The organism is Pandoraea apista, from assembly GCF_001465595.2.
Taxonomy (GTDB): domain Bacteria; phylum Pseudomonadota; class Gammaproteobacteria; order Burkholderiales; family Burkholderiaceae; genus Pandoraea; species Pandoraea apista.
Genome location: NZ_CP013481.2, coordinates 688640 through 919325 on the forward strand (window position 1 = coordinate 688640; position 230686 = coordinate 919325).

The following is a 230686-nucleotide window of genomic DNA, read 5'->3' on the forward strand; positions in this document are numbered from 1 at the left end:
GAGAACGAAGAAACTCGGGCAGGCGGCATCGCGAATGGGGCGAAGTCGCTTTCTCGCAGCGCTGCACTAAAGGAAGGGCCGCTCGCGCCGATAGCGGAATATCGGTGTCATTGAGGCGATGCATTCGTAGGCTGTTTGAATCGATAAAAGGGAAAGAGCGACGTGTTCGGCGAGAAGTTTGGTGAATCCTGGCAACCGCGTGTCCTGATCCTGGGTCTGGGAGAGTCCGGCCTGGCGATGGCGCGTTGGTGCGCGCGTTACGGCTGCCGTGTACGTGCAGCCGATACGCGCTTTGCGTCGTCGGAGACACCGCCGAACGTTGTGACGTTGCGCGTGGACGCGCCGCAGGCCGAATTCATCGGCGGTGCGTTTGCCGGGCAAGTCGATGCTTTGCTCGACGACATCGAGCTGATCGGCATCAGCCCGGGGCTCTCGCCGCTGGCGTCCGATGTGGCGCCACTGCTTGCCGAGGCGGCCGAGCGCGGTATTCCCGTGTGGGGCGAGATCGAATTCTTTGCGCAGGCGCTGCGTCACATGCAGTCGACGAGCGGCTATGCGCCCAAGGTGCTGGCCATTACCGGTACCAACGGCAAGACCACGACCACGAGTCTGACCGGGCTGTTGTGCCGCCGCGCCGGTAAGCGCACGGCCGTGGCGGGCAACATCAGTCCCACGGCGCTCGATCGTCTGACCGAGTGCATTGCCGACGCCACATTGCCCGACGTCTGGGTGCTCGAACTCTCCAGCTTCCAGCTTGAGACGACGTATTCCCTCGCGCCCGACGCGGCCACGATTCTCAATATCACGCAAGACCATCTGGACTGGCACGGCGACATGGACGCCTACGCCAATGCCAAGGCGCGCATCTTCGGCGAGCAGACCGTTCGCGTGCTCAACCGCGACGATGCGCGTGTCATGGCGTTCGCAGCGCCCGAGGCCAATGTCGTGACCTTCGGCACGGGCAAGCCCGAGGCTGTCGGCGACTTCGGTCTGGAGATGGAGGGCGGCATGTGGTGGCTGGTCGAGGGCATGACGCGCGACGAAGCGCCGCCCGCACCGAAGCGTCGCAAGGCGGGCGCCGTGGAAGCGGCCGTCGAGGTGTACGGCAAACGTCTCATGCCGGCCGACGCGTTGCGCATTCGCGGTCAGCACAACGCTGCTAACGCACTGGCGGCGCTGGCGCTTGCCCGTGCCATCGATTTGCCGATGGCCAAGCTTCTGCACGGCCTGCGCGAATACCCGGGCGAGCCGCATCGCGTGCAGCTGATCGGCACGATCAACGAAGTCGAGTTCTACGACGACAGCAAGGGCACCAACGTTGGCGCGACTGTCGCAGCCATCACGGGCCTGCAAAAGACGCTGCTTCTGATTGTGGGCGGCGAAGGCAAGGGGCAGGACTTCTCGCCGCTGGCCAATCCGGTGGCGCATCATGCGCGCGCCGTGCTGCTGATCGGTCGCGACGCGCCGCTGCTGCGCGAAGCCCTCACCGATACCGGCGTCGAACTGATCGATGCGCCGACGCTTGAAGACGCGACGCGAGAAGCCGCCAGACTGGCCCAGCCGGGCGATGCGGTGCTGCTCTCGCCCGCCTGCGCGAGCTTCGACATGTTCCGCAACTACGAGCATCGCGCGCAGGTGTTTCGCGACACCGTGGTTGATCTGGCCGCCGACGCAGGGGTGATGCTATGAACCGTATCAAGTCGTTCTTCAGCAAGAAGCGCCAGGCGGGCTTTGCCGGCGCCGGCACGGCCACTGCGCCGGGGGCCGCGACGCAGGCGGCGAGCCGTACGCTCGGCAGCATCAAGCCGACGCGCTCGCGCATGCTTGAGTACGACCATGCCCTCATGTGGGTAGTGATCTCGCTGCTGTCGCTGGGGTTGGTGATGGTGTATTCGGCGTCGGTCGCGTTGCCCGACTCGCCGAAGTACAGCGGCTATTCGACGTATCACTTCCTTGGCCGTCACATCGTGTCGCTCACGATGGGGCTGACTGCGGCGGCGATCACGTTCCGTATTCCGGTCAAGACGCTCGACAAGCTCGCGCCCAAGGTTTTCCTGTTGGCGCTGCTGCTGCTGATCATCGTGCTGATCCCGCACGTGGGCAAGGGCGTGAACGGTTCGAAGCGCTGGATTCCGTTCGGTGTGCTCAACCTGCAACCGTCGGAAATCATGAAGCTCGCCGTCACGCTTTACGCCGCGAATTACACCGTGCGTAAGCAGGAATTCATGCAGAGCTTCGGCAAGGGCTTCCTGCCGATGGGGATTGCGGTGGTGTTCGTCGGCATGTTGCTGCTGCTCGAACCGGACATGGGTGCGTTCATGGTGGTCGCAGCCATCGCGATGGGCATTCTGTTCCTCGGGGGCGTGAACGGCCGCCTGTTCGGCGGGCTGGCGCTCACCGCAGTCGGCACGTTTGCCATGCTGATCTGGCTGTCTCCGTGGCGTCGCGAGCGGATCTTCGCGTATCTCGATCCGTGGCGCGAAGACTACGCGCTCGGCAAGGCCTATCAGCTTACACACTCGCTCATTGCGTTTGGACGCGGCGAATGGACCGGCGTGGGGCTGGGCGGCAGCATCGAAAAACTGCACTACCTGCCCGAAGCGCACACCGACTTCATTCTTGCGGTGATCGGCGAAGAGTTCGGTTTCCTGGGCGTGCTGGTGGTCATCCTGCTGTTCTACTGGCTGGTGCGCCGCGCGTTCGAGATCGGCCGTCAGGCCCTGGCGCTTGAGCGCACGTTCGCCGGGTTGCTGGCGAAGGGCGTGGGGGTGTGGCTCGGTGCGCAGACCTTCATCAACATGGGCGTGAATCTGGGCCTGCTGCCGACCAAGGGCCTGACGCTGCCACTGGTCAGCTACGGTGGCTCGGGCATCTTGCTCAACTGTGTGGCCGTGGCGATTTTGCTGCGGGTGGATTACGAGAACCGCGTGTTGATGCGGGGAGGAAAAGTATGACCGAGCGCGCTACCGCGATGCCGGCACCGGAGACGAAGACACGCACGCTGCTGGTCATGGCCGGCGGCACGGGCGGTCACGTCTTCCCGGGGCTCGCGGTCGCCAATTTCCTGCGCGTGCAGGGATGGCGCGTGGTCTGGCTCGGGAATCCGAACGGCATGGAAGCGACGCTCGTGCCGAAGTACGACATTCCGATGGAGTTCGTGAAGTTCGGCGGCCTGCGCGGCAAGGGGCTGATGACCAAGCTGCTGCTGCCGCTCAACCTGCTGCGCGCGTTCTGGCAGAGCATTGGCGCGATTCGTCGTGCCAGGCCGAATGTGGTGCTCGGCATGGGGGGCTACATCACGTTTCCGGCGGGAATGATGGCGTCGCTGCTGGGGCGCCCGTTGGTGCTGCACGAGCAGAACTCGGTGGCCGGCATGGCGAACAAGGTGCTCGCGCGCGTGGCCGACAAGGTGCTGCTCGCATTTCCCGACACCATCGAGGGCGGCGAATGGGTCGGCAATCCGATTCGCGCCGACTTCGACGAGATGGCGCTGCCGGCCGAGCGTTACAACGCACGCACTGGCCCGCTGCGCATTCTGGTGGTGGGCGGCAGTCTGGGCGCGACCGTGCTCAACGAGATCGTGCCGAAGGCACTGGCGAAGCTGCCGCGCGAAGATCGTCCGCTGGTGACGCATCAGGCGGGCGTTAAACATATTCAGACGTTGCAGGCGAATTACGCCGCAGCGGGGGTGACGGTCGACGCGGTGCCGTTCATCGACAACATGGTCGCGGCCTATGCGGCGGCGGATCTGGTGATCTGCCGTGCGGGTGCGATGACGGTGGCCGAAGTGGCGGCGGCGGGGGTGGCGGCGCTGTTCGTGCCGTTCCCGCACGCGGTCGACGACCACCAGACAACGAATGCGCGTTTCCTCGCCGACAAGGGCGCGGCAACGCTGATCGACCAGCGCGAGCTGTCGGTCGAGACCCTGGCCGAGTGGCTGCGCCGTCAGACGCGCGAATCGCTGCTCGCGATGGGAGAGAAAGCCAGGGCGCTCGCCAAGCCGGACGCCACCGAACAAGTGGCGCGCGTGTGCGCGGCTCTGGCCAAGGATTGAAATGAAACACATCGTCAAACACATTCACTTCGTCGGCATTGGCGGCTCGGGTATGAGCGGCATTGCCGAGGTGTTGCTCAACCTGGGATATCAGGTGAGCGGCTCCGATCTCGGCGACAACGCCGTGACCCAGCGCCTCGCGGGTCTGGGGGCGCGTATCGCTCGCGGTCACGACGCCGGCAATATCGAGGGCGCAGACGCCATCGTTGTGTCCACTGCCATTACGGCCGACAACCCGGAAGTGCTGGCGGGCCGCGCCCGGCAGATTCCTATCGTGCCGCGCGCGCTGATGCTCGCGGAGCTCATGCGTCTGAAGCAGGGAGTGGCGATTGCCGGCACGCACGGCAAGACCACCACGACGAGCCTCGTGGCGAGCGTGCTTGCTCAGGGCGGCCTGGATCCGACGTTCGTGATCGGTGGCCGTCTGAACAGCGCGGGCGCGAACGCCAAGCTGGGTACCGGCGACTTCATCGTGGTCGAAGCCGACGAATCGGACGCCTCGTTCCTCAACCTGAATCCGGTCATCGAAGTCATCACCAACATCGATGCCGATCACATGGATACCTACGGGCACGACTTCGCCCGTCTGAAGCAATCATTCGTGGCCTTTACGCAGCGCCTGCCGTTCTACGGCATTGCCGTGCTGTGTGTGGACGACCCGAACGTGCGCGAGATCCTGCCGTTCGTCTCGAAGCCGATCGTGCGTTACGGGCTGTCGGAGGACGCGCAGGTGCGTGCGATCGACGTGCGTGCCGATGCCGGGCAGATGCGCTTCACCGTGCTGCGCCAGTTCGGCGCCGGCGCCGCACCGCTCGACATCACGCTGAATCTGCCGGGCGAGCACAACGTGCGCAACGCGCTGGCGGCGATTGCCATTGCCACCGAACTTGAAGTGCCCGATGCCGCGATCCAGCAGGCGCTGGCCGAATTCAACGGCGTTGGCCGCCGCTTCCAGCGCTATGGCGAGATTGCGTTACCGAAGTCGAGCGGCAGCGGTACGTTCACGTTGATCGACGACTACGGGCATCACCCGGTCGAGATGGCGGCCACGCTGGCAGCCGCGCGGGGTGCGTTCCCCGGGCGCCGCATCGTGCTGGCCTTTCAGCCGCACCGCTACACGCGCACGCGCGATTGCTTCGAGGATTTCGTGAAAGTGTTGTCCGACGCCGACGCCGTGGTGCTCGGCGAGGTGTATTCGGCGGGCGAGGCGCCCATCGTGGCTGCCGACGGCCGCGCCCTGTCGCGCGCATTGCGCGTGGCGGGCAAGGTAGAACCAGTTTTTGTGGAAGACGTGGCGCAACTGCCCGACGCCATTCTGCAAGTCGCTCGCGCGGGCGACGTTGTGATCACGATGGGTGCCGGCTCGATCGGCGCGGTGCCCGGCAAGTTGCAAGTTCAGCAAGGAGTTTGACGTGAGTGCTTTCGATCCGAAACGTTTCGGCAAGGTTGGCGTCCTAATGGGCGGACGCTCGGCCGAGCGTCAGATCTCGCTGATTTCGGGCAATGGTGTGCTCGAAGCCCTGCGCTCGCGTGGCGTGGACGCGCATGCATTCGATACGGGCATGCACGACCTCGCAGCATTGGCGGCGCAAAAGTTCGACCGCGTGTTCATCGCGTTGCACGGCCGCTATGGCGAAGACGGCACGCTGCAAGGCGCACTTGAGCATTTGGGCATTCCCTACACCGGCAGCGGCGTGTTGGCTTCCGCACTGGCGATGGACAAGGAAATGACCAAACGCGTGTGGATCAACGAAGGGCTGCCGACACCGCGCTTCGCAATGCTCACCGCCGACAGCGATTTCGACGCCGTGGCACGCGATCTCGGCCTGCCGCTGATCGTCAAGCCGTCGCGCGAAGGCTCGACTATCGGGCTCACGAAGGTCACCGATGCGTCGCAGCTGAAGGCGGCGTACGAGAAGGCTGCTGCCCTCGATCCGGATGTGCTCGCAGAAGAGTTCATCGACGGCGACGAACTGACCGTGCCGGTGCTCGGCGTGGGAACGAAGGGTGCCGCGGCTGCGCGTGCACTGCCAGTGATCCGCATCGTGGCGCCGGACGCGAACTACGACTACCAGAACAAGTATTTCAAGGACGACACGCGCTACGAATGCCCGCCGCCGCTGTCGGTGTCCCTTCAGGAGGAAGTGCAGCGCCTCGTGTTGCGCGCCTACCTCGTGTTGGGCTGCCGTGGCTGGGCGCGTGCCGACGTGATGCTTCGCAAACGCGACAACAAGCCGTTCCTGCTTGAGATCAATACGTCGCCGGGCATGACCGGCCACTCGCTGGTGCCGATCTCGGCGCGAGCGGCTGGCCTGTCGTACGAAGACCTGGTGGTTGAAATTCTGGCAACTGCGACGCTCGATTTGCACCCGAACGCGCAGTGGAAGCCAGAGTGAACCGAGTCAAACCTTGAACGCGTTGAAGAACGCCCTGATACGGAAAGCAGATCGCCATGTGGCACAACGTACGCTTGCTCAACGCCATCGCGAGTGCGCTCGTCGCACTCGTCGTGCTGGCGGCGCTCGCGGCCGGCGGCCATTGGTTGATCCAACGGCCGATTTTCACGCTCAAGGCGATTCAGATCGACGGGGACGTGTCGCATATCAACGGACCGACGTTGCGTGCGAATGCGGTGTCGCGTTTGAAGGGCAACTTCTTCACGATCGATCTGGACGCCACGCGAGCGGCGTTCGAGGCGGTGCCCTGGGTGCGTCATGCGAGCGTGAGGCGTGTCTGGCCGAATCAACTGGCCATCACGATCGAGGAATACAAGCCGCTGGCCACATGGAACGACGGTCGTCTGGTCAGCGTGGACGGCGAATTGTTCGCAGCGAATCTGGCGGAAGCCGAGGACGAGGGCAAGTTGCCGGAGTTCGCGGGGCCGCCGGGCAGCGAAAAGGATGTAACGGCGCGGTACTACGACTTCGTGAAGTGGTTCGCGCCGCTGAATATGAAACCGGAAGCGGTCACGCTGTCGAATCGTTACGCATGGGGCGTGCGGCTCGCAGGGGGCGTGCAACTGGCGCTGGGACGGGAGCGTACGCCCGAAACCCTCGCCACGCGCAGCCGGCGTTTCGTACAGGCGTATCCGCAGGTTGCGGCGCGCTGGGGGAATCAGATCGAGTATGCCGATCTGCGGTACCCGAACGGTTTTGCGGTCCGGGCCGCAGGCATGCGTTTCTTGAGCGAAGAACAGGCCAAGAAGCTAGCTGCGACACCGGTGCAAAAGCGGGATTCGCAAAAGCCGGCAGTTGCGCAACCTGCCGCGCGGCAGAAGCGAAGCCAGTGAGACTTCAGGACTTACACACGCTATGAGCAAAGATTACAAGGATCTGTTGGTCGCCCTCGATATCGGCACGTCGAAAGTCGTGGCGGTGGTGGCCGAGCTGCGCCCTGAAGGCCGCTATGAAGTGATCGGCCTGGGCCAGAGCGAATCGCGAGGCCTGAAAAAGGGCGTCGTGGTGAACATCGAGGCGACTGTGCAGTCGATTCAGCGTGCGCTCGAAGAAGCCGAGCTGATGGCCGATTGCAAGATCACCAATGTGTTCACGGGGATTGCCGGCAGCCACATCCGCAGCTTCAACTCGAGCGGCATGGTGGCGATCAAGGACAAGGAAGTGACGCAGGCCGATGTGGCGCGCGTTATCGAGACGGCCAAGGCCATCAACATTCCGACCGATCAGCAGGTGCTGCATATCCTCACGCAGGAATTCATCATCGACGGTCAGGAAGATGTGCGCGAGCCGATTGGCATGAGCGGCATCCGTCTGGAGGTGAAGGTGCACATCGTGACCGGCGCTGTCTCGGCTGCGCAGAACATTGTGAAGTGCGTGCGCCGCTGTGGCCTCGAAGTCAACGATCTGATTCTGCAACCGCTGGCGTCGAGCATTTCGGTACTGACGGAAGACGAGAAGGAACTCGGCGTGGTGCTGATCGATATCGGCGGCGGCACGACGGATATCGCGATCTTCAGCGAAGGGGCGATTCGTCACACGGCGGTGATTCCGATCGCCGGCGATCAGATCACGAGCGACATTGCGATGGCCGTGCGCACGCCGACGCCGGATGCGGAGGACATCAAGATTCAGCACGGCATCGCCAAGCAGTCGCTGGCCGATCCGGACGAAATGATCGAAGTGCCGGGGCTGGGCGAGCGCGGTCCGCGCACGCTCTCGCGTCAGGCGCTGGCGGCGGTGATCGAACCGCGCGTCGAAGAACTGTTCTCGCTCGTGCAGCAGGTGGTGCGCGAGTCGGGTTACGAAGAACTGCTGTCCTCGGGCATCGTGCTCACCGGCGGCGCGGCAATGATGCCGGGCATGGTCGAGCTGGGCGAGGACATCTTCCTCAAACCGGTGCGTATTGGCGTGCCGGAGTATGCCGGCGGCCTTGCCGACGTGGTGCGCAGCCCGCGCTACGCGACGGCGATGGGCCTGCTGCTCGAAGGGCGTTCCCAACGCATGCGCGGCCGTAAGGTCGCAGTGCAGTCGGGGCAAGCGAATCAAGTCTGGACGCGCATGCGCGACTGGTTCTTCAGCAATTTTTAATGGTGTTTTTTTGAGGGGTGTGGATTCGGCATTGAAAACACGCGTGGCTTACCCGAGCCGCATGTGACCCGCAGTACCGGATCTGCTTTTATTTCACTGGAGGCGCTATGAACTTTGAAATGTTGGAAACGGAAACCAACGGCACCATCATCAAGGTGGTGGGTGTTGGTGGCGCTGGCGGCAATGCCGTCCAGCACATGATCAACCGTGGTGTGCAAGGCGTGGAATTCATCGCCATGAACACCGACGCACAGGCACTGGGCCGCTCGCAGGCCAGCGTGACCATTCAGCTCGGCAAGACCGGTCTGGGGGCTGGCGCGAAGCCGGAAATGGGCCATGCCGCAGCGGAAGAAGCCCGCGAGCGCGTGGCCGACGCCCTGCGTGGCGCGCACATGGTGTTCATCACCGCCGGTATGGGCGGCGGCACGGGCACGGGCGCGGCACCGGTCGTGGCACAGATTGCCAAGGAAATGGGCATTCTGACCGTGGGCGTGGTCTCGAAGCCGTTCGAGTTCGAAGGTGGCAAGCGCATGCGCGTGGCCGAGACGGGCGCGCAGGAACTGGAAGACAACGTCGATTCGCTGATCGTTGTGCTCAATGACAAGCTGTTCGAAGTCATGGGCGACGACGCCGAGATGGACAAGTGCTTCCAGTGCGCCGACGACGTGCTGCACAACGCCGTGGCCGGCATCGCCGAAATCATCAACGTCGACGGTCTGGTGAACGTCGACTTTGAAGACGTGAAGACGGTGATGGGCGAGCAGGGCAAGGCCATGATGGGTACGGCCACCGTTGCCGGTGTCGATCGTGCGCGTCTGGCGGCCGAGCAAGCCGTGGCGAGCCCGTTGCTCGAAGGGGTGGACCTGTCGGGCGCGCGTGGCGTGCTGGTGAACATCACGGCGTCGCGTTCGCTGCGTCTGTCGGAAACGCGTGAAGTGATGAACACCATCAAGAGCTACGCTGCCGAAGACGCGACCGTGATTTTCGGTACCGTCTACGACGACAAGATGGGCGATGCACTGCGCGTGACTGTCGTGGCAACCGGCCTGGGCCGTGCGGTTGCGAAGAAGGCCGCTGCACCGATGACGTTGCTCAAGACCGGTACCGACAATATGCCGATCGCGACCGGCCATGTGCCGAACGTGGGTCAGGCAGGCGGTACGGACTACGGCGCGCTCGATACGCCGGCCGTGTGGCGTAGCACGCGCGAGACCGCAGCCTCGCACGTTGCCGCGTTGCAGGAGAAGGGTGTCGACACGTACGACATTCCGGCCTTCCTGCGCAAGCAAGCCGACTGACAGGGTTGCGCGCGGGCCGGGTGCCAGTGCCTGGCGCCGCCGCACCTTGGGAATCGCGAGACCTACGCAGGTCGTCGTGAGGATTCGCCGTCGCCCCGAATACCATGCCCAGTGGCGTGGGGAAGGCGCGCCGCAGTACGAGTCCGAATGGCGATACAGCAAGGTTGCGATCGCGCGAGCGCCTTGTGGCTGCGACAACCAGAGTCGCAATAGGCGTCAATGCATCGCAGATGACGAACGTTACGGGTAAGCGTTTGTGATCCCGGACCCGGTCTCGCGGATCTGTCCCCCGACCGCTGCGGCATGCCTCCGTCGCGGCGGCCGGGGTGCCCCGAAAGTGCATGACGTCAGGTGTGGGGTCCGACGTCGACGCACGAGGCTCAAAGCTATGGAGCAACGAAATAGCCTATTTCCGTATGCGAGATGGGCGAGGACAAACCGATGGGGCAGAATTCGGAATGTTTAGTAACGAATCGTTGCGTTTGTGGCACAGCGATGAAGGCGCCGATCTGATATAATTCGATCTATGATCCTTAGCGCACGATAGTTTTAATAAATAGCATGCTTAAGCAGCGCACACTCAAATCCATCGCCAAGACAGTCGGCATCGGCTTGCACTCCGGTCGCAAGGTCGAGCTGTCGTTGCGTCCGGCACCGCCGAATACGGGTATCGTTTTCTGTCGTACCGATCTGAATCCTCCTGTGGAGATTCCGGCATCGGCGATGGCGATCGGCGATACGCGTCTGGCGTCGGTGTTGCAGAAGGATGGTGCGCGGGTGTCCACCGTGGAGCACCTGATGTCGGCATGTGCCGGTCTGGGCATCGACAATCTGTATGTCGATGTGACGGCCGAAGAAATTCCGATCATGGATGGCAGTGCAGCGACGTTTGTCTTTCTGATTCAGTCGGCAGGCATCGAAGAGCAGGCTGCCGCCAAGAAATTCATCCGCGTGACGAAACCCGTCGAGATCCGTGAAGGCGACAAGTTCGCCCGTCTCGATCCGTACGACGGTTTCAAGCTCAAATTCACCATTGATTTCCGTCACCCGGCAGTTGATCGCACGGGCCAGGCGCTCGAGATCGATTTTGCCGAGACGTCCTACGCGAAGGAAATTGCGCGCGCCCGTACGTTTGGCTTCGCGCATGAGGTCGAGATGCTGCGCGAACTGGGTCTGGCTCGCGGCGGCAGCATGGACAACGCTATCGTGCTCGACGAGTACCGCATTCTGAACAATGACGGTCTGCGCTACGACGACGAGTTCGTGAAGCACAAGATGCTCGACGCTATCGGCGACCTGTACGTGATCGGCCACCCGCTGCTGGCGTCGTACACGGCGTACAAGTCGGGACACGGTCTGAACAACCAGTTGCTGCGCGAGCTTCTCGCACAAGACGCCTACGAAATTGTCACGTTCGAGCGCGCAGAAGACGCACCGCGCGGTTTCCAATTCGATCCGCAAACGCAGTTCGCGTAAATTGCGCAACGCGCCGCCCGCTGCGGCGCGGATGTAACAAAAAGAAAGCGCCGGGTTTCCGGCGCTTTTTTATTTGACGGGCAATAAATATCGGCGTTGCGTCATCCCGGCATGGATGCGCTGGACCGCGACATGAGCATTTCGGCGATGCGCGTCACGATTTGCGCGACCCCCCATAGGAGTGACGGGCAACCAGACGGGCGAGGGCGTCTCGCAGCGGAGAGGGTTCCAGTGCGTCGCGCAGGTCGCGCAGACTCACCAGCCCCTGCCGGGGCAGCCGGGCCTCCTTGGGCGGTTTCTGAGGCTCAGGGGCGGCGATGCTGACGCGGATACGGATCGTGCGAATCAGCCAGCCGCGTTTGGCGAGGCCGTCGATTAGCGAAGGGGTTTGCTGACGCAGACGTGCTGCGAGCGAATTGTTAGCGACGAGAAAGACCAACGCCCCTTCGCGCGGCGGCGTGACCTTGACGCTGGCGGTGAGTGCGGGGGGCAGCAACGCATGCACGTCCCGCTCGAGCCGGCCCAACTGCTCGGCGGCGACCAACAGTGATCCCGCGCCGTCGGATGCGGACAGGAGGGTGGTCAGTGGGCGGGCGACGCGATTTGCTTTGGGTCGTTTCATATGATGATACAGAGGTCGCCGCATATTTTACCCCGCCATCGGGCGTCACCTCTGCCCGGCGGGTCGAATCGCCCGGTAATCGGCGTCGGGTACCGCCGGGACGTGTAACCGCAGCATGCTAGAATCCATTTTTCAGTACAGGTATCGAACCGGAGCGAGGCCAGCGTGCCAAACACCGGTGACCCGCAGCGCTCAGACGCATCGGGCGGTTGGCAATTTCGGGGCATGTTCCCGGTATGTGCGCCGCCCTGTGACAGGCTGCGCGATTGCGAACGACATTTGCCGCCCTAACCAGTGATCCGATGATTCCCGGTCTTCTTAAAAAAGTATTTGGCAGCCGCAACCAGCGGCTCATCAAGCAGTACCAGAAAACCGTCGCGGCGATTAACGCCCTCGAGCCGCAGATCGCCCAACTCAGCGATGAGCAACTGCGCGGCAAGACTGAGGAATTCAAGCAACGCATTGCCCAGGGGGCGACCGTAGATTCGTTGCTCGTCGAAGCCTTTGCAGTGTGCCGCGAAGCCGGCAAGCGCGTTCTCAAGATGCGCCACTTCGACGTTCAGTTGATTGGCGGCATGGTGCTGCACTTCGGCAAAATCGCCGAAATGCGCACGGGCGAAGGCAAGACGCTCGTCGCGACGCTGCCCGCCTATCTGAATGCGCTGTCGGGCAAGGGCGTGCATGTGGTGACCGTCAACGATTACCTGGCGCAGCGCGACGCCGAGTGGATGGCGCGTCTGTACAACTTCCTGGGCCTGTCGGTGGGTATCAACCTGTCGCAGATGCCGCACGATCAGAAGCAGGCGGCCTACGCGGCAGACATTACGTACGGCACGAACAACGAGTTCGGCTTCGACTACCTGCGCGACAACATGGTCTACGAGACCGAGCAGCGGGTGCAGCGCACGCTGAACTACGCCATCGTGGACGAAGTGGACTCGATCCTGATCGACGAAGCGCGTACGCCGCTCATCATCTCCGGTCAGGCCGAAGATCACACCGAACTGTACGTGAAGATGGATCGCCTGCCGGCGATGCTCGAGCGTCAGATCGGCGAAGAGAAGTCCGATGGCACGGGCGTCGAAGTGCCGGGCGACTACACGCTCGACGAGAAGGCGCGTCAGGTGTTCCTGACCGAGCGAGGTCACGAGAAGGCCGAGCAACTGCTTGCCGAGTGGGGCATGATCGCCGAGGGCGACAGTCTCTACGCGCCGCAGAACATCACGCTCATGCACCATGTGTACGCCGCACTGCGCGCGCACACGCTGTTCCACAAGGACCAGCACTACGTGGTGCAGAACGACGAGATCGTCATCGTCGACGAATTTACCGGCCGTCTGATGGCCGGGCGCCGCTGGTCGGAAGGTCTGCATCAGGCGGTGGAAGCGAAGGAGCGGGTCTCGATTCAGCACGAGAACCAGACGCTCGCTTCGATCACGTTCCAGAACTACTTCCGCATGTACGCCAAGCTCTCGGGCATGACGGGTACGGCAGATACGGAAGCGTTCGAATTCAACGAAATCTACCGTCTCGAGACGGTGGTGATCCCGACGAACCGTCCCCCCAAGCGGATCGACCGTCAGGATCAGATCTACAAGACGGCCAAAGAGAAGTACGACGCCGTCATCAAGGACATTCGCGATTGCGTGGAGCGTGGCCAGCCGGTGCTGGTGGGCACGACGTCGATCGAAACGTCCGAGTATCTCTCGCAACTGCTCACGCGTGAAAAGTTGCCGCATCAGGTGCTCAACGCCAAGCAGCATGAGCGCGAAGCCGAGATCGTGGCGCAGGCGGGCCGTCCGGGCGTGATTACCATCGCCACGAACATGGCCGGTCGCGGTACCGACATCGTGCTGGGCGGTAACGTTGAGAAGCAGTCGAGCTTCATTGAGGCGGATGCCGCACTGTCCGACGACGAGAAGGCTGCGCGCATCAAGCAATTGCAAGATGAATGGCAAGGCTTGCACGAGCAGGTGAAGGCCGCTGGCGGTCTGCACATCATCGGCACCGAGCGCCACGAATCGCGTCGTATCGACAATCAGTTGCGCGGCCGCTCAGGCCGTCAGGGCGATCCGGGTTCGTCGCGCTTCTATCTCTCGCTGGAAGATCCGCTGCTGCGTATTTTCGCGGGCGACCGTGTGCGCGCGATCATGGATCGTTTGAAGATGCCGGAAGGCGAAGCCATCGAGGCGGGCATCGTTACGCGCTCGATCGAGTCGGCCCAACGCAAGGTGGAAGCCCGCAACTTCGACGTGCGTAAGCAACTGCTCGAGTACGACGACGTTGCCAACGATCAGCGTAAGGTGATCTATCAGCAGCGTAACGAATTGCTCGAAGCGAAAGACGTCTCGGAAACCATCGCGGGCATGCGTCAAAGTGTGTTCGAAGATCTGGTGCGCACCTATGTGCCGGCCGGTACCGTCGAAGAACAGTGGGACCTGAAGGGGCTGGAGACGGCGCTGCGCGAAGAGTGGCAGCTCGACCTGCCGTTGCAGTCGCGCATCGAAGGCGCCGACGAGATCGACGACGAGGACATCCTCAAGGAAGTGATGGACGCGGCCGAGGCCTCGTACAACGCCAAGGTCGAACTGGTGGGCCGCGAGTCGTTCTCGGGCTTCGAGCGCTCGGTCATGCTGCAGAGCGTGGATTCGAACTGGCGTGAGCATCTGGCGGCGCTGGATCACCTGCGTCAGGGGATTCATCTGCGCGGTTATGCGCAGAAGAATCCGAAGCAGGAGTACAAGCGCGAGGCGTTCGAACTGTTCGCCCAGTTGCTCGAAACCATCAAGCTGGAAGTCACGCGTGTCATCATGAACGTGCGTATCCAGTCGCAGGAAGAGCTTGAGCAGGCAACCGAGTCGCTCGAAGACAACGCTGGCGGTCTGGTCAACATCGAGTTCAAGCACGACGAACTCGAGACCGTGGGCGGCGAAGGCGAGATTGACGAAGACGCCGGTCGTCCTGTGGTCGCTGCACTCGCTCATGCGGCGGGTGCGGCAGCCGCGCTCGACGGTGAGTTGTTGCCGAAGGTCGGCCGCAACGATCCGTGCCCGTGCGGCAGTGGCAAGAAATTCAAGCACTGCCACGGCAAACTGTCTTAAGATGTGAACCGATCGACGCGGCGCCGACTCAATCGGCGCCGCGTCGTTTGTAGCGCCGGTTTTTCAACCGGCCGCACCGATCAACCGCCGCCCCGGCGGAGTGTCGTGCCGACATCGTCTGGGCGGGAGCTGCAACCCTTACCTCTCGCGGGCGAACCCTCATGGCCGTCAATTTCCCCTCGATCGAAGCCTCCCAACTGCGCGCCGTTCCCGGCGTCGAACTGGGCTGGGCCGAAGCCAATATCCGTAAGCCGAACCGTAAGGACGTGCTAGTCATGCGACTGGCTGCCGGTAGCACGGTCTCCGGCGTTTTCACGACGAACCGCTTTTGCGCCGCGCCGGTGACGGTATGTAAAGAGCATCTGGCCGCACACGCAGGCATTCGCGCGCTGATCGTCAACACGGGGAACGCCAACGCCGGTACCGGCGAGCCGGGCATGGCCGCCACGCGTACAACATGCACCGCGCTCGCCGAGCTGCTGTCCGTCGCACCGAACCAGATTCTGCCGTTCTCGACGGGGGTGATTCTCGAACCGTTGCCGGTCGATCGTCTGGTGGCGGGCATGCCGCAGGCAATTGCCAATCTGGCGCCCGCACATTGGTACGAGGCGGCGCAATCGATCATGACGACCGACACGTTGCCGAAGGCTGCGTCGCGCGAGGTCATCATCGATGGCAAGTCCATTGTGCTGACCGGTATCAGCAAGGGCGCCGGCATGATCAAGCCGAACATGGCGACCATGCTCGGCTTCGTCGGCACCAATGCGCGCGTGTCGCAGCCGGTGCTCGACGCGCTCGTGAAATACGTTGCCGACCGTTCGTTCAACGCCATCACGATCGATGGCGATACGTCCACCAACGACTCGTTCATCGTTGTGGCCACGGGCCAAACCGATCTGCCGGAAATCGCCAGCACGGATACGCCGGCATTTGCCGCACTCCGCGACGCTTTGCTGTCGATCTCGCAAGCGTTGGCGAAGCTCATCGTGCGCGACGGCGAAGGGGCGACCAAGTTCATCACTGTGAAGGTCGAGGGTGGCCGCGATGTGGCGGAGTGCCGTCAGATCGCCTACGCCATCGGTCATTCGCCGCTGGTGAAGACGGCGTTTTACGCGTCCGATCCCAATCTGGGCCGTATCCTGGCCGCGATCGGTTACGCGGGCGTGAATGATCTCGACGTGAGCAAAGTTGACCTCTATCTGGACGACGTCATGGTCGCGCGCGCCGGCGGCCGCAATGCCGACTACCGTGAGGAGGACGGTCAGCGTGTGATGAAGCAAAGCGAGATCACGGTACGTGTGGTGCTTGGGCGTGGCGACGCGGCCACGACCTTGTGGACGTGCGACCTCTCGCACGACTACGTGAGCATCAACGCGGATTACCGTTCCTGAGCCCTGACGCGATGGCCGCACGCTTCCCACCAGGGGCAGGGGCCATCGGCGCAGAGGGCCGGTGCCGGACCGGCATCGGTCACGCGCCGGAAGACGTCGCCGACGATGGCGGTCCGTCACCGGCAGGTGGCAAAAGCACCGTGGCGCATAGCGAAGGGAAACCACAACACGACGAAGTATCGACACGAGCGCCCGTGAGCGGCGCGGGGATTTCGAAGCATGGATAAGCTGGAACAGTTCCTTACGCGCGCGGAAGGCGTGCTGGCCCGGTTGGAGGCGATGCTGCCGCCTGCCGCACCCGAGATCGACTGGAACGCCGCCATGGCGTTTCGCTGGCGCAAGAGGCAGGGGCGCGGCTTCCTGCAGCCGGTCGCGCATGTGTCTGAGATTACGCTGGACGATCTGCAAAACATCGAGCGCCAGAAGGGTTTGATCGAGCAGAACACGCGTCAGTTCGTGCGTGGCGAGCCTGCCAACAACGTGTTGCTCACCGGCGCACGTGGCACGGGCAAGTCGTCGCTCATCAAGGCGTGCCTGAACCAATATGCCTCGGAAGGCCTGCGCCTGATCGAAGTCGATAAGGACGATCTTGTCGATCTCGGCGATATCGTCGACCTGATTTCGCGGCGTCCGGAGCGTTTTGTCGTATTTTGCGACGATCTGTCGTTCGAAGACGGCGAGTCAGGCTACAAGGCGCTGAAAGTTGCGCTCGATGGTTCGGTCGCTGCGCAGTCCGACAATGTACTGATCTATGCCACGTCGAACCGTCGGCATCTATTGCCCGAGTACATGAAGGACAACGAAAGCTATCGCCACACCGAAGACGGTGAGATTCACCCGGGTGAAGTGATCGAAGAGAAAATCTCGCTGTCCGAGCGCTTCGGGCTGTGGGTGAGCTTCTACCCCTTCAAGCAGGACGACTACCTGACGATCGTTAGTCACTGGTTGCAGCACTTCGGCGTGCCGGCCGACCAGACTGAGAATGCCCGTCACGAGGCGCTGATCTGGGCGCTCGAGCGCGGTTCGCGCTCCGGTCGTGTGGCATTTCAGTTTGCCCGCGACTGGGCGGGCAAACTGCGTGGTGCGTCGCACGCATCGTAACAACCCTCTGGCAAGCGAGGTGTTCGGGCAACGAGGCCGCGCGTGGATCGTTTGCCCGATCAGGAAATTTCGCAGGCATTGTGCACTGATATGACAGACTCGAAACGATATGCGCCTGATGGGCGGCCGGTCACGGAAGTGGCGGTGGGCGTGATGGTGCGCCCGGATGGCGCGGTACTTCTCGGACAGCGTCCCGCAGGTAAGCCATATGCGGGTTACTGGGAATTCCCGGGCGGCAAGCTCGAGGCGGGTGAGTCGGTGGCCGCAGCGCTGGCGCGCGAACTGCACGAGGAGCTTGGGGTGACGGTAGAGCGTTGCGCGCCGTGGCGCGTGCTCGAACACGATTACCCGCATGCGTATGTGCGCCTGCATTTTTGCAAAGTGACGGCATGGCAGGGCGAGCCGCACGGTAAGGAAGGTCAGGCGCTGGCGTGGGAGCATTCGCCGGTCAGTGTTGAGCCGCTGCTGCCGGCGGCGCTGCCGCCGTTGACGTGGCTTGCCGAGGAGTTGGCCGCGAAATCGTAGCCACCGTAGTCGTCGTAACGACGGGCGGGGCGGCTACCGGCGAGGCGATGGCCAGTTCCGCTTGGCAATGAAAAAAGGCATCCGGAGGGATGCCTTTTTTATTGCGCTCAACGGGCACACCTTACGGGTGTCTGCCCCGATGTCGCCGGAAAGCCCGAACGCTCGAAAGCCGGGCTCAACGCTCCGTCGGATCTAGCGGCGCGTCTTGCGAGGGATCGTCTGGCGATTCGGCGGGGATCGTGTACTTCTCTGCGGCCCAGGCCCCCATGTCGATTTGCTTGCAGCGTTCCGAGCAGAATGGGCGGAATTTCGCCTGAGGTCCCCAGACCACTTTTTTGCCGCAGGTCGGGCAGTTGATGACCGTCGTCATGAAGTTACAGATTGCAGAGCGTCAGCAGGAATGGCACATCGCTGTCGACCGGGCGCGGCTTCAGATCGCCGTCTTGCGTCGTGAAGCGTACCCACAGCATGTACTTGTTGGCGCTGGCCTCGGGAATGACACGCAGATCGGTGGCAACGCGCACCTGCATGAGCTGGTAGACGCGCCCGGTCAGCATCTGCTGATAGCTGCCTTGCTGCGCCATCGCCTTGCTGGCGTGACCTGACTCGCGGGCGAGACCCAGCACGATGCCGATGGCGTCGCGCAGCGGCATCAGCGGGCCGATCCATTTGTCGATGTCGTGGCGGCGTTGTTCGGCATCGTTGTGACGCCACGCGTAATACGACGGCAGGTCGAAGCGGCATGTACCACCCGGGATCACCGAGCGGCTGCGAATGCTTGCGAGCCATTCGTTGTCGTTCAGGTGCTGGCCAGGTTTGCCGGGAATCTGGTTAAGGTTCGCAATGGCCAGTTCGACTTCGCCGATGAACTGCTCGAGCGCGTCGGATGCGATATCGGGATTGCCACGATAGGTGTGGAGCGTCTGACGTTGCCGGTCGAGCTCCTTGACCAGATCGTTCTTCAGGTCGGTGCGCCCGGCAATGTCGGCAATCTCGAACATCGTGATCAGCGCCGCATGGTGATCGAGCGGCTGATCCTGTCCGACGAAAAATGCAAAGCGCCCGAACAGCTCTTCTAGCCGAAGCAGCGTGCGAATGCGTTCGTTGAGCGGATATTCGTACAGGATCAAGCGCGTTGGCCCAAAAGTTGGCGCTTTTCAGCGTAATGGCGACATTCTAATGCGGGAATCTGTCGGGGTGCAACGCGAGTGGGCGCTCAATCGAGGCCGGTGTGCGTGAGCGACGCAGGAAACACGCTCGCCAATGCCGGTCAATTGCCCTGCGCCTGCGCCGCGAGCTTCAGATAAGCGGCATGTAATCGGTCGACCTGCGGCGCTAGCGGCGCGTGCTGAACATCGTTGTCGATGACGTCGTCGGCCGCGCTCAGCCGTTGTGCGCGAGTGGCCTGCCGCGCCATGATCGCCTGCACCTGCTCACGAGTGAAGTGGTTTCGGGACATCACTCGTGCGATTTGCGTTTCCTCGGCGCAATCGACAACGAGTACCCGCTGCACCCGTTGACGCCACGTACCCGACTCCACCAGCAGCGGTACGACGAAAATCAGATAGGGCCCTTCCGCCTCGGCGGCGGCACGCTCGCACTCCGTGCGTATCAACGGATGGGTAATGGCCTCCAAACGCGTTTTTGCCAGGTTGTCCCCGAAGACCGCTTCGCGCATGCGCGCACGGTCGAGCGAGCCGTCCGGGGCGACAAAGGTGTCGCCGAACTCGCGCCGGATCGCCGGCATGGCGGCACCGCCGGGCGCCGTGATGGCGTGTGCGATGGCATCGGTATCGATAATCGTGATGCCGTGGGTGGCGAACAGATTGGCGATAGTCGTTTTGCCGCTGCCAATACCGCCGGTCAGACCGATGGCGTAAGTCATGGAGTCCCTCCGATCCAGATCATCAGACCGTTGCCGCCGAACAGCGTGGCGATGCCTGCCGCTGCGAGAAAAGCGCCGAACGGGAACATTTGGTCGCTGCGCAGGCGTCCGGCGATCCACGCAGTGCCCGCCACGATGATCGCGAGCAGGCAGGCGAGCGTCAGAATCTGTACCAACGCTGTCCACCCGAACCATGCCCCCAGCGCAGCATAGAGCTTGAAGTCGCCGAAGCCCATGCCTTCTCGACGGCGCAGCCACCAGTACACCCAATACAGTGCCCAAAGACTCATGTAGCCTGCGGCGGCGCCAATGACTGCGGCAGGCAACGCGGCGAACCAGTGACCGAGGTTGCAGAGCAGCCCGGCCCAGAGCAGGGGTAGCGTCAGAATGTCGGGCAGAAGTTGCGTGTCGTAGTCGATGTAAGCGAGTGCGAGCAGTGTCCAGACAAGACCAAGCGCACCGATGCTCTGCCAGGTGGGGCCGAAGCGCCAACCGACGGCGACGCTGAGCACGCCGCTTAATAGCGATAGCTGCCAGCGACGTGACGGCGCGGCATCCAGCAACGGGATGTGTGACGATGCCAGGGAGCCTACCCGCGCGATCGCGGCAGATGGCGGGGGCGCCTGATGCGAGGCGGAATGAAGTGGCGACGCGTCCGTCGCTTCGGCGGCCTGCATCTCTTCGAGCCAGGCCTGCTCGACGGCGACCGGTACCCGGCGCACCACGACGTCGAGACCGAGCCCGGCGACGACACCCAGCACTGCGAACAGCAAGAGGCGCCAGTGCGGTTCCAGTTGCGCCAGCCAGTCGACCAGAAGCAGCTCTGCGTAACCGTTCATGCGACACCGTATCCGAGTTGGAACATCGGCAGGTACATGGCGAGGACCATGCCGCCGATCAGCAGGCCAAGAAACGTAATCATCATGGGTTCCAGCGTCGCGCAGGCACTGACCAGCGCATGCGAGGCCTCTTCGTCGAGCAGGCCGGCGGCCTGGTTGAGCATGCGCCCGAGTGTACCCGATTCCTCTCCGATCACGGTCAGTTGTGCGATCACCAGCGGCCAGTGTGCGTGAGCCTCGAGCGAGGTGGCGAGCCGCTCGCCTCGGGCGACGGCCCGATGCACGTCGTGCGCTGCCTGCTGCATGACGAGATTGCCACACGCGCTCGCGGCGGCGTCCATCGCATCGGGGAGCGGGACGCCTGCGCTCAGCAAAGTGCCAAGGGTTCTTGCCCACCGCGCGGCGCTCGTCATGCGCAGAATCCGGCCAACGCCTGGCAGTCGCAATAACAGGCGATCCCGAAGCCGCCGTATTCGCGTGCTGCGCCGCCACGCGGCAGTCATGACCAATCCCGACGTGCCAACGCCGGCCAACAGCCACGGCCCGTGGGTCAACGAGGCGCGCGACACGTCGATCAGCCACCGGGTGACGGGCGGTAACGGCACGCCGCCACCGGCGGCGCTGGCGAACAGACGCTCGAACTCCGGGATCACCCAATGCAGCAGCGCGATCACGACGGTCACGGCTACGCTCAGCACGGTCAATGGATAGGCAAGCGCACGCTGAAGCTTCTCTTTCACGCTTCGTGTGTGATCGTACTGCGCACTCAGGCGCGCTAGCGTCGGGCCAAGTTGACCGCTCAACTCGCCCGCCGCGATCAACTGACAGTCGACGCTGCTGAATCGGCCGCAGGCTCGCGCCATGGCCTGGGCTAACGGATGCCCCAGCGCAACATCCGATCCTACGGCGGAGGCCAGCCGTTTGAGCCCTCGTGTGTGGGCACCGCGTGCGAGCACGTCGAGTGCGGCCGTGAGCGGCACACCTGCGCCCAGCAGTGTGGAGAGGCGCCGGACGAAATCGGTGGCGTCTGCCGATGCGACACGCCCGGCCGGGGTATGTCTGCGCCCCGGATTCAGGTGTGTAATCTTCAGGCGCTGGCTGCGAAGCATCGATCTCGCGGCCGCTTCGCCGGGCGCGATTAATTCTCCCCGCCGGTGTTGCCCATCGGCATCAATCCCGCGCCATTGCCACCGGCGAGATTGGGTCATGGACGACAACCCTTCAGGCAGGCGTTGTCGCATCGACATCCTCCTGACTCACGGTGCCGGCTGCGGCATGCCAGAGCCCCGCGTCGCGCAGCGTCATTACCCCTTCGCTTTGCGCTTGTGCGGCCAATTCGTGCGGGCTGCGGGCTTGCGCGATATTGATCGCCTGCGTCGCGCTGATCGGCATCACCTGAAAGGCGGCAATGCGTCCGGCAAAACCGGTGCCGTGGCAACGCATACAGCGATGTCTCGACGGTGCGGTGTCTTCTGGCGCGGTATCGGGTTCGCAGCCTGCCGGGCAGCGGCGGCGGAGCAATCGCTGCGCGCTGATGACCAATAGCGTCGACGAAAGATTGAACGGTGCAACACCGAGGTCGAATAGACGAGCGAGCGTGCTGGGGGCGTCGTTCGCGTGGACCGTTGCGAAGACCAGATGTCCGGTCTGTGCTGCTTGTACGGCAATTTCGGCGGTTTGCGGATCGCGGATTTCGCCAACGACGAGTACGTCCGGGTCTTGCCGCAGAAACGCACGCAAGGCGGTCGCAAAGTCGAGCCCGGCGCGTTCGTTGAGATTGACCTGAGTAATGCCCGGCAATCGTATTTCGACCGGATCTTCGATGGTGACGATATTGCGCGACGTGTCGTTGAGACGTCGCAAGCAACTATAGAGCGAGACCGTCTTGCCGCTCCCTGTCGGGCCAGTGAGCAAGACCATGCCGTGCGGCTGAGCGATCGCGCGTGCGAGCGCAAGATACTGCGTCGGTGTGTACCCCAGACCTTCCAGCGAGAGCGGGACCTTTGCGCCGTCGAGCAACCGCACGACGAGCTTTTCGCCATGCAGCGTTGGCAGTGCGCTAACGCGGCACTCGACCGGCTCGCCCGCTTCGCGCCACACCATGCGTCCGTCCTGCGGCAGACGCTTTTGCGCAATGTCCAGATTGGCGAGCACCTTGAGACGCGAGACGAGCATGTCGCGCCACGCCATCGGCACGTCGCGGTGCTCTTGCAGACGGCCATCGATGCGCAGCCGAATGCGAAAGCGTTGTGCCATCGGCTCGAAGTGCATGTCGGATGCCCCGGCGCGAATGGCTTCGCCCAGCATCTGCTCAAGGAATTGCAACGGTGTGCCGGCGTCGTGTGGCGCACGTGGCTTGCCCGCGGCCGGTACGCGTTCGCGGCTATCGGCTGGGGGCGCAGCGTCGGGGGATTCGGAGGCGGGGTCGGCGTCGGGAAATGTCATGACAGGGTTTGGCGAGGACTGGGTGAAGCTTCAGTCTCGTCAAAACCCTGGGGCGACTCAATCGGAATTGCCCGAAAAATGGGGGATGTAACGCGCAGTGAACGGTGCCGGGCTCAATCGTGCGACGACGATCGTGTGATCGGTTTGAACAGGCGCACCATCTTGATGGCCTGGTTATCGATCTGCACGATTTCCATGCGAACGCCGCTGATTTCCATGCTGATGGCTGCTTCGGGAATTTCGCGCAACACTTCGAGGATCAGGCCGTTGAGCGTCTTGGGTCCATCGGTTGGCAGATGCAGATTCAACCGGCGGTTCAGATCGCGAAGTCCTACGCCGCCGCTAACCAGACAGTCGTCGTTTGCTGTCCAGCCGGAGCGGCTGCCTCCCGCACCCGGCACACTCGTTGTGAACTCGCCGATGAGTTCTTCGATGATGTCTTCTGTGGTGACCAGCCCTTCAACTTCGCCGTATTCGTTGACGACCAGCCCAACGCGACGGTGGTTCTCCTGGAAGTATTGCAACTGGCGTAGCGCCGGGGTGTCGCTCGGGATGAAGTACGGCTCGACGAGCAACGCACGCAACGTGTCGACCGTGAGGTTTTCGGGGTGGCGCAGTGCGGCTAGCGTGCGGCGTACCGGGAGAATGCCGACGACGCGATCGATATCGCCGTCGTAGACAGGCAGCTTATTGTGATAGCACGTCTCAAGTTGCGTGAGGATCGTGTCGAGCGGTGCCGAGATGTCGAGCGCTTCGATGCGCGCGCGCGGCACCATCACGTCGTCGATGGTGATGTTCTCGAGATCGAGCAGATTGAGTAGCACGCTGCGTGGTTTGGTCGGCATATAGTTGCCGGCCTCGAGCACGATGGTGCGCAATTCTTCCGTAGTGAGGCGTGCTTCGCTTGCCGCGCGGCGCGTATCGATGCGCAGCACGCGCAGCATGCCGCGCACGAAGCCGTTGAGGACCCACACGAGCGGCGTGGCCACGGTCACGATCGGCTTGAGCAACGTGCTGGCGGGGAGTGCGATGCGCTCGGGGTAGGTCGCGCCAACGATCTTCGGCGCGATCTCGGCAAAGATGATGATGAGCAATGCAATGAGTGCCGTCGCGACCGACAGTGTGACGGCGTCGTTGCCGAAATAGCGCACGGCAATCGATGTGGTGAGTACCGGCACGACGGTATTGATGACGTTATTGCCGACGAGAATTGTCGAGAGCAGCGCTTCTGTGCGGGAGAGCAGACCCTGTGTTCCCCTGGCGCCGTGAACGTTCATCCGCACCAGATGCTTCAGGCGATGGCGATTGAGTGCCATCATGCTCGTCTCGGAAATGGAAAAGAATCCCGAGCAGATAATCAGGAGGGCGACGGCGCAAATCTGCGCCCATAAGGGTAAGGCTTCCAAGCGTTTTTGTGCGCGAAGGGCGCGTGGGGTGGCAATGAGTTGCCACTATAGCAGAGGGGATAGGGGGATCGCCGTGCGGTCCGGGGCGGGCCATTGTGTCGGACCGAATGGGATGGACTGCAAGATATTCGATTGCTCTGTCCGACAGGCACTGCGCTGTACGAAACACATCGGCACAACGAATGCGACAGACATAAAAAAACCGCCGGACGCGTCCGGCGGTTTTTTTGCTTTGCTTGAGAGCAAAGTAAATCCTGGTCGGGGTGAGAGGATTCGAACCTCCGGCCTCTACGTCCCGAACGTAGCGCTCTACCAGGCTAAGCTACACCCCGCTTCGATACTGCTGCTTCACCGTTAAGTGCGTCGCGCTATCGAGTAAGAACATAATTCTAGCAGGCTATTTTTATATTGGGAAGAGGGGAGTGCAGAAATTGTTTGTGCTGCTGCATCCGCCTCTTCTTTCGCGCGTGCCAACGTGTAGTCGAGCGCACCCGTGCGCGTGATTGCCGCGAGAATCGGTTCGAACTTGTCGGTGCCGCCATTCTCGATGGCTTCGCGCACGAGCGCACGTTCTTCATCTGTGCCGTGTTGCAGCACATGAATGAGCGGCAGCGTCGGCTTGCCTTCGCGCAGATCGTCGCCCGCGTTCTTGCCCATCGCGTCGGTGTCGCCTGCGTAGTCGAGCCAATCGTCCATCAACTGAAACGCGGTGCCCAGGCGGCCGCCATATTCCCGCACGGCGGCTTCGGTCTGCGCGTCGGCGTTGGCGAGTACGGCAGCGAGCTGGGTAGCTGCCTCGAAGAGCGTGGCCGTCTTGTATTGGATGACTTGCAGATAGCGGGCTTCATCGACGTCCGGGTCGTGCATGTTCAGCAACTGCAGCACCTCGCCTTCGGCGATCACATTGGTCGCGCGCGCAAGAATCTGCATCACACGCATGTTGTCCACGTTCACCATCATTTCGAAGGAGCGCGAATAAAGGAAGTCGCCGACCAGCACCGACGCCGCATTGCCGAACAGCGCATTGGCGGTCTGTTTGCCGCGGCGCAGGTCGGACTCGTCGACGACGTCGTCGTGAAGCAGTGTGGAGGTGTGAATGAACTCGATGACCGCTGCCAGTTCGAAGCGGTGCGGAGAACTTACGCCAAGCGCCCCGGCGACGAGCAGCAACAACGCGGGGCGCAGGCGTTTGCCCCCCGAATTGATGATGTACTCCGAGATCTGATTGATCAGGACCACCTCGGAGGCCAGCCGGTGGCGGATAAGCTGGTCGACGGCACGCATGTCGTCGGCGATGGCGGCCAGTACGTTCTGGGGAGAAGTCGAAGCAGTCAAGACAGGGCTCGGGTGAGGAAAAATTCGCCCCAAATTATATAGTGCGCGCGGGGACTTTCGGGGGCCAGCCCCGCGGAATGGCTGGATTCATGGAAGTCTTTGACTCAAAAGGAGAAAGTCTGTATAATTCCCGGTTTTCGTGCGCGTATTCGTTGCGTCAGGTCCGAAAATACCTCGGTATGACGGTCCTCAGCGGTGCGATCGGCCGGTAAGTCGAGTCCTTTCGGGACCCTCGGCCTGCACGGAAAATTCTCTTGTTTATGAGTGAGGTTCAACAATGTACGCGGTCATAAAAACCGGCGGTAAGCAATATAAAGTTGCTGCTGGCGAAAAGCTCAAAGTAGAACAGATACCGGCTGACATTGGCGCTGAAATCACCATCGACCAGGTTCTCGCCGTTGGCGAGGGCGAATCGATTAAGTTCGGTGCGCCGTTGGTCAGTGGGGCTTCCGTCAAGGCTACCGTTATCGCCCAAGGTCGTCACCCCAAGGTGAAGATTTTCAAGATGCGCCGTCGCAAGCACTACCAAAAGCGTCAAGGCCATCGCCAAAACTACACCGAGCTGCGTATCGACAGCATCAACGGCTAATCGATCGAGCTAGGTAAGGAGTTAAGTCATGGCACACAAAAAAGCAGGCGGATCGTCCCGTAACGGCCGCGATTCTGAGTCGAAGCGCCTCGGCGTGAAGGTGTACGGCGGTCAGGCAATCCTGGCTGGCGGCATCATCGTTCGCCAACGCGGTACTCGTATGCATGCCGGCGAGAACGTCGGTATCGGTAAGGACCACACGCTGTTTGCACTGGCCGACGGTCACGTGCAATTCGCCGTCAAGGGCGCAGCGAAGAAGCAAGTGGTTAGCGTGGTGCCGGCAGCGTAAGCTAAGCCTTTTGCCACCAAAAGGCTCCGCACCCATGCGGAGCCTTTTTTGTTTGTCCCGCCTGTGCGCCGCGAGTATCGCGCGTCCGGGCCGGATCATTGAACAGTATTTGGATCGTCTGCGGACGGTCGATTGAGCGGAACGAACCCACATGAAATTCATTGACGCAGCGCGTATCGAGGTGATCGCCGGGAATGGCGGCAATGGCTCGGCATCGATGCGCCGTGAGAAGTTCGTGCCGTTCGGTGGACCTGACGGCGGCGACGGCGGTCGCGGCGGCAGCGTATATGCCGTGGCGGACCGAAATATCAACACCCTGATCGATTATCGTTATTCGAAGAAGCATTTGGCGAAGAATGGCGAATCGGGTCGCGGCGCGGATTGCTACGGCAAGGGCGGCGAGGACATTTTCCTGCGCATGCCGGTCGGCACCATTATTACCGACATGGAAACCGGCGAGACGATCGCCGATCTGACCGAGCACGGTCAGGAAGTCGTGCTCGCGCAGGGCGGCGCCGGCGGTCTGGGCAACCTCCATTTCAAGTCGAGCACGAACCGTGCGCCGCGTCAGAAGACGGATGGCAAGCCCGGTGAGCGCCGTATGCTCCAGCTCGAGCTGAAAGTGCTCGCGGACGTTGGTCTGCTCGGCATGCCCAATGCGGGCAAGTCGACGTTCATCGCCTCGGTATCGAATGCACGTCCGAAGATCGCGGATTATCCGTTCACGACGCTGCACCCGAATCTGGGCGTCGTGCGCACTGCCCCGGGCAAGAGCTTCGTGATTGCCGATATTCCGGGCCTGATCGAAGGCGCTGCGGAAGGCGCGGGGCTGGGTCACCAGTTCCTGCGTCACTTGCAGCGTACCGGCTTGTTGCTCCATATCGTGGACATCGCGCCGTTTGACGAAGGCGTCGATCCGGTGGCCGATGCGCAGGCTATCGTTCTCGAACTCCAGAAGTACGACGAGGAGCTGTTCCAGAAACCTCGCTGGCTGGTGCTCAACAAGGTCGACATGGTGCCGGAAGCGGAGCGCGCCGAGCGCGTGGCCGACTTCCAGAAGCGCTTCGGCTGGAGTGGCCCCACGTTCGAGATCTCCGCATTGACCGGCGAAGGCTGCGAGAAGCTGTGCCTCGCGGTCCAGGAGTATCTCTATCAGCAGCGCGGTGCCGTCGAAGAAGCGCTTGAAGATGCCGCATTGGACCCGCGTTTCCGCGCGGGCAGTGCTGCCCCGGCCGAACCGGCGCCGCAAGCCGCACCACAAACGCCCCCGGACGACGCGCCAAAGGCGTAAACTTCTCGTCACTCAAATGCGGGTGCTGGCGCGATCGGTCGCGTCACCCATCCGCAAACCGGGTGCTGCAGGCATGTGAGGGATGGGCGCTTCTACGTCACTTCCCATCGCTTCCCGCCACTTCGCGGCGACTGCGGCGGCCCGTCTTCCCAATATATCCGCAGGAGAATCCAGGTCCATGCGTTCGGTCATTGCCGATGCCAAGCGGCTTGTGGTGAAAGTGGGCTCCAGCCTTGTGACCAACGACGGTCGCGGTCTGGACGATGTCGCGATTGCGCGATGGGCGCAGCAAATCGCCGCATTGCGGCACGGTGGCGACGGGCGTTCGCCAAAGCAGGTAGTGCTCGTCAGCTCGGGGGCCATTGCCGAAGGGATGCAGCGCCTGGGTTGGGCGCGCCGTCCGAAGGCCATCGACGAATTACAGGCTGCCGCCGCTGTCGGCCAGATGGGCCTCGCGCAGGTCTACGAGACCCGTTTCGCCGAACATGGCGTGCGAACCGCGCAGATTCTCCTCACGCATGCCGATCTGGCCGATCGCGAGCGCTATCTGAACGCGCGCACCACCTTGCTGACGTTGTTGCGACTCGGCGTGGTACCGATCATCAACGAGAACGACACGGTCGTGACCGATGAAATCAAGTTCGGCGACAACGACACACTGGGCGCGCTCGTGACCAATCTGATCGATGGCGACGCGCTGGTCATCCTGACCGATCAATCGGGTCTGTACACGGCCGATCCCCGCAAGAACCCTGACGCCGAGTTCGTGCATGAAGCCGAGGCGGGCGACGAGCGTCTGGAGGCGATGGCCGGGGGCGCCGGAACGAACATCGGGCGTGGCGGCATGCTGACCAAGATTCTGGCGGCCAAGCGCGCGGCCACGAGCGGTGCGCACACCGTGATTGCGTCGGGACGCGAGGCGGACGTGCTCGTGCGTCTGGCCGGCGGCGAGGCCATTGGCACGCAACTGGTTGCACGTACGGCGGTGCTCACTGCGCGCAAGCAGTGGATGGCCGATCATTTGCAGGTTCGCGGCCGTGTCGTGATCGATGCGGGCGCATGCAAGAAGCTGGTGGAAGAGGGCAAGAGCCTGTTGCCGATCGGCGTGATCGATGTCGAGGGCACGTTTGCGCGTGGAGAGGTGATCGCCTGCGTGGATGAGGCCGGCCACGAAGTCGCGCGCGGCTTGTCGAACTACAGCGCTTCGGAGGCGCGTCTGATTCGCCGTCACCCGAGCAGCGACATCGAGCAAGTGCTGGGTTTCGCGAACGAGCCCGAACTGATTCATCGCGACAATCTGATTCTGCGATGATGCTGCGCTGAGTTTGCCGAGCGGGGAGTGTTCCCTTCGCGTCACACATAAAAAAACGCCGGCACGCAATGCGTGACCGGCGTTTTTCATTCGACGCCGCGTAGCGTGGGGCGGGAGGGGCGGCGTGTGGCCGCCCGTCGCGCTCAACGATAGGCCGGATTGGTCGTCGGGAAACGCAGCCCCTGGACGATGGCCTTGGCGTTGCCGAGCGGTGTTTTGTCCTGGCAGAGATAGTCGCGGTACAGAATGCCCTGATAGGCCGTTGCGCCATACGGCCGGATCGGGCGCCATTCGCTGTTGCGTGCGGCGACCCAGGTGCCGTCGGGACGGCCGGTGGCGTACAGGCGCGACTCGAACGACGAGCAATGAATGCCTTCGTACGATACGTTACGCGCGCCTTGCTTGCTGCGGATCACGGCGATATAGCGGACCACGCCGTCGTCCGTCACCTGCACCGACTTCGTATCGATGGCGTAGTCGAGCGTGGCGTTCGGCAAGGTGGGGAAGCTCACCAGATCGGCGTCTTGCGGTGCCGTGGTCGGCAGGGTGTATTCCGCTTCCTTCCATTTGCCCTTGGCGGCTTCCTGCTGGGCGAGGTATTCGTCGAAGTCCTGGACGGGTTGCGACGTGCTGCTGCAGGCGGCAATCAGCGCCAGAGCAGCCAGAGGAGCCAGGGCGGCCAGGCGCGGGGCGCGGCGGGCAAAGAAAGGACGCATGAGATGTGAATGAGAAATCGGTTGAACGGCGGATGAACGAAAGCGGGCAATCCGCGCGGCATCCCGGAGGACGCCAGGTCAAGGAAAGGGCGCGGGCGTGATGCCCGCGACCGATGATGGACAAGCCGGCCGCGTCCCGGTTCAGTGCTCCCGGGGCGGCATGCCCGAACTGACGACGGTGTCCGCGGCTTCGCCCGCGGCGCCGCAATTGTCATTGCTGCACCCGTCGCCGTGCGCGTCGGTGCCGCCCGGAGGCATGTCGCCGATTCGGGCGCCAGCGCGCGGAAACCGCCGCCGATCTTGCTGAGCGCGCGCTGCCGAGCGACGCAGATAGCGCGATAGCTCGTTCAGGGCGAGTTGATAGACCTCGCGCTTGAACTCGATCACGGCGTCGAGCGGCACCCAGTACTCGTTCCAGCGCCAGGCGTCGAACTCGGGATGATCGGTGGCGCGCAGGCATATGTCGCAATCGCGACCGACCATGCGCAGCAGGAACCAGATCTGTTTCTGGCCCCGGTAATGTCCGCGCACCTCGCGCTTGATGAATTTGTCCGGCACCTCATAACGCAGCCAGTCGCGCGTGCGACCGATGATTTTGACGTGTTCTGGCTTTAGCCCGGTTTCCTCGTGCAATTCTCGGAACATGGCCTGTTCAGGCGTTTCGCCGTACTTGATGCCGCCTTGCGGGAACTGCCAGGAGTGCTCTCCCAGACGCTTGCCCCAGAACACTTCATTGCGTGCGTTTAAGAGGATGATGCCGACGTTCGGGCGAAAGCCTTCACGGTCAAGCATACAACCACCCTTGAATCCTTTAAAATTGCTTCGATTATAAACAGATAATCACCGGCGCGGCGGCCGGCGGCGGCTCGGGTGACCGGGGCGGCGCGTACGGCCGGCGGGTGTCTCAGGGGCTGCGACGACGTTCGGGCGCGCCCCGGCCCCGCTTCTGGCAACCGACCCGAGCGCTGTACGCGCCGTTGACCCTCAATTTTCCGGAAATCTGCATGAAAGCCTCTCGTTTCTTCATCGGCACCCTCAAGGAAGCGCCCGCCGACGCCGAAATCGTCAGCCACAAGCTGATGATGCGCGCCGGCATGATTCGCCGCGTTGCTGGCGGTATCTACGATTACCTGCCGATCGGCCTGCGCTCGATCCGCAAGGTCGAAGCCATCGTCCGTGAAGAAATGAACCGCGCAGGCGCGCTCGAACTGCTCATGCCGGCCGTACAGCCGGCCGAACTGTGGCAGGAATCGGGCCGCTGGGTGCAGTACGGCCCGGAACTGCTGCGCCTGAAGGATCGTCACGACCGCGATTTCGTCGTCGGTCCGACGCACGAAGAAGTCGTGACGGACATCGCCCGTCGCGAAATCAAGAGCTATCGCCAACTGCCGGTGAACTTCTATCAGGTGCAGACGAAGTTCCGCGACGAGATTCGTCCGCGTTTCGGCGTGATGCGTGGCCGCGAGTTCATCATGAAGGACGCCTACTCCTTCGATAAGGACCGTGCGGGCTTGCAAGTGTCCTATCAGAAGATGTTCGACGCTTATGTGCGCATCTTTACGCGTCTGGGCCTGGAGTTCCGGGCCGTGGTGGCCGACAACGGCTCCATCGGCGGCTCGGGTTCGCATGAATTCCACGTGATCGCCGACACCGGCGAAGACGCCATCGCCTACTGCCCGGCGTCCGACTATGCGGCCAACGTCGAAATGGCCGAGGCGCTCGCGCCTCAGGGCGAGCGCGCCGCGCCTGCCGAGCCGCTGACCAAGACCGCCACGCCGGGCAAGGCCAAGTGCGAAGCTGTCGCGGAATTCCTCTCGATTCCGCTCTCGCGCACGGTCAAGTCGATTGTGCTGGCCACCGATAGCGAAGACAGTGGTACCACCGTGTGGCTGCTTCTGCTGCGCGGCGACCACGAGCTCAACGAGATCAAGGCGAGCAAGGTGCCGGGCTTGTCGGGCATGCGCTTCGCCAGCGAAGCCGAGATCGTCGAGTGGTTCGGCACGCCGCCGGGCTATCTGGGTCCCATCGGCACGAAGAAGCCGGTCAAGCTCGTGGTGGATCGTTCGGTCGCGAAGATGAGCGACTTCGTGGTCGGCTCGAATGAGGCTGGTTTCCACACTACGGGTGTGAACTGGGGGCGCGATCTGCCCGAACCGGAAGTCGTGGCCGATCTGCGCAACGTCGTGCCGGGCGATCTCTCGCCGGACGGCAAGGGCGAGCTGGCGCTGTGCCGCGGCATTGAAGTCGGCCACGTGTTCCAACTGGGCACCAAGTACTCCGACGCCATGGGCGCCACCTTCCTCGACGAGACCGGCAAGCCGGCACCGATGGAAATGGGCTGCTACGGTATCGGCATCACGCGTATTCTCGGCGCGGCCATCGAACAGAATTTCGACGATAACGGCATCATCTGGCCGGAATCGATCGCCCCGTTCGAGGTAGTGCTGTGCCCGATGGGCTACGACCGCAACGATGCGGTGCGCGAAGCCACCGACAAGCTGTATGAAGACCTGCTGGCCGCTGGCGTCGACGTGATTCTCGACGACCGTGGCGAGCGTCCCGGTGTGATGTTCGCCGACTGGGAACTGATCGGCGTGCCGCACCGCGTGGTGATCGGCGATCGTGGTCTGAAGGAAGGCAAGATCGAGTATCGGGGCCGTCGCGACGAGCAAGCCCAGTTGCTCGACGCCGCTGTCGTGGCGGAAGTCGTCGCCGGCAAGGTGCGTGCTGCGAAAGCCGTCTGAGCGAGCGACGCCTCTGATGAGGACGGCGCGCCGGTGAACGTTGACCGGCGGTGCGCGGCCTCGTCACCGACGCCGACGCCGCCGCCGCGTTAGCAATACCCAACGGCAGTCGCCCCGGCGACTGCCGTTGTCATATCCGGAAGCATTATCAGTATGGAATATACGTTCGCCTCAGCAACGATACTGTTGCTGCTCATCACCGACCCCTTCGGCAATATCCCAATCTTCGTGAATGCCCTGAAGAACGTGCCGGCCTATCGACGCCCACGGGTCATCTTGCGCGAAGTGTTGATCGCGTTCGTCATCCTGTTGATCTTCATGCTCGCGGGCGATCGCTTCCTGCGCATGATGAGCCTCACCGATCTGTCGTTGCAGTTGGCGGGCGGCATTGTGCTGTTTCTGATCGCGCTGCGTATGATCTTTCCGCGCCCCGATCAGGGGACGTTGCCCGATGCCGGCGAGCCGCTCATCGTACCCTTGGCGATTCCGGCACTCGCCGGGCCGTCGGCGCTCGCGACCGTCATGCTGCTGGTGTCGCAGCAGCCGGGGCGCATGCTTGAGTGGATCACGGCGCTGTGCGTCACCATGGCCGTCTGCGCGGTAGTGCTGCTGCTTGCCGATCGCATCGAGCGATGGGTGGGCTCGCGCGTAGTCGCTGCGTTCGAGCGGCTGATGGGATTGATTCTGGTGGCGATTTCGGTAGAGATGATCCTCAAGGGCGTGAGAGTCTTCGTTCACCAGTTCTGAGGGGACACATCGCACTCGTCATGAAAAAGGGGCCTTTCGGCCCCATTTTTCTATCGTGCATTGCGAGGCGTGGCCCCGTTGCGACGCTCAGCGCGGCGTCGTCAGCGCGCGGATCGTCGGCAGGTTGCGCCAGTAACCCTTTGCGTCCATGCCGCAGCCGAAGACGTAGCGGTCCGGCACGGTGAAGCCGCAGAAGTCCGGGTGCGACGGCTTTTCCTTCGTCAGGATCTTCTCGCACAGCACGGCGCTGTAGAACTTCGAGGCGCCCATCTCCAGAATCCGGTCACGAATCGCGGCCATCGTGGCGCCTTCGTCGAGAATGTCGTCGAGCACGAGCACCACGCGGTCGCGCACCGAGTCGCGCGGTGCCACGCGCCACTGCATTGCGCCGCCGGTCGTGGTGTTGTTGTAGCGCGAGAGGTGGATGTAGTCGAACTCGAGCGGAAAATCCAGACGCGGCAGCAGCATGCCGGTGAAGACGGCGGCGCCGCCCATGACCGACAACACCATCGGGAATTCGTCCCCAATGGCGTCCTTGATGGACTGGGCCATCGTGTCGACGGACTGATTTACCTTGTCGGCCGAGACGATTTCTTCGGAATTACGGAATACTTCGAGGGCTTCTTCGCGGTTCATATGGGGCGACCCTGTGGAACGTGTTGCTGTGGGATGTCGCTAAGTGCGGCCCGGAGTATATACGGAAAGTCCGTAGAGATGCCCGGACCGCGACCGGTAAGCCTGACTCAGCGCATGCCGGGCATCATGCCTTTCATGCTGCGCATCATCTTCATCATGCCACCGCCTTTGAGCTTCTTCATCATAGTGCGCATCTGGTCGTACTGATTGAGCATGCGGTTGACCTCCTGCACCTGAACACCGGCACCGGCGGCGATCCGGCGCTTGCGGCTCGCCTTGATCAGTTCCGGCTTGGCGCGCTCGGCCGGGGTCATCGAGTTGATGATGCCCTCCATGCGGCGCACCTGCTTCTCGGCCTGATCCATATTGGTCTGACTGGCAGCCGCCTGGAATTGGGCGGGCAGCTTGTCCATGAGCGACGACAGGCCGCCCATCTTCTTCATCTGGCCGATCTGCGCCTTGAAGTCGTTCAGATCGAAGTCGCCGCCTTTCTTGACCTTGTCGGCGAGCTTTTGCGCGGCCTGGACGTCAACGCCGCGTTGGGCTTCCTCCACCAGCGCGAGAATGTCGCCCATGCCGAGAATCCGGTTCGCCATGCGATCCGGGTGGAAGACTTCGAGGCCGTCGAGTTTTTCGCCCACGCCGACGAACTTGATCGGCTTGCCGGTAATGTGACGCACCGACAGCGCCGCACCGCCGCGCGAATCGCCGTCGAGCTTGGTGAGCACCACGCCGGTGAGCGGCAGCGCGTCGTTGAAGGCGCGGGCGGTGTTCACGGCGTCCTGACCGAGCATGGCGTCGACCACGAACAGCGTTTCAATCGGCTTCAGCTCGGCGTGCAGGGCGCTGATTTCCTGCATCATCACTTCGTCGATACCCAGACGACCGGCCGTGTCGACGAGCAGCACCTCATGGTGATGGCGACGAGCCCAGTCGACAGCTGCGCGCGCGATGTCCACCGGCTTCTGATCGGGTTGCGACGGGAAGAAGTCCGCGTCGACCTGCTGCGTCACCGTCTGCAACTGAGCGATAGCGGCGGGGCGGTAGACGTCGGTGGAAACCGTAAGGACTTTCTTCTTCTGGGCGCGCAGCAGCTTGGCGAGCTTACCGACGGTGGTTGTCTTGCCTGCGCCCTGCAGACCGGCCATGAGGATGATGGCGGGCGGCGTGGTCGCGAGGTTGAGTTCGGCGGCGCGGCCTTCGTAGTCGCCGCCCATGAGCGCGGTCAGTTCGCGCTGCACCACGCCCACGAGCGCCTGGCCCGGCGAGAGGCTGGAAATGACCTCTTCGCCCAGTGCCTTTTCCTTCACCTTGGCGATGAAATCCCGGACCACCGGCAGCGCGACGTCGGCCTCGAGCAGGGCGAGACGTACCTCACGCAGCATTTCCTGCGTGTTGGCCTCGGTCAGGCGAGCTTCGCCGCGCAGCGTCTTGACGACCTTGGCGAGGCGCGTAGTGAGATTGTCGAGCATGAAACGTATCCTGTAAGACTCGCAGTGGCCCCGGTGGCCTGCCTCGCGTCCCCGGCGGGGACGGTGGCGGGTACGGCAGCGCGCCCGTCATGGGCTGGTGTAAACTTCAAATATGACTATTTTACTGTATGCGCTGACCGCCATCCTTTACGCCGGGTTGGCGGTTTGTTCGTGGCAAGGTTATCGGCGCGATGCCGCGCTCGCTATGGCGGGCGGGCAAGTCGCGCCTGCGCCGGTCGCGGGCACGCCCTCGCGCTGGCCGATGCAGCTCTCGCTGTTCGCCGTGCTGCTGCTGCATGGGGTGTTGCTGCATCAGACAATCTTCCGCGCAGACAGCATGCACTTCGGTTTTGCGTACATGCTCTCGGCCATGCTGTGGCTCTCGGTCGGCATTTACTGGATCGAGAGTTTCTTCTTTCCGCTCGACAGCCTGCGACTAATGGTCACCCCCGTGGCTGCCGTCGCCTGTTTGTTGCCGATGATTTTTCCGGATGTGCGCATTCTCGGTTTTGCCGCAGATCCGATTTTCAAGGCGCACTTCATCATTGCCAACATGGCCTACGGTCTGTTCGCACTGGCGGCGTTGCACGCGCTGCTGATGATTTACGCCGAGCGGCAACTGCACCCGTCGCGCAGCACCGAGGCGACCGGCTGGCTCTCGCGCTGGCTTGAGACGCTGCCGCCGCTGCTGACGATGGAAAAATTGCTGTTCCGGTTGATCGGTGCCGGGTTCGTATTGCTGACCCTGACGCTGATCTCGGGCGTGATGTTCTCCGAGGCGCTCTTCGGACGCGCGGTGCGCATCGATCACAAGACCGTGTTTGCGGTGGTGTCGTGGCTGATGTTCGGCGCGGTGCTGCTGGGCCGGCACTTCTACGGGTGGCGCGGTAAGGTCGCGCTGCGTTGGGTTCTGGCGTCGTTCGTGGCGCTTTTGCTGGCGTATGTCGGCTCTCGCTTCGTGCTTGAGGTGGTGCTGCATCGCATGACGGAGACTTGAAGCGCGATGCGCAATATTTTGTTGTTACTGGTGTTGTTGGTGGCTGGCACATGGTGGATGCGGCACAACGAGCGCAAGCGCAATATCGAGCGCAACGAACGCAACGAGCGCATGCGTCAGCCCCCGGCGGGCGATCCGCGCAAGACGGTGCACGAAGCCCTGCCGCCCGCCGAGCGCATGGTGCAATGCACCGAGTGCGATACCTATCTTCCCGAGAGTGAAGCCATCGGCGGTGCAGGCGGCAAACACTTTTGCAGCGCCGCGCACCGTGACGCCTATCTGACGCGCGAACACCGCGCCTGAGACCCGCTGCGCAGTCAGGCTGCGCAGCAATGTCGACATCCTCCCTCGTCTTTGGCATGGCCTCTAAACGGGTCGCCTTGCGCATGCCTGTCGCATGCACTAAAACACAGTAACCGGCTCTGTATAAAAGAACCATAACAACAGGGACGAGACGACAGGAGGGCGCAATATGCTAATGCGCAGACGGATGTATTTTCTTCTTCCCGATCTGGCCAGTGCTCAACGCACGATGAGCGATTTGCTGCTCGCCCGGATCGAGGAACGTCACATCCACTTCATGGCACGTGACGAAATGGACCTGGAGGGACTGCACGAGGCTAACCTGCTACAGACTTCCGATATCGTGCACGGCGCAGAGGCCGGGCTTGTGATCGGTGGCTTCTGTGGTTTGGCGGTCGGTGCAGTCGCGGCGTTTTTCCCCATCGTGGGCACACGTCCCCAATGGGAATTGATGATCGTGACCGCCCCCCTCGGCGCGCTCTTCGGCGCCTGGGTGTCGAGCATGATCGGTGTCTCGGTGCCGAACTCGCGGCTCAAGGCATTTCGCGAGCCACTCGAGCGCGGCATGATCCTGCTGATGGTGGACGTGCGCGACTCGCGGGTGGATGAGATTCGCGAGATGCTCAAGGAGCATCACCCCGAAGCGCATATGGAAGGGATAGAAGCCGCAATTCCGGCGTTTCCGTAATCGATGGCAACCTGCGAGGGAATCGTATCGAAAGCGAAAAACGGGTTGGCGCAGGAGAAGTGTCTTACCGGCCGGCAACGGCCAATAGCGTCGCACCTGTGAGCGGCGCGGGGTGGTGCGCGTGCCGTATGGCACGAGTACGACGCCATCCCAGGGCGTGGTCACGCCCACGGAAGCCTCTCGGCCAAGTTCGGCGGGAGGCTTCTTCTTTGAGCATTCCATTTCCTTATTGTGCGGTGGCCGACAGGTGCCCGGCGGCGTATGATATTTGCACTCGCTGCCTGCGTTCGGCACACCGGGCGCGCCTTCGGCGTCGTTGCGCCAAGTGGGCTACAATGGCGCCCCTCGCTCCACGGGAGTTCACTGTGCCCGTCATGCTCCAGTCATCTGCGTCCCCTATTGTTGCGCTCCGATCGTCCGGTCGCGTCGAGACCTGCGCGTGTCCGATGCTGCGAGGTCGCGCATGAACGCACCGGACCAACGCCTGCCGCTTACGCTCGACGCCGACGGATGGGTGCGCGAAGCCGAGCGTCTGCCATCGCCCAATTTCGACATGCGGCCCGATGGCATGCCGACGGACCTGCTCGTGGTGCACAACATCTCGTTGCCGCCCGGGCAGTTCGGCGGCGACGAGATCGCGGCGTTCTTTCAGAATCGACTCGACCACGACGCGCATCCGTTCTTCGATGAGATTCGCGGCGTGCACGTCTCGTCGCACTTTCTGGTGCGGCGCGATGGTGCATTGCAGCAGTTCGTGTCGTGCGATGCGCGGGCGTGGCATGCGGGCGCGTCGTCGTTCGAGGGTCGTACACGCTGCAATGATTTTTCCATCGGCGTTGAGCTTGAAGGGACCGACGACGTGCCGTTCACGGCCGCGCAGTACGCAACGTTGGCGGCGCTTACGCGCGCGTTGCTTGAGCGTTATCCGATTCAAGCCGTGGCCGGACATGCCGATATAGCACCGGGCCGGAAGACGGATCCGGGCCCGCATTTCGAGTGGCAGCGATTGCGCCGGATGGCGGGTCTGAGCCCCGAGGCGCTGCCGTTTCAGCGAACCGCTTAATCCCCATCCGGGGACAGGTTTTGCTTGACACGGCGATGCCACGGGCCTCCCCGGCGAGCAAAATTTTTGGGTTTGCGGAGTGCGTCATCTCCACTATACTTAGTGCAAATTCCGGTGCCGACCACTACATCTAGTGGTTGATGTCAGGTTCGGCACAGAATGCAATCACCATCAATACCGTGTTTGTCCTGCGGCGTTTTGTGGGGCGGCACAGCAGCAAAGCCGTGCAGCGGACACCTCGAACCCTTGGCCGTCCGTCGGTCGTGCGGTGTTCAGCACTTCGCTCCATCGGCGCCCCCAGGGCGCATATTTACCGGCTGTAAAACTGGTAGAGACGCGCTAACAGCACCATCTCATTGGAACGGGAGTTTTTACATGCAGACTAACGAAAACCTCACCCGCCCGAACCCGACGCCCGCCGCGAATGCCGGCAGTGGCACGGGTGCGTCGGCGCCCCAGACGACGGGCGCATTCGAGCCGGCCACCAACGCCGACTTCAAAGTGATTCGACGCAACGGCGCGGTGGTGGGTTTCGAGCCGTCGAAGATCGCGATCGCCGTGACCAAGGCGTTCCTGGCCGTGAACGGCGGTCAAGGTGCGGCTTCGGCGCGCGTACGCGAACTCGTGGAGCAATTGACGGAGAACGTTGTGCGCGCATTGGTGCGCAGCCGCCCGAACGGCGGTACGTTCCATATCGAAGACATTCAGGATCAGGTCGAACTCGCGCTCATGCGCGCAGGCGAACACAATGTGGCCCGTGCCTACGTGCTGTATCGCGAGAAGCGTTCGCAAGAGCGCGCTCACGCGATCGAGACCACGCAGGAAGCCGCAACGCCCGACGCGCCGGTGCTGCGCGTGACCGACAACGGGGTGACGCGTGCGCTCGACATGAGCGTGTTGCGCGGCGTGGTGCAAGCCGCGTGCGAAAACCTTGGCGATGAAGTCGACGCCGAACCGATCCTGACCGAGACCATCAAGAATCTGTACGACGGCGTGCCGCTGTCGCAGGTCTACGATTCGGCGATCCTCGCCTCGCGTACCCTCATCGAGAAGGAACCGGCGTACAGCCTGGTCACGGCCCGTATTCTGATGCACACGATCCGCCGCGAAATCCTCGGCGAGGAAGTGCCGCAGGGCGAAATGGCGGCTCGCTACGTCGAGTACTTCCCGCGTTTCATCAAACAGGGTGTCGAAGCCGAACTGCTCGACGAGCAACTGCTCTCGTTCGATCTGGCCAAGCTGGGTGCCGCGCTCGACGCATCGCGCGACCTGCAATTCAACTACCTCGGCCTGCAAACGCTGTACGACCGCTACTTCCTGCACATCGACGGCCATCGCATCGAAATGCCGCAGGCGTTCTACATGCGGGTTGCCATGGGCCTGGCGCTGAACGAAGTCGAGCGCGAAGCGCGTGCGATCGAGTTCTACCAGATCCTGTCGAGCTTCGACTTCATGAGCTCGACGCCGACGCTGTTCAACTCGGGCACGCGTCGCTCGCAGCTTTCCTCGTGCTACCTGACGACCGTCTCGGACGATCTGGAAGGGATCTACGAGGCGCTCAAGGAAAACGCACTGCTCTCGAAGTTCGCCGGCGGTCTGGGCAACGACTGGACGCAGGTTCGCGCGCTCGGCTCGCACATCAAGGGCACGAACGGCAAGAGCCAGGGTGTGGTGCCGTTTCTGAAGGTGGTCAACGACACGGCCGTGGCCGTGAATCAGGGCGGCAAGCGCAAGGGCGCAGTCTGCGCGTACCTGGAAACGTGGCACCTGGACATCGAAGAATTCCTGGAACTGCGCAAGAACACGGGCGACGATCGCCGTCGTACGCACGACATGAACACGGCGAACTGGATTCCCGACCTGTTCATGAAGCGCGTGATGGAAGGTGCCGAGTGGACGCTGTTCTCGCCGTCGACCTGCCCGGATCTGCACGACAAGTACGGCAAGGCTTTCGAACAGGCTTACACGGCTTACGAAGACAAGGCCGCGCGCGGCGAGATCAAGCTGTTCAAGAAGGTGCCGGCGCAGGCGCTCTGGCGCAAGATGTTGGGCATGCTGTTCGAAACCGGCCACCCGTGGATCACGTTCAAGGACCCGTGCAACATCCGCTCGCCGCAGCAACACGTGGGCGTGGTGCACTCGTCGAACCTGTGCACGGAAATCACGCTCAACACGAGCGAGACCGAAATCGCCGTGTGTAACCTCGGCTCGGTGAACCTCGTGGCTCACCTGAAGCAGACGGCCAACGGCTACGAACTGGATCACGAAAAGCTGCAACGCACCATTCGTGTGGCAATGCGCATGCTCGATAACGTCATCGACATCAATTACTACGCGGTGGCGAAGGCGCGCAATTCGAACCTGCATCACCGTCCGGTGGGCATGGGCATCATGGGCTTCCAGGACTGCCTGCACCTGCTGCGCACGCCCTACGCGTCGAACGACGCGGTCGAATTTGCCGACCGTTCGATGGAAGCCGTTTGCTACTACGCTTACTGGGCATCGACCGAGCTGGCTAAGGAACGCGGTCAGTATTCGTCGTACAAGGGTTCGCTGTGGGATCGTGGCATCCTGCCGCAAGATTCGCTCAAGCTGCTGGCCGAGGAGCGTGGCGGTTATGTCGACGTCGACCTGTCGAGCACGCTCGATTGGGACAGCCTGCGCAAACACATCGCCGATCACGGCATGCGCAACTCGAACTGCGTGGCCATTGCCCCGACGGCCACGATCTCGAACATCATCGGCGTCTCGGCCTGTATCGAGCCGACGTTCCAGAACCTTTACGTGAAGTCGAACCTGTCGGGCGAGTTCACTGTGGTCAACGAGTATCTGGTGCGTGACCTGAAGGCCCGTGGCCTGTGGGACGAAGTGATGGTCGCCGACCTGAAGTACTTCGACGGTTCGCTCGCCCGCATCGATCGCGTGCCGGCCGACCTGCGCGAGATCTACGCCACGGCGTTTGAAGTCGAGCCGAAGTGGTTGGTCGAGGCGGCATCGCGTCGTCAGAAGTGGATCGATCAGGCGCAGTCGCTCAACATCTATATGGCAGGCGCATCGGGCAAGAAGCTCGATGAGACATACAAGCTGGCATGGACGCGTGGGCTGAAGACCACGTATTACCTGCGTACGATGGCCGCAACGCACGTCGAGAAGTCGACGGTGAGCCGTGGCGCGCTGAACGCCGTGCCGAGTTCGGGCGGTTTGTCGGGTGGCCTCTCCGCCGAGCCGACCTCGCCGCTGGCACAGCCGATGCCGGAAGCCGAAGGCGCGGTCTGCACGATGCGTCCGGGCGACCCCGGCTTCGAAGAGTGCGAGGCTTGCCAGTAAGCCGAGTGTGCCGAGGTGCCTGAGAAGGGGCCTCGGTACCTGGAAAAAACCCCGTCGGCCCGCAAGGGCGACGGGGTTTTTTCTTGGGCCTTCGTCCGGCGATCAGGCCAGATCGATACGCATGGACAAGTCGAGCGTCTGGCCGTGGGCCACCACGACATGATTGTTGTCGAACTCGCCGACCCGGTGTGTCGAGGGTTCGAGGCACAGGTAAGGGCGCCCGGCGGGGGAGTGCAGTACCAGCCAGGTGGCATCGGCGGTGCGCACAGTGGCCGAGCGCAAGCCGCCGGCATAGTCGATGCGCGCATTAAAGGTCCCCGACTCGGAGGGTACCTCGGCGAACCAGGTCGACCGTCCCCCGGTATCGAGTCCGCCGCCGACGGACACGACTTCCATTGGGCCGACGTGCACACGCTGCTCGCTCGGCCAGCGAATGTCTTCGGAGGGCGAACGCCAGATCGCTTCCGATTCGAACGTCAGACGCGCGCCTGCGGGCCAGCGGAAGTACGGGTGCAGCCCGAGGCCGGTCGGCATGTCCTCCGCAGACAGATTCGTGATCGACAACTGCATGTCCACGCCCTGCTCGTCGAGCGACACCGAGAGGTATGCCTGATAGTGCCAGGGCCACTCGGGCTGAGCGGGGCAGTCGAGTTGGAGCACGCAGCAATGCTGGCTCTCGTCGACGACCTCCCACTCGCGGCGCAGCCCCCAGCCATGCAGCGAACTCGACGCCACCGGCGCCTCGCGAACGGCAATCGTGCGCTCACGCCAGTGCAACGTGTCGTCGCGCAGCATATTGGTATACGGCAGCATCGGAAACGCACCGGCCTTCGGCCATTCGTCCGACGGGAACGGCTCATTGCCCAGCGGTACGAGGTAGTCGAAGAGGTCGCCGCGCGTGTCGCGGCGGGCGAGCCGCGAGAGCCTGCCGCCACAACCGGGCTGGACTTCGGCCATGAGCGAGCCTTTCGTGAGGCGGATCGGTTTGCCGGGAGTGAGTCTGTCCGGCGTTGGGCCCGGCGAACCTGCCTGAGCCTGTGCGCTGTGCGCGCCTGCGGATGTCATCGTCGGTATCTCCTTCATCGGCGTCTGGACGTGGCGCGCGCCGGAATCTGCCGCTCCGGTCCGCTGCGCAATGACGCTCGTCGCCACAGGATACGCCAATGTGGCGCAGCGCCGTCGCGACACGTCGCAATGACTGTCGTGCGACGCCGTTTCGTGGCAAGATGCCGGTCCCGCGAGGCCGGACGCCAGTGCCCTGGGGGAAACCGCCAAACACTAGGTATAGTGGTCATCGTGCGGTGCGACACTATATCTAGTGTGGTGTGCTGGAATGAGTGACGTAATTGTGCTAAATTGGAGTCATTCAATTCGACGTCGGGAGGTCATGATGTTGTTACCGCTCTCGCGTCGGCGTTGTTGTTCAAAACTGCGCAATTGCGCATCTGCATTACCCCCGAAACACGGCAGCTTTTCCGGCGGACTTCGTACTGTCGGCGACAAGTCGCCGGCTGCCGGATCGCAAGTTTTTTGTCGGCCTTCGCTCGCGAACGGCTGATCTGTCACTTCGGCGATGTGCGCGTTTGTGTGCATCGCATCAACCTGAACGGACTGAGACCCTATGCTTAACTGGGAAGAAGACACTACCGCCGCCAAATCGGCCGCCCCCTCCGCTGCTCCGGCCCCTGCGTCGAACATTCTCGGCACCCAAGGGGATACCCCGAGTGTGATCGCTTCGCAGTCGACGCGCCGTGTGAGCGCGTCCGACAAGCGCGTGATCAACGGCACGACGGACGTGAACCAACTGGTGCCCTTCAAGTACAAGTGGGCCTGGGAAAAATATCTGGCCGGTTGCGCGAACCACTGGATGCCGCAGGAAATCAACATGTCGCGCGACATCGCGCTGTGGAAAGATCCGAACGGTCTGACCGAAGACGAGCGCCGCATCATCAAGCGCAACCTCGGCTTCTTCGTGACGGCCGACTCGCTCGCCGCGAACAACATCGTGCTGGGCACCTACCGCCACATCACTGCACCGGAGTGCCGCCAGTTCCTGCTGCGTCAGGCGTTCGAAGAGGCGATCCATACGCACGCTTATCAATACATCGTCGAGAGCCTGGGGCTGGACGAAGGCGAGATCTTCAACGCGTATCACGAAGTGCCGTCGATTCGCGACAAGGACGAGTTCCTGCTGCCGTTCATCGAAGTCGTAGCCGATCCGTCGTTCCAGACCGGCACGCAGGAAGCCGACCAGAAGCTGCTGCGCTCGCTGATCGTGTTCGCCTGCATCATGGAAGGTCTGTTCTTCTATGTCGGCTTCACGCAGATCCTCGCGCTGGGCCGTCAAAACAAGATGACCGGTGCTGCGGAGCAGTATCAGTACATTCTTCGCGACGAGTCGATGCACTGCAACTTCGGCATCGACCTGATCAATCAGGTGAAGCTGGAAAACCCGAACCTGTGGACGCCGGAGTTCCGCGAAGAGATTCGCGAGCTGTTCAAGAAGGCGGTCGAGTTGGAGTATCGCTACGCCGAAGACACGATGCCGCGCGGCGTGCTTGGTTTGAACGCGGGCATGTTCAAGAGCTATCTTCGCTTCATCGCGAACCGTCGTTGTGCCCAAATTGGTCTCGAAGCGCTCTACCCGAACGAAGAGAATCCGTTCCCGTGGATGAGCGAGATGATCGATCTGAAGAAGGAGCGCAACTTCTTCGAAACGCGTGTGATCGAGTATCAGACCGGTGGCGCGCTGAGCTGGGACTAAGCACGGAGTGAAAAATGGGTGCTCGCTGCAAAGCAAGCATCCATGCGGGTTTCAAGAGGGTGGTGTGTGCGTGCGTGACACGCGTGACCGGCAGCAAGAGAAGCAAAAGAGAACGTGCAGGTCACGCACATCATCCTCACTCGCAAGACGTTTCGATCGCTTCGCAAGTGCTTCGCATGCGTCGACATGCGAGAGCGATGTGCATCAAATACAACAGATTGACTTCGTCATTACGAATGTTGTGCGCTTTTTTATGCGCAAAGTATTAACATCGCATCACAAAAGAATTATTATTCGCTCAAATAAATTGCAGTCTCGATGAACACACGAAAGCACATTGCTTTCCTCCCGCGACAGAGAGCTGGTAGTTACGGAGCGTAAAAACCTTGGTGCATAGCAAGCAGTATCGCTTATCCGCTATCGCAATCTCCTCCATCCCGATGACGGGACAGGCAAGCTACCCCCCGAAGAATCTGGCGAATCCCCCTTCTCAAGACAATCGAATTGCTGGCGGCAATGTCGCCGGCAATTTTTTTGCGCGCGTGACCACACACGGTCAGCGTCATGCGCGCAGCGCCGAATTCATTAGCGTAAGCCGTCGTTGTCCGATGCGTACGCCGATGAATAGCCCGCTCGCCGGCGGTTCTCCGCACGGTGGTCGGGTTTCCTTCTCAGGTGGTTTGTTTGAGTGATCTTTCACGTTAAGGAGCAAAGTGATGGCTACTACTGCTAAGAAAAAACCCGCAGCCAAGAAGGCTGTTGCCAAGAAGCCGGTAGCGAAGAAGGCTGCCGCCGCCAAGAAGCCTGTCGCCAAGAAGGCTGTGGCTGCTAAGAAGCCGGTCGCGAAGAAGGCAGCTGCTGCCAAGAAGCCGGCAGCGAAGAAGGTTGCTGCCAAGAAGCCGGCCGCCAAGAAGGTCGCGGTGAAGAAGGTTGCCGCCAAGAAGCCGGTTGCCAAGAAGGCGGCAGTGAAGAAGGTTGCCGCCAAGAAGCCGGTTGCCAAGAAGGCAGCAGTGAAGAAGGTTGCCGCCAAGAAGCCGGCCGCCAAGAAGGCAGCAGTCAAGAAAGTTGCCGCCAAGAAGCCGGCCGCCAAGAAGGCAGCAGTGAAGAAGGTTGCTGCCAAGAAGCCGGCAGCGAAGAAGGCTGCTGCGAAGAAGCCGGCTGCCAAGAAGCCTGCTGCTAAGAAGCCCGCTGCTGCCAAGAAGCCGGCAGTGAAGAAGGTTGCTGCAAAGCCTGCTGCTGCTCCGGCTGCTGCAGCACCGGCAGCACCGAAGACGGCTCTGAATCCGGCAGCGGCATGGCCGTTCCCGACCGGCAGCCGTCCGTAATTCGAGTGCCGATGCAGGAACCAAGGCACTTAGGTGTCTTTTGATCGAGTAGGCCTACTCGATCCGAAACCCGCTGTGATGAGCGATCGTCACGGCGGGTTTTTTCATGGAAGCAATGAAAACGGGCGACCTGAGTCGCCCGGTTGATGCATTGCGAGAGCGATGCGGGATCGCTCCGGTCAGAGGACTGCGCGCTTCAGCGCGGCACGCGCCTTAGTGCGTCACACGTGTCACACCGCCGCTCGAGAGCAGACGCACGCGCTGTCCCGGCTGGAACGCCTCGTCGGCGTCCTGCGTGATCGCACGCAGTTCGCCATTGTCGAGTCGCACGGTGATTTCCAGACCTGCCTTCTTGCTCATGCGGCTTTCGATGGCCTGACCTGCCACAGCACCCAGCAGACCCCCGACGATGCCCGTCGCGATCGAGCCGCGACCGCCGCCGATCGCACTACCGCCAATGGCGCCGAGTGCGCCGCCGCCCGCAATGCCGAGAATGCCCGGATCGCCATTGCTGCTGTCGATCGTGACCGGACGCACCGATTCAACCGTGCCCATGCGCACGACCTGTTCGCGTTGCGCCTGCCGGCTGCTGTAGACGCTCGCAGAGTTGCTTGGACCGAACGCCGTGCAGGCGGACAGAGAGAGCGAAGCCGCGGCGGCGAGAATAATGAGCGGTGTGGTCAGTCGTGCCATTGTTATGCCTTTCCTAAAATCATTCGAAGCGGTGGCCGAACGCTTCTACATATTGCGCTTCGATGTCGCTGCGCGTGGGTGCGTAAGTCTGCGGGCCTTGCTCGGCAATCTTGAGCGAGCCCATCAGACTGGCCAGGCGGCCGGTCGTCGGCCAGTCGAGGCCCTTTTCGATGCCATACAGCAATCCGCCACGGAAGGCATCGCCGCACCCGGTGGGATCGACGACACGCTTGGCGGTCACGGCAGGAATATCGTACTGCTTGCCGTCGGCGAAGATCAGGGCCCCATGTTCTCCGCGCGTGACGACAAGTGCCTCCACTTGCGACCGCAGGTCTTCCATCGACCAGCCGGTCTTCGAGCAGAGGAGCTTGGCTTCGTAGTCGTTGACCGCGAGATACGTTGCGAGTTCCACCATGCGACGCAGTGCCTCAGCCGAGAGCAGCGGCAAGCCCTGGCCCGGGTCGAACATGAACGGCACGCCCGCCGCGGCGAAGCCTTCGGCGTGGACGAGCATGGCATCCGGGGCGTCGGGGGCCACAATGCCGAGCGTGGCGCCTTTCACATCGGCCACGCGATTCCGTGCCGAGAACATCATGGCGCCGGGGTGGAAAGCGGTGATCTGGTTGTTGTCCAGATCGGTCGTGATCATGGCGTTCGCCGTCATGCTGTCGGCAACGGTGCGCACGAATTCCGTCGTCATGCCAAGCGACTGAAAACGCTCGAGGTAGGCGCCGCCATCGTCGCCGACCATTCCCATCACCACCGGCGAGCCGCCCAGCAGGTGCAGGCTGTAGCCGATGTTGCCGGCGCAGCCGCCAAAGTTGCGGCGCATCGTCGGCACGAGGAAGCTGACGTTCAGGATGTGTACCTGATCGGGCAGGATATGCTCGCCGAAGCGGCCTTCGAACGTCATGATGTTGTCGTAGGCGAGCGAGCCGCAGATCACGGTAGTCACGGAATAGGTCCTTGCGAAAAAATGACGGGGGCCAACAAGGGCGTCCACACATGGGCATCGGTCGAGTTGCCGTGCGCCACTTAAAAACTGGCCGACGCAGTCGTTGCGCCGGCGCGGGAACAGCGATCCGGCGCGCCGGTGAGACCGGGCGGGCCAGATGAACGGGAATGAATTACGACAGGGCGGCGAGCGCGGCGTCGTAGTTCGGTTCGTTCTTGATCTCGGGCACGAGTTCGGCGTGGATGACGCGGTTATCGGCGTCGAGCACCACCACGGCACGTGCCGACACGCCGGCGAGCGGGCCCGTCGTGATTGCCACACCGTAGTTCTTGAGGAACTCGCGACCGCGCATAGTCGAGAGCGTAACGACGTTGTTCAGGCCTTCGGTGGCGCAGAAACGGCTCATTGCGAACGGCAGGTCGGCCGAGATCACGAGCACGACAGTGTTATCGAGCTTGCCGGCGGCTTCGTTGAACTTGCGGGTCGACGTGGCGCAGGTCGGCGTGTCGAGACTCGGCACGATGTTGAGCACCTTGCGTTTGCCTGCGAAGTCGTCGAGCGTGACGTCTTGCAACTTGGCGTTGACGAGCGAGAGTGCCGGTGCGGTCTGACCCTTTTGCGGGAACTGGCCGTCGACTTCGATGGGGTTACCCCCGAGCGTGACTTGGGACATCAATATCTCCTAGATTGAGTGCAACAGCGCTATCAGGGATAGAACGCGAGCACCCGGTAATTACTGGCTAGCGCTGCCTGCGCCGACAATCGTAACCGAATCGTGCGTTCATTGCGTGAAGCCAGACCGGCCTCACGCAGCGCGGTGTCTGCGATGTAGTCGCTGGCCGAGAAAACGCGCCGCACGACGGGCTTGCCGTCAAGGTCCGACAGCGTGAGTTCGAGCGACGGCCACGCGAGCGCGTAGTCCGCCTGGTTGCGGATGAAAACGGTGAGTGTCATTGGCACCGCGCTGCCCTGAGCGGCCGACGCTGCGCTGGCCGTTGTGCCGGGCGCGTCAGCCGTATCGGCTGTGGCGGCTTCGTCGGTGACAAGAGTGACGCTGGAAATCTGAATCATGTCCGGCTGACGCGGTGGTGCGATCGTCACATGCATGGGACGGCCTGCCGCTGCGAATACCCCGCGCAGCGCCGGCACCCGGTCGATCACCGCAGCGCGTTCGATCCATGCCCATTGTGCGATCAGGCCGAGGATAGCCAGCGTGAGAAGCAAGCGCCAGATCACGCGGGCAGCACCGGGGCGCCGCGGTTGTCCGGCGAGCGCGGACGGAACCGGCGGCTCGGCGCGCGGCGTTCGCTCGCCCGACATGCTCGACATGCCCGACGCGGTCGGTGCGGTGAGCGCGGTGGGATCGTCGTCGTCGAGGTAGCGCCCCGGGCCGTGATGCATTTGCGCGCGGCTTTCGTCGGGACTGCCCAACAGCGCGGCAATGGCCGTGGGCGTGAGCATCTCGGGCACCGGTGGGCGCTGGGGCGAGGCGAACGACGCCGAGGCCGCTGACGTCACGGCAGGGGGCGACGCTTCGTCGACTGGTGCCGTTTCGCGCGCGGAGACCTGGGGAGACGCTGGCGCGGACGCTGTTGCCGCAGACAGCGCGGAATCGAGCGGTAGCGATGAGGGCTGCGCTTCGCTCGCGAGGTTCGCAACGTCGGGGGTGCCGACGCCGTTCGGTGCGACGGTGAGATCGGGCGACGTCGCTTCGGCAGGTGTCGAATGGGCGGCGCTGGCCGCCTCATGGTCCGGTGCGTCATTTGCCTCGCCCGGCGGCTCGCAGAGATAGGCGCGGCCGTCGAACACCTCGCGGCAGTTGCCGCAACGCACAAGGCCGTCGCGCAGCTTGAGCTGGTCCGCGACGACGCGAAAGACGGTATGACAGTGAGGGCAGCGGGTAGCGAGAACGCGCGAGGACTGGGTCATGGGACTCGGGGGCTCGGCGCGTTGGGCACGGCTTAGCTGGCGGCCTGCCCGTGCAGGCAGACCCAGCCATCGTGAGCGCGCCAGACCGACATCTTCATATAAGGCGCGTAGGCGGCGATCACCTCGTCGGCCTGCCGCTCCAGCACGCCGGACAGTGCGAGGCGTCCGCCCGGTGCGACGCGAGACGTCAGCATCGAGGCAAGCAGCTTGAGCGGATTCGACAGGATATTGGCGACCACGATATTGAACTGGCCGTCGCGCAGATCGTCGGGCAACCCGTATTCGACCGGCGCGTGATTGCGCTCGCTGTTATAACGGGCGGACTCGACCGCTTGCGGATCGATGTCGATACCGATGACCGGATCAGCGCCGCACTTGCGGGCGAGAATTGCCAGAATGCCCGAACCGCAACCGTAGTCGAGCAGCGACTGGCCCGGCTGAACATTCTGCTCGAGCCACTCCATGCACAGTCGCGTGGTCGGATGGCTACCGGTACCGAACGCCAGACCCGGATCGAGTTCGAGGATCAGGGCGTCGGTGTCCGGGGCGTCGTGCCACGACGGCACCACCCAGATCCGCTGGCCGATCTGCATTGGCTCGAATTGCGATTGCGTGAGCCGCACCCAATCCTGTTCCTCCACGTCACGCAAGGTAAACGCGGGGGACTCGGTGAGCCCCAATTCATTGATCGCCGCCGCGAGCAGCACGGCGGCGTCCTGATCTTCCCCCACCAGCGCAACCACGCGCGAGTGTTGCCACGCGGTGTCCGGCGGGGTCAGGCCAGGCTCGCCGAACATCGGTTGCTCGTCGGGCGTGTCGGCGTCCGCGTCTTCGACCGAGACCGACAGCACGCCGAGATCGAGCAGGGCGTCTGACAGAGCCTCGGCCTGGGCACGGGCGACTTCTACGACGAGTTCGCGATACATAGCGAGTAGTTCCTACGAATTAACGACTTAATTGCCGCCGACGGCAGACTTCTGCGCCAGCTTGTGTTCCAGATAATGGATGCTCGTGCCGCCTTCGACAAACTTGGCGTCGAGCATCAATTCCCGGTGCAGCGGGATGTTCGTCTGGATGCCTTCGATCACGATTTCCGACAGCGCCACACGCATGCGGCGAATCGCCTGATCGCGCGTTGCGCCGTAGGCGATCAGCTTGCCGATCATCGAATCGTAGTTAGGCGGCACGAAGTAGCCGTTATAAGCATGCGAATCGACGCGGATGCCGGGGCCACCCGGCATATGCCAGGCAGTAATGCGGCCCGGCGACGGCGTGAACTTGAACGGGTCTTCGGCGTTGATACGGCACTCGATAGCATGGCCCTGGAACTGGATATCGCGCTGACGGTAGGCGAGCTTCTCGCCGGCCGCGATGCGGATCTGCTCCTGCACGATATCGATACCCGTGATCATCTCCGTGACGGGATGCTCGACCTGCACGCGCGTGTTCATTTCGATGAAGTAGAACTCATTGTTCTCGAACAGGAACTCGAACGTGCCGGCACCGACATAGCCCATCTTCTTGCAGGCGTCGGCGCAGCGATCGCCGATGCGCTCGATCAGACGGCGCGGAATCAGCGGTGCGGTCGCTTCTTCGATCACCTTCTGGTGGCGGCGCTGCATAGAGCAGTCACGCTCGCCCAGCCAGATCGCATTCTTGTGCTTGTCGGCGAGAATCTGGATTTCGATATGGCGCGGGTTCTCGAGGAACTTCTCCATATAGACTTCCGGGTTGCCGAAGGCACGGCCGGCTTCTTCGCGGGTCATGTTGACCGCGTTCACAAGCGCCGCTTCCGTGTGCACCACGCGCATGCCGCGACCACCGCCGCCGCCTGCGGCCTTGATGATCACCGGATAGCCGATCTGACGTGCAATGCGCACGATTTCCTTCGGATCGTCGGGCAACGCGCCTTCCGAACCCGGCACGCAAGGCACGCCGGTCTTGATCATCGTCTGCTTGGCCGAGACCTTGTCGCCCATCAGGCGAATGGTGTCGGGGCGCGGACCGATGAACGTGAAACCCGATTGCTCGACGCGCTCGGCGAAGTCGGCGTTCTCGGAGAGGAAGCCATAGCCCGGGTGGATGGCCTGAGCGTCGGTGACTTCCGCCGCGCTGATGAGCGCCGGCATGTTCAGATAGCTCAGCGGCGAGGGTGCCGGGCCGATACAGACGGCTTCGTCAGCGAGCTTGACGTACTTCGCTTCCTTGTCGGCTTCGGAGTAGACCACGACGGTCTTGATGCCCATCTCGCGGCATGCGCGCTGGATGCGCAAAGCGATTTCGCCGCGGTTGGCGATGAGAATTTTTTCAAACATTATGTGCAGTCCTGCCCGTAAGGGGAGAGGATCGGGGCCGGACGCCGGTTGCCGCCGAGCGGCACACGGCCGCGCAGGCGGGGCGTCCGACAACCGGCATTAGCCGATCACGAACAGCGGCTGACCGTATTCCACGGCCTGACCGTTCTCGACCAGGATTTCCTTGATCACGCCAGCCTTGTCCGACTCGATTTCGTTGAGCAGCTTCATGGCTTCGATGATGCACAGCGTCTGGCCTTCCTTGACCGAGTCACCGACTTGCGCGAACGGATCGGCGCCCGGCGACGGCGCACGATAGAACGTGCCGACCATCGGCGAGGTCACGATATGACCTTGCGGAAGCGCCGGGGCAGCCGGGGCCGGTGCGGCAGTCGAGGCGGCGGGAGCTTGCGCAGCGGCCTGCGGGGCGAGTGCGGGCATGGCCATCTGCATCGGGGCGGCGATCACTTGCGGCGGTGCCTTGACGATGCGAACCTTGCCTTCGCCCTCGGTGACTTCAAGTTCGGAAATACCCGATTCGGCGACGAGGTCGATCAACGTCTTGAGTTTGCGCAAATCCATGAAGGAAGCTCCTTGATTCGATATCGACGCGGGGGGGAACGCCCCGCGCGGGGAAATAGGGGAAGAGAGGACTACCCGCCGGCGAGTCGCCGCAGGGCAAAATCGAGTGCGAAGGTGTAACCGTGCGAGCCCAGGCCGCAGATGACGCCTTGCGCAATGTCGGACAAGTACGAGTGATGCCGGAAGGCCTCGCGCGCATGGACGTTCGAGAGGTGAACCTCGACGAACGGGATGCCTACCCCGGCCAGCGCATCGCGGATGGCTACGCTGGTATGAGTGTAGGCCGCAGGGTTGATGACGATGAAGTCGATCGATTCATCGCGCGCTGCCTGTATCCGGTCAACCAATGCGCCTTCGTGATTACTCTGGAATGTCGCCACCTCGGCACCCGCCGCCTTGCCTTGCGCCACAAGGGCGGAGTCAATGTCGGCCAACGTCGTGCGGCCGTACACCGCCGGCTCGCGAGTACCGAGCAGGTTCAGGTTAGGGCCATGAAGCACGAGAATGCGGTGAGGCATCGGCGAATCAAATTTCACGAAATTGGGCGCAATTAAACGCCAGTTGGTGGATTTTGTCCAGTGGGGCGAAAATCGGGCGCCGACATTCACGTCTGGCGGGACTTCCCGGGATTTCCCTTTTCCGCTGTGGGGTCAGATGAGCGGTTTGAGCGCTGCACGGACCTCGTCCGACGTAACGCGGCCGAGCTTCTCATAGTGCAGACGTCCCTGCGAGTCGATCACGACCGTAAACGGCAATGCCCCGGCCTTGTTGCCCAGCGCACGGGCCAGGTCGGTTCCTGCGTAGCCTGCCACGAGCAGCGGGTAATCGACCTTCACTTTCTGTTCGAACGCGATCATGTTCTGAGCGGTATCGATGCCGATTCCCACAAATTGAACGTTTTTGCTACCCAATTCGGCGGATAACGCCTGTAGATCGGGCATTTCCTCCACGCAAGGCCCGCACCATGGGGCCCAGAAGTTGACCACCAGCGTTTTGCCGCGCCATTGCGAGACAGCTTGCTCGTTGCCGCTCAGATCGGGCAGGCGGGTCGCGAGCAACTGGGCGACGGCGGCGTCCGAGGCATTTGCCGGCGGCTGGTTGCGGTGCCCGAGCCAGAAGCCGCCCGCCAGGCCTGCGAGCGCGAGAATCACCAGAATAACAATGCGTTTTGCCATGATGGGAGGGTGGGCAGAGGTGCCGGGATCAACGGTAGACGAAAAACGGAGGGTAATTGCGAAGAATTTATGGTGATTTTGCTGGAATATGACGCCAAATCAATTGCTGTGCGCCTGTTCGGTGGCCTCGGTGATCAGTGTGCGCAGACCGATGGCGTCGACGCGCACCGGGCGGCCATTACCGTCGGTTGCCTTGAGTGCGCCACGCATGTCATCCATTGAATACAGCGACAGGTGCACACCCGCCGGTTCGCCGCGTTGATGGCGCTCTCGCCACAGGAAGCTTAACGTCTCGACCATGCCGCGTCCGTTGAAATGGCGGCTCTCCGAGACTTCATAGTCGATGCCCCGGTTGAGCAGGTCGATAGCCACTTCCTTCGGATTGTCGCAAAAAGCCTGCAAATAGATATCAGACAGGGCTGTCGCCGTGCCGTTGTAGACCGCGCCGGTAATGTATGGCCGATAGCGCGCCAGTTCTGTCATCACGGTGAGCGCCACCTGGCGCAGATGCGCCAACTCGGCTGGCTGTGTGTCGGAGAGAAACGTCTGAACGTACTCGCGGACTTCCGCTTCGATCTGATCGTTATCTGGCAGCAATTCACCGGCAATACGCGTCTCCCCGGTGATCTGCTTCGCTGCCTTACGCTTTGCGGTCGCGTAGTCGGCGCCTTCCTCGGCGATGAGGCGGGCGGCGGCCAGCGCGATTTCTTCGCGCAGGCGTTGGGCGTCGGTCCAGGATTTGCGTGTCATGCGGTCGATGATACCCGAAAGGCATTGCGGAGCACGCCGCAGGTACAATGGAGCCCTTGGCTTTTCGGCCCCCATTTCCCGCACGGGTTCGGCCCGTTCTCACCACGCTCCCCATCCATGCATATTCATATTCTTGGCATTTGCGGCACGTTCATGGGCGGTCTGGCGGTCCTCGCGCGCGAGGCCGGCCATACCGTCACGGGTTGCGACGCCAACGTCTATCCGCCGATGAGTACCCAGCTCGAGGCGCAGGGCATTCGGTTGATCGAAGGGTTCGACGCCGGACAGGTCTCGCTGGAGCCCGACCTGTTCGTGATCGGTAACGTGGTCTCGCGTGGCAATCCGCTGATGGAAGAGATTCTGAACCGGAACCTGCCTTACACCTCGGGCCCGCAATGGCTCGGCGAGCATGTGTTGTCGAACAAGTGGGTGCTGGCCGTGGCGGGAACGCATGGCAAGACGACCACGACGTCGATGCTGACCTGGATTCTGGAGGATGCCGGGTACCACCCGGGCTTCCTCGTGGGCGGCGTGCCAATGAATTTCGGAATTTCGGCGCGTCTGACCGACAGCGATTTCTTCGTGATCGAGGCTGACGAGTACGACACAGCCTTCTTCGATAAACGTTCCAAGTTCGTTCACTACCATCCGCGCACGGCGATCCTGAACAATCTGGAGTTCGATCATGCCGACATCTTCCCGGATCTCACGGCCATCGAGACACAATTCCATCATCTGGTGCGCACCGTGCCGGGGCAGGGCCGCGTGATCGTCAATGGCCGCGAGGCGGCGCTCGAGCGCGTGCTGGCGCGCGGTTGCTGGAGCGAGGTGGAGCGTTTCGGGGTGGCGGACGGCTGGCACGTTGCTCAGGCCAACGACACACTCGCCCCCGGGCAGGAAGCGTTCTGGGTGCATCACGGCCCGGTCGCTGCCGGGGAGGTGAAGTGGTCGCTTCAGGGCGAGCACAACCGGATGAACGCGCTGGCCGCACTGGCCGCCGCACGACACGTCGGGGTGCCGCCGGAGCAGGGAGCCGCGTCGCTGGGCAAGTTTCAGAATGTGAAGCGCCGGATGGAAGTGCGCGGCGAAGCGGCGGGTGTCACCGTCTATGACGACTTCGCTCACCATCCGACCGCGATTCAGACCACGCTTGCCGGGTTGCGGCGCCGTGCGGGCACCGCCCGCATTCTGGCGGTGCTCGAACCGCGTTCGAATACGATGAAGCTCGGCGTGATGAAGGCGCAATTACCCGCCAGTCTGGCCGATGCCGATCTGGTGTTCGGTTACGGCGCGCCCTCGGGCAAAGACGCGCTTGGCTGGAATCTTGCCGAGGCGCTCGCGCCGCTGGGCGCACGAGCCCAGGCATTCAGCGATATCGACGGTCTGGTGCGCGCCGTGAGTGCGGCGGCACAGCCGGGCGACCAGATCGTGGTGATGAGTAACGGCGGCTTCGGCGGTATTCATCAGAAATTGCTGGACGCGCTGGCGGCGCGCGCCTGATTCAGGTGCAATGACCGTTTGCGCACATTGACTTGGCTTTATCGGGAGCTCACATGATTCTCTATTTGCACGGCTTCCGTTCGTCGCCGCGTTCGTTCAAGGCGCAATTGATGGCTGCCCGCATGCACCGGCTCGGACTCGGTCATGACTGGGCCTGCCCGCAGTTGCCGCCGTCGCCGCTGGCCGCCGTGGTCGACGCGCAGCGCTTGCTTACCGGCGTGGCAGCCGATGAACTGACCATCGTGGGTAGCTCGCTGGGGGGCTACTACGCGACGTATCTGGCCGAGAAGCTTGGCTGCCGCGCGGTGCTGCTCAATCCGGCCACGCGGCCGTACGACGACCTGGGAAAATGGCTTGGCGAGCAGCCCATGTGGCATGGCGGCGGCACGATCGTTGTCGAGCCGCGTCATCTGGACGAGTTGCGCATGATTGATGTCGCGCAGATCACCCGTCCCGAGCGCTACTACCTCGTGGCGGCGACCGGCGACCAGACACTTGACTACCGCGACATGGTGGCGAAGTTTCCTGGCGCCAAACTCACGCAGATTGAAGGCAGCGACCACGGCATTTCCGATTTTGTCGACTATATGGATGATGTGCTGCGCTTTGCCGGCGTCGACGTTCCCCCCTCGCCGGGTTCCGCAGGCGTGCTTGCGGGCGAATAACGCGTTTGCCTCTTCTGCCCTAAACCGCCGTAGTCTGGCGGGCTACAATATCGCCTATTGCGATCGATGGCTGTTTCATGAATATCTTTTTTGAGGAATCCGGCGGCTTCAAGGCTGGCACGGTGTTGTCGCAGCAGGGTGAGTCGTATCAGGTGGAACTGCCTGGCGGACGCCGTAGCAAGATCAAGGGACGCGACGTCCTGTTGCGTTTTGAATCGCCCTCCCCCTCCGAGTTGATCGCGCAGGCTCAGGCTGCCGCACAGGACATCGACATGAGTTTCCTGTGGGAATGCGCGCCCGCCGAGGAGTTTCCGTTCCCGACGCTCGCCGCCGAGTACTTCGGCGAAACCGCGAGCGCCGCGCAACAGGCCGGGCTGGCACTGGCCCTGCAAGCCTCGCCGATCTACTTCCGCCGCAAAGGCCGCGGCCAGTATCAACGCGCGCCGCAGGAACAGATTCAGGCCGCGCTCGCTGGCCTCGCCCGCAAGCAGCAGCAGGCGGAGTTGCAGGCCAGCTACGCCGAACAGATGATTGCGGGCACGCTGCCCGACGCGATCAAGGGCAAGGAACTGCTGTTGCTGTTCCGCCCGGACAAAAACGCTATCGAGTGGAAGGCGCTCGACGCCGCAGCCAGTGCACTGGGCAAGACGCACGCCGAAGTGATGCTCGCCTGTGGCGGCATTGCGTCGCCGCGTGCTTATCACGAGGCCGCCTTCCTCTATGAATATTTCCCGCGCGGTACCGGCTTCCCTGACGTGGGGCCGGTCCCGATGCCGGGCGACGATCTGCCGCTGGCCGACGTGCAGGCGTTTTCCATCGACGACTCGACGACGACGGAAATCGACGACGCCCTGTCGGTGCAACTGCTGCCCGACGGCCTGCTGCGTGTGGGTATCCACATTGCGGCGCCGGCGCTCGGTATCACGCGTGGCGACGCTATCGACGAGATCGCCCGCGTGCGTCTGTCGACGGTCTATGCGCCGGGCGAGAAGATCACGATGTTGCCCGACGCCGTGGTCGAGGCGTACACCCTCGCCGAGGGCGGTGCGCGTCCGGCGTTGTCGCTGTACGTGGTGGCCAAGGCTGACACGTACGAAATCGTGGCCACCGAAACGCGTGCCGAGCTTGTGCCGATTTCCGCGAATCTGCGTCACAACGAACTCGACTCGATCATTACCGCCGAAACACTGGCCGACGGCAGCGGCGATTACCCGCACAAGGAAGAACTGCGTTTGCTGTGGCCGTTCGCGCAGTCGCTCTACGATAAGCGTCAGGCCGCGCGCGTGGGTTACGGCCTGCGTCCGGAAGTGCAGAACAAGACCGACTTCAGTTTCTATGTCGACGGCGAGCACGTCACGATCAAGCAACGCCTGCGTGGCGCTCCGCTGGATCTGATCGTTGCCGAGATGGCGATTCTGGCGAACAGCCGTTGGGGACGCTTGCTGGCCGAATGTGGCGTGCCCGGCATCTACCGTGCGCAGCGTGCCTACGGTGTGAACCGTACGCGCATGCAGACCTCGCCGGCGCCGCATGAAGGTCTTGGCGTCGAGCAGTACGCGTGGAGCACATCGCCGCTGCGTCGCTACGTCGACCTCGTGAACCAGTGGCAGTTGATCGCCTGTGTGCGTCACGGCGTGACGGCCAAGCTGGCAGCGCCTTTCAAACCGAAGGATGCCGATCTGTACGTCACTGTCTCGAGCTTCGAGGCCGCCTATGCCGCCTACGGCGAGCATCAGAGCCGGATGGAGCGCTACTGGTGCCTGCGCTGGCTGCTTCAGGAGAACAAGACGCAGGTGCAGGCGAGTGTGCTCAAGGGCGACACGGTGCGCCTGAACGACATTCCGCTGACGTTGATCGTGCCGGGCCTTGGCCTGCATGCGCGCGGCACGCAAATCATGCTCGATGTGCTGTCGCTCGACGTGGTCACGCTAGGTATCTCGGTGCGTCTCTCGCAAGTGCTCGATGCCAGCCAGTCGGTGCTTGGCGACGACGATGACGAAGGAGAAGGTGGCGCAGGCGAGGGGGGCGACGGCGGTGACGGGGCTGACGGCGCAGACGGTGCGGAGGGTGCGGAGGGCGCGAATGATGCCGACGGTTCTACCGACCGCGCTACCGACGACAGTAGTGACGGCGCAGACAGTAGCGATGGCCGTGACGATAACGATCGTGCCGAAAGCCGCGGTCACGACGATGCTGCACCGGCTTCGCGCGAGACGAATGCTCGCGTCGCACAACCGGCAGATGCCGTTTCCGAGACCTCGCCGCTTGCTGCTGCGCTGATGGCTGCGGGCGCTCGCGACGCAACTGCCAGCCCGGCGTGCTGAAACCGGCGCTCGCTTCCGGCAATCTGGGCGCGGCACGACGCCGCGGCTGGTCGCTCATGCGCGAGCATCCGCTTGCCACTGGCCTTGTCTTTTCGGCCGTGGTGCATTTGCTCGCGCTGGCAGTGCATTTCGTCGCGCCCGGCAGCTTCCGGCTGCACAGCGCGGACTCGCCGCTCGAAGTGGTTCTCGTCAACGCGAAGTCGGCCAATGCCCCCGACAAGGCCACCGCACTTGCGCAGGCCAACCTCGTGGGTGGCGGCGAGCACGACGGTGAGCGTGCAACGTCGCCGTTGCCGTCGCGCGAGATCGAGCGCGACGGTGCGCCAGTCGCGCAGATCCAACGCAATGTGAGCGAACTGGAGGCAACGCAGGAGAAGCTGCTTTCGCAACTACGCAGCCAGTACGCTGCCGCGCCGGAGTCACAGCGCAATCGCGCCGACACGCCGCAGCGCGGGCAAGGCCACGACGACCAGAACGTCGATCAGCAAATCGCCCGTTTGCAGGCGGAAATCGACAAGCAATTGCGTGCTTATCAGACCCGTCCGAAACGCGGTCAGGTCACGGCCAATACGCGAGAAGTGGCGTATGCCCGTTATTTCGATACGCTGCGCCACCGGGTCGAGCGCTACGGCACCGAACACTTCCCGCAGATCGGCAACGACCGCCTCTACGGCGAACTGATCGTAACGCTCAACGTCAATCAGCGCGGCGGCCTCGGGTATCACAAGGACGGCTGGGACGTCTCGGGCGTGGAAATCACGCGAAGCTCAGGCAATCGCGATCTGGATCGGCGGGCCGTGGCGATCGTGCAAGCCAGCGCGCCGTTTGGCGACTTCTCTACCGAGATGAAGCAGCGTTACGACATTCTCGAAATCGTCACACGAATGACGTTTTCACGGCAGGGTTTGCAGGCTGAAACGCTGGCCGCGCCGCCGGGTACCCAGGCACCGTAAGTCGTTACATTTCACGGGCGGTCTGCTCGGAAAAACTTTCCAGATATTTCTATAATTGGCAAGTTTTCTCCGACTTTTGGAAAGTCCGCCATGAAATGGATTGTTCTGGCGATCTTTGCTGCTTGTGCTGTATATGTGCATTTTCGCGGTAAAGTTCGCCATCGATTTTTCCGCCAGCTCTCCGATCATTCGACGTTTCTGTCGCCACTGAATGTGTTCATGTACACGTTCTCTCGTGTGCCGACGACGCCGTATCTGAAAACCGAGAACTTCCCGGAACTCGAGCCATTACGCCAGAACTGGGAGGCCATTCGTGCCGAAGCGGTGTCATTGCTCGAAGCGAGCCGGATCAAGGCGTCGGACAAGTACAACGACGTCGGTTTCAATTCCTTCTTCAAGAGTGGCTGGAAGCGCTTCTACCTCAAGTGGTATGACGATGCACACCCGTCCGCCAATGAACTCTGCCCGGTGACCACCCGTCTCGTGCGCCAGATCCCCACGATCAAGGCTGCGATGTTCGCCGAATTGCCGCACGGCAGCCGTCTGGTGCGGCATCGGGACCCGTTCGCGGGGTCGCTGCGTTTTCACCTTGGACTGGTCACGCCGAACGACGACCGTTGCTACATTGATGTCGACGGCCAGCGCTACAGTTGGCGCGACGGCGAAGGCGTGGTATTCGATGAGACGTACATTCACTACGCCGAGAATCAGAGCGGTCAGAACCGGGTCATTCTGTTCTGCGATGTCGAGCGTCCGATGAAATATCGCTGGGCGCAGGCGATCAACCACTGGTTCGGCCGTCATCTTGTCGGCGCGGCGGCGTCGCCCAACGAGGCGGGCGACCGTACCGGGGGGCTGAACAAAGCGTTCAAGTATATTTACTCGATTCGCATTGTCGGCAAACGCCTCAAGGCTTGGAACCGCTACGTGTACTATGCGGTGAAATGGGCTTTGTTCGGCGGCATTGCGCTGTGGATCTTCTGGTGACCTGCGCCCGCTGAGCCCCCGCCAAACGCCGAATCCAACGCACGCAACAGCGGCGCCTGAGCGAAAGCCAGGCGCCGCGTCTTTGAAAACGATGACAAACCAAACGCCATCCGGGGATCTGCCGGCCGATCGCTACGCGGTGATCGGTCATCCAGTCGAACACAGTCAGTCGCCGTTCATTCACGCCGAGTTTGCGCGCGAGACGGGGCAGCATCTCACCTATGAGCGTCTGCTCGCGCCACTCGACGCGTTCGCGGCCACGGTGCGGACGTTCATCGAAAGCGGTGCGCGGGGGGCGAACGTCACGGTGCCGTTCAAGCTCGAGGCGCACGCGCTTGCTGAGCGTCTGACCGAGCGTGCGCAGGCGGCGGGGGCTGTCAACACACTGGTGTTCGACGCACAGGGCATTACCGGCGACAACACCGATGGCGTGGGCCTCGTGCGCGACATCGAGGGACCGCTTGGCGTTTCGCTCAAGGGGCGTCGCGTGTTGCTGCTCGGTGCCGGCGGGGCGTCGCGCGGGGCGATGCTGCCGCTGATCGAAGCGCAACCGGCGGCGCTGTTCGTCGCCAACCGCACGCCCGCACGTGCCGACGAACTGGTTGCCCGTTTCACGACAGCGGCACGGCGTCATGGTGTGGCGCTCGCGGGGGGCGGTTGGGAGGCAACACCGGCGGCGTTCGATGTGGTCATCAATGCCACGGCCGGCAGCTTGCAGGGAGATGTACCGCCGCTGCCGGCGGGGGTCTACGCAGCCGGCTCGCTGGCCTACGACATGATGTACGGCGCGCAACCCACGGTATTCATGACGCACGCGTTGTCGGCGGGCGCGGCACACGCGGCGGACGGGCTCGGTATGCTCGTCGAACAGGCGGCCGAGGCATTCGCCGTGTGGCGTGGTGTGCGTCCGTCGACCGAAGCCGTGCGCGCAGCGTTGCGTGCGCGGCTCGCCGCGAAGGGTTGACATTCATCGATGACCGCGACTCGACGCGCCCCTCGCACGTCCCGCAAGCGCCGCTGGGGACCGTGGCAATGGATCGCCTACGTCGTTACGCTGCTCTTCGTGGGCGTGCTGGCTACGCAGCTCTACTACTTCGTGCAAATCGGCTGGTGGGTGCGCTTCAATCCGCAGTCGACGGCGTTCATGCGCGCGGCTGAGGCGAGACTGCGCGAGACCGATCCGAAGGCGACGCTCAAACATGAATGGGTGCCGTACGATCAGATTTCGCGCAATCTGAAGCGCGCGATCATCGCGAGCGAAGACGCGAACTTCGTCAACCACGACGGCTTCGAGATCGATGCGATGCTCGGCGCGTGGGAGAAAAATCAGAAGAAGGGACGTATCGTCGCGGGCGGCTCCACGCTATCGCAGCAGTTGGCCAAGAATCTGTTCCTGTCGAGCGAGAAGAGTTACCTGCGCAAAGCCGAGGAGTTGAGCATTACCTGGATGCTCGAATTCTGGATGGATAAGCAACGCATCTTCGAGATCTATCTCAATTCGGTGGAGTGGGGCGAAGGTGTGTTCGGTGCCGAAGCGGCCGCACGTTACTACTACGGTATTCCTGCCTCGAAGCTCTCACCGTGGCAGGCGGCGCGTCTGGCGGTGATGTTGCCGCGTCCACGCTATTTCGACACGCATCGCAATTCGCCGTACCTCGCGCAGCGCGCGGGTGTGATTGCACGTCGTATGGGGGCTGCGGAGTTACCTCAGTAGCGCATTGCCGCATTTCCGCTGCCGGGGCATCTGCCCGGATAGCGGAAGATTGTCTTCGCCGCAAAAAAAGCGGCACAACTTTCGTCGTGCCGCTTTGCGCGTCAACTGCGTGTTGCTTTGCGTTATGTCGAGACTAGTGCCGGGGCTGTGCTGCGTCCGGTATCGTCTGGGCAGGGACTTGCATGATCGTGCGCGTCGGGAAGGGCAGCGAGCAGCCCGCACCCTCAACCGTTTCCTTGACGCTGCGCTGCAGATCCCAATACAGGCTCCAGTAGTTGCCCAGCAGCGACCAGACACGCACGTTCACGATCACGGCACTGTCGCTGACCTGCTTGACCATGATTTCAGGCGCGGGTTTGTCGAGCACTCGCTCGTCGTCGGTGACATGCGCGCGCAGGGCGCTCATGGCGGCGTCGAGGTCGTCGTCGAGCGCAATGCCCACGGTGATCTCCATGCGACGCGTAGCGTTGCGGCTGAAGTTGGTGATCGGCTGACCCCAGATCTGGTTGTTCGGCACACAGACATAAATACCGTCGGCATTCGTGAGCGTGGTCGTGAACAGACCGATCTCGTCGACCGTACCTGCAACGGACGAACCGGCGGTAATGTAGTCGCCGTTACGGAAGGGGCGCAATACGAGCAGCATCGTGCCCGCAGCGATGTTCTGCAACGTGCCCTGCAACGCGAGACCGATCGCCAGGCCGGCAGCGCCAAGTACGGCGATGATGCTGGCCGTCTGCACGCCGAACTGCGCAAGTACCGCAATGAGGGTAATGATGCGTACCGACCACAGCACGACCGACTCGATGAGCGGCTTGAGCGTGGCGTCGAAGTGCGGCGAGCGGCTTAGCGTGCGATGGACAAAGTTGGCCAGTCGTTTCGCGACCCAGAAGCCGATCAGCAGAATCAGCACAGCCTGTACGAACGACAGGCCGTAGCGAATGGCGTTGCCAGCGAGGAAACCCATCACCGCGTCGAAAGACGCGAGAGGGGTCGTAACTTCATTCATTGTGCTTTTCTCCCTGTCGATGGACGCGTGAACGCGTCGATACCAAGGTTGACGCAAAGTGCGTTGATTGGTTCGATAAGCTTGCCACCGTTCCTGTCCAAAAGTGCCGACTCCCTTGAATTTAGGAGGATTCTTACGAGCGAATCGTCATTCGCCCGTTGACCCTGGACAGGGGGAGGGCGTGTCATTGAGGGAGGGTTGCCGCGCTTGGCGTGTCTGTGACGCGGCTGCTACACTTGCCGTCGCCGCGTAGCAGGGAGAACCTCGTTTGATCAATGCCTTCGTCATCCATCATGGCCGCCTGCAACAGGTGACTTGTGATCACCCCAGCGACCTTGCCAGCGTCTCGCCGGTCTGGGTCGATTTACATAGCGAATCGGAAGAGGAGCGCCGCTGGGTAGAAGAGGCCTACGGTGTCAAGTTGCCGTCACGCGACGAGGTGACCGACATTGAGGCATCGGCACGTTATTACGAAGACGATGGTGGCGTGCTCCACATCCGTACGGATTTCCTGCTCGACGACGAAGAACAGTCGCGCAACGTGCCGGTCGCGTTCGTGGTGCTCAAGGATTTGCTCATCTCCATTCACGACGAAGATCTGCCGGTGTTCCGGTTGGTGCGCATGCGTGCGCGCATTCGTCCGGGGTCGGTTCGCGACGCCATGGACGTCTTGCTCGATCTCTATTCGACCGATGCCGAGTATTCGGCCGATTCGCTCGAAGGGGTATATGCCGCGCTTGAAGAGGTGAGCAAGCGGGTGCTGGGCAAGAACCTGACCGATGCGGACGCCGCCAAGGCGCTGGAGAGTATCGCCGCCGAGGAAGATCTGAACGGGCGGATTCGCCGGAACGTGATGGATACGCGCCGCGCGGTGTCGTTCCTCATGCGCGCCCGTATGCTCAAGGACGAGCAGTACCAGGAGGGCAAGCAGATCTTGCGCGATATCGAGTCGCTCGATAACCACACGGCGTATCTGTTCGACAAGATCAACTTTCTGATGGATGCCACGATTGGCTTCATCAACATCAACCAGAACAAGATCATCAAGATCTTCTCGGTGGCGGCGGTCGCCTTCCTTCCGCCGACGTTGATCGCCAGTATTTACGGCATGAATTTCCAAATGATGCCGGAGCTGCATTGGGAGGTCGGTTATCCGTTCGCCATCGGCCTGATGATCCTGTCGGCAATTGCGCCGTTCCTGTACTTCCGTCATCGCGGCTGGCTCGACTAAGCGTTGACGGCACGGCTTGGCGCTCGCGTTACCGGAGAAAGGGGGCGAATTCGCCAAGCGGGTAAAATAGCGGCCTTGCTGGATGAAACCAGTCTCGAATCACCCTCCGTCGGATCACTGCCGCCGGAACCCCGTCGGAACCCCGTCATGACATTCACCGAAGTTCTCAACGCCGCCTGGACGCGCAACAATTCGCTGCTTTGCGTGGGGCTGGACCCCGAGCCGTCGCGCATTCCTGCGCACCTACAAGGTCAGCCAGACGCGATTTTCGAGTTTTGCCGCCGTATCGTGGACGCCACCGCTCCGTACGCGTGTGCATTCAAGCCGCAGATTGCCTATTTCGCCGCGCACCGCGCGGAAGACCAGCTTGAGCAGTTGATCGCGCATATCCACGCCGATCATCCGGGGCTGCCGGTGATTCTCGATGCCAAGCGCGGCGATATCGGCAGCACCGCCGAGCAGTACGCGCGTGAAGCCTTCGAGCGCTATCGTGCCGACGCGGTCACGGTGAATCCGTATATGGGTTTCGATTCGTTGGAGCCGTATCTCGCGCATACCGAAAAGGGCGTGATCGTGTTGTGCCGTACGTCGAACCCGGGTGGCAGCGATTTGCAGTTCCTCGATGTCGATGGCAAGCCGCTGTATCAAACGGTGGCGCGTCTGGCGGCGGGGCCGTGGAACACGAGCGGCCAGATCGGTCTGGTGGTCGGCGCTACGTTCCCGGCGGAAATCGCGTCCGTACGCAGCATCGTTGGCGATATGCCGCTGCTGATTCCGGGGGTGGGAGCTCAGGGTGGCGACGTCGAGGCGACCGTCAAGGCGGGTCGTACCGCCAACGGTACCGGCATGATGATCAACTCGTCGCGCGCCATCATCTATGCGGGGCGCGACGAACAATTCGCCGAGGCTGCGGCAGTGGCTGCGCAGAAGACGCGCGACAGCATCAATGCTTATCGCTAATTGGGTTGTCGTGCCGATGTGCGGAGCTTCGTCTTCGGCCTGGTAGTTGGCCAGCCGTTCAGCGGTCCCGGTCGTTCAGTCTTCGGTCACGTGGTGGTGACCGTTGCCAGGTTTGCTACCGGGTTGCGGGGATAGTGTTCAAAAAAAGCGCTTTGCGAGTCCATCGCAGGCGCTTTTTTTTACGGCGCCGGTCGGCGGCGTTTGAGCCGTGCTCGCGCCTTCGTGACTGTGCGCTTCGTTGAGAGAGTCGGGGGAGCCGGGTGAGTCAGACGGTTACGCGTCGGTGCGGTCGAGCAACTCGATCACGCCGCGCAGCGCGTATTGCGCCGCCTGACTGCGCACCTGCGTGCGATCGCCCTTGAAGTGTTTCGTCTCAACGATGGTTGTGACACGATTGGTCCATCCGAAACACACCATACCCACGGGCTTGTCGGGTGTGCCGCCACCGGGGCCGGCGACACCCGTGATCGACAGTGAAATCTGCGCTCGACTATTGAGCAGCGCGCCTTGCGCCATCGCTCGCGCCACGGGTTCGCTCACGGCACCGTGCTTTTCGATCAGTTCGGCAGGCACGCCGATCATCTCGGATTTGGCTTGATTCGAGTAGGTAACGAAGCCGCGCTCGAACCATTCGCTGCTGCCCGAAATGTCGGTAATCGCTGCGGCAACAAGGCCGCCGGTGCATGACTCGGCGGTTGCCAGCATCAGTCGTTCTTCACGCAAACGATTGCCGACTTTTATTGACAGTTGAGTGAGAAGATTCTGTTCGGAGACCACGGGACGACGCCTTCAAAAAGTCAATGCAACGAATACGTAACCAACATGGGCAAAGCACTTGCCGCGAACTCGTCGCGCGAAGACTGCCGCCTCATGGCGTCGCACGGTGATGCCCGAGCCGCACAAAGCCACAGTCACGCGGTGCCGGCAAGGCCGCTCAGATCGAGCGCCACAGCGCGATCACGAGCAGCGTGCAGAATGCGGCGACGAGATCGTCCAGCATGATGCCGAGGCCGCCCTTGACCGTTCGATCGAAATAACGGATGGGAGGCGGTTTGACGGCATCGAAAAAGCGGAAAAGAACGAACGCCACCAGTTGCCCGCCGAAGCTTGCCGGGGTAATGAACAGCAGCACGATCCAAAACGCGACGATCTCATCCCAGACGACCGCACTCGGGTCCTGCGTGCCGAGTTTGTGCGCCGTATAACTGCAAATCCAGACCCCGCCAACGAGGGAGGCGGCGATCAATACGCCCCAGCCGCTCACCGTCAGATACAGATTGAGCACCAGATACGACGCCCACCCGAAAAGCGTTCCCACCGTGCCCGGTGCGAATGACGACAGGCCTGTGCCGAAACCTAGCGAAAACAGGTGCGCAGGGTGCGACAGCAGGAAACGCGAAGTCGGCCGGCGCGGGCCACTGCCCGGGTTGACGGTGGCCGTTTGATCAGTGCTCATTGGAAATGGTCGAAACTTTTGAAATCGGCAACGACGGCCGCGCCGGTATTGTCATGGAGTTGCAGCATCGTTTGGCGCGCGTCGGGAACCGCTATTGTACCGATACGCGTGACGCGTATCCCGAGTTCGTCGCCGATCGCCGCGATTCGATGCCGTTGCGCGCTGTCGGCACAGAAACACAGTTGATAGTCGTCTCCGCCCGCAAGCGTACATCGTCGTTGAACCGCAGGCGTTTGCGAGGAAAGCAGCGCGGATCGGGGTAGCGCATCGACATTGACCTGCGCACTCACGTTCGAACGCTCCAGAATGTGGCCGAGGTCGCCGAGCAATCCATCCGATATGTCGAGCGCTGCGCGTGCGACGCCTCGAAGCGCCAGACCGAGCGATATCTGAGGCTCCGGCCAGTCCATCGCGTGGCGCGCGAGCGCGAGATCGTCGGCTTGCAGCGACCATTCGCCGCGCAACGCCCCGAGCGCCAGGCGGGCATCGCCAAGGGTGCCGGAGACCCAGATGTCGTCGCCCGGTTGCGCCGCGCTGCGCCGCAGTGCCTGGGTGTCGGGCACGCTGCCGAATATCGTCACACAAAGATTGCGCGGACCGCGCGTGGTGTCGCCGCCAATTAGCGGGCACCCGTAGCGGTCGGCTAACGCGCTGAGACCTTGCGCGAAGGGGGCGAGCCAGGCGGGATCGCTATCGGGCAGGGCGAGGGCCAACGTGAAACCCATGGGCCGTGCGCCCATCGCCGCCAGATCCGAGAGATTGACCGCGAGCGTCTTGTGGCCGAGCGCGCACGGATCGACGTCAGGGAAGAAATGACGGCCTTCAACGAGCATGTCGGTTGAAATTGCGATTTGCTCGCCGGCCGGCGGGCGCAGCAACGCGCAATCGTCACCGATGCCGAGCGTCACGTGCTCGCTCTGGCGCGTGGCATGGGCAAAGAAACGGTCGATCAGCGAGAACTCGGACAGCGGCGAAGTCGACGGGATGGTCGGGGTCATGAGCACGGTTGCCAACCTGGGCGGGTGCCTCGCGCTGCTGCGCGATTGCAGGACAACGTCAGGCGTCAGGCGGTAGGCAATGGGTCAATACGTCAGGGTAAAGAGCTGCGTAAATGCACAGCGCGAACCCCTATTCTAAGAGGCCGTCCCCGCTTTCCCAAGCAAACAAATGGCGCGCGTCGTGAAATCGGTTCATCTCTCATCTCGCTCTCGGATAACACCTGGGCCGATTTTCATCCGTTTTCCGAAAATGCAGGCGATGGTGCAATGCAGCGTTGAATTTGCACGAGTTTCTGGTCACTATCGAGAGAGAAATGCGGTAACGCCGGTGTGGCCCTTATCCGTTTTTTGCATAAATGGCGTGAATAAATAGGGCTACAATTCGCAGTGAAATTTTGATTCATTCTGTTCGTCCAAGAGCCTTTCCTCATGCCCACGCCGATCGATCCGAAACTGCGCGAAGCTGCGCTCGAGTATCACGAATTCCCCACCCCCGGCAAAATCGCCATCGCGCCGACCAAGCAGTTGCTCAACCAACGCGATCTCGCGCTGGCATACTCGCCGGGCGTTGCGGCCGCGTGTGAGGAAATCGTCATCGATCCGCTCAATGCGTCGCGCTACACGGCGCGTGGCAATCTGGTCGGTGTGATTTCGAACGGTACCGCCGTGCTCGGTCTGGGCGATATTGGCCCGCTGGCATCGAAACCGGTGATGGAAGGCAAGGGCGTGCTGTTCAAGAAGTTCGCCAATATCGACGTGTTCGATATCGAGATCGACGAGAAGGACCCCGAGAAGCTCGTCGAGATCATCGCGGCGCTGGAACCGACCTTCGGTGCGATCAACCTTGAGGACATCAAGGCGCCCGAGTGCTTCATCGTGGAGCGCAAGTTGCGCGAACGCATGAAGATTCCGGTCTTCCACGACGATCAGCATGGCACCGCGATTGTGGTCGCCGCAGCACTGATTAACGGCCTGAAGGTCGTTGGCAAGGATCTGAAGTCGGTAAAGCTGGTCACGTCTGGCGCGGGCGCTGCCGCACTGGCTTGTCTGGACCTGCTGGTCGATATGGGGTTGCCCATCGAGAATGTCTGGGTGACGGACCTGGCAGGTGTGGTGTATGAGGGCCGTACCGAACTGATGGACCCGGAGAAGATCCGTTTCTCCCAAAAGACCGATGCACGCAGCCTGGCAGAAGTGATCGGCGGTGCAGACGTGTTCCTCGGCTTGTCGGCCGCCGGCGTGCTCAAGCCGGAAATGGTCAAGACGATGGCGGACAAGCCGCTGATCTTCGCGTTGGCCAACCCGAACCCGGAAATCACACCGGAGCTGGCGAAGGAAGTGCGCCCGGATTGCGTGATGGCCACGGGGCGCACCGATTATCCGAATCAAGTCAACAACGTACTGTGCTTCCCGTTCATCTTCCGTGGCGCCATCGACGTGGGCGCAACCACGATCACGCGCTCGATGGAAATTGCCGCTGTGAACGCACTGGCGGAATTGGCGCGTCAGGAGCAGAGCGATATCGTCGCGTCGGCTTACGGTATCAAGAACCTGTCGTTCGGTCCGGAGTATCTGATTCCGAAGCCGTTCGATCCGCGTTTGCTGGTGAAGGTCGCCACAGCCGTGGCCGAAGCGGCAATGGCCGCGGGTGTCGCCACGCGGCCGCTCGCGGATGTGGACGCCTACTCGCAATCGTTGCAGCAGTTCGTGTATCACAGCGGTGGTTTGATGAAGCCGCTCTTCTCCGTGGCGCGCAGCGTGCCTGCCGACAAGAAGCGCATTGCGTTCGCCGAGGGGGAAGAAGAGCGCGTGCTGCGTGCTGTGCAGGTGCTGGTAGACGAGCGTGTGGCCACGCCTGTTCTCGTTGGGCGCCCGGCGGTGATCGAACACCGTATCGAGCAATATGGACTGCGCCTGACACCGGGTGTCGATTTCACCGTCGTCAACCCTGAGCATGACGAGCGCTATCGCGATTACTGGGAGACATATCACCAGTTGACCAATCGCAAGGGCGTGACGGCATCGTATGCCCGTGTCGAAATGCGCCGCCGTACAACGCTGATTGCTGCCATGCTGGTGCGCAAGGGCGAGGCCGACGGCCTGATTTGCGGCACGGTCTCGACTCCGGGCCGTCATCTGCACTTCATCGATCGCGTGATCGGCAAGCGTGCGGGGGGGCATGTCTACGCCGCGATGAATGCGCTGATTCTGCCGAATCGTCAGATTTTCCTGGTCGATACGCATATCAATCAGGACCCGAGCGCCGAAGAACTCGCGGAGATCACTCTGATGGCGGCCGACGAGATTCGCCGTTTCGGCATTCAGCCGAAGGTGGCGTTGCTCTCGCACTCGAACTTCGGCACGAGCGATGCGAATTGCGCCCGCAAGATGCGCGAAACATTGGCGATTTTGCAGGAACGTGCGCCCGAACTGGAAGTCGACGGCGAAATGCACGGCGATTGCGCGCTCGACCCGGAACTGCGTGCGCGAATCATGCCGGAATCGACGTTGACCGGTGCCGCCAACCTGCTCGTCATGCCTAACATCGACGCCGCCAACATTGCCTACAACCTGCTCAAGACGGCTGCGGGCAACAACGTTGCGATCGGCCCGATTCTGCTGGGCGCCGCGAAACCGGTACACATCCTGACCGAATCGGCCACGGTACGCCGCATCATCAACATGGCCGCGCTGGTGGTGGCCGATGCGGCAGCGCAGCAAGAGTTGCGCTGATCTGACGCTTGGGCGAGGCGGTTCGCCGCTTTTCGCGACACGTTAACGACAAAACGCCGCACCCGTTCGGGGCGGCGTTTTGTCGTTTTAGCGACGCATTGTACCCATCGTATGTCGCCATGTGGGTACTTACTGTCGTTGAAACCTATGTATTTTCATGGATTTGTTGACTGGTTTGGTTGCAAAATGTAAGCCGACATTGATTCTCGTGAGCAATAGCGATAACCTTACGGCTTCACCCACCAGAACGAGTCCGCAGCGCAAAACGGCGCCGGGCGACAGGCTAGCTATGACAATGGCACGTTGGCTTCATCGGGGCATCGTGGCGCTGACAGCGGCTGGTAGTGTTTTTCTGGCGGGCAATACCGTGGCGCGCGAAACCGCGCCATACGTCACGGATCAAACGGCAACGGTGTCCGTTGCCGAGTTGCCTCGCGAAGCGCAGCGCACGCTGACGCTGATTGCCCAGGGCGGGCCGTTCCCTTATGCCAAGGATGGCATTGTGTTCGGGAACTACGAAAAGCGCCTGCCCAAAAAGCCGCGCGGCTATTACCATGAATATACGGTGCCGACTCCCGGTGCCCGCAATAGGGGTGCCAGGCGCATCATCTGCGGCGGCGACCAACGTACAGTGGATCCGTGTTACTACACCCAAGATCACTACAACAGCTTTAGACGCATAAGGGAATGACAGCAGTATGAGTGAGCCGGTTTTCGCACAGGAACGCGGGAAAGATCTTATGGCAGATCCATTCGGTGCGGGCGAGGGCAACTTGTTCAAGCAGGTGCTGGGCCTGCATGCTGTCGCGCGAGCCGGCCGCCGCCATACCTTATCGGAAGAGGGAGATATGAGTCTTTTCAAGACCGTCAGGCCGAATATCGTGCAGTCGATCCGCGCATTCCGCGTGCCGGAGCTGGCCGCAGAGGCCGAGCGACTCGGGCAGCACTTCCTTTACGCCAATTGTTCAATGGCGCAGAGCAAGGCCGAGGTGCTGGAGACGATTGCCACGTCGTTCCTGTTCCCCAAGCATTTCGGGAAGAACTACGACGCGTTGCATGACTGCCTCACCGACCTCGTGAGCCACTCGGGTCCGCAACCGGGATTCGTGGTGGTGCTGGAGGGGCTGCCGGTGGTGACAAAGTTCGACAAGGACGGCCGGGAGACCCTGCTTGACGTGTTCCGCGATGCTGCTGAGTTCTGGTCGGAACGTCGTGTGAGTTTCCGCGTTTTCTACTCATTTGCCTGATCGTTAGCGAAGTGACCTGCAATGAATTTCCGCGAAATCACCGTGTGACGTCGTCAAATGAGCGCTCGATGTGATTCGATGCCGAGTCGGTCATCTCGGAGACAAGAAAAAGGTCCGCATCGCGGACCTTTTTCGTTTTTGGCAGGGCATTGACGGCGCGTCGCCTTACGCCCAGCGCACCTCAGCCAGCATGACCGCCGAGGAATTTCTGCGCAAGACTTGCCAGATCCAACTGGCCCTGCGGCAGGTCGCCGTTCGGTGTGAGGTGATTGACCACCTCCGGCAGAAGCGAGGACAACTGCTGCGCGGCTTCCTCCTGACTGACGCCCGCACTATCGGCCAACTGTTGCAGATGGCCGCCCGGTCCCAGTGCCTGCGCGACCTGATCGGCCGAAACAGGCTGATTGCCGCCGGTGCCGACCCAGGAACGCACGGCGTCGCCGAGGCCCCCATTTTCCAGCATTTGTGTCAGGCCGCCCAGGCCGCCAAGCGCACCCACTAAATCGCCGGGCGAGGTCGCCGGTACACCTGCTCCCGTCGGCTGCGAGGCCTGTGCACCGCCAAGCAAGCCTCCCAAAAGACCGCCGAGACCGCCGCCACCGCTGGCCGCGGCACCACCTCCCAGCATCCCGCCAAGGGCGCCGCCGAGCGAGCCGAGCAGGTCGCCGCCGCCCTGACCGCCTTGCGCCTGAGTGTTTCCGGAACGGCTGGCAATCATCGCCAGCAGGCCCATCAGCAGCAACATCTTGGTATTGCCGCCGCCACTGGTGCCACCGGCCTGGTTGCCGGACACGCCACCGAGAATGGAATCGAGGATACCCATGAGGAATTACTCCTTAGGCTTGAGAAGCCGTTGTTCGAGTCATCTTTGCTTACCAACCGCCCCAGCGTGCGGCCAGAGCAGCGAGTACCGCAATGCCCGCTGTTTCCGTCCGCAAGATACGTTCGCCTAAGCGGATTGCCGTGAAACCGGCCTCCCGCGCCAGCGTTTCTTCCTGAGGTGCCAGCCCGCCTTCCGGGCCGAAGAGCAACACGCCTGGCTCAGGCGGCGCTTCGCGAGGCAGCGAATCGAAACCGCTGTCTGCTCTAGGTGACAATAGCACACGCCATCCGTAGTTCGTCACCGTATCCTGTTCACGCAGCCACGGGAGGATCGGACGGATTGGCAGGATGCGTGGCACGCGGTTTCTTCCGCTCTGCTCGCAGGCGGCTTGCGCCAGGGCTTGCCAGTGCGCCACCCGTTTCGCGGCGCGCTCTGCGTCGAGCCGGATGACCGAGCGTTCGGTGGCGAGCGGCTGAATGTCTGTCACGCCGAGTTCGATGGCTTTTTCGATCAGCCAGTCCATTTTGTCGCCGCCCGCAATGCCCTGCGCCAGCGTGACGCGATAGGGAGTCTCTGCCTCGCGAGCATCGTGCTCGCCGAGTTGTGCAGTGGCGTGGCGCTTTTCCAGCGTGGCCAGCACGGCGGGATACTCTCCGCCTTCGCCGTTGAAAAGCGTAAGCGCGTCGCCCGTCTTCAGGCGCAATACCTGAACGTGACGAACCACGGTGTCGGGGAGGTCGAGCAGTGCGCCGGCGTGCAATGGCGCATCGATGAAAAAGCGAGGCATACGAGCGAAGGGAGACGAAAGGTGCGAGGCGCGGCGTTGGGAGGAGAAGCATACCCCAATGCCGCCGGACCGCGGACTTACCCGCGCGATGCGACAGGCCGGGCGAAGCCCCACCGATAGCCGTCCAGATCTTCCAACTGGCAGAAGCGATCCCCCCAAAACTGATCGCTGGGCGGCATCAACCCTTTCGCACCGGCGGCGATAGCGCGAGCGTACAGCGCATCGACGTCTTCCGTGTACACGTAAAAGCTCTGCGGCGCTTCCACGCCCGAGGTACGCGGCGTGCGCGCCGTACTGGCAAACGCGCCTTCGGGGGCGAACATCAGAATCAACTGCCCCTGATAGAACATCTCGACGTGCATGACAGCGCCGTCGTCGTCCACCATATCGTGCACCGTGAAGCCGAACGCATGCGCGTAGAACGTCGCGGCCGCTTTGGCGTCACGCACGGTCAGGTAGGGCGTCAACCACGGCACATGGGGTGGGCGAGGGTCGGACATGACTGTGCTCCGGTAAGTCCGTCGGCGGGCGGCGCCGACGGTCGTGACTAGCCCTCAATATACAAGGAACGCAAGTCCGCTTCACCCGCAGTGCGTCATCCGGTTGCGTAGCGATTGGGCGCATTGCCAAGCACGGCCGCAAGCTCCGGCGGGATGTCGAACAGCGCGGCATGCCGGCTGGGCGAATAGTGGCGCAAGTGTCGCAGCGAGTCGGGCAGCGAGGCTGGCACGTTTGTGCGCACGTCCAGCGAATCGCTGGCAAAAGCCAGCGCCCACTGCGTGCCGTACAGAGGGACGTACGTTGTCAAAGGCTGAACCAAAGCGAATACCGAGCGCAGGGCATCGAGCATGCACCGTACCTGAGCGGCCTCGAACCAGGGGGCTCCCAGTTGCAGGGCGATGCCACCTCGTGGCGAGAGTATCGCGCGGACTTTGGCGAAGAACGCCCTATCGTGTAATGGTGCGGCCTCACCATCGGCTTCCGTCAGATCGAAAATCACCACGTCGAATCGATTGCCGTTGTGGAGCGTGGCATCTACGAAATCCCGGGCATCGCCAACGACAAGCGTGGTGCGCGGATCGTCGAATGCACCGTCGGCCAGTGCCGGCATGTGTTGCAGGATGGTCGCGGGGACCTGCGCATCCAGTTCGGCGACGACCACCTCGCGCACGCTCGCATGGCGTAACGCCTCGCGTGCCGAGCCGCCGTCGCCACCGCCGAGTATCAGCACGCGCTCGGCATCGCCGTGCGCCAGCATCAGTGGGTGAACCATGCACTCGTGGCAAATATGGGCGTCGGCGAGCGAGGCCATGAAGCGGCCATCGAGCCGATACGCGCGATTGGCCTGATTTGCCCACCCCAGCGGGCCGAAAGTCGGCAAGTCCACGATTTCGATGTGCTGGTGGGGCGACGACGTGGCAAATACGGTGCGTCCGGCGAACGTATAGCTCGCCCAAGGCCCGAGGGGCGCGGTGTAAGACGACGGCACAACGCCGGATTCGTGGGTGGGGACATCACGTTTGGCTGGCATTGTCAGGGTAACTTCCTCTAATTTGGGGCGATCGTGTCACTTTTTTGCATGATTCCACGTTCTCGCCGGTTGGGGAAGTTCGCCACGAACGACCCGGGCAAGTGTCGTATCTGCTAAAATCTTGGTCTTTTCCTGCATTTGAATTTCGCGCGGCAGCTCGCGGCAACGGGGCACGCCCGCTCTTCCGGCTGGTCACCATGACGAACTCCTCTACTGCTACGGCTGCACTGATGGCCTCTGCCATTCGCGTCCTCTCCATGGATGCGGTCCAACAGGCCAACTCCGGTCACCCTGGCGCGCCGATGGGCATGGCCGATATCGCGGTCGCTCTCTGGGGCCGTCATCTCAAACACAATCCCGTCAACCCGCACTGGGCTGATCGCGACCGCTTCGTGCTGTCGAACGGCCACGGTTCGATGCTCATCTATTCGTTGCTGCATCTGACGGGTTACGACCTGCCGATCGAAGAGCTGAAGCATTTCCGCCAGCTTCACAGCAAGACGCCGGGTCACCCCGAGGTGGGGATCACCCCGGGCGTCGAGACGACCACCGGGCCGCTGGGGCAGGGCATTACCAATGCCGTGGGCTTCGCCCTCGCCGAAGCGTTGCTCGCCAAGGAGTTCAATCGCCCGGGCAACGATATCGTCGATCACTACACTTACGCATTCCTCGGCGATGGTTGTCTGATGGAGGGCATCTCGCACGAAGCCTGCTCGCTTGCGGGCACGCTGCGTCTGAACAAGCTCATCGCGCTCTACGACGATAACGGCATCTCGATCGATGGCGACGTCGAATACTGGTTTGCCGACGACACGCCCAAGCGCTTCGAAGCGTATGGCTGGAACGTGATTCGTGGCATCGACGGTCACGATGCCGACGCCGTCGACGCGGCCATCGCCAAAGCCAAGACCTCGGATCGCCCGACACTGATCTGCTGCAAGACGCTGATCGGCAAGGGCGCGCCGAACAAGCAGGGCGGCCACGACGTACACGGCGCGCCGCTGGGCGCCGACGAAATCGCCGCCACGCGTGCAGCGCTGGGTTGGACTCTGCCGCCGTTCGAAGTGCCGGCCGAGGTCTACGCTGCATGGGACGCCAAGGCAGCGGGTCAGCGAGCCGAAGCCGCGTGGAACGAGCGCTTTGCGGCGTACCGCAGCCAGTTCCCGGCAGAGGCTGCCGAGTTCGAGCGTCGCATGAAGGGCGAACTGCCGGGCGACTTCAAGTCGGCCGCGGCGGCATTCATCGCGAAGACCAACGAGAAGGCTGAGACGGTTGCCACGCGCAAGGCGTCGCAACTGGCGATCGAGGGCCTGGCTGCCGTGCTGCCGGAATTCCTGGGCGGTTCTGCCGACCTGACGGGCTCGAACCTGACGAACTGGAAGGCCAGCAAGGCGGTGCGTGCAAACGCCGAAGGCGTGCAGTTCGGTAATCACATCAACTATGGTGTGCGTGAGTTCGGCATGAGCGCCATCATGAACGGCATTGCACTGCACGGTGGTTACATCCCGTTCGGCGGCACGTTCCTGACGTTCTCCGACTACAGCCGCAATGCGCTGCGTATGGCGGCGCTCATGAAGCTGCGTTCGATCTTCGTGTTCACGCACGACTCGATTGGTCTGGGCGAAGATGGCCCGACGCACCAATCCATCGAACACGTCTCGAGCCTGCGCCTGATTCCGCAGATGGACGTGTGGCGTCCGTGCGATACGACGGAAACGGCTGTCGCGTGGGTGGCGGCGGTGGAGCGTCACGATGGCCCGTCGAGCCTCGTGCTCAGCCGTCAGAATCTGCCGTTCGTCTCGCGTGACGACGCGCAGATCGCCAATATCCGTCGTGGCGGCTACGTGCTGCGCGACGTGGCGAATCCGCAGATCGTGCTGATTGCCACCGGCTCGGAAATGGATCTGGCCCTCAAGGGCGCCGAAGCGCTGGCAGCCGAGGGGATTGCCGCGCGTGTCGTGTCCATGCCGTCGACGAATGTGTTCGATCGTCAGGACAAGGCCTATCGCGAGAGCGTGCTGCCGCGCGGCGTGCCGCGTGTGGCGGTCGAGGCCGGTGTGACGGCGTTCTGGCATAAGTACGTCGGCCTGGAAGGCGGCGTCGTCGGCATCGATACCTTCGGCGAGTCGGCCCCGGCCGGCGTGCTGTTCAAACACTTCGGCTTCACCGTCGACCACGTGGTCGCGACGGTCAAGTCCGTGCTTGGCTGATTTCGTTAGACCCTACGGAGATACCCCCATGACCATTCGCGTCGCTATCAACGGCTACGGCCGTATCGGCCGCAACGTACTGCGTGCCCACTATGAAGGTGGTAAGAAGCATGACATCGAAATCGTTGCGATCAACGATCTCGGCAATGCACAGACCAACGCTCACCTGACGCAATACGACACGGCCCACGGCAAGTTCCCGGGCACGGTGTCGGTCGACGGCGATTTCATGGTCGTCAACGGCGACAAGATCCGCGTGCTGGCCAATCGCAACCCGGCCGAACTGCCGTGGGGCGAGCTGGGTGTGGACGTCGTGCTCGAGTGCACGGGCTTCTTCACCACGAAGGAAAAGGCGAGTGCCCACCTGAAGGGCGGCGCAAAGAAGGTCATCATCTCGGCCCCGGGTGGCAAAGATGTTGACGCCACCATCGTGTTCGGCGTGAACGAAGGCGTGCTCAAGGCGACCGATACGGTCATCTCGAACGCATCGTGCACCACGAACTGCCTGGCACCGCTGGTTCAACCGCTGCATGAGAAGATCGGTCTGGAAACGGGCTTGATGACGACGGTTCACGCCTACACCAACGATCAGGTGCTGACGGACGTTTATCACGAAGATCTGCGTCGTGCGCGCTCGGCCACGATGAGCATGATTCCGACCAAGACGGGGGCGGCTTCGGCTGTCGGTCTGGTGCTGCCGGAACTCAACGGCAAGCTCGACGGCTACGCCATCCGCGTTCCGACGATCAACGTGTCGATCGTCGACCTGTCGTTCATCGCCAAGCGCGACACGACGGTTGACGAAGTCAACGCGATCCTGAAGGAAGCGGCTGAAGGCAAGCTGAAGGCTATCGCGACGTACAACACGGCACCGCTGGTGTCGGTCGACTTCAACCACAATCCTGCCTCGTCGAACTTCGACGGCACGTTGACCAAGGTGTCGGGTCGTCTGGTGAAGGTCAGCTCGTGGTACGACAACGAGTGGGGCTTCTCGAACCGCATGCTCGACACGACTGTCGCGCTGATGTCGGCGAAGTAAGCGCTTCGTTGCGCGTTGTAAAAAAAGCCGCTGTCGTGAGACAGCGGCTTTTTTATCGCTAGCGACAGGTTCGTGGCCGATCCGGTGCAAAGATTCCGGTGCTAATTACGCGCTACGGACACGAGCCTTACGACACAATCCGATGACGATGCCTGCGATGGCGCCCAGCACCAGGCCGCCGAGCCCAAAGTACAACTTGCGTGGGAAGACGGCGTTTTCGTTGACCTGAATAGCGCTGACAATGCGAGTGTTGTAGGACTGATCCGGGGCAAGCAACTGCGAGACACGATAGCGGCTATCGTTCAGTGTGGCACGCTCTGTGCGACTACTTTGCAATGCGCTAAGTGCTATTACCGAGTCGGTATTCTTCGACTTGGCCAGTGCTACGCTCAATTGCTCTTGCGCTTTGGCATTCGCTTCGATGGCCGCATCAATGATGCTGAGCTGCTGCTTCGGGAGCATGCGAGCGCGCTCAAGAATCGCAGCGTGCTCGACCTCGATCCGGTGTGAGGCCGCGTTCTGAACCTGTTCCGCTTGCTCGGGTGATGTTCCGCGTGCAGTGATTTCAACGTAGGCGGTGCCTTGAAGCGTTCGCGCCTTTAAGGATTTCCACGCCACTGAACCGTGCAGTGCCGCTTCGTTGTCCTTCAACTGAGGGACAACTTCAGCAGCGACTTTATCGCGAAACGCGCTCAACTGAATGCGTCCGACCGTCTGCTGGAGCGATTCTATCAATGGGCCGTCGGGGCCTGCCACAGGTGATCCTGCTGCCCGTCCGACTTGCAGTGTCACGGTGCCTTCCCACTGTTTCTGAATGGCAAATGTGCTTCCAATGCCAATGGCAGCACCGACCACGGCGAGCCCAGCAATTACCTTCAGGTTGTTGCGGACAAAACTGAGCATATCCGCCAGAGAAATCTCGTCTGTGTCACTCTGTGTCATGTCGTCGGGTAGTTCTTCGCGATTCATATGAAAAGTTCGGGGGGAAAGCTCTGATATGGCGACGCGCCCACGCAAATTGGGCCTCACCGCACCTTGCGGTGGGATATTGTACGACGCGGAGTAACGTGAGGTTTAACGGGGCGCGGGGATGCGAGGAAAATCCCGGAATGCCTTCACGGGAAGGCACTCCGTCATACTAATTTTTAGTTTTTTTGACGGTGCGGGCATGGATTCTTCGTGCAACTTCCGTACATCGCGAGCGAGTGCTCCTGAAGCGCGAAGCCGCGTTCCTCTGCGATGAGCTTCTGGCGGCGCTCGATTTCGCCGTCGAAAAACTCTTCGACACGGCCGCAGTCAAGGCACACCAGGTGGTCATGGTGATGGCCCGCATTCAGTTCAAAAACGGCCTTGCCGGATTCGAAGTTGCTGCGCGACAATAGTCCGGCTTGCTCGAATTGCGTCAGCACACGGTAAACCGTGGCCAGGCCGATATCCAGATTTTCGTTGAGCAGGTGACGATAGACGTCTTCTGCGGTCAAATGGCGCACCTCGCTATTCTGGAAAATTTCCAGAATCTTGAGGCGCGGAAGCGTGGCTTTCAGTCCGATATTTTTCAAATCGGCGGGATTCGGCATCGCTCTACGTCCCTAGAGTACAATACAGCCCCAATAATAATGCCTTTTTGCCTTGCCCGGGTGCAAACCGGGGCAAACGGGACGGTAAGTGCCGTCAACGAGGGCGATGTGGCGGCGCGCCCGGCGTGCCGGAGTCATGTTCGATTTTTTTGAAAGCGAGTCAGATTTGCGTCGTTATCTCTCCCTTCCGTTCTCCGTCTGTGCTGCGGCGGCATTCCTGGTCCTGGCCGGCTGCTCGACGTACGATAGCGTGACCGACAAAGTGATCGGCGTGGTCACGCCGTATCGAATCAACATCGTTCAAGGCAATTTCGTCTCGAAAGAGGCCTACGATCAGCTCAAACCCGGTATGACGCGCGATCAGGTGCGCCAATTGCTCGGCACGCCGCTGCTGACGGACATATTCCACGCCGACCGTTGGGACTACGTCTTCTATTTCAAGCGCGGTAACGCGTCGGTGGTGCAAGAGCGCCATCTGAAGGTGTACTTCAGCGGCGATACGTTGGCGCGTTGGGAAGGCGGTGAAAACCTGCCGACCGAGTACCAACTGGTTCAGGAAATCGACGGCCAGAAGGGCAAGACCGTGAAGACCGAAGCGCCTGCGCCGTCGACAGCCAGCGCTGCCGCCGCCGAGGCTGCTGCGCCGTCGCCCGATGCTGCCGCCGTAGCACCGACTGCAGCGCCTGCCGCAACGGACGTTGCGACGACCGTGCCGGCTGCCCCTGCAACACAAGCTTCGCCCGCAGCGGACAGCAGCGCATCGGGTAGCACGGGCGCGTCTGGCGGCACGGGGCTCGTACCGTCGCCGCGAGTGACCTCCGGTGGTCTTTTCTCGACGCCCAAGTAAGCCGTTGAAAGCATAAAGAATTACGATGATGAAAATTGCGATTGCCGGTGCCTCCGGCCGTATGGGCCGGATGCTGATCGAAACCGTTCTGGCTGCCGATGACGCCGAACTGGTCGGAGCTCTCGATCGCGAAGGCAGCCCGGCGCTGGGGCACGATGCCGGTGCGTTTCTCGGCCGCGAGACCGGAGTGAAAATCACCGCCGATCTCGACGCCGCGCTCGCCAATGCCGAATATCTGATCGACTTCACGCGTCCCGAAGGCACGTTAGCGCATCTTGCCGTTGCTGAAAAGCACGGTGTCAAGATGATCGTCGGCACGACAGGCTTTTCCGAAGAGGACAAGGCGCGTCTGACTGCCGGTGCGCAGCGCGTGGCCGTGGTATTCGCGCCGAACATGAGCGTTGGCGTGAATGCCACGTTCAAGCTGCTCGAAGTCGCCGCCAAGATCCTGAATACCGGTTACGACATCGAGATCATCGAGGCCCACCATCGTCACAAGGTCGATGCCCCGTCCGGCACGGCGTTGCGCATGGGTGAGGTGGTGGCCGAAGCGTTGGGCCGCGATCTGAAGGAGTGCGCTATCTACGGTCGCGAGGGCGTGACCGGCGAACGCGATCCGTCGACCATCGGTTTCGCCACCGTGCGCGGTGGCGATATCGTCGGCGATCACACGGTGCTGTTTGCCGGCATCGGTGAACGTATCGAAATCACGCACAAGTCGTCGAGCCGCCTGTCGTACGCACAAGGCTCGCTGCGTGCTGCCCGCTTCCTCGCGCAGCACAAGACCGGACTGTTCGACATGCAGGACGTACTGGGCCTACGCTGATCCAGCCTTGGCTTCTGGCCGGGGGCCCGGCGGCGTATGCATCCCATGCGTCGCTGGCTCCCGAAGCCATCGAAAGGGTCGGATTCCACCGCAGATTGCTTGACGCATCTGCGGATGCCGGAGTCAAAGTGACCCGAAGGCCGCCTCCCCTCGCTGCCGTCGCGTCGAATCCGCTCACGGCGGCGTTATAATCATCGTTTTCCCCGGATCTGCCCTGAAAGTCCTGCGTGCTGCGCTATCGGTGCCGCATGCCAGTGGGGGTGGAACGAGCCGAATCCTATCCGCCGACCCATCATGCAAGAAAAATACGTTCCCGCCGACGTCGAAGCCTCCGCCCAGTCCCACTGGCAGGCAATCGATGCCTACAAGACCACCGAGCGCGCGGACAAACAGAAATTCTATTGCGTCTCGATGCTGCCGTATCCGTCGGGCAAGCTGCATATGGGCCACGTGCGCAACTACACCATCAATGACGTGATGTACCGTCAGATGCGTATGCGCGGCTACAACGTGCTGATGCCGATGGGCTGGGACGCCTTCGGCATGCCTGCGGAAAACGCGGCTATGGCCAACCATGTGCCCCCGGCCAAGTGGACGTACGACAACATCGCGTACATGAAGAAGCAGATGCAGGCCATGGGCCTGGCGATCGATTGGTCGCGCGAAGTCGCCACCTGCAAGCCCGAGTACTACCGCTGGAATCAGTGGCTGTTCCTCAAGATGCTTGAGAAGGGCGTTGTCTATCTGAAGACGGGGACGGTGAACTGGGACCCGATCGATCAGACCGTGCTTGCCAACGAGCAGGTGATCGACGGTCGCGGCTGGCGCTCGGGGGCGCTCGTTGAAAAGCGCGAAATCCCGATGTACTACATGCGTATCACCGATTACGCCGACGAACTGCTCGGCGATCTGGACGAACTCGGCTGGCCCGAGCGCGTGAAGGTGATGCAGCAGAACTGGATCGGCAAGAGCTTTGGCGTGAACTTCGGCTTCCCGTACGAGCTGGACGGCGAGAGCAAGTTGCTGCGCGTGTTCACCACGCGCGCCGACACGATCATGGGTGTGACCTTCTGCGCGATTGCCGCCGAGCATCCGTTGGCCACGCGTCTGGCGACCGGGCGTCCCGACTTGCAGGCGTTCATCGCCGAATGCAAGCAAGGGGGCGTGGCGGAAGCCGACATCGCGACCATGGAAAAGAAGGGCATGCCGACGGGGTTCTTCGTCACGCATCCGCTCACTGGCGAGAAGGTCGAAGTCTGGATCGGCAACTATGTGCTGATGGCTTACGGCGAAGGCGCCGTGATGGGCGTACCGGGCCATGACGAGCGCGACTTCGCGTTCGCGCGCAAGTACGGCCTGCCGATCAAGCAGGTCGTTGCCGTTGCCGGCGAGACATATTCGACGGACGCCTGGCAGGCCTGGTACGGCGATAAGGAAAACGGCACGCTGATCAACAGCGGCAAGTACGACGGACTGGGCTTTGCCGCTGCCGTTGACGCCATTGCGGCCGATCTCAAGGCCAAGGACGTGGGTGATAAGCAGGTCACGTTCCGTCTGCGCGACTGGGGTATTTCGCGCCAGCGCTACTGGGGTACGCCGATCCCGATCATTCACTGCGACGCATGCGGCGCAGTGCCGGTCCCCGAAAAGGATTTGCCGGTCGTGTTGCCTGAAGATCTCGTGCCGGACGGCACGGGCAACCCGCTCGCCAAGTCCGACGCCTTCCTCAAGTGCGATTGTCCGAAGTGCGGCAAGCCGGCGCGCCGCGAGACCGACACGATGGACACCTTCGTGGACTCCGCGTGGTACTTCTCGCGCTACGCGTGCCCGGACGCGGACAAGATGGTCGACGAACGCACCAATTACTGGATGCCGATGGATCAGTACATCGGCGGCATCGAGCACGCGATTCTTCACCTGCTGTATTCGCGCTTCTGGACCAAGGTCATGCGCGATCTGGGGCTGGTGAGCTTCAAGGAGCCCGCGCAGAACCTGCTCACGCAGGGCATGGTGCTCAACGAGACGTACTATCGCGAAGACGCCTCGGGCAAGAAGACATGGTTCAATCCGCTCGACGTTCAGGTGCAGTTCGACGACAAGGGCCGTCCCACCAGTGCGACGTCCAGGGCCGATGGGGCAAGTGTGACGCTCGGCGGCATCGAGAAGATGTCGAAGTCGAAGAACAACGGCGTCGATCCGCAATCGTTGATCGATCAGTACGGTGCCGACACCGCCCGCCTGTTCGTGATGTTCGCCGCTCCGCCCGAGCAGCAGCTTGAGTGGTCGGGCGCGGGCGTTGAGGGGGCAAGCCGCTTCCTGCGCCGCCTGTGGGGCTTTGGTCAGTCGCAGGCCGCGTTGCTGCGTCAGGCGGACGCCGTCGTCGATACAGCCAACCCGGCGGCTCAGGCGTTGCGTCTCGAGATTCACAGCGTGCTCAAGCAGGCCAACTACGATTACCAGCGTGTGCAGTACAACACGGTCGTGTCGGCGGCAATGAAGATGCTGAACGCCATCGAGAGCGACAAGGGGGCTGCGGGTGCCGGTGCGGTGCGCGAGTGCTACGGCATTCTGCTGCGCGTGCTGTACCCGGTGGTGCCGCACGTCACGCATGGCCTGTGGGTCGAGTTGGGCTACGCTGCCGAGCAGGGCGATTTGCTCGATGCGGCGTGGCCGGAAGTCGACGAAGCCGCATTGGTGCAAGACGAGATCGAACTCGTGTTGCAGGTGGCCGGTAAGGTGCGTGGTGCCGTGCGCGTGGCGAAGGACGCGTCGCGCGAGACCATCGAGCAAGCCGCACTGGCGCACGAAATGACGGCCAAGTTCGGCGAAGGCAAGCCGGTGAAGAAGGTGATCGTCGTGCCGGGCCGTCTCGTGAACGTAGTGGTCTGACGCGGCAATCGAGGCCGCCGGTCGATGATTTGATGACGTTTGGTGACAAGAGGGCACATCACGTGCAAATGACATCCGGGCAACGAGGCGTCGGCGTGACGCGCAGGATTTTCGGCTGGCTCGCTCTGCTGGGCTGCGCATTGACGCTGTCCGCATGCGGCTTCCAGTTGCGTGGCGCAAGCGAGTACGCATTCCATCGTCTGTACATCTCGGGTGGCGGGCAGATGGCGACCGACATCTCGCGCTACATCCGTTACGGCAGCAAGGGAACGGTTGTCGTCACCGAACCGAAGGACGCCGATGCGCGGCTGGAAATCGTGAACACCACTTCGTCGCGCACTGCCATCAGTCTCGACGCAAATGGTCAGGCGCGTGAATTCGAAATGCGCAGCTCGTTCACCTTCCAGCTCGTGACACCGGACGGAACCCCGATCATTCCGCTGAGCACGATTCGCCTGACGCGTAACCTGCCGTACAGCGATAGCGAAACGACGGCACGCGACGCGGAAGCGGCGCTGCTCGGCCGCGACATGCAGAAAGATGCTGTCGCCCAGATCATCCGCCGCATGGAAGCTGTGCAGTCCATGCCGGCGAAGAAGTCGGAAGAGTAACGCTCACGGCCATGCAACTGCGCCCCGACGCGCTCGACGCGCATCTCGCCAAGACGCTCTCGCCGATCTATACGATCTACGGCGACGAGAGCCTGCTCGTGCAGGAAGCGGTGGATCGTGTGCGCGCGGCGGCGCGTGCGGGTGGCTTCACCGAGCGTGACGTGCTCAGCGTCGAGCGCAGCTTCGACTGGGGCGCGCTCGCGAACGCCGGGCAGTCGATGTCGCTGTTCGGCGATCGCAAACTCATCGAACTGCGCATTCCCGGCGGAAAGCCCGGCAAGGATGGAGGCGCTGCGCTCAAGGCGCATGCCGATGCCGCCAATAGCGACGTGCTGACGATCGTTACGCTGCCGCGGCTCGATGCTACCGCAACCAAATCCGACTGGTTCTCCTCGCTCGATCGCGTGGGCGTCACGATCAAGATCGATCCGGTCGACCGTAGCCGTCTGCCTGACTGGATTGCCCAACGGCTCTCCGCACAGGGACAACGTGTCGAAGCGGGCGAGCCGGGACGTCGCGTATTGCAGTTCATCGCGGATCGCGTCGAAGGCAATCTGCTCGCGGCGCACCAGGAAATTCAGAAGCTGGGCCTGCTGTATCCGTCGGGTGTGCTGGCGTTCGAGCAGGTGCAGGACGCGGTGCTCAACGTTGCACGCTACGACGTCTTCAAACTTAGCGAAGCCGTGCTGGCAGGCGATTCCGCCCGGCTCGTTCGCATGCTCGACGGTCTGCGTGGCGAAGGCGAAGCCGCGCCGCTCGTGTTATGGGCATTGACGGAAGAAGTCCGCACCCTTGCCAAGATCACGCGCGGGATGGCGGCGGGCAAGCCGCTCGCGATGTTGCTGCGCGAATATCGGGTCTGGGGCCCGCGCGAGCGTTTGATGGAACAAGCGGCGAATCGCGCCACGCCGGCCATGCTTGCACAGGCGCTGCAATTGGCGGCGCGTCTGGACCGGCAGGTCAAGGGCCTGCGCGCAGACGGTCTTCCGGGCGATCCCTGGGACGGCATGCTTCAGCTCGGCCTGCTGCTCGCCGGCGAGCGACCGCCGACGGCGCGCTCTGCGCGTGCATCGCGTCCGGTGCATGCATAGACTGCGCCCCAATTCCGCTAACGCCGGCTGCCCGCACTGACAGCCAACAGAATGCAAAGGCGACCGAGTCGCCCATAGAACTGCCGAACCGACGATATGGATATCAAAGCCTACATGCAATCGCTGGGCCAGCGTGCCCGCGAGGCCTCGCGCGCCATGGCGCGTGCCGACACCGCCGCCAAGAATCGCGCACTTCTGGCGATTGCGGATGCCATCGAACGCGACGGCGCAAAGTTGCAGGAAGTGAACCGCCGCGATCTCGAGCGGGCGCGTGCGAACGGTCAGGACGCCGCGTTCATCGACCGCCTCACGCTCTCCGACAAGGCGCTGCGCACGATGATCGACGGGTTGCGCCAGATCGCCGGCCTGTCCGATCCCATTGGCGAGATCAGCAACGTGCGCGTGCAGCCGAGTGGCATTCAGGTTGGCCAGATGCGTGTGCCGCTGGGCGTCATCGGCATCATTTACGAATCGCGACCCAACGTGACGATCGACGCCGCAGCGCTTTGCCTCAAGTCGGGTAATGCGACCATTCTGCGCGGCGGCTCGGAAGCCATCGAAAGCAACACCGCCCTGGCCTCGCTCATTGCTCAGGCACTTGCACAAACCGGCTTGCCGGGCGACGCCGTGCAGGTGGTGAGCACGCCCGACCGGGCGGCTGTCGGCGAACTCATCACCATGACCGAGTACGTCGACGTGATCGTGCCGCGCGGCGGCAAGAGCCTGATCGCGCGGTTGATGCAAGATGCGCGCGTGCCCATGATCAAGCACCTCGATGGCATCTGTCACGTCTATGTCGACGGCCGCGCCGATCCGGCGAAGGCGCTGGCGATTTGCGAGAACGCCAAGACGCACCGCTACGGCACTTGCAACACGATGGAGACGTTGCTCGTCGATCAGCACGCCATTGGCCAGTTGTCTGCGATCGCCCGCATGTTCCAGGGCAAGCAAGTCGAACTGCGTGGTTGCGAACGCACGCTCGCCGCACTTCACGACGCCGGTGTGACGGGCGCGGTGGCGGCGACCGAGGAAGACTGGTCCACGGAATACCTGGCGCCGGTGCTGGCCATCAAGATTGTCGACGGCCTCGCGCCGGCCATCGAGCACATCAATCGCTACGGTTCGCATCACACCGACGCCATCGTGACCGAAGACTACAGCGCGGCCATGCAATTCCTGCGCGAAGTCGATTCGGCCAGCGTGATGATCAATGCAAGCACGCGCTTTGCCGACGGCTTCGAGTTTGGTCTGGGTGCCGAGATCGGCATCTCGAACGACAAGCTGCATGCCCGTGGTCCGGTGGGGCTTGAGGGCCTGACGAGTCTGAAGTATGTCGTGTTCGGGCACGGCGAAGTCCGCCAGTAATCGCGTCGCAAAAATACGTCTCATGAAACTGCAAGCGCTCGGCCCGGCCGATTTTCTGAAGATGCCGTGGAAGAACGGCCAGGGCGTGACGACGGAACTGGCGGTAGCGCGTCGCGTAGACGGCGACGGCTTCGACTGGCGGATCAGCACGGCGACCGTCGCTGCGCCGGGGCCATTCTCCGAGTTCGCCGGCATTGACCGTTCGCTGGCGATTGTCCGGGGCGGCACGCTCACGCTCAATGTCGAGGGCCGTCCGGACGCCACGCTCACCACACACACGCCTCCCTACGCGTTTGAAGGGGAGTTGAGTGTGACGAGCACGCCGGTGCTGGAGGCGGCTGGCGTGCCCATCGACGACTTCAACGTCATGACGCGTCGCTCCGGCTGGCAGCACACGTTGGCGCAGCATCGTCTCGATGGCGAAGCCCTGACCTGGGCGCTGCCGACGGAGGCCCACGCCGTTGCCTTCCTTTACTGTGCGCACGGGCAAGTGCAGGTGACATTCGGCGATGGTCGGGCCGTGGCGATTCCCGAGGGGCACGCGCTTCGCATCGACGACGGTGGCGGTCACGCCTGTGAGCTGCGTGCCGGCGCCAGCTTCGCCGACGTCTTCCTGACGACACTTTCGCGACGTTGAACACCCGGCCTGTGTCGCATCCCCAGACACAGGCCAATTTCTTCCGCCTCCCGCCTCCCGCGTTCCCCCTCCCCGTTCTCCCTTCACGCCAGCGCCCGCCGAGGCCTCTCCCCGCGCATCGACGTGTCTTCGTATTTTCCCTAGGCTGATCCGGATACTTTTCCGACGAGCGAAACGGCATACTCTGCGTTATCCACATATAAACCAAGGTTCCACCCATGAAACATGAATATCTCGACACGGCGCGAGACGGGACGATATGGATCCGCTAAGCGACGTTCTCAGCGACCTGCGTGCCGACGCGGTCGTTACGGGCCGATTCACGTTCGGTGCGCCGTGGTCGCTGCGCAAGCCTGCGCTCGACGGCGCACCGTTTCGCACGGCGATGGGTGAGCCGTTCTATCTTGTGGTGGCCGGAATGGCGCCGGTACGTGTTGAGCCGGGCGACTGCGTGCTGTTGCCCCACGGACATGAACACATCATGTGTTCGTCGCTCGACGAGACACCGATCGCTTTCGAGCAATTGATGTCGGCGCAGGGTATCGAGCCGAGGCTCGATACGCCGCTTGCGTTTCGCGCCGGCGGCGAGGGGCCGGTCAGCGATCTCTACACTGGCGTGGTGATGTTTCGTGAACGCGTGCGCAATCCCTTACTCGCTTCGCTGCCGCCGTTGATTCACATTCGTGCGGGGGACCCTGCGGTTCCTGCATTGCTGACCACGACCATTGCCGGGTTCATCGAAGAGTCGATGCAACGCGGTGCCGGGTGGCGGGTCGCTGTCGCGCGTCTGGCAGACGTGCTGTTCGTCCAGATTCTGCGTGCGTATCTGAGCGCGAACGGCGGGGCCGCCACGCATTGGTTGCGCGGCATGACCGACCCGCAACTCGGGCGCAGCATCGCCTCGATGCATGAAGCGCCGCAACGGCCGTGGACGGTCGAGCAACTGGCGGACATTGCCGGCATGTCGCGCTCAAAGTTCTGTCTGCGCTTTCGCGACCTCGTGGGCGAGTCGCCGATGTCGTATCTCACCAAGCACCGCATGTATCTGGCCGCCGAGCGTCTGGCGGGCGCGGGTGAGCGCATTGCCGATGTCGCGGATGCCGTCGGCTATGCCTCCGAGAAAGCCTTCACCCGCGCTTTTCGCCGTTGTTACGGCCTGCCTCCGCGCGAATACCTCCGAAGCTGCGAACTGGGTCGCTAGCGCGACCGCTGTGTCGCGTGCCTGAGGGTTTTCCCGTCTCTGGACGAACGGCATCCTTTTCGGGCCGGGCGGTCGTTGTTCGCCAATTTTCTCGTTGTGAGAATTCATTCGCCATCTGCCGGCGCGCCGCGAGGTTCGCGGGCGCAGGCGGAAGTCACAACGGGAGACACCATGGAATTCCAACTCAACGGGCGGCCCTTCGCCTTCGATGGCGATGACGACACGCCTTTGCTGTGGGTCATTCGCGACGCCGCAGGACTGACCGGCACCAAGTACGGCTGCGGCATTGGCGCTTGCGGTGCCTGCACGGTGCATGTCGACGGCGTAGCCACACGCACGTGCGTGCTGCCGGTCTCGGCCGTGGCGGGCAAGCGCATCACCACCATCGAAGCATTGTCGCCGACGCGCTCGCATCCGATTCAGCAAGCCTGGATCGCCAAAGACGTGCCGCAGTGCGGCTACTGCCAGTCCGGCATGGTGATGGCGGCGGCGGCGCTGCTCGACAAGCATCCGCAGCCGACCGACGCTCAGATCGACGAAGCGATGACCAACCTCTGCCGTTGCGCGACCTATCACCGTATCCGGGAGGCAATCCATGTCGCAGCAAAGCGCTGAGCGCAAGACACATACCGAGAGCGGCATGGCAGCGGGCGCACCGGCGTCCCCATCTCGACGCCGTTGGCTGGGCGGCATGTCGCTGGCAGCAGGCAGCCTGCTGATTCCGATCTCGGCGTCGTGGGTGGCGAGTCCCGAGGCGCGCGCGGCGGGCGAGAACCTCATCGAGATCAACGACTGGATCCGGATCGATGCCGACGGTACCACCGTGCTGGGGCTGTCGCAATGCGAAGTCGGGCAGGGCGTCTACACCGGCCTGCCGCAGGTCCTTGCCGACGAACTCGATGCCGATTGGCGCCGGGTCCGCGTCGAATTCGTGACGGCGCGCGCCGCCTATCGCACGGCCGCAGCCAACGAGGCGTTGCAACAGTTCGTGGGCGCCTCGATGTCGGTGACGCTGTTCTACGAGCGTTTGCGCATCGCGGGCGCACAGGCACGCGAAGCACTCGTTGCGGTCGCGGCGCGCCGGTTCGGCGTGCGCACGACCAACTGCGTCACGCGCGACGGCCGGGTCATGCATCCGCAGTCGGGGCGTTCGCTGGGCTACGGCGAGCTGGCCGCCGACGCGGCCAAGCTGCCCCTCAATCCGCATCCGCAACTCAAGAACGAGGCGGCGCACGCGCTGATCGGCAAGCCGGTGCCGCGACTCGACACGCCTTCGAAAGTCGACGGCTCGGCGGTCTTCGGGATCGACGTCAAAGTACCCGACATGCTCATCGGTGCCGTGCGCATGGCGCCGACATCGGGCGGCGCACCGCTTGCCGTGCGCAACCGGGAAGAGATCAAGGCGCGCAAGGGCGTGCACGAGGTCGTCATGGCGAAAGACGCCGTCATCGTCGTGGCGAGCGACTACTGGCGTGCGAAGACCGCGTGCGACGCGTTGGATGTCGAGTGGAAAGCCGGTCCGGCGGCAGACAGCAAGACGATTCTGGCAGAGCGCCGTGCTGCATTGATCAATGGTCAGGCGGGGATTGCCACCAACATCGGCGATGCCCCGGGGCGCATCGCTGCCGGTGGCAAGGTCGTGACCGGCGAGTACCACACGCCGTACATCGTCCACGCGACCATGGAACCGGTCAACGCTACCGTGCATGTGCGCAAGGACAAGGGCGAGATAGAAGTCTGGGGGCCGATTCAGGGGCAGGACAAAGTTCGCTGGGCGCTCGGCGGCATCTTCAAATTGCCGCCCGAAAAGGTCACGGTGCATACCACCTTCCTCGGCGGTAGTTTCGGCCGCAAGTACGTGCCCGATTTCGTGATCCATGCGGCGGTGGCATCGGCGGCGGTCGGGCGTCCGGTCAAAGTCATCCGCTCGCGTGAAGACGACACCCGGCACGGCTTCTATCGTCCCTGCGCGTCGGGCCGGTTTCAGGCGGTACTCGGCCACGACGGACTGCCTACGGCATTGCATGTGCGCGTGGCAGGACAGTCGCTTTACAACGTCATCAAGAAAGACCACTACGAGAAGGCCGGCTACGACGAGACCATGCTCGACGGGCTCTACGACCTCGCGTACGCCGTACCGAATCTGCGCGTCGAGGGTATCGACGTGCCGCAGCCGAACATTCCCGTGAGCTTCATGCGCTCCGTCGGCTCTACGTCGAGCGTGTTCTTTCTCGAGAGCTTCATCGACGAGATGGCCGAGGCGGCCGGGATCGATCCCATTGAGTATCGCAAGCGTTTGCTCAAGCACGATGCGCTGGCCACGCGTGTGATCGAGACGACCGTGACATCGGCTGGCTGGCAGGCGAAGGCGAAACCCGGCGTGCATCGCGGCTTCGGTTATTGCACCTATACCGGGCGTGGCGCCGCGTTCTCGACCTACGTGGCGGTGGCCGTGGAACTGCGCGTTGTGGGCGATCGCTTCAAGGTCGAACGTGTGGTATGCGGCGTCGATTGCGGGCGTGCGATCAATCCGAACCTCATCCGCGCCAACATCGAGGGTGGCATCGGGTTCGCGCTGACCAATACATTCAAAAGTCAGATCACGTTCGCCAACGGCGCAGTCGAGCAGGGCAACTTTGGCGACTACCCGCTGTTGTACCTCGTCGAGATGCCGAAAATCGAGACCGTGATCGTGCCTAGCGACCGTCCGCCGCAGGGATGCGGCGAAGTGTCGTTGCCGCCCATGGCGCCGGCAGTGGCGCAGGCCATCCGGCGTGCCACCGGCGTACGGGCGCGGTCCATGCCGTTGCCGCAGACCGTTGCCGAGGCAAAAGCGCTCGACCGGGAGGGGCATGCCTGATGGACGGGGTCGACGCCGAGGTACTCGACGCCGTCGCCCGCTGGCAAGGCCAGGGCGATGACGTGCTGCTCGCGACCGTTGCCCGGACGTGGGGCTCGGCGCCGCGCCCCGTGGGCGCGATGATGGCGCTCGCGACCTGCGGACGCGTCGCCGGGTCGGTTTCGGGGGGCTGCATCGAAGACGATCTGCTTGCCAAAGTGGTGGGCGGATTTCGTCCCGGGGAACGCCCGCATGTGCAGACGTACGGCCTGACGGCCGATGAAGCGCACCGCTTTGGGCTGCCGTGTGGCGGCACCCTCGAATTGGTTATCGAGCGCGTGACGTCGCGCAGCGCGCTCGACGTCATGCGAGACGCCATCGGTCGCGGCGAGCTTGGCGTACGCGAACTCGATCTGCACACCGGGCACGCGCGCGTGCGTAGCGATGCGCAACCCTCGGTGTTCGCCTATACCGCCACGCGGCTTACCGTGCCGTTCGGTCCTCGATGGCGAATCATCGTGATCGGCGACGGGCAGCTGACGCACCACCTTATCCGCATGGCGGTACCGCTCGGATATCAGGTCATCGTCTGCGATCCACGCGACATTCACGACGAGCCGCTCGACACAAGGCAGCGCATGACGCACGACGTTCCCCCGAGCGCTCACGTCACGCGTACGCGAGAAATGCCGGACGACTTGATCTTGCGTCTGCGTCCCGATGGCCGCACGGCCATCGTTGCGCTCACACATGATCCGAAGCTCGACGACATGGCGTTGCTTGAAGCGCTCAAGTCCGACGCCTTCTATGTCGGTGCGATTGGCTCGCGCCGCAACCAGGCGTCGCGGCGCGAGCGTCTGGCGATGTTCGATCTGACCACCACGCAGATCGAACGTTTGCATGGCCCCGTCGGCTTGCCTCTCGGCGCACGCACACCGCCGGAAATTGCACTCGCGATTCTGGCGGAGATCACGGCGTTGAGAAACGGTATGGCATGACGGATGTGTAATTCGTAGTCCAATATAAATACAGGGGATGTCATGAAACACAAGGTCTGGCTGGCAATGGCGTTGACGCTTGGGGCGGGTTGCGCCAAAGCGGATGGTTTGCAAATCTACGGCATTCTGGACAACAGTCTGGAGTACCTCAGCAATGCGGGGACGGGGGCAAATGGCAGCAAGCAGTCGCTCTTTCGCGTGAGCAACGGGTCGCAGGCGCCCAATCGGTTTGGTTTCAAAGGATCGGAAGATCTTGGTGGTGGCTTGAAGGCGATCATGCAGCTCGAAGCGGGTTTCAATCTCGACTCCGGGCAGCTTCAGCAGGGTGGGCGGATGTTCGGCCGTCAGGCGTATGTTGGTTTGCAGAACGAGTGGGGTGCCGTCACCGTTGGCCGTCAAAAGAACCTGATCTACGACGCGTTCCTGGAACTCGATCCGTTGTCTTACTACAGCTACTCGCTGCCGGCGCTGGATGCGCAATTCGTTGGGAAGGCTGATAACTCGATCAAGTACGCGGGGAACTTCAACGGCTTCAAGGTGGCCGGTTTGTTTTCGACCGGGTACGACGCCACGATTACGAATGGTGGGCAGGTGCCGGGCGAGTGGCGTGTTGGCAAGGAGTACAGCGTGTCGATGGGGTATGGAAACGGGCCGTTCAACATGTCGCTCGTCTACGACCAGCAGCAGGGCACCTCTGTCGCGACGCAGGGCGCTACGACGCAGCGAGTGGCGGCGGGTGCCAGCTACGCTGTGGGCAACTTCAAACCGTACGTTGGTTACCAGTGGTATCTGAGTAGCGTGCCGGGCGTGGCAGGGCGTAACGAACTGTACTTCGCGGGGTTGCAATACCGCCCGGTCACGGAGGTGATTCTGTCCGGTGCGATTTACTACAACAACATCACGTCGGCGAATCAGCATCCGTACCTGTTGGCGGCGAACGCGGCGTACCTGCTTTCCAAGCGCACGCAACTTTTTGCTCAGGTTGGATTCGCGCGAAACCAGAACCACTCGAATCTGGGTGTGACTGGTTATGGTTTGACGATCGTGCCGGGCAGCAATCAGCTAGGCGTGGCCGTAGGCCTTGCGCATTACTTCTAAAGCGCACCGCCCCCCCGTTCCTGCGCCACAAAAAGAAGGAGAAAAAAGTGTGGGCGGAGGACAGAAGTACAGAAAGTGTGGAGGGGGATGGATCGGGGCCCCTTTCTGCAGCGAGTTGGGTTGATGTCTGAGAGGCGAAAAGGGGCTCCGATCCATCTGGAGGGAGGCGTTAAGGAAGAGGGCCCACAGCCACCGCCAGAGTAGAACAAAGACGTAGCAACAAAAAAAGATGCCGCTTCGATTTGCGTCGAAGCGGCATTTTTGCCTTAACGGAGCGGGAGCGGCATGACGCCCCCAAAACGGCGTCAAACGCCGTAGCAGAGCGGTCGCTTAGTGACGGAAGTGGCGCGTGCCTGTCATCAGCATTGCGACGTTGCGTTCGTCGGCTGCGGCGATGACTTCCTCGTCGCGCATCGAGCCGCCCGGGTGGATCACACAGGTGGCGCCTGCGTCGACCACGACGTCGAGGCCGTCACGGAATGGGAAGAACGCGTCCGATGCCACGGCCGAGCCGTTCAGTGACAGACCGGCGTTTTGCGCCTTGATGCTGGCGATACGAGCCGAGTCGACGCGGCTCATCTGGCCTGCACCGACGCCCAGTGTCATGCCGCCGGCGCAGAACACGATGGCGTTAGATTTCACGTACTTTGCCACGCGCCATGCGAACAGCAGGTCGTCCATTTCCTTCGGCGTCGGATGACGCTTTGTCACCACGCGCAGCTCGTGCGGGGCGACGTTCTTGGCGTCGGGCGATTGAACCAGCAGACCACCGCCCACGCGTTTGAAGTCGTATTGATTCACGCCGTTGCCCAGCGGGACTTCCAGCAGACGCACATTTTGTTTGGCGGCGAAGATTTGCTTGGCGGCGTCGGTGAACGACGGCGCGAGCAGCACCTCCACGAATTGCTTGGCCACCGATTGCGCAGCGGCTTCGTCGACTTCGCGGTTGAAGGCGATGATGCCGCCGAAAGCCGATGTCGGGTCGGTCTGGAAGGCTTTGGCGTAGGCGTCGGCCGGCGTGGCGGCGATGGCCACGCCACACGGGTTCGCGTGTTTGATGATGACGCAAGCGGGAGCGTCGAACGTCTTCACGCATTCCCAGGCCGCATCGGCATCGGCGATGTTGTTGTACGACAGTTCCTTGCCCTGAAGCTGGCGATAGTTCGCGAGCGAGCCTTCCGGCGTCACGATGTCGCGGTAGAACGCCGCGCTCTGGTGCGGGTTCTCGCCGTAGCGCATGTCCTGCACCTTCGTGTACGCGAGATTCAGCGTGGCCGGGTAAGCGGAGCGCTCGCTGTGGCGCAGCGAGTCGCCAAGGCTCGTGAGGTAGTTCGTGATCGCGCCGTCGTACTGCGCGGTGTGTGCGAACACCTTGGTGGCCAGACGGAAGTTCGTGGCGTAGCCGACCGTGTTGCCGTTCGCCTTCATTTCGTCGAGCACCACGGCGTAGTCGGCCGGATCGACGATCACGGTGACATCGCGGTGATTCTTCGCCGCCGAGCGCAGCATAGTCGGGCCGCCGATGTCGATGTTCTCGATGGCGTCTTCGAGCGAGCAATCATCGCGGGCGATGGTCTGTACGAACGGGTACAGATTGACCACCAGCAGGTCGATCGTCGGAATGTCATGCTTCTCGAGCGCGGCCATGTGCTCGGGCAGATCGCGCCGGGCCAGAATGCCGCCGTGAACCTTCGGATGCAGCGTTTTCACGCGCCCGTCGAGCATTTCCGGGAAGCCGGTGTAGTCGGCCACTTCGGTCACCTTCAGGCCGGCCTCGGCCAGAAGTTTGGCGGTGCCGCCGGTGGAGAGGATCGACACACCCTGGGCAGCGAGCGACTTGGCAAAGTCGACGATACCGGTCTTGTCGGAGACGGAAATGAGAGCTTGCTTGATCATGACGGACGGTAGTGAAGCGGCAAAAACTGGCGAGTTGGGCGAATGGCTGGGCGCAACGGTTACAGCAAGCCGTGCTGCTGCAACTTCTTGCGCAGCGTGTTGCGATTGATTCCCAGATATTCGGCGGCGAGCGACTGGTTGCCGTCGGCCTTGCCGAGCACGAACTCGAGCAGCGGCTTCTCAACGACCGAGACGACCATATCGTAGACATCGTGTGGCCGTGCGCCATCCAGATCGCGGAAATACGAATCCAGACTGTCGCGCACGCATTGTTCTATGTTTGTTTTGCTCATGCGGCTAATAGCTCCCTCGGCGATTCTTGTTCATAGCAGAGACGGTCCGAGTGCGCCTTCTGCTGTTCGAAAAACTCGTTGACCGCAGCCAACTGTTCCTGCGTGGTGTCGAGCGTATTCATACGCTGGCGGAACGTGGCTGCCCCCGGCAGGCCACGCGAATACCACGCGATATGTTTCCGCGCGGTCCGCACACCGGTGTACTCCCCGTAAAACTCGTAATGGTCTTCGAGGTGTTCGTTCATGATCTGCTGGATCTCGTCGACGCGCGGCGGCAAAGCGATCTCGCCCGTCGCGAGGAAGAGTTCGATGTCGCGGAATAGCCACGGGCGTCCCTGCGCGGCACGGCCGATCATGATGGCGTCTGCCCCCGTGACTTCCAGCACATGCTTCGCTTTCTGCGCCGTGGCGATATCGCCGTTGGCGACGATCGGAATGCGCGCGGCGGCTTTCACTGCGGCAATGGTCTCGTACTCGGCGTCGCCGTGATACAGGTCGGCGCGGGTGCGGCCGTGAACCGTGAGCATGCTGATGCCGCAGTCTTCGGCGATTCGCGCGACCGTGAGGGCGTTCTTGTGTTCGCGATCCCAGCCCGTGCGAATCTTGAGCGTGACCGGTACCACGTCGCCCACGGCGCCGACGACGGCGGACACGATACGCGCGACGAGCGGCTCGTTTTGCAGCAGGGCCGAGCCGGCGGCGACGTTGCACACCTTCTTGGCCGGGCAGCCCATGTTGATGTCGATGATCTGCGCGCCGCGTTCCACGTTATAGCGGGCGGCCTCAGCCATCATGGCCGGGTCGGCACCCGCAATTTGCACCGAGATCGGGGCGACTTCGCCCGCGTGATTCGCGCGGCGCATCGTCTTCTCGCTTTTCCAGAGCTGTGCGTTCGACGCCACCATCTCGGAGACGGCATAACCCGCGCCGAGTCGTTTGCACAACTGGCGGAACGGCCGATCCGTCACGCCCGCCATGGGAGCGACAAACAGGTTATTGCGGAGTTCGTGGGGGCCAATACGCACGATGAAGGGAAAAGCCGGGAAAAAGTTTGTATTTTACTGCGAAAACCCGTCCCCGTCGCCTAAAAAATGTGCAAATCGTTCGGGGTCCCGCCAGCGGCGCGAGGCAAAGCCCGGCTCAGCCGCGCTGGCCGAACATCATCTGGCGGGCGAAGGCGGTTTTGACGGGCGGGACCAGGTCAAGGCCGGCCAGCGCCATGCCGCGCAGAACGGCAATAGGTGCGGCGTCGATGCCGAAGACGCGGGGCAGCAGATCGGTAATGCGGATCGTCAGGCCACGGTCGGCGCGACGTCGGCGGGCGAAGGCGTTGAGGGCGGCGGGACCCGGCACGCCTTGCTGGAGGGGGGAGGTGTGTGCGGTGCGGACCAGTGTGTCGGCCAGATCGAAGGCGTCGCGCAGGCCCAGGTTCAGCCCTTGTCCGGCGACCGGATGGAGCGTTTGCGCGGCGTTGCCGATCGCGGCAATCCGGCCGTCGACGATGTGACCGAGGGCGTTGAGGCCCAGCGGAAAACCGGCGCGGCCGGTAACCGAGGTGAACCGGCCCATGCGATCGCCAAACGCCGTGTGCAGTTCCGCGAGGAACGATGCGTCGTCCATCTCGCGACGGCGCTTTGCCTCGGCGTGCGAGCAGCACCACACCAGCGCGTAGCCGTTTTCCTGCGGCAGCAGTGCCAGCGGACCGTCCGGCGTGAAGCGTTCCCATGCCCAGCCAACGCGGGGCCGCTCACAGGTGACGAAACCCACGAGCGCCGTCTGTCCATAGTCGCGCGTACGCGGCCGGGCCGTCTGGCCCTCGAACAGGCCGCCTTCGGCATTGACCGCAAGCGTGGCGTGCAGCGTTTGCGCCTGATCGTCGAGTGAGGTGCCTAGGGTGATCGTGACCTGCTGCGAATCCTGACGCAGAGCGATAGCCCGATAGGGGCGGAAGTGATGCAGGCCGGGCGATGCTACCGGTGCGGGCAATGCGGGTGACGCAGGAGGTGCAGACGATGGCGCATGCTCGAAGCGGGCGGGTACGCGCGACATGGCGGCGTCCAATGCTCGCATCAGGGCGCCATACCGCACCACGTAACCCAGCGCAGGAACGTCATGATCGAGATAGTCGATTTCGGTGCTGCCGAAGCGTCGCGCCTGCGAGACGTGGATATGCCGGATCGGTGTGCTGTCGAGTCCCGAACCGCTGTGCGGCCACGCACCGGCGCGCGCGAGAATCTCGCGGCTGCCGTGCGAAAGGGCCAGCGTGCGCGGATCGTCGTATCCGGCCTGTGCGCCGCGCCCATCCACCAGCGCAATGCACAACTGCGGCGCACGTTGCACGAGCATCAGGGCGAGTGCGGTGCCGACCGGGCCGGCGCCAACGATCGCCACGTCGAAGCGTCGGGCAGGAGGTTCGTCCGCTACGGGTGTGCCGTGCATCGGGGGAACGGGGGCCGCGTGTGTCATCAGCCGCGCATCAGGGCTTCGATCTCGTCGGCGTCGACCGGCACGTCGCGCGTGAGCAGCGTGCAGCCGTTTGCGGTCACAACCGCGTCGTCTTCGATACGAATGCCGATGTTCCAGTAGCGCTCGTCGATGTCGGGCGCCGGGCGCACGTAAATGCCCGGCTCGACGGTCATCACCATGTTCGGGGCCAGCGTGCGCCACGGGCGTTCGCCATTCGGACCATCTTCGCGGTACTCGCCGCAATCGTGCACGTCCATGCCGATCCAGTGCCCCGTACGGTGCATGTAGAAGCGGCTGAACGACTTGTTGGCGATCACGTCGTCGAGGCTGCCGGCCACATCGCGCTTGAGCAGGCCGGTATCGAGCATGCCCTGCGCAAGTACGCGCACGGCGGCGTCGTGGGGCGCATCGAAGCGCACACCGGCGCGGGTGGCGTCGATGGCGGCTTGTTGCGAGGCGAGCACAATGTCGTACAGCTCACGCTGCGCCGGGGTGAACTTCCCGTTCACCGGGAACGTGCGCGTGATGTCCGACGCGTAGCCGTCGAGTTCACACGCCGCGTCGATCAGGCACAGATCGCCGTCGCGCAACTCGGTGTCGCCCGCGCGGTAGTGCAGCACCGTCGCGTTGGCACCCGTGGCGACAATCGAGCCATAGGCGGGGAATTGCGAGCCGTTGCGGCGGAATTCGTACAGCAATTCGGCCTCGAGATGGTATTCACGCAAACCGGGACGCGACGTTTTCATCGCGCGGATGTGAGCGTCGGCTGAAATCTTGCCGGCGCGCGCCATGATGTCGAGTTCGACGCTGTCCTTGACCAGACGCATCTCGTCGAGAATCGCGCGGACATCGCGTGCGGCGGACGGCGCCGACACGCCCGTGCGGCTCTGCGCACGTACCGTGTTCAGCCAGTGACGCACCTGCCGGTCCTGCTGGGCGGAAGCGCCGAGGGCATAGAAGAGCGCCGGTGCGTCGGCCAGCAACTGGGGCAGGCGTGTGTCGATCTCGTCGATGGGGTAGGCGGCGTCGAAACCGAAGGTCTCGCGTGCGGCGTCGGGGCCGTAGCGATAGCCGTCCCAGATCTCGCGCTCTTCGTTCTTCGCACGGCAGAACAGGATCGAGTGACCCGTGCGGCTATCGAGCACGACAACTGCTTCGGGTTCCGTAAAGCCAGACAGGTAATAGAAATAGCTGTCGTGCCGGTAGGGGTAGTCGCTGTCGCGGTTGCGCGGTACCTCGGGCGCCGTCGGCAGAATGGCGACGCCGCCACCGGCCTTGCGCATCTGTTCGATGACTCGCTCGCGGCGGGCACGGTACGGGGAATCAGACATCGCGGGCTCCATTTCGTCTATTCGGTCGAGTTCAGGCGTGTTCGGGCGTATTCAGGCGATTCTACTGCCGGGGGCGAGGTCGTGCCGGGCGCGCACGTCGGCGTCAAGTGCAGCGAGCTGCGCCGGGGTGCCAATGTTTTCCCAAATGCCGTCGAAGCGCTCGCCGCTGGCCTGTGCGGCGGCAATCGAGTGCCGATACAGCGGCGTGAGCGCCATGCGCGTGCCGGGGGCAATGCCATCGAACAGGCGCAGGTCGTACAGTGCAATATTGCCGAACGTCAGCGGGCTGGCGGTGGCCGGGGCCGCGTCGGGCAGATACAGGCGTCCTGCGGCGTCGAGCGAGAAGTCCCCCTGCGGGTGAAACGGCGGGTTTGGCACCATCACGAGGTGCATTCCCGGCGTGGGCAGGGCGGCCATGCGCTTGGCCTGCGGGCGCAGCGATGCATAATCGAACGCCGTGAAGACATCGCCCGAAACTGCCAGAAAGACATTTCCGGCCCCTTCGAGCAACGTGCGCGCCTGGGCTATGCCGCCTGCTGTCTCCAGCGCCTCGGCCTCGGCCGAGTAGGCAAGCCTGACACCAAACGCGCTGCCGTCGCCGAGCGCGGCTTCGATCTGCGCGCCCAGCCACGCGTGGTTGATTACGATGTCCGTGAAGCCTGCACGCGCCAATGCTTCGATTTGCCAGACGATGATCGGCTTGCCGCCAACGCTCAGCAGGGGCTTCGGTGTTACATCGGTGAGCGGGCGCATGCGTTCGCCGCGTCCCGCAGCAAAGATCATCGCCTTCATGGCGGTCATCACGGTCATGCGGCGCGCCTCAGAACGTGTAGCCCACATCGACCTGCTGGCCGGTCAGTTCGTCGAGCAACTTGGCCAGCGGGCGCAACGGTGCGTAGCGATCGGCGACCTTGCGTGCGTACTCAATGAAGCGCGGCGTGTCGGCCAGATAACGCGGCTTGCCGTCGCGATAGTTGATTCGCGCGAAAATGCCGAGCACCTTCAGGTGACGTTGCAGGCCCATCCATTCGGCCTGGCGATAGAACTCGCCGAAGTCGGGGTCGACGGGCAGACCGGCCTTGCGGGCGCGCTCCCAGTAGTACGCGAGCCAGTCGAGCTGGCGCGCTTCGTCCCAACTGCGGAACGCGTCGCGCATGAGCGAGATGACGTCGTAGGTGAGCGGGCCATAGACTGCGTCCTGAAAGTCGAGAATGCCCGGCCCCGTGGCGCCCGGCAGCGCTGGCATCAGATTGCGAGGCATGTAATCGCGATGCACGAACACTTTCGGCTGCGCGAGGGCACTGTCGATGAGCAACTGGTTGATGCGATCGAGCGTGGCCCGCTGGTCGGCGCTCAGTTCCACTTTCAGATGCTTTCCGACATACCAGTCCGGGAACAGGTCGAGTTCGCGCTGGAGCAGCGCCGTGTCGTAGGCGGGCAGCACTTCCGGACGCGAGCTTTTCTGCCAGACGATCAGCGCATCGAGCGCGGCGCGCATGAGCGCTCGCGCGTTGTCGTCGTTGATCACGTCGAGATATGTCTCGCGTCCGAGGTCCGTCAGCAGCAGGAAACCCTGCGCGAGGTCCTCGGCCAGCACCTTCGGTGCCTGCAAGCCCGCTTCGGCGAGCAATTGCGCAACGTGCACGAACGGGCGGCAATCTTCCTGCGGCGGCGGCGCGTCCATGACGATCAGGCTCGGATGCGCGGGATCGTGACTGCCGATACGGAAGTAACGCCGGAAGCTGGCGTCGGCCGATGCCGGAGCCCACTGCGTCATGTCGAGCGAAAACGGTTCCGCCACGCTGGCGAGCCAGTCGCTAAGGGCTTTCAGGCGGGGATCGGCGGCGTCGGAGAGCGCGTGGGAAGCGTTGGAAACACTCGCGGCGGCAATGGGGTGTGCGGTCATGATGGGGGCGGTAAACGTCTTGCCATATAATACCCGATCTTGTTTTCCCGACGCCCTGATTCTCGACCTCGATCGACCGTCCCGAATGTCCCGGTAAAGCCGAGCAGACATACGGGATTGGCTGCCCGCAAGCGGCGCCACGATTGTCACGCTGTTTGCGTACATGCCGGATAAACAAGTCCATACGAATGATTTTTCGCTGCGTCGCCTGATGCGTACTCGGCGTAAGCCGCTGGCACTCCTGCTCTCCCTCCCCGGAGTGTGGTGTTCGCTCGCCGGCGCGCAGGAAGCCCCCCCCCCCGATATCGCCAAGAGCGACGGTCTTGTGCTGCGCACGGTGCCGGCGCTCATCGACAACCCACTGGGCGCTGGTGACGACGTGCCGATGTACGTGCGCGGCATGCACCTCACCGGCCGCACCAACGTGGATGCGACGGTCGATGGCGACGCCGAGGCGCGCAAATACCGCCAGTTCGTGAAGGGCGACCGCCTGACGTACGATCAGGATTCGGACGAAGTGGTCGCGCGTGGCAACGCGCACCTGTCCCAGGGCGGCAATCTGTTCGTCGGCCCCGAGGCTCATATGTATACTGGTGCGGGCGACGGCTATATGCTGACGCCGACGTACCGGCTCGTGTCGGGCGGCGGCGGCAAGTCGGAGCGTGCCGACATCGAGGCGAATAACCTCCTGACGATGCAGCGGGGCACGTATTCGGGTTGCGCCTGTACCGAAGAGGGGCAGACGCCGGCCTGGTACATCAAGGCCTCCGAGTTCGAGTTCGATCAGGAGCAGCAGGAAGGCACGGCGTACAACGGTATCCTGTTCTTTCAGGGCGTACCGATCTTCGCCAGCCCGTACCTGTCGTTTCCGACGTCGAACGAACGTCGCTCAGGTTTTCTGGCGCCCACGTTCACGCAGTCGACCCGAACGGGCTTCGAGCTGGCGACACCGTATTACTTCAACATCGCGCCGAATCGTGATCTGACGCTCACGCCTCGCGTCCTGACCAAACGCGGCGTGATGCTCATGGGCGACTTTCGCTATCTCGAGCCTACCTACGCCGGGTTATTCCACATCGAGTATTTGCCGAAGGATCGTGTGACGGGGGACGCCCGCTACACGTTCACCTGGCAGCATAGCCAGTCGCTCGGTTATGGCGTGAACGCCTACGTCAATTTCACGAAGGTCTCGGACGATACCTATCCGGACGATTTTGGCTCGGGCACCAATTTTCAGACCGGCGTGCAGCGCGTGTATAACCGCGAGGCTGGCCTGACATGGGGTTACGGCAACTGGTCGTTCCTCGCCCGCGTGTTGAAATATCAGACGCTCGCGCCCAGCACGCCTCAGTACGAAGCGGTGCCGGAGCTGTCGGCAACGTATAACAAGGCCGATTTCCACGGCTTCGATTTCACGATGCCGATCCGGTACACCCGGTTCCAGATTGCATCGTGGACCGGCCAGCCGAACGGGGAACGTCTCTATGCGCAGCCGACGTTGAGCTACCCGATTCTGACGCCGGGCTACTTCATCGTTCCGAAGGTCATCTTCAACGCGGCGTCCTACAACGTTGACTATCCGAACAATTCGACGATGCAGTCGTCGATCACGCGTACGGTTCCGACGGTGAGCCTCGATACGGGGCTGACCTTCGAGCGTCCGTTGAACCTGTTCGGCACGGCGATGCTCCAGACGTTGGAGCCGCGCCTGTTCTACGTCTACACGCCATATCGTAATCAGAGTTCGATCCCGATTTTTGACGGTGCGGTGTCGGACTTCAACCTCGCGGAAATCTTCAGCGAGAACTCGTTCATCGGCGTCGACCGAATTCAGGATGCCAATCGTGTCACGATGGCACTGACATCGCGCCTGATCGATGCGGAGTCCGGCGTGGAACGTGGCCGTGTCTGGTACGCGCAGCGTTACAACATTCAGCAGTCGCTGGTCACAATGCCGGGTGGCGTGCCGGAAAACGCCGGTGTGTCCGACTTCCTGGTGGGCGGGTCGGCGCTGCTGTACAGCAACCTGACCTTCACGACTAACGTGCAGTACAGTCCGAGTACGTCGCAGTTCAACCGTTCGGACGTAGGTTTCACATGGCGTCCGGGCGAGCGCCGGGTGTTCAACCTGTACTACCGCTATCTGCGCAATCCCCCGCCGGTCGTGGGACAAACCGCATTGACGGTGACACCGATCAATCAGGTCGAACTTTCCGGTCAATGGCCGATCACACCGCGTCTCGGGGTTGTCGGGCGGCTGAACTACAGCATTACCGACAAGACGTTCGTCGATGCCCTGGCGGGTTTCGAGTATGATGCCGACTGCTGGGCCTTCCGGATAGGGCTGCAGCGCTACGCGACCAATGCCACTACGACAACTTCGCGTGTGTTCGCGCAGTTGGAGTTGAAGGGCTTGACCAAGTCCGGCACCGCAGCCACAGAGGCCTTCAAGGTCGGTGTGCCGGGCTATCAGCCGCCGCCGACGAACCAGATTCCTTCTCGATTCAGCAACTATGAATGACATGTTTGTGAAGCGTGCCTCGCTGCTGGCGAGCCTGTGTCTCGCCGCTGGGGTGGCGCTGGCTCAGCCGGCGCCGGTCGGCGCCAAAGTTGCCGGCGCGCCTGCGTCGTCCACGCGCGCGGTCGATTCCATCGTGGCCGTGGTCAACGATAGCGTGATTACGCGTAAGGAACTCGACGCCCGTATCGACGAGGCCAAGCACCAGCTCACGCTCGCCAAGCGTCCGATTCCGGACGCCGACATGCTGCAGCGTCAGGTGCTCGAACAAATGATCGTCACGCAGGTGCAACTCCAGCGTGCGAAGGAAGACGGTATCGTCGTGAAAGACGCAGACGTCGAGCAGGCGCTGCAACGCATTGCCGCCGACAATCGTCTGAGCGTCGATCAGTACAAGGCGCGTCTGTCGCAGGCCGGTGTGCCTTGGGACGCCTTCCGCAAGGAAGTCCGCGAACAGATCATTCTGGCGCGTTTGCGCGATCGCGAAGTCGATAGCCAGATACAGGTCAGCGATTCGGAAATCAACACCTTCCTCGCGGCGCAGCGCGGCGCCACGGCAACGCCCTCTTCGACGGAGTACCGTCTGAGCGAGATTCTCGTGAAGCTGCCCGATGGTGCAACGCCCGATCAGGTCAGTGCCGCAGAGAAGAAAGCCAACGAGGCCCTGGACAAGGCGAAAGCCGGCGGTGACTTCGCCGCATTGGCGAAGCAGTATTCGGACGCCTCCGATGCCGCCGACGGTGGCGACATGGGCTTCCGCATTCCGGAACGCATTCCCGATCTGTACCTGAATCAGGTGCAGAAGCTGCAGCCGGGTACGGTTGTGCCGCAGGTGCTTCGCAGCAACAATGGTTTCCACGTCGTCAAGCTGATCGAAGTCCGCAAGCAGGGCGGCGATCAGGGCATGACCGTGCCGCAGATTCACGCACGTCACATCCTGATCCGGGTGGGCGATGGTGTGTCGGAAGCGCAGGCACGCCAGAAACTGCTCGACATCAAGGCGAAGATCGAATCGGGCAAGGGTGATTTCGCCGACTTCGCGCGTCAGTTCTCGGTGGATGGCTCGGCGTCGCAGGGCGGCGACCTTGGCTGGATCTCGCCGGGCGAGACTGTGCCGGCGTTCGAGCGTGCCATGTCGGAGCTCAAAGACGGCCAGATCAGCGATCCGGTGCGCTCGGAGTACGGCTATCACCTGATCCAGGTGCTGGGTCACCGCGAGTCGCAAGTCTCGGGCGATCAGGAGCGCAATCTCGCGATGCAGGAACTACGCGGCCGCAAGTCGGAGCAGCAATACCGCGACTGGTTGCAGCAATTGCGTGACAGCGCTTACGTGGACTATCGTTTGAACACCGCGCAGCAGTAAGCGCCGCGTGAGACGCTTCGCCACCTCATATTCCTTTCAAGCATGACTTCCGACCGGTCCTTCGTCCTCGCCATCACCACGGGTGAACCGGCGGGCGTCGGGCCGGAATTGACGGTGCAGGCACTCGTGAAGTGTCTGTCCACTGCGGAACCCTCTGCCGGCACCCCCCTCGACGCCCTGCTTTCCCGTTGCCAGTTCGCTGTGCTCGGCGATGCCTCGTTGCTCGCGGAACGCGCGCAGGCCGTCGGGCTGGGCGACGCATGGCAGGCGCTGCTGGCGAGTACTCGTGTGCGTGTCGTACACCACCCGCTCGCCGTCGCGGCGCAGCCGGGACAGCTCGACGCCGCCAATGGCCGCTACGTGCTCGCGCTGCTCGACGACGCCATCGACGGCGCCCTGGCGGGCGCTTACGACGCCATCGTTACGGCGCCGCTGCAAAAGAGCACGATCAACGACTGCGGCGTGGCGTTTACCGGTCACACCGAATATCTTGCTGAGCGTACCGGCACGCCACGTGTTGTCATGATGCTGGCTGGCGGTGGATTGCGGGTGGCGCTGGCTACGACACACCTGCCGCTTGCACAAGTCCCGGGGGCGATTCGTCGCGACGATCTGCTGCAAACGCTGATCATCCTCAATCAGGATCTGATGCGGCATTTCGGTGTAACGCGTCCGCGTATTCTCGTGACGGGGCTCAATCCGCATGCGGGAGAATCGGGCTATCTCGGCCGCGAAGAAATCGACGTCATTACCCCTGCGCTCGACGATGCGCGGGCCGCCGGCATCGACGCCCGTGGTCCGTATCCCGCCGACACGCTGTTCCAGCCGAGGCATCTCCAGGGGGCCGACGCGGTCCTTGCGATGTATCACGATCAGGGGTTGCCGGTGCTCAAATACGCCAGCTTCGGCGCGGGCGTGAACATCACGCTTGGCCTGCCCATCATCCGCACCTCGGTCGATCATGGCACCGCGCTCGATCTCGCCGGCACGGGACAAGCCGAGAGCGGCAGCCTGCTCGAAGCCTTGCGCACGGCGGCTATCATGGCAGCCAACGCGGCAACACACGCACAATTGACGGCTGGCACGACCGGCGGTCCGGACGCCGTACCACCGCGTTCATAAGGAACTTCACATGAGTAGCGCATCGAAGCGCACGGGCGTCCAACAGGGCCACGTGGCGCGCAAACGTTTTGGTCAGAATTTTCTCGTCGACATGGGTGTCATCGACGCGATCGTGAGCGCCATCTCCCCGCGCGCGGACGACCTGATGGTCGAGATCGGCCCGGGACTGGGTGCCCTGACCACGCCGCTGACCGAGTGGCTCACGCACCTGCACGTTGTCGAACTCGACCGCGATCTGGTCGGCCGTCTCTCGCGCAAATTCGGTGAGCGGGTGAGCGTGCATGCGGGCGATGCGCTCGACTTCGACTTCGGGTCGCTCGTCTCGGAAGACCGCCGCGACGAAGCGCCGCTGCGCGTGGTTGGCAACCTGCCGTACAACATTTCCAGCCCGCTGCTCTTTCACCTGATGCGCTACGCGACACTCGTGCGCGATCAGCACTTCATGCTTCAGAACGAAGTGGTCGAGCGCATGGTCGCACCTGCCGGGTCGAGCAACTACAGCCGGCTCTCCGTCATGCTCCAGTACCGTTATTGGATGGACAAGGTGCTCGACGTGCCGCCGGATGCCTTCAATCCGCCCCCGAAAGTCGACTCGGCCGTCGTACGGATGATTCCGCGCGCAGTGGCCGACCTGCCGCAGGTCGATCTGGATGTATTCGAAGCGGTAGTCGCGCAGGCCTTCTCGCAGCGTCGAAAGATGCTGCGCAACACGCTGAACAGCTATCGGGGTCGGGTCGATTTCGACGCGCTCGGGTTCGATCTTACCCGTCGCGCCGAAGACGTTCCGGTCGATGAATACGTGAGCCTTTCGCGCGCGATCAGCGGCGCCGGTTCACCAGGCTGATACCGACGAATACGAGAACGACGGCACACCCAAAGCGCCAGCCGACCGACTCGCCGAGAATCAGCACGCCAAACGTCACGCCAAAGAGCGGGCTCAGGAACGAGAACGACGCGAGGCGGGCGGCGCTGTAGTGCGTGAGCAGCCAGAACCAGATCAGATAGCTCGCAAAGGCTACGCCGATGGACTGGTAGACGAGACTGACCCACGTCGTGGCCGTCATCGGGGCGATGTGGACCTTGCCCGTCGCCAGCGCCAGCGCGCATAGCAATACGGCCGAGACGGCAAGCTGATAGAGCAGCGTCTTCGACGGCGCCGCTGTGGCCAGTCTCGACGCCCGCACCACCACCGTCGTCAATCCCCAGAACAGCCCTGCCAGAATACCGAGCAGGTCGCCCGGCCAGGTCGTTGCCAGATCCGAGCTGCTACCGTCGGAGAATGCCACCACGATGCCGCAGAAAGCGACGGCCATACCGAGCCATTGCATCGACCGCAGGCGCTCGCTGGGTACCGCCCAGTGCAGACCGATGGCGGTAAAGCACGGCGCCGTGTACAGGAAGACTGCCATGCGCGACGCCGTCGTATGCGTCAGGCCGACGAAGATGCAGAGGAATTCCAGCGAAAAGAGGGCGCCGGCGAGAATGCCCGCGGCCAGTGTGCCGTCGCCCGTCAGCAGCTTCTGACGGCGCCACAGCATCCACCCGCCTACGAGTATTGTTGCGATCACGGAGCGCAAACCTGCTTGCAGCACGGCGGGGACTACGGGCACGGCCAGTTTGACGGCAACCTGCTGGCCGCCCCATATCGCGCACAGAGCCAGCATGATAGCCAGCGCGGTGGCATCGATCGGACGCGGAGCGGTTTTCATGGAATTTGTTAGGATGGCGATGTAACGTGAGTGCGTTGCGCAGTGCAGTCCATTGTCACCGATCCCGCTTCCGTATGCCTCATTCTGGGGCGGGCAGCATGGGTAATACTGAATGATACGGCGTACATTGTTTCTTCCTTCGGCACAATGTCTCCCTGTTTCATGGGTTTATTGCGTTTCGTCGCACCGATACAATGCTTTGCTCGGGCACCGGCAATACCTCTGTTGCCCGCCTGCAAGCTCCTGCCGTCATTCATTGCTGTCTCTCGTATGTACAAGAAAGGCTCCGCCGTCGAACTTCAGTTCTCTCCGTCGCGACTCAACGACGGCGCTGGTGATCCGTACTGGATCGATCTCACCCGTGACGAAGCGCAGGCGTTGCTCGCGGCACTGCAATCGCATCTGAGCCGCCCGGCGCACGATGCCTCAGGCACCGAGTCGCCTCTGGTGTTCACCCTGCTCGATCCGGAGGCGTCGCAAAAGGCGGGCGGCGATCCGGGCGATGATGCCGCTTTGCCGGCGTCCGGGCAAAGCGTCGCGGCGTTGCGACAATGGGTCTGCGTGATTTGCGGCTGGATTTACGACGAAGCGCTGGGCTATCCGGAAGACGGCATTGCGCCGGGAACCCGCTGGGAAGACGTGCCGGAAGACTGGCGTTGCCCGTTGTGCGACGTGGGCAAGGAAGATTTTGCGATGGTGGAATTCTAACGTCTTGAGAGCGTCGAGCCGGTTTGCCAGATGGAAACCGGTTCGACGTTGCCCATTGTGCGGCGCGATCGCCTCACGACACAGGGGCAGGCTGGCCGCCCTGCCTGCCAGCCAAGCAAGACAGGTCTTACAGACCGCCTTTGGCCGAGTGTTTCTGGATCAGTTCGATCTTGTAGCCGTCCGGATCTTCGACGAAGGCGATGACCGTGGTGCCACCCTTGACCGGTCCGGCTTCGCGGCTGATTTTGCCGCCAGCTGCACGGATCGTGTCGCAAGCCTTGTAGGCATCGTCTACCTCGACGGCCAGATGGCCGAACGCGGTGCCGATTTCGTACTTATCCACGCCCCAGTTGTACGTCAGTTCGAGCACGGTATTCTCCGACTCCGCGCCGTAGCCAACAAAAGCCAGCGTGTACTTGTACTCGGGGTTCTCGCTCTGACGCAGCAGTTGCATGCCGAGCACGCGCGTGTAGAAATCGATCGAGCGCTGCAGGTCGCCGACGCGCAGCATGGTATGGAGCATTCGCATGGTGTTCTTCATGGGTGGGGACAACGAGGCCTCAATTGTACCCGCGTCCATGAAAATGAGCTGCGTTCATGCGGCGTTGAAAAAATCTGATAATTCGCCGCAGTCTTCGATCAGAACTCCGGCAACCACTCCGGTGCGTGCGACTTGAGGGTATCGCGCGCGGCCTCGAATTCCGGAAAGATCGACGCTACGGCCTGCCAGAAGCGAGGCCCGTGGTTCATTTCCTTCAGATGCGCCAGCTCGTGCGCGACCACGTAATCGATCACCCCCAGCGGGAAGTGAATCAGCCGCCAGTTCAGACGAATACGTCCGTCTGCACCGCAACTGCCCCAGCGCGTCGATGCCGACGATAGCCCGAGCGCCGTATGGCGCACTCCAAGCCGCTCGCCGTAGACCTCCAGCCGTGTCGTGAAGAGCTTGCGCGCTTCCTGCTGCAACCAACCCTGTACCCGGTCGCGCATTTGCTCCGGCGCGGCCTGCGGCGGCAGATCGAGCCACAGGGTGTGCGTATGGATGTCGTATTGCGCAGCCCCGGGGCGTTCGCCGAGCCGTACGGTCAGTGTGTGCCCAAGGTAGGGTAGCGTGGCGCCGTCCACCCAGGTCACGCGCGGGACAACGCGACGAGCGGCACGCTCGCGAAACTCGGTGATCTTGTTGAAGATCCAGCGCTTCTTCTCGACGATGGCGGCTTCGACATCGGCGAGCGTGACCCAGCGAGGGGCGGTCACCGCCAGCCCCGATTCGTCGATCATGAAACCGATCGTGCGGCGTGAAGAGCGCTTGAAGCGGTAATAGATCGCGTGCCCGTCGAGCATGATCACGCGCTCGCCGTTGGCGGGCGTGCGGCGCGGGCCAGAGGTGCCTGGCGGGGAGGACTGAAGGGTATTCGTGTCGGCCGCCGACGGATTCAACGCGGCAGACGGGCCGGGCGCATCAGTGGCCACACCGTTGGCTTCGGCGGCGGGGTTGCCGAACAGGTCGAGTTCCATCTGGGGGGCAGGCGTCTCATGCCGGGAGCGGGTGTCGCGGGTAGCGGGTTGGACTTTCGACATGAGACGGTCTCGGCGTGCGGGTCAGGTCCGGGGTGAGGCGTCGGGCTTGTCGGACGATTGCGGTGCGCTCGTCCTCGGCGTCGACGTGTAGGCGTCCGGGTCGATGCGTACCATTTCTCGTTCGATCCATTCGGCCACGTCGGCATTGACGGCATCGGCCGTGCGGCCTTCCGTTTCAATGACCGGCCCGATCGATACGATCACTTCGCCCGGATATTTCTTGAACGAGTTGCGCGGCCAGACACGTCCGGCATTGTGCGCGATGGGCACGACGGGCGCACCGGTCGTGGACGCGAGTCGGGCGCCGCCCGACTTGTACTTGTTACGCGAGCCGGTCTTCGTGCGCGTGCCTTCGGGAAACATGATGATCCACGATCCCTCGGCCAGACGCTCGCGACCTTGCGCGACGACCGACTGAAAGGCGTCGGTGCCCTTGCTGCGATTGATGTGAATCATGCTGAGCAGGCCCAGCGCCCAACCGAAGAACGGCACGTAAAGCAGTTCGCGCTTGAATACGTAGCAAAGCGGGCGCGGCATGAGCGCCGGCAGCGCGACCGTCTCCCAGGCCGATTGATGCTTCGACAGGATGATCGCCGGACGGTCGGGCAGATTCTCCCAGCCGATCACCCGGTAACGCATGCCGCACAGCTTGTCGGCCACGCGAATCACGACCTTGCACCAGCCCACCGCGAACCAGTAACGCTGCACGCGCGAGAGGAACGGGAAGGACACGATGCACGCGATGGCATACGGAATCGTCCAGACAATCTGGAAGATGAAGAAGAGAGTCGAACGAAGTTGCAGCATCGGGTCTTGGCCTGGGGTGGGGTGCCGGAGCGATTGTCCTACGCGTTAGAGCGCGTGTCCTGAGTCATGTGGCGGGCGGTGGCCACTTATACGCTCTTGGCGTCCTCTTCGGCGAGCAGGTCGTTCACGAAGGCTTGCAGGCTGTCGTGAACACGCGTGCCTTCGGGCAAATTGCCTGCGGCGAGCGTTTTCTTGCCTTTGCCGGTGAGTACCAGATGCGGCTTGGCGCCCACTGCGGCGGCGGCCTGCAAATCGCGCAGCGAGTCGCCGACCGCCGGCACGCCGGTCAGGTCGGTTTCGTAGCGGCGCGCGATTTCCTGAAACATGCCGGGCTTCGGCTTGCGGCAGTCGCAGGCGTCGGCAGCGGTGTGCGGGCAGAAGAACACCGCGTCGATGCGCCCGCCGGCGGCCGCCGCCAGCTTCGACATTTTCGCGTGCATGGCGCCAAGCGTTGCCATGTCGAACAGCCCTCGCCCCACGCCCGATTGGTTCGTCGCCACCACGACCCGGTAGCCGGCCTGATTCAGCCGGCCGATCGCCTCAAGACTGCCGGGCAGCGGTACCCACTCTTCCTTCGACTTGATGAACTGATCCGAGTCGACGTTGATGACGCCGTCCCGATCGAGAATCACGAGCTTGCGGGCGGCAGGGCCGGGGGGGCGATCTTTACGCGAATCCATGGCAGCGGGCTTCCGGGACATTAAGCCGCGATCAGGCGGCGAGCTTCGAGAGATCGGCCACGCGGTTCATCTGCACATGCAGGTGCCACAGTAGCGCGAGGCGGTTGTTGCGCAGTGCCTCGTTGTCGGCCATCACCATCACGTCGTTGAAGAACGCGTCGACCGCATCGCGCAGTTCGGCCAGCGCCGAGAGGGCCTGGGCGTACTCGCGTGCCGCGAACTTCTGTTCCACGATCGGCGCAACCTTCTCGAGTGCGGCGGCGAGCGACTTCTCGGCCGGTTCCATCAACAGGGTCGGCGCGATCACGCCATCGGGCGGCGGCGCCGTCTTCTTCAGAATGTTGCCGATGCGCTTGTTCGCCGCAGCGAGCGCTTCGGCCTGCGGCAGTGCCGAGAAGGCACGCACGGCTTCCAGACGTTCGATCAGATCGCTCAGATCCAGATACATCGACGGCGACACCAGCACTGCCTCGATCTCGTTGGCGGCGTAACCGCGCTCGCGCAGATAGCCACGCAGACGATCGAGCACGAACTGATAGACGTCGTTCAGATACTCGGCGCCGGCAACGCCCGTCGTGAATTGCTGGTAGGTCACGTTCAGCAGATCGGCCAGCATCACCGGCAGACGACGCTCGACGAGCATGCGCACAACACCCAGCGCATGACGGCGCAGCGCGAACGGGTCCTTCTCGCCCGTCGGTTGCAGGCCGATGCCCCAGATGCCGACGAGCGTTTCGAGCTTGTCGGCGAGCGCCACGACCGTGCCGGTCTCGCTGCCGGGCAACGCGTCGCCGGCGAAGCGCGGCTGATAGTGCTCCGAGCAGGCACGCGCAACATCGTCGGCTTCGCCGTCGTGGCGCGCGTAGTACGTCCCCATCGTGCCTTGCAGTTCCGGGAATTCGCCGACCATGTCGGTCAGCAGGTCGGCCTTGGCCAGCAGCGCGCCGCGTTCGGCAAGCGCCACACCGTTCTCATCTGCACCGGTCATCTGAGCAATGGCGCCGGACAGCTTGACCAAACGCTGCGTGCGTTCGAGCTGCGAGCCCAGTTTGTTGTGATAGACAACGTTCGCGAGCAACGGCACACGATCCGCGAGTGGCTTCTTCTTGTCCTGCTCGAAGAAGAACTTCGCATCTGCGAGACGCGGGCGCACCACGCGCTCGTTACCCGTGACGATCTGTTCGGGATGCGCGGTCTCGATATTGGAGACGATCAGGAAGCGGTTCGTCAGGCGGCCACCTTCGGCGAGCGGCTTGTCGGTCAGCGCGAAGTACTTCTGGTTCGTCTGCATCGTGAGAATCAGACATTCCTGCGGAACCGCCAGGAATTCTTTCTCGAAGTGGCAGGCGTAGACAGCGGGCCATTCGACAAGCGCGGTCACTTCGTCGAGCAGCGCGTCGGGCATCACCACATGGTCGTTGCCTGCGGCCGCGAGCAATTGCGCGCGGATCGCGTCTCGGCGGCCAGCGAAGCTGGCCAGCACCTTGCCTTCGGTTTCCAGCACGGTGGCGTAGGCGTCGGCATTGGCGACGGTGACCTCGCCCTTCGACAGGAAGCGGTGGCCCAGCGTCTTGTTACCCGAATTCAGGCCGATGGCCGTGGCAGGCACGAGCGTGTCGCCGTGCAGGGCGATGAGGCCGTGCACCGGGCGCACGAACTGCACCGTCTCGCCATCCGGTCGCTGATAGCTCATGACCTTGGGGATCGGCAGTTTGCCGAGCGTCTCGTCCAGCGAAGCTTGCAGGGCGTCGGCCAGTTGGGCGCCCGCCTGCGTGTAGGTGTGGAAGAAGGCTTCGGCCTTGCCGTCCATGGCGCGCTCGAGGCTGGCGACCGGCAGGTCGGCAAAACCCATGGCGGCGAGTTTTTTCGCGAGCGGCGGCGTCGGGTTGCCGTTGGCGTCGAGGGCGACGGACACCGGCAGCACCTTCGCGCGGATGGTGGCGTCCGGGGCACGGTCGAGCACGTTCGAAATCGTGACGGCCAGACGGCGCGGCGTAGCGTACGGTGTGACGACGCTGGCGTCGGTGCTCAGGCCGCGGGTGCGCAGGCCGTTGGCAATGCCGTCGGCGAACGCGTCGCCCAGACGTGCCAGCGCCTTCGGCGGCAGTTCTTCGGTCAGCAGTTCGACCAGCAGGGTGCGTTGTGCGGTGCTCATCATGCGGCTTGCGTTTGGGTTTGGGCGGCAGGGGCGTTCAGCATCGGGAAGCCGAGCTTCTCGCGCGACGCGTAGTAGGCCTGTGCGATCAGACGCGACAGCGCCCGGATACGGCCGATATACGCAGCACGTTCGGTCACCGAGATGGCGCCGCGCGCGTCGAGCAGGTTGAAGGTGTGCGCGGCCTTGAGAATCATCTCGTAGGCGGGCAACGCCAGTTCGGCTTCGATGAGACGCTTGGCCTCGCTTTCGTAGTTGTCGAAGAAGTTGAACAACATCGGCTGGTTCGAGTGCTCGAAGTTATACGTCGACTGCTCGACTTCATTCTGATGGAACACGTCGCCGTAGGTCAGGCGGCGCTTGACCGGGCCGTCGGCCGTTTGCTCTTCCCATTCCGTCCATACGAGGTCGTAGACGTTCTCGACCTGTTGCAGATACATGGCCAGACGCTCGATACCGTAGGTGATTTCGCCGAGCACCGGCTTGCAATCCAGACCGCCGACTTGCTGGAAGTAGGTGAACTGCGTGACTTCCATGCCGTTGAGCCACACTTCCCAGCCCAGCCCCCAGGCACCGAGCGTGGGGTTTTCCCAGTCGTCTTCCACGAAGCGCACGTCGTTTTCGGTCAGATCGAGACCGAGCGCGCGCAGCGAACCCAGATACAGGTCGAGAATGTTCTCCGGCGCCGGCTTGAGCACCACCTGATACTGGTAGTAGTGCTGCATGCGGTTCGGATTCTCACCGTAACGGCCATCCTTGGGACGGCGCGACGGTTGCACATAGGCGGCGCGCCACGGCTCGGGGCCGATCGAGCGCAGGAACGTGGCAGTGTGCGAGGTACCGGCGCCGACCTCCATGTCGTAAGGCTGGAGCAACGCACAGCCTTGCTTGTCCCAGTAATCCTGCAAAGTCAGGATGACTTGTTGAAAGGTAAGCATGATGAATTCGCGCGGACGAACAGGAAAAAATGCGGATTTTGCGCAGCTTGCCGACCCGGCCGCGAGCGCGGCCGACAAACTAAAACGTTGAATTTTAGCGGGAATTCGATCCGAATGGGGCGTCAGTGCCCATTGGGTGGTGCGACAGGGGGAATTTCACGTCCCCCTGCGTCGTTTCCTCGACGCCGGCAAGTCTCAGCGCGAGCGGCGGGTCATGGCCAGACCGAGGCCCAGCGCGAGCAGCGCGAGCACCAGCGCAGGCCCATTGCCGAAGCGAACATACGGCGTGAGGCCGCTGTACGGCTGAACGTTGCCGGTGAGCGCGCCCGTCGTCATTGCAGGCAGACGCCCCTGCACACGGCCATGCGCATCGATGATCGCCGTGGCGCCGGTGTTCGTCGCCCGCAACATCGGACGCCCGGTCTCCAGCGTGCGCATGCGCGCGATCTGCAAATGCTGATCCAGCGCAATGGTGTCGCCGAACCATGCGAGGTTCGTCGCGTTGGCGAGCACCGTGGCCGGCGCCGGCATATTGCGCAGCGCCTGTGCGATTTCTTCGCCAAACAAGTCCTCATAGCAGATGTCGAGCGCTACGCGCTGATCGCGAATCGGAAAGCCACTCGGCGTGGCCGTTCCCCGCAGGAAGTCGCCCAGCGGGATATGCATCATGTCCACGAACCAGCGAAAGCCCCAGGGAACGAATTCGCCGAAAGGCACCAGGTGATGCTTGTCGTAGCGATACAGCGTCTGGTCGCGCGGTGTTACGCCGAACAGGCTATTGGTCAGATCCGTGGGACCGCGATCGGTGAGGGTCGCGCCCACGGCGCCGAGCACTACGTGCGAACCGGTGCGATCGGCGAATTCCCGGATCGGGCCGGCCACGTCGGGCGGAATGCCTTGCAGCAGCACAGGGAAGGCCGTCTCCGGCGTGATGATGAGATCGGCGGGGGCGGCCACGATCATGTCGCGATACAGCGCCATGGCGCGATCGATCCCGGCCTGCTCGAACTTCATGTCCTGCGCGATATTGCCTTGCAGCAGTCGCACGGTGAGCGGTTTGCCCGACGGTGTCGTCCATTCGTGGCGGGCCAGCACAGCGCCCGCGCCGAGCAGCGCCAGCGTGCCGGCAACGGCTGCAAAACGCTGCATGGGGCGTGTCGTCACCGCCACGGGCAGTACGGCTCGGGTGAGCCACGCTGCGGCGAGCGCCGCAAGTCCCCCTATGCCGTAAACACCGACGAGCGGTGCGTAGCCCGCCAGCGGGCCGTCGACATGGGCGTAGCCGGGCGACAGCCATGGAAAACCGGTGAAGATTGTGCCGCGTAGCCATTCCGCGAGCACCCAGGCGCCTGCGAAGGTCAGGGCGCGCCACGGCCCGGTGGCGGTAACCCAGCGGGTGACGCACGCCGCCAGCGCGGGGTAGAGCGCGAGGTAGATCGAGAACAGCACGACCGCTGCTCCGGCCATGATGGCGGGCATGCCGCCGTACGTATGCATGCTGATGTAAAGCCACCAGATGCCCGATACGAACGAGGCGACACCGAAGCATCCGCCGAGCCAGAAGGCGTCGCGACGCGAAGCGCTGCGCTCGACCAGCGCGAAGAGTCCCGCCATGGCGAGCAGTTGCAACCACCAGACGTCGCGCGGCGCGAAGGCCAGTGTCTGCGCAATACCGGCCAGACCGGCGAGCACACGCGCGCGCCAGGCCGGCCACGAGCGCCGCTCGGGCGCGTGGACGGTCATTTCCTGCATGGATCGATGGAGTGGTTACTCGGGTTGAACGGCAGGTGACGGCTCCACGCGCCGCAACAGCAGCATGTGGACCTGACGGCCGTCGGCGCGCAGCACTTCGAACACGAGATTGCCGATGCGCATACGCTCGCCACGGCGCGGCACGCGGCCGAACTGGTGGGTGATCATACCGCCGATCGTGTCGTTTTCGTCATCGTGGAACTGCGTGCCGAACGCTTCGTTGAACTGCTCGATCTCGGTCAGCGCACGAATGCGATATGTCCCGTCGGGCGCGGCAATGATGTTGTCTTCTTCCTCATCGAAGTCGTATTCGTCTTCGATGTCGCCGACGATCTGCTCAAGCACGTCTTCAATGGTGATGAGCCCCGCCACGCCGCCGTATTCGTCCACGACGATGGCGATGTGATTGCGATTGACGCGGAAGTCGTGCAGCAGCACGTTCAGACGCTTCGACTCGGGAATGAACACCGCCGGGCGCAACATGTCGCGCACGTCGAAGTCGTGATTCGCGTAGTAACGCAGCAGATCCTTGGCGAGCAGAATACCGATGATGTTGTCGCGATTACCCTCGAAGACCGGATAGCGCGAGTGCGCCTGCTCCAGCACGAAGGGGACAAATTCTTCGGGAGTCTGTTCGATGTTGATGGCGTCCATTTGCGCGCGCGGCACCATGATGTCGCGGGCGCACAGATCGGCCACCTGGAATACGCCCTCGATCATCGCCAGAGAGTCGGCGTCCATCAGGTTGCGGGCGTGGGCGTCTTGCAGAATTTCGAGCAACTCCGCGCGCGACTCCGGCTCCGGGGAGATCAGATCGGTGAGGCGTTCGAGCAGAGAGCGAGGTTTATCAGGGTTTTTTCGACCGGGTCGACTGGGATAAGGGTCGTTCATGACGGCGCGTCCAAGTTGGGCGGACGCCGAGCTGTTACAGGAAGCTAAAGGATACACCAGATGTGCGGCATCTCCGCGACAGGGGCGCTGCGTTTCGTTACGCGGCGTTGGTTGCCGGGCGATGCTGCGGATTTCAGGACGTTTCCGGGGGTTCAATGCACGTTGGCGCACTCAGCGCGCACCGCAGCGGTGCAAAATCGCTTCCAGCGCCGGATCGGGCATGCCGGCGTCACGCAGCGCCTTGACCGTCCGGGCGACGTAGTCGTGCGTCGTGCCGTAGCGTCCCTGCGCCTGGTCGAAGACCTTGCGAATGATGTCGTCGGGCAGCCGGCCGGCATAGCTTTTCACGTCGCGCCGCATCACGAATGCGAGCGCGGGCTCGGTGCGGCCGTCGGCGAGCACGCAGTTCAGCCACGCCGGACGATACGAGCCCATCGCCATCTCGCGATACCAGAGCGTTTCGAGCTCGGTGCGTGCCTTGGCGGCCGCGAGCCGCAGTGCCACACCCGCACAAGAACCGCCACGGTCGAGGGCCAGCACAAGTCCGGGGTGCTCCGGGGTGCCGCGATTGACCCGCGACCACAGATACAGCCCCCGGTGGTAGCCATACACGCGTGCGCGCTGGCTTTCCTCGACGGGCAGGCCGGGGTTCCAGATGAGCGAGCCGTACGCGAAGATCCACAGGTCCCGATGACCGTCCCAGCCGGTGAGCGCCTCGTCGAGCGATGTCGAGAGTTCTTCCGGCGTCAGATGGCGGCCCAGCCCGATGTCGGGGGGATAGTGGGTGCATCCGGGACCGCTCGACACGCTGGCCGGTGGAGTCTCGGGGGCAGTCGGGCGATCGGGCGTGCGGTCCATACGATGTCGGTTCAGGCGCGGCGCGTTTTGGCCGGCGCCTTCTTGGCTTTGGTGGGGGTGGCCGGAGAGGCCGACGTCAGCGAAGCGGCCGGGGTGGACTTCTCCGACGCATAGGGATCGGCGTAACCGAGACCGGCGAGAATCTCCGTCTCCAGGCCTTCCATTTCCTGTGCTTCGTCGTCGGCTTCGTGGTCGTAGCCTTGTGCGTGGAGTACGCCGTGCACGATCAGGTGTGCGTAATGCGCTTCGAGCGAAATGCCCTGTTCGTTGGCCTCGCGCTCGACCACAGGGCAGCACAGCACGATATCGCCAGTGACCGGGTCGCTTTCGTCTTGCGCGTAGGCAAACGTGAGGACGTTGGTCGCGTAATCCTTGCCGCGATAGCCGCGATTGAGCATCTGGCCTTCTTCGGCGTCAACGAAGCGCAGGGTCAGTTCAGCGTCGGCGAGCAGTGCGGCCTGCACCCAGCGGCGCACGGCTGTGCGCGAAAGCAGCGCCTTGTGTGCGGCGAACGCCGGGCCGGCCACGAACTGGCTTGTCAGTGTGAGCGCGTGGCGCGGCGAACGAGGGGCCCGCTCGCTCATGCTTTGCCTCATGCCCTGCCTCTTGCCGGGCGGCTGTCGCGGCGTTCGCGCTCGGTCGATTCCGGCAGATCCAGTCCGGCTTCGGCGTGTTGCGCGTGCGCGTCGTACGCTTCGACGATGCGCGCGACCAGCGGGTGACGCACCACGTCCACGCTGGTGAAGCGGGTCATGGCGATGCCGCGAACATTTTTCAGGATCAGTTGCGCTTCCATCAGGCCGCTCTTCGAACCCCGAGGCAGGTCGACCTGCGTGGTGTCGCCGGTCACAACCGCCTTGCTGCCGAAGCCGATCCGCGTGAGGAACATCTTCATCTGTTCGGGCGTCGTGTTCTGCGCCTCGTCCAGAATGATGAACGCGTGATTGAGCGTGCGGCCGCGCATATAAGCGAGCGGCGCGATCTCGATCATCTGCTTCTCGAAATACTTCTGCGTCTTGTCGAAACCCAGCAGATCGTAAAGCGCGTCGTAGAGCGGGCGCAGATACGGATCGACCTTCTGCGCGAGGTCGCCGGGCAGGAAGCCCAGACGCTCGCCCGCTTCCACGGCCGGACGCGTGAGCACGATGCGCTTGACGGCGTCGCGCTCAAGCGCATCGACGGCACAGGCCACCGCGAGGTAAGTCTTGCCGGTACCGGCCGGGCCAATACCGAACGTCACGTCGTGCGAGAGAATCTGCTTGAGGTAATCGCGCTGTGCCGGCGTGCGTCCATGCAGGTCGCTGCGCCGCGTGTGCAGCACGGGCGACCCGTCTTCGGTCTCGCCGGTGGCAAACGGATTGTCGTCGCCATGACGCACGGTCGGCACGAGGCCCTGACGCGACTCCACCAGCCCCAACTGAATGTCGTCGACCGACAACGGTTCGGTGGCGCGGTTGTAGAAGCTCTCGAGCGCTTGCGTGGCGATCACGGCGCTTTTGCCGCGAACGGAGAAGCGATGACCACGGCGGGTGATCGAGACGTCGAGCGCCTGTTCGATCTGACGCAGGTTTTCGTCCAGCGGGCCGCAAAGGTTGGCCAGCCGGCGATTGTCGTCGCGCGGGGCGGTAAATTCTTGGACGGGTGCTTTCAAAATGATCCGGTCGGTTGCCTGTTCAGGTCGTTCGATGGAGTCGCCGGGGGCAGGCTCGGGTATGCGGTGTGTACGCCAGGGACTGCCGGGTCCGTTCATATTCGCAAATTTCGCTCAGTGCGTGGTGACCAGTTCGCCACGCAGCGAGTGCGGGTAGGCGAAGGTAATCACAACGTCCGTCATCTGGCCGATCAGACTGGCGCGTTGCGCCTCGGGCACGGGGAAATTCACCACACGGTTATTCTCGGTGCGGCCTTGCAGCTCGTTCGGGTCCTTGCGCGAGACGCCCTCGACGAGAATGCGCTGACGCGAACCGACCATGCGCTGGCTGATGCGCGCGGCGTTTTCCTCGATCACGGCTTGCAGGTGTTGCAGGCGGCGCAGCTTGACTTCGCGCGGCGTGTCGTCCGGCAGGTTGGCGGCCGGCGTGCCGGGGCGCGGGCTGTAGATGAACGAGAAACTGGTGTCGTAGCCGATCTCGTGGATCATCGCCATGAGCTTGTCGAAATCCTCTTCCGTCTCGCCAGGGAAGCCGACGATGAAGTCCGACGACATCGACATGTCCGGGCGCACCTGACGCAGGCGGCGGATGATCGACTTGTATTCCAGCACGGTATAGCCGCGCTTCATGGCCGAGAGCACCCGGTCGGCGCCATGCTGCACAGGTAGGTGCAAGTGGCTCACGAGCTTGGGCACCTTGGCGTAGGTGTCGATCAGACGCTGCGTGAATTCCTTCGGGTGGCTGGTCGTGTAGCGGATACGCTCGATGCCGGGCACTTCGGCCACATATTCGATGAGCAGCGCGAAGTCTGCGATTTCGCCGTCGGCCATCAGGCCGCGATAGGCGTTCACGTTCTGCCCAAGCAGGGTGATTTCGCGCACGCCTTGCTCGGCCAGACCGGCGATCTCGGTGAGCACGTCCTCGAACGGGCGCGACACTTCGTCGCCACGCGTGTAGGGCACCACGCAGTAGCTGCAATACTTCGAGCAGCCTTCCATGATCGAGACGAACGCCGTGGCGCCCTCGACCTTGGCCGGTGGCAGATGGTCGAACTTCTCGATTTCCGGGAACGAGATGTCGACCTGCGAGCGGCCGGTGGTGCGGCGCGCTTCTAGCATCTGCGGCAGACGGTGCAGGGTCTGGGGGCCAAACACCACGTCCACGTACGGGGCACGCTGCACAATGGCAGCGCCTTCCTGGCTGGCGACGCAGCCGCCCACGCCAATGACCAGATCCGGCTTGATTTCCTTGAGCGCGCGCATGCGGCCCAGATCCGAGAACACCTTCTCCTGCGCCTTTTCGCGCACCGAGCAGGTGTTGAACAGGATGACGTCGGCGTCTTCGGGGGAATCGGTCTTTTCCAGACCTTCGGCTGCGCCGAGCACGTCCGCCATCTTGTCCGAGTCGTACTCGTTCATCTGACAGCCGAACGTCTTGATGTAAATCTTCTTTGCCATTGAGTGTGCGCCGTTCGCAGTGGTTAACCTGGGGGCGTCCGTATTAGATGTTTCAGGGGTTCAGTCTTGCCGGGCCGCGAGTGAAATGCGGTGGCCCAAACGCAAAAGCCGGCGTGGCCGGCCTGTCCGGACCTCCGTAGCGGGGCCGGTGTGTGGTGCACGCATTATACCGCGTGCACCACAGGGGAACCGCATGAGATTAGCGGTTGTCCTTCATCGCCGCCGCAATGGAGCGGATGTTGTGCTGGAACAACTGGAGGTAGGTCGAGGCTTCCGAGTTCTGCGACAGCGCGTCGGAGTACAGCTTGCCGTCGACCGTCACGTGGGCGTCTTTCGCGATCCGCTGGACCAGACGCGGATTGGAGATGTTCTCCATGAACACCGCCCGGATGCCCGTGCGGCGGATCACCCGGATCAGGTTCGCCACATCTTTGGCACTGGCTTCGCTTTCCGTCGACACGCCCTCCGGGGCGAGGAACTTGATACCGAAGCGCTGGCCGAGGTAGCCGAATGCGTCATGCGAGGTCAGCACCACGCGGCGGGCCGGCGGGATTGGCGCGAGTTGCTTGTTGGCCCAGGTGATCAGGTCGTCGAGCGCACCCTGATAGTTTCTGGCGCGATCCGTGTAATAGGCGCTGCCCGCCGGGTCGGCCTGCGACAGGGCGGCGGCAATGTTGTCGACCATCGCCTTTACGCGCTCGGGGTCCTGGAACATGTGAGGGTCGGTTACGGTTTTGCCGTCGTCGACCATGGTGCGGGGCTTGAGGCCCTTCGTGACCGTGACGAGCGTGCCGGGATAGTGGCTCGACTTCATCAGGCGGGGCAGCCAACCTTCGAAGCCCAGGCCGTTCACGAAGAAGAGCTTGGTGCCGGAGATCTTGGCGACGTCGGCCGGGGTCGGCTCATAGACGTGCGTGTCCTGATCGGGGCCGACGAGGGTGGTGACGTCGATGCGGTCTCCGCCGACCACCTTCACGATGTCGGACAGAATGCTGAAGCTCACGCCGACAGGCAGGCGCGTGTCCTGCGCGCGTACCGGGCCGGCAAACGCCAGCGCCAGGGCAAACATTGTGGCGAAGAGCCCCGCGCCAAGGCGTGACTTGCGGCCCGACGAGTTACTGCCCCATTGACCCAATCCGAACATGTTTTCCTCTCTCAAAGCGCCGGAGCCTTCGCAGAACTTGCATGGCCCGGCGTGGCAAGCAGTGCGCCAAGATACGCAATGCCTGCCGTCAAAACGATGGCCGGTCCCGACGGACAGGCCAGGTAATACGAAATCAGCAGCCCGATCACACTGGAGGCGCTCGCGACCAGCCACGCCACGAGCAGCATGCCCGGCAGGGTGCGGGCGACCAATCGGGCGGTCGCCGCGGGGAGCATCATCAGTCCGACGGCCATGAGCGTGCCCATCGCCTGAAATCCCGCAACGAGGTTCATCACCGTCAACACGGTGAAGCCGAGGTGGTAGCGCATGACGCTCTTGCCCCGGCCCTGACCGAGGAAGGTCGGATCGGCGCTGTCCAGCACGAGGCCGCGATAATGCCACCCGAACCAGAGGAGCGTCACCGTTGCGATTGCGCCAACGAGGAGGAGCGACGGATCGTCTACCGCGAGCACCGAGCCGAAGAGCAAGTGCATCAGGTCGACGCTGTTGCCCCATTTCGAGACGATCACCACGCCACCGGCCAGCGCCAGCAGATAAAAGCCGGCAAACGACGCGCCTTCGTCGAGCCGCGTGCGCCGACTCGACAGCCCGGCAAGCAGTGCCACGAGCAAGCCGGCCACCATGCCGCCGCCTGCCATCCACGGGAGCGACAGCCCGCCGATCAGGTAGCCGACGGCGGCCCCCGGCAGTACCGCGTGCGAGAGCGAGTCGCCCATCAGGCTCATGCGGCGCAGCAGCAGGAACACGCCCACGGGCGTGCAGCCTATCGACAATGCGAGGCTGCCGACGAGGGCATGCCGCATGAAGTCGAATTCCGAGAAGGGGCCGACGAGCAGATCCAGTACCGCACTCATCGCTGGCCCCCTCGGGTTATCGGGGCCACGCCGGGCGCCGGCGTGCCGCCGTGGGCGAGGATGCCGGAGGACGAGGTGCCCGCAGTCCGGGTGGTGTAGCCGCCGATACCGGACAGGCCCATGTGCGTGCCGCCCGCCGTGTTCTCGGCAGACGGCAGGCCGGTGTGCAGGCACTCGGCCGGCGAGCCTGACGCGACGAGCCGTCCGGCCATCACGGCGACATGCGAGAATCGTTCGAACACGAGCGGCAGGTCGTGAAGCACCGTCACCACGGTGCGGCCCTCGTTGCGCCATTGATCCAGCAACGCGAGCAACAGTTCCGCCGACGGGACATCAATGCCTGTGAGTGGTTCATCCAGTAAAACGATGGGGGCGTCTTCCACGATCAGTCGTGCGAAGCGGGCGCGCTGCCATTGACCGCCCGACAGGACTTCCAGCGGTTGTGTGCACTTGTCCGCGAGGCCGACGCGAGCAAGGGCCTCGTGAGCGCGGTCGAATTCGTTGCGTCCGAGGCGGCGGGCGTCGCCTGTGCGCCGCCAGGTACCGGTCAGCACGTACTCCTCCACGCACATAGGGAATCGGTGATCGGTTTCGGGGCGTTGCGAGAGATAGGCCACCGGCCCGTCGCAGACGATCTTGCCCTTCGACACCTTCTGCAAGCCCGCGAGCGCGCGCAGCAGCGTAGTCTTGCCACCGCCGTTGGGGCCGACGACGGCAGAAAGCACGCCGGGCGCAAACATGGCGCTCACGCCTTCCAGTGCAGTAGTCGGTCCAAAGTGAACCGAGAGATCGTGGCAGCCGATCACGAGGCGACCCCCTTTAGCGCCCAATAAACGAGCGCCCAAAGCGGCACGAGCACGAACAATGTCAATGCTGTGCGTTCCCAGCCTGCAAGACGGTAGAGCCAAACGGAAAAACGGATCATGGGTGAGACGGGCGACGCCCAGACACAGATTGCAACTGTGTAATAAATGCAACAAAGTTGCATTATGGCATGAATTGACCCGTGACACGGCGGCGCTCGGTCGAGCGCACCGGATGCCGCTAAAGGGCCTGTGGAAGATACCGGGACACAAGGCGTTACATATCAGCGCAGCACATTTTAACGAACCGGCGTAACATGAGTTCAAGCCTGATCGACTGGCACGCTGTTCGCTTCATTCCAGAGATCGGCAATTTGCAAGGCATTGATGAGACGGTGGCATGATGCAGCGCGGCGATCCGAGTCAGAGCATCTGACGAGCGGTCTGGCGCTACCGGCAACCGTCGCCGCCGAGGAGGTTCGCCCCGTTCAGCTATCCGGCCGTCTTCGACTTTCCGCCCGCGACACCTTGCGCTGACGCATGATGATCGCACGACCTTCGCGACTTCGCGCAGTCGCGTCGCCTCGACAGGAAAGCACCTCGTCACGCGCCCACGTCTTCGCACTCGTCGACGTCGTCGGGCAGCCCACTTTTTTTCCGCGAAACATTGCACGTCGAGCTTCGAACGTCAGCAGGAAATTTTATCTGATAGATAGGATTCCTTAATTAATGGCGATGGCGTTGGAGCATCTCGGAATGCAGGCAAACCCGAATGCGCAATGCGTGTGAGAGCGCTCGAAAAGTCGCTTGATTTACGACGTATTACAGCCAACGTGCGCAATGCGTAGATGATGCGGAAACCCTTGTGGAATGCGGGTTATCGGCAATGCTTAGCGCTGCGGAAAATATCTAGCGACAGTTTTTTTGTTTGTGCATATGATGAGTTAACGGTTGCAATTTCCAGTGACAAGTTTAAAGTCAACCTAAACCGATTTTGAGTCGTTCATGTAAGGGAGGGGACAGTGCGGAAGGTTTCGCGAAAGTCGCTCCGGCATGCAGTGAGCCAGATCGAAACCATTGCGCAGTCATCCGGGTCTTAGGCAACAGAGCGGACATCGTTTTCGATGTTTTCCGATGAAGCGGGGGTGAGGCATATGGATATTTTCAGCCACTACACGACACGTTTCGAAGCACGCAGGGAAGAGGAATACAGCATCCAGGAATATCTGGAGATCTGTAAGAAGGACTCGACAGCGTATGCAACGGCAGCCGAGCGTATGCTGAGCGCCATCGGTGAGCCTGAGCTTATCGACACGCACCACGACCCGCGGCTCTCGCGGTTGTTCTCTAATAAGATCATCAAGATCTATCCTGCCTTCCGTGAGTTCTACGGCATGGAAGACACGATCGAGCAAATCGTCTCGTTCTTCAAACACGCCGCGCAAGGGCTCGAAGAGCGCAAACAGATCCTGTACCTGCTTGGCCCCCCGGGTGGCGGCAAGTCGTCGCTGGCCGAGAAGCTCAAGGCATTGATGGAAGATGTGCCCATTTACTGCCTGAAGGGATCGCCGGTGCACGAGTCGCCTCTGGGTCTGTTCTCGCCCGAGGAAGACGGCAAGATTCTGGAAGAGGACTTCGGCATTCCGGTGCGGTATCTCAACACGATCCCGTCGCCGTGGGCCACCAAGCGTCTGAACGAGTTCAACGGCGACATCACCAAGTTCCGCGTGGTGAAGGTGCGTCCGTCTGTGCTGCAACAGATCGCGATTGCGAAGACCGAGCCGGGAGACGAGAACAATCAGGACATTTCGTCGCTCGTCGGCAAGGTCGACATCCGGAAACTCGAGGAGTACCCGCAGGACGACCCGGACGCCTACTCGTATTCCGGCGGTCTGTGCCTGGCCAACCGCGGCCTGCTCGAATTCGTCGAAATGTTCAAGGCGCCGATCAAGGTGCTCCACCCGTTGCTGACCGCCACGCAGGAGGGCAACTACAAGGGCACGGAAGGGTTTGGCGCGATTCCGTTCGACGGTATCGTGCTCGCGCACTCGAACGAGGCCGAATGGCAGAGCTTCAAGGGCAATCGTAATAACGAGGCTTTCCTCGATCGTATCTATATCGTGAAGGTGCCGTACTGCCTGCGCGTGACCGACGAGGTGAAGATCTACGAGAAGCTCGTGAAGAACAGCTCGCTTGCCAACGCCCCCCGTGCGCCGAACGTGCTCAAGATGCTCGCGCAGTTCGCCGTGCTCACGCGATTGAAAGAGCCCGAGAATTCCAACATCTTCTCCAAGGTTCGTGTCTATGACGGTGAAAACCTCAAGGACATCGACCCCAAGGCCAAGTCGTATCAGGAGTATCGCGACTACGCCGGGGTGGACGAGGGGATGACGGGCATGTCCACGCGTTTCGCCTTCAAGGTCCTGTCGAAGGTCTTCAACTTCGATAACACCGAAGTGGCGGCCAACCCGGTGCACATGTTGTACGTACTCGAGCAGCAGATCGAGCGCGAACAGTACCCCGCCGAAGTCGAAAAGCGCTATCTCGCCTACATCAAGGAGTATCTGACCGCCCCGTTTGTCGAATTCATCGGCAAGGAGATTCAGACCGCGTATCTCGAGTCTTACTCGGAGTACGGCCAGAACATCTTCGATCGCTACGTGAATTTCGCGGATCTCTGGATTCAGGATCAGGAGTATCGCGATCCGAACACCGGCGAGATTCTCGATCGCAACGCGCTCAACGATGAACTGGAGAAGGTCGAGAAGCCGGCCGGGATCACCAACCCGAAAGACTTCCGCAACGAAATCGTCAACTTTGTCCTGCGTGCACGCGCCAACAACGCGGGCAAGAATCCGCTCTGGACGAGTTACGAAAAGTTGCGCGCCGTCATTGAGAAGCGCATGTTCTCGACGACCGAGGATTTGCTGCCGGTGATCTCGTTCAACGCGAAGTCGTCCAAAGAGGATCAGGAAAAGCACGCCAACTTTGTCAACCGAATGGTGGAAAAAGGCTATACCCCGAAGCAGGTCCGCCTGCTCGTGGAATGGTACCTGCGCGTGCGCAAATCCTCGTAACCAACCGGGGCCACTATGTCAGCAATCATCGACAGACGGCAAAACGGCAAGAACAAAAGCGCCATCAACCAGCAGCGATTCATCAAACGCTACCGCGACCAGATTCGACGCGCGGTCGCGAAGGCGGTGGGCGGGCGCAAGATTACCGATATCGATGGCAGCGGACAGGTCTCGATCCCGGTGAAGGACATTTCGGAGCCGTTGTTCCACCACGGGCCCGGCGGGCGGCGGGAGATGGTTCATCCCGGCAATCGCGAGTTCGTGGTGGGCGACAACTTCGAGCGTCCGCCGTCGGGCGCGGGGGGCGGCGGAAGCCGCGCCAGCGACTCGGGAGAGGGCGAGGACGACTTTGTCTTCAACCTCTCGCGCGAGGAGTTCCTGAAGTTCTTCTTCGAAGATATGGCGCTCCCGGATCTCGCCAAGCGACGTCTTGCGCAGATTCCGGAGTTCCGCAAGGTTCGCGCGGGCTATTCGATCGACGGCACGCCGTCGAACCTCAACGTCATCCGTACGATGCGAAGCTCGCTGGGCCGTCGCATCGCACTCACGGCACCCTATCGCAAGCAATTGCGCGAGCTTGAAGCCGAATACGCGGACCTCGTCTCGCGTGAAGGCGATACGTCGCCGCGCGCCCTGGCGCTGGCGCACGAGATCACGCATCTTCGCACTCGCGTAGAAGCCATTCCGTACATCGAGAAGCTCGATCTGCGCTACTCGAACCGGGTCATGCAGCCGCGTCCGCAGGCCCAGGCCGTGATGTTCTGCCTGATGGACGTATCCGGCTCGATGGACCAGAGCCGTAAAGATCTCGCCAAGCGCTTCTTCATGCTGCTCTATCTGTTTCTGCGGCATAACTACGAACGCATCGATCTGGTCCTCATCCGGCACCACACCACGGCGAAGGAGGTCAACGAAGACGACTTCTTCTATGCACGCGAATCGGGCGGCACGGTGGTCTCGAGCGCGCTCAAGCTGATGACGGAAATCATCGCGGATCGCTACTCGCCGAGCGACTGGAATATCTACGGGGCACAGGTGTCCGATGGCGATAACTGGGACGGGGATTCGCCCATCTGCCGCGACATCCTGAATCAGACGATCATGCCTGCGGTGCAGTACTTCGCGTATGTGGAGGTGGCCAGCGCCGAGCCACAGAATCTGTGGAACGAATACCTGTCGGTCAAGCAGCAGCATCCGAATTTCGCGATGCAGCGCATTATGGAAGCCGCCGAGATTTACCCGGTGCTGCACGACCTGTTCAAGAAGAAGGCGGCCTGAAAACGGTCCCGCGTCGATACCCTAACGAGGGCAACGAGGACGCATCATGGCGTATATATCCACCGGATCGGAATGGACCTTTGAACTGATTCAACGTTACGAGCACGAGATCGCGCGTATCGCGGCGGACTTCAGGCTCGACACGTATCCGAATCAGATCGAGATCATCACCGCCGAGCAGATGCTCGACGCCTACGCGACCGTGGGTCTGCCCATCGGCTATCACCACTGGTCGTACGGCAAGCATTTCCTGTCTTCCGAGCGCGGTTACAAGCGCGGACAGATGGGGCTTGCGTACGAGATCGTCATCAATTCGAACCCCTGCATCGCGTATCTGATGGAGGAGAACAGCATGACCATGCAGGCGCTGACCATCGCGCACGCCAGCTACGGTCACAACTCATTCTTCAAAGGCAATTACCTCTTCCGTACCTGGACGAGTGCCGACGCCATCGTCGATTACCTGCTGTTCGCGCGCAACTACATCACCGAGTGCGAGCAGCGTTATGGCGAACAGGCGGTCGAACTGCTGCTCGACTCCTGCCACGCGCTCATGAACTACGGGGTTGATCGTTACAAGCGGCCGAAGCGGCTGTCTCTCGCGCAGGAGCAGGCGCGTCAGAAGGAGCGCGAGAACTATCTGCAATTGCAGATCAACGATCTGTGGCGCACGCTGCCGCATCACGCCCTGCACGATGACGACGAGGACGACGGCCTCGACCCCTCCGAATCTGACGACCCGCGTTTTCCCGGCGAGCCGCAAGAGAACCTGCTGTACTTCTTCGAGAAGAACGCGCCTAAGCTGGCTCCGTGGCAGCGCGAGATCGTGCGCATCGTGCGCAAGCTCGCGCAGTACTTCTATCCGCAGCGTCAGACCAAGGTGATGAACGAGGGCTGGGCAACGTTCTGGCACTACACGATCCTGCAACAGCTCTACAAAGAGAAGCTCGTCAACGACGCGTTCATGATGGAGTTCCTGCACGCGCATACGAATGTGGTTTATCAGCCGTCGTTCGACAGTCCGTACTACAGCGGCCTGAACCCCTATGCATTGGGTTTCGCGATGTTTCAGGACATTCGCCGCATGTGCGAGCAGCCGACCGACGAAGACCGGCAGTGGGCTCCGGACATTGCGGGCTCCGACTGGCTGACCACGCTCGACTTCGCCATGCGTAACTTCAAAGACGAGAGCTTTATCCAGCAGTTCCTCTCGCCGAAGGTCATTCGCGACCTGAAACTCTTCTCAGTGCTGGACGACGACCGCGACAGCCGTTTGCGCGTGACGGCCATTCACAACGACAGCGGCTATCGCGAAATCCGCGAGATGCTCGCGCAGCAGTACAACCTTAGCCAGCTCGAACCGAACATTCAGGTCTCGCATGTGGATCTGCACGGCGATCGGTCGCTTACGCTGCGGCACGTACAGAGCGATCGCAAGCCGCTGGACGAGGGCTTCGAGGAGGTGCTCAAGCATGTGGCGCGTTTGTGGGGTTTCACCGTGCGGCTCGAGACGGTATTCGAGGACGGACGCAGCGAGATGACGCACGAGACCAAGGTCGAGAAGCGGCGGCGATATGCGTTGAGCGCGTGATGAAGATTCCGTTCGTCGCACTCGATCATGTGGTGCTGCGCACCAACGACATCGCCCGGCTCCAGCATTTCTACATCGATGTGCTCGGCTGCACGCTGGAAAAGGTGCAAGCTGATATCGGGCTCGTGCAATTGCGTGCGGGCGACGCCTTGATCGACCTTGTCGACGTGGCCGGTCAGATCGGTCGGCAGGGTGGGGTGGGCCCGGGGCCGGAAGGGCACAATCTCGATCACTTCTGTTTGCGTGTCGAGCCGTTCGACGAAGAGGCGATTCGGCAGGGACTGGCCTCGCATGGCGTAACGCTGGGCGAGGTCGTGCAGCGCTACGGCGCGCACGGCGAAGGGCCATCGTGCTATCTCACCGATCCGGACGGCAATACTGTCGAACTCAAGGGGCCACCGTCCCGTGCGAGCCGCTAGGCGCGTACGTTGTCGCGCCAGGCCGGCGCGAGCTTATGCCGCCATCTGACCCAGCACGCTCTGATCCCGTCCCTTGTGCTTGGCCTGATAAAGGGCCTTGTCCGCACGCTCGAGCATGGCGCTGATCACGAGCGGTTCGCTCGGTTGCCATGACGCAATGCCCACGCTGATCGTGATGGCCTCACCCCCGTCTCGCGCACTTTGCGGAAGCAGTTCCGTGCTCGCACGCTTGACCGATTCGCGAATGCGATCGGCTACGCGAAGCGCGGCATGCTGATCGATCTCCGGAAGGACCACGGCAAATTCTTCTCCTCCCAGACGCACCGCGAAATCGCTCGGCAACCGAATGCAATGCTGAATCGTATTGGCGATACGCTGAAGCACTGCGTCGCCAAACGGATGCCCGTAGCGGTCGTTGACCTGCTTGAAGAAATCGATGTCGATCAACAGGATCGAGAGGGGTATCGCACGCTGCTGAACGCGCTCGGCGATGAGGCGAATGCGATTGTCGAAGTAACGCCGGTTGTAGATGTGCGTGAGCGGATCGATGAAGACCTTCTCGACAAGATCCGTGTTCGTGAGGGCAAGCGATTGATACTGTCGCGTGATTTCCCACACCAGGGCGAGCGTGGCGACACCGGGTGATGCCAGGGCGAGAAGGCGGGCTGCGTACCATTGATAGGAGGCTTCGCTCGGTGCCGTCAGCGACAGCAGCAACTGACAGAGCGAGATGGTGACGACGACCCACACAAGCAGGAACAGTTTGTGCGACAGGCGCGTGACAGCCGCGATACGCCACCACAACGCAACGTAGACGACGAAGAGCGTGCCAAGGGCGAGGGTTTCGATGCCCACGCCGCCGGCCAGACGCGGCGTAACGAGCGTGCGTCCCGCGCCGATCAGCGAGAGAGAGACCGTCACCCAGATGATGAGCACGACCGCACCGTAGCGCGCGGCTTCCGAATAACCGGGGCGCGTGTGAGGGTCGGTGCGTGTGAGCGAATAACTGCGTACGCTCAGCATCACATACACTGCGAAGCTGGCCTCCGCCATGAGCCAGAGCCAGAAGGGCGCGCGCGTGACGTGCGTGGAGATGCCCGCGAGTTGATTCGCGAGCAACACGCCTTCGGTGAACATGAAAAGACCGCGCAGCAGGAAGGCACAGCCGAATTGTGCGAAGTATCGTTTTCCGTTGTAGAGATACTGCACGCCGAGCAGACAGGCCGTCGACAAATTGAGAATGCCGCCGGCAGAGACGAGGAAGAACGTCAGCAACGGGTTCACGGCGCCTTCGAGAGCGCGAGCGAGAAACCCGGCGAGGGTGAGCGCGGCACACGCCACCAAGATCGTGGTCGCGGCAACGCGATTGCCATGTTCGGTACGGCTGATGGTACTTTTCATAGTTGTTATTCGCCGATCATCGACCTCGTGCCTCGCGCACGATCGCCTTTTTACCGTTCAACTATCGCATCCGAAACTGGCCGCAAGATCATAGCCTCGCGTTACCGTCCCGTTTCCCCGAATTCACGCTAAATAGTTGAAAACTAAGATAAACATCGGAGAATACACGAGTTTCTCCGGGTTGGCATCCGTTTCGATCAAGGGACTCCAATTTCCCCTTCGACCGACCAAAACATGCGGATTTCAGACGATTTTTGCACCGTTTTCGGGCGTGCAAAAACGCTTCGTTCCTACTCGGAAAATAATTTTCTGCGGCACATTGATCCGCTATGCGAAACATCGAAATAGCAGATTTCGGGACGGCGTCAACGTCACGGTCGCAACCCCAGTGATGACGGGGGATTTCGGAGTGTGCAATTAATTCGGTATCCGATTTATATGAGGAATGTGCCGTGTAATATCGTGTAAATGCATGGGATTTATCGTGATGAACGGGTTACGGGTTGGCATCGACGCGCCATCTGTACTAGAATAAAAAAAGCCAATCGCCGTGATTGGCCCATAGAAACAGAAGCAAAAGCATCGCCGGTGTTCCTCGTTGCGCCGGTGATCGGTTCCATCACGCAATGAGTTTGTGCTGTAAAACACTCGCGCGTTTTCAATAAGCGTGCACCGAGAGGCCCAGGCGCCCACGGCGTCGAAAGCTTGTCTCTCATGTCGCATTCGCGACGCCTGGTTCGTCACCGTTGTCTTCCACAGACCTTCGGAGCGAACACTTCACAATTCGCAAGGCAGCTAACAGTTGTCATGCTTGTTTGACCGCGTTGTCTGGCGGGGCGATTGCTATTGCCTCGCGACGGCGCTGCCAACCCATTCAAAGGGAGCATGAACGTGGCGAAGCAGTATCGCATTCTCTATCTGGCCGGCTTCGGACTGCTCGGTGTGGCCGCAGCAGTGACCGGTCTGGTGTATTGGCTGGGCGTGGACACGCTCGCCAAATACCGGGGCGACCTGGTGTACTACACCCAACAGCATCTCAAGCTCGTGGCGATATCGATGGCGATGGCCATCGCGGTCGGCGTGCCCGCGGGGGTGCTGATTTCACGCCCGAAGTTCGAAAAGCACGCCGAGCGCGCCGTGCAGATTTTCAATATCGGCAACACGCTGCCCTCGCTGGCCGTGCTGGCGTTATCGATGGCAGTCCTTGGCATCGGTGACCGCCCCGCCATTCTGGCGCTGTGGCTCGCGTCGCTGCTGCCGATCGTGCGCAATGCCTACGAAGGCTTGCGGCAGGTGCCGCCCGCGTTGCGGGAATCGGCGCGCGGCATGGGCATGACGCCGGCGCAAGTGCTGTTCCGCGTCGATCTGCCCAACGCGATGCCGGTCATCGTCGGCGGTATTCGCACGTCGCTCGCGATCAATGTCGGCACTGCGCCGCTGGCCTTTCTGATCGGCGCAGACAGTCTGGGGCAATTGATCTTCCCGGGCATCTATCTGAACGACCAGACGAAGCTGCTTCTCGGCGCCGGCGGGACCGCGCTGCTCGCGCTCGTACTCGACGGCATTGTCGCCGTCACGAGCGGGCTCTGGTTCGCACGTCACGGCGCCCCCGCGCGCTAAGACAAAGGAGACCCACACGTATGCAAGTTTCATTTCTTCGTACGCTCGCCGGTGTCATGCCGCGCTGGATGCGGCTGCTAAGTGCAGTCTGTGTCGCGCTTGGCGTGATGGCGGCGGGCGCGACCGCACACGCCGCGACGCTCACTATCGGCGGCAAGAACTTCACCGAACAGTTGATTCTCTCGGAGATGACGGCGCAATACCTGCGCAGCAAAGGGTATGACGTCGAACTCAAGAACGGCCTGGGCAGCGTAGTTATGCGCCAGGGCATGGAGAGCAATCAGCTCGATATCGTCTGGGAATACACCGGCACCTCGCTGATCGTCTACAACAAGGTCACCGAGAAGCTCGATCCGGAGCAGACCTACGAGCGTGTGAAGGAACTCGACGGCAAGATCGGCATCGTCTGGCTCAACCCGTCGGCGCTGAATAATACCTATGCCTTCGCCATGCCGGGCAAGATCGCCCGCGAAGAGGGGGTGGAGACGGTTTCGCAGCTCATCGACAGATTCCGGGCAAATCCGAAGATGCAGTTCGCTTTCGACATGGAGTTCGTCGGCCGCTCCGATGGTCTTGGGCCGATGGAACAGCTCTACGATTTCCATCTCGATCGTCCCAACATCAAGCAGATGGACCCGGGCCTCGTCTACACGGCGCTCAGGAACGAGCAGATCGATGCCGGTCTGGTCTACACCAGCGACGGTCGCAATAAAGGTTTCGATCTGAAAGTGCTGACCGACGACAAAGGGTTCTTCCCGGCCTATGCGGCCACGCCCGTGGTGCGCAAGGAAGTGCTCGATGCCAACCCCCAACTTGCCGACGAGCTCAATGCGCTGTCCGCAAAGATCAACAGCGAGAACATGAGCGACATGAACGCGAAGGTCGACATCGACCATCGAGCCGTGTCGCGTGTGGCGAGCGACTTCCTCAAGCAGGAAGGACTGGTGCAGTGATGGCGATGCCGTTGTTGCCCGCGATGTTACTGACTGAGGAGTCCCATGATTGAATTTCTGACGCATAACTGGCACCGCCTCCTGACCCTGACGGGGCAGCATGCGTGGCTGGTGGCCGCATCGGTCGGGGCGGCCATCGTGGTTGGCGTGCCGCTGGGCGTGCTGGTCACGCGTTTTCGCTGGCTGTCGGGCGCGGTGCTTGGCCTGGCGACCGTTGTTCTCACCATTCCGTCGATCGCGCTGTTCGGTCTGATGATCCCGGTTCTGTCGGTCTACGGCATGGGCATCGGACCAGCCCCGGCCGTGGCCGCCGTCTTTCTGTACTCGTTGCTGCCGATCATGCGCAACACCAGTCTCGCGCTGCGGCAGATCGACCCGAGCATTCGCGAAGCGGGTATCGGCATTGGCATGACGTTCTGGCAGCGTTTGCGCCTGGTGGAATTGCCGCTGGCCGTGCCGGTGGTACTGGGCGGCGTGCGCACCGCCGTTGTGATGAATATTGGCGTGATGGCGATTGGCGCCATCGTCGGGGCCGGCGGTCTCGGGGTGTTGATCACCCAGGGGATTAGCCAGAGCGATACCCGGCAGCTCGTCGTGGGTGCGGTGTTGGTGAGTTTGCTCGCCATCGTGGCCGACATCCTGTTGCACCGCCTGCAGCGTGTGCTGACACCGAAAGGAATCCGAACCGTATGATTACACTCGACAATCTCACCAAAAGCTTCGTCCAGAAGGACGGCACGCCTGTGACCGCCGTTAATTCGGTCAGCCTTGAAGTGCCGCCCGGCGAAATCTGCGTCTTCCTCGGCCCGTCGGGCTGCGGCAAGACGACCACCCTCAAGATGATCAACCGGCTGATCAAGCCGACGTCCGGACGCATTCTGCTCAACGGCGAAGACACCGGCAATATCGACGAAATCGAATTGCGTCGTCACATCGGGTACGTGATCCAGCAGATCGGTCTGTTCCCGAACATGACCATCGAGGAGAACATCACCGTCGTGCCGCGCCTGCTCGGTTGGGACAAGAAGCGTTGCAGGGAGCGCGCGACCGAACTCATGGCGATGGTGGCGCTCGATCCGAAGCGCTATCTGTCTCGGTATCCGCGCGAGCTGTCGGGCGGGCAGCAGCAGCGAATCGGCGTGATTCGTGCGCTGGCCGCCGATCCCCCTGTGCTGCTGATGGACGAACCGTTCGGCGCGGTCGATCCGATCAACCGCGAATCGATTCAGAACGAGTTTTTCCAGATGCAGCGGCAACTGGGCAAGACCGTCATCATGGTCAGCCACGATATCGACGAAGCGATCAAGCTGGCCGACCGTATCGCGATCTTCCGTCAGGGGCGTCTGGTGCAATACGCCCAACCCGATGCGCTGCTGGCGCGTCCGATCGACGAGTTCGTGGCGAGCTTCGTGGGACATGACCGAATTCTGAAGCGTCTGTTGCTGGTGCGAGCCGAGGACGCGGCCACGCCGCAGCCGACCGTCAAGCCGCAGACCACGCTGGCCGAAGCCTATGGTTTGATGGACGAACTCGACACGCGCTCGCTGGTCGTAGTCGACGAGAATGCGCGCGCGCTGGGTTACATTGCGCGTCGCGATACGCGCCATGCGCAGGGAACGTGCGGTGAGCGGGTGCGCGACTTCAAGGCGTCGGCGGTGGCGGCCGATAACCTGCGAGTGTTGCTCTCGCGCATGTACGAGCACAATCTGGCGTCGCTGCCGGTGCTGGGCGATGACAATCAGTATCTCGGCGAGGTGACGCAGGATTCCATCGCCGACTATCTGAGTTCGGGCAAGTCGCGCGGTAATGGCGGCGGCACCATCATCACCGCGCCGCTGCCCGGCGCGTCCAGCGTGGTCGCCAGCGTTCCGTTCGGGGCGTCGGTGTAAGCGGGCCGGCATCCCGAAGCGCTTGCGCGTCGGGGCGTTGGGATGTTGGGACGTCGGGACGTTAGGACGTTAGGGGCGTCGATCGGACGAACGTCGCGGATGTTCGTCCGGCAAGTTGGAGAGTGACGGCTCATTGCGGCCGTCATTTTTCATTCGTACGCCCGGTGGGCGGTTAGGGTAACCAGTAGCAAGGAGTTGCGGGATGACGTGGGAAGCGGTGATGGCGTGGTTCGATAACGCCCCTTGGGCACGAATGGCCGGTGCGTTGGCCTTGCTGGCCGGGGTAGCGCTGTTGGTGCAGGCAGTGGCGCAGTTTCTGATCGTTCGCGTGGTGCGGATGGTCGTGCAGCGCACGGCCAATCGCTGGGACGACGCGTTGCTCTCGCATCGCGTGTTTCATCGCGCGGCGCGTATCTTGCCGTATCTCGTGATTCAGTTTGGTATCGCGTGGGTGCCGGATCTGCCGCCGAAGGCTGTGATGGTCATCAGCAACGTGGCGCTTGCGACGACGCTGCTTTACGCCACGCTGGCCATCGCCGGTATTCTCGATGCCGCACAAACGGTCTACGCACTCTCCGAGCATGCGCGCACGCGCTCGATCAAAGGCTATGTGCAACTGGGCAAGATCGCGTTGTATGTGGTGGCGGCGATTGCCATCGTGGCGACCATCATCGATCGTTCGCCGTGGCTGCTGCTCTCGGGGCTTGGTGCAATGTCGGCGGTGCTGCTGCTGGTGTTCAAGGACACGATCATGTCGTTCGTCGCCAGTGTGCAACTCACGTCGAACGATATGCTGCGTGTGGGCGACTGGATCGAAATGCCGCAAGTCGGCGCCGATGGCGACGTCGTGGATATCGCGTTGCACACGGTGAAGGTGCAGAACTGGGACAAGACGATCACGACCATTCCGACGTGGCGGCTGATCTCCGAGAGCTTTCGCAACTGGCGTGGCATGCAGCAGGCCGGTGGTCGCCGTATCAAGCGTACGCTTTGCGTCGATGCCGGCAGCGTCGGGTTCCTCGACGAGACGGAAATTGCGCGCCTGTCGAAGCTGCATCTGCTTGGGCCGTACCTGAGCGACAAGCAACGCGCTCTTGCGGATGCGAATGCGGCGTTAGGGATTGCCGCGGGCGTGCCGGCGAACACGCGGCGATTGACGAACATCGGCACGTTCCGCGCGTATGCGTTGGCGTATCTGAAGGCGCATCCGAATATTCACGAAGGCATGACGTGCATGGTGCGCTCGCTCGAGCCGTCGGCGACGGGCATTCCCGTGGAGTTGTACTGCTTCACGAATACAACGGTATGGGCCGAGTACGAACGCGTGCAGGGCGATGTCTTCGATCATCTGCTCGCGATTCTGCCGGAGTTCGGTTTGCGCATGTATCAAAACCCTGCGGGCGCGGATCTGGTGCGCTGGCAGGCGCAGCGGGTGGCGTGAGCCGAACGGATGCGAAGGATAAAAAGGGCTCCCGCGGGAGCCCTTTTTGATTCGATGCAACGACCGAACGCGTCGCAGCGTTATGGCGTCGCAGTGTTATCGCATCATGCCGTCGATTCGTCGAGCGTCGGATAGTCGACGTAGCCCCGGGCGTCGCCGCCGTAAAGCGTGTCGCGATCCAGGGCGTTGAACGGGCCGCCGCGCTTGAGGCGTTCCACCAGATCCGGATTGGCGATGAACGGCTTGCCGAACGCGATCAGGTCGGCCAGATTTTCCTTGCGCGCCTTCAGCGCGAGCGCGAGGTCGTAACCGTTGTTGGCCATGAACGTGCCGTTGAAGATGCGACGCAGCTTCTGCAGATCGAAACCGTTCTCCACGTCGCGCGGACCGCCCGTCGCGCCTTCGACCACATGCAGGTACACGAGGCCGAAGCGGTTGAGTTGCTCGACAGCGTACGTGAACACCGGCTCCGGATTGCTGTCGCCGCAATCGTTCGCCGGGCTGATCGGCGAGAGACGAATGCCCACGCGCTCGGCACCCCAGACATCGACGACCGCCTGCGTGACTTCCAACGTCAGTCGCACGCGATTCTCGATGCTGCCGCCGTACTGGTCGGTGCGGTGGTTCGTCTTGTCGCGCATGAACTGGTCGAGCAGGTAGCCGTTCGCCGCATGGATTTCCACGCCGTCGAAACCGGCACGCTTCGCACACTCCGCCGCGTGGCGGTACTGCTCGATGATGCCCGGGATCTCGGACGTCTCGAGTGCGCGCGGTGTCGGATGCGGCTCGAAACCATGTTCGGTAAAGGCTTTGCCCGCCGGTTGGATCGCCGACGGCGCGACCGGCAGTGCACCGCCAGGTTGTAGCGACGTGTGGGAAATACGGCCCACGTGCCAGAGCTGGCAGAAGATCTTGCCGCCCTTGGCGTGCAGGGCGTCAGTCACTTGCTTCCATCCGGCGATCTGCGCTTCGGTGTAGATACCCGGCGTGAAGGCATAGCCCTTGCCTTGCTGCGAGATGTTGGTGGCTTCGCTGATGATGAGGCCGGCCGAGGCGCGCTGGGCGTAGTACTCCGCGACCAGCGGGCCAGGAACGTCTCCGGCACCGGCGCGGCTGCGCGTGAGCGGCGCCATGACAATGCGGTTGCTCAGTTCGAGCGGCCCAAGCGCGTAGGGAGAGAAAAGATCCGTATCCAGCGCTTCGAGTGGTGAATGTTGCGAGTCCGTCATTTCTGAAGGTCCTGTGAAAGTGGGGGGAATGCTGTGCTGCACAAAACTGGCACAGGTTACGACAATTTTTCCGACCGTGCTGGCGGCGAAAATGCACGAATGGTCTGCCCGCCGCCATTGGCGATTGGGTGGTTCTCCTGCGCTAAGCGCCAGCAGTTACGGGCCGCTTCGGCGCATGCGGCGCAATACGCAGCACCATGAACGCGCCGACAATGCACACGCCGCCCGAGAGCATCGACGCCATCGTGTAGTTGCCCAGCGTGGCTCGCAGCGAGCCGGCGACCAGTGTCGCCGTCGCGGCACCGAGCTGGTGGCCGGCAACGATCCAGCCGAACACGATCGGGGCCATGGTCTTGCCGAAGACATCGGTGGTTAGGCGCACCGTCGGCGGTACTGTCGCGATCCAGTCCAGGCCGTAGAACAGCGCGAACAGCGGAATGCCGAAGAAGTCGAAACCGAAGGCGTATGGCAGATAAATCAGCGACAGACCGCGCAAGCCGTAGTACCAGAACAGCAGCACACGGCTGTTATAACGATCCGAGAGCCAGCCCGATGCTGTCGTGCCTACGAGGTCGAGTACCCCCATCGCGGCCAGAATGCCCGCGCCTTTGACTTCGGAAATGCCGTAATCGCCGCACATCGCAATGAAGTGGGTACCGATGTAGCCGTTGGTGCTCGCGCCGCAGATAAAGAAGCTGAAGAACAGCAGCCAGAAGTCGCGCTTGCCGGCCGCCATGCGCAGCGCCGAAAGGGCGGTGGCGAGCGGGTTGCCTTGGGTGAGCGGGACATCGGGGGCGTCTTCCGGTGCGCCGACGGGACGCAGCCCGACCGAACCCGGGCGCTCCGGCACAAGAACCGCCACGAGCGGCAGCACCAGCGCAGCGACCAGCGCCACGATCAGTACCACCGGCCGCCAGCCGTAGTTCTCGGTGATCGCGGCCATGATCGGCAGGAACACCATCTGACCGGTGGCGGAACTGGCGGTAAGGATGCCCATCGCCAGACCGCGATGCGAGTGGAACCAGCGGTTCGAGACCGTGGCGGCGAGCGTGACTGCCGCCACGCCCGTGCCGCCACCGACCATCACGCCCCAGATCAGCACCATCTGCCAGGGGGCTGTCATCAAGGAAGAGAGCGCCGTACCCGAGGCGAGCAGAAGCAGCGCCACCATGACCGTCGGACGAATGCCGAAACGCTGCATTGCGGCGGCGGCGAACGGACCCGTGAGGCCATAGAGCGCGAGATTCACGGAAATCGCCAGCGAGATCGTCGCGCGGCTCCAGCCGAAGTCGTGCTCCAGCGGCACCATCATCACGCTCGGTGTCGCGCGAATGCCCGCCGAGGCGAGCAGAACCAGAAAAATCACGCCGACAACGATCCATCCATAGTGGAAGCGTCCGTCAATACGCCTTGCTAAAGCAGCCTTCATGGCGGAAATCCTTGCTGGACCGGTTTTATTTGCCGAACCGGGAACGTTTGCGAGAACTGGCCTGTCTACGTTTATCGCTCGATATGTGACAGGTCGGTAACATGAGGTTGCCATGTTATGAACCGATCGGTAACATGTCAAGTATTCCTTTGCGGCGGAAGGGCTTTGTCCCGCGCCGCGAATCACTGCATTAGGGGGAGCGCCAGACAATGGCCAAATCGACAACGACTGCACCGCCCGTAAGGCCCGAGATGCCCGACCCGGCGAACGCGGGCGTGGCGCCGGGGGGCAAGCGCGACGGGAAAGTCGCGAGCAAGGGCAAGGCGGAGGGCAACGCTACGCCTGCGCGCCGGCGCAGCGCGGGTAAGACGGGGCGGCAGGTCACGCCGGCACTCGTTGCCCAGCAATATTTGCTCAACGCGGCGGTCGAGCTGTTCCACACCGAAGGCGTGCGCGCCGTTGGGGTGGATGCAGTCGTCAAGCGCGCCGGTGTGAACAAGATGTGCCTCTATCGCCAGTACGCGTCGAAGGACGAACTGATTCTGGCGTACCTCGATCACATGCAGACGGCGAGTCTGGCGCGAATCGACGAGAGCATTGCGAAGCGCGAGGGCGAGCCGCGCGCGCAGATGCTGCAAATCTTCGTGGATCTCTCCGAGCGGGCGAGCAAGCCCGGCTATCGCGGGTGTCCGTTCGTGAATGTGGCGGCCGAATTCCCCGACCCGGAGCATGCTGCGCGCAAGTCGGTGGCGAACTACAAGGCGGAAGTGGTGCGACGCTTCACAACGCTTGCCAGGGCTGCCGGTTTGCAGAAACCGGCGCCGCTGGTCGACGCGCTATCGTTGATTCTGGAAGGGGCTTACGCCGCCAGCCAGACGTTCGGCCCCGGCTCGCCTCCGTTGCGTATCCTGCCTGTCGTGGCGCGTCAGATCATCGAGGCGGGGATGGCGGGCGAATTGGACGCAGCCTGACGTCGGGCCGCACTCCGGCCCCCGAGACGTAAGACACGCGGTAGCGCGGTGTCACATCATGGTGTCACCGCGTCGGCACTTCAGGCGGCAAGGCGCTGAAGCGCCACTGCCGCCGAACCTCGCGCAGCGGGTGTTGCGCTCGCAAGCTGGGCCTCCGACGTCATCCGAAATGCCGCGACCGCCTGGTCGAGCGCGCGCGCCTGATCTTCCATCGACGAGGCGGCGGCCGCCGCCTGTTCCACGAGTGCAGCGTTCTGCTGCGTGACTTCGTCCATTTGCGTGACAGCACGGCCGACTTGCTCGATGCCGTGGCTCTGTTCGGCAGACGCCGCCGAGATCTCGCCCATGATGTCGGTCACGCGTCGCACGGCCTGCACCACGTCGTGCATCGTCTGACCGGCTTGAGCCACGAGAATCGAGCCGTCCTGCACCCGTCCGTTCGACGATTCGATCAATTCCTTGATTTCCTTGGCCGCCGCCGCACTGCGCTGAGCGAGCGTGCGCACCTCGCCTGCAACCACCGCGAAGCCACGTCCCTGTTCGCCTGCGCGGGCGGCTTCCACGGCGGCGTTGAGCGCGAGAATGTTCGTCTGGAACGCGATCCCATCGATCACACTGATGATGTCCACCACCTTGCCCGAGCTGTGCGAGATGCCTTCCATCGTTGCCACCACCTGATCGACAACTTGCCCGCCACGCACGGCGATGGCCGACGCATTCTCCGCCAGTTGACTGGCCTGACGTGCGTTGTCGGCGTTCTGACGAACCGTGGACGTGAGCTGTTCCATCGACGACGCCGTTTCTTCGAGCGCGGCCGCCTGTTGCTCGGTGCGGGCCGACAGGTCGGTATTCCCTTCGGCAATTTCGCGCGCGGCGAGCGTAATAGCGCTCGTGCCCCCGCGAATGCGCCCGATCATCTGCTGAAGATTGGCCTGCATGCGTTGCATCGCGAACAGCAGGCTCGCGCGGTCACCCTCTCGCAAACGCACCTGCGTGAGCAGGTCGCCGTCCGCAATACGCGTGGCGATGTCGGCTGCGTACTCGGGCTCGCCGCCGAGGCTGTGCTGCACGTTACGGATGATGAGCAGCATAACGCCCGACACGGCCAACCCGATCACGGCCAGCATTGCGCCCCAGCGCACCAGCGCGCCGATGAACGCGGCATTGATGTCGTCGACGTAGACGCCGGTGGTCAGATACCAGTCCCAGGGCGAATAAGCGCCCACGCGGCTGATTTTCTCGACAGGCTTGTCCGAACCCGGTTTGGGCCACAGATAGGTGACAAACGGATTATCGGTGCGTGCAGCGGCGACGATGTCCGAGAACATGAGCTTGCCCGACGGATCGCGGAACTGGCTCATGTCCTTGCCCTCAAGCTTGGGGTTGACCGAGTTCAGCACGATTACGCGCTGCGAGTTCAAGATACCGAAATAGTTGTCGCCGTCGTAACGGATCGCGCCGATCTGCTCGCGCGCGAGTTTTTGCGCGTCGGCAATGCTGATCTCGCCGCGCTCGGCGCGTTCCGCGTAGTGCCTGACGAGGCTCAGGCCCGAGTCGACCACGTGCGTCAGCCCTGCACGACGCTCGGCAAGCATCGTGTCGCGCTGTGCCCACGCCCCCCAGACTGCCATGGCCAGCAGGCTAACCCACATCAACGCAACGGCAGACCACAATTTCGCTTTCAAACTCAACTGCTGGATCACTTCGTCTTCCCCACTGATTCCGCGCTGGTGTCACTGTCGCGGCGGCCGCGCGTGACGTGTCGCCACGTCCGTGCGGTCCGGTTGTCGATCGATTGTCAGTGCTCCTGATGAGAACACGGACCAAACGTGTGCTAACGGCAGTCTGCGAAAGGACTTGAGCGAACGGGGGAAGGGGGCGGCGGCGAGCCCGGCCGGGGCTTATCCGTGGATCACCACCAGCAGGCCGCGCGCCACGGATTTGCCGACATTGCGGATCGCATGTGCGCGATCGGCGGGATAGCGGGCGGTTTCGCCCGGTTTGGCACGTCGTGCGAAGTGCTCGACTTCGACGTCGACCTGACCGTCGAACACCGTGAAGTGTTCCCGGGTGCCCGGGTCGTGCGGCTCCGATACGAGCGCCGCGCCCGGTTGCAGCGTCAGTTCGTACCACTCGTACTTGCCGGCCAGTTCCATCGGCCCGAGGATTTTCAACTGATAGGCGTGCTCCGCCCCGGCGAGCGTGGGAATCTCATGCTTGCCGATCACCCGTACCGGCTCGGGGTCGCCAGTGGGCGCGCCGAGCAGTTGGTCGAGCCGCACACCCAGTGCATTGGCCAGCCGCCACGCCACGGCAATGGTCGGGTTGGCCTTGTCGCGCTCGATCTGCGAGAGCATCGACTTCGAGACCCCAGACGCGCGTGAGAGCGTCTCGAGCGTCATGCCGCGCTCTTTGCGCAGTTGCTGAATCATGTCGCCAACAGGTGGCGGCGCGACCGGGGACATCGCAGACGCAACGGGAGTACTTGCCATATGGATTCCGGGATATTAGAATTTTCCAATATATTGAAACTTGTTCAATATAAAGTATAGTTTCCGATAAGGTGAATGGCTGAATGGTAGCAGAGCCGACCGATCATTCACGCGTGGCTTTCGAGCCGACAGGGATTCATAAGTAGGGATATCCGGCGGCATTCACCGATGCCGCCGGATTCTTCCGGTGCCGCCGTACCACGGCGAGCGCCGACCGCACACAGGAGATGCGCTCGATGACTGCACACACCCAGGAGGCCCGCGAGGGCTTCTACCGCCAACTGACCGAACGACTGGAAGATACGCGCCGCCAGGGCCTTTTCAAGCAGGAACGCGTGCTCATGTCGCGGCAGGGGCCGGAGGTCGTGTGCGACGACGGGCAAACGCGCATTAACCTGTGCGCCAACAATTATCTGGGGCTCTCGGGGAGCGAGGCGCTCGTCAAGGCCGGCCAGAAAGCGCTGGAGGACTTCGGTTTCGGTTTGTCGTCGGTGCGTTTCATCTGCGGCACGCAAGGCCCACACAAGGATCTCGAAGCGCGCATCGCCGCGTATCTCGGGACGGAAGACGCCATCCTGTATGCAGCGGCATTCGACGCCAACGGCGGCGTGTTCGAACCGTTGTTCGACGAACAGGACGCCATCATCTCCGACGCGCTCAACCACGCCTCGATCATCGATGGCGTGCGTCTGTGCAAGGCGCAGCGACTGCGTTATGCCCACAACGACATGGATGATCTGGCGCGCCAGTTGCAGGCGGCGGCCGGCGCGCGTCATCGCATCATCGTGACAGACGGCGTGTTCTCGATGGACGGCACGATTGCCCAACTCGACCGCATTGTGGCGCTGGCCGAGCAATACGGTGCGCTCGTCATGATCGACGAATGTCATGCGACCGGCTTCATGGGGCCGACGGGGCGCGGCACGCACGAGCACCACGGCGTGCTCGGCAAAATCGACATCATTACCGGCACGCTGGGCAAGGCGCTCGGTGGCGCGATGGGCGGCTTCACGGCGGGCCGTCGCGAGGTGATCGAGACGCTGCGTCAGCGCTCGCGCCCGTACCTCTTTTCGAATAGCCTCGCGCCGGCCATCGTCGGCACGTCGCTCGCTGTGTTCGACGAGCTCGAACATTCGTCGGCGCGACGCGAGCAACTGCACGAGAACACCGCATTTTTCCGTAAGGAAGTGGCGGCGCTGGGGTTCACCATCAAGCCGGGTACGCATCCGATCGTGCCCGTCATGCTGTTCGACGCCACGCTCGCCCAGCGCTTTGCGCAGCGTCTTTACGAACTGGGGGTGATCGCCACCGGCTTCTTCTACCCGGTGGTGCCGCAGGGGCAGGCGCGTGTGCGGGTGCAACTCTCGGCGGCGCACACGCGCGAACATCTGACTCGTGCGCTGGCGGCATTCGCTCAGGCCGGTAACGAACTCGGCATTCTCAAACAAGGCTGAACATGGAACGCATCCTCATCATCGGCGCCAACGGGCAGATCGGCAGCGAACTCGTCGAAGCGCTGGCGGCGCAGTATGGCAACGAGAACGTCATCGCCACGGACATTGCGCCGGGGCCGTCGCGCCACGCGGTTCACTATGAGACGCTGGACGTGCTCGATGCGTCGCGTCTGGCCGCGCTCGTCGAGCGTTTTGGCATCACGCAGATTTTCCATCTGGCGGCGCTCCTGTCGGCGACTGGCGAGACACGCCCGCTTCAGGCCTGGACCCTCAACATGAACGGTCTGCTCAACGTGCTGGAGCTGGCGCGCGAGCGTAACGGGCTGCGGGTATTCTGGCCGTCGTCGATTGCGGCGTTCGGCCCGCACACGCCGGCCGTGGAAACGCCGCAACTCGCGATCATGGACCCGACCACGATGTACGGCATCAGCAAGCAGGCGGGTGAGCGGCTGTGCGAGTACTACTTCACGAAGTTCGGGGTGGACGTGCGAAGCCTGCGCTATCCGGGCGTGATCAGCTACAAGACGCCCCCGGGCGGCGGCACGACCGATTACGCCATCGAGATTTTTCAGGCGGCACGCCGTGGCGAGACCTACACATGCTTCCTGAAGGAAGACGCAACGCTGCCGATGATTCACATGCCCGATGCCGTGCGCGCGACGCTCGAATTGATGAACGCAGACGCCTCGCGTCTGCGCGTGCGTTCGTCGTATAACGTGGCCGGGGTGAGCTTCGACCCGGCAACGTTGGCGGCGGCGATTGCACGTCGCGTGCCGGGCTTCACGGTGAAGTACGCGCCGGACTTCCGCCAGGCGATTGCCGAGACGTGGCCGCACACGCTGGACGACACCCACGCGCGCTATGACTGGGGCTGGCAGCCGGCCTTCGGTCTGGACGCCATGGTCGACGACATGCTCGCCAACGTACCGTTGGACTGGCACGCGCCGGCCCTGGGACATGCGGCTTGAAGCTGCCTGAGCGCGGAGTGGCGGTTCGGCGGGACAGCGGGTCCTGCCGTCCTGCTTACTTCGGGTGATGCACCGCGTAGTAGGCGAGTGCGGCGAGCACTGCACAGGTTACGGCGAGGGCGCGACGACGCCAGCGGTAGGCAGGCGTGAAGGAGATGGCCTTGCCGCGGCTGGCTTCTTTGGAATGGTAGTAGCTCATGTTGCGCCTTCTGGGGTCTGATACACGGTCTTCGCCGCGGAAAGAACCTGCCCGGGTGTCCGTCGAAGCGCCCCCTAGCGCGGGACAGGCAGGTTTTGAATCGATTATGCGACTGCACAAAAACGACTGCTAATCAGTATCTTTACCAATAGGTGTGGCCTTTTTGACACGGTCCACACCGACGCATCACGTGTTTCGACGACTTGCTCGAAGAGGGTCGCTCCCCCTGTCTTTCCGTCTGCGCAAATCCTCGCTGCCCGTTCCCTGAGCCTCCCCGGGCAGGTATCTCGATCGATGAGATTCTTGTGCCGCGAAGGAAGTGCAGAATTCACATTTCCCCGCTTGCGCGCCGCGTCACGCACTGAAACAATGCCGGAAAACGGTGGCCACGCCGAGGGTCACTTCCGAGCCGTCGTTGAGATCACGCCTGGGGAGGGTCGTGCCATGACGCCGAACACGCGCCGCACCATCGCTTGCGGCCGATGCGCAACTGCCGTTGCGCGCACCGCATTCGCATCCGCATCTGTTTTCATTGCCGCCGGATTCGGTGCGGCTAATGTCCATGCGCAAGAAGCCATGCTGCGCGCCAACAATCAGGTCTGGATCGATGCCGGTGCGCAGCAATTGCACTACTGGGAGAACATCGGGCCCGGCAAGAGCGATTCCGAACGCGGTACCACGGCAGCCTTCGCACTGGGGGCATCGACCCAGCGGCAGTTGTTCGGTGTGTCCAATCTCTACTTCAGCGGGTCGGTGCGCGTGGCGCACGGCAACGTCAACTACGGTGGCTATCTGCAAGACCTTGCGGGCCGCGTCGTCCAGCCGGACTACCAGATGACGACCCGCTCGACGGCAACGGATGTCACGCTCAAGGCCGGTAAAGCGTTTCCGTTCCGGCTCGGCAGCTGGAATGCGCAGGTAGTCCCCTACCTGAGCTATAGCTATCACGACTGGATTCGCGACAGCAGCCGCGATCCGTACGGTTTCTACGAGCGCTATCGCCACCACGTCATTGGCGGCGGCCTCATGGGACAACTCGAATTGACGCAGAAACTGGTCGCCACGGCCGATGTTCGTGCGGGCGCCATGGTGGGGTCGTCGATGACGCTGGCCGGCTCGCAGAATACCTTCAGCCTGGGTAACAAGCCGGTTGTCGTGGCGGGGTTCGGACTGGACTATGCGGTCGCGCGCAACTTCCACGTGAACGCAACCTACGAGTGGTCGCGTTTCCAGTACGGCCGCTCGAGCGTGACACAGGTGCAGCCGGGAGTGAACGCCTATGAACCCGATTCGAAGACGATCAACCAGACGTGGATGATCGGCGCAGGTTACGCGTTCTGACAAACGACAACGCCGCGCGGTCGGACGACGCGCGCGGCGTTGTTTTCCCGGCAGTGCTACCCCGGTGGCGTGCGATCAGGTCGCGCCTTCCACGTCCTCCAGGCTGAACGTCTCGGTGTGGTCGTTGTACGAGAAGATCTCGGCGTAACGGCCCCAGTTGATCGCGGTGTCGAGCGTTTCCTGCGCGAGGTCGTCCGACATCGAGTCTTCCAGTTCCTGCTCGAAACGAACGCGCGGCGCACGCTGCCCGCGACGCTCCTGCAACACCGAGCGGATCTTCGCGGCGAGCGGCACGTGACGCAGCAGGTGCTCAGCGAACAGCACTTTGCGCTCTTGCGTACTGACATCCACGAAACGCTTGCCGGCGGCGGTGAGGAGAATATCGCCCTCCTTGAGTTCCGCGAAACCCAACTGGTCGAGAATTTCCGCGACCGGGAAGAGGTCGTCGACCTCGAGCAGCAGGGTTTGGGCAATTTCCGGCAAGTCGGCGCGGCCGTTGTACGGCGGCCCGGCGAGCGCTTCGAGCAGACCGGCCATCAGGTTGGTCGACACTTCATGCAGCGGGCTCGACAACTCCAGCGGCATCTTCTGCGTGGTGTGCGCGTTGCGACGCGAGGTCATCAGCGCATAGATGTCGTCGACCATCTTGCGGAAGGCCGGATCGAGGCGGTTGCGGCGGTGCGGGAAGGGCACCTTGATTTCGGCGACCACGCGGCCCGGATTCGACGACAGCACCAGAATCCGGTCGCACATGAACACGGCCTCTTCAATGTTGTGCGTGACGATCAGGATCGACTTGATCGGCAACTGACGCTGGCTCCACAGGTCGAGCAGGTCGGTACGCAGTGTCTCGGCGGTGAGCACGTCGAGCGCGGAGAAGGGCTCGTCCATGAGCAACAGCGTGGGGTTGACCACGAGGGCGCGGGCGAAGCCCACACGCTGACGCATACCGCCCGAGAGTTCGCGCGGATACGCGTTTTCGAAGCCGTCCAGACCGATCAGATCGATGGCGGCAAGCGCACGGCGGCGGCGCTCCTTCGGCTCGACGCCAAGGGCCTCCAGACCGGCTTCCACGTTTTGCAGCACCGTCAGCCACGGGAACAGCGCGAAGGTCTGGAACACCATCGCCACGCCCTCGGGCGGGCCTTCGAGGGGTTGCCCGAGATAGCGGATGTCGCCCGAGCTGGGCTGAATCAGGCCGGCGATGATGCGCAGCAGCGTCGACTTGCCCGAGCCCGAACGGCCGAGCATGCCGACGATTTCGCCTTCGTGCAGTTGCAGATTCACGCCGTCGAGCACCTGGCGCTCGTCGCCGCCCTTGCGGAAGCCGCGGCTGACGTTGGCGAGCGAGAAGATCTCTTTTCCGGCAATCGGTTGGTGGGTATCGTTCGGCATCACGGTCCCTTCAATTCAGGCGAAGCTTGTTTTCAGCGATGGCGTACATGGGGCGCCACAGCAAACGGTTGAACAATACGACGAACAGCGCCATCACGGCGATGCCCAGCAAAATGCGCGGATAGTCGCCGGCGGCCGTGGTTTCGGCAATGTACGCGCCCAGGCCATGGGCGGCGAGCTTGTCGTCGCCCCATTGCACATATTCCGAGACGATAGAGGCATTCCACGCGCCGCCCGACGCCGTGATCGCCCCCGTCACGTAGTAGGGGAAGATGCCCGGCAACATGACCTGACGCCACCATTGCCAGCCGCGAATGCGGAAGTTGGTGGCGGCTTCCTTGAAATCGTTCGGGAAGGTTGTCGCCCCGGCAATGACATTGAACAGGATGTACCACTGCGTGCCCAGCACGATCAGCGGCGAGAGCCAGATGTCCGGGTTGGCGTGGAAATGGACGATGGCCACCACGAAGATCGGGAACAGCAGGTTGGCCGGGAAGGCGGCGAGGAACTGCGCCAGCGGCTGAATGCGTTCGGCGAGCTTGGGGCGCAGCCCGATCAGAACGCCCAGCGGCACCCAAATCACCGACGCAATGGCGATGAGCACCATCACGCGCACCAGCGTAATGAGGCCGAGACCGAACACGCGCAGAATTTCGGCGTAGCCCACCTCGGCCAGCACGAAGGCGCAGATCTTCCACGCGGCGGTCAGCCCCAGCACCACCAGTAGCACGGCCCACAGCCAGTCGATCACGCGAGAGAGCGGGGTTCTCGATTCGGAATGGATCGCGGCGGGCAACGAGATCGGCATGCGCATGCGTGCGATCGTGCGCAGCAACTTGCCGAACGGACGCAGCAGGAACTGAATCGCCCGGGTGCGTTGAATGACATTGAGCACCCACGACTCGGGAGCGGCCTGCGAGACCGTGTCTTCCAGACGGAATTTGTCGGACCACGCGACCATCGGCCGGAACAGGAACTGGTCGTAAATGACGATGACGACGACCATGGCCAGAATCACCCAGCCCACCGCTTGCAGATCGCGCTGCAGGATGGCCGTGGCGAGATACGCCCCAATGCCCGGCAGCGTGATGGTCTTGTCGCCGACGGTAATTGCCTCGGACGCCACCACGAAAAACCAGCCGCCCGACATGCTCATCATCATGTTCCAGATGAGGCCCGGCATGGAGTAGGGCACGTCTAGCTTCCAGAAGCGCTGCCATGGCGAGAGGCGCAAATTCACGGCCACCTCCGCCAGATCACGCGGCTGGGTGCGCATCGACTGATAGAACGAGAACGTCATGTTCCACGCCTGGCTCGTGAAGATCGCGAAGATGGCGGCGCATTCGGCGCCGAGCACGCGTCCCGGGAACAAGGCGAGGAAGAAGGTGACGGTAAACGAGATGTAGCCCAGCACCGGCACCGACTGAAGAATGTCGAGCATCGGCACGAGCAACTTCTCTGCGCGGCGGCTTTTCGCGGCGAGTGTGCCGTAGATCAGTGTGAAGAGCAGTGACGCGACCATTGCCGCGAGCATGCGCAGGGTGGTGCGCAGCGCATATTCGGGCAGATTGGCCGGGTCGAGCGAGATAACCTCGGTCTGCAAGTCGGCAAGCGGGGCCCAAGTCTGGCGAATGCCCGACGAACTGACCATCAGAAAACCGATGATGAGCGGGAAGGCAATGAAATCCCAGCGATTGGGCAGCAGGCGTCGCGCAGTGGCGGGGATGAACGGACGGGCTACGCGCGTCATCAAGACCTCGTGTGGATGAGGGTTCGGACGGATAACAAGACTGATACGTCGGTATGCGGCACGGCAGCGACGGTTGCACGTGTGCAGGGACGGCAGCGGATGCTACCAGATTGACCCGCAAAAAGATGTTAAAGCGCGGCGCTTACGCTGGCAAATCCGGACGCCGATGACTGACTGTGGTTTTTATGCTGCATTGCGGGAAAAGCTTGTTTTGATAGGCGATACGTGAGCGGGCCGCCATGTCGATTGGCCATGCGGTGGCGGCGTGTGCCGGGCGATTCGGCGGCGGCACGGGGATGAAAACGACACGTTGAAGATGTGAACTTTATTCGTGTTGCGCAGACCAATCCGCGCGGCTTGCTTCGTGCCGTGCGGTCGTGTAGTGTGCACCGCTTGATCGGGCCATGGCGCCTGTCGCCGGGCCAGCAGCGTGCCCTGCGCTCGTGTTGCTTGCCGGCCCGTCCCCTCACATTCCCAGACAAGCAAGGATGCGCCGCATGACGACGCCATTAGACGCGCGTTGCGAGCGTGCACGACAATTGAGTGCCGCCGGCCGGCTCGACGAGGCGATCGCCGAGTTGCGCGTAGTACTGAAACAATCCCCCGAATTTCTCCCCGCGCTCGAAGGACTTGCCTACGTCTCGCTACGTACGGGCGCCTTCGAATCGGCGGCCGACGCGTTCGACCGGCTGATCGCGCTGGTGCCGCAACCCGGCGCACAGGCCACCTTCGATGCGGCGATGGCCAGCCTTCAGGCCGGTCGTCAGATGCGTGCCGAGGCGCTGTTCGAGGCGACGGTGCAGCAGTCGCCGGACGTCATCGGCACGATGCACACCATTGGCATGACCTGGGCGCAGGCGGGCGACAGTGCCCGCGCGCTGGTGTGGTTCGAGCGCACCGCCGCCAAGGCGCCGGCGCTGTGGCAGGCCCATTTCAACCGTGGGCGAGCCCTCGGCGCGCTGGGTCGCTACGACGAAGAGATCGACGCTTACCGTCTCGCCAACGCCATCGCACCTCAGCAACCCGATCCGCTGGTGAACCTGGGCGTGGCGCTGCGCGAGCGCCATGCATTTGCCGATGCGTTGCAGTGCTTTCGCGAGGCCGTGAAACTCTCGCCCGAGCACGCCGGGGCGCGCACCAATCGCGCGCAGACCAATCTGCTGATGGGCGACTTCGAGCACGGCTGGCACGACTACGAATGGCGCTGGCACGACGGTGGCCAGCAGCGCCGCTTCAGCGAACGGCTCTGGGACGGCCGTGCGCCGCTCGCAGGCAAGACGGTGTTCGTCTATAGCGAACAGGGTTTCGGCGATACGTTGCAGTTTGTGCGATTCGTACCGCGTCTCGTCCAGATGGGCGCCAACGTCGTGTTGTCGGTGCAGGCGCCGCTCGTCACGTTGCTGGGCGGCTTCGCGCGCGGCGTGACGGTGCTTGGCGAGCACATGCCGGTGCCGTCGTTCGACTGGCAACTGCCGCTGCTCAGCCTGCCGCATCTGCTGAAGGTGGGTGGCAACGTGGCCGTGCCTATGCCTTATGTGCGCTCAAGCGCCGGACGGGAGATGATCTGGCGATCGATGCTCGGCGCCAAGCCTGAGGGCGCGTTGCGCGTCGGGTTCGTATGGCGCCCGCGTCCGTTCCCGCCGAACCGTGACGTGGCGCTTGAGCATTGGGCGCCGGTCTTCGGCACGAATGCGCAGTTCTACTCGTTGCAGGTCGACGTGACCGACGAAGAGCGCGCGGCGCTCGCCCGCTATCCCAATGTGCATGATATCGGCGCGAAGCTGAGCGACTTCGCGGAGACGGCAGCCGTCATTGCACAGATGGATCTGGTGATTTCGGCCGATACGGCCGCCCTGCATGTCGCCGGCGCGTTGGGCAAGCCCGTTTGGGGGCTGGTCAACTTCACCCCCGACTGGCGCTGGCAGTTGGCGCGCCGGGACAGCGACTGGTATCCGTCGCTCACGCTCTTCCGTCAGCCGCAGCGTGGCGATTGGGATACCGTGATGGCGCAGGTCAGCGCCGATCTCGCCGCCGCCGTGCAGACCGAGTCTGCGGCAGCGGCGGGGCAGCAAGCGCAAGGGGTAGTGTAGTCATCGGGGTTGCAGGCGGCGGTATCACGCTGCCTGCACCTGCTTCACCCGGCGTCTGTTTGCGTGTCGTCATCGTCACGCAAGCGCGTGTAGATGTTCCAGCTTGCGATGAACAGCGCAGCGATCAACGGTCCGATCACGAAGCCGGTCAGACCGAAGAGCGACATGCCGCCGAGGGTGGAAATCAGCACGACCCAGTCGGGCAGCTTCGTATCCTTGCCGACCAGAATCGGCCGCAGCACGTTGTCCACCAGACTCACGATGGTGCCGCAGAACGCAAACAGCACCACGCCCTTCCAGATTGCCCCCGAGAGCAGCAGCCACACCCCCACGGGCACCCACACGACCGCCGCGCCCACTGCCGGCAGTAGCGAGAGGAATGCCATCACCACGGCGGCGAGCACGTAGCCCTGAATGCCGAGTACCGCGAAGATGAAGCCGCCGAGCGCACCCTGCACCACCGCGACCGCGATGTTGCCCTTCACGGTTGCGCGCACGACCGTGGTGAACTGCCGGATCAACAGGTTCTTGTGACGCTCATCGAGGGGCAGGGCACGGCGCACCATCGCACCGAGTGCGGTGCCGTCGCGCAGCAGGAAGAACAGCAGGTAGAGCATTACGCCGAAGCTCACGAGCAATTGCGCCGTGTTCTGGCCGATGCTCACGAGGTACACCGCGACGAAGCGGCCGATCTGCGCCGCGCCGTCGCCGAGTTTCTGCTGGATTGCATTGACGTCTTGCACACCCGCGAGATCCATCACCCGGTGCACGCTCGCGGGCAGCCGGTCGAGCAATTGCTGGAAGGCGATCGTGAGTTGCGGCAGGTCGGTGCGAAAGCGAATGAGCGCTGTGCTGATTTCCTGCGTCAACATGCCGACGACGAGCGTGAGCGGCAGGATCACGATCAGCAGAATCAAGGCAAGCGTGGTGAGCGCGGCCAGATTCGGGCGGCCGCGCAGACGCGTCAGGATGCGGCGCTGCACCGGCTGAAACAGCACGGCGAGAATTGTCCCCCAGAAGACCGCGCCGAACAGCGGAAACAGAATCCAGCCGAACACGATCGTCACGACGAACAGCATGAGGTGGAAGAACTTGCGCTGGTCGCTACGACTCGACATGAGGTTTCCTCGCAGATGGCGGCGGCACGGACGGCTCGCCAGTGGTTCTTATATCAGAATCGGCCGTCGCGCCGATTTCACGGAGCTCACGGAGAATTTGCGCCACGAGCGGGTGACCTTCGCCGCGCCGCGAACGAATCGCGTGAATGTCCTCGTGAACGTCGTCGGGGCGGCCCAGCCAGCGCAAGCCGCGCAACAGCGATACGTCGCCCGCGCCGGCTTCGCTCAGCGGAAACACGCCCATACCGCGTGTGGCAAACACCGCCATGAGCGCACTGTCTTCAAATTCGCCGACGATATTCGGGCGAATGCCCTGCGTCTCGAACCATTGATCAAGCCGCGCGCGCAACGCCGAGTGACCCGTTGGCAGCAGTACGGGCAGGTCGGTCAGGCATTGCGGAAACGTGTCGCGCGACGGGTTGCGCACGAGCGACGCCGGACCGTACCAGTCGACCGGCGATTCGACCAGACGCTCGCTCGCCAGCCGCAAGGTCGGGTTGTAAGGCGCGGGCTGGCTCGCCAGCACCAGATCGAGCTTATGCAGTGCGAGTTCGGCAAGCAACTGCTCATGCTCGCCTTCGTGGCAGATGAGCCGGAGCGACGGGGTGTCAAGCACGGGGGCGAGGATCGCGTGCGCGGCCAGCTTGGAGATGCCGTCTGCCAGCCCGACCGCCAGCCGCGCGACCCGGCCGCTGGCGGCCTCGCGGACTTCGTCGGGGATCGACTGACCGAGGCGAAAGATCTCCTCGGCGCGCCGGAAGGCGGCCTGCCCGGGCTCGGTCATCGCTACGCCACGTCCGGCCGGCTTGAGCAACTGGTGGCCCAGCGATTTTTCGAGCTCGCGCACCTGCGCGCTGATCGTCTGCACGGCCATGTCGAGGCGCTCTGCCGCACGGGCGAAACCGCCTTCCTTGACGACGACCCAAAAATAGTAAAGATGGCGGTAGTTCAACATAATGAATTGACTTCGGAAAAACCGAACTGTTTTGAAGTATATAGCTGGTTTTTGCGAAGCAGTAGTTCGGAGATGATGCTGTCCTGAACCCGCACCTCACATTGTGTGCGGGATAACGAAGACGCACGGCCGCTGCCTGTGAGCGGCGAATGCGGCGATAACCCTACGGAATCTCTGGCGCACAAATGGACTATCTCTTTGCTTTGGCGGCCGACCCGGCGGTATGGGCGGCGCTTGTCACGCTGGTGGTCATGGAAGTCGTGCTTGGCATCGACAACCTGATCTTCATCTCGATACTGACCAACAAACTGCCGTTGTCGATGCGTGCGCGCGCGCAGCGCATGGGCATCGGTCTGGCGCTGGTCATGCGTCTGGCGTTGCTCGGCACGGTGGCGTGGATTGCCAAGCTGACGACCCCGCTCTTCGAGATGTTCGGGCACGGTTTCTCGTGGCGCGACCTGATCCTGATTGCCGGTGGCCTCTTCCTCGTGTGGAAGGCGACTAAGGAGATGCATCACCATGTGGCGTCGGCAACGGACGACGTACAGCATGGCGACGGCGCATCGACGGCGGGCGCGTTGGGGACGATCACTGCACGTGCCGCGGTGGTTCAGATTCTGATGCTGGACCTCGTATTCTCGATCGATAGCATCGTGACGGCTGTGGGCATGACCGAGCACATCCCGATCATGTTCATCGCGGTGATTGCGGCTGTGACGGCGATGTTGTTCATGGCGGGGCCGCTCTCGCGATTCATCGCGGCGAACCCGACGGTCGTAATGCTCGCGCTGGGCTTCCTGCTTGTGATCGGTATGACACTGATCGCGGAAGGTTTCGGGTCACATATCCCGAAGGGCTACATCTACGCGGCGATGGCATTCTCGGCGTTCGTGGAGGGAATGAACATGATGACGCGCCGTGCGTCGGCACGCCGCAAAGCAGAGAAGGCGCGCGTGCTGGACTGAGCGGTGCGGTGATGGCAGGGTGAATGAGGCGGCGCCGGTAACCATCGGCGCCGCTTTTTTTTGTCCCGAAGGTTCGGTTTTTTCGAACTTTGATGAATGAAAAAGCAGGTTTTTCGGTGGTGTGGGGCCCGATACATTGAGGACGTTGCCTTTCAAGTGACGGAGCGAAACGATGAAATGTCCTGTATGCGGTACCCCGGATTTACTGATGACGGAGCGTCAGGGAGTGGAGATTGATTACTGCCCGAGTTGTCGTGGCGTGTGGCTCGATCGTGGCGAGCTGGACAAGTTGATCGAGCGCACGGACGACGTGGCTGGCCGACCGGTGCCATCGGTCCATGGGAGCGATGGCAGGGGCGCGCATCAGCACGCTCGTCATCGTGATTATCGGGCAGACGCTCCGGATAAGTACCGGGAGGATCACCCGCATCGCAATACCCATCATGGCTACGATGATCGCCGTCGCCATTACGATCAGCCGCGCAAGAAGAAGTCGTTGTTCGAGATGTTCGACTTCGATTGAAAGTGATCGGATTGCTGAACGAAAAAAACGGCTTCCATTGCGGGAAGCCGTTCTTAAATTTGGTGGCGAATCAGGGAGATTCCGGGCTTTTTGTAAATCCCCTGATAAATCAACAACTTGCCATTCTGGCGGGTGGGGTTGCGAATGAAAAAGTGACACCCCAAGTGTCACACGTTCGCCCCCAATCGGCAAGTAGCGATCTGGCACTTGCGATTGGAGTCGTGTAACAATGAGTAAGGCAACGAGCCTGCCCGAATACATTTCTCGGAAATCGGGGTTTCTAAGGAGAGTTTATGGGTAAGTGTAAATATTGTGGGTCAACGACAACGGCAGGTGGTGGTTGCTCGAAGAGTCCAACGAAAACTCATGTAGTTTATGAACCGCTGAAATGTATTTATTGCGGTTCCAAGACAACGGCGGGTGGTGGGTGTAGCAAGAGCCCCTCAAAAGGGCATGTTGTCGACGCGGGGCCGAAGAAGTGCATTTACTGCGGGTCAACGACATCAGCAGGTGGCGGTTGTAGTAAGAGCCCCACAAAAGGGCATGTTCTGGGTGGTGGGATAATGTAAGCGGGGTATTTATGGAAATCTCAAAAGAAGATAAAAAGAGAATTAAGGCGCTTGCCTCCGAGGGTAAGACCATTTCTGATATTTGGGGACAATTCAAAAAAACTTACCCTGACGCGGAGTACGTAGATATTTATTGGATTGTTTATGGTTCAGGTGGTCAAAGTGCTTTGGGTGTTAAAAGAACAATCACAAACAGAATCAACGAACTTGTTACCCTGAAGGACAAAAATAGATTCAATGAGGTGGTGGACGAATTGCAGGAGCTCGTCAATCACCTCTACAAAGAGCATAAGAAAAACAGAGACAAGTTGGCAAAAATTCGGGAAGCTCTTGGAGAGTGAGATAATCAAAAAGCCAGTCGTGTGACTGGCTTTTTGTTTTGATTTCCAAGATTTGACTATTTCTAAAAATTTCTTAAATTGGAAATAACACCTTGCCGAGTGTATGAGGTCAATATAATCATCCGATTTAAAAAGTCAAGATTAAATTGCTCCATACTGGAAGGTGTGGGGCAATTTTTTTATCTGTCGACTACCGTTCACTGTTCGGGAAGTTGCCCAGCAACGCAGAAGGCTCGTCAAAATAAAAACTGACTGCGTATCTCCAACCAAAATTCCATAGGAGATAGACGATTGCGAACCATTGGAATTTATTCCAAGAGGGGTGCTAGAAGAGACGTTAGCAGAGCACAAACGAGAGGCGTAATCTCAGACCGTGCTAACGGGGACATTTAAGGTCCTGAACTGAGAAAGCGGAGCGCTTAAATCGACTCCCTCCGGGTATGTAGCAAAGTACTAAGCTCGGCATTGCCACCCACCACAGATTTAATTTTCTGGGGCAAGGGTGAGGCTTTGCCGGGCTTAGTAGTCTGAAAGACTAATAACCCGGTAAAGACTCAAAGACACATCAGTCTTTCGAAGAAAGACTATATAAAATACAGTACAAATTCAGCACAGAATACGATATAGAAAACCATCCATAGAGATCTGTACCCGCAGGGAAATAAAAGAATAGATAGAAATAAAACGGACGGCGAGCGATTAAATCGCGTTTTTTCGAGGTTTTTTGTATAGAATGCTGTCCTGCTCAGGGCCTGCCCTGTTTGGTTCAATTTCAGGAGTGGATTTATCCAAATTGGACCTAAACTCACCGAGGACCTTGGAAATTTCCTGCACTTCGTTTGGTGTTGGGTTGGGTGAACCTGTTAAAGCCTCCAACTGCATAGCCTGATAATCCAACTGGTCCAATAATTTGGCATTCTGCTTTGTGGTTTTATCCACCTCCAAAAATTCCTTGAGCCCAATAACTTTTTTTGCTTTGGCTGAAACCCTCGCAAAAATCGGCTTTAAAGTCGCCTGCAACTTAGCAGGATTGAGCCTGCCCCATAGCTTTACCTTTCCAACTTCCTCATAGAGTTCCCATAGGCTTTTGTGATACTCGGCATAAGCGGTTTTTGCTTTCTCCGCTTTGGCATAAAATTCCTTGATTGTGGTGTGGTGGGCTCGCTTGGTGGGATCTCCACGCTCAAAACCCAATGCCTCCACAGCCTTGTGGTACTTATCCTGATAGGCCGTCATTTTGGCTTTGCCGTCAAACCAGTACCCAGCACCTAACTTCTTGGTTTTTGGGTTCACAGGCTTAAAAATCACGTGAATATGAGGGGTTGTTTCGTCTTTGTGTAGCACCGCCAAGGCTATGTTGTTAGCACCCCATTCTTTGCGGGCAAAATCCATTGTAGATTTAACCCACTCATCTAATTGCCTTTTGTCTTTGAATTCAGAGGCCCCAAAAAAGACATCCACAAAACGGCAGGCATTCTTTTTTGTGCCCTTTGGCACCTCACAGAGGAAGCCCATAATGTCATCTTTTTTCTCTAAAGTGACATTTTTTGACGTCTTGGAGGGGTTCGAATTGGCGACATGAACCAATCGCAAATGGTGATTTATCAGGTAGGAGGCTGATCCAACGTTTGTGTACTTTTTTATTCTTGTTATCGCGTAATTTGCCATTGTTTTTCTTCTGCTACCTATTAAGCATAGCGTGAAAAAATGGCTTGGCAAATTATAGCGATTTGAGGTGTTTATCAACGTCAGTTGTACGGGGCAAGTACACCCCGTAACTCACTACGGGGTGCAAGCACCCCCACGGCACTTCGTGCCTGGCTCGTCCTGCGGAGCTAGAACCAAAAGCATGGGGCAGGCCCCTTGCCCCCTTCCGAATGCCAATAAAAAATGCCACTCTTCGGTGGCATTCTTTCTTGACACTCGGCCTGAATTTTTCTTCGCTGTACCTATCAAATTTGATAGTTGACGCAGGGAGAATAAGTGTTACTTCCGAATTTTTAGTGCCAGATTTCAATCGGGTACTCCAATTTATCGATTGCCTCTTTGAGTACGTGGATTGGTTTTTTCTTCTGGTAGTTCACGAAGTGAGGCGAAGATAGGTCAACCCTTTCTTGTTCGTAGTGCCCAACCAATCCCATAATGATCGCAGGGTGGATATTCAAATTTGTCATCTCGTTGACGAAATTTGACCGCAATGAATGGAATGTTTTTCTGTCGTCTGTAATTTTCAGGAGGTCCAGATAGTCACCAAAACGGCGTGAGATATTCTTTCCGAATCCATTTTTCCCGCCTTCGGTAGGGAGCTTGTCTGGGAAAAATACCATATCATATCCCACCTTGTTGGTGGCTTTGGTTTCATCCAAATAGTCCAAAAATTTCGATTCCAGTATGGCTTTGTGAAATGGAATCTTGCGTACGGAATTTTTGTTCTTGGCTATATCGGCGGTGATATCGAATACCCACACTCCCTCATGCTGGTAGATATGCTGAAAGGTCATGCTCGCAAGTTCATTCTGGCGAGCACCTGTATAGAGGGCAAGGAAGGGGAGCCAGTAATAATCCGGCTTGTCCATGAACTCACGGTAGGTGGACTCATTGAAGATTGCTTGCAGATCCTCGGTGGTCAATTCCTTGTATGAGCGAACCTGCTGTTTGAGCTTGGTTTTGTTTGAGATTTTGACCTTATCAAACGGATTGTCCGCAAAGTAGAGGTTGTTACCTATTGCGTATTCAAACAACGACCGCAGGAAAGATAGGCGAGAATTGATAATACTTGCCGATTTGCCTTCGGCAAGTATGCGATTCTTGTAGCTCACTGCCTCATTGGCGGTGTACTGATTAATATCGTGGTCGCCATAGAACCCTTGGAACTCGCTGTAAATGCGCTCTTTGTCGTAGAGGGTCTTTGGAACGTTGTCGAGTTTTTTTTCAACGAGATAGAGCGACACTACCTCGCTGAATGGTTTGCTCTTGGGTGTAACCCGTTCCCCTTGGGGCATGCCAACGGCAGACCTTTCCAAAGAGGCCCGCGCCGATTGAGCCAATACGGAGTTGATAGCCTCCTGTGCGTATTGTTCTCGCAGGCCCAGCTTGTCCAAAACGGCAGATAGGGTATCCAGATCGTGAGGTTTCACGTCCTTGAAATTCACGCCACCTGTGGGGCTGACTTCAATGTCCAGCTTGCGGAGCTTGTCTGGGTCAAAATCGGGAGTGGACATTGCTAGTTCCATGTTCAACCGTAAGGCGAACAGTCTAGCAATGCGGAAATCCTTTGTCCCCAGAGAGAGGCGGGTCTTGACCTTGTTGCGAATGACTCGCAGGTAGTAGACCCCATGACGGGACTGATAGAGGCGGGGCAACTTGTGCATGTGACACACCAAGTGACCCACCGAATGGCAAAAGGGCTTTGTAACCTATTGATTACAAAGCCCTTTTGGGTATTGGTGGCGAATCAGGGACTCGAACCCCGGACCTGCGGATTATGATTCCGTCGCTCTAACCGACTGAGCTAATTCGCCGTAGAAGAAAGATTATAGGTAGAGCCCTATAGGCTGTCAACACTTTTTTGCAGGCCAATGAAATCTGCAAAGGTGCCGTTCAGGGGGGGCCGGATCAGGTCTCGGAAAAGACAACGCCGGAACCCGAAGGTCCCGGCGTTGACGATCCATTTCAACCTGTCTGGTAGGTCACCCCATCAGTCGTTGGCGTAAATGTCGACGTCCTTGGTCTCCTTGATGAAGAGCATGCCGATGACGAACGTGATCAGGGCGATCACGATCGGGTACCAGAGGCCGGAGTAGATGTCGCCCTTGGCCGCCACGATGGCGAAGGCCGTGGCCGGCAGGAAGCCGCCGAACCAGCCGTTACCGATGTGATACGGCAACGACATCGACGTGTAGCGGATACGCGTCGGGAACAGTTCCACCAGCATCGCCGCAATCGGGCCGTAGACCATCGTCACGAAGATCACGAGAATCGCGAGCAGAACCACGACCATCGGCTTGTTCATCTGTGCCGGGTCGGCCTTCGGCGGATAGCCGTCAGCCTTGAGTGTGGCCGACATATCCGTTTCGAACGCCTTGGTCTTGTCCTTCGCGTCTGCCGCCTTGCCGTCCACCGACTGGATCACCTTGTCGCCGATTTTCACCGTCGCCATCGTGCCTGCCGGAGCCGCTTCGTTTTGATAGTTCAGACCGGCACGCGACAGATAGCTCTTCGCGATATCGCACGAACTGGTGAACTTCGACGTGCCCACCGGGTTGAACTGGAACGAGCACTCGTTCGGATCGGCGATGACCGTGATCGGCGAGCGCGCGGTTGCCGCTTCGAGCGCCGGGTTGGCATAGTGCGTGAGCGCCTTGAAGATCGGGAAGTACAGCAGCGCAGCCAGCAGGCAGCCAGCCATGATGATCGGCTTGCGACCGATCTTGTCCGACAGGGCACCGAAGAACACGAAGAAGGGGCTGCCGATCAACAGGCCCAGTGCGACCATGATGTTCGCGGTGTTGCCGTCCACCTTGAGCACCTGTGTCATGAAGAACAGCGAGTAGAACTGGCCCGTGTACCACACGACCGCCTGACCCGCCGTCAGGCCGACCAGCGCCAGAATCACGATCTTCAGGTTCTTCCATTCGCCGAACGATTCCCGCAGCGGCGCCTTCGAGCCCTTGCCCTCGGCCTTCATGCGCTGGAACGCCGGCGATTCGCTCAGTTGCAGACGAATCCACAACGAGACGAGCAGCAGCACGATCGAGAGCACGAACGGAATACGCCAGCCCCACTCACCGAACGCCTCTTCACCCATCGCCATGCGGGTGCCGAGAATCACGAGCAGCGAGAGGAAGAGACCCAGCGTGGCAGTCGTCTGAATCCACGACGTATAGAAGCCGCGACGGCCGTGCGGGGCGTGCTCGGCCACATAAGTGGCAGCACCGCCGTATTCGCCACCCAGGGCCAGACCTTGCAGCAGACGCATCGCGATGAAGATCACCGGTGCGGCAATCCCCCACGATGCGTAGCCCGGCAACAGACCGACCACCAGCGTGGAGAGACCCATCAACGTGATGGTCACAAGGAACGTGTACTTACGGCCGACCAGGTCACCGATGCGGCCGAACACGATGGCGCCGAACGGACGCACCGCGAAGCCCGCCGCAAACGACAGCAGCGTGAAGATGAATGCCGCCGTCGGATTGATGCCCGAGAAGAAGTGTCTGCTGATGAAAGCGGCCAACGAACCGGCCAGATAAAAGTCGTACCACTCGAACACTGTGCCCAGCGACGACGCGAAGATGACCTTCCGTTCCTCTTTGGTCATCGGCGCATGCGTAGCGGCTGTCGTTGCAGTAGCCATGCGGTTGTCTCCTGTAATGTAAGCACGCCCCTGGGTCGTGCCCGGGCCGTTGCAACTGATTATTGGAGGACAACCTTACCGCCGTCTGACGCCAAACTGACTCGAACCTTACGTTGCTAGGGACTTACCCTCGACTTTGGTATGAAATCGACCGCGTTTCGCGTGTTTTCGTCATGCATGCGGGTTTTCGATAGGCGCGTCTGCGAGCGGGAATGTCACCCGGATGAGCGTGCCGGTTGCTTCGGGGTGCTGGGCGTCGACATGGTCGAGCACGCTTACATCGCCCCGATGAATCTGAACGATCTCACGCACGATGGCCAGCCCCAGACCGCTGCCATCGCTGTCGCTGCCGAGAATGCGATAGAAGCGCTCGAACACGCGCGGACGCTCCGCTGCCGGAATGCCCGGTCCCGTGTCTTCCACCTCGAGATGGATGAAGCCGTCCGACGCCTCGTGCCGCAGGCGAACCGTGACTTTGCCGCCCGGTGGCGTGTAGCGGATCGCGTTGTCGATCAGATTGTTGAGCAGTTCGCGCAGCATCACCGGTTGGCCCGACAGATGCACCGGGAACGGCGGCTCCTCGAAGCCAAGGTCGATCCGTTTGGCGAAGGCCGCCTGGAACCAGTCCTGCATGGCACTGCGGGCGAGCACGCTGAGGTTGACCGGCGTGAAGGCGGCGGCGTCGTTCGCGCTGTTCTCTGCACGGGCCAGCGCCAGCAACTGATTGACGAGACGCGCCGCCTGTTCGGAACTCACCGCGATTTGCGAGAGCGAACGGCGTAGTTCGTCAGGAGATGTCTGACGCAAGGCGAGTTCCGCTTGCATGCGCAGTCCGGCCAGCGGTGTCTTGAGCTGGTGAGCGGCGTCGGCGATAAAGCGCTGCTGGAGCTTCATGTTCTGTTCGAGCCGTCCGAGCAGATCGTTCAGCGAGCCCACGAGCGGCGCGATCTCCGGCGGCGCCTGTCGCGCTTCGAGCGGTGACAGATCGTCGGGGCGTCGGGCGCGAATGTGTTCCTGCAAGGCATGCAGCGGCGCGAGACCGCGCGACAGACCGAACCATACGAGGATGATGGCCAGCGGCAGAATCACAAACTGCGGCAGGATCACGCCTTTGATGATTTCGTTCGCCAGTTGACTGCGCTTGTCGAGTGTCTCTGCAACCTGCACGAGCGCCATGCTGCCCGGCGGCGCTATGCGGGGCAGATCGACATAGGTGAACGCGACGCGGATGTCGTTGCCGCCGACGCTTTCGTCTCGAAACTGCACGACACCCGGCTGCGGGCGATCATCTTCATGCGGCAAGGGGAGTTCCGCCGTGCCGGCCACCAGTTCCCCCTTCGCCCCGAGTACCTGGAAGTAGACGCTGTCGGTGGCGTCGGCGCGCAGCAGATCGCGCGCGGGCATGGGGAGTGTCAACGTGACTTGTCCACGATCCGAGTGCACTTGCTGGGCGAGCACGTAAGTATTGGTCTCGAGCGCCCGGTCGAACGGGCCGTTGGCAATCGATTTCGCGACGAGATACGTCACGGCAATGCTCATCGGCCAGAGCAGCAGCAGCGGCGCGAGCATCCAGTCGAGGATCTCGCCGAAAAGCGAGCGCGGCGGCGGCTCGGCCTCGCGCTCGAGCGGCGCGCCGAAGCCCGGTCGCACGAAAGGATCGGCGTAGGGATCGAACGGGTCGGTGTCGTCGGTCGGCGAGGCGGCCGCGTTGGGTGCGTTGGACGTGTCGGCGCCGCGTCTTGCGGACACGCCGTCTGCCGACTGCACTGGAGGAGACGAGGCGTCCGGGTCCGCTAGGGTGGCGCGATGGTGGTGGCGAAAGCTCAGACGCATCGGACGGGAAGACTAAAGAGGCTGGAACGGCTGACGCCGCAAGCGACGCACTAGGCCGCGTTGGCGGGCGCGGCGGCCGGCTTCTCCAGACAATACCCCAACCCACGGATCGTGGCGATGCGTACGCCGCTGGGCTCGATCTTCTTGCGCAGCCGATGCATGTACACCTCGATGGCGTTGTTGCTGACCTCTTCACCCCAACCGCACAGATGATCGACGAGTTGCTCCTTGGAGACCAGCCGGCCGGTACGCAGCAGCAGGACTTCGAGCAATTCGAGTTCACGGGCAGACAGGTCGAGCATTTGCTCGTTGATGTAGGCGGTGCGTCCGACCTGATCGAAACTGAGCGGTCCGTGGCGAATGACCGTGGAGCCGCCGCCCGCGCCTCGCCGGGTCAACGCACGCACGCGGGCTTCGAGTTCGGCCAGCGCGAAGGGCTTGGCCATGTAGTCGTCTGCGCCGAGATCGAGACCCTTAACGCGGGCATCGACGCTGTCGGATGCCGTCAGAATCAATACGGGCAGATGGGAATTACGGGCGCGCAGCCGGCGCAGAACTTCGTGACCGGGCAGGCGTGGCAAACCGAGGTCGAGAATCAGCAGATCGAACGTCTGGGCGGAGAGCGCGGAGTCGGCTTCAAGCCCCGTCTTGACGTGATCGACGGCGTAGCCCCCCTGACGCAGCGAGCGGGTCAGGGCGTCAGCCAGAATGCTGTCATCCTCTGCGATGAGAATTCGCATGGGCGTGATAGGCTTGTGTAGGCACCGTCGCCTGACGGCAGCGGTGTGTCTCCTGTGATGTTGCGGCGCGTGGTTCGCGGCTTTTTTTGTCGTTTCGGCGCTTTCGGACAACAGGCACTTGCAAAGAGCACTGGTTTTTTATACAGTACTGGCATTCACGCCTCACTCGAGCCGTCTCGCTCATCATATCAAAGGACGATTCATGGAAGAAAGCAAGAAAGGGTCTGCCAATCTGTCGGCCGAGAAAGGCAAGGCGCTTGCCGCCGCCCTCGCGCAGATCGAAAAGCAATTCGGCAAGGGCTCGATCATGCGTCTGGGCGACGGCGAGGTCGAAGCGGACATCCAGGTCGTCTCGACCGGCTCGCTGGGCCTGGACATCGCGCTTGGCGTGGGTGGCCTGCCGCGCGGCCGCGTGATCGAAATCTACGGACCGGAATCGTCGGGTAAGACCACGCTGACGCTGCAAGTCGTGGCTGAAATGCAGAAAATCGGCGGCACCTGCGCGTTCATCGACGCAGAGCACGCCCTCGACGTCGGATACGCAAGCAAGTTGGGCGTCTCGGTGCCGGATCTGCTGATCTCGCAGCCGGACACGGGCGAGCAGGCGTTGGAAATCGCCGATGCGCTGGTGCGCTCGGGCTCGATCGACCTCATCATCATCGACTCGGTCGCGGCGCTGGTGCCGAAGGCCGAAATCGAAGGTGAGATGGGCGATTCGTTGCCGGGTCTGCAAGCACGTCTGATGTCTCAGGCTCTGCGTAAGCTGACTGGCACCATCAAGCGTACGAACAGCACGGTGATCTTCATCAACCAGATTCGTATGAAGATCGGTGTGATGTTCGGCAATCCGGAAACCACGACGGGCGGCAATGCGCTGAAGTTCTACTCGTCGGTGCGTCTGGACATTCGCCGTATCGGTTCGATCAAGAAGGGTGACGAGGTCGTCGGTAACGAAACCCGCGTCAAGGTCGTCAAGAACAAGGTCTCGCCGCCGTTCCGCGAAGCCATCTTCGATATCTTGTACGGTCAGGGGATCTCGCGCGAAGGCGAAATCATCGATCTGGGCGTGAACGCCAAGATCGTCGAAAAAGCCGGCGCCTGGTACAGCTACAACGGTGAAAAGATCGGTCAGGGCAAGGACAACGCGCGTGAGTTCCTGCGTGAAAATCCGGAGATTGCCCACGAGATCGAAAACAAGGTGCGTGCATCGCTCGGCGTGACGGCGATCAACGAGACCGGCGAGATCGAAGAACAAGACGAGGCCTGATAGCCTCCGCTTCGGAACGGCAACGCGAAGCCTTGCGGCGTCGCGTTGCCGTTTTTGTTTTCTAGTTCAGTCCTGATTGCGCCACGATGACGTCATGATCAATCGCCGTCCTCCCCGAGACCCGGAGGTACCGCCGCCCCCACCGGGGGACGAGGCCGTTTCGGTCAAGCGATCGCGCAAGCCCGTGCTCAGCCTCAAGGCGCGTGCGCTCTCTTATCTTGCGCGTCGGGAATACAGCCGGACTGAGCTGCGCCGCAAGCTCGTGCCGTTCGCCGATGCCGAGGACCCCGAAGCGCTCGATCGCGTGCTCGACAGTCTTGAGCAAGAGCGTTGGCTGTCCAACGAACGGTTTGCGGAAAGTGTGGTGAACCGGCGTGCATCGCGTATGGGCACGACACGTATCGTCAACGAACTCAAACAACATCAGGTCGACGCCGAGACAGTCGCGGCCCTCTCGGAACAGTTGCGGAGTACGGAACTGGCGCGTGCCCGTGCCGTATGGCAAAAGAAGTTCGGCGAGGTCGCCACCACGCCCGAAGCGCGTGCCAAGCAGATGCGCTTTCTCGCTTCGCGCGGTTTTTCACGTACCGTTATCAGCAAAATCGTACGTGGTGCCGACGAATTTTCGGACGATTTTTAACGCACGTTGCATCACTTTCGTGATGGATGTGCAGTCATTCATCGTTAAAGCGACGACGTTGCCACCCAACGGGCAACCCGCATGAATGCTGGAGTGACAAGACGATGAATCTCGCGTGACGCGTCGCGCCACGGTTATCGCGATATGGCATCGCACCATGCGTCCGTCGATGTCGAGATTTCGATAACCCGACCGATGGGTCGGGTAATGAGGCCTTATGCAGCGGGGTTCTGCTGCGCTGCGGCAGAGTGTGCCGTGGCCTATGCTAGAATCAAGATCTTTCTGCGTTCATGCATTGCACACTCTCGCATGCCGCTCTCTGAGCCTGCCTCTCGTACCCTGCGTCACCGCCGCACGATCGCTGTCGAAGCGTATTCGCGCGAGGATGGCCTATGGGACATCGAAGCCCGTCTAACCGATCATAAGGATCGGGATTTTGCATTGGCGACGGGCCTTCGCAAGGAAGGGACGCCAATTCACGAGCTTTGGCTGCGGTTGACGATCGATGAGAATTTCGAGGTGCATGATGCCGAGGCCGTTTCCGACTGGGTGCCCTATCCTGGCATTTGCGATCAGATCGGCACCGAATACCGTCAGTTGATCGGTCTTAACCTGCGACGCGGCTTTCGGCACGCGGTTCGCGAGCGCCTTGGCGGCGCGGCAGGTTGTACCCATCTGACAGAACTTTGCAGTGTCCTGCCTACGGCAGCGATTCAGGCCTTTGCCGGGGTGGTGATTCATACCCCCGATACAGCGCTCAAGGCCGCCAACGATGCCGAGACTTCGGTACCTCCTTTCCAACTCGGACATTGTCACGCCTTGCGGTTTGATGGCGAGGCAGTGCGCCGGTTTTACCCGCGCTGGTTCAACGGCCGCGCAAACGATCGAGCGAACGAGCCCACGACGCCCGCCACAACAGAAGCGGTGCGCGATGGTGCCTCGACTCGCAAGCTCGAACCCAAACTTCCAACTCAGCAAGAAGGGAATCACGCATGAAGATTCATGAGTATCAAGGCAAGGAAATCCTCCGAAAATTCGGAGTCGCGGTGCCCCGCGGCATTCCGGCGTTTTCCGTGGACGAGGCCGTGAAGGCAGCCGAAGAACTCGGCGGTCCGGTTTGGGTGGTCAAGGCCCAGATTCACGCAGGCGGTCGCGGTAAGGGCGGCGGCGTGAAGGTTGCCAAGTCGATCGAGCAAGTGCGCGAATACGCCAGCCAGATCCTCGGCATGCAACTGGTCACGCACCAGACCGGTCCGGAAGGTCAGAAGGTCAATCGCCTGCTGATCGAAGAAGGCGCCGACATCAAGAACGAACTGTACGTCAGCCTGGTGGTCGACCGCATCTCGCAAAAGATCGTGCTGATGGGTTCGAGCGAAGGCGGCATGGACATCGAAGAAGTCGCCGAAAAGCACCCGGAACTGATCCACAAGGTCATCGTTGAGCCGTCCGTTGGTCTGACCGACGCGCAAGCCGACGATCTGGCCAAGAAGATCGGCATTCCCGATGCTTCGATCTCGCAAGCCCGCACGATTCTGCAAGGTCTGTACAAGGCCTTCTGGGAAACGGACGCCTCGCTGGCCGAAATCAACCCGCTGAACGTGAGCAGCAACGGCACGGTCACCGCCCTGGACGCCAAGTTCAACTTCGATTCGAACGCCCTGTTCCGTCACCCGGAAATCGTTGCGTACCGCGACCTGGACGAAGAAGACCCGGCTGAAGTCGAAGCCTCGAAGTTCGATCTGGCTTACATCTCGCTCGACGGCAACATCGGTTGTCTGGTGAACGGTGCCGGTCTGGCCATGGCCACGATGGACACCATCAAGCTGTTCGGCGGCGAGCCGGCAAACTTCCTGGACGTGGGCGGTGGCGCCACGACCGAGAAGGTCACCGAAGCGTTCAAGATCATGCTGAAGAACCCGAACCTGACCGCCATTCTGGTCAACATCTTCGGCGGCATCATGCGTTGCGATGTGATCGCCGAAGGCGTGATCGCAGCCTCGAAGGCCGTCTCGCTGAAGGTGCCGCTGGTCGTGCGCATGAAGGGCACGAACGAGGACCTGGGCAAGAAGATGCTCGCCGAATCCGGCCTGCCGATCATCTCTGCGGACAGCATGGAAGAAGCTGCCCAGAAGGTTGTCGCGGCTGCCGCAGGCAAGTAACCAGAACAGTCGAAGCCGCAGCGGCGTGCCGCCCTCAGGGGTTGCGCGAATGCTGCCCGGCAACCGGATGAAGGAAATCAAGCAATGTCGATTCTGATCAACAAAGATACAAAGGTCATCACCCAGGGTATCACTGGCAAAACCGGCCAGTTCCATACCCGCATGTGCCGCGAATACGCGAACGGCAAGAACGCGTTCGTCGCTGGCGTGAACCCGAAGAAGGCTGGCGAAGACTTCGAGGGCATTCCCATTTTCGGTTCGGTCAAGGACGCCAAGCAACAGACCGGCGCGACCGTGTCGGTGATCTACGTGCCGCCCGCAGGCGCGGCCGCCGCGATCTGGGAAGCCGTCGAGGCCGACCTGGATCTGGCGATCTGTATCACGGAAGGTATCCCCGTTCGTGACATGATCGAAGTGAAGGACCGTATGCGTCGCGAAGGTCGCAAGACCCTGCTGCTCGGCCCGAACTGCCCGGGCGTGATCACGCCGGACGAACTGAAGATCGGCATCATGCCGGGTCACATCCACAAGAAGGGTCGTATCGGCGTGGTGTCGCGTTCGGGCACCCTGACGTACGAAGCCGTGGGTCAGCTGACCGCGCTGGGTCTGGGCCAGTCGACCGCCGTTGGTATCGGTGGCGACCCGATCAACGGTCTGAAGCACATCGACGTCATGCAGATGTTCAACGACGATCCGGATACGGACGCCGTGATCATGATCGGTGAAATCGGTGGCCCGGACGAAGCGACGGCCGCCGAGTGGATCAAGGGCAACATGAAGAAGCCGGTCGTCGGCTTCATCGCAGGCGTGACGGCGCCCCCGGGCAAGCGCATGGGCCACGCCGGCGCGCTGATCTCGGGCGGTGCCGATACCGCCGAAGCCAAGCTGGAAATCATGGACGCCTGCGGTATCAAGGTGACCCGTAATCCGTCGGAAATGGGCCGCCTGCTCAAGGCTGCGCTGTAATTCCCGCCGGATGACCGCATCGCGGCCGCTGGAACCGGCGGCTGTGTAATCGGTCAGGAAAAAGGGAGCTCGGAGCATCGGGCTCCCTTTTTTGCTATTGCGTTTCCTAAGTCATTCGTTTGACTCGTCTTATTCGTTCCCGAGGATATTCCCGCCATGCTTGCGTTTTTTGCCGAGCTGAACTGGGCCGCGGTCCTGCAGATCATCATGATCGACATCCTGCTGGGTGGCGACAATGCCGTGGTGATCGCGCTCGCCTGCCGCAACCTGCCGGCCAAGCAACGGTTGCAGGGAATCATGTGGGGAACGGTGGGCGCCATCGTGTTGCGCGTGATTCTGATCGCGTTCGCCGTGACGCTGCTTGCGGTGCCGTATCTCAAGGCACTGGGTGGCCTGCTATTGCTCTGGATCGGCACCAAGCTGCTGGTACCCGACCAAGACGCTCATGACAGCGTAAAGCCGGCCGACAAGCTCTGGACCGCCATCAAGACCATCATCGTGGCCGATCTGGTGATGAGCATCGATAACGTGATCGCGATTGCCGGTGCGGCAGAAGGAGCTGCCGATCATCATCAACTGCCGCTTGTGATCTTCGGTCTGCTCGTGAGCATTCCGCTTATTGTCTGGGGCTCGCAACTGGTGCTCAAGGCCCTCGACCGGTTTCCGTTTATCGTCATGGCGGGCGCTGCACTGCTCGGCTGGATTGCGGGCGGCCTGATCGTCTCTGACCCGGGCATCGGGCACTTGTTGCGCCTGCCGGGGGCTGCCGCCGACTACACACACTACTTGGCGTCCGGTATCGGCGCCGTGCTGGTCGTAGTGCTGGGGCTCATACTCAAGCGCCGTAGCGAGGCACGTCAATTGCGTGCAACCTCTTCGGAATAATCGAGTCCATTGCCGGGACTGCCGTTCTTGGTCGCTGGTGACTTTCCCGGGAGAATTGCTCCCCGATCGGACGAATCGTCCTGCCTTGGATTAGGACGATTCTCCCACCCGTACGGCTCCGCCCGATTTTGATCTGCGGCAGGGCGTTTGCCGTTGGGGCTGTGGCATACTCCGCCCACTTCCCCCCGATGTCCCTTTTGTTTTCATTGTTTTCGCAGGGAGTTACACAATGCGTCGTTTCGGCCACCGGACTACCGGTATCGCCAAATCCCGGGGTTTTACCCTGATCGAGCTGATGATCGTGCTGGCGATTATCGGCGTGTTGGTCACGGCAGGGGTTCCGTATCTGCAGAATTATCTGGTGCGCGCACGCGTGGTCGAAGGGTTGGGCGTTGCTGCCTCGGCCAAGGCACTCGTGAGCGAGAATGCCATGCATGGCGCGCCGTTCAACAGCGGCTGGCAGGCGCCGAGCGCGACTGACAATGTCAACTCGGTGAGCATCGACTCCGTAAGCGGCAACGTCACGGTCGCCTACACGCAACGCGCGGGCGACGGTGCCCTCGTGCTGGTGCCCACGAGCGCCGGTGCGGATGGTGTCTCCAAAGTGTTGGCGCCGGGCAAGGCGCCGGAAGGCCAGATCGTGTGGACGTGCTACGCCCAGGGCCGTGAAGGTGCGCCGAATGGGGCGACCTTGCCGGCCAAGCTGGCACCGCAGGAGTGCCGCGGCGCGGCGGCCAAGGGGAACTGAATCCGGTTCGCGCAGGGTCGTAGCGTGTCGCATTTCGTCACACGACACGGCCTGCGGCGAATGCGGATTCGTTGACGGCGTATTCACGTGCGTCAGGCATGAAATGGCTGCCCCCGGGCGGCCATTTTTCGTTATGCTTGCGCATCTTCCAACCGGTGCACTGCACGGCGGCGATCTTGTTTCCTCCTCTGCTACTTTCGATGATCGGGCTCACGGTAGCCTTGATCTGGGCCTTGCCCTATAACCTCGTCAAGCACACATACCCGATTTCCACGTTCTATTCGGAAGCGCTGACGTTTTCGCTCTTCGGTGTGCTCGGCTTGCTCGCAATGATTGCCGTGTGGCAACGCGACGGACGGGTGCTTCGCATGCCGCGCGTGACCTGGATGCCGCTGGCGTTCGTGGCGGTCATCCTCGTGCAGCGGGCCACGATGGCGACCGAGCTGCCGCAACTGATGATGACGGCGTTGCTCTACGGCGTGGCCATGATCGTGGCGGTGAACGCAGGCTTCTGGCTCGCGCAACTGGGCTGGCGCAATGTCCTCATGCGATGGAGTGCTGTAGCGCTCACGCTGGGCGGGCTGTATGCGGTGGGTGCACAGGTCTTGCAGGCGTTCCATCTGGAAGGCAACGTGCCGTGGCTGGTGGCCAAGTATTCGGTGACGGTCGCACGGCGGCTGTTCGGCAACATGTATCAGCCGAATCATCTGGCGACGTATTTGTCGCTCGCCAGCGCGGGGGCTTTCTATCTCTGGTATCTGCGCAAGCTGCCCGCGTGGCTTTGGCTGGTTGCGTGCGCCGCGTTCGATATCGGGATCTGCCTGACCGGGTCGCGCACGCCGTGGCTGCAACTCGCGCTGCTCTCGGCATCGGGCTTGTGGCTCGTATGGGGAGAGCGCACTGAGCCAACGCGCAACATGCGCCGGTCCACGCGCTGGTTCGTGCCGGTTGCGATCTTGCCGTTGCTCGCGTTGATGACGATGCTGGTCGGCTGGGCGAACGCGGCCTGGGGATTGCAGCTCGATGGCAGCGCCGTGGCTCGCATGCAGCAGGCCGGTCAGGTGACCGGGCGGCTGAATCTGTGGGAGTACGGTCTGGCTATCTTCCGCGAGCACTGGTGGCTGGGGGCCGGATGGTCGAATTACATCGACGCTCAATTTGCCCTCGTCGATAAGCTCGGCCCGGTCGAGATGGCCGACAATGCCCACAACGTGCTGCTCGACCTGCTTGCGAAGACGGGCATTGTCGGCACGTTGGCGGTGCTGGTGCCGCTGGCGTTCTGGTTTGCGCGCGCCGTGCGCGGCATCAAGACGCCGCCGATCGCGCTCGCGTTCGTTTTGCTCGGCATGCTCGCCATCCATGCCATGCTGGAGTATCCGCAGCACTACGCGTTCTTCCTGTTGCCTGCGTTGTTCCTGCTGGGTTTTTGTGAGACGAAGCAGATCGACAGCGTTTCGTCGACAGCGACCGGCGCGATCAATGGTGTGATCCTGCTATTCGCGTGCGTGGCGATTCCCTGGCTTTTTCAGGACTATCAGCGTGTCGAAGTGGCGTATCGCGCCGGCAAGATCGACACGTATCGCACCGATCCGGCGCTCTTTTTTGCACTCTACGGCGACTACGCGGTCACGGGGGCGTTGTTCCTTAACCGGGATCAACTCGACGAAAAACTGGCGGCCCACCGCGAAGCGCTGGCGCTCGGCGCCGGGCCAACGATGATCAAGCGTTACATCGTGCTGCTGGCCCTCGCAGGGCGCGACGACGAGGCCCTGGAAGACATTCGCCGTTTGAAGAACTACAACTCGGCGATTTTCGAAGGGCAGTACGCCGCATTGGTTCGCATGTTGCGAGCGCAGGGTGATGATCTGGCACCGTTCGTCAAGCGTGTGATCGGTGTGTGGGGACGCCCGAAAGGCGATGCCGACGACGACGCGATGGTGTCGCCGCAAGGCAAGGCGCGCGAACTGTCGTAGTCCCGTCGACGGCGCGTTGCGCGTAGTCACAAACAAACGCCCGCGATGTTCGCGGGCGTTTGTTTTGCGGCACTTCCCATCGATGGGTTCAGCCTTCGGGGGGGGGCGTTCTCCTGCTCGGCCTCTTCGCTGCGTGCCCAGAAGAACCGGTCGGGGAAGTGGCGCCCCATGCCCGGACGGAACGCATTCTCCAGCACCTGTTGTAAATACTCCTGTGCTTCGCGGACCGCCTCGGGCACGGCAAGACCGTTGGCGAGCATGGCCGTGACAGCTGCCGCCAGCGTGTCCATGGCGCCCGCTACGTTGTGCGGAGGGCGATCCCAGGCGTCTTCGCGCACGATGCCGCCATCGGCGTAGAGCGTGTGCGTGAATTGCGGCGCGTTGCTGTCGCTCACCAGAATGAACTCGCAACCGTTTTCCAGCAGGATGGAGACCGCGTCGTCGAGCGAGATATTCTCGTTCTCCGTAACCGTCTGCGCCAGAGCGACGGCGCTGGCCGGGCTCACCACGAGCACACTAGCCTGCGGCACGAGCAGACTGGCCGTCGCCTCGCGCAATTCGTCGGCCGAGAGCAGATGCTCGCCGGCCAGTCCGAAATCGGGCGCCACCACCAGGGGCGTTTCGTCGTAATCGGCTACGATTTCCGCAATCGCTGCGACATTTTCGGCGTTGATGGCGCTGCCGACCTTGAAGGCGGCGACCGGCATATCTTCGAGCAGCATGCGTGCCTGATCGGCGATCCAGTCCGGGTCGATCGGCTGCACTTCGTCGCAAGCACGCGAGTCTTGAGAAGAGTAGCCGGTCAGCACCGACACGCCGTAGCCGCCCATGCTGGCGAAGGTCAGCAGGTCGGCCTGAACGCCCGTTGCCGAAGTCGGATCGGAGAGCCCGAAGGTCAGGAGAATGGGAGGGGATTCAGTGTGCATGGAAGCAGGATAGACGGCGATCTGGTCAGGCCTTGGGTTCGTTGGTACCATCACGCCTTAAATGCCCGTTTCGGGGCGCTGAAAAGCGCCGTGGGCAACACCTGTCCGGACAATATCCCGGCAGGGTTCCCACAACACCGCACTGCATCTCTGCCGGCGGGACCCGAAGCGGTTGACAAGCCATTGTAACGGAACGCTCGTCGCTGAAGAAAGAATGGAATACAAGAGCTGGATGTGCCTCATTTGCGGTTGGATTTATGACGAAGAGGCGGGTTTGCCCGACGAGGGCATTGCCCCTGGCACGCGCTGGGACGACGTACCCATCAACTGGACCTGCCCCGAGTGCGGCGCGCGCAAGGAAGACTTCGAGATGGTGCAGATCTGAGGATGGGCGGCCCAGCCGCCTGTTTCTCCGAGATCCCCGCGTGTTCGCTGCGTTCTCCGATGTCTGCGAACGCCGTTAAGCCGTCTGCACGGCGCGGCGCTCGACGATCCGTCCGGCGATTCGTCCGGCAGGTGACGCAGCGAATTTTCCGCCCGAATTCACGAAGACCGGCCACACGGCCAGGAGATGGCCTATGGTGACGCCGCAAACGCCTTCCGACACCACCATCAACAGCCCCGGAACCGCCGCGCGCGAGACCCGCGATACGCGTGATACGACCCCCTTGTGGCGCCTGCCCGAGGTGGCCGAGGCACTGACCGAGGCGTCCGACGCCTGGTCGGACGGCCCGGCCGCCGCGCTAGGGCCGTTGCGACGGGCCAATCGTCTGCTCCAGTCGAGCGGCCACGCAGACTGGGCGCTGCACGGCGAGCGCCTTGTTCAGGCGATAGCCGAGGCGGCCTATGGCCAGCCGGGCGGTCAGGACGCGCAGCGCAATGCGCTACGCCAGTTCGAGCGCGACATCTGGCAGGCAGGGGTGAGCCCCGCTGCCGCACCCAAATCCGCATCCGTCGATACGGCGACTGCGTCCGAGAACTGGTCGGGTGCGCCGTCGCCGGGCGAACTTCGGATGGCGGGGTGGGTGGTGGCCCACCCGCGACTTCATGGGTTGCCTGTCGGGACCGCTCCGCTGCGTGCTGACGTCGAGCGGGTTCTGCTGCGCCTGCTGCGCCCTGATGCTGACGCGACCGACACGACGGCCGCGCTGGCACAACTGGCCGATCTCGCGGCCGATCTCCACCGGGCGGGGGCGACGGCACCGCTTGATTACTGGCGTCTGGCCGCCGCGTGGCTGCGATTCGCGCGCGCTCCGCTGAGTCTGGCCGATAAGCGCCAGATCGGGCGAATGAATCTGGCGCTGCGCAAGCAATTGACTCGTCCGAGCGCGCCGGGCGACGCCCAGAGCGCATCGACCGCAACTGCGGGGGCGGGCACAAAGGGGGCGGGCGAGGCGGTGCCCGGGCACGATCTGCTCGAGGCCCTCGCCACGTGGCATGCACAGGCCCCGGATAGCTGGCTGGGCACGCTGCTGGCCGATTTTGGCGTGCTGCGCCGACCCGGCCATCTGCCTGAGCCATTGGCCGACGCCGCCCAAGCGGCGCAGAAGCAGGGCGTGGGCAACAGCTCGCGCGACTGGCTGCGTATCGGGCCGTTGGCGGTGCGGCAGGACGTTTGCCAGACGTTCCTCAGCCTTGCCGATGAGGCGCTTCCGAATCTGAACGATCCGGCGGTGGCGGCGAAAGTCGCGGAATACTCCGCGGCGATTGGGCTGGCGCCGGTGGCGCGGCTCGCGGCGGCGGTGGCTGCAACGGGCGAGCGGCTAGCGGTTTCGCCGCCAGCAGAGCCGGGCGGTCCGGCGGCGCTGGCGATGACCGTCAAGGCGTTGCGCGGCATGCTTCACCAGTTCGCGGCCGACACGTATCCCGAATCGCGGCCTGATCTGATTGCCGACATGGCGATGTGGCGAGAGCGCGCGCTCGACGCCAGCGTGTTCGGGCAGCGGCTCGTCACCGGGCGCGACGTTCCGTGATAAAGTCGGCGAAAAGGCCGCCTTTGGCGGCCGATCGCCGTACCAAGATGCGGAAATAGTTCGTCCGCTGACCGGCCGCAGGCAGGTGCTGCGAGCCCGCTCGGGGGCCATGCCCCTGCTGCGGCGTGCGACACCGGGCGGCAGACCGTCAAACAGGTTCCGATAAACTTTGGCCCTATGCCGAACGACCGTATCAATCTCACGAATCAGTTTCTCATCGCCATGCCGGGCATGGCCGATCCGACGTTTTCCGGCACCGTCGTGTACCTGTGCGAGCACAGCGAAAAGGGCGCGATCGGGCTCGTCATCAATCGTCCGACCGACATCGATCTGCAATCGTTGTTCGAGCGTCTCGACCTGAAGCTGGAAATCGATCCCCTGGCGCACCAGCCGGTATTTTTCGGCGGTCCGGTGCAGACCGAGCGTGGCTTCGTGCTGCACGAAGCCACCGGCACGTCGTATAGCTCGTCGCTATCGGTGCCGGGCGGCCTCGAGATGACGACATCGAAAGACGTGCTCGAAGCCGTGGCCAACGGGCAAGGGCCGAGCCGCTTCCTGCTCACGCTCGGGCACTCGGGCTGGAGTGCGGGGCAACTCGAAGACGAAATCGGCCGCAATGGCTGGCTGACCGTCGCCGCTGACCCGGGCATCGTGTTCGATGTGCCGCCGGCCGAGCGCTTCGACGCCGCACTGGCGCTGCTGGGCGTTACGTCGTCGATGCTCTCCGCCGACGCAGGTCACGCATGACGGCTGGCAGTGCCACGGTACTCGCCTTCGATTACGGCGAGCGCCGGATCGGCGTGGCGATCGGCAATCTCATGCTGCGCGAAGCCCGCGCACTCACCGTGCTTGCCAATCTCAATCGCGAAGTCCGGTTCGCCGAGACCGGCAAGCTCATTGCGGAATGGCAACCCGAACTGATCGTTGTCGGGCTGCCCTGTCACCCCGACGGCACTCCGCACGCGATGACCCAGCAAGCCAAGCGCTTCGGAAATCAACTCAACGGACGATTCGACGTGCCCGTCGTGTGGGTGGACGAGCGCTACTCGTCGGTCGCCGCTGCGGCGGCGTTGGCCGAGGCGGGCGTGAAGGTGTCCCAGAAGACATCGCTCGACGCCGAAGCTGCTCGCATCATCCTCCAACAGTATTTCGACGAGCATGTGCCAGCCTGACCTTTCGGCCGGCGTCATGTCCGGCAGTTTTCTGCGCGACGCCGCATTACGCTGTGTCGGCAAGGCGTCTGCCCTGTATGGCTAACGGAATCCTCGGCCGGCGCGGCCATCCCCAACTCAATCGCCACGGTGAACTGAAGCACTTGCTAACAGTGGAGGGGTTACCGCGCGCCGTGCTGACGCACATTCTCGACACTGCCACGCAGTTCGTTGGCGTGAACGATGCCGACGTCAAAAAGGTGCCGTTGCTCAGCGGCAAGTCGGTCTTCAATCTGTTCTTCGAGAATTCCACCCGTACGCGAACGACGTTTGAGATCGCGGCAGCGCGCTTGTCGGCCGATGTGCTGAATCTGAATATCACTGCGTCGTCGACGAGCAAGGGCGAGACATTGCTGGATACGATCGGCAACCTGTCGGCCATGCATGCGGATCTGTTCGTCGTGCGTCACGCGCAGTCGGGGGCGCCGTATCTGATTGCGGAGCATTGCGCGCCGCATGTGCATGTCATCAACGCAGGCGATGGACGTCATGCGCACCCTACGCAGGGCCTGCTCGACATGTACACCATTCGCCATCACAAGGGTGAATTCCAGAACCTGACGGTCGCGATTGTTGGGGACATTCTGCATTCGCGGGTGGCGCGTTCAGATATTCACGCGCTCACCACGCTTGGCGTGCCGGAAGTGCGCGCCATCGGTCCGCGTACGCTCTTGCCCACCGGCCTTGAGCAACTCGGCGTGCGCGTGTTCCACGACATGGACGAAGGGCTTCGCGGCGTGGACGTCGTGATCATGTTGCGCTTGCAGAACGAGCGAATGAACGGCGCGCTGTTGCCCTCGGCCGCTGAGTATTTCAAGTATTACGGCCTGACGCCGGAGCGTCTTGCCTTGGCCAGGCCCGATGCCATCGTCATGCACCCGGGGCCGATGAACCGGGGCGTGGAGATCGATTCGTCTGTCGCAGACGGCCCGCAGTCGGTCATTCTCGAACAAGTGTCGTTCGGCATTGCCGTGCGCATGGCGGTGATGAGTATCGTCGCCGCAAACCACGGGTAGGCGACGCCATGAAACTGCATCTGAAGGGTGGCCGCGTCATCGATCCTGCGACGCGAACCGACCGGGTTCAGGACGTCTTCATTGCCGAAGGCAACATCGCTTCGCTGGGCGAGATGCCCGCCGATTTCACCGCAGAGCGCACGTTCGATGCGACGGGGCTGGTCGTCATGCCGGGGCTGGTGGATCTCGCCGCGCGCCGCGTGACGGTGGCCAGTGAAGCGGCAGCGGCGCTGGCCGGTGGTGTAACGCGCGTGGTTTGTCCGCCCGATGCCGATCCCGTGCTGGACAAGCCCGACCTTGTCGAGATGTTGCAATTGCGCGCTCGCGCCACACATCTTGTGCAGGTCCACCCGCTGGGCGCGTTGAGCGTCGGCCTCGCGGGCCGTGAACTGACGGAAATGGCGCGATTGACGCAGGCGGGCTGCGTAGGGCTTTCGCAGGCCAATGCGCCGATGACCGATAACCGCACGTTCTTGCACGCGCTGCAATACGCGGGCACGTTTGGTCTGACGGTATGGCTACGTGCGCAGGACGCCGCGCTGGCTGCGGGTGGCGTGGCCGCGAGTGGGGCCGTGGCGTCGCGTCTTGGTCTGGCCGGGATTCCGGTGGTCGCCGAGACGATCGCGCTCCACACAATTCTTGAACTCGTGCGGGTGACCGGCACGCGGGTGCATCTGTGCCGCTTGTCGTCTGCCGCAGGGTTGGCGATTGTACGTGCGGCAAAGGCTGAAGGGTTGCCGGTGACGTGCGACGTTGCCGCGCATCACCTCCATCTGACGGACATGGATATCGGTTATTTTGATGCCCAGTACCGGCTTGATCCACCGCTGCGGGCCCAGCGCGACCGTGAGGCCATTCGGGAAGCGGCGCGCGACGGTACGATCGATGCCTTATGCTCGGACCATACGCCGCTCGCTGCCGATGCCCGTCTGGTACCGTTTGCGGACGCCACGCCTGGGGCGAGCGGGCTGGAGCTATTGCTTTCGCTGGTGCTGAAGTGGGCAGACGAGTCGCGCGTGCCGTTGGTCGACGCGCTGGCACGCGTGACGCATGCGCCGGCTCAGCGGCTCGCACATGTCGCGCCGGGCGCCGGCCGTCTCGCCCCGGGCCAGCCCGCCGATGTCTGCGTATTTGCGCCGTCGGCGCACTGGACGGTTGCCGCGCAGCATTTACGTAGCGCCGGTCATAACACCCCGTTCCTGGGATACGAATTGCCGGGGCGCGTATGCCTCACGTTGGTCGGTGGCCACGTGGCGCACGAAACCCTCGCCGTTTAGGATGCGATTGCCGTGCTCTTGATCAAAAAACTCCGCCTCGGCCTGCACCTCTCTCGCGGCCTGTTGACTGCGCTGCTGCTCTTCCCGTTTCTGAACGAAGCGGCGAAGCACCGCCGCATTCGTGCATGGTCGCAGAAGCTGCTGAAGCTGTGCGGCATGCGTCTTGAGGTCGATCAACATGCCGCGTTGCCCGACAGTGGCGTCATGCTGCTGTGCAACCACGTGTCCTGGATCGACATCTTCGCGATCAATGCGTGGCAACCGGTGCGCTTTGTCGCGAAGGCCGAAATTCGCCACTGGCCGCTGGTCGGCTGGCTATGCGTACAGACGCGCACGATCTTCCTGCAACGCGAGCGTCGTGCCGATGCGCGCCGCATCATGCATTACCTGTCCGATTGCCTGCGCGACGGCGACATCATCACGGTTTTCCCCGAAGGCACAACGACGGACGGACGCAGCCTGCTGCCGTTCCACGCCAATCTGTTACAAGCCCCGGTGAGCACCGGCAAGCCTGTGCAGCCGCTGTGCCTGTTCTACACCGATGCCTCGAGCGGGCGGCACACAATGGCCCCGGCTTACATTGGCGAGATGAGTCTGATCGAGTCCATCGACATGATTCTGCGCGCACCGCCGATGACGGTGCGACTGTCGGTTGGCGAGCCGCAGTATCCGCAGGAAGGGCAACATCGACGTGAGTTCGCGCTGGGCGCGCAGAAGGCGGTCGGCGACGCGTTGCAGGGCTTTTTGCCGGAGGCGGTGTTGCCGCAAAGCGGTTCGGTCGGCTCGCGCGATTCCGTGCTGAGCGACGAAGAGGGCGATGCGGCACAGGCGGTTCAGGTCTGACGCGCGGCGATACGCGGTACGACCGCAAAAAAAAACGGCGCCTGAATGGCGCCGTTTTTTGTTGGGAGGCGTCGCGCAGACGGGCGCAACCCCCGACCTCATTCGCCTTTGCGTTTCCCCGCTCTGTCGACCTTATCCATCTTGTCGCCTCGTTCGGCTTTATCCAGCTTATCGGCCTTCGCGGGCTTATCGGCTTTGTCCGGCTTGCGTGCGCTCTTGCCGATCTTCTCGGCTTTGGCAGCCTCAAAGGCATCTTCGGCCTTATCGGCCTTCTTCATTTTGGCGCGCTTCTTGCCGTCAGCCAGTGCGAATGGGTCGCGAATCTGCGGGCAATCGATCTGAATCAGCTCGCGCTTGGCTGGGGAGCTGGCGAGCTTCACCGCCGTCAATTTGCCGCCCCAGACGCAGCCCGTATCGAGGCCGAGGACGTTCTCGCGCATGACCAGACCGAGCGCCGACCAGTGACCAAAGACGACTGTGACATCGGCTGTGCGACGGCCCGGCAATTCGAACCATGGCTTCAGTTCGGTCGTGGCCGCATCGGCGCCTTCCTTGATCTTGAAGTCGATGCGCCCGTCTGCGGTGCAGAAGCGCATGCGAGTCAGCGCGTTGATCGTGAGACGCTGCCGGTCCTCGTCGATGAGCCCTTCCTGCCACTGATCGGGCTGGTTGCCGAACATCCGCGAGAGGAACGTTTTCCACGCCGGGCCGCGCAATTGAGTCTCGACATCGCGTGCGAGCGTAATGACTTGCGTGGCATCCCATTGGGGTAGCACGCCGGCATGCACCATCAGATGGCCATGCGCGAGGTGCGCGAGTGGTCGATGGCGGACCCAGTCGATAAGGGCATCGCGGTCGGGAGCGTTGAGAATATCGTCGATAGTGTCGCTGCCGTGGGCCTGACGCACACCCGCCGCCACGGCCAGCAGATGCAGATCGTGATTGCCGAGGATGGCCGTCGCGCGATTGCCCAGCGCAATGACCTGACGCAGCGTGTCGAGCGAACGCGGGCCGCGATTGATGAGATCGCCCGCGAGCCAGAGATCCGCGTCCTCGGGCAGGCGTGCGAGCAGTTGTTCAAACGACGTCTGGCAACCTTGCAGGTCGCCGATGGCATAGATGTCACGCATTGCTTAGGAGGCGCTGTCTTGTCTGTGGTTCCGATCCGGGGGATTCCATGTGCCGCGGCGATTCACCTCCGGTGCATCACCCCCCGTCGTCGTTTATTTCTTGTAAATCAGCCAGCGTGGTGCCTTGAAGCGAACGATGCGCAGATACAGCCAGACATACGTCACCATAAAGGCGACGCAGCACAGCGCCAGCACCAGGCTATGTCGCCAGAAAACCGTTGCCGGGATCACTGCCAACAAGCATAGCAGCCAAAGGTACGGCGACGTCAAGGAGTTGCGTTGCGTCAGCGCGCTCGCCGTACGTGCGCCGGCGGCCCAGCGCATCAGCCGCTTGTAGACAAGCATGTGCAAATGCACGCCATCGGGAATGCCGGGCGAGATACCGCGTACGAAGCGTTTGCGATAGATCGAGAAGCAGACTTCGAAAGCCGGGTAAATCACCATGAGGGCGGGATACCACGGCGAGACCTGCGGGTTGCGCATGACCAGCAGCACGGCGATCTCGGCCAGCATGAAGCCGAGGAAATAGGCGCCGCCGTCGCCCAGAAAAATCAGGCCGCCGGGGAAGTTGAAGATGAAGAACCCGAGAATGGCGCCCACCATGATCATCGACGTGGTGAGCACAACGGGGTCCTGCACCTGAAACCCGACATAGCCGAGCGAGGCAAACATGATCATCGCGACCATGGCGGCAAGGCCGTTGAAGCCGTCGATGATGTTGATGGCGTTGGCCATGCCGGCAACGCACAGCACGGTCAGCGGTACCGACACGGCGACAATCATTAGCGCGCGATCGGCCATGCCGATGTCGATGCGGGTGATATGGATATCGAGTACGAGCCACGCCAGGAATGCAGCGAACACGGTGCAGACGAGGCGGACCGTCGGTGTGACCTTCTTGGTCAGATCCTCGATGAAGCCGGAGAGGAAGGCGGGCAACCCGCAGGCGACGAGCAACAGGATGTCGCGCGAGACCTTGGGGTATGAGATACCCAGCGCTGCGGCAGCGACGAGCAGTCCCATAAGAATGCCCACGCCGCCAATGCGCGGCACCGGGAGTACGTGAAACTTCTGCACCCCGGCGACATCGCTATCGCCAGAGAAGCGGGAATGAACGTGCGCGTAGCGCACGATCAGCAGCGTCGCGACAAACGACACGACGAGAGCGATGGCGAGACTCAGCATGATGCGGTGCGATAGCCGGTGATACGGCTATCGAGGAGAGGATTCGGAAGGTGTCTTACTTTTTCTTAAAAATTATCCACCGCGGCGAGCGGAATCGTACGATTCGCTGATACAGCCAGACATACACCACGATGAACACGAGACAACATGCGGCGAGCAAAGCGCTATGTCGCCAGAAGATCGTTGCCGGGACGACGGCGGACAGACAAAGCACCCACAGGTACGGCGACGTCATTGAATTGCGCCGTGCGAGTTGCGCGGCAACCTTCGAGCCAACCGCCCAGCGCAGTACGCGCTTGTAGATGAGCATGTGCAAGTGCACCCCATCCGGCATGCTGGGGGACACCCCCCGAACAAAGCGCCGTCGGTAGATCGAAAAACAGACTTCGAAAATCGGGTAAATCAGCATGAGTGCCGGATACCATGGGGAAACCATCGGGTTTCGCATCACCAGCAATATGGCGAGTTCCGCGAGCATGAACCCAATGAAATAGGCGCCACCGTCCCCCAGGAAAATCAGTCCGTTCGGATAATTCAAAATGAAAAAACCGAGAACGGCGCCAATCATGATCATTGCCGCCGAAAGCACGACACTATCGCCGACTTGAAAAGCGACGTAGCCAAGTGACGCGAACATGAATATGCTGACCATCGCGGCAAGGCCGTTAAAGCCATCGATGATATTGATCGCATTCGTCATGGCTGCGGTACACACAACGGTCAGCGCAACCGAAATCAACGGAATCGCCAGAAGGCTATCGATCGGTGCGATACCAATGCGATTGATATGAATGCCCAACACCCAATAGGCCACAAGAGCCGATGCCATCGCGCATAACAAACGAACGCGCGGCGAGACACGTTTGGTAATGTCCTCGATGAATCCGCCCAGAAATACCGGCGCGGCGCAGGCGGTAAGCAGCAGGGTTTCCTCTAGTCGTCCGCCACGATAATTGAACGTTGCAAACGTGGCTGCCACGAGCAGGCCGAGCATAATGCCCAGTCCTCCAATGCGGGGCACCGGGTGGGCATGAACCTTCTGAACCCCTTTCGTATCGCTGTCGCTGGAGAAATGCGCATGCACATGGGCATACCGCACAATGAGCAGCGTAGTGATAAATGAAACCACCAATGCCAATGTCAGGTTCAGCATAGTACGGACAAGTTAATCGCGTTGCTTAGTTCTTATGTGCGATTGATGTGCACGCTAAATCCCGATTAAACGTGGGTCGGGTATCGCGGGCGCCCCCCATTGACCTCGCCGAGTATTCTCAGATACTCGGCAATCACCAATCGCTCGTCGAAATTGTGCGCTACTTTAGCACGCCCGGCGTGCCCGACCGCCGTAAGATCTTGGGTCTGCATGCTCGCCACCTGTGTCATTCGTATTGCCAATGCTGTCGAGTCCTGCGCCGGTACGACCCATCCCGTGACTCCTTCGGTCACCACCTCACGGCATCCGTGAACGTCGGTCGTGATGACCGGGCGCCCCATGGCGCTCGCCTCGAGTAGCGTGCGCGACAGGCCTTCGCGGTAGGATGGCAGCACGATGCAATGAGATTGCGCGATGAAGGGCCGTACTTCCTGTGTCACACCCAAATACTCGACGAGGCCCTCCCGCTCCCACGCGGCGACCTGTTCTCGTGAGATTGCCGTCGGATTCTCGACATCGGCGGGGCCTAGCAACTGGCATCGAACGTGCGGCATCGACGCTTTGAGCGCACGCGCGGCCTCCACGAACTCCAACACCCCCTTGTCCCGCAACAACCGTGCAATCAGCAGGAATCGGAACGTACCGTCGTTGGCGGGCCACGGAGCCAGGGCGAAATGATTAAGGTTGACGCCTTCTCCGGGAAGCAAGCGCGCTTTGCGGATATCGACCAGTCCGCCTCGGACCATGGCATCGAAGTCCGACTCGTTGAGCAACCAGTTTTCCATCGTGTGCCGGAATGCATACCGGTACAACACACGGACAACATGGGTAATGAATGACTTGTTGATGAACACCGTGCCCAGGCCTGTCGTGATGGAGACCGACGGAATACCCGCCCAGCGGGCCGCTACGGCACCATAAATGTTCGGCTTGATTGTGTAATGGAAGCAGACGGCCGGGCGAATTCGTCGGTACAGACGGTACAGGCGCAGTGTCAGGGCGATATCTTGAAACGGGTTCTGGCCCTTCGATGCCATCGGCATGATGTGCACCGTGCAGCCCATTTCGCGCAGCAATGGCGCGTAGTCGTCGTCCGGGGCGACGACGTGGACCGGATGCCCGTCGGCCAGCAATGCCCGAATCGGCCCCCCCCGGAAGTTATGGATCGACCAGAAGGAGTTCGAGCAAAAAAGAACAGGTGCTTGCATGAGATTCAGTGAGTTACGGCGCGTGCCGCAGCCAGTCGGGCATAGGTCTCGAGCCATCGTGTGAGAACGGCATCGAGAGAGTAATGGGCGACGATGCGCTCGCGATTGGCGACACCGGTGGCGTAGCGCACGCTCGCGTCGGCGCGCAGTTGGCGAAGCAGGGCGCCGCCGAGTGCCTGCGCATCGCCTACAGGCACCAGCGCGTTGCCGGCGCCGCTGCCGATCAGTTCGCGCACCCCGCCGCAATCGGTCGACACCACGGGCAACCCGCTCGCCATCGCCTCGCCGACGACGAGCGGCAACCCCTCCCACGCTGACGACATGACGTACACATCTGCGGCACACATCCACTGTGCAACGTCGTTGCGACGCCCGAGCAACGTGATGGCGCCGGTGAGCCCGCGGGCGTCGATGCTTGCCTGAATCGTGTCGCGCAGCGGCCCGTCGCCTGCGATGAACAGGCGTGCCTCAGGCAATTCGCGGAGTACGTGGGCGAACGCGTCGACCAGTGTCGGATAGTCTTTGGCGTCGACCATCCGGCCGGCGGCGAAGACGATAGGCCCGTCGACGGGCAAATTCTCGGAAGCCCCGGATGGCGCTGCCTGAGCGGCGGCACGCCACTGCGTGCGCGTTTGCACGTCGGGCCGGTAACGTGTCGTATCGATGCCGTTGGGCATGCTCGCGATACGCGCGGCAGGCGCGGCGCGTTGTGCGACGAATGCCGCCACGGCGTCGTCGCTGACGTTAGTCGTAAGATCCGTCCACCGGTCGGTCAGCCGGTAGGCCAGCATCCGCAGACGTCCCCCTTCGTTACGGCTGTGGGCGCTCGTGACAAGCACCGGCATAGGCACAAACCAGCGCGCCACGCGTGCGAGCAGATTGGCATGCACCATGTGGGCGTGTACGACATCCGGCCGCCACGCGCGCAGATGCGAGACGAGCCTCCGCATGGCGCACGCGAGCGACCACGGCGTCTTGCCCGCTTTCAGTTCGATGAGCGTGAGTCGCGGCGACTCCGGCAGCGCGATTGCACAATTGCCGGTCAACGAGATCAACGCGACGTCATGACCGCGGGCGAGATCCGCCACCTGAGTTTCTGCGCCGCCCAGTTGCAGGCCGGTGACGAACAGGGCGATCCTCATCGTGTGCCCTCCGGTGCCGACGTGTCACCATTCCACAGGGCTTCCCAGCGCGCCGCGATGGCATCGGGGCGGAAGTCCTGCGCATGCGCGTAGCCGGCCAGACCGAGCCTGCGGCGCAGCGACGCGTCGCCGATCAGCCGCACGAGCGCGCGAGCCAGCGCGTCGAGGTCGCCGTCGTTCACGACGAGACTGTCGACCTCGTCGTTCAAGAGCGCACGCGGCCCGGCGTCGGCCGCGTAAGCCACCACGGGAACCGCATAGGCCTTCGCCTCGATGAGCACCAGCCCGAAACTCTCGCGTCGCGACGGCAGGCAGTAGATCGCCGCCTGTGCATAGTGCTGGGCAATGTCAGTCACGGCGGGCAGCACCTCGACGCTGTCGCCGACCCCCGCATCGCTCGCCTGCCGGCGCAGGGCATCGCGCAACGTCCCATCGCCCACGATCCGCACATGCCAGCCGGGAGCCTCTTGCGCGACGCGTGCCCACGCGTCGATCAACCGATCGAAGCCTTTCTCGGCAATGAGGCGTCCGACGGCCAGAATGCAGCGCGCGTCGTCATGCGCCGGCGGTGAGTCGGGTATCGCGATACCGAGCGGATTGGGCAGTGCGACGAACTGCGCGCGAGCGTTCGGATGATGCTGCTGCCAGGCGGCGCGATCGGCATCCGTTAGCACGACGACCGTGTGGCACCTGCGCGCCGCCAACGCTCGCGCCCAGCGGCGTGCACGTCGGCCGAGGTCGCTGGCATACGTGCTGTGTTCCCAGGCGATGCGTTGCAGCGACAGCCCCAGCGTGGCCGGCACCGTGTAAAGCGCGAGCATCGGATCGACGTCGATCATGACATCGATGTTGTGCTCGCGCACATAACGCCGCACCTGCCGCACGATGGACAAGTAGTGACGTTTGAAGGGCACCCGCTCGGCGAACATCGCGTGATGCCGGACCCCGGGTGTGAGCGGGAAGACCGGCGTGTGGCCCCACAGCGAGAGCACATGCACGCGATGGCCGCGTGCGGCGAGCGCATTCGCCAACGTTGCCGTGGCACGCTCGGCACCGGCGAACGCCGCGAGCGTGCCCGTGAACAGACAGACAGTGCGCAGTGCGGTAGCGTGAGGGGGATTCGGCATATTTTTCGGCGGCGTCATGGCGTCAGTCCCGTCGAAGCAGCCAGACGCCGAGCACCAGCGCGGCCGCATAGCCCGCGCCGAAGCCAAGCGCCCCAGCCAGGGCGCCGAGATGCGGTGCGAGCCCGCGCACCACGATGAATGCCACGACGGCCGCGCATAGCCATTTCGCGATGACCCAACGACCGGCACCGCGACGAATCAGCGTCAGGTTCAGGGCGGCATCGGCGAACACGAGAATTCCCATGAGGGCAGACACGCGCAGAATCTGCGCCGACTCTGCGAACCCCGCACCGTAGATCAGATGCACGATCCAGGGGGCCAACAGCGCGATCGGCACCGCCAGGCTCGCGCCGGCAGCCACCATCAGCCACACAGCCCGCACAGTATTGCGCTTCGCGGTGGCATTGTCGGCCGTCTGGAAGATCAGTTGCGGCGCCAGTGAATTCGCGATGATCGGCGCCACGAGCACGAAGTTCTCCGTGATCTGCATGGCAGCGGCGTAGGCGCCCAGTTCCGAGAGCGGAATGAGGGGCTTGAGCACGAGCTGGTCGATTCGCTTGAAGAGAATCATGAGCATCAGTCCGCCCCAGAACGTCATGCCGCTCGCGAGCAGATCGAGCAACAGCTTGCGTTGCCAGATCACAGGCGTGCTCGGCGAATGTGTCAGGTAATAGCGCACGAGCAGCGCGGCGGCCACGATGGCCTCGATGGCGTAGACGACCGCAAACGCGGCAACGCTTGCATGCGTGGCGAACAGCACGGCCACGAGCGCGAGCTTCACTCCCAGAGCGCACAGATTGGCGGTAACGCTCGGGCGGTTGAAGGTGCGGGCTTGCAGCCATGCGATCACAATGCCGAAGGGCTCGCGGAACCAGAGCGCCACGCCGAGCCACAGCGCAACGGCGACCAGATCGGACTCTGCGAAGCCGACGATATAGACAGCGAGAATCGTATAAGCGACGGCAGCAGCAGCCAGCCGCAGCACGAAGGCGTGCGCGATGACCGTGCGTTGATCCGCCTCGGGCTTGCCGACCAGACGTGGCACCACGACCTCGCTGCCGCACAGCAGCGTGAGAGAGGCGGCGAGGAACACGAGCGATTGCGCGTATTGAAACAGGCCGAACTGAGCGGCGCCGAGACTGCGGGCCAGAAGGCCGGAGACTGCGATGCCGCCGACGATCTGCGCGCCGCGCTCGGTCAGCATCCAGAGAATGTTGCGAATGATGGTGCGATAGGGCATGTGGCGCTCGCGCGGCTCACTCGTTCTCGAAATAAGCAAAACCGGCCTTGCGAGGCCGGTGCAGGTGGACTTCATGCGCTTGTCATGTCGCGCGGCTATGGATGGTAGGCCATGACTGACAAGGGTTTCGGGGCGCGCCGCGGTGCAGCGAAGTCCCGTATAATTTTAACGTAATGCAGCCGTTCCCGGCCGGGCTTCCTGCCGGGATTTGACGTTTGCGGTGCGGCCGGCATATCCGTCGCGGCCCGGGCGCTCGCAGCCGCGGCCCCGTCGCGGGGTCGTGCAGGCTACCTGCCAGGTCCATCCGCAACGGACGCTGATTTCTCCCCTCGTTTCCGAGAGACGCTTTCCCATGACGCAAACCACGCAAGTTTCGCCTGCGATTTTCAAGGCATATGACATTCGCGGCATCGTCGGCAAAACACTGGATGCCAACGTTGCGAACCTGATCGGCCGTGCGTTCGGCACCGCGCTGCGTCGCGAAGGCGGCAATGCCGTCGTCGTTGGCCGCGACGGCCGCCTGTCCGGCCCCGAACTGATCGGTGCCCTCTCCGATGGCCTGCGCGCCTCAGGGGTCGACGTGGTCGATATCGGCGTCGTTGTCACGCCGATGGTGTATTTCGCGACCAACGTTACGCTGCATGGCCGGGTAGTCGACTCCGGCATCATGGTCACGGGCAGCCACAATCCGCCCGACTACAACGGTTTCAAGATGGTGCTGCGCGGCCGGGCGATTTACGGCGACGCGATTCAGGGCCTGGCGAAGCTGATCGAACAGCAGGACTTCGAAACGGGGCAGGGCACGTATACGGCCGACGAGATCGGCGAGTCGTACCGCGCGCGCATCACGGGCGACGTGCATCTGGCGCGGCCGATGAAGATTGCCGTGGATTGCGGCAACGGTGTGGCGGGCGCTTACGCTCCGGCGCTGTTCCACGCGCTCGGCTGCGATGTCGTCGAACTGTTCTGCGACGTGGATGGCACGTTCCCGAACCACCATCCGGACCCGGCGCACCCCGAAAACCTTCAGGACCTGATCAGGACGCTGCAAACGACCGATGCCGAAATCGGTCTCGCGTTCGATGGCGACGGGGATCGTCTCGGCGTGGTCACCAAGGACGGCCAGATCATTTATCCGGATCGTCAGTTGATGCTCTTTGCCGCCGAGGTACTGAGCCGCAACCCGGGCGAGAAGATCATTTACGACGTGAAGTGCACGCGTAACCTCGCGCACTGGGTGCGCGAACATGGCGGCGAGCCGCTGATGTGGAAGACGGGCCACTCGCTGGTCAAGGCCAAGCTCAAGGAAACGGGCGCACCGCTCGCCGGCGAGATGAGCGGCCACGTGTTCTTCAAGGATCGCTGGTACGGTTTCGACGACGGCCTTTACACGGGCGCACGTCTGCTTGAAATCCTGTCGAAAGCGGCCGATCCGAGCGCCGTGCTCAACGCGTTGCCGAATTCGATTTCGACGCCCGAGTTGCAGATTCCGTTGGCCGAGGGCGAGAATTTCGCCTTGATCGACAAGCTGCGCGAAACCGCCAATTTCGACGGCGCGCAGGACATCATCAAGATCGACGGCGTGCGTGTCGAATATCCGGATGGTTTCGGTCTGGCCCGCTCTTCGAATACCACGCCCGTGGTCGTGCTGCGTTTCGAGGCCGATAGCGAAGCCGCGATCAAGCGCATTCAGAACGACTTCCGCCGTGCCATTCTGGCGGTCAAGCCCGACGCAAAGCTGCCGTTCTGACGTGAGGCCGGGGCAACCCGGCCGCTGCGGCACCCTCGGCACCGCGTGGCGCAAGCCCGTAGCCGAGCGCAGTGCCCTGTAAGGGGGCCGTGGCGAGAACGCGCTCAGGAAAGATGTCCGGCGGGCCGGGTCGGGGTAAAATCGCGGTTTTGCTCACGAGGCCCGGCCGAACCGCCGGAGCGTTCGGTTGCAGGTTCTGATCGTTAAAGTCTCGTCGCTCGGCGACGTCGTCCATAACATGCCCGTGGTGCAGGACATTCTGCGCCGGTATCCCGACGCCCAGATCGACTGGGTGGTGGAAGAGGGCTTCGTCGACCTCGTCAAACTCGTGCGCGGTGTGCGCCGGGTCATCCCCTTCGCGCTGCGCCGCTGGCGCAAGAAACCCTTCGCCGCGCGCACCTGGCAGGAAATCGGCACATTCCGCCGTGCGCTGCGCGAAACCCCCTACGACTACGTGATTGACACCCAGGGGCTGGTCAAGACCGGCTGGATTGCACGTACGGCGCGTGGCGCGGTATGGGGACTGGGCAATCGGACCGAGGGAGCCAGCTACGAGTGGCCGGTGCGCTATCTGTACCGTCACATGGTGCGTATCGAACCGCATACTCATGTGGTAACGCGCTCACGGCTGCTGGTTGCCGGGGCGATGGGATTCAAGGTGCCGGACGAGATCGACTTCGGCATCGCCACCGAACGGGCAGATCACAGCCAGTGTCCGGACCGTCCCTATGCCGTGTTCGTGCACGCAACGTCGCGCGACGACAAGACGTGGCCGGAAGGCAACTGGATTGCGCTGGGGCGGGATCTGGCCGCGCAGGGTTTCCTGATCGTGTTGCCATGGGGCAGCGCAGGCGAGCACGCGGTTTCGGTGCGGCTGGCCGAGGCGCTGGGGAAAGATGCCTGGGTGCCGCCGAAGATGAACCTGTCTCAGGTGGTCGGTCTGATCGATCGCGGCGCGATCACGGTGGGTGTGGATACCGGTTTGGTACATATTGCCGCAGCGCTGAACCGTCCTACCATCGAGCTATACAATTTCAGCACCGCGTGGCGCACCGGTGGATTCTGGTCGCCGCGCATCATCAATCTTGGCGACGCCGAACATAAGCCAACGCTCGCACAAGTGCGCGACGCCGTGCGCCAGCTCGCACCGGCGCCTGTGGCGAGTGGCGACGTCGTGTCCGGGGAGGACAGAAGCGCATGAGCGAAATGAGCGAAATGAGTGCAACGATCGCAAGCAACCAGATCGTCACCGTCGAATCCGGCAACTGGCAGGGCGCAGAACTGTCGATACCGCGTGAAGCGCTGGTGGCCGATGTCGAAGCGGGCAAGGTGCTTTACTTCCCGCATCTGGCCTTCGGTATCGATGCCGGGGAGCAGCGTTTGCTCGATCCCGCGATTGCCGATCCCAAGCGCAAAAACATCAGCCTCGACCCGAAGACCGACGTGCTCGTCGGTGTCGCTGCCGACGACGCCACGCAGCGCGCTGTGCACGCGCTGGTCAAGCGCTACTACACGCAGGCGTGCAGTCTGATCGATGGCCTGCTGCCCGAGTATCGCGGCAAGCTGCGCGCAGCACCCACGAGCCTGCGTCTGCATCAGGTCGAGACACGCCAGACGTCGTGGCGCAAGGACGATAGCCGCCTGCACGTCGACGCCTTCCCCTCGCGCCCGAACTATGGCGAGCGCATTCTGCGCGTGTTCACCAACATCAACCCGGCGGGGCAGCCGCGCGTGTGGCGCGTGGGCGAGCCGTTCGAAGATGTGGCCAGGCGCTTTCTGCCGAAGGTGCCGAAGCAATGGCCGGGCTCTGCATGGTTGCAGAACGCCGTGGGGATCACCAAGCGACCGCGCAGCGCCTACGACCACATCATGCTGCATCTGCACGACGGCATGAAAGCCGACATGAACTATCAGCGCGACGCCGATCAGCAGACCATGCCGTTCCCGCCGGGCAGCGTGTGGGTCTGCTTCTCCGATCAGACATCGCACGCGGTGATGTCGGGACAGTTCATGATGGAACAGACGTTCTTCCTGCCCGCCGAAGCCATGGTGCACCCCGAGTGCTCGCCGCTGGCAGTGTTGCAACGTCTCACGCATCGCGCGCTGATCTGAATGGTGCTGCGTCTCGTCTATCGCGCGCTCTGGTGGATCGTGGCCCCGCTGGCGGTGATTCGCCTATGGTGGCGCGGCCGCTTCGAACCCGGTTATCGCCGTCACATCGGCGAGCGCTTCGGGTTCTACGATTCGCCGCCTTACACCGGCCGCCCGCTGATCTGGGTGCACGCCGTCTCCGTCGGCGAGACCCGCGCCGCGCAGCCACTGATCGATGCACTGCTCGAGCGTTATCCGTCTCACGGCATTTTGCTCACGCATATGACGCCAACCGGGCGTGCCACCGGTGAAAACCTGTTCGGCGATCGTGTGCTTCGCAGCTATTTGCCTTACGACATGGTCGGGCCGATTCGGCGATTCCTGAAGCAGTGGCGACCGAGCGTCGGTGTGGTGATGGAAACGGAAGTCTGGCCGAACCTGATCTTCACTTGCCGTGAAAATGGCGTGCCGCTGGTGCTGACCAACGCGCGAATGTCGGCGCGCTCCTTCCGGCGTGCCGCGCGCTTTGGCGACGCAGCCAAGCCCGTCTTCGGCGGCTTCAGCCGTGTGTTCGCGCAAAGCGATGCCGACGCCGAACGCCTTCGCATGCTCGGGGCGAACGACGTCGACGTGATGGGCAATCTGAAGTTCGACATGACACCGCCGCCCGCGCTGCTGGCGCTGGGCGCGCGTTGGCGCGAGCGTTTCGGCGATCGTAAAGTCTGGCTGGCCGCGAGTACCCGCGACGGCGAGGAAGCGCTCGTGCTTCAGGCCCGCGCGATGCTCGCGGCAGCTTCGGACGTGGGGCGGCGCTCGTTACTGGTGCTCGTGCCACGTCATCCGCAGCGCTTCGACGAAGTGGCGGCGATGCTCGACAAGGTGCGCCTCAACTATGTTCGCCGCAGCGCATGGCCTGACGGCGATACGCCTCTGCCTGCCGACATCGACGTTGTGCTTGGTGATTCGATGGGCGAGATGGCCGCCTATTTCGCCGCCGCCGACATCGCCTTCATCGGTGGGAGTTTGTTGCCGCTGGGGGGGCAGAACCTGATCGAAGCTTGTGCGGCCGGTACCCCTGTCGTCTTCGGTCCGCACATGTTCAACTTCACGCAGGCCAGCGAAAACGCGCTGACGGCGGGGGCGGCTCGGCGGGTCAGCGATGCAGGCGAACTCGCCACGGCGCTGGCCGATCTGTTGCTCAACGACGACCGGCGGCTTGCGATGCGCACGGCAGCCATGCTGTTCGCGAAGCAGCATCAAGGGGCGACGGCACGCACGGTTGCCGCGCTGGGGCGTTGGCTCGACGCAGGCGTCGTGGCTTCGCAAGACTGACCTCGCGTTGCCGCCCAAGAGCGGTTACCTGTGCCAGGAAACAAAATGCCTCGCATGCCGAACTGGCCATGCGAGGCATTTTGCTATGGGCTTCTGGGCAATCTCTGCGCCCCGTCAGCCTGACTAGCGGCGCATCGGCGGTGCAGTGATTCCCGGCCGTACGCCTCGCGCGGGCAATCCGGTACCGGCCCCGGCAGGTGTCGCTTCGCGCGCCCCAGCCATTGCCGCAGAGGCGTCCGGATTTTCCGTGAGCAACGCGTTCAGCAGTTGCAAGTCCGTGTCGACGAGCGTGGCGGCGCTGGCCTTCAGTTGAAGGCTCGAGAGCAGCGTGCTGTAGCGCGCCTTGGCGAGATCGCGCCGCGTCGTGAAGAGCTTGTCTTCGGCATTGAGCACATCGGCGTTGATGCGAATGCCGACCTGATAACCGAGCTTGTTCGAGGCCACCGACGACTGCGCCGATTGCTCGGCCGCTTCAAGCGCCTTGACCTGAGCGAGGCCACTCGACACGCCGAGATAGGATTGGCGTGCGTTGAAGACCGCCAGCCGCCGCGCGTCATCCAGATCGGTCATGGCCTTGTCTTCGAGGGCGAGCGTCTGGCGCAACTTGCTTTGCACCGCGCCGCCCGAGAAGATCGGAATGCTGACCTGTATGCCGATCTGTCCGGCCGAACTCGGTCCCGAGCCCTGACTCGATGGGCTCGACATTGACGACGAGAGCAGACTGTTGGCGTTGCCCACATTCGAGTGTGCCCCGGCGGCGACCAGATCGACCGACGGCATATAGCCCGACTTGGCCTTGGACGTTTCGCGGCGGGCGGTCTCAAGCGTAAGCGTTTGCAATTGCACGCCGTAGTTGGCTTGCTCCGCCTGCGCGACCCAGTCGGCCACGTTGTTGGGCTGGGGCGAGGGCAACGTTGCGCCCGCGCGCAGCGTGGCGAGCGAGCCGACCGGGTGCCCGACGATCCGCGCAAACGCGGCACGGCGCACGTCGAGCGTGTTCTGGGCGGCGATCTCCTGGGCGGTGGCCTGATCGAAGCTGGCTTGCGCTTCGTTGGCGTCGACGATGGTGGCGTTGCCGACTTCGAAGTTCCGCTTGGCAGAGGCGAGTTGCTCGGCGATGGCTTGCTTGTGCGTACCGGCGAGTGCGAGATCGTCCTGCGCGGCGAGCACGTCGAAATAGGCGGTCGCCACGCGCAAAATCAGGTCCTGCTCCGCTTGCGCGAAAGACGCCTCAGCACTCGCGACCGCCAGCTTGCCCTGCTGATACGACTGCCAGCTATCCCAGTGGAAGATCGGCTGAGTGAGCGCGAGGCTGTAGCCGCTGCTGACGAATGTGTTCGAGACGTTGCCCGAGCCATAGTGCGTATTGACGGAGCCCCAGCGCGCAGTCACTTGCGGCAGGAGGGCGGCGCGCGCCTGCGGCAGCGCCTCGATGTTGGCGAGGTAGGCCGAGCGGGCACTGGCGATCAGTGCGTCGCGGCTCTGGGCTTCGCTGTAGAGCTGAAGCAGATCGGTAGCCCCGGCGGGCGAGGTGTGAACCATGAGGGCTGCCAGCGTCGTCGCCATGACGAGAGTGCTCGCAGAGACGGTGCGCCGCGCAGGCGCACGCTTGGCCGCGCGCTCACGCGCGGCAAGCCTCGGGGGGCGCATGGCCCTGGCTCAGTAAGTCGGCATCGACGGATCGACCTGGCGGGCCCAGGCATCGATTCCGCCGTCCAGATTGAACATCTGGGAGAAACCTTGTTGTTCCAGAAACATAGCGGCGCGCGCGCTACGCATGCCGTGATGGCAGATGCACACGATGGGCGCATCGGCGTCGAGTTCCGTCAGACGGGCGGGCACGTCGCCGAGCGGCACGTTCTTGCTCTGGGCGATGTGGCAGGTCTGCACTTCCCAGTCCTCGCGCACGTCGAGGAGCGTGGGTTGGCTGCGGTCCCCGTCCGCGAGCCACTGGGCCAATTGCGCCGGTGTAATGTTTTGCATGATGTTCGTGTGTCGTATGGATGGCGTCCGGTCCTCGTGAAATCCCGCACGCATTTGCCCCCGACAACAGGGCGCGGGACCGGTCCGCTCGCGGCATTCCGGGGGCGCGCCATCCGTCGCCGGACAGCGCGTTACCCGGGCGCCGGGCTCAGAACTTGAAGCTCGACGGTTGCGGCGCGACCAGATAGGCCACTTGCGTCTCGAACAGGTTTTCGCTGCGGTACTCGGTCTCGGACAGGCGCGTGATGAGTTTCGCTTCCATGACCGGGCTGCCACCAATGAAGGCGGCCAGACGGCCACCGACCTTCAACTGGTCGAGGAACGCTTGCGGCAGTTCGGCCAGGGCGCCCGAGATGGCGATCACGTCGTACGGTGCAGCGGCGCTCCAGCCCTGCGCACCATCGGCGTTGACGACTTCCACGTTGGTCACGCCGTTGGCGCGCAGCGTCTGCTGGGCGGTCTGGGCGAGGTTGGCATCGAATTCGAGGGTCGTCACATGGTGAGCGTTGTAGGCGAGCAGGGCAGCCATGTAGCCCGAACCCGTGCCGATTTCGAGCACGTTTTCGTTCTTCTTCGGGGCGAGCGCTTGCAGAATGCGCGCTTCGACACGCGGGAACATCATGTGCTGGCTCTTGTCGGCGATGGCCGCGCCGGCCAGCGGCAGTTCAACGTCGGTGAAGGCGAGCGCGCGCTGGGCCGTCGGCACGAATTCCTCGCGCTTGACGAGCTTGAGCAGATTGAGCACCTCTTGATCGAGCACGTCCCAGGGACGGATTTGCTGCTCGATCATGTTAAAGCGGGCCTGTTCGTAATTCATCTCGGTTACCGTGGGTAGTAGGCAAACACAACCCGGCATTTTACCAGTTCCGGGCGGCAGTCATTATGACGCGTGAACTTTTGCCGCATCGGCGGCGCAAGGACCGCGTGTACAGCGGCGATCCGGCAGCGAGCGGGGGCAAACGCTGGCTATCCGGCGACTATGCGGCGGCCCTCGGCGTGGCTGGCTGCGCGACCCGGAGCAGGTACGCGCCGCACATTGTCGCCATCTGATCGGCGATCTGCCCCGCCAGCGTTTCGTAGCAGGCGCCGGCGGGCGCACGGTTCTCCAGAATTGCCTTGATGGGGCCGGTCATCGAGTTCAGGAACACGAAGGCGACGGTTTCGGGATCGTCGAAACACGCGTCGTGCGCGGTTTTCAGCATGCCGACGACGGCCGCGTGCATGCGCGTAGCCGCCCCGGCAAACACCTCCCGCCCGTCCAGATCCTCGGAGAGCCGATACAGTGCCTGCGCTTCCTCGATGTCCGTCATCTTGGCGCCGACGTACGCCTTGGCGAGCGAGCGCGCCATCACTTCCAGCGGCTGCCCGTGGGCGGCCGCACACGTGGCCTCTACTGTCTCGACGATCCGGTCGATATGCCGCCCAAGCACGGCGTAGAGCAAGACCTGCTTGTTCTGAAAGTACTGGTACAGCGTGCCTACCGATACGCCGGCGCGCTCGGCCACACGAGTCGTGGTCAGTTGGCGTCCGCCGTCGAGCAGCAAAACCTGAAGCGCGGCTTCGAAAATGGCGTCGATGGTGACCCGCGAACGCGCCTGCTGCGGCGATTTACGGGGCGTTGCGGGGGCCTTGCTGTCCGGTTTCATATGCGAATGGAAAAGCTGAAGGATTCTTCATAAACTCGATGCTAACAAATTTGCGTGCAGTCTGGCGCAGCACAACAAGGATTTCGACGGGAGCAGTGATGAAACGGGACGCAATCGAGAACGCGGTACGCGAGGACGCCGAACGTCATCTGGGCAGCGTGGCGCTGGTGACGGGCGCCACGCGGGGTATTGGACAAGAAGTCGCGCGAGCGCTGGCCGAGGCCGGCATGACAGTGCTGGTGGGCGCACGAGAGGAAGCGAAGGGCGAGGAAGTCGTCGAACCGCTGCGCAAGGCGGGTTTTCAGGCGGAGACGCTGGTGATCGACCTGTTGCGCCCGGAGACGCTTCACGCGGCGGCCTATCGCATCGGCCGTTATCACGGTCGGCTCGACGTGCTGGTGAACAACGCGGGCGTGACCGATCCGCGCGACGATACCCCCGAGAAGGCGTCCATCGAAGCTGTCGAGCGGGTTTTCGCCACGAACTTCTTCGGTACGTTGCGCGTGACGCAGGCCATGTTGCCGTGGCTGGCGCGCTCGGAGCGTGCACGCATTGTCAACGTGTCGAGCGGCCTCGGCTCGCTCGCGCGCAACAACGATCCGACGTGGGAGCATTCGGCGTTCCGGCAGATCGGCTTCAATGCGTCGAAGGCGGCGCTGAATATGCTGACGGTGCAACTGTCGCAGACGTTGCGCGAGACGTCGATCACGGTGAACTCGGTCGATCCGGGGGCGCCTGCCGATCTTGCGATCGATGCAAGCGGCAAGCGCGCGCGACAGGGGGTGGCCGAAGGGGCTCGCAGTGTGCTGATGCTGGCGCTCGGCGAGCGCGGGCCGGTCACAGGCGGGTTCTTTGACGTGGAGGGCAGTTTGCCCTGGTAAGCCCGAAGCGGGCCGCGCGCGGCGTCACTCACGGTAAAATGCGCGGCCCGATACTGCGTTGCCCCAGCGCATGGCGCTGCACTGCCTGAATTCTCCCGATCCATTCATGAACTGCCGACCCCACTGCGCGGCGTGTTGCATCGCGCCTTCCATCTCGACACCGATTCCCGGCATGCCGAATGGCAAGCCGGCGAACACCCGTTGCGTGCAATTGGACGTCGACGACCGCTGCCGCATTTTCGGCAGTCCGCAGCGTCCGGCCGTCTGCGGTTCGTTGCAACCGTCGGCCGAAATGTGCGGCGGCGACCGCTCGCAGGCGATCGCATGGCTGTCGCAACTGGAAGCGATGACGGCGCCCGTGGCGGCGTAAGTGGCGCGGATCGCGGCAGATCGGCGCGGATCGGGGAGAGGGGAGAGGGGACGTGAACCGAGGGCGCCCCGAGGCGTGGAAGCGTGTCATCGGCGAGTGCTATAGTCGCGCGTGTCGGGCGCCGGACGCCCTGTAGCGGAACGTGACATGCCGGATAGCATTTCTCCAGATCAGTCGATTCGTCAGCAGTGCGAGACGCCGGTTGCCCGACCGGGCGGGCACATGTCACGCCGTCGCTGGCTGACGTTAAGCGGTGCCGCAGCGATGGCCGCCGGGCTGGCCGCCTGTGCGGGATTGCCGTTCGGCAACGAATACACCTTTTCCGAAAGTCAGTTGCAACGTGCGCTGGAGCGCAAGTTTCCGTTCGACCGTCGTGTGCTGGCGGTGCTCGACGTGAACCTCTCGCATCCGCGCCTGACCTTGCTGCCGGATCGCAATCGTCTGGCAGTCGCCGTCGATGCCACGGTGACGCATCCGCTGGGCGGCGCGCCGCTCACGGGCACGCTCGCCATCGACAGTGCGCTTGCCTACGATCCCGCTACCCTGTCGGTCGTGCTGCGCGATCCGGAGGTCGAGACCTTCACCGTCGACGGCCTGCCCGAACGCTGGTCGCGCCAATTGAACGCCGCAGGCGCCCTGATAGCAACGCAGTTGCTGCAAGGCGCGCCCATCTACACGTTCAAGCCCGAGCAACTCAACATTGGCGGCGTGGCGCGTCAGCCCGGCGCGATCACGGTGCTCTCGCATGGTGTGAACGTCAAATTCGATTCGCGCTGACGCGGGCCGCCGGGCGAATCGGCCAAACGCGTCGTCGGGACCGCCTCCCAATCCGTAATTCACGACTTCTCAGGAACTCATTGCATGGACCTGTTGCTGGCGTTCAAAGCCGTCATTCTCGGTGTTGTCGAAGGTCTGACCGAATTTCTACCGATCTCGTCGACCGGTCACCTGATTCTGGCGGGCAGTCTGCTCGACTTCAACGACGACAAGGGCAAGGTTTTCGAGATCGTGATTCAGTTCGGTGCGATTCTCGCCGTGTGCTGGGAGTTTCGCGTCAAGATCGCGCAGGTGGTGGCGGGACTCGGCAGCGATGCCAAAGCGCGTCGCTTCGCGGTGAACGTGATCGTTGCGTGTCTGCCGGCCATCGTGCTCGGTCTGCTGTTCGGCAAGCACATCAAGGCGGTATTGTTCAACCCGACGGTGGTGGCCACGGCGTTCATCATCGGTGGTGTGATCATCTTGCTGGTGGAGCGGCACAACCGTCGCAATGCAGAGGCTGGCAAGCTGCCGCGTGTGAACGCTATCGACGATCTCTCGGTTGCCGACGCCCTGAAGGTAGGCGTTGCGCAATGTCTCGCACTCGTGCCCGGCACATCGCGCTCGGGGGCGACGATCATTGGCGGCATGATGCTCGGACTCGAACGCAAGGTGGCCACCGAATTTTCGTTTTTCCTCGCGATCCCGATTCTGTTCGGTGCCACCATTTACGAACTGTACAAGGCGCGCTCGACATTGTCGGTCGACGATTTCAGCCTGTTCGGCATCGGTTTCGTTGCCGCGTTCATCAGCGCCTTCGTTTGCGTGCGCTGGCTATTGCGCTACATCGCGTCGCACGACTTCACGGCGTTCGCGTGGTATCGCATCGTGTTCGGGCTGGTGGTGCTGGCCACTGGCTATAGCGGGCTGGTTGTCTGGGCCGATTGAGCCGACTGAGCCGGCTGACGGCGCTGGCCGACCGGCTGGGCGCGCGATCGGGAAAGTAAAATAAAAAAGGGGCACCGCACGGTGCCCCTTTTTTTCAGGCTCGATGAGAGGTCTCAGGCGCGCTTGCGGAACACGAGATCCCACACGCCGTGACCGAGGCGCAGGCCGCGATTCTCGAACTTCGTTACCGGACGATAGTCCGGCCGCGGCGCGTAATCGGCCGCCGTGTTCTCCAGCGTGGCTTCGCTGCCGAGCACGTCGAGCATTTGCTCGGCATATTCCTGCCAGTCCGTCGCGCAGTGCAGATAACCGCCCGGCTTCAGACGTGAGGCGAGCAACGCTACGAACGGCGGTTGCAGCAGGCGGCGCTTGTGATGGCGCTTCTTGTGCCAGGGGTCGGGAAAGAAGACGTGCACACCGTCGAGCGAGCCTTCCGGCAGCATGTGCTCAACGACTTCCACGGCGTCGTGTTGAATGATGCGCACGTTCGACAGCGGCGTCTCGCCGATGAGTTTGAGCAAGGCGCCTACGCCCGGCTCATGCACTTCAACGCCGAGAAAATCGTCCGCTGGGCGTACCTTCGCGATGTGTGCGGTGCCATCGCCCATGCCGAAGCCGATTTCGAGAATGCGCGGTGCACCCGTGCGCGCGAAGGCGGCGGGCCAGTCGAGCGTTTCGGGCGCATATGGCAGCACGAACTTCGGGCCGAGCATATCGAACGCGCGCTTCTGCGCTTCCGAGCTGCGTCCGGCGCGGCGCACGAAGCTGCGAATGCGGCGCGGGTGCGCTACGCCGTCCGGTCCGACAAACGTTTCGTCGTCGCCCGGGGCATGAGATTGGGGCGCGCCGAGGTCGGCGTCGTCGTCGTGGGCCGGTTGCGCGTCGTCAGCCGGCGGTTGTCCGTGGTTCGTCATGGAAGCAAAAAGCCGTCTGGGACGACGGCTTGTCGAGAAGTGCTGCGGCGGGCGGCACATTCGGCATTACTGCCCGAGTCGGCGCCCAACACGATGATTTTTCAAAGGATTTTCCCGGGCCGAGGCATCGGGAACGGGCTCGATTATCCACCGGAACCCCCTTCACTGGCAAGTTGACGCCCCGCTCATGCCGGCCGCACGACCTGCGTGTCCTCCGGCGCCACGGGCTTGCCGTCGCGGGTCGTGGGCCGCAAATCGGCCAGCGGCTCGCCAGTTCGCGTGTCGATCAACGTCGAATGAAGCTCGCGCCGCCCGAACCGGTGCTTCTCTCCCCATTGCCGTAACGCCACGATCAGCGTGAAGAGTTCGCGGCCCTGAGGCGTCAGCACGTACTCCTGATACGACGTGCCGTCCGAGGCGGGTTGCACAGAGAGAATGCCTGCGTCGACCAGCGCCCGCAGACGCGTCGTCAGCATGCTGCGCGCTACGCCGAGACTGCGCAGGAAGTCGCTGAAACGGCGCACGCCGTCGAAGGCGTCGCGCACGATGAGCAGGCTCCAGCGATCGCCGATGATGTCGACCGTGCGTGCGACGGGGCAGGTATCGAGCGCCGGGGAGGGCCCTTCAGGTGGCGTTGGTGTCATGACGAGCTCGTTTTGCCAAAGCGAAAATTAAGTTTCATTTTAAGACTGGTTTAGCTATGATCCAACAAGTCTTAATTTGAAACCAGTATGGGGGGCTTCATGTCAACGTGTCCATCGGCAGATATCTCGGGGGCGGCCGCGTCATCGAATGTGTCCGACGGCCTGTACCGAATGCCGCGCGCGCTCGTCGCGATCTTCGCGTGCGCGGCAGGGCTGAGCGTCGCCAACGTCTACTACGCGCAACCTTTGCTCGATGCGCTGGCCGACGATTTCGGCATCTCGCGCGGTGCGGCGGGCGGCGTGGTCACGGCAACGCAGGCGGGTTGTGCGCTCGCGCTGCTGTTCCTCGTGCCGTTGGGCGACCAGTGGGAGCGCCGGCGCCTCATGCTCGTGCAACTCGCGCTGCTGACGCTGAGCCTGCTGGCCGTGTCGGCGGCCTCATCTGCCACGGCGTTGCTGCTGGGCATGCTGCTGGTCGGCATGCTGGGTACGGCAATGACACAGGGCCTGATCGCATACGCGTCGAGTGCCGCGGGTGTGCATGAGCGCGGACGCGTCGTGGGGGCAACGCAAGGCGGCGTGGTCGTCGGTCTGCTGTTGGCGCGAGTCATGGCGGGCGGGATTGCGGACATCGCCGGATGGCGTGGCGTGTATCTGGCGTCGGCAGGGGGCATGTTGGTGCTCGGCGCGGTGCTGTGGCGTGCATTGCCGCGTCAGACGGTCACGGGCACGCGACAGCGCTATGCCGTGTTGCTGACATCGATGTTCCGTCTCTTGTGCGAAGAGCGCACATTGCAGATTCGCGGCACGATCGCGTTACTGATGTTCATGGCGTTCAGCATTTTCTGGAGCGCGTTGGTATTGCCGCTCTCCGCCGCGCCGTTTCATTTCTCGCATACGCGCATTGGGGCGTTCGGGCTCGTGGGCGCAGCAGGGGCGCTGGCGGCGGCGCGAGCGGGGTATTGGGCAGACCGTGGATGGGCGCAACGCACGACTGGCATCGCACTCGTATTGCTGATGTTCTCGTGGCTGCTGCTGGCCGGATTGCATGTGTCGCTGGGCTGGCTCGTCGCCGGTGTGTTGTTGCTCGACCTTGCAGGGCAAGCGATTCACGTCACGAATCAGAGTCTGATCTTTGCCGCGCGCGACGATGCGCCGAGTCGTCTCGTGGGCGCCTACATGCTGTTCTATGCCACGGGCAGCGGCTTGGGGGCGGTCGCGGCGACAGCGACCTACGCGGCTTTCGGCTGGACTGGCGTGTGCGTGCTTGGTGCGGGGGTGAGCCTGGCTGCGCTGGTATTCTGGGCGACGACCTTACGCTGCATGCCCACGGTCGCCGCAAGCCGGCGGTAGGCGTTAGCGAGCCTTTGCGCGTGACGGCTTGGTGGCGGCGGCCGCGCGGGCAGCGGGCTTATTGCCGAGCACGCCGGTCGTTTCCATGTCTTCGAGCCAGGAGAGGGCGTCTGCGTGACGCAGGAAGTGACGCAGATAATCGGGCGAGACGTCGTGCATGAGCGAGAGCGCGCGGTGCACCAGATGGCTTGAGTTGAGTGGTCCGGCGTTTTCGGGTACCTGAGCGAGCGACTGACGAAGATTGCCGTCGGTGCTGAGCTTCGACCACGTTTCGCGGAAGTATTCGAGGACATCGAGGTCTTCGAAGGCGTCGCCGGTGGAGATGACGGTCGGCGTGACGGGCACCGGTATCGGCGGCGGCACTGCAACCGGCCGTGCCGGCGAAGCCGACAACGCGCTGGGCGGTTGCTCGCTCTCGCGCGTTTGTGACGCCTGGCTCGGCGCCGCGGCTCGTGCTTTGCGAGGCGTTGTCGCCGGTACGGGGCGCTCTCCCCCGCCAACACGCTGCGTCATCTCGCCAGTCAGTGAGGCGAGCGGCGACGGTGATCGCATCGAGGTCTGACGGCCTTCATCGGAAGACGTTGCCGGCGGGTTGGCATGAAACTGACTGAATTCATCGATGAGCGTCTTCAATCGCGCATCGAGCACCCAACGAACGTCGCCCGTATAGGCACGGCTGCGCAGCGCCAGTGCTTCGATGCGATGAAAACGCGCAGGGTCGCGCTTGTCGATCCCTTGCGCTCGCCACGTTGCAAGTTGCTCAGTCAAGGCGTCCGATGCCTCTTGAGCAGGCGTAACTGCCGCCACCATCGCGATACCCGAATCTGCCGCTTCGGTCGCTTCGGTCGCTTCGGTCGCTTCGGCCACTTTGGCGCTATGGGTGCCAGCGGCGTTAGCGGTGTTGGCGGTGATATTGACGCTCTCGTTGCTCATCGCATCACGCATGGGGCTTGCCCGCGTTGCTGGCGCTGCTGCGCGGCATCGGCGCGATTTCCACGCGCCGGTTCTTCGCACGGCCGCTCTCGTCGGCGTTCGACGTAACGGGTTGCTCTGCACCGAAGGCCGCCGAGAAGATCGACGATGGGGGCACGCCTGCGGCAATCAATTCCCGCGTGACGGTGAGTGCGCGCTGAGCCGACAGCTCCCAGTTATCCGCGAATCGCCGATTCGTCTCACGCACCTGTTGATCGTCGGTGAAGCCGCTGACCATGAGAATCTCGTCGCTCGCGCGAAGATAGGCGCTCAGCGGGCCGGCCAGACTGCGCAGGACTTCACGTCCCTGCGGCTGCAATTGGTCCGAATTCAGCGCGAAGAGCACGTTGCCGCTAATGCCGATGCGCCCGTTCACGAGCGTGACGCGGCCACCGGCGAGCGGTCCGGCCAGCGCTTGCTCAAGCGTCTGACGGCGTTGCGTTTCGGCGCGTCGCTCCTTTACTTCGCGCTCCAGCTTGGCAGACAGTTCGATCTGCACGCCGATCACGCCCAGCATGATGAGGACAAACGCGCCGAGCATCACCGACATCAGATCACCGAAGACAGCCCACGTCGGCGCTGCGGCACCGACGTCGCCACTGTCAGCGATATCCGCGTCGAAGTCTTCTCTCATGCTGCCACGCTACCCGGTTGTGCCCGTGTTTGTGCCAGATCCTGAAGGTTTTCGAGGATCTGTTTTTGCGACATCACACTCAGCTCGACCACCTCGCGCGCCTGCGCAACGTAATAGCCAAGCTGCTCGTCGCTGCGCGCCATCGATTTATCGAGCGCCGCTTCAATGCGTTGCAGATGTTCGAGCAGTTGCGTGTTCGATTCACCGAACGATTGCACGGCGGCCCCGAAGGCGTCGCCCAGACTCGCAATTTCCACGGCGCTACCGGCGACCTGCGCCGACGCGGCGGTGAGCTTCTCGGTCTGCGCGGCGATGGCGTCGCCCAGATTCGCGCCGGCGCGTTCCAGCAACTGTGCAGAGGTTGTGACCAGCTCGTCCACGGCGGCACGTTGCTCGTTACCGGCATGCTTGACGGTGTCGAGCAGCGTGCCGAGGGTATCGAGCAAACGCGAGCGCTCTTCGAGCATGGCGTTGTCGCGCACCATGCTGTCCGAGAGCTTCTGACGCAGTTCACCGATGATCTCGGCAGCGGCCTTCGGCGCTTCGGACGCGGTTTGCACGAGACGCGAAATCTCGGCAATCGTGTCGCTGGCATTGGCACGCGTTTGCTCCGACATTTCCAGCGCCGTGCGGGCGAGCGTGTCGCAAATGGCTTGCTGCTGGCTGGCGGTTTGCGCGCCGACCTGCTGCCATTCCGAGCGCAGCGTGGCGAGCGTGCCTTCGAGCGTTTCCGTCCAGGCGGACAGACGTTGCGTTTCTCGCTCGGCGGTGGCGTCGTGATGAGCGGCGTTGGCGGCGTTCAACGCTTGCAGCAGCGACGCGCTGTGTTCCGTGAAGGCGTGGGTCGTTGCCGCCACGAGTTGCTGATTGCCGTCGGCCAGGCGCTCGCTCGTGCGCGCGTGTTCTGCAATGGCGTCGCGCCACGTCTGTGCGACGTTTTCAGACGTCGAGTCCATCTGCGCCGAAACGCTCTGCAACAGTTGCGAAGCCCGCGTCTCGAAGGTGTCGGCAAAGCGCGCGAGTGCGCTGGCAAGATCGCGCGCGAGCGCTTCGTTCGCAGACTGCTGTGCCGTGAGGGCGTGCTTCCATTCGCCCGACACCACAGCGGCCGTCTCCGACACGCTTTGCATTGCGCCTTCGGTGCGCTGGCTGACGCCATCGATCAGGTGCGCCGAGCGCTGCTCGAAAGTCTCGGAGAAGCGAGTGAGTGCGGCGGCAAGTTCGGTGTTCAGCGCGGCGTTGGCTTGCTGTTGCAGGGCGATCGACTGATCCCACGCTTGCGCAACGCGCTCATGCGCGCCGGCGACATTGCCGCTGGCGGCGTCGAGCTTGGCCGCAACGTCGGCCAGCAACGTGCCGGAGCGCAATTCGAACGTTTGCGCGAAGCGTTCCAGCGCAGTGCCGAGATCCTGCGTGAGGGCGTTGTGCGAGCGCTGCTGCTGGGCGAGCGCTTGCTCCCAGGCTTGCGCCACGGTGGTCTGTGCGGTCGCGATGCTACCCGTGGCGTTATCGAGGCGCGTGGTGACGTCGGCGAGCAGGCCGGCCGAACGGGTCTCGAAAGTCTGGGCAAATTGCGCGAGCGTCGCGCCAAGATCCTTGGCGAGCGCGTCGTTGGTCTGTTGCTGTGCCGCGAGCGAGGCTTCCCACGTTTGCGCGACGCCGGCGTGCGAGGCGCTGACTTGCCCCGTCGCCGTTTCGAGACGCGTGGCGACCTCGTCGACGAGTTTGGCCGAGCGGCTCTCGAAGGTTTGCGTGAACTGGGAGAGCGCGCTGCCGAGTTCCTTGGCGAGCGAGTCGTTGGTGCGCTGCTGTGCGGCCAGCGACGTTTCCCACGTTTGAGCAACACCGGCATGGGCGCTGCTGACGTGTCCGGTGACGGTTTCGAGTCGCGAGGCGACATCGTCGACCAGTCGCGACGAGCGCGCATCGAACGTCTGTGTGAACTCGCTCAGCGCGGCGCGCAGATCGGTCGCGAGCAATTCATTGGCGCGCAACTGGGCGTCGAGCGAATCTTTCCAGACGTTTGCCACGCGCGCCGTGGTGGCTTCGAAGCGATCGGACAGGCCGTCCATTCGATCCTGCATCGCGCCGGAAACGGTCTGATGCCACGACGCCGTTTCGCGCGCGAGGCTCGCCATCGTTGCTTCGACTTCGGGGCGAATGGCAGCACCTGCGGCGCTCGCGGTCGTCGCCACGCTGTCTTTCAGGTACTGCTGCATGGCGCTGGTCAATTGCGCGTAGGACGCATCGGTCTTCGCGTGCAGTGCGTCCTGATTGGCAACGAGCCGCTCGCCAAGTGCCTGACTCTGACGCTCCATCGCCGCCATCATGTCCTGCAAACGGTCCACGAGTGCGGGCATGACCGTGGCCTGTTGCTGGAGCAATTGCAGCGTGGTTTCGCGCTGGTGTTGTTGCGAGAAGCCGCGCAGCGTTGTGACGATGCGGGCGTCGAGCGATTGCACGACTTGTGCGCGTTGCTTGCGGGCCAGTGCGGCCAGCAAGCCGAGCATGGCCGAGGTGGCAACGCCGGCGACCGACGTGCCGAACGCGAAGCCAAGCCCCTTCACCGGAGACGCCAGCGAGGCGCGAATGGCTTCGAGATCGGTCGCGCCTTCGAGCGCGAGACCGGTGCCGCGCAGCGTGGCGGCCATGCCGAGGAAGGTGCCGAGCATACCCAGAAGCACGAGCAGGCCGACGAGGTACGGCGTGAGCGCCGGGCCGGGCAGGCCGACGCGTTCGCCTTCAACGCGCAGGCGCACGGCGGTGCGCAGACCCGCCGGGAGGGTGTCGAGCCACGAGGGCAGCGACGTGGGCGGCGCGTTCAGGCCGGAGACGGCGTTGGCGAGGGCGTTCGTCGCCTGATGGAAGCGTTTGAGTTCGAGGGCGCCGAAGAGATAGACGGCGGCAATCAGCAGAGCAACGGCCAGTGCGAGGTTATTGGTACCTGCATAGCCGACGGCGATCCAGCCGACGACGGCGAGACCTGCGACAAAGGCAACGAGATCAACGAGGTAACGAGTCATGTTGTCCGGGTTCACTAACGTTTTCGCCGGGAGGTACCGAGGTGAGGGCGGCAATCAGCCCCTCGATCGGTTCCAGGCGTATATCCAGTTCGGCAAGCAAAATGCTTTGCATGTCCCGGTGGAAGGTGTCGAGCCAGGTGCCGGCCGGCGGCAGCGGCGGGGCGCCGGGCACGCGCGGGGCGGCCATCGCCGCCTGTTCCGTGTCGCGCAGTCGCACGAAGTGTCCTTCGAGCAGATTCGGCACGCTGGCGAGCAGTGTGCGCTCACGTGCGCCCATAACGCGTTCCATGACGGCGTCAACGCTGGCGAGCCGCGCGGCGTCTGACGACAGCGCGGCCAACTGCCCGCGCAGGCGGGTGCGCAAGGCGCTGATCGCCGTGTCCATGGTCTGCTGCGATGTCGCGTAGCGCTGCCGATAGGCCGCGAACTCCGCGAAGGACGCGGCTCGTTGCCGCTCGGCGGCGCTTAACGCGCGGATCTGCCCGCCGGGCGCGGCGGCGAGACCACAATCGCGGGCGATGGCTGCCGCGAGTTCCGCGCGCACACGCGCCAGTTCGCTTGCCGGCGCGTGCGCAGCCGCCCGCGTGCCGGCAGGCGGCGTGGCTTTGAGCGCCGACGACAGGGCGATGGCGTCGGTCCAGCCGACCCACTGGCTCATGCGGTCCGACAGCGACGGCGCAGCCTCGGGCGGCGCGAACGTGCTGAGACGGGCTAGAGAGCGTATGAGGGTGGGGGCGCTGATAACGGGACGCCGTGGCACTTGCACCATTCCACTGAGGGGGTCGAAAACCCAGCAGTTTACACTGCGCGCGCCGCTTGGCCGCCACCCGAGCCTTGGGCCGGGGCTTGACAGGCGCGCTGACGGCGAAACGACGGGGATACAACGAGGATACGACGCGTGGTCGCGGTCATGCCGATCGCGCCGGGCGCCATGCGGCAATCGTGTCGGAGCGCGTCATCTCTCTCGTCCCCCGTCGCGGACCCCGACTGTGATTTATCTCAGTTTTCAGTACCCATCCCGAGGTTTATCTTTGACCCAACTCGCGGCAAACGCGAAACCACGAAGCAAAGACAACGACTGGAGGTGTGACATGGGCTGGGGACTTCTCTGCGACGGGCTGGTGACGGTGGGTACGTGGGCGAGCCGGGCTGAACCGGTGGCCAAATTCCTGTCGGACATGGCCAGTCTCCTGATGTAACGCGACGAGTGAAATCTAACTGAACAACGACTGGAGGTGTGACATGGGCTGGGGACTTCTTTGCGATGGGCTGGTAACGGTGGGTACGTGGGCAAGCCGGGCCGCACCGGTGGCTAAATTCTTCTCCGATGTGGCCGACCTTTTCATGTGAGATGGGTCAGGACGCGGGGCACGCAGTGTCGGGGGCTTGAGCGAGACCCGAGCGAAGGTAGGGCAACAGACTGGCGAGACCGAGGGCTGCCATTGCAGCCCCGATCCACAGTGGCGCGCGCATGCTGTAACCCGCGTCGATCGCGGCACCCCCGGCCCACGTGCCGAAGGCGAGCCCGGCGGTAATCACCGAGGTATGCATCGTATTGACGAGTGGCCCGGGTGCTGCGGCACGCATCACCCGGGCCACCATTGCGGGATTGAGCGACACACCCGTCAAACCAATGGCGGCAAACGCGGCGATACCGACAGGCGTGAGGTCGGCCCAAAGCGCGAAGCTGATCAGCGCGAGTGCAAGCACTGACAAACCGCCAACCAACACTGTCAACGTGTGGCGGTCGGCGAGGCGTCCGATAACGGCGTTACCGATGATGTTGGCGATACCGTACATCGCGAGCAGATTCGGGATCGCTGCGGCCGATACCCCGGCGACATTCATGAAGATCGGTGAGAAATAGCTGAACGCAGCGAACGTCGCGCCGATGATTAGCCCACTGGTGGCGAACGCCGCCCACAGCGGACGATTCAGCAGCGAACGGAATTCGGCGGCGAGGCTGACGGTCTCGCGATCCTGCTGTTTGCTTGCGGGAGCCCAGAGCGCCACGGCCACCGTGCACAGCGCGGCCAGCAAGGCGACGAGCCAGAAGCTGGCGCGCCAGCCGTAGTGTTGCTCGATGTAGGCCGTGAGCGGTACGCCGACCACGGGCGAAAACATCAGGCCGCCGAGAACGAACGAGGCCGCGCGGCCACGCACCGACGGCGCAACGAGATCGGCACAGAGCGTGAGCGCAACGCCGAACGTCGCCGAACTGGCCACGCCCATGATGATTCGCGCGAGCGCCATCACTTCATAACGCGTCGACACGGCAGCCAGGACACCCCCTGCGACATTGATTGTCAGCAGCCAGATGAGGGCTCGCTTGTGCGGCGTGCGCAGCGCGAGCAGCAGGGCGGTCAGCACCGGCCCACCGATGGTCATGCCCAGGGCGTAAAGCGAGATCAGGTTGCCGATGTCGCCGATACCGACCTGCATGGCATTGGCGAGCGCGGGCATCATGCCGGCGACCATGAATTCCGCCGTGGTCATCGCAAATACCGTGAGCCCTAATAGATAGACAACGGGTGGCATGGCAGATTTTTGTGACATATTTTTAACGATCATTCCATATTTGGAGGTGAGGGGGGAATCCCGCGAGGGGGGGCGGGCAAAGTTGTCGGGTGCTTGGGGTTGTGCCTGGTGAGCGCGTCGGAGGGTCAGAGCTGGGCGAGCGTGCCTTCCATGATGCTCTCGAGGAAGGTGCGATCGCAGACCGTACGTCCGAGTGCCCGCAGACCGTAGTAGCTCGACAGGAACGTGCGTGCGACGACCACGGGCGAACGTTCGGCGGTGAGTTCGCCGTTGTGCTGTCCGACGGCGATCAGATGCACGAGTACTTGTTCGATGCGATTGAAGTAAGCCTGACTGATCTGGCGGACTTTGGGGTCTTTCGCACCGCGTTCGAGTGCGGCGAATAGGCTCATGCAGCCGCGTTGCTTTTCGGGGTCGAGATCTTCGTCGATCCCTTTCTGCATGAGGATACGAAGCCGATCCTTGACGAGCCCGGGGCCGTTCAGAATGTCGGCTTGCGTTTGAAGCCCGAGCGACTGATAGCGCTCCAGAGCTTCGTGGTAGAGGTTGAGCTTGCTGCCGAAGGCGTTGTAGAGGCTGCCGCGTCCGAGCCCGGTGCATTCGACGAGCGCCTGCGCCGACGTGCCTTCATAGCCATATGTCCAGAAGACGTCCATGGCGGCGTCGATGACGGCTGCGTCGTCGAATTCTCTCGGTCGTCCGCTCATGGCGATGGGCCTCATTGAACTGGCGGGAATGCAAAAGGCGATGCGTAGGAGACATCCCTTGATGGCGAGACTATAGGGTATTTTTGACTGACTGTTCAAATACCCGGATAGGGGTTGTGGGATTCGCTAGGGGGGACGCGCTAGTTGTGAGTGGCGCCGGAAAACAAAAAAGCCGTCGCGAGGACGGCTTCTTCGATGAATTCTGGAGCGGGCGATGGGAACATCATCGTGTTCCCAACTCGTTGATTGATAACGAGTTTTCCGCACTCGGCGAACCGAGATGGACATAATTATGGACTGAAAAACCACGCTTGGTCAACGCGCGCTCCGAGCAAGTCCAGTGCGAGCCATGGACAGCCAGCAGTAGCCAATGTACCCGAGCGCTCAACGTCACGAGGCCGGTTCATCTCCCTTTGGCAGGAACTCCTCGCGGGCGCGCTGCAGAAACCGCTTCATGGGATCAGAGGGTTCGGCGCTGCGGCGCAGCAGGTAGGTGGACAGCATGGGCGGCGTGCCGGCCAAGGGGCGAACGGTTATGTCGGGGCGGTTCAGGGTCTGCACCTGCGAGGCAATGGCGAAACCTAGGCCATAACCGGCACCGACCAGAGTCAGCATCACGCCTAGGCTCGTCACCTGATCTACCAGCTTGAGCGGCTTGGACGCACCTTGAAGCACCGCCTGGATCTGGTGGTGGCAGCCCGATCCCGCGTCCGGATGGCACAGTACCAACGGAAACTTCAAGGCTTCATCCAATGGCACTTCCGCGTGCGCCAACAAGGGGTGGCGCACGGGCACGATCACCGACAGAGGATCGGTCCACACGGGCTCGGCGACAAGGCCTTCGCTCACCGCGTCCGACAGCGCAAAACCGATGTCCAGCAGATCGTTGTGCAGGCCCTTGAGCTGCTGCGCGAAAGGCAGCTCGAAGACGCGAATCTCCAGTTCGGGCTCTTCCTCGCGGCTGCGCGCCAGCAAGGTGGCAATGTGGGGCTGCGCCAAGCTGTCGCAGATGGCGATGCGCAGATAACCCTGATAGCCCTGCGCCGCCGCCTTTGCGGCACTCACCGCCTGCTCCACGGTGGCCAGCACGCGCCGGCACTCACCGAGGAACACTTGACCGGCCCAGGTCAGTCGCGTCTGGTGCGCGCTGCGGTCGAACAACTGCACGCCGAGCGTGGCTTCGAGATTTCGCATTGCGCGCGACACAGGCGATTGTTCTACGCCAAGGCGCTCGGCCGCTCGCGCGAAATGCAGTTCTTCCGCGACCGCAACGAAATAGCGCAGTAGTCTGAGTTCCAATGCGGCCTCCTGTTTGCCTCGTTCCTGGCCTGCGTCCACCTCATGCGGATTGCGCCTCGCTTTCTCCTTCGATGATTGGCAAGAGGTTCCGGCGTTGCATGCTTGTAAGCGGCCGGCCATCCCACCTTGGCTAGGCATCGGTGTGGGATGCCGCTAGATTGGCTATCGGAGGTTCAGGATGCGCCGGGCACCGCTGAGCACTATCAGCGCAATGACTGCGCCAATCACGAGGTCAGGGTACGAGGAGCCCGTCCAAGCGACCAAAACACCAGCGACTATCACCCCCGCGTTTGCGATCACATCATTCGCAGAAAAAATGTAGCTTGCCGTCATGTGGGCGCCCCGATCCCGCTTCTTGGCGATCAGCACCAGGCAGGTGACGTTGGCGATCAATGCGACCAGCCCGATACTCATCATGAGCATGGACGCCGGCTCACTTCCCACAACTGCCCGCCGAACGACCTCCAAAAGCGCGCCAAGCGCAAGCACGACTTGCAACCAACCAGCGATGTGCGCTGCCTTCATCTTCAAGGCGGCGGCGCGGCCCACCGCATAGAGCGCCAGTCCGTAGACCGCCGCATCGGCGAACATGTCAAGCGAGTCCGCTATGAGACCTGTGGACTGGGCGATCAGGCCAACGATCAACTCAAAGACAAACATCGCACCGTTGATAGCGAGCAGCAGCTTTAAGGTCCGAGCCTCAGAGGCATTCCCCTCTGCGTCTGGGGCCGTAGACTCGTCGCTTTGCACGCTGTCCAACACTTGCGCGCCGAGGTTGAGAGGGATGAGACGGCCCAGCAGCTCTTGCGTACTTCCCCCATGCTGCACGGTGAGTACACGGTCCTTCAGATCGAAGTCCAGTGCCGCAACAGCCGACGCATCGGCCAGCGCCATCCGAATGAGATTCTCCTCCGACGGGCAATCCATCTTCGGCACGGAGAAACGCGTCTTCCACTGCCCGCCTTCGGTGCGCCTCTCGCTTGTCAGCAGAACCGCACCCAAGTTCAGGGGCGTCAGCTTCTGGGCGATCCTGGCGGGCTCGCCCGAGTGCACCACCCGGAGCTGCCGATGGGCCAGATCGAAGGTCATCGGCCCAACCCCGGTCAGACCACCCAGCGCCATGCGAATGAGGTTCTCCTCGGAGGGGCAGTCCATTCCCGGAACTGAAAATGTGCTCTCCACGGAAGCAATGGCGCTTGGGGCCTCGTCGACCGTCTGCGAATTGCAACTGCTCGAGCAGCTACTGCTTTGACATGTACTCATGTCCCGTATTAGAAACCCTCAAGTAGCTGTAGAGTCAAGCGGTAGGTAGGCAAATATGAAAATCGGTGAACTATCGTCATTGGCAGGGTGCTCCGTTCCCGCGGTGCGCTTTTATGAAGCAGAGGGCCTTCTGCAGGCGCCCCTGCGGGCCGCCAACAACTATCGGCAATATGGCCAACAGCATGTCGACAGGTTGGCCTTCATCGTTCGGTGCCGCTCGCTGGACATGTCGCACGACGATATCCGGGCTCTGCTGCAGTTGCAGGACGACCCCGCCATGTCCTGCGACGAGGTCAATGCCTTGCTAGACGATCAAATGCGCTTGGTAGAGCAGCGAATCGCCGAGTTGCAGGCGCTGCGCAAGCAACTGCGTGCCATCCGCAGTACCTGTGCGGGAGGGGTATGCGTTGGCGATTGCGGTGCACTTGAATCGCTGCGCAGCGCCACTGGGGCAAGCTGGCCAACCGTTCGCTGAGCGGAGCCTCAAATAACGACATTCAGCTCGGTGCGAACCAACGATGCGGTAGCAACTCGTGAACCAGGCTAACCCGTTGCGTCGGCAAGCGAGCCAAAACGTCCTTGAGATACGCATAGGGATCATGCCCATTGAGTCGTGCTGACTGGATGAGCGTCATGACGGCTGCTGCCCTCTGACCAGCTCGTAGGCTGCCCGCAAAGAGCCAGTTGTTGCGGCCAATGGCAATCGGCCGAATCTGGTTCTCGATCCAGTTGTTGTCCACGGGCAGCTGTCCGTCATCGACGAACCGGGTCAAAGCCTCCCAGCGCCGCAAGCTGTAGTCCAGCGCTTTGGCGCTTGCCGAGCCTTCCGGCACCTTCTGGCGTTGCAGCACCATCCACTGGTGCAAGGCATCAAGCAGCGGCTTCGTTTGTTGTTGCCGGATGGTTTGGCGCTGATCGGTCGCAATCTCCTTGACCTCACGCTCGATCTCGTAGACCCGCGCGAACTGCTGCAGCGCGACCTCGGCGATCTGGCTTTGGTTCGCCGCGTGCAAATCGAAGAACTTGCGCCGCGCGTGCGCCAGGCAGCCGACCTCGGTCACACCACTTGCGATCAAGGCCTTGTAGCCGCTGAAGTCGTCACAGGTGAGGCTGCCTCTCCAGTCGCCCAGGAAGCGCCGGGCGTGTTCGCCCGAGCGCGATTCGCAGAAGTCGTAGACGACCGCCTTGATGTTCTCGAAGGCGCCCGTGGCATAGGCCCATAGGTACGCCCGGTGCGCCTTGCCGTTGCCCGGCTTGAGCATGGACACCGGCGTCTCGTCGGCATGCAGCACGCGGCGCTGCAGCAGCTCTGTCCTCATGGCGTCAACCAGTGGCTGCAACTGCACGCCACACGAGCCCACCCATTGCGCCAGCGTGGAGCGGGGGATGGCTAGGCCGGCGCGGCCGAAGATCGCTTCCTGGCGGTACAGCGGCAGGTGGTCGGCGTACTTGGCCACCAGCACTTGCGCCAGTAGCCCAGTGGTAGGGATGCCTTTGTCGATGATGTGAGGATCGACAGGCACCTGGTGAATCGGCTCGCACTGGGCACAGGCCCACTTGCCCCGGATGTGGCGCTCCACCGTGAACACGCCGGGCGCGTAGTCCAGCTTCTCGGCCACGTCCTCGCCGATGCGCTTCATCTGGCAACCGCAGGCGCAGGTGGTGGACTCGGGCTCGTGGCGGATCTCGCGCCGCGACAGGTTGGCCGGCAGGGGTGCGCGTTTGGGGACTTGCTTGTCTTGGCGGCCTGCCACTGGCGGCGTGGCCTGCTCGATCTCATCGGCCACCGCCTGCAGGTCCTCATCCAGCGATTCATCGAGCAGGCTCTTCTGCTCGGCGCTGAAGCGCTCCGACTGTGCGGCGAACTTCATGCGCTTGAGCAGTGCGTTCTCGTGCGTGAGCTTGTCGATCTGCGCCTGCTTGAAGACCGCCTCTTGGCCCTGGCGTGCGATCACGCCGTCTCGCTCGGCCAGCTCACCCATCAACGACAGCAGGGCCGCTCGCATCTGCTGCGGCTCCAGGGTGTCAAGGTGGTCTGCGGTGATCACGGGAGAAGATGATGCGGCTAACATCACATTCGCGCATCGGTGCAAGCGCTGATTGCCTGGCCAACGACCGGAGCACTCAAAGTACAGTGATGACTCCAGCCTCGCCGACGTTCTTCCAGGGCAGGCCCAGCACGAGCGCATCGAACTGCGTTCGGCTGAGTGTGGCGGTGGTGGCGGCATCGCGCGGCCAGACGAACTTGCCGCTATTCAGGCGCCGGGCCGCCAGCCAGACACCGATGCCGTCGTGCACCAGCACCTTCATGCGGTTGGCTCGTCGATTGGCGAACAGATAGGCGTGGTGTGGGCGCGCTGCGCCAAAGACAGCCACTACCCGGGCGAGCGCCGTCTCGGTGCCTGCTCGCATGTCCAGCGGCTCGGTGGAGAGCCACAGCGCATCAATGCGGATCATCGGAGCCAGTCGCGCAGCCACGCTGCACATGACGCTGCATCTTCCAGGGGCCAGTTCACGGTGACTACGCTGGCGCTGCGCCGAACATCAACGCGAATCGCACGCGACACGGGCGGCGAGCTGGTCTCGGTTGCTGGGAGCTGTTCAACTGGTGGAGGCAGATTCAGCGCAACGAACTCATTCCGGGGCGCTGGCAACAGGGAGTCTGCTTGCTCGCGCATCCAGCGATGAACGATGTTGGCGTTGATTCCGTGTGCAAGCGCTACGCCGGCCACTGACGCGCCGGAGACCTGGCATTCGGCCACGATCTGGCCTTTAAGTTCCGGGGAGTAGTAGTGCCGCTTGGGGCGCTGGGCGATCGTGTCGTTCGCCATAGTGTGCGTGATGTTCATCGTGCACACGATGCCTCGACACTGGGTCTATCTCAAGATGGGATTGCCGGACGCTTACGCATGCTTGCCTATTCGGATAGGCAGATCGCATCCGAAAATTACGGAGGTTGAGGCGGAACGCTACCTGGCCGAAGACCTGAGAACCTCAATCGCCGCGACGCTGCACTACCGCCTGATCCACAGGTTCAGTTCAATCAATTCCCGGGTTGCAGCTCCACACGCACCTCGCGCGATTTGCCGGCCCGCTCCACTGACAAGACCACCACATCGCCGACCTTCCTGTCGTCTAGCCGCGCGAGCAGCTTGGCCACATCGTCCGTCGCCTGGCCATCAACATCGATGATGCGGTCGCCCGGCACGATGCCTTGCGGCGTGACTTCGACACCCGCGAGGCCGGCCTTGTGCGCTGCCGAACCAGGGGTAACACGCAACACGAACACGCCCTTGCTTCCAGTCAGCGCCAGCAGGCGCTGATTGAGCTGTTCGTCCACCTCAATGCCCAGCGCCGGACGGATGTACTTACCGGTCTTGATGAGTTGCGGGACTACGCGCATGACGGTGTCCACCGGCACGGCGAAACCAATCCCGGCCGAGGCGCCGGAGGGGCTATAGATCGCCGTGTTGATGCCGATGAGCCTTCCTGCCGAATCGAGCAGCGGCCCACCGGAGTTGCCAGGGTTGATGGCGGCGTCGGTCTGGATCAGGTGATCGATGGCCGGGCCGCCCGCTTCTCCGGGTAACGAGCGGTCGAGCGCGGAGACGATGCCGGTGGTGAGCGTCCAGTCCAGGCCGAAGGGGTTGCCGATAGCGAACACCTTCTGACCCACCTTGAGGTCGGCACTGGTGCCGACCGGCACGGCCGGCGGGCGCTTGAAACCGACGCCAATCTTGAGCACGGCGATGTCGTGCGCTGGGCTCGTCCCCACCAGCGCGGCCTGGTAGTCGCGGCCATCGGCGAGTTTGACCGTGGCTTCAGAAGCACCCTGGATGACGTGGAAGTTGGTGACGACGTGGCCGGCATCGTCCCAGATAAAGCCCGAACCGGTGCCGCGCGGCACGGAGAAGACGTTGCGCGTCCAGACATCGCGTACCAATTGCGCGGTGGTGATGTAGACCACCGAGGCGCGCGATTTCTCGAACAGTTCGATGTTGGCTTTCTCGTCCGCCGCCAGATCGCCACGCGCCGTCACGGTGCGTTCTGCCGCCTCACGCGGACTGAACCAGGCCTCGATGGCGGGCAGGAACTGCCACAGCAGCATGAGCGCGGCAATGCAGGCGGTGATGACGAGCCAGCGCCGGACGAAGCGGTCCGGCGCGGGACGTTGGTACGGGTCGGGGTAGGCCATGAGAAGTCTCCTGTTGATAGGCAATCAGCGCCACAGCCCGCTCGGGCGCCAGCGCGGTGGGCGCGGCGTCACAGCGGATTCCGGCAAGAAATGGGGCGGGTGGAGTGGCAACGCTGATGCTGGCCCAGGCGCCAACGTCAGTAGGCGTGAGATGCGTTCTTGCGTGGCCGGATGCGTGCGCAACCAGGAGGGTTCGGGATTGCCCCATCCCGGCCACAGCCAGGCACGCCAGGAGCGGCTGACCCGCTCGATTTTCGCCAGCGCGGACGCCAGCCCCTGCGGGTCGCCCGTCAGTTCCGCCGCGAGGCGGTCAGCGTCGAACTCACGCACGCGAGACAAGCCGAGCTGTGCGAGCAGGGCCAGCTGGGGCGATGCGGCCAATAACAATAAACCAGGCCAATAGACCTCCGCCGCGCCAACCAGCAGCGCGGGCAGGCTCAGCAGGATCGCGATCTGTCCCATAAGGGCCAGTAGGCTCGTGAAGCGACTGACGGAATCCGCCAGCCCCATGACGCGCAGATCCTCACTGGCGATGTGCGCGATCTCGTGCGCGAGCACACCCGCCAGCTCGCGTGGGCTCAGGCGGCGCAGCAGGCCATCGGTGAGGGCGATCGATGCCTCCTGCTTCGATCCGGTGGCGAAGGCGTTGACGACGGCACTGGGCACGTAGTGCGGCACCGGCGTTGCGGGCAAACCGGCACGGACGGACAGCTCGTGCAACAGGGCCCAAATTTCCGGGGCTTCGTGTGGGTGCAGCGCCCGGGCGCGGTATAGGCGCAAGGTCAAGGCGGATGCGGCTGCCGGTTCCAGCAGCAGCGTGCCTGCAACGGCAAACAGCGCGAGCCACAGGTCGCTTTCCCCGAACAGCAGGCTTCCTGCGGCGGCTGCGATCCCGACCAGGGTCAGGACCAACAGCCCGGTCTGCAGGCGGTTGAGCCAGCGGTGTTGCAACAACGCCGCGCGCGGGTCACTGGGATGATGACGGGTCATGCTCAGATGTCTCGGCGGCGCGGTCGTCGCGCTCGCGCAGCAGCCAGTAAGTGGCACCAAGCGCCAGCGTGGCGCCTGCAAGCGCGGCGATCTTGCCAGGGCTCGCCTCGGGGTCGAGGATCACGAACTTGCGCGCCAGCGCGATCAGGCCGATGAGGATCACGGTCTTGACCTGGATGATGCTGTCCCGACGCAGCGCCACGCGCACGATGGAATGCTTGAACTCCATCGCGATCAAGAGCGTCATGATCATGCCGAACACACTCTGGAATACCTTGTGATCCAGGGGATTGAAGGCATCGAGAACCAGCAGCGTGAAGACGATGGAGATGAGCTGGAACAGCGACACCACGATGATGACGGCAATCACCGCCGACAGCACGAGCGCGACGACCTGCTCGAAGCGCTCGTAAAAACTCATGATGGCCCATTGGTCACGGAAGACCTGAAATGGGTTAAGGCGTGTTGATTTCATGACGATGAACTCCCTGGAAAACGGCTGCTGTCGAGACGGCGGCGCATTGCGCTGATGTGTCCTTCAATCAGCTCGGTCGACATGCCAAGCGTCGACATCACCTGTTCCGCCAGCCCAAGGCCTGCGGCAAAGGATTGCTGGTACACGCGCGCGTTGGGCATGGCGCGAAATGCATCGGCCGCGGTCGTACTTCTGCATGACACCCACAAGGTCAGCGCCGGACGGCGCTCGGCAATCGCCTGGGCGATGCGCAGCACTTGCTGGGCATGGTCGAACGTGAGCACCACCAGACGCGCTTGCGCCAACCCGGCAGCCAGCAGGGTATCGGGCCGACTGGCATCGCCATGGAACACCGGCGCGCCGGCGGCACGCGCGGCCTCGACCTTCTGCGCGTCCGCCTCCAGCAGCAGATGCGCCACGCCGGCGTGGCGAAGAATCTCGCTGACGGTCAGGCCAAGCTCGCCCGCGCCGCAAACGATGACATGGTCTCGATATCGCGCCGTCTGCGCGGCGATCTCAACTTCTTCAGCCTGGGGTGGCTGAATGACGCCGCCGGTGCGGCTCAAGAACCGGGCAAGTACATCGTGATGGCGGATCAGCAGCGGTGCCAAGGCCATGCTGAGCACCAGCGCGACCAGCATGGGTTGTACGACGGTCGCGGGAATCAGATGCTGCTGCAAGACCATGCCCAACAACAGCAGGGCGAACTCGCCGCCATGCCCCAACGCTATGCCCGTGCGCCAGGCATCGAGGGCGGACAGGCGCGTCGCCCGCAAGGCCAGGGTGTTGAGCCCGATCTTGACCGGTACCAGCACTGCCAGCCACGCCAGCACCGTCAGCGGAGCCGAAAGAATCTGTGCTCCGTCCAGTTGCAGGCCGATGGTCACGAAGAACACGCCCGACAACACATCGCGAAACGGTTTGAGGTGGCTTTCCATGTGGTGCCGGAAGTCGCTCTCGCCCAGCACCATCCCGGCGAGGAAGGCCCCTAGGGCGGCGGATACGCCGACCGCGTGCGCAGCGGCGGCGGCAGCCACCACCACGCACAAGGAGACGAGCACGAACGATTCCTCGTGGCCCCGCCGCGCCACCCAGCCCAGCAGGCCATGCAACAGACGGCGCGAAGCAACCGCCGCTGCTGCGAACAACACCAGCACGCCCAACACTTCGAGCAGCATGCTCTCGACCTTCGGCGACTCGCCGCGCGCCCAGATCGCCAGCAAGGCCAACAGGGGCACGCTGGCCAGATCCTGAAAGACCAGCACGGCGATGGCGCTGCGGCCATGGCGTGTGGTGAGTTCACCCTGGTCGGCCAACTGCCGGCTGACCAGCGCCGTGGAAGACATGGCCGCCGCAGCGCCGAGCAGCGCAGCGCTCTGAGCTGGCTGCCCCAACCCCATCAGCATCAGGGTCAGAGGTGCGGCCACAACGACCATCTGCAAACTGCCAGCCACCAGTACGGTCTTGCGAGTGAGCCAAAAGTGCCCGAGGGAGAATTCCAGTCCGACCATGAACAGCAGTAGCGCCACTCCCAGCTCGGACAGAAAATCAAGCGCTTCTCCCGGCGCGATCACGCCGGTGACTGAGGGGCCCAGTAAGGCGCCGGCGGCGAGGTAACCCAGCAAGGCGGGCACTCTGAACGCCGCCGTCGCCACCGCCGCGAGGCTGCATGCCGCCAGCAGGATCAGGGTGGCGCCGAGCAAGTCCTGCATCGGTCAGCGCCCCACCTGTGCAGATGCCCAGCGCACGATGTCCTGCGCGCCCAAGGCGCCGGCCTGACGCCCGATCTCCCGCCCACCCTGGAACAGGGCGAGCGTCGGAATGCTGCGGATGCCGAACTGCGCGGCCAGGTGGGGTTCTGCCTCGGTATTGACCTTGGCCAGCCTGACCCTGGGTTCGAGCTGGCGCGCCGCTTGCTGGAACTGCGGGGCCATCATCTTGCACGGCCCGCACCAAGGTGCCCAGAAATCGACCAACAGTGGCAGGTCGCTGCGCTCCACGTGGCGCGAGAACGTCGCCGTGGTCAACTCGATGGGTTCGCCCGTGAACAAGGGCTGCTGGCAGCGGCCGCAGTTGGGATGTTCCGATAGCTTCGCAGTCGGTACGCGGTTGATGGACTGGCAATGCGGGCAGACAAGGTGAAGATCATTCTTCATGGTTCGCCTCCTTGGACCACAGTGAGGCTGCCGCGCTTCGGGTCACAGACAATGCCGACCAATCAACGCCTTGGAGCCAATCGTTCCCGTCTTTGCTTACTCCGGCCTCTTCCAAATGAGCAGCGATGAACGCTTCGGCCTGCATGAGCCACCTTTGGACAGTATCTTCCTGACTAGGAATCAGCAGGATTTCAGAGACGCTGCTGGCATCCAGCCCGTCCACACGGAGAAGCAGAAAAATGCGCCGCCACAAACGCGGCATGTCCTTCAGCAGGTCGAATGCAAAAGCGAACTCGCTCGACCGATCAACTAGCTCCTCCTGTTCCGCGATCGTTGCGGCATCGGGATGCTGACTGTCAGCGATGATATCGGCCAGCCTGAGTGTGTCATCGGGCTGATAAAATTCGAAGACTTCCTCTTCCACCATGGCCTCGGCGACGTCCTGGGCATCCGCTTCGACCGGCGCGTCCAGAGAAACGAATTCGCCAAATTGCCGGCTGTTTGCCACTTCGTGATCCAGGACGGCGAACAGATGCTTCAGAAGACCGAAGTAAGCCGCTTTTTCTTCCGGCACGGATTGCCATTCCACCTCAGCTTGGACAATCGCTTCATCCACCACGTCGCGCAGCGTCGGATAATCGCGCGGTACATCGCCGACGGCCCGCAGATAAGCCAGCTCACGCCTTGCGACAGCCTCAAGTTTCGACAGTAGAGGCATTCGGGTCGCCTCGGCCTCATGGGCGGCTGATGCGGGTTTTGCGGCAATCCGCACCTTGAGCTCGCGCAAGCGCTCGCGTCGTGCTTTGCGCTTGATTTGATCCTGAGCATGCAGTCGGTCAAAATGCTTCTTGGCCTGACGGAACAACGACTGTGCGAGCATCTGCGCGAGGGGCGTCAGCTCGTCATGTGATGCAGTAACGCTGACAATTTTTTTGCCGGGCAGGTGCATATAGCCACTGGCCAGAAATTGCCGCTTGATCTTGTCGCGATCAAGGACGATTTGAAGTCGCACTGAATCTTTAGTGTGTTTGTCGAGCAATGGCTTGAGGGCGTGCTCGATCACATTTCCCAAAGCTCTCTGCCAAGGTTCATGAAACTCTTTGTCGATAGCTCGATAGCTATATTGAATCTGCATGCATGACTCCTTTGATGTCATTTCTATGGAGGTATGAATCGAGGATGCTCATATCCATAGAATTTAGTTTGACCCGCTCTTATCCCTGGCGCGTTTTGCGAAGACGCCAACTCAAGAGCAGAAGCGTGACACCATAGACTGCCGCATAGAAGCCCAACAGCCAGCCTGCGGCCAGGAATGACTCGACCGGACGGGAAAAAAATATCCACAAGACGATAGCGCCAAGGACAATCGAGAGCAGTCCACTGAAGGCAAGCCAAATTTCACCCTTGATTTCTTGACGCAGCCGAACGGCGGCGGATATCTCCAGCACACCGGTGAAAATCGCCCAGAAGCCCACGCTAGCCCATAAAAAAGAAGCCAAGACTATCGTGGCGACCCAAGGAGCAACCAGGACGACGACGCCCGTAAGTATGCCGACAATGCCGCTGAACAGCAGCCAGCCCCAGCGCTCTTTTTTCTGGATATGGCGCACCGCTGCAACCAAGTTGAAAGCGCCATTGACCAAGGAAAATGCGCCGAACATGATGGTCATGGCCAACAGAGCCGATTGTGGCATCCAGAACGCAAGGGCTGCAAAAATCAATGCCAAGACACCGCGCAGCACAAAAAGCCACCAATTTTGGCTCAGCGAACACAGTGCTTTGGTGGGGTCATCCGCATTGGAATTAGCGATGGTGTCTGTGTTCATGCAATATCTCCTAAAGATCTATACAAAATAAAAAATCAAACACTCCTGAGCCAAGAGAGGGGCGCGACGCGCCCCTCTTAGGCCCTATCCAGCGGTTTCAGAACAACTTGGACAGTTTTGCCTTGATTTCATCGAGCCAGCCTTTTCCGCCGCCTCCCCCAGCCGTCTTTTGCTTGACTTTCTTGAGTTCAGCATACAGGGGCTCAAAGTCCTTCTTCTTTCCATAGCCCAGCAGTTCTGCCATTTCCAACTGCTGCCGCGCTTCGTTCAATAATGTCTCCAGGCGCTCATTGGACGCTTCGCTCCGCTGACCATCTTCTACCAAGGTCTCGGCGCGCTTCAGGAGCAGCTTCGCACGCAGGACGGGCAGCGGAAGCACGCTGCGCTCCTCGACCAGCGTGCTGAGCGCTGACTGCAGCGCGGCTTTGGCTTCTTCGATCTTGCCCTGATCGATCAGCGGCACGACTGACTTCACGGCTGCGGGATAGGACGCCAGAGGGATGTTGGTGACCGCGATCACGATTTCACTGGCCAGCAAAGCCAGCACGTGACGTGCCCGTTGCACCTCGCCATGTTTGAGGGCATCCAGCGCCTCGTCGGTCATCGCCTCAATGGTTTGCGTGTTGGCGAACAAGTCGTGCACGATGGTGCGCACATCAACGGGGGCCAGGGCGAGCGTGGGTTCGCGCGCAACGATCAGCTCCAGCTTTCCCGTCACTTCGGCCAGCGTTGCCAATGCGCGTGCAGCGTCCTTGCCGTCAAGTGCGGCCAGCGCTGATTTGGTCAGCGACAAGGCCGAGACGGCCTCATCGAGGACTTGTTTACGTTTGTCTGCCGCCTGCGAGTCCGTTTCCTTCTGAACCTCAGGCTGTACCTCCGTGACGACTTCAGCCTTGGCCTCTGGACTGACAGGAAGGCTGCTTACCGCGGCCTGTTCGTTTATTTCTTTGTTCGTCGCATTGGGATTCGATGTTTGCTCATTCATGGTGATATGCCTCGTATGAGTTAGTGAAAATAGGCGAATCTATTGGGGCTGACTGCGAACATCGCGAGACTGACCGACCGAACAGTCGGCCTCTTCATCATCTCAAAACAGCTTTTGGAGGCGCGTCTTCAACTCGTCGAACCATCCCTTGCCGCTTTTGCCACCAGCCGACTTTTGCTCAATGGACTTCACATGATCGAAGATGGGTTTGAAATCCGCCTTCTTGCCATAACCCAGGATCTGCGCCATCTCGATCTCCGTGCGCACGGACGACAGCAAGGTGCTGAGCTCCTCGTTCTGCTTGGCATCGCGCTTGTCGGTCTCGGCCAGCTTTTCAGCTTTTGCCATCGCGGCTTCAGCCCGTAGCACGGGCAGAGGAAAGGCGACCGAGGTCACCACCAGCGTGTTCAGTGCTCGGGCGAGTTCCGCCTTGGCGTCGTCGATCTTGCCGCTGTCGATGAGCCGTGCGGCCGACTTGATCGCTGCCGGGTACGTTGCCATCGGCAGGTTGTCGGTTTCGATCACGATTTCGCTGGCCAGATTGGCGACGATGGGCCGGGCCTTTTGCAGCTCGCCATCACCCAACAACTCCCGAGACAACTTGACCGCCTTCTTCACCGATTCCACGTTGGCGTGGATATCGTGGGTGATGACGCGTACATCGACCGGCGCCAAAGCAAGTTTGGCGTCGCGTGCCAATACCAGTTCCAGCTTTCCGCTGGCCAGTTCCAGCGCAGCGAGCGCCTCCTTGGTCTTCTTTGCATCAAGGAGGGTCAAAGCCTCCTGGGTCTTGGTGAGCGCAGTGATGGCGTCTTGAGTGAGCTCGGCACGCTTTTTATCGGCTTCCCGGGCGGCCTTGTCATCTACCTGTGGCTGTGCCGCCTTGGATGCGGCAGAGGGTGCTGCAGCACCTGGGCTAGAACCTGCCGCCGATTGGGCCAGAGCCGGTCCGCTCAGTCCGACGACGACCGCCAGGGCAAGTGCGGAGAAGGTGTATTGTGGCTGTTTGATATTCATGATCTTGGGCTCCTAATTAAAGTTAGTTGACTGAGATTTCAATCTGTTTCGGTTTGGCTTGCTCGGCCTTGACAAGCCGCACTTCCAGCACGCCGTCTTTCATGGAAGCCGTCACCTTGGTCGGATCAACGTTGTCAGGCAAGACAAAGCTGCGCACAAAGCGGCCATACGCACGTTCGATGCGGTGGAACTTCTTGCCCTGCTCCTCTTTTTCCAGTTTGCGCTCGCCGCTGATGGTGAGCACACCGTTTTCCGCGCTGACGCGCACGGCATCCTTGGGGACCTCCGGCAGATCCAGCTTGAGGAGGAATGCGTTCTCATCCTCGCTGATGTCCGCCATTGGTGCCCAGTCCGCCGTGGTCATGGCTTCGTTGCCGGTACGGGCGCCCTGTCGCTGGGGTATTCGTCCGAACATCGTCGCCAGGCGGTTTTGCAATTCATCCAGTTCCCGGAAGGGGTCCCACGGAGTCAATGCAGACATATCGGTTCTCCTTGAACAATGCCGGCGAATTGGATGACGCACCGAACAGAGCCGCCGGCTTACTCTGAATGGCACCTACTACTGTTTTCAGTTCCGAACAAGTCCTTGAGTCAATTGACGGATATCGCTTTCGTCGAGCGTTTCCCGCGCCAGCAGTTCGCGCGCACAACGCTCCAGCACCGCGCGGTTGGTGTCGAGGATCCGGTAGGCGCGCTCGAACACGCCCATCACGATGTCGCGGATGGCCTGATCGATGCGCGCCTGGGTCGATTCGGCCACCCGGCAGCCGCCGTGGGCCAGTTCCGGTGTATCGAGAAAGCGTGGCCGCTGCGCCTCGAAGGCGATGTAGCCCAGTCCTTCGTCCATGCCAAAGCGGGTGATCATGTCGCGGGCGATGTCGGTGGCCCGTGCGAGGTCATCGGCAGCCCCGGTGGACAGCTCGCCGAACACGAGCTTCTCGGCCGCACGACCGCCCAGCAGTACGGCGATCTTGTGTTCCAGATCGGCGCGCGTCATCAGGAAGCGGTCTTCGGTGGGGCGTTGCAGCGTGTAGCCCAGCGCGCCGATGCCGCGCGGGATGATCGAGATCTTGTGCACGGGGTCGGTGCCGGGCAGCGCCAGCGCCACCAGCGCATGGCCCATCTCGTGATAGGCCACGGTTTCCCGCTCCTTGGGATTGAGTACTCGGTTCTTCTTCTCCAGGCCCGCCACGATGCGCTCGATGGCGGCGGTGAAATCCTGCAACTCCACGGCGGACGCTTTGCGCCGGGTCGCGGCCAGCGCGGCCTCGTTGACCAGGTTCGCGAGGTCTGCACCCGAAAAGCCCGTGGTCAGCGCAGCCACCTGTTCGAGATCGATATCCTGAGCCAGCGTCACCTTCTTGACGTGGACTTTCAGGATGTCCAGCCGTCCCTTCTTGTCGGGCCGGTCCACCAGCACCTGGCGGTCGAAGCGGCCGGCGCGCAGCAGCGCCTGGTCGAGGATTTCGGGGCGGTTGGTGGCGGCGAGGATGATCAGCCCCACCGAGCTGTCGAAGCCGTCCATCTCGGTGAGCAGCTGGTTGAGCGTCTGCTCACGCTCGTCGTGGCCGCCGATGGGCCCGCCGACGCCGCGTGCACGGCCCAGCGCGTCGAGTTCATCGATGAAGATGATGGCCGGCGCCTGCCCGCGCGCCTGCTCGAACAGGTCGCGCACCCGCGCCGCGCCCACGCCGACAAACATCTCGACGAACTCCGAGCCGGAGATAGAGAAGAACGGTACCCCGGCCTCGCCCGCCACGGCCTTGGCCAGCAGGGTCTTGCCCGTGCCGGGCGGGCCAACCAGCAACACACCTTTCGGGATGCGCGCCCCGAGCCGTCCATACTCCTGCGGATTCTTGAGGAAATCGACGATCTCAACCAACTCCGCCTTGGCTTCATCGACGCCAGCGACATCGGCAAAGGTCACGCCAGTGTTCTTCTCCATGAATACCTTGGCACGGCTCTTGCCGATGCTCAGGAAGCCACCCATGCCCTGCTTCTCGGCGAAGCGGCGGAACAGGAAGAACCAGACGCCGAAGAAGGCCACCGCCGGCAGAATCCAGGAGAGCACATCACGTAGCCAGGTGCTTTCCACCACCCGCGCATAGGGCACGTCGTACTTGGACAGCCGCTCGGCCAGGTCGGGTTCGACACGGGTGGCCACGATGGTGGTCTTGCCCCGGCTGTCCGGCGATTTCAGGCGCCCGGTGACCGTGCGGTCCGACACCAGCACTTCGGCGACGCGCCCCTCGGCCAGCGCCTTCTCGAATTCGCTGTAGGGCACGGGCTCGACGGTCTTGGCCGCCTGCCAGTAGTTCTGCAGCGTCAGCAGCAACAGGCCGGCGACGATCCAGTAGCCAATGTTCCATTGATCTTTCTTTTCCATGGGCAATGTTCCTCGCAAGTCGTGTCGCTAGAGAATGGGGGTGAACAGACGGGCCACCCCGTCGCGCAAGCGGATGGCCAGCGGGCGGGCGCGCAACGCCTTCGCCGATATCTCGCCCGACGCATCACGAGCGGCATCAAAAAGGGATTCCAGCCGCGTAGACAGCGCGGTGTCGTACACCTCCACATTGAACTCGAAGTTGAGGCGCAGGCTGCGCGCATCCCAATTGGCCGAACCCAGGCAGCACCACTGGCCGTCTATCAGCATCAGCTTGCTGTGGTCGAACGGGCCAGGCCGTTCGAAGATGCGTACACCGTGCTCCAGCACCTGCCAGTAGTGGGCGCGCGCGGCCCATTGCACCGTGAGATGGTCGCCGTTTGCG

Annotated in this window: 209 protein-coding genes and 2 tRNA genes (1 of these 211 only partly in view); 100 read left to right on the forward strand and 111 right to left on the reverse strand. The window is 62.5% G+C overall.

What is annotated here, in order from left to right; translation table 11 throughout:
* Window positions 1-162 precede the first annotated feature (162 nt).
* The 9 genes from murD (at window position 163) to lpxC (ending at window position 11372) form a co-directional block, all read left to right on the forward strand.
* Window positions 163-1689: a UDP-N-acetylmuramoyl-L-alanine--D-glutamate ligase gene (gene murD / locus AT395_RS03185; RefSeq protein WP_048628052.1), complete on the forward strand. Its 1527-nt coding sequence runs from the start codon at window positions 163-165 to the stop codon at window positions 1687-1689.
* Window positions 1686-2954 (forward strand): putative lipid II flippase FtsW, encoded by a 1269-nt coding sequence (ftsW, locus tag AT395_RS03190; RefSeq protein ID WP_042113176.1) that lies wholly within the window; start codon window positions 1686-1688, stop codon window positions 2952-2954. Before murD ends, ftsW begins: the two co-directional genes overlap by 4 nt.
* Window positions 2951-4054, forward strand: coding sequence for an undecaprenyldiphospho-muramoylpentapeptide beta-N-acetylglucosaminyltransferase (gene murG, locus AT395_RS03195; RefSeq protein ID WP_082164668.1), 1104 nt, complete (start codon window positions 2951-2953; stop codon window positions 4052-4054). Before ftsW ends, murG begins: the two co-directional genes overlap by 4 nt.
* Window position 4055: 1 nt before the next feature.
* A complete protein-coding gene (gene murC / locus AT395_RS03200) occupies window positions 4056-5465 on the forward strand; it encodes a UDP-N-acetylmuramate--L-alanine ligase (RefSeq protein WP_042113175.1) in 1410 nt (469 codons plus the stop codon).
* A 46-nt stretch (window positions 5466-5511) separates the two neighbouring features.
* Entirely contained in the window at window positions 5512-6450 is a 939-nt protein-coding gene (locus AT395_RS03205; RefSeq protein ID WP_042117451.1) for a D-alanine--D-alanine ligase, read from the forward strand.
* Between the two features lie 56 nt (window positions 6451-6506).
* Complete coding sequence (locus AT395_RS03210; RefSeq protein WP_042113172.1) at window positions 6507-7343, forward strand: cell division protein FtsQ/DivIB; 837 nt, start codon at window positions 6507-6509, stop codon at window positions 7341-7343.
* A 22-nt stretch (window positions 7344-7365) separates the two neighbouring features.
* Entirely contained in the window at window positions 7366-8598 is a 1233-nt protein-coding gene (gene ftsA / locus AT395_RS03215; protein ID WP_010806905.1) for a cell division protein FtsA, read from the forward strand.
* A 107-nt stretch (window positions 8599-8705) separates the two neighbouring features.
* A complete protein-coding gene (ftsZ, locus tag AT395_RS03220; RefSeq protein ID WP_010806904.1) occupies window positions 8706-9896 on the forward strand; it encodes a cell division protein FtsZ in 1191 nt (396 codons plus the stop codon).
* A 561-nt stretch (window positions 9897-10457) separates the two neighbouring features.
* Window positions 10458-11372, forward strand: a complete 915-nt coding sequence (gene lpxC / locus AT395_RS03225) for a UDP-3-O-acyl-N-acetylglucosamine deacetylase (protein WP_042113168.1) — start codon at window positions 10458-10460, stop codon at window positions 11370-11372.
* 154 nt (window positions 11373-11526) lie between these two features.
* Here lpxC and AT395_RS03230 read toward each other — a convergent pair whose 3' ends face one another.
* Window positions 11527-11994: a DciA family protein gene (locus AT395_RS03230; RefSeq protein WP_042113166.1), complete on the reverse strand. Its 468-nt coding sequence runs from the start codon at window positions 11992-11994 to the stop codon at window positions 11527-11529.
* A gap of 302 nt (window positions 11995-12296) precedes the next feature.
* Between AT395_RS03230 and secA the strand changes: the two genes are divergently transcribed.
* The 4 genes from secA (at window position 12297) to AT395_RS03250 (ending at window position 18112) form a co-directional block, all read left to right on the forward strand.
* Complete coding sequence (secA, locus tag AT395_RS03235; RefSeq protein WP_048628051.1) at window positions 12297-15095, forward strand: preprotein translocase subunit SecA; 2799 nt, start codon at window positions 12297-12299, stop codon at window positions 15093-15095.
* Window positions 15096-15256: 161 nt separating this feature from the next.
* On the forward strand, window positions 15257-16486 hold the full coding sequence (gene argJ, locus AT395_RS03240; protein ID WP_048628050.1) for a bifunctional glutamate N-acetyltransferase/amino-acid acetyltransferase ArgJ: 1230 nt from the start codon (window positions 15257-15259) through the stop codon (window positions 16484-16486).
* Between the two features lie 219 nt (window positions 16487-16705).
* Window positions 16706-17587, forward strand: coding sequence for an ATP-binding protein (locus AT395_RS03245; protein ID WP_048628049.1), 882 nt, complete (start codon window positions 16706-16708; stop codon window positions 17585-17587).
* Window positions 17588-17677: 90 nt separating this feature from the next.
* A complete protein-coding gene (locus AT395_RS03250) occupies window positions 17678-18112 on the forward strand; it encodes an NUDIX domain-containing protein (RefSeq protein ID WP_042113160.1) in 435 nt (144 codons plus the stop codon).
* Window positions 18113-18287: 175 nt separating this feature from the next.
* Here AT395_RS03250 and yacG read toward each other — a convergent pair whose 3' ends face one another.
* From yacG to AT395_RS03295, 9 genes are all read right to left on the reverse strand, one after another.
* Window positions 18288-18482 (reverse strand): DNA gyrase inhibitor YacG, encoded by a 195-nt coding sequence (yacG, locus tag AT395_RS03255; protein WP_039374927.1) that lies wholly within the window; start codon window positions 18480-18482, stop codon window positions 18288-18290.
* 4 nt (window positions 18483-18486) lie between these two features.
* A complete protein-coding gene (gene zapD / locus AT395_RS03260; protein WP_042113158.1) occupies window positions 18487-19242 on the reverse strand; it encodes a cell division protein ZapD in 756 nt (251 codons plus the stop codon).
* Window positions 19243-19382: 140 nt separating this feature from the next.
* Window positions 19383-19997, reverse strand: coding sequence for a dephospho-CoA kinase (gene coaE / locus AT395_RS03265; RefSeq protein WP_042113157.1), 615 nt, complete (start codon window positions 19995-19997; stop codon window positions 19383-19385).
* Window positions 19994-20836 (reverse strand): prepilin peptidase, encoded by an 843-nt coding sequence (locus AT395_RS03270; protein ID WP_048628048.1) that lies wholly within the window; start codon window positions 20834-20836, stop codon window positions 19994-19996. Before AT395_RS03270 ends, coaE begins: the two co-directional genes overlap by 4 nt.
* On the reverse strand, window positions 20833-21945 hold the full coding sequence (locus AT395_RS03275) for a type II secretion system F family protein (protein ID WP_048628047.1): 1113 nt from the start codon (window positions 21943-21945) through the stop codon (window positions 20833-20835). The genes AT395_RS03270 and AT395_RS03275 overlap by 4 nt, the downstream gene beginning before the upstream one ends.
* 112 nt (window positions 21946-22057) lie before the next feature.
* Window positions 22058-23281, reverse strand: a complete 1224-nt coding sequence (locus AT395_RS03280; RefSeq protein WP_048628046.1) for a GspE/PulE family protein — start codon at window positions 23279-23281, stop codon at window positions 22058-22060.
* 113 nt (window positions 23282-23394) lie between these two features.
* Window positions 23395-24687 carry an HlyC/CorC family transporter gene (locus AT395_RS03285; RefSeq protein WP_072632761.1) on the reverse strand — a complete coding sequence of 431 codons (1293 nt, stop codon included), beginning with the start codon at window positions 24685-24687 and terminating at the stop codon, window positions 23395-23397.
* A 255-nt stretch (window positions 24688-24942) separates the two neighbouring features.
* Window positions 24943-25019 (reverse strand) — tRNA-Pro (locus tag AT395_RS03290).
* Window positions 25020-25041: 22 nt separating this feature from the next.
* Window positions 25042-25971, reverse strand: a complete 930-nt coding sequence (locus AT395_RS03295; protein WP_224787495.1) for a polyprenyl synthetase family protein — start codon at window positions 25969-25971, stop codon at window positions 25042-25044.
* 328 nt (window positions 25972-26299) lie between these two features.
* Here AT395_RS03295 and rplU point away from each other — a divergent pair, with 328 nt between their 5' ends.
* From rplU to proB, 4 genes are all read left to right on the forward strand, one after another.
* Window positions 26300-26611: a 50S ribosomal protein L21 gene (rplU, locus tag AT395_RS03300; RefSeq protein WP_010803930.1), complete on the forward strand. Its 312-nt coding sequence runs from the start codon at window positions 26300-26302 to the stop codon at window positions 26609-26611.
* Between the two features lie 28 nt (window positions 26612-26639).
* On the forward strand, window positions 26640-26900 hold the full coding sequence (gene rpmA, locus AT395_RS03305; RefSeq protein ID WP_010803931.1) for a 50S ribosomal protein L27: 261 nt from the start codon (window positions 26640-26642) through the stop codon (window positions 26898-26900).
* A 151-nt stretch (window positions 26901-27051) separates the two neighbouring features.
* On the forward strand, window positions 27052-28191 hold the full coding sequence (gene cgtA / locus AT395_RS03310) for an Obg family GTPase CgtA (protein ID WP_042113152.1): 1140 nt from the start codon (window positions 27052-27054) through the stop codon (window positions 28189-28191).
* Window positions 28192-28369: 178 nt separating this feature from the next.
* A complete protein-coding gene (proB, locus tag AT395_RS03315) occupies window positions 28370-29503 on the forward strand; it encodes a glutamate 5-kinase (protein WP_042113151.1) in 1134 nt (377 codons plus the stop codon).
* A 143-nt stretch (window positions 29504-29646) separates the two neighbouring features.
* Here the strand turns inward: proB and AT395_RS03320 are convergent, their stop codons facing one another.
* Both AT395_RS03320 and AT395_RS03325 read right to left on the reverse strand, forming a co-directional pair.
* Window positions 29647-30219: a CNP1-like family protein gene (locus tag AT395_RS03320; protein ID WP_042113150.1), complete on the reverse strand. Its 573-nt coding sequence runs from the start codon at window positions 30217-30219 to the stop codon at window positions 29647-29649.
* Between the two features lie 141 nt (window positions 30220-30360).
* On the reverse strand, window positions 30361-31011 hold the full coding sequence (locus AT395_RS03325) for an RNA pyrophosphohydrolase (protein WP_082117666.1): 651 nt from the start codon (window positions 31009-31011) through the stop codon (window positions 30361-30363).
* A gap of 212 nt (window positions 31012-31223) precedes the next feature.
* Between AT395_RS03325 and AT395_RS03335 the strand changes: the two genes are divergently transcribed.
* Both AT395_RS03335 and AT395_RS03340 read left to right on the forward strand, forming a co-directional pair.
* A complete protein-coding gene (locus AT395_RS03335; protein WP_042113149.1) occupies window positions 31224-32963 on the forward strand; it encodes a proline--tRNA ligase in 1740 nt (579 codons plus the stop codon).
* A 153-nt stretch (window positions 32964-33116) separates the two neighbouring features.
* On the forward strand, window positions 33117-33710 hold the full coding sequence (locus tag AT395_RS03340; protein ID WP_042113148.1) for a MarC family protein: 594 nt from the start codon (window positions 33117-33119) through the stop codon (window positions 33708-33710).
* Window positions 33711-33797: 87 nt separating this feature from the next.
* Here AT395_RS03340 and AT395_RS03345 read toward each other — a convergent pair whose 3' ends face one another.
* Both AT395_RS03345 and ffh read right to left on the reverse strand, forming a co-directional pair.
* Window positions 33798-34346, reverse strand: a complete 549-nt coding sequence (locus AT395_RS03345; RefSeq protein ID WP_042113147.1) for a hypoxanthine-guanine phosphoribosyltransferase — start codon at window positions 34344-34346, stop codon at window positions 33798-33800.
* Between the two features lie 107 nt (window positions 34347-34453).
* The gene (ffh, locus tag AT395_RS03350; RefSeq protein ID WP_042113146.1) at window positions 34454-35818 is read right to left on the reverse strand and encodes a signal recognition particle protein; all 1365 of its coding nucleotides are present in this window, start codon (window positions 35816-35818) and stop codon (window positions 34454-34456) included.
* 112 nt (window positions 35819-35930) lie between these two features.
* On the opposite strand from ffh, the gene AT395_RS03355 reads away from it, so the two are divergent.
* The 5 genes from AT395_RS03355 (at window position 35931) to AT395_RS03375 (ending at window position 42196) form a co-directional block, all read left to right on the forward strand.
* Window positions 35931-36815, forward strand: a complete 885-nt coding sequence (locus AT395_RS03355; protein WP_042113145.1) for a cytochrome C assembly family protein — start codon at window positions 35931-35933, stop codon at window positions 36813-36815.
* Window positions 36816-36821: 6 nt separating this feature from the next.
* The gene (locus AT395_RS03360) at window positions 36822-37118 is read left to right on the forward strand and encodes a PP0621 family protein (protein WP_048628044.1); all 297 of its coding nucleotides are present in this window, start codon (window positions 36822-36824) and stop codon (window positions 37116-37118) included.
* Between the two features lie 175 nt (window positions 37119-37293).
* Window positions 37294-37806, forward strand: coding sequence for a DUF1269 domain-containing protein (locus tag AT395_RS03365; RefSeq protein ID WP_042113144.1), 513 nt, complete (start codon window positions 37294-37296; stop codon window positions 37804-37806).
* A gap of 463 nt (window positions 37807-38269) precedes the next feature.
* Window positions 38270-38869, forward strand: coding sequence for a 1,6-anhydro-N-acetylmuramyl-L-alanine amidase AmpD (gene ampD / locus AT395_RS03370; protein WP_042113142.1), 600 nt, complete (start codon window positions 38270-38272; stop codon window positions 38867-38869).
* A 375-nt stretch (window positions 38870-39244) separates the two neighbouring features.
* A complete protein-coding gene (locus AT395_RS03375) occupies window positions 39245-42196 on the forward strand; it encodes a ribonucleoside-diphosphate reductase subunit alpha (RefSeq protein ID WP_042113141.1) in 2952 nt (983 codons plus the stop codon).
* A 102-nt stretch (window positions 42197-42298) separates the two neighbouring features.
* Here AT395_RS03375 and AT395_RS03380 read toward each other — a convergent pair whose 3' ends face one another.
* Window positions 42299-43261, reverse strand: a complete 963-nt coding sequence (locus AT395_RS03380; RefSeq protein ID WP_072632763.1) for an aldose epimerase family protein — start codon at window positions 43259-43261, stop codon at window positions 42299-42301.
* 556 nt (window positions 43262-43817) lie between these two features.
* Between AT395_RS03380 and AT395_RS03385 the strand changes: the two genes are divergently transcribed.
* The 3 genes from AT395_RS03385 (at window position 43818) to AT395_RS03390 (ending at window position 46285) form a co-directional block, all read left to right on the forward strand.
* Window positions 43818-44960: a ribonucleotide-diphosphate reductase subunit beta gene (locus AT395_RS03385; RefSeq protein WP_042113138.1), complete on the forward strand. Its 1143-nt coding sequence runs from the start codon at window positions 43818-43820 to the stop codon at window positions 44958-44960.
* Window positions 44961-45346: 386 nt separating this feature from the next.
* Entirely contained in the window at window positions 45347-45652 is a 306-nt protein-coding gene (locus AT395_RS25460; protein WP_125347570.1) for a hypothetical protein, read from the forward strand.
* 24 nt (window positions 45653-45676) lie between these two features.
* On the forward strand, window positions 45677-46285 hold the full coding sequence (locus AT395_RS03390) for a histone H1-like DNA-binding protein (protein ID WP_042113137.1): 609 nt from the start codon (window positions 45677-45679) through the stop codon (window positions 46283-46285).
* Window positions 46286-46498: 213 nt separating this feature from the next.
* On the opposite strand, the gene AT395_RS03395 is transcribed toward AT395_RS03390, so the two are convergent.
* The 10 genes from AT395_RS03395 to AT395_RS03440 all read right to left on the reverse strand — a co-directional run bounded on the left by AT395_RS03395 (window position 46499) and on the right by AT395_RS03440 (window position 54663).
* On the reverse strand, window positions 46499-46978 hold the full coding sequence (locus tag AT395_RS03395) for an outer membrane lipoprotein (protein ID WP_042113135.1): 480 nt from the start codon (window positions 46976-46978) through the stop codon (window positions 46499-46501).
* A gap of 19 nt (window positions 46979-46997) precedes the next feature.
* Entirely contained in the window at window positions 46998-47933 is a 936-nt protein-coding gene (locus AT395_RS03400; protein ID WP_042113133.1) for a carbohydrate kinase family protein, read from the reverse strand.
* Between the two features lie 172 nt (window positions 47934-48105).
* Window positions 48106-48606 (reverse strand): thiol peroxidase, encoded by a 501-nt coding sequence (gene tpx, locus AT395_RS03405; protein ID WP_048628042.1) that lies wholly within the window; start codon window positions 48604-48606, stop codon window positions 48106-48108.
* A 32-nt stretch (window positions 48607-48638) separates the two neighbouring features.
* Window positions 48639-49862 carry a DUF3426 domain-containing protein gene (locus AT395_RS03410; protein ID WP_048628041.1) on the reverse strand — a complete coding sequence of 408 codons (1224 nt, stop codon included), beginning with the start codon at window positions 49860-49862 and terminating at the stop codon, window positions 48639-48641.
* Between the two features lie 32 nt (window positions 49863-49894).
* Window positions 49895-50788 carry a 50S ribosomal protein L11 methyltransferase gene (gene prmA / locus AT395_RS03415; protein WP_042113125.1) on the reverse strand — a complete coding sequence of 298 codons (894 nt, stop codon included), beginning with the start codon at window positions 50786-50788 and terminating at the stop codon, window positions 49895-49897.
* Window positions 50789-50815: 27 nt separating this feature from the next.
* The gene (accC, locus tag AT395_RS03420; protein WP_039374896.1) at window positions 50816-52177 is read right to left on the reverse strand and encodes an acetyl-CoA carboxylase biotin carboxylase subunit; all 1362 of its coding nucleotides are present in this window, start codon (window positions 52175-52177) and stop codon (window positions 50816-50818) included.
* Between the two features lie 99 nt (window positions 52178-52276).
* Complete coding sequence (gene accB, locus AT395_RS03425; protein ID WP_042113124.1) at window positions 52277-52738, reverse strand: acetyl-CoA carboxylase biotin carboxyl carrier protein; 462 nt, start codon at window positions 52736-52738, stop codon at window positions 52277-52279.
* A 71-nt stretch (window positions 52739-52809) separates the two neighbouring features.
* A complete protein-coding gene (gene aroQ / locus AT395_RS03430; protein WP_042113123.1) occupies window positions 52810-53256 on the reverse strand; it encodes a type II 3-dehydroquinate dehydratase in 447 nt (148 codons plus the stop codon).
* A 132-nt stretch (window positions 53257-53388) separates the two neighbouring features.
* Entirely contained in the window at window positions 53389-53913 is a 525-nt protein-coding gene (locus AT395_RS03435; RefSeq protein ID WP_048628040.1) for a TlpA family protein disulfide reductase, read from the reverse strand.
* A gap of 99 nt (window positions 53914-54012) precedes the next feature.
* Entirely contained in the window at window positions 54013-54663 is a 651-nt protein-coding gene (locus AT395_RS03440) for a hypothetical protein (RefSeq protein ID WP_048628089.1), read from the reverse strand.
* Between the two features lie 117 nt (window positions 54664-54780).
* On the opposite strand from AT395_RS03440, the gene mpl reads away from it, so the two are divergent.
* From mpl to mtgA, 7 genes are all read left to right on the forward strand, one after another.
* Window positions 54781-56163, forward strand: coding sequence for a UDP-N-acetylmuramate:L-alanyl-gamma-D-glutamyl-meso-diaminopimelate ligase (mpl, locus tag AT395_RS03445; RefSeq protein WP_042113118.1), 1383 nt, complete (start codon window positions 54781-54783; stop codon window positions 56161-56163).
* A 53-nt stretch (window positions 56164-56216) separates the two neighbouring features.
* Entirely contained in the window at window positions 56217-56828 is a 612-nt protein-coding gene (locus tag AT395_RS03450) for a YqiA/YcfP family alpha/beta fold hydrolase (protein ID WP_048628039.1), read from the forward strand.
* A gap of 77 nt (window positions 56829-56905) precedes the next feature.
* Window positions 56906-59152: a ribonuclease catalytic domain-containing protein gene (locus tag AT395_RS03455; RefSeq protein ID WP_048628038.1), complete on the forward strand. Its 2247-nt coding sequence runs from the start codon at window positions 56906-56908 to the stop codon at window positions 59150-59152.
* The gene (locus AT395_RS03460; protein ID WP_224787492.1) at window positions 59146-60105 is read left to right on the forward strand and encodes an energy transducer TonB; all 960 of its coding nucleotides are present in this window, start codon (window positions 59146-59148) and stop codon (window positions 60103-60105) included. The genes AT395_RS03455 and AT395_RS03460 overlap by 7 nt, the downstream gene beginning before the upstream one ends.
* A 90-nt stretch (window positions 60106-60195) precedes the next feature.
* A complete protein-coding gene (lpxO, locus tag AT395_RS03465) occupies window positions 60196-61092 on the forward strand; it encodes a lipid A hydroxylase LpxO (protein ID WP_042113114.1) in 897 nt (298 codons plus the stop codon).
* A 91-nt stretch (window positions 61093-61183) separates the two neighbouring features.
* Window positions 61184-62056: a shikimate dehydrogenase gene (aroE, locus tag AT395_RS03470; RefSeq protein ID WP_042113112.1), complete on the forward strand. Its 873-nt coding sequence runs from the start codon at window positions 61184-61186 to the stop codon at window positions 62054-62056.
* Window positions 62057-62065: 9 nt separating this feature from the next.
* Window positions 62066-62806, forward strand: a complete 741-nt coding sequence (mtgA, locus tag AT395_RS03475) for a monofunctional biosynthetic peptidoglycan transglycosylase (protein ID WP_042113111.1) — start codon at window positions 62066-62068, stop codon at window positions 62804-62806.
* A 133-nt stretch (window positions 62807-62939) separates the two neighbouring features.
* Here mtgA and AT395_RS03480 read toward each other — a convergent pair whose 3' ends face one another.
* Window positions 62940-63815 carry a mechanosensitive ion channel family protein gene (locus AT395_RS03480; protein ID WP_053086323.1) on the reverse strand — a complete coding sequence of 292 codons (876 nt, stop codon included), beginning with the start codon at window positions 63813-63815 and terminating at the stop codon, window positions 62940-62942.
* A 268-nt stretch (window positions 63816-64083) separates the two neighbouring features.
* Between AT395_RS03480 and corA the strand changes: the two genes are divergently transcribed.
* Complete coding sequence (gene corA, locus AT395_RS03485) at window positions 64084-65046, forward strand: magnesium/cobalt transporter CorA (protein ID WP_042113109.1); 963 nt, start codon at window positions 64084-64086, stop codon at window positions 65044-65046.
* Between the two features lie 147 nt (window positions 65047-65193).
* A complete protein-coding gene (pyrF, locus tag AT395_RS03490) occupies window positions 65194-66006 on the forward strand; it encodes an orotidine-5'-phosphate decarboxylase (protein WP_042113108.1) in 813 nt (270 codons plus the stop codon).
* 273 nt (window positions 66007-66279) lie between these two features.
* Here the strand turns inward: pyrF and AT395_RS03495 are convergent, their stop codons facing one another.
* The 3 genes from AT395_RS03495 to thiL form a co-directional block, all read right to left on the reverse strand.
* Window positions 66280-66783, reverse strand: coding sequence for a CinA family protein (locus AT395_RS03495; RefSeq protein ID WP_042113107.1), 504 nt, complete (start codon window positions 66781-66783; stop codon window positions 66280-66282).
* A 157-nt stretch (window positions 66784-66940) separates the two neighbouring features.
* Entirely contained in the window at window positions 66941-67462 is a 522-nt protein-coding gene (locus tag AT395_RS03500; protein ID WP_042113106.1) for a phosphatidylglycerophosphatase A family protein, read from the reverse strand.
* Entirely contained in the window at window positions 67459-68460 is a 1002-nt protein-coding gene (thiL, locus tag AT395_RS03505) for a thiamine-phosphate kinase (protein ID WP_048628037.1), read from the reverse strand. The genes AT395_RS03500 and thiL overlap by 4 nt, the downstream gene beginning before the upstream one ends.
* A gap of 429 nt (window positions 68461-68889) precedes the next feature.
* Between thiL and AT395_RS03510 the strand changes: the two genes are divergently transcribed.
* The 3 genes from AT395_RS03510 (at window position 68890) to AT395_RS03520 (ending at window position 72440) form a co-directional block, all read left to right on the forward strand.
* Window positions 68890-71193 (forward strand): NADP-dependent malic enzyme, encoded by a 2304-nt coding sequence (locus AT395_RS03510; RefSeq protein WP_042113104.1) that lies wholly within the window; start codon window positions 68890-68892, stop codon window positions 71191-71193.
* Between the two features lie 295 nt (window positions 71194-71488).
* Window positions 71489-71884, forward strand: coding sequence for a guanyl-specific ribonuclease (locus AT395_RS03515; protein WP_048628036.1), 396 nt, complete (start codon window positions 71489-71491; stop codon window positions 71882-71884).
* Between the two features lie 7 nt (window positions 71885-71891).
* Window positions 71892-72440 (forward strand): barstar family protein, encoded by a 549-nt coding sequence (locus AT395_RS03520; protein WP_042113101.1) that lies wholly within the window; start codon window positions 71892-71894, stop codon window positions 72438-72440.
* A gap of 181 nt (window positions 72441-72621) precedes the next feature.
* On the opposite strand, the gene AT395_RS03525 is transcribed toward AT395_RS03520, so the two are convergent.
* The 4 genes from AT395_RS03525 to AT395_RS03540 all read right to left on the reverse strand — a co-directional run bounded on the left by AT395_RS03525 (window position 72622) and on the right by AT395_RS03540 (window position 75581).
* Complete coding sequence (locus tag AT395_RS03525) at window positions 72622-73263, reverse strand: YidB family protein (RefSeq protein ID WP_048628035.1); 642 nt, start codon at window positions 73261-73263, stop codon at window positions 72622-72624.
* A 49-nt stretch (window positions 73264-73312) separates the two neighbouring features.
* On the reverse strand, window positions 73313-74050 hold the full coding sequence (locus AT395_RS03530; protein ID WP_042113098.1) for a 16S rRNA (uracil(1498)-N(3))-methyltransferase: 738 nt from the start codon (window positions 74048-74050) through the stop codon (window positions 73313-73315).
* Window positions 74051-74127: 77 nt separating this feature from the next.
* Window positions 74128-74550: a VOC family protein gene (locus tag AT395_RS03535; RefSeq protein ID WP_042113097.1), complete on the reverse strand. Its 423-nt coding sequence runs from the start codon at window positions 74548-74550 to the stop codon at window positions 74128-74130.
* Window positions 74551-74645: 95 nt separating this feature from the next.
* Window positions 74646-75581 (reverse strand): spermine/spermidine synthase domain-containing protein, encoded by a 936-nt coding sequence (locus AT395_RS03540; RefSeq protein WP_082164665.1) that lies wholly within the window; start codon window positions 75579-75581, stop codon window positions 74646-74648.
* A 197-nt stretch (window positions 75582-75778) separates the two neighbouring features.
* Here AT395_RS03540 and tkt point away from each other — a divergent pair, with 197 nt between their 5' ends.
* A complete protein-coding gene (gene tkt, locus AT395_RS03545; protein ID WP_048628033.1) occupies window positions 75779-77791 on the forward strand; it encodes a transketolase in 2013 nt (670 codons plus the stop codon).
* 28 nt (window positions 77792-77819) lie between these two features.
* Window positions 77820-78830, forward strand: coding sequence for a type I glyceraldehyde-3-phosphate dehydrogenase (gap, locus tag AT395_RS03550; RefSeq protein ID WP_039375710.1), 1011 nt, complete (start codon window positions 77820-77822; stop codon window positions 78828-78830).
* A 105-nt stretch (window positions 78831-78935) separates the two neighbouring features.
* Here the strand turns inward: gap and AT395_RS03555 are convergent, their stop codons facing one another.
* Window positions 78936-79799 carry a Wzz/FepE/Etk N-terminal domain-containing protein gene (locus tag AT395_RS03555; protein WP_048628032.1) on the reverse strand — a complete coding sequence of 288 codons (864 nt, stop codon included), beginning with the start codon at window positions 79797-79799 and terminating at the stop codon, window positions 78936-78938.
* A 176-nt stretch (window positions 79800-79975) separates the two neighbouring features.
* Window positions 79976-80407, reverse strand: a complete 432-nt coding sequence (gene fur / locus AT395_RS03560) for a ferric iron uptake transcriptional regulator (RefSeq protein WP_042113094.1) — start codon at window positions 80405-80407, stop codon at window positions 79976-79978.
* 136 nt (window positions 80408-80543) lie between these two features.
* Between fur and AT395_RS03565 the strand changes: the two genes are divergently transcribed.
* The 12 genes from AT395_RS03565 to AT395_RS03620 all read left to right on the forward strand — a co-directional run bounded on the left by AT395_RS03565 (window position 80544) and on the right by AT395_RS03620 (window position 94809).
* Window positions 80544-81254: an outer membrane protein assembly factor BamE gene (locus AT395_RS03565; protein ID WP_224787491.1), complete on the forward strand. Its 711-nt coding sequence runs from the start codon at window positions 80544-80546 to the stop codon at window positions 81252-81254.
* Window positions 81255-81282: 28 nt separating this feature from the next.
* Window positions 81283-82080: a 4-hydroxy-tetrahydrodipicolinate reductase gene (gene dapB / locus AT395_RS03570; RefSeq protein ID WP_042117439.1), complete on the forward strand. Its 798-nt coding sequence runs from the start codon at window positions 81283-81285 to the stop codon at window positions 82078-82080.
* Between the two features lie 294 nt (window positions 82081-82374).
* Window positions 82375-84969, forward strand: a complete 2595-nt coding sequence (gene leuS / locus AT395_RS03575; RefSeq protein ID WP_048628031.1) for a leucine--tRNA ligase — start codon at window positions 82375-82377, stop codon at window positions 84967-84969.
* A 95-nt stretch (window positions 84970-85064) separates the two neighbouring features.
* Complete coding sequence (locus tag AT395_RS03580) at window positions 85065-85580, forward strand: LPS-assembly lipoprotein LptE (RefSeq protein WP_162597701.1); 516 nt, start codon at window positions 85065-85067, stop codon at window positions 85578-85580.
* Between the two features lie 11 nt (window positions 85581-85591).
* Window positions 85592-86671: a DNA polymerase III subunit delta gene (gene holA, locus AT395_RS03585; RefSeq protein WP_042113090.1), complete on the forward strand. Its 1080-nt coding sequence runs from the start codon at window positions 85592-85594 to the stop codon at window positions 86669-86671.
* A 96-nt stretch (window positions 86672-86767) separates the two neighbouring features.
* Entirely contained in the window at window positions 86768-88036 is a 1269-nt protein-coding gene (locus tag AT395_RS03590) for a glutamate-5-semialdehyde dehydrogenase (RefSeq protein WP_048628029.1), read from the forward strand.
* A gap of 22 nt (window positions 88037-88058) precedes the next feature.
* Window positions 88059-88673, forward strand: a complete 615-nt coding sequence (locus tag AT395_RS03595) for a HutD/Ves family protein (RefSeq protein WP_167370713.1) — start codon at window positions 88059-88061, stop codon at window positions 88671-88673.
* A gap of 259 nt (window positions 88674-88932) precedes the next feature.
* Window positions 88933-89874: an AraC family transcriptional regulator gene (locus AT395_RS03600; RefSeq protein WP_042113087.1), complete on the forward strand. Its 942-nt coding sequence runs from the start codon at window positions 88933-88935 to the stop codon at window positions 89872-89874.
* Between the two features lie 171 nt (window positions 89875-90045).
* Window positions 90046-90489 carry a (2Fe-2S)-binding protein gene (locus AT395_RS03605; RefSeq protein ID WP_048628027.1) on the forward strand — a complete coding sequence of 148 codons (444 nt, stop codon included), beginning with the start codon at window positions 90046-90048 and terminating at the stop codon, window positions 90487-90489.
* Window positions 90490-90514: 25 nt separating this feature from the next.
* Window positions 90515-92734, forward strand: coding sequence for a xanthine dehydrogenase family protein molybdopterin-binding subunit (locus AT395_RS03610; RefSeq protein ID WP_048628086.1), 2220 nt, complete (start codon window positions 90515-90517; stop codon window positions 92732-92734).
* Window positions 92734-93711, forward strand: a complete 978-nt coding sequence (locus AT395_RS03615; RefSeq protein WP_048628026.1) for an XdhC family protein — start codon at window positions 92734-92736, stop codon at window positions 93709-93711. Before AT395_RS03610 ends, AT395_RS03615 begins: the two co-directional genes overlap by 1 nt.
* Before the next feature lie 42 nt (window positions 93712-93753).
* Entirely contained in the window at window positions 93754-94809 is a 1056-nt protein-coding gene (locus AT395_RS03620; RefSeq protein ID WP_042113082.1) for a porin, read from the forward strand.
* A gap of 330 nt (window positions 94810-95139) precedes the next feature.
* Here the strand turns inward: AT395_RS03620 and purH are convergent, their stop codons facing one another.
* From purH to AT395_RS03655, 7 genes are all read right to left on the reverse strand, one after another.
* Window positions 95140-96705, reverse strand: coding sequence for a bifunctional phosphoribosylaminoimidazolecarboxamide formyltransferase/IMP cyclohydrolase (gene purH, locus AT395_RS03625; RefSeq protein ID WP_042113081.1), 1566 nt, complete (start codon window positions 96703-96705; stop codon window positions 95140-95142).
* A 59-nt stretch (window positions 96706-96764) separates the two neighbouring features.
* On the reverse strand, window positions 96765-96998 hold the full coding sequence (locus AT395_RS03630; protein WP_010803993.1) for a Fis family transcriptional regulator: 234 nt from the start codon (window positions 96996-96998) through the stop codon (window positions 96765-96767).
* The gene (gene dusB, locus AT395_RS03635; RefSeq protein ID WP_072632765.1) at window positions 96995-98023 is read right to left on the reverse strand and encodes a tRNA dihydrouridine synthase DusB; all 1029 of its coding nucleotides are present in this window, start codon (window positions 98021-98023) and stop codon (window positions 96995-96997) included. Before dusB ends, AT395_RS03630 begins: the two co-directional genes overlap by 4 nt.
* 115 nt (window positions 98024-98138) lie before the next feature.
* Complete coding sequence (locus AT395_RS03640) at window positions 98139-99464, reverse strand: UbiH/UbiF/VisC/COQ6 family ubiquinone biosynthesis hydroxylase (RefSeq protein WP_446674127.1); 1326 nt, start codon at window positions 99462-99464, stop codon at window positions 98139-98141.
* On the reverse strand, window positions 99464-100795 hold the full coding sequence (gene pepP / locus AT395_RS03645) for a Xaa-Pro aminopeptidase (protein WP_094067509.1): 1332 nt from the start codon (window positions 100793-100795) through the stop codon (window positions 99464-99466). The genes AT395_RS03640 and pepP overlap by 1 nt, the downstream gene beginning before the upstream one ends.
* A 51-nt stretch (window positions 100796-100846) precedes the next feature.
* A complete protein-coding gene (murU, locus tag AT395_RS03650; protein ID WP_048628084.1) occupies window positions 100847-101587 on the reverse strand; it encodes an N-acetylmuramate alpha-1-phosphate uridylyltransferase MurU in 741 nt (246 codons plus the stop codon).
* Between the two features lie 28 nt (window positions 101588-101615).
* Window positions 101616-102701 carry an aminoglycoside phosphotransferase family protein gene (locus AT395_RS03655; protein ID WP_042113075.1) on the reverse strand — a complete coding sequence of 362 codons (1086 nt, stop codon included), beginning with the start codon at window positions 102699-102701 and terminating at the stop codon, window positions 101616-101618.
* 211 nt (window positions 102702-102912) lie between these two features.
* Between AT395_RS03655 and AT395_RS03660 the strand changes: the two genes are divergently transcribed.
* The 4 genes from AT395_RS03660 to rsmA are packed head-to-tail and all read left to right on the forward strand — an operon-like array spanning window position 102913 to window position 108548.
* Entirely contained in the window at window positions 102913-105222 is a 2310-nt protein-coding gene (locus AT395_RS03660; RefSeq protein WP_167370714.1) for an LPS-assembly protein LptD, read from the forward strand.
* On the forward strand, window positions 105215-106582 hold the full coding sequence (locus AT395_RS03665) for a peptidylprolyl isomerase (RefSeq protein WP_048628024.1): 1368 nt from the start codon (window positions 105215-105217) through the stop codon (window positions 106580-106582). The genes AT395_RS03660 and AT395_RS03665 overlap by 8 nt, the downstream gene beginning before the upstream one ends.
* A 42-nt stretch (window positions 106583-106624) precedes the next feature.
* Window positions 106625-107704: a 4-hydroxythreonine-4-phosphate dehydrogenase PdxA gene (gene pdxA, locus AT395_RS03670; protein WP_048628023.1), complete on the forward strand. Its 1080-nt coding sequence runs from the start codon at window positions 106625-106627 to the stop codon at window positions 107702-107704.
* A gap of 10 nt (window positions 107705-107714) precedes the next feature.
* The gene (gene rsmA / locus AT395_RS03675) at window positions 107715-108548 is read left to right on the forward strand and encodes a 16S rRNA (adenine(1518)-N(6)/adenine(1519)-N(6))-dimethyltransferase RsmA (RefSeq protein ID WP_042113068.1); all 834 of its coding nucleotides are present in this window, start codon (window positions 107715-107717) and stop codon (window positions 108546-108548) included.
* On the opposite strand, the gene AT395_RS03680 is transcribed toward rsmA, so the two are convergent.
* Window positions 108523-109413, reverse strand: coding sequence for a DMT family transporter (locus AT395_RS03680; RefSeq protein ID WP_042113067.1), 891 nt, complete (start codon window positions 109411-109413; stop codon window positions 108523-108525). The genes rsmA and AT395_RS03680 overlap by 26 nt on opposite strands.
* 270 nt (window positions 109414-109683) lie before the next feature.
* Here AT395_RS03680 and AT395_RS26260 point away from each other — a divergent pair, with 270 nt between their 5' ends.
* Window positions 109684-110121 carry a rubredoxin gene (locus AT395_RS26260; RefSeq protein ID WP_072632926.1) on the forward strand — a complete coding sequence of 146 codons (438 nt, stop codon included), beginning with the start codon at window positions 109684-109686 and terminating at the stop codon, window positions 110119-110121.
* Window positions 110122-110248: 127 nt separating this feature from the next.
* Here AT395_RS26260 and gloA read toward each other — a convergent pair whose 3' ends face one another.
* From gloA to AT395_RS03760, 15 genes are all read right to left on the reverse strand, one after another.
* Window positions 110249-110650 (reverse strand): lactoylglutathione lyase, encoded by a 402-nt coding sequence (gene gloA / locus AT395_RS03690; protein WP_042117422.1) that lies wholly within the window; start codon window positions 110648-110650, stop codon window positions 110249-110251.
* 110 nt (window positions 110651-110760) lie between these two features.
* Window positions 110761-111702 (reverse strand): M48 family metallopeptidase, encoded by a 942-nt coding sequence (locus tag AT395_RS03695; RefSeq protein WP_072632766.1) that lies wholly within the window; start codon window positions 111700-111702, stop codon window positions 110761-110763.
* Window positions 111703-111723: 21 nt separating this feature from the next.
* Window positions 111724-112509, reverse strand: a complete 786-nt coding sequence (locus tag AT395_RS03700) for a lysophospholipid acyltransferase family protein (protein WP_048628021.1) — start codon at window positions 112507-112509, stop codon at window positions 111724-111726.
* An 86-nt stretch (window positions 112510-112595) separates the two neighbouring features.
* Window positions 112596-113189: a D-glycero-beta-D-manno-heptose 1,7-bisphosphate 7-phosphatase gene (gene gmhB, locus AT395_RS03705; protein WP_042113061.1), complete on the reverse strand. Its 594-nt coding sequence runs from the start codon at window positions 113187-113189 to the stop codon at window positions 112596-112598.
* 31 nt (window positions 113190-113220) lie between these two features.
* Entirely contained in the window at window positions 113221-115347 is a 2127-nt protein-coding gene (gene glyS / locus AT395_RS03710; RefSeq protein WP_048628020.1) for a glycine--tRNA ligase subunit beta, read from the reverse strand.
* Window positions 115344-116282: a glycine--tRNA ligase subunit alpha gene (gene glyQ / locus AT395_RS03715; protein WP_048628083.1), complete on the reverse strand. Its 939-nt coding sequence runs from the start codon at window positions 116280-116282 to the stop codon at window positions 115344-115346. Before glyQ ends, glyS begins: the two co-directional genes overlap by 4 nt.
* 195 nt (window positions 116283-116477) lie before the next feature.
* Complete coding sequence (lnt, locus tag AT395_RS03720) at window positions 116478-118025, reverse strand: apolipoprotein N-acyltransferase (protein WP_048628019.1); 1548 nt, start codon at window positions 118023-118025, stop codon at window positions 116478-116480.
* A 24-nt stretch (window positions 118026-118049) separates the two neighbouring features.
* The gene (locus AT395_RS03725; protein WP_042113058.1) at window positions 118050-118925 is read right to left on the reverse strand and encodes an HlyC/CorC family transporter; all 876 of its coding nucleotides are present in this window, start codon (window positions 118923-118925) and stop codon (window positions 118050-118052) included.
* 171 nt (window positions 118926-119096) lie between these two features.
* Window positions 119097-119783, reverse strand: coding sequence for a gamma-glutamylcyclotransferase (locus AT395_RS03730; RefSeq protein WP_042113056.1), 687 nt, complete (start codon window positions 119781-119783; stop codon window positions 119097-119099).
* An 11-nt stretch (window positions 119784-119794) separates the two neighbouring features.
* Window positions 119795-120367 carry an rRNA maturation RNase YbeY gene (gene ybeY, locus AT395_RS03735; protein WP_231606061.1) on the reverse strand — a complete coding sequence of 191 codons (573 nt, stop codon included), beginning with the start codon at window positions 120365-120367 and terminating at the stop codon, window positions 119795-119797.
* 8 nt (window positions 120368-120375) lie between these two features.
* On the reverse strand, window positions 120376-121434 hold the full coding sequence (locus AT395_RS03740; protein WP_042113054.1) for a PhoH family protein: 1059 nt from the start codon (window positions 121432-121434) through the stop codon (window positions 120376-120378).
* Between the two features lie 114 nt (window positions 121435-121548).
* The gene (miaB, locus tag AT395_RS03745) at window positions 121549-122892 is read right to left on the reverse strand and encodes a tRNA (N6-isopentenyl adenosine(37)-C2)-methylthiotransferase MiaB (RefSeq protein ID WP_042113052.1); all 1344 of its coding nucleotides are present in this window, start codon (window positions 122890-122892) and stop codon (window positions 121549-121551) included.
* A gap of 199 nt (window positions 122893-123091) precedes the next feature.
* Window positions 123092-124036 (reverse strand): metal ABC transporter substrate-binding protein, encoded by a 945-nt coding sequence (locus tag AT395_RS03750; RefSeq protein ID WP_052765426.1) that lies wholly within the window; start codon window positions 124034-124036, stop codon window positions 123092-123094.
* Window positions 124037-124047: 11 nt separating this feature from the next.
* Window positions 124048-124911, reverse strand: coding sequence for a metal ABC transporter permease (locus tag AT395_RS03755; protein ID WP_042113051.1), 864 nt, complete (start codon window positions 124909-124911; stop codon window positions 124048-124050).
* The gene (locus AT395_RS03760; protein WP_048628018.1) at window positions 124908-125651 is read right to left on the reverse strand and encodes a metal ABC transporter ATP-binding protein; all 744 of its coding nucleotides are present in this window, start codon (window positions 125649-125651) and stop codon (window positions 124908-124910) included. Before AT395_RS03760 ends, AT395_RS03755 begins: the two co-directional genes overlap by 4 nt.
* A gap of 1217 nt (window positions 125652-126868) precedes the next feature.
* On the opposite strand from AT395_RS03760, the gene AT395_RS03765 reads away from it, so the two are divergent.
* From AT395_RS03765 to AT395_RS03780, 4 genes are read left to right on the forward strand one after another with little or no spacing between them, the layout of a single operon-like run.
* Entirely contained in the window at window positions 126869-128791 is a 1923-nt protein-coding gene (locus AT395_RS03765; protein ID WP_042113048.1) for a PrkA family serine protein kinase, read from the forward strand.
* A 15-nt stretch (window positions 128792-128806) separates the two neighbouring features.
* Window positions 128807-130069, forward strand: coding sequence for a YeaH/YhbH family protein (locus AT395_RS03770; protein WP_042113046.1), 1263 nt, complete (start codon window positions 128807-128809; stop codon window positions 130067-130069).
* 46 nt (window positions 130070-130115) lie between these two features.
* A complete protein-coding gene (locus AT395_RS03775) occupies window positions 130116-131660 on the forward strand; it encodes a SpoVR family protein (protein WP_042113045.1) in 1545 nt (514 codons plus the stop codon).
* The gene (locus AT395_RS03780; protein ID WP_042113044.1) at window positions 131660-132079 is read left to right on the forward strand and encodes a VOC family protein; all 420 of its coding nucleotides are present in this window, start codon (window positions 131660-131662) and stop codon (window positions 132077-132079) included. The genes AT395_RS03775 and AT395_RS03780 overlap by 1 nt, the downstream gene beginning before the upstream one ends.
* A 33-nt stretch (window positions 132080-132112) precedes the next feature.
* On the opposite strand, the gene AT395_RS03785 is transcribed toward AT395_RS03780, so the two are convergent.
* Window positions 132113-133480 (reverse strand): GGDEF domain-containing protein, encoded by a 1368-nt coding sequence (locus AT395_RS03785; protein ID WP_048628017.1) that lies wholly within the window; start codon window positions 133478-133480, stop codon window positions 132113-132115.
* A gap of 885 nt (window positions 133481-134365) precedes the next feature.
* Here AT395_RS03785 and AT395_RS03790 point away from each other — a divergent pair.
* From AT395_RS03790 to AT395_RS03810, 5 genes are all read left to right on the forward strand, one after another.
* On the forward strand, window positions 134366-135100 hold the full coding sequence (locus tag AT395_RS03790; protein ID WP_042113042.1) for an ABC transporter permease: 735 nt from the start codon (window positions 134366-134368) through the stop codon (window positions 135098-135100).
* A gap of 20 nt (window positions 135101-135120) precedes the next feature.
* Complete coding sequence (locus AT395_RS03795; protein ID WP_104926744.1) at window positions 135121-136053, forward strand: glycine betaine ABC transporter substrate-binding protein; 933 nt, start codon at window positions 135121-135123, stop codon at window positions 136051-136053.
* A gap of 45 nt (window positions 136054-136098) precedes the next feature.
* The gene (locus AT395_RS03800; protein WP_048628016.1) at window positions 136099-136746 is read left to right on the forward strand and encodes an ABC transporter permease; all 648 of its coding nucleotides are present in this window, start codon (window positions 136099-136101) and stop codon (window positions 136744-136746) included.
* Window positions 136743-137942 carry an osmoprotectant ABC transporter ATP-binding protein OsmV gene (locus AT395_RS03805; RefSeq protein WP_048628015.1) on the forward strand — a complete coding sequence of 400 codons (1200 nt, stop codon included), beginning with the start codon at window positions 136743-136745 and terminating at the stop codon, window positions 137940-137942. Before AT395_RS03800 ends, AT395_RS03805 begins: the two co-directional genes overlap by 4 nt.
* A gap of 202 nt (window positions 137943-138144) precedes the next feature.
* Window positions 138145-139383: a mechanosensitive ion channel family protein gene (locus AT395_RS03810; protein WP_042113040.1), complete on the forward strand. Its 1239-nt coding sequence runs from the start codon at window positions 138145-138147 to the stop codon at window positions 139381-139383.
* Between the two features lie 104 nt (window positions 139384-139487).
* On the opposite strand, the gene AT395_RS03815 is transcribed toward AT395_RS03810, so the two are convergent.
* Window positions 139488-140612 (reverse strand): alkene reductase, encoded by a 1125-nt coding sequence (locus tag AT395_RS03815; protein WP_042113037.1) that lies wholly within the window; start codon window positions 140610-140612, stop codon window positions 139488-139490.
* 142 nt (window positions 140613-140754) lie between these two features.
* Window positions 140755-142041: an MFS transporter gene (locus tag AT395_RS03820; RefSeq protein WP_042113036.1), complete on the reverse strand. Its 1287-nt coding sequence runs from the start codon at window positions 142039-142041 to the stop codon at window positions 140755-140757.
* A gap of 251 nt (window positions 142042-142292) precedes the next feature.
* Here AT395_RS03820 and AT395_RS03825 point away from each other — a divergent pair, with 251 nt between their 5' ends.
* Window positions 142293-143012: a TetR/AcrR family transcriptional regulator gene (locus AT395_RS03825; RefSeq protein ID WP_048628014.1), complete on the forward strand. Its 720-nt coding sequence runs from the start codon at window positions 142293-142295 to the stop codon at window positions 143010-143012.
* Between the two features lie 80 nt (window positions 143013-143092).
* Here the strand turns inward: AT395_RS03825 and AT395_RS03830 are convergent, their stop codons facing one another.
* Both AT395_RS03830 and AT395_RS03835 read right to left on the reverse strand, forming a co-directional pair.
* Window positions 143093-144712, reverse strand: coding sequence for a methyl-accepting chemotaxis protein (locus AT395_RS03830; RefSeq protein ID WP_048628081.1), 1620 nt, complete (start codon window positions 144710-144712; stop codon window positions 143093-143095).
* A gap of 201 nt (window positions 144713-144913) precedes the next feature.
* On the reverse strand, window positions 144914-145504 hold the full coding sequence (locus tag AT395_RS03835; RefSeq protein WP_042113032.1) for a helix-turn-helix domain-containing protein: 591 nt from the start codon (window positions 145502-145504) through the stop codon (window positions 144914-144916).
* 236 nt (window positions 145505-145740) lie between these two features.
* Here AT395_RS03835 and kbl point away from each other — a divergent pair, with 236 nt between their 5' ends.
* Together kbl and AT395_RS03845 are read left to right on the forward strand one after the other, a co-directional pair.
* Window positions 145741-146958, forward strand: coding sequence for a glycine C-acetyltransferase (kbl, locus tag AT395_RS03840; RefSeq protein ID WP_042113031.1), 1218 nt, complete (start codon window positions 145741-145743; stop codon window positions 146956-146958).
* Window positions 146959-146960: 2 nt separating this feature from the next.
* The gene (locus AT395_RS03845) at window positions 146961-147926 is read left to right on the forward strand and encodes an NAD-dependent epimerase/dehydratase family protein (protein WP_172417041.1); all 966 of its coding nucleotides are present in this window, start codon (window positions 146961-146963) and stop codon (window positions 147924-147926) included.
* Between the two features lie 55 nt (window positions 147927-147981).
* Here the strand turns inward: AT395_RS03845 and AT395_RS25465 are convergent, their stop codons facing one another.
* On the reverse strand, window positions 147982-148125 hold the full coding sequence (locus AT395_RS25465; RefSeq protein ID WP_156181722.1) for a hypothetical protein: 144 nt from the start codon (window positions 148123-148125) through the stop codon (window positions 147982-147984).
* A gap of 444 nt (window positions 148126-148569) precedes the next feature.
* On the opposite strand from AT395_RS25465, the gene AT395_RS03850 reads away from it, so the two are divergent.
* Entirely contained in the window at window positions 148570-149466 is an 897-nt protein-coding gene (locus AT395_RS03850; RefSeq protein ID WP_058375287.1) for a hypothetical protein, read from the forward strand.
* 75 nt (window positions 149467-149541) lie between these two features.
* Here AT395_RS03850 and AT395_RS03855 read toward each other — a convergent pair whose 3' ends face one another.
* Together AT395_RS03855 and AT395_RS26445 are read right to left on the reverse strand one after the other, a co-directional pair.
* Entirely contained in the window at window positions 149542-150861 is a 1320-nt protein-coding gene (locus AT395_RS03855) for an ABC transporter ATP-binding protein (protein ID WP_042113026.1), read from the reverse strand.
* Between the two features lie 10 nt (window positions 150862-150871).
* A complete protein-coding gene (locus tag AT395_RS26445; protein WP_042113024.1) occupies window positions 150872-152611 on the reverse strand; it encodes an ABC transporter permease in 1740 nt (579 codons plus the stop codon).
* A 497-nt stretch (window positions 152612-153108) separates the two neighbouring features.
* Here AT395_RS26445 and AT395_RS03865 point away from each other — a divergent pair, with 497 nt between their 5' ends.
* Window positions 153109-154701: a tetratricopeptide repeat protein gene (locus AT395_RS03865; protein ID WP_048628012.1), complete on the forward strand. Its 1593-nt coding sequence runs from the start codon at window positions 153109-153111 to the stop codon at window positions 154699-154701.
* A 44-nt stretch (window positions 154702-154745) separates the two neighbouring features.
* Here the strand turns inward: AT395_RS03865 and AT395_RS03870 are convergent, their stop codons facing one another.
* Entirely contained in the window at window positions 154746-155819 is a 1074-nt protein-coding gene (locus tag AT395_RS03870; protein ID WP_048628011.1) for an AI-2E family transporter, read from the reverse strand.
* Window positions 155806-156774: a LysR substrate-binding domain-containing protein gene (locus AT395_RS03875; RefSeq protein WP_042113018.1), complete on the reverse strand. Its 969-nt coding sequence runs from the start codon at window positions 156772-156774 to the stop codon at window positions 155806-155808. Before AT395_RS03875 ends, AT395_RS03870 begins: the two co-directional genes overlap by 14 nt.
* A 185-nt stretch (window positions 156775-156959) precedes the next feature.
* Between AT395_RS03875 and AT395_RS03880 the strand changes: the two genes are divergently transcribed.
* From AT395_RS03880 to AT395_RS03890, 3 genes are all read left to right on the forward strand, one after another.
* Window positions 156960-157739, forward strand: a complete 780-nt coding sequence (locus tag AT395_RS03880) for a TerC family protein (protein WP_048628010.1) — start codon at window positions 156960-156962, stop codon at window positions 157737-157739.
* A gap of 172 nt (window positions 157740-157911) precedes the next feature.
* Window positions 157912-158262, forward strand: a complete 351-nt coding sequence (locus AT395_RS03885; RefSeq protein ID WP_072632767.1) for a TFIIB-type zinc ribbon-containing protein — start codon at window positions 157912-157914, stop codon at window positions 158260-158262.
* Between the two features lie 580 nt (window positions 158263-158842).
* Window positions 158843-159172 carry a hypothetical protein gene (locus tag AT395_RS03890; RefSeq protein WP_048628008.1) on the forward strand — a complete coding sequence of 110 codons (330 nt, stop codon included), beginning with the start codon at window positions 158843-158845 and terminating at the stop codon, window positions 159170-159172.
* A 699-nt stretch (window positions 159173-159871) separates the two neighbouring features.
* On the opposite strand, the gene mobV is transcribed toward AT395_RS03890, so the two are convergent.
* The 6 genes from mobV to AT395_RS03920 all read right to left on the reverse strand — a co-directional run bounded on the left by mobV (window position 159872) and on the right by AT395_RS03920 (window position 167101).
* On the reverse strand, window positions 159872-160840 hold the full coding sequence (mobV, locus tag AT395_RS03895; protein ID WP_072632768.1) for a MobV family relaxase: 969 nt from the start codon (window positions 160838-160840) through the stop codon (window positions 159872-159874).
* A gap of 332 nt (window positions 160841-161172) precedes the next feature.
* On the reverse strand, window positions 161173-162543 hold the full coding sequence (locus AT395_RS03900; protein ID WP_045785876.1) for a site-specific integrase: 1371 nt from the start codon (window positions 162541-162543) through the stop codon (window positions 161173-161175).
* 73 nt (window positions 162544-162616) lie between these two features.
* Window positions 162617-162693 (reverse strand) — tRNA-Met (locus tag AT395_RS03905).
* 176 nt (window positions 162694-162869) lie between these two features.
* The gene (locus AT395_RS03910) at window positions 162870-164528 is read right to left on the reverse strand and encodes an MFS transporter (protein ID WP_042113013.1); all 1659 of its coding nucleotides are present in this window, start codon (window positions 164526-164528) and stop codon (window positions 162870-162872) included.
* 171 nt (window positions 164529-164699) lie between these two features.
* Entirely contained in the window at window positions 164700-166361 is a 1662-nt protein-coding gene (locus AT395_RS03915; RefSeq protein WP_156219660.1) for a sensor histidine kinase, read from the reverse strand.
* Window positions 166362-166411: 50 nt separating this feature from the next.
* Window positions 166412-167101, reverse strand: a complete 690-nt coding sequence (locus AT395_RS03920) for a response regulator transcription factor (RefSeq protein ID WP_039393077.1) — start codon at window positions 167099-167101, stop codon at window positions 166412-166414.
* A 202-nt stretch (window positions 167102-167303) separates the two neighbouring features.
* Between AT395_RS03920 and recA the strand changes: the two genes are divergently transcribed.
* From recA to AT395_RS03960, 8 genes are all read left to right on the forward strand, one after another.
* On the forward strand, window positions 167304-168368 hold the full coding sequence (recA, locus tag AT395_RS03925; protein ID WP_042113011.1) for a recombinase RecA: 1065 nt from the start codon (window positions 167304-167306) through the stop codon (window positions 168366-168368).
* A gap of 94 nt (window positions 168369-168462) precedes the next feature.
* Window positions 168463-169008, forward strand: a complete 546-nt coding sequence (recX, locus tag AT395_RS03930) for a recombination regulator RecX (protein WP_048628006.1) — start codon at window positions 168463-168465, stop codon at window positions 169006-169008.
* A gap of 309 nt (window positions 169009-169317) precedes the next feature.
* Window positions 169318-170004 carry a DUF2889 domain-containing protein gene (locus tag AT395_RS03935; RefSeq protein WP_042113010.1) on the forward strand — a complete coding sequence of 229 codons (687 nt, stop codon included), beginning with the start codon at window positions 169318-169320 and terminating at the stop codon, window positions 170002-170004.
* Window positions 170001-171167 carry an ADP-forming succinate--CoA ligase subunit beta gene (gene sucC, locus AT395_RS03940; RefSeq protein ID WP_042113009.1) on the forward strand — a complete coding sequence of 389 codons (1167 nt, stop codon included), beginning with the start codon at window positions 170001-170003 and terminating at the stop codon, window positions 171165-171167. Before AT395_RS03935 ends, sucC begins: the two co-directional genes overlap by 4 nt.
* An 84-nt stretch (window positions 171168-171251) precedes the next feature.
* Window positions 171252-172133 carry a succinate--CoA ligase subunit alpha gene (gene sucD, locus AT395_RS03945; RefSeq protein WP_042113006.1) on the forward strand — a complete coding sequence of 294 codons (882 nt, stop codon included), beginning with the start codon at window positions 171252-171254 and terminating at the stop codon, window positions 172131-172133.
* A 156-nt stretch (window positions 172134-172289) separates the two neighbouring features.
* On the forward strand, window positions 172290-173018 hold the full coding sequence (locus AT395_RS03950; RefSeq protein ID WP_042113004.1) for a TerC family protein: 729 nt from the start codon (window positions 172290-172292) through the stop codon (window positions 173016-173018).
* Window positions 173019-173247: 229 nt separating this feature from the next.
* The gene (locus AT395_RS03955; protein WP_042113002.1) at window positions 173248-173766 is read left to right on the forward strand and encodes a pilin; all 519 of its coding nucleotides are present in this window, start codon (window positions 173248-173250) and stop codon (window positions 173764-173766) included.
* 176 nt (window positions 173767-173942) lie between these two features.
* On the forward strand, window positions 173943-175739 hold the full coding sequence (locus tag AT395_RS03960) for an O-antigen ligase family protein (RefSeq protein WP_167370715.1): 1797 nt from the start codon (window positions 173943-173945) through the stop codon (window positions 175737-175739).
* 26 nt (window positions 175740-175765) lie between these two features.
* Here AT395_RS03960 and thiD read toward each other — a convergent pair whose 3' ends face one another.
* Entirely contained in the window at window positions 175766-176665 is a 900-nt protein-coding gene (thiD, locus tag AT395_RS03965; RefSeq protein WP_048628004.1) for a bifunctional hydroxymethylpyrimidine kinase/phosphomethylpyrimidine kinase, read from the reverse strand.
* A gap of 214 nt (window positions 176666-176879) precedes the next feature.
* Here thiD and AT395_RS03970 point away from each other — a divergent pair, with 214 nt between their 5' ends.
* The 7 genes from AT395_RS03970 (at window position 176880) to AT395_RS04000 (ending at window position 182985) form a co-directional block, all read left to right on the forward strand.
* Window positions 176880-177050 carry a rubredoxin gene (locus tag AT395_RS03970; protein WP_039370930.1) on the forward strand — a complete coding sequence of 57 codons (171 nt, stop codon included), beginning with the start codon at window positions 176880-176882 and terminating at the stop codon, window positions 177048-177050.
* 193 nt (window positions 177051-177243) lie between these two features.
* Window positions 177244-178638 (forward strand): hypothetical protein, encoded by a 1395-nt coding sequence (locus AT395_RS03975; protein ID WP_048628003.1) that lies wholly within the window; start codon window positions 177244-177246, stop codon window positions 178636-178638.
* 177 nt (window positions 178639-178815) lie between these two features.
* Entirely contained in the window at window positions 178816-179385 is a 570-nt protein-coding gene (locus AT395_RS03980) for a YqgE/AlgH family protein (protein WP_042112997.1), read from the forward strand.
* A complete protein-coding gene (gene ruvX / locus AT395_RS03985) occupies window positions 179382-179810 on the forward strand; it encodes a Holliday junction resolvase RuvX (RefSeq protein ID WP_010804065.1) in 429 nt (142 codons plus the stop codon). Before AT395_RS03980 ends, ruvX begins: the two co-directional genes overlap by 4 nt.
* Window positions 179811-179887: 77 nt before the next feature.
* Window positions 179888-180865: an aspartate carbamoyltransferase catalytic subunit gene (locus AT395_RS03990; RefSeq protein WP_042112996.1), complete on the forward strand. Its 978-nt coding sequence runs from the start codon at window positions 179888-179890 to the stop codon at window positions 180863-180865.
* 8 nt (window positions 180866-180873) lie between these two features.
* Complete coding sequence (locus tag AT395_RS03995; RefSeq protein WP_048628002.1) at window positions 180874-182142, forward strand: dihydroorotase; 1269 nt, start codon at window positions 180874-180876, stop codon at window positions 182140-182142.
* Window positions 182143-182154: 12 nt separating this feature from the next.
* On the forward strand, window positions 182155-182985 hold the full coding sequence (locus tag AT395_RS04000; protein ID WP_042112993.1) for a lysophospholipid acyltransferase family protein: 831 nt from the start codon (window positions 182155-182157) through the stop codon (window positions 182983-182985).
* A 98-nt stretch (window positions 182986-183083) separates the two neighbouring features.
* Here AT395_RS04000 and AT395_RS04005 read toward each other — a convergent pair whose 3' ends face one another.
* From AT395_RS04005 to AT395_RS04035, 7 genes are all read right to left on the reverse strand, one after another.
* Window positions 183084-184115: a symmetrical bis(5'-nucleosyl)-tetraphosphatase gene (locus AT395_RS04005; protein ID WP_048628001.1), complete on the reverse strand. Its 1032-nt coding sequence runs from the start codon at window positions 184113-184115 to the stop codon at window positions 183084-183086.
* 93 nt (window positions 184116-184208) lie between these two features.
* Window positions 184209-185300, reverse strand: coding sequence for an MraY family glycosyltransferase (locus tag AT395_RS04010; RefSeq protein ID WP_042112989.1), 1092 nt, complete (start codon window positions 185298-185300; stop codon window positions 184209-184211).
* 55 nt (window positions 185301-185355) lie between these two features.
* The gene (locus AT395_RS04015; RefSeq protein WP_048628000.1) at window positions 185356-186453 is read right to left on the reverse strand and encodes an MraY family glycosyltransferase; all 1098 of its coding nucleotides are present in this window, start codon (window positions 186451-186453) and stop codon (window positions 185356-185358) included.
* A gap of 65 nt (window positions 186454-186518) precedes the next feature.
* The gene (locus tag AT395_RS04020) at window positions 186519-187661 is read right to left on the reverse strand and encodes a glycosyltransferase family 4 protein (protein WP_042112987.1); all 1143 of its coding nucleotides are present in this window, start codon (window positions 187659-187661) and stop codon (window positions 186519-186521) included.
* 5 nt (window positions 187662-187666) lie between these two features.
* Window positions 187667-188803: a glycosyltransferase gene (locus AT395_RS04025; RefSeq protein WP_048627999.1), complete on the reverse strand. Its 1137-nt coding sequence runs from the start codon at window positions 188801-188803 to the stop codon at window positions 187667-187669.
* Entirely contained in the window at window positions 188800-189930 is a 1131-nt protein-coding gene (locus AT395_RS04030) for a glycosyltransferase family 4 protein (RefSeq protein ID WP_048628078.1), read from the reverse strand. The genes AT395_RS04025 and AT395_RS04030 overlap by 4 nt, the downstream gene beginning before the upstream one ends.
* Before the next feature lie 22 nt (window positions 189931-189952).
* Window positions 189953-191170: an oligosaccharide flippase family protein gene (locus AT395_RS04035; protein WP_042112985.1), complete on the reverse strand. Its 1218-nt coding sequence runs from the start codon at window positions 191168-191170 to the stop codon at window positions 189953-189955.
* Window positions 191171-191522: 352 nt separating this feature from the next.
* Here AT395_RS04035 and AT395_RS04040 point away from each other — a divergent pair, with 352 nt between their 5' ends.
* The 4 genes from AT395_RS04040 to waaA all read left to right on the forward strand — a co-directional run bounded on the left by AT395_RS04040 (window position 191523) and on the right by waaA (window position 196343).
* On the forward strand, window positions 191523-192920 hold the full coding sequence (locus tag AT395_RS04040; RefSeq protein ID WP_048627998.1) for a phosphomannomutase/phosphoglucomutase: 1398 nt from the start codon (window positions 191523-191525) through the stop codon (window positions 192918-192920).
* Window positions 192921-193158: 238 nt separating this feature from the next.
* Window positions 193159-194121 (forward strand): lipopolysaccharide heptosyltransferase I, encoded by a 963-nt coding sequence (waaC, locus tag AT395_RS04045; protein WP_048628077.1) that lies wholly within the window; start codon window positions 193159-193161, stop codon window positions 194119-194121.
* 26 nt (window positions 194122-194147) lie between these two features.
* Window positions 194148-195032: a Kdo hydroxylase family protein gene (locus tag AT395_RS04050; RefSeq protein WP_125347499.1), complete on the forward strand. Its 885-nt coding sequence runs from the start codon at window positions 194148-194150 to the stop codon at window positions 195030-195032.
* A gap of 3 nt (window positions 195033-195035) precedes the next feature.
* Window positions 195036-196343 carry a lipid IV(A) 3-deoxy-D-manno-octulosonic acid transferase gene (gene waaA, locus AT395_RS04055; RefSeq protein ID WP_042117393.1) on the forward strand — a complete coding sequence of 436 codons (1308 nt, stop codon included), beginning with the start codon at window positions 195036-195038 and terminating at the stop codon, window positions 196341-196343.
* 123 nt (window positions 196344-196466) lie between these two features.
* On the opposite strand, the gene AT395_RS04060 is transcribed toward waaA, so the two are convergent.
* The 4 genes from AT395_RS04060 to AT395_RS04075 form a co-directional block, all read right to left on the reverse strand.
* Window positions 196467-197993: a TolC family outer membrane protein gene (locus AT395_RS04060; RefSeq protein WP_082117657.1), complete on the reverse strand. Its 1527-nt coding sequence runs from the start codon at window positions 197991-197993 to the stop codon at window positions 196467-196469.
* Window positions 197994-198002: 9 nt separating this feature from the next.
* A complete protein-coding gene (locus tag AT395_RS04065) occupies window positions 198003-198326 on the reverse strand; it encodes a rhodanese-like domain-containing protein (RefSeq protein ID WP_039370877.1) in 324 nt (107 codons plus the stop codon).
* Between the two features lie 148 nt (window positions 198327-198474).
* Window positions 198475-199143: a protein-L-isoaspartate O-methyltransferase family protein gene (locus AT395_RS04070; RefSeq protein WP_048627997.1), complete on the reverse strand. Its 669-nt coding sequence runs from the start codon at window positions 199141-199143 to the stop codon at window positions 198475-198477.
* A 160-nt stretch (window positions 199144-199303) separates the two neighbouring features.
* Complete coding sequence (locus AT395_RS04075; RefSeq protein ID WP_042112981.1) at window positions 199304-199972, reverse strand: TetR/AcrR family transcriptional regulator; 669 nt, start codon at window positions 199970-199972, stop codon at window positions 199304-199306.
* A 98-nt stretch (window positions 199973-200070) separates the two neighbouring features.
* Between AT395_RS04075 and AT395_RS04080 the strand changes: the two genes are divergently transcribed.
* From AT395_RS04080 to AT395_RS04095, 4 genes are all read left to right on the forward strand, one after another.
* On the forward strand, window positions 200071-200853 hold the full coding sequence (locus AT395_RS04080; protein ID WP_048627996.1) for an SDR family NAD(P)-dependent oxidoreductase: 783 nt from the start codon (window positions 200071-200073) through the stop codon (window positions 200851-200853).
* Between the two features lie 106 nt (window positions 200854-200959).
* On the forward strand, window positions 200960-201223 hold the full coding sequence (locus AT395_RS04085) for a YkgJ family cysteine cluster protein (protein ID WP_042117388.1): 264 nt from the start codon (window positions 200960-200962) through the stop codon (window positions 201221-201223).
* Window positions 201224-201445: 222 nt separating this feature from the next.
* A complete protein-coding gene (locus AT395_RS04090; RefSeq protein WP_042117386.1) occupies window positions 201446-202000 on the forward strand; it encodes a DUF1439 domain-containing protein in 555 nt (184 codons plus the stop codon).
* 84 nt (window positions 202001-202084) lie between these two features.
* Window positions 202085-202927 (forward strand): undecaprenyl-diphosphate phosphatase, encoded by an 843-nt coding sequence (locus AT395_RS04095; RefSeq protein ID WP_048627995.1) that lies wholly within the window; start codon window positions 202085-202087, stop codon window positions 202925-202927.
* A 113-nt stretch (window positions 202928-203040) separates the two neighbouring features.
* Here AT395_RS04095 and trmB read toward each other — a convergent pair whose 3' ends face one another.
* Both trmB and AT395_RS04105 read right to left on the reverse strand, forming a co-directional pair.
* Window positions 203041-203841 (reverse strand): tRNA (guanosine(46)-N7)-methyltransferase TrmB, encoded by an 801-nt coding sequence (gene trmB / locus AT395_RS04100; RefSeq protein ID WP_048627994.1) that lies wholly within the window; start codon window positions 203839-203841, stop codon window positions 203041-203043.
* Window positions 203842-204026: 185 nt separating this feature from the next.
* Window positions 204027-204485 carry a winged helix-turn-helix transcriptional regulator gene (locus AT395_RS04105; RefSeq protein ID WP_042112973.1) on the reverse strand — a complete coding sequence of 153 codons (459 nt, stop codon included), beginning with the start codon at window positions 204483-204485 and terminating at the stop codon, window positions 204027-204029.
* 171 nt (window positions 204486-204656) lie between these two features.
* On the opposite strand from AT395_RS04105, the gene AT395_RS04110 reads away from it, so the two are divergent.
* Entirely contained in the window at window positions 204657-205838 is a 1182-nt protein-coding gene (locus AT395_RS04110) for an MFS transporter (protein WP_048627993.1), read from the forward strand.
* 3 nt (window positions 205839-205841) lie between these two features.
* Here the strand turns inward: AT395_RS04110 and AT395_RS04115 are convergent, their stop codons facing one another.
* From AT395_RS04115 to AT395_RS04150, 8 genes are all read right to left on the reverse strand, one after another.
* Window positions 205842-206771, reverse strand: coding sequence for a DUF2894 domain-containing protein (locus tag AT395_RS04115; protein ID WP_167370716.1), 930 nt, complete (start codon window positions 206769-206771; stop codon window positions 205842-205844).
* Window positions 206772-206775: 4 nt separating this feature from the next.
* Complete coding sequence (locus AT395_RS04120) at window positions 206776-207444, reverse strand: OmpA family protein (RefSeq protein ID WP_042112969.1); 669 nt, start codon at window positions 207442-207444, stop codon at window positions 206776-206778.
* Complete coding sequence (locus AT395_RS04125; RefSeq protein ID WP_048627991.1) at window positions 207441-210467, reverse strand: DUF802 domain-containing protein; 3027 nt, start codon at window positions 210465-210467, stop codon at window positions 207441-207443. The genes AT395_RS04120 and AT395_RS04125 overlap by 4 nt, the downstream gene beginning before the upstream one ends.
* Entirely contained in the window at window positions 210448-211236 is a 789-nt protein-coding gene (locus AT395_RS04130; protein WP_042112966.1) for a DUF3348 domain-containing protein, read from the reverse strand. Before AT395_RS04130 ends, AT395_RS04125 begins: the two co-directional genes overlap by 20 nt.
* Window positions 211237-211823: 587 nt before the next feature.
* Window positions 211824-213023, reverse strand: a complete 1200-nt coding sequence (locus AT395_RS04135; RefSeq protein WP_042112965.1) for an MFS transporter — start codon at window positions 213021-213023, stop codon at window positions 211824-211826.
* A gap of 107 nt (window positions 213024-213130) precedes the next feature.
* Window positions 213131-213712: a TetR/AcrR family transcriptional regulator gene (locus tag AT395_RS04140; protein WP_042112964.1), complete on the reverse strand. Its 582-nt coding sequence runs from the start codon at window positions 213710-213712 to the stop codon at window positions 213131-213133.
* Window positions 213713-214102: 390 nt separating this feature from the next.
* Window positions 214103-215011, reverse strand: a complete 909-nt coding sequence (locus AT395_RS04145; RefSeq protein ID WP_048628073.1) for a LysR family transcriptional regulator — start codon at window positions 215009-215011, stop codon at window positions 214103-214105.
* Between the two features lie 162 nt (window positions 215012-215173).
* Window positions 215174-216274 carry a cation efflux transmembrane domain-containing protein gene (locus tag AT395_RS04150; RefSeq protein ID WP_077446928.1) on the reverse strand — a complete coding sequence of 367 codons (1101 nt, stop codon included), beginning with the start codon at window positions 216272-216274 and terminating at the stop codon, window positions 215174-215176.
* Window positions 216275-216329: 55 nt separating this feature from the next.
* Between AT395_RS04150 and cadR the strand changes: the two genes are divergently transcribed.
* Complete coding sequence (cadR, locus tag AT395_RS04155; protein ID WP_010791743.1) at window positions 216330-216749, forward strand: Cd(II)/Pb(II)-responsive transcriptional regulator; 420 nt, start codon at window positions 216330-216332, stop codon at window positions 216747-216749.
* 22 nt (window positions 216750-216771) lie between these two features.
* Here the strand turns inward: cadR and tnpC are convergent, their stop codons facing one another.
* The 15 genes from tnpC to cls form a co-directional block, all read right to left on the reverse strand.
* Entirely contained in the window at window positions 216772-218322 is a 1551-nt protein-coding gene (tnpC, locus tag AT395_RS04160; protein WP_156219657.1) for an IS66 family transposase, read from the reverse strand.
* A 76-nt stretch (window positions 218323-218398) separates the two neighbouring features.
* On the reverse strand, window positions 218399-218731 hold the full coding sequence (tnpB, locus tag AT395_RS04165) for an IS66 family insertion sequence element accessory protein TnpB (RefSeq protein ID WP_003121550.1): 333 nt from the start codon (window positions 218729-218731) through the stop codon (window positions 218399-218401).
* Window positions 218728-219123, reverse strand: coding sequence for an IS66-like element accessory protein TnpA (tnpA, locus tag AT395_RS04170; RefSeq protein ID WP_006217728.1), 396 nt, complete (start codon window positions 219121-219123; stop codon window positions 218728-218730). The genes tnpB and tnpA overlap by 4 nt, the downstream gene beginning before the upstream one ends.
* Window positions 219124-219317: 194 nt before the next feature.
* Window positions 219318-220469 (reverse strand): S1C family serine protease, encoded by a 1152-nt coding sequence (locus AT395_RS04175; RefSeq protein WP_048627990.1) that lies wholly within the window; start codon window positions 220467-220469, stop codon window positions 219318-219320.
* 24 nt (window positions 220470-220493) lie between these two features.
* Window positions 220494-221459, reverse strand: a complete 966-nt coding sequence (locus AT395_RS04180; protein ID WP_048627989.1) for a zinc metalloprotease HtpX — start codon at window positions 221457-221459, stop codon at window positions 220494-220496.
* Window positions 221437-221934 carry a heat resistance protein PsiE-GI gene (psiE-GI, locus tag AT395_RS04185; protein ID WP_048627988.1) on the reverse strand — a complete coding sequence of 166 codons (498 nt, stop codon included), beginning with the start codon at window positions 221932-221934 and terminating at the stop codon, window positions 221437-221439. Before psiE-GI ends, AT395_RS04180 begins: the two co-directional genes overlap by 23 nt.
* Window positions 221931-223646: a heat resistance system K+/H+ antiporter KefB-GI gene (kefB-GI, locus tag AT395_RS04190; RefSeq protein WP_048627987.1), complete on the reverse strand. Its 1716-nt coding sequence runs from the start codon at window positions 223644-223646 to the stop codon at window positions 221931-221933. Before kefB-GI ends, psiE-GI begins: the two co-directional genes overlap by 4 nt.
* Window positions 223647-223649: 3 nt before the next feature.
* Entirely contained in the window at window positions 223650-224090 is a 441-nt protein-coding gene (gene trx-GI, locus AT395_RS04195) for a heat resistance system thioredoxin Trx-GI (protein WP_012761376.1), read from the reverse strand.
* Complete coding sequence (locus tag AT395_RS04200) at window positions 224080-225225, reverse strand: RNA polymerase sigma factor (RefSeq protein WP_048627986.1); 1146 nt, start codon at window positions 225223-225225, stop codon at window positions 224080-224082. The genes trx-GI and AT395_RS04200 overlap by 11 nt, the downstream gene beginning before the upstream one ends.
* A gap of 79 nt (window positions 225226-225304) precedes the next feature.
* Complete coding sequence (gene hdeD-GI, locus AT395_RS04205) at window positions 225305-225916, reverse strand: heat resistance membrane protein HdeD-GI (protein WP_048627985.1); 612 nt, start codon at window positions 225914-225916, stop codon at window positions 225305-225307.
* Window positions 225917-226013: 97 nt separating this feature from the next.
* Window positions 226014-226901: a heat resistance protein YfdX2 gene (gene yfdX2, locus AT395_RS04210; protein ID WP_048627984.1), complete on the reverse strand. Its 888-nt coding sequence runs from the start codon at window positions 226899-226901 to the stop codon at window positions 226014-226016.
* Window positions 226902-227003: 102 nt separating this feature from the next.
* The gene (gene yfdX1 / locus AT395_RS04215; RefSeq protein ID WP_048627983.1) at window positions 227004-227918 is read right to left on the reverse strand and encodes a heat resistance protein YfdX1; all 915 of its coding nucleotides are present in this window, start codon (window positions 227916-227918) and stop codon (window positions 227004-227006) included.
* A 22-nt stretch (window positions 227919-227940) separates the two neighbouring features.
* On the reverse strand, window positions 227941-228399 hold the full coding sequence (hsp20-GI, locus tag AT395_RS04220; protein ID WP_001275372.1) for a small heat shock protein sHSP20-GI: 459 nt from the start codon (window positions 228397-228399) through the stop codon (window positions 227941-227943).
* An 87-nt stretch (window positions 228400-228486) separates the two neighbouring features.
* Entirely contained in the window at window positions 228487-230304 is a 1818-nt protein-coding gene (ftsH, locus tag AT395_RS04225; RefSeq protein WP_048627982.1) for an ATP-dependent zinc metalloprotease FtsH, read from the reverse strand.
* Between the two features lie 27 nt (window positions 230305-230331).
* Window positions 230332-230686, reverse strand: the 3' portion of a protein-coding gene (cls, locus tag AT395_RS04230; protein WP_034050559.1) for a cardiolipin synthase. The gene runs 1076 nt beyond the window's last position; only the last 355 of its 1431 coding nucleotides appear in the window; its start codon lies off the right edge, out of view; the stop codon is at window positions 230332-230334.

Bases quoted from the DNA above. Each gene is read 5' to 3' on its own strand.
- AT395_RS04105 (WP_042112973.1), bottom strand. From the start codon at position 204,485: ATGACACCAACGCCACCTGAAGGGCCCTCCCCGGCGCTCGATACCTGC.
- fur (WP_042113094.1), bottom strand. From the start codon at position 80,407: ATGCCGAATCCCGCCGATTTGAAAAATATCGGACTGAAAGCCACGCTT.
- AT395_RS03205 (WP_042117451.1), top strand. From the start codon at position 5,512: ATGGGCGGACGCTCGGCCGAGCGTCAGATCTCGCTGATTTCGGGCAAT.
- AT395_RS03995 (WP_048628002.1), top strand. From the start codon at position 180,874: ATGAAACTGCATCTGAAGGGTGGCCGCGTCATCGATCCTGCGACGCGA.
- sucC (WP_042113009.1), top strand. From the start codon at position 170,001: ATGAAGATTCATGAGTATCAAGGCAAGGAAATCCTCCGAAAATTCGGA.
- AT395_RS03480 (WP_053086323.1), bottom strand. From the start codon at position 63,815: ATGAATGAAGTTACGACCCCTCTCGCGTCTTTCGACGCGGTGATGGGT.
- AT395_RS04110 (WP_048627993.1), top strand. From the start codon at position 204,657: ATGCCGCGCGCGCTCGTCGCGATCTTCGCGTGCGCGGCAGGGCTGAGC.
- kbl (WP_042113031.1), top strand. From the start codon at position 145,741: ATGACTGCACACACCCAGGAGGCCCGCGAGGGCTTCTACCGCCAACTG.
- AT395_RS03605 (WP_048628027.1), top strand. From the start codon at position 90,046: ATGGAATTCCAACTCAACGGGCGGCCCTTCGCCTTCGATGGCGATGAC.
- AT395_RS03865 (WP_048628012.1), top strand. From the start codon at position 153,109: ATGACGACGCCATTAGACGCGCGTTGCGAGCGTGCACGACAATTGAGT.
- AT395_RS03515 (WP_048628036.1), top strand. From the start codon at position 71,489: ATGGCACGTTGGCTTCATCGGGGCATCGTGGCGCTGACAGCGGCTGGT.
- lnt (WP_048628019.1), bottom strand. From the start codon at position 118,025: ATGACCGTCCACGCGCCCGAGCGGCGCTCGTGGCCGGCCTGGCGCGCG.
- AT395_RS03695 (WP_072632766.1), bottom strand. From the start codon at position 111,702: ATGTCGAAAGTCCAACCCGCTACCCGCGACACCCGCTCCCGGCATGAG.
- accC (WP_039374896.1), bottom strand. From the start codon at position 52,177: ATGTTTGAAAAAATTCTCATCGCCAACCGCGGCGAAATCGCTTTGCGC.
- glyS (WP_048628020.1), bottom strand. From the start codon at position 115,347: ATGATGAGCACCGCACAACGCACCCTGCTGGTCGAACTGCTGACCGAA.
- AT395_RS03210 (WP_042113172.1), top strand. From the start codon at position 6,507: ATGTGGCACAACGTACGCTTGCTCAACGCCATCGCGAGTGCGCTCGTC.
- proB (WP_042113151.1), top strand. From the start codon at position 28,370: ATGCGTTCGGTCATTGCCGATGCCAAGCGGCTTGTGGTGAAAGTGGGC.
- AT395_RS04030 (WP_048628078.1), bottom strand. From the start codon at position 189,930: ATGCCGAATCCCCCTCACGCTACCGCACTGCGCACTGTCTGTCTGTTC.
- AT395_RS03535 (WP_042113097.1), bottom strand. From the start codon at position 74,550: ATGTCCGACCCTCGCCCACCCCATGTGCCGTGGTTGACGCCCTACCTG.
- AT395_RS03600 (WP_042113087.1), top strand. From the start codon at position 88,933: ATGGATCCGCTAAGCGACGTTCTCAGCGACCTGCGTGCCGACGCGGTC.
- AT395_RS03815 (WP_042113037.1), bottom strand. From the start codon at position 140,612: ATGACGGACTCGCAACATTCACCACTCGAAGCGCTGGATACGGATCTT.
- gloA (WP_042117422.1), bottom strand. From the start codon at position 110,650: ATGCGAATGCTCCATACCATGCTGCGCGTCGGCGACCTGCAGCGCTCG.
- accB (WP_042113124.1), bottom strand. From the start codon at position 52,738: ATGGATTTGCGCAAACTCAAGACGTTGATCGACCTCGTCGCCGAATCG.
- AT395_RS04095 (WP_048627995.1), top strand. From the start codon at position 202,085: ATGGACCTGTTGCTGGCGTTCAAAGCCGTCATTCTCGGTGTTGTCGAA.
- waaC (WP_048628077.1), top strand. From the start codon at position 193,159: ATGCCCGTGGTGCAGGACATTCTGCGCCGGTATCCCGACGCCCAGATC.
- recA (WP_042113011.1), top strand. From the start codon at position 167,304: ATGGAAGAAAGCAAGAAAGGGTCTGCCAATCTGTCGGCCGAGAAAGGC.
- AT395_RS04115 (WP_167370716.1), bottom strand. From the start codon at position 206,771: ATGAGCAACGAGAGCGTCAATATCACCGCCAACACCGCTAACGCCGCT.
- AT395_RS03375 (WP_042113141.1), top strand. From the start codon at position 39,245: ATGCAGACTAACGAAAACCTCACCCGCCCGAACCCGACGCCCGCCGCG.
- AT395_RS03795 (WP_104926744.1), top strand. From the start codon at position 135,121: ATGCAAGTTTCATTTCTTCGTACGCTCGCCGGTGTCATGCCGCGCTGG.
- AT395_RS03325 (WP_082117666.1), bottom strand. From the start codon at position 31,011: ATGCTTGACCGTGAAGGCTTTCGCCCGAACGTCGGCATCATCCTCTTA.
- AT395_RS04090 (WP_042117386.1), top strand. From the start codon at position 201,446: ATGTCACGCCGTCGCTGGCTGACGTTAAGCGGTGCCGCAGCGATGGCC.
- murU (WP_048628084.1), bottom strand. From the start codon at position 101,587: ATGAAGGCGATGATCTTTGCTGCGGGACGCGGCGAACGCATGCGCCCG.
- AT395_RS03915 (WP_156219660.1), bottom strand. From the start codon at position 166,361: ATGCGTCTGAGCTTTCGCCACCACCATCGCGCCACCCTAGCGGACCCG.
- rsmA (WP_042113068.1), top strand. From the start codon at position 107,715: ATGAGTAGCGCATCGAAGCGCACGGGCGTCCAACAGGGCCACGTGGCG.
- AT395_RS03980 (WP_042112997.1), top strand. From the start codon at position 178,816: ATGCCGAACGACCGTATCAATCTCACGAATCAGTTTCTCATCGCCATG.
- AT395_RS04070 (WP_048627997.1), bottom strand. From the start codon at position 199,143: ATGAATTACGAACAGGCCCGCTTTAACATGATCGAGCAGCAAATCCGT.
- AT395_RS03615 (WP_048628026.1), top strand. From the start codon at position 92,734: ATGGACGGGGTCGACGCCGAGGTACTCGACGCCGTCGCCCGCTGGCAA.
- AT395_RS03390 (WP_042113137.1), top strand. From the start codon at position 45,677: ATGGCTACTACTGCTAAGAAAAAACCCGCAGCCAAGAAGGCTGTTGCC.
- AT395_RS04200 (WP_048627986.1), bottom strand. From the start codon at position 225,225: ATGCAGATTCAATATAGCTATCGAGCTATCGACAAAGAGTTTCATGAA.
- AT395_RS26260 (WP_072632926.1), top strand. From the start codon at position 109,684: ATGTACAAGAAAGGCTCCGCCGTCGAACTTCAGTTCTCTCCGTCGCGA.
- AT395_RS04060 (WP_082117657.1), bottom strand. From the start codon at position 197,993: ATGCGCCCCCCGAGGCTTGCCGCGCGTGAGCGCGCGGCCAAGCGTGCG.
- AT395_RS03230 (WP_042113166.1), bottom strand. From the start codon at position 11,994: ATGAAACGACCCAAAGCAAATCGCGTCGCCCGCCCACTGACCACCCTC.
- AT395_RS03590 (WP_048628029.1), top strand. From the start codon at position 86,768: ATGGATATCAAAGCCTACATGCAATCGCTGGGCCAGCGTGCCCGCGAG.
- AT395_RS03380 (WP_072632763.1), bottom strand. From the start codon at position 43,261: ATGACATCCGCAGGCGCGCACAGCGCACAGGCTCAGGCAGGTTCGCCG.
- AT395_RS03270 (WP_048628048.1), bottom strand. From the start codon at position 20,836: ATGAACGGTTACGCAGAGCTGCTTCTGGTCGACTGGCTGGCGCAACTG.
- mpl (WP_042113118.1), top strand. From the start codon at position 54,781: ATGCATATTCATATTCTTGGCATTTGCGGCACGTTCATGGGCGGTCTG.
- kefB-GI (WP_048627987.1), bottom strand. From the start codon at position 223,646: ATGCAGGACTTGCTCGGCGCCACCCTGATCCTGCTGGCGGCATGCAGC.
- AT395_RS03280 (WP_048628046.1), bottom strand. From the start codon at position 23,281: ATGACATTTCCCGACGCCGACCCCGCCTCCGAATCCCCCGACGCTGCG.
- AT395_RS03630 (WP_010803993.1), bottom strand. From the start codon at position 96,998: ATGAGCAAAACAAACATAGAACAATGCGTGCGCGACAGTCTGGATTCG.
- AT395_RS03760 (WP_048628018.1), bottom strand. From the start codon at position 125,651: ATGTTTGCGCCCGGCGTGCTTTCTGCCGTCGTCGGCCCCAACGGCGGT.
- AT395_RS03435 (WP_048628040.1), bottom strand. From the start codon at position 53,913: ATGGCAAAACGCATTGTTATTCTGGTGATTCTCGCGCTCGCAGGCCTG.
- AT395_RS03555 (WP_048628032.1), bottom strand. From the start codon at position 79,799: ATGAATCGCGAAGAACTACCCGACGACATGACACAGAGTGACACAGAC.
- AT395_RS03320 (WP_042113150.1), bottom strand. From the start codon at position 30,219: ATGCGTCCTTTCTTTGCCCGCCGCGCCCCGCGCCTGGCCGCCCTGGCT.
- AT395_RS03990 (WP_042112996.1), top strand. From the start codon at position 179,888: ATGGCTAACGGAATCCTCGGCCGGCGCGGCCATCCCCAACTCAATCGC.
- AT395_RS03565 (WP_224787491.1), top strand. From the start codon at position 80,544: ATGTTCGATTTTTTTGAAAGCGAGTCAGATTTGCGTCGTTATCTCTCC.
- AT395_RS03775 (WP_042113045.1), top strand. From the start codon at position 130,116: ATGGCGTATATATCCACCGGATCGGAATGGACCTTTGAACTGATTCAA.
- AT395_RS03725 (WP_042113058.1), bottom strand. From the start codon at position 118,925: ATGAACGACCCTTATCCCAGTCGACCCGGTCGAAAAAACCCTGATAAA.
- AT395_RS03340 (WP_042113148.1), top strand. From the start codon at position 33,117: ATGGAATATACGTTCGCCTCAGCAACGATACTGTTGCTGCTCATCACC.
- AT395_RS04140 (WP_042112964.1), bottom strand. From the start codon at position 213,712: ATGAGCGGACGACCGAGAGAATTCGACGACGCAGCCGTCATCGACGCC.
- AT395_RS04075 (WP_042112981.1), bottom strand. From the start codon at position 199,972: ATGAAACCGGACAGCAAGGCCCCCGCAACGCCCCGTAAATCGCCGCAG.
- AT395_RS04065 (WP_039370877.1), bottom strand. From the start codon at position 198,326: ATGCAAAACATTACACCGGCGCAATTGGCCCAGTGGCTCGCGGACGGG.
- cadR (WP_010791743.1), top strand. From the start codon at position 216,330: ATGAAAATCGGTGAACTATCGTCATTGGCAGGGTGCTCCGTTCCCGCG.
- AT395_RS03640 (WP_446674127.1), bottom strand. From the start codon at position 99,464: ATGACACACGCGGCCCCCGTTCCCCCGATGCACGGCACACCCGTAGCG.
- ffh (WP_042113146.1), bottom strand. From the start codon at position 35,818: ATGCTCGACAATCTCACTACGCGCCTCGCCAAGGTCGTCAAGACGCTG.
- AT395_RS04005 (WP_048628001.1), bottom strand. From the start codon at position 184,115: ATGCGTGACATCTATGCCATCGGCGACCTGCAAGGTTGCCAGACGTCG.
- AT395_RS03780 (WP_042113044.1), top strand. From the start codon at position 131,660: ATGAAGATTCCGTTCGTCGCACTCGATCATGTGGTGCTGCGCACCAAC.
- AT395_RS03345 (WP_042113147.1), bottom strand. From the start codon at position 34,346: ATGAACCGCGAAGAAGCCCTCGAAGTATTCCGTAATTCCGAAGAAATC.
- AT395_RS04130 (WP_042112966.1), bottom strand. From the start codon at position 211,236: ATGGTGCAAGTGCCACGGCGTCCCGTTATCAGCGCCCCCACCCTCATA.
- AT395_RS04080 (WP_048627996.1), top strand. From the start codon at position 200,071: ATGAAACGGGACGCAATCGAGAACGCGGTACGCGAGGACGCCGAACGT.
- AT395_RS03900 (WP_045785876.1), bottom strand. From the start codon at position 162,543: ATGCACAAGTTGCCCCGCCTCTATCAGTCCCGTCATGGGGTCTACTAC.
- AT395_RS04180 (WP_048627989.1), bottom strand. From the start codon at position 221,459: ATGACCCGTCATCATCCCAGTGACCCGCGCGCGGCGTTGTTGCAACAC.
- AT395_RS03365 (WP_042113144.1), top strand. From the start codon at position 37,294: ATGCGCAGACGGATGTATTTTCTTCTTCCCGATCTGGCCAGTGCTCAA.
- argJ (WP_048628050.1), top strand. From the start codon at position 15,257: ATGGCCGTCAATTTCCCCTCGATCGAAGCCTCCCAACTGCGCGCCGTT.
- AT395_RS03730 (WP_042113056.1), bottom strand. From the start codon at position 119,783: ATGGACCGCACGCCCGATCGCCCGACTGCCCCCGAGACTCCACCGGCC.
- AT395_RS03660 (WP_167370714.1), top strand. From the start codon at position 102,913: ATGCGTACTCGGCGTAAGCCGCTGGCACTCCTGCTCTCCCTCCCCGGA.
- psiE-GI (WP_048627988.1), bottom strand. From the start codon at position 221,934: ATGAAATCAACACGCCTTAACCCATTTCAGGTCTTCCGTGACCAATGG.
- AT395_RS03950 (WP_042113004.1), top strand. From the start codon at position 172,290: ATGCTTGCGTTTTTTGCCGAGCTGAACTGGGCCGCGGTCCTGCAGATC.
- pepP (WP_094067509.1), bottom strand. From the start codon at position 100,795: ATGTCTGATTCCCCGTACCGTGCCCGCCGCGAGCGAGTCATCGAACAG.
- AT395_RS03970 (WP_039370930.1), top strand. From the start codon at position 176,880: ATGGAATACAAGAGCTGGATGTGCCTCATTTGCGGTTGGATTTATGAC.
- AT395_RS03525 (WP_048628035.1), bottom strand. From the start codon at position 73,263: ATGGGTATCCTCGATTCCATTCTCGGTGGCGTGTCCGGCAACCAGGCC.
- AT395_RS03750 (WP_052765426.1), bottom strand. From the start codon at position 124,036: ATGTTCGGATTGGGTCAATGGGGCAGTAACTCGTCGGGCCGCAAGTCA.
- AT395_RS03920 (WP_039393077.1), bottom strand. From the start codon at position 167,101: ATGCGAATTCTCATCGCAGAGGATGACAGCATTCTGGCTGACGCCCTG.
- ftsA (WP_010806905.1), top strand. From the start codon at position 7,366: ATGAGCAAAGATTACAAGGATCTGTTGGTCGCCCTCGATATCGGCACG.
- ampD (WP_042113142.1), top strand. From the start codon at position 38,270: ATGAACGCACCGGACCAACGCCTGCCGCTTACGCTCGACGCCGACGGA.
- holA (WP_042113090.1), top strand. From the start codon at position 85,592: ATGCAACTGCGCCCCGACGCGCTCGACGCGCATCTCGCCAAGACGCTC.
- rplU (WP_010803930.1), top strand. From the start codon at position 26,300: ATGTACGCGGTCATAAAAACCGGCGGTAAGCAATATAAAGTTGCTGCT.
- AT395_RS25465 (WP_156181722.1), bottom strand. From the start codon at position 148,125: ATGAGCTACTACCATTCCAAAGAAGCCAGCCGCGGCAAGGCCATCTCC.
- AT395_RS03805 (WP_048628015.1), top strand. From the start codon at position 136,743: ATGATTACACTCGACAATCTCACCAAAAGCTTCGTCCAGAAGGACGGC.
- miaB (WP_042113052.1), bottom strand. From the start codon at position 122,892: ATGGCAAAGAAGATTTACATCAAGACGTTCGGCTGTCAGATGAACGAG.
- trmB (WP_048627994.1), bottom strand. From the start codon at position 203,841: ATGACGAACCACGGACAACCGCCGGCTGACGACGCGCAACCGGCCCAC.
- thiD (WP_048628004.1), bottom strand. From the start codon at position 176,665: ATGCACACTGAATCCCCTCCCATTCTCCTGACCTTCGGGCTCTCCGAT.
- AT395_RS03935 (WP_042113010.1), top strand. From the start codon at position 169,318: ATGCCGCTCTCTGAGCCTGCCTCTCGTACCCTGCGTCACCGCCGCACG.
- AT395_RS03250 (WP_042113160.1), top strand. From the start codon at position 17,678: ATGACAGACTCGAAACGATATGCGCCTGATGGGCGGCCGGTCACGGAA.
- yfdX2 (WP_048627984.1), bottom strand. From the start codon at position 226,901: ATGAATGAGCAAACATCGAATCCCAATGCGACGAACAAAGAAATAAAC.
- AT395_RS03755 (WP_042113051.1), bottom strand. From the start codon at position 124,911: ATGAGTGCGGTACTGGATCTGCTCGTCGGCCCCTTCTCGGAATTCGAC.
- AT395_RS04150 (WP_077446928.1), bottom strand. From the start codon at position 216,274: ATGAGTACATGTCAAAGCAGTAGCTGCTCGAGCAGTTGCAATTCGCAG.
- lpxO (WP_042113114.1), top strand. From the start codon at position 60,196: ATGAAATGGATTGTTCTGGCGATCTTTGCTGCTTGTGCTGTATATGTG.
- ftsH (WP_048627982.1), bottom strand. From the start codon at position 230,304: ATGGAAAAGAAAGATCAATGGAACATTGGCTACTGGATCGTCGCCGGC.
- AT395_RS03845 (WP_172417041.1), top strand. From the start codon at position 146,961: ATGGAACGCATCCTCATCATCGGCGCCAACGGGCAGATCGGCAGCGAA.
- glyQ (WP_048628083.1), bottom strand. From the start codon at position 116,282: ATGCTTACCTTTCAACAAGTCATCCTGACTTTGCAGGATTACTGGGAC.
- AT395_RS04020 (WP_042112987.1), bottom strand. From the start codon at position 187,661: ATGCAAGCACCTGTTCTTTTTTGCTCGAACTCCTTCTGGTCGATCCAT.
- AT395_RS03395 (WP_042113135.1), bottom strand. From the start codon at position 46,978: ATGGCACGACTGACCACACCGCTCATTATTCTCGCCGCCGCGGCTTCG.
- AT395_RS03450 (WP_048628039.1), top strand. From the start codon at position 56,217: ATGATTCTCTATTTGCACGGCTTCCGTTCGTCGCCGCGTTCGTTCAAG.
- AT395_RS03500 (WP_042113106.1), bottom strand. From the start codon at position 67,462: ATGAGCACTGATCAAACGGCCACCGTCAACCCGGGCAGTGGCCCGCGC.
- AT395_RS03955 (WP_042113002.1), top strand. From the start codon at position 173,248: ATGCGTCGTTTCGGCCACCGGACTACCGGTATCGCCAAATCCCGGGGT.
- AT395_RS03835 (WP_042113032.1), bottom strand. From the start codon at position 145,504: ATGGCAAGTACTCCCGTTGCGTCTGCGATGTCCCCGGTCGCGCCGCCA.
- AT395_RS03800 (WP_048628016.1), top strand. From the start codon at position 136,099: ATGATTGAATTTCTGACGCATAACTGGCACCGCCTCCTGACCCTGACG.
- AT395_RS03610 (WP_048628086.1), top strand. From the start codon at position 90,515: ATGGCAGCGGGCGCACCGGCGTCCCCATCTCGACGCCGTTGGCTGGGC.
- aroE (WP_042113112.1), top strand. From the start codon at position 61,184: ATGACAAACCAAACGCCATCCGGGGATCTGCCGGCCGATCGCTACGCG.
- tkt (WP_048628033.1), top strand. From the start codon at position 75,779: ATGACGAACTCCTCTACTGCTACGGCTGCACTGATGGCCTCTGCCATT.
- yfdX1 (WP_048627983.1), bottom strand. From the start codon at position 227,918: ATGAATATCAAACAGCCACAATACACCTTCTCCGCACTTGCCCTGGCG.
- AT395_RS26445 (WP_042113024.1), bottom strand. From the start codon at position 152,611: ATGACGCGCGTAGCCCGTCCGTTCATCCCCGCCACTGCGCGACGCCTG.
- dapB (WP_042117439.1), top strand. From the start codon at position 81,283: ATGAAAATTGCGATTGCCGGTGCCTCCGGCCGTATGGGCCGGATGCTG.
- ftsW (WP_042113176.1), top strand. From the start codon at position 1,686: ATGAACCGTATCAAGTCGTTCTTCAGCAAGAAGCGCCAGGCGGGCTTT.
- AT395_RS03440 (WP_048628089.1), bottom strand. From the start codon at position 54,663: ATGACACGCAAATCCTGGACCGACGCCCAACGCCTGCGCGAAGAAATC.
- AT395_RS03765 (WP_042113048.1), top strand. From the start codon at position 126,869: ATGGATATTTTCAGCCACTACACGACACGTTTCGAAGCACGCAGGGAA.
- prmA (WP_042113125.1), bottom strand. From the start codon at position 50,788: ATGTATCGCGAACTCGTCGTAGAAGTCGCCCGTGCCCAGGCCGAGGCT.
- gap (WP_039375710.1), top strand. From the start codon at position 77,820: ATGACCATTCGCGTCGCTATCAACGGCTACGGCCGTATCGGCCGCAAC.
- AT395_RS04120 (WP_042112969.1), bottom strand. From the start codon at position 207,444: ATGAGAGAAGACTTCGACGCGGATATCGCTGACAGTGGCGACGTCGGT.
- mobV (WP_072632768.1), bottom strand. From the start codon at position 160,840: ATGGCAAATTACGCGATAACAAGAATAAAAAAGTACACAAACGTTGGA.
- AT395_RS03875 (WP_042113018.1), bottom strand. From the start codon at position 156,774: ATGTTGAACTACCGCCATCTTTACTATTTTTGGGTCGTCGTCAAGGAA.
- AT395_RS04015 (WP_048628000.1), bottom strand. From the start codon at position 186,453: ATGCTGAACCTGACATTGGCATTGGTGGTTTCATTTATCACTACGCTG.
- AT395_RS03790 (WP_042113042.1), top strand. From the start codon at position 134,366: ATGAACGTGGCGAAGCAGTATCGCATTCTCTATCTGGCCGGCTTCGGA.
- gmhB (WP_042113061.1), bottom strand. From the start codon at position 113,189: ATGGATTCGCGTAAAGATCGCCCCCCCGGCCCTGCCGCCCGCAAGCTC.
- hsp20-GI (WP_001275372.1), bottom strand. From the start codon at position 228,399: ATGTCTGCATTGACTCCGTGGGACCCCTTCCGGGAACTGGATGAATTG.
- mtgA (WP_042113111.1), top strand. From the start codon at position 62,066: ATGACCGCGACTCGACGCGCCCCTCGCACGTCCCGCAAGCGCCGCTGG.
- pdxA (WP_048628023.1), top strand. From the start codon at position 106,625: ATGACTTCCGACCGGTCCTTCGTCCTCGCCATCACCACGGGTGAACCG.
- AT395_RS03620 (WP_042113082.1), top strand. From the start codon at position 93,754: ATGAAACACAAGGTCTGGCTGGCAATGGCGTTGACGCTTGGGGCGGGT.
- AT395_RS03910 (WP_042113013.1), bottom strand. From the start codon at position 164,528: ATGGCTACTGCAACGACAGCCGCTACGCATGCGCCGATGACCAAAGAG.
- AT395_RS03510 (WP_042113104.1), top strand. From the start codon at position 68,890: ATGCCCACGCCGATCGATCCGAAACTGCGCGAAGCTGCGCTCGAGTAT.
- AT395_RS03360 (WP_048628044.1), top strand. From the start codon at position 36,822: ATGCGCAATATTTTGTTGTTACTGGTGTTGTTGGTGGCTGGCACATGG.
- AT395_RS03520 (WP_042113101.1), top strand. From the start codon at position 71,892: ATGAGTGAGCCGGTTTTCGCACAGGAACGCGGGAAAGATCTTATGGCA.
- ruvX (WP_010804065.1), top strand. From the start codon at position 179,382: ATGACGGCTGGCAGTGCCACGGTACTCGCCTTCGATTACGGCGAGCGC.
- AT395_RS04025 (WP_048627999.1), bottom strand. From the start codon at position 188,803: ATGAGGATCGCCCTGTTCGTCACCGGCCTGCAACTGGGCGGCGCAGAA.
- AT395_RS04085 (WP_042117388.1), top strand. From the start codon at position 200,960: ATGAACTGCCGACCCCACTGCGCGGCGTGTTGCATCGCGCCTTCCATC.
- AT395_RS03975 (WP_048628003.1), top strand. From the start codon at position 177,244: ATGGTGACGCCGCAAACGCCTTCCGACACCACCATCAACAGCCCCGGA.
- sucD (WP_042113006.1), top strand. From the start codon at position 171,252: ATGTCGATTCTGATCAACAAAGATACAAAGGTCATCACCCAGGGTATC.
- AT395_RS03870 (WP_048628011.1), bottom strand. From the start codon at position 155,819: ATGTCGAGTCGTAGCGACCAGCGCAAGTTCTTCCACCTCATGCTGTTC.
- tnpB (WP_003121550.1), bottom strand. From the start codon at position 218,731: ATGATCCGCATTGATGCGCTGTGGCTCTCCACCGAGCCGCTGGACATG.
- AT395_RS04135 (WP_042112965.1), bottom strand. From the start codon at position 213,023: ATGTCACAAAAATCTGCCATGCCACCCGTTGTCTATCTATTAGGGCTC.
- AT395_RS03410 (WP_048628041.1), bottom strand. From the start codon at position 49,862: ATGACCCAGTCCTCGCGCGTTCTCGCTACCCGCTGCCCTCACTGTCAT.
- tpx (WP_048628042.1), bottom strand. From the start codon at position 48,606: ATGTCCCAAGTCACGCTCGGGGGTAACCCCATCGAAGTCGACGGCCAG.
- yacG (WP_039374927.1), bottom strand. From the start codon at position 18,482: ATGACGACGGTCATCAACTGCCCGACCTGCGGCAAAAAAGTGGTCTGG.
- purH (WP_042113081.1), bottom strand. From the start codon at position 96,705: ATGATCAAGCAAGCTCTCATTTCCGTCTCCGACAAGACCGGTATCGTC.
- AT395_RS03655 (WP_042113075.1), bottom strand. From the start codon at position 102,701: ATGACCGCACACCCCATTGCCGCCGCGAGTGTTTCCAACGCTTCCCAC.
- AT395_RS03820 (WP_042113036.1), bottom strand. From the start codon at position 142,041: ATGAAGGCTGCTTTAGCAAGGCGTATTGACGGACGCTTCCACTATGGA.
- leuS (WP_048628031.1), top strand. From the start codon at position 82,375: ATGCAAGAAAAATACGTTCCCGCCGACGTCGAAGCCTCCGCCCAGTCC.
- AT395_RS03530 (WP_042113098.1), bottom strand. From the start codon at position 74,050: ATGCCTCGCTTTTTCATCGATGCGCCATTGCACGCCGGCGCACTGCTC.
- AT395_RS04010 (WP_042112989.1), bottom strand. From the start codon at position 185,300: ATGCTGAGTCTCGCCATCGCTCTCGTCGTGTCGTTTGTCGCGACGCTG.
- recX (WP_048628006.1), top strand. From the start codon at position 168,463: ATGATCAATCGCCGTCCTCCCCGAGACCCGGAGGTACCGCCGCCCCCA.
- tnpA (WP_006217728.1), bottom strand. From the start codon at position 219,123: ATGAACATCACGCACACTATGGCGAACGACACGATCGCCCAGCGCCCC.
- AT395_RS04035 (WP_042112985.1), bottom strand. From the start codon at position 191,170: ATGCCCTATCGCACCATCATTCGCAACATTCTCTGGATGCTGACCGAG.
- AT395_RS03540 (WP_082164665.1), bottom strand. From the start codon at position 75,581: ATGCCAGCCAAACGTGATGTCCCCACCCACGAATCCGGCGTTGTGCCG.
- hdeD-GI (WP_048627985.1), bottom strand. From the start codon at position 225,916: ATGAACACAGACACCATCGCTAATTCCAATGCGGATGACCCCACCAAA.
- pyrF (WP_042113108.1), top strand. From the start codon at position 65,194: ATGACATTCACCGAAGTTCTCAACGCCGCCTGGACGCGCAACAATTCG.
- AT395_RS03890 (WP_048628008.1), top strand. From the start codon at position 158,843: ATGGAAATCTCAAAAGAAGATAAAAAGAGAATTAAGGCGCTTGCCTCC.
- AT395_RS03385 (WP_042113138.1), top strand. From the start codon at position 43,818: ATGCTTAACTGGGAAGAAGACACTACCGCCGCCAAATCGGCCGCCCCC.
- AT395_RS03665 (WP_048628024.1), top strand. From the start codon at position 105,215: ATGAATGACATGTTTGTGAAGCGTGCCTCGCTGCTGGCGAGCCTGTGT.
- AT395_RS03335 (WP_042113149.1), top strand. From the start codon at position 31,224: ATGAAAGCCTCTCGTTTCTTCATCGGCACCCTCAAGGAAGCGCCCGCC.
- AT395_RS04125 (WP_048627991.1), bottom strand. From the start codon at position 210,467: ATGACTCGTTACCTCGTTGATCTCGTTGCCTTTGTCGCAGGTCTCGCC.
- AT395_RS04040 (WP_048627998.1), top strand. From the start codon at position 191,523: ATGACGCAAACCACGCAAGTTTCGCCTGCGATTTTCAAGGCATATGAC.
- AT395_RS03880 (WP_048628010.1), top strand. From the start codon at position 156,960: ATGGACTATCTCTTTGCTTTGGCGGCCGACCCGGCGGTATGGGCGGCG.
- AT395_RS03810 (WP_042113040.1), top strand. From the start codon at position 138,145: ATGACGTGGGAAGCGGTGATGGCGTGGTTCGATAACGCCCCTTGGGCA.
- AT395_RS03245 (WP_048628049.1), top strand. From the start codon at position 16,706: ATGGATAAGCTGGAACAGTTCCTTACGCGCGCGGAAGGCGTGCTGGCC.
- rpmA (WP_010803931.1), top strand. From the start codon at position 26,640: ATGGCACACAAAAAAGCAGGCGGATCGTCCCGTAACGGCCGCGATTCT.
- coaE (WP_042113157.1), bottom strand. From the start codon at position 19,997: ATGACTTACGCCATCGGTCTGACCGGCGGTATTGGCAGCGGCAAAACG.
- AT395_RS03825 (WP_048628014.1), top strand. From the start codon at position 142,293: ATGCCCGACCCGGCGAACGCGGGCGTGGCGCCGGGGGGCAAGCGCGAC.
- AT395_RS03700 (WP_048628021.1), bottom strand. From the start codon at position 112,509: ATGCTGCAACTTCGTTCGACTCTCTTCTTCATCTTCCAGATTGTCTGG.
- AT395_RS03850 (WP_058375287.1), top strand. From the start codon at position 148,570: ATGACGCCGAACACGCGCCGCACCATCGCTTGCGGCCGATGCGCAACT.
- secA (WP_048628051.1), top strand. From the start codon at position 12,297: ATGATTCCCGGTCTTCTTAAAAAAGTATTTGGCAGCCGCAACCAGCGG.
- ftsZ (WP_010806904.1), top strand. From the start codon at position 8,706: ATGAACTTTGAAATGTTGGAAACGGAAACCAACGGCACCATCATCAAG.
- AT395_RS03295 (WP_224787495.1), bottom strand. From the start codon at position 25,971: ATGCGTGCCGTCGACCAGCTTATCCGCCACCGGCTGGCCTCCGAGGTG.
- murG (WP_082164668.1), top strand. From the start codon at position 2,951: ATGACCGAGCGCGCTACCGCGATGCCGGCACCGGAGACGAAGACACGC.
- cgtA (WP_042113152.1), top strand. From the start codon at position 27,052: ATGAAATTCATTGACGCAGCGCGTATCGAGGTGATCGCCGGGAATGGC.
- AT395_RS03855 (WP_042113026.1), bottom strand. From the start codon at position 150,861: ATGCCGAACGATACCCACCAACCGATTGCCGGAAAAGAGATCTTCTCG.
- murC (WP_042113175.1), top strand. From the start codon at position 4,056: ATGAAACACATCGTCAAACACATTCACTTCGTCGGCATTGGCGGCTCG.
- AT395_RS03680 (WP_042113067.1), bottom strand. From the start codon at position 109,413: ATGAAAACCGCTCCGCGTCCGATCGATGCCACCGCGCTGGCTATCATG.
- thiL (WP_048628037.1), bottom strand. From the start codon at position 68,460: ATGACCCCGACCATCCCGTCGACTTCGCCGCTGTCCGAGTTCTCGCTG.
- lpxC (WP_042113168.1), top strand. From the start codon at position 10,458: ATGCTTAAGCAGCGCACACTCAAATCCATCGCCAAGACAGTCGGCATC.
- ybeY (WP_231606061.1), bottom strand. From the start codon at position 120,367: ATGAGCGAGCGGGCCCCTCGTTCGCCGCGCCACGCGCTCACACTGACA.
- AT395_RS03455 (WP_048628038.1), top strand. From the start codon at position 56,906: ATGAATATCTTTTTTGAGGAATCCGGCGGCTTCAAGGCTGGCACGGTG.
- AT395_RS03785 (WP_048628017.1), bottom strand. From the start codon at position 133,480: ATGAAAAGTACCATCAGCCGTACCGAACATGGCAATCGCGTTGCCGCG.
- AT395_RS03885 (WP_072632767.1), top strand. From the start codon at position 157,912: ATGAAATGTCCTGTATGCGGTACCCCGGATTTACTGATGACGGAGCGT.
- AT395_RS03595 (WP_167370713.1), top strand. From the start codon at position 88,059: ATGAAACTGCAAGCGCTCGGCCCGGCCGATTTTCTGAAGATGCCGTGG.
- AT395_RS03770 (WP_042113046.1), top strand. From the start codon at position 128,807: ATGTCAGCAATCATCGACAGACGGCAAAACGGCAAGAACAAAAGCGCC.
- aroQ (WP_042113123.1), bottom strand. From the start codon at position 53,256: ATGCCTCACCGCATTCTCGTGCTTCATGGCCCTAACCTGAACCTGCTC.
- AT395_RS04175 (WP_048627990.1), bottom strand. From the start codon at position 220,469: ATGGCCTACCCCGACCCGTACCAACGTCCCGCGCCGGACCGCTTCGTC.
- AT395_RS03275 (WP_048628047.1), bottom strand. From the start codon at position 21,945: ATGCTTCGCAGCCAGCGCCTGAAGATTACACACCTGAATCCGGGGCGC.
- trx-GI (WP_012761376.1), bottom strand. From the start codon at position 224,090: ATGAAGAATGATCTTCACCTTGTCTGCCCGCATTGCCAGTCCATCAAC.
- AT395_RS03355 (WP_042113145.1), top strand. From the start codon at position 35,931: ATGACTATTTTACTGTATGCGCTGACCGCCATCCTTTACGCCGGGTTG.